Origin of the sequence: Streptomyces sp. NBC_00250 (genome assembly GCF_036192275.1) — a bacterium.
Classification (GTDB): domain Bacteria; phylum Actinomycetota; class Actinomycetes; order Streptomycetales; family Streptomycetaceae; genus Streptomyces.
The window spans coordinates 8,636,012-8,866,697 of sequence record NZ_CP108088.1 but is presented as its reverse complement, the minus strand read 5'-3'; the positions used below and the strand labels follow the sequence as shown (position 1 = coordinate 8,866,697).

Below are 230,686 nucleotides of genomic sequence, written 5' to 3'. Positions count from 1 at the left end.
CCTCGGTGGAGATCCGCTTCATTCACCCACTGCGTCCGTGAGTCGGCCTTGGCTCGGGCGTGCGCCTCCGCGGACAGTGGGAAGGGGAACGTCGGGTCGATGCTCGTCCGCTTGGGCTCGTGGAGCGTCCGATAGCTCTCCGAAGCAGCCGTGGACCGGCACGCTCAGGCCGTTGACCTTGATCCCGGTCTGAGTCTCCTGGGCCTCCTCCTCAGAGAAGGGGGTCCTGCCACGGGGGCACGTCGCCCGGTCGGTACCCGTGCAGGGCGGTGAGGCCGTCCTCGTCCAGAGGCGTCTCCTCGGGGCGCGGCGGCCTGGCCTCGCCGGCGGTCCTGTCGTAGCCGTGGGCCGCCGCGAAAGCACCAGGTCTGCCGTGGCCGGGTTGATCAGGATGCGGCCAAGGGCGGGCTCGTCCTGGTGACCGGGGCGAGGTTCCCGTTGCTGCTCTGCGCGGCCGCAGAGCCGGATAGGCGCGGCAGCCAGGCGAGTAAAGCTGCTGTCAGCGCCCCGGTCACGGCCGCCGCTCGGCGGAGTCGGGCGGAATGCATGGTGTGCTCCCTTGTCGTGGGGGGGGGCGGGTGTGCGGGGCGATGTTTCGGGCCGGATAGAGGCAGCGTTGGAGGCGGTGTTGGGGGCCGTGTTCGAGGCGGTGTCGGGGGCGGCGCGCGGGAGCTCTACCGCAACCTCTCTACCCGGCGGTAACCTTCGGGCCCGTCCGCAGCTTGGGGGAGTTGTCATGGGTACTGTCACGCGGTTCGATTCCTTCGCGGAGTTCGATCCCTTCGCAGAGCACGAGAGGACCCGTGCCGCATTGAGGGACGTGGTTCCGCGGCTGGTCCGACTGCTGCAAGGGGTCCGGGACATGGACGCGCCTTCCGGTGTCCCCGTGTGGACAGTGGGTGATGTCGGCGCCCACCTCGCGGGCGTGCACTTCGCCTACTCCGTCGGCTTCACCGACGAGTCCGTGGAGTGGGACGGCCTCCTGCCACCGGACGACGGCCGGTCGTTCGGCGAGCGGATCGCGGCCATGAACGCCACGTCCATCGGCCTCTTCAGCGGTGAGGAGCGTGCCGGTCTCGGCGACTTCGTCTCCGAGCGGAGCGAGATGTTCCTGCGGGTGACCGAAGGACTCTCACCGGACACCCCCGTCACCGCCCCTTGGCTCGGGAAGGAGTCTGCGCTCACGCTGGCGGCGGCGACCGGTCTGATGCTCAGCGAGACCCTCGTACACGGCCTCGACATCGCCCGCGGCGCCGGACTCCCCTGGCCGATCGGCCCCGAGGAGGCGAGCCTGGTGCTCGGGCAGTCGATGCCGACGCTGATGCCACTGGCCCTGGACACGGCGAAGGCGCGTGGCGTCGACATCGCCTTCGACCTCGCAATCAAGGGCGGTCCGCGGCTTGCGGTCGTCATCGACGACGGGACGGCGACGGTGACGCGGGACGCCCCGCCGCGCGCGTACGACTGCAGGATCACGGCGGCTCCGGTCGCATTCCTGCTGGTCTCCTTCCACCGCATGCCCATCTGGAAGGCGATCGCGCGCGGCCAGATGAGAGCGGGTGGTCGCAGGCCGTGGCTCGCCATGCGGCTCGGCGAGCTCATCGCCAGTCCCTGACCTGCCGGGCCTCCCTGATCCGCCGGGCCTGTCGGGCTGCCGCGCTTGCCTGGCCTGCCCGGCCTGCCCGAACCGTTCCCGTTGGCCGCCGCCGCGCCCAACGTCCACGCCAGGTAGACCGTCCAGGCTCCGCCCGTGCTCCAGGGAAGTCGGTCGGGGACGGAGCACCGACATCCGGGGGTCGGATCCGTATACGGAAGGGCATGGCGCGGCTCGCGAGCGCCGACCAGTAGCGGCCGTCGGTGGGGGCGTTGGACAGGACGAGGAAGATCGCGACCGTCGTGATCACGGTGGCCGCCGCTGTATGGCGGACGACGGTTCCGAGGGCCATCCCGGCGAGCGCGCACTCCGGGGCGAGCAGTGTGGAGGCGAGGAGCAGTCGCGACGGCCGCGAAGGCGACGGCCTTGGCCGCCATCAGCGAACGTCGGACCGGGACGACGGCGAACGTCGTACGGACCGTTCCCGTGTTGTGCTCCCCCACCATCGCGAGTGCGCCGACGGGCCGGAGCGCCGTGACCATGACCTGGTCGCATTCCCGGTGATGGCGATCTCCAGGGGGATGCCGTCCCGTATGAACTCGGGCCGGTTGCCGGGCCGGTTGTCGATTTCATCGGGACTCCCCTGCGAGGTACTGGGGGGCTCTCGCCGATCCATCCGCTGTCAGGCCGGTGACACGGTCAGACCGTCGCCGGGCGGGTCCACCGCCGCGCCCTCCGCCGCCAGGAGGTCCCGCAGGGTGACCGCCGCCGCCCGCGTGTTGACCTGCACGCTCCGGACGGATGCCTCGCGCGGAACTTCGCGAGGCTCTCCGCCGCGATCAACTCACCCCGGCCGATGACGATCAGCCGGTCGGCAGTGTGCTCCATCTCCGGCATCAGGTGGCTGGCGACGAATGCGGTGCGGCCCTCGGCGGCGAGGTGCCGGAACAGTTCGCGCACCCATTTCACGCCCTCAGGGTCGAGTCCGTTGAGCGGCTCGTCGAACAACAGCACTGGCGGGTCGCCGAGCAGGGGCGACTCGACGCCTAGCCGCGGTCTCACGCGGAGCAAGGATTCGCCGATGCGGCGCCGCGCCACGTCGACGAGACCGACCTCCTCCAGCACTTCCTTCACCCGCTGCTCCGGGATGCGGTTGCTGCACGCCGGCACGGACAGCTGCGCCAGCGCGCCGAGGCCGCCGTGCACGTCCTGGGCGGCGTCGTGGGCGTGCCGGTACCGCCCGCCCTCGCGCCAACCCTGACTGACGGGTTTGGAGCATGATCCAGGATTTACATGGAGGGAGCATGGGGTCTTCTGTGGAATGCGTAGCTCCGCAATAGTGGCGCGCACAGCGGAAGTTGGTTTCCGCATGACAGAAGTCCGCTATGGAGGAGTGCCCGTGCCGCACGCCGCCCCACCCGCTCCACCCGCGCCGTCCCTCGCGCGCCGCGCAGCCCGTCTGCTGCGCACCTCGCTGTTCGCGCAGGTCGCCTGCGCGCTCCTGCTCGGAGTCCTCGTCGGTCGGCTGTGGCCGGAGGCCGCAGCCGCCGCCCAGCCGCTCGGCGACGGATTCGTCCGTCTCATCAAGGCGATGATCGCCCCGCTCGTGTTCTGTGTGGTCGTCGCCGGGATCACGAAGGCTGGTGACCTCAAGGCCTTCGGCCGCATCGGGATCAAGGCCCTGATCTGGTTCGAGGTCGCGACGACCGTCGCCCTCGTCTTCGGTCTCCTCGCCGGAAACCTCGCCGGGCCCGGAACCGGGATGAACGTCGACCCGGCCACGCTCGACGCCTCCGCCGTCGACGAGAAGACCGGCGGTGGCGAGCTGCCCTCGACCTCCGAGTTCATCCTGCACTCGCTGCCCGACAGTGCGGTCGGCGCCTTCGCCGAGAACTCGCTGCTCCAAGTCCTCGTCCTGTCCTGCCTTGTCGGCGCGGCCCTGCTCCACCTCGGCCACACCAAGGTGCCGGCCATCCTGCCCGCCATCGAACAGGCGCAGGAAGTCGTCTTCGCCATCGTCGGTTTCATCATGAAGCTCGCCCCGCTCGCGGTCTTCGGTGCGACGGCGCATCTGGTCGGCGAATACGGACTCGGCGCGCTCTCCACGTACGGGAAGCTGATCGCCGTCTGTTACGGCGTCGCCCTGCTCTTCCTCCTCGCCCTGGCGGTCGCGCTCAAGGCGCTCACCGGGCTCAGCCTCTGGAAGTTCGTCCGCTACACGCGCGAGGAGATGCTCCTCGCGCTCGGTACGGCCTCCAGCGAGACCGTCATGCCCCGCATGATGCAGAAACTGCGAGCTGCCGGCTGCCGTGACGACGCGGTCGGGCTGGTGCTGCCCACGGGCTACTCGTTCAACCTGGACGGCGCCTCCATCTACCTGTCCGTCGGTACGCTCTTCATCGCCCAGGCGGTGGGCGTCGACCTGACCCTCGGCCAGCAGATCACCGTCGTCCTGGTCCTGATGCTGACCAGCAAGGGCATGGCCGGCGTCCCCGGCTCGGCGTTCCTCGCCCTCTCCGCGACGGCTTCTGCGCTCGGGGTCATCCCGGCCGGTGCCGTGGCCCTGCTGCTCGGTGTCGACCGGATCATGGACGCGATGCGCGTCGCGACGAACCTGCTCGGCAACTGCGTGGCCGTCTTCGTGGTCTCGCGCTGGGAGGGCGCGCTGGACCGGGTGACGGCCAAGAAGGTGCTGAACGGCGAGATCGCGTTCGTACCGGAGGCGACCGGCGAGACGGCGAAGGCCCCGGAGGCCGGGGAGACCCCGATGGCCGTGAAGGCCGGGAAGAACGTTGAGACCCCCGAGGCCGCTCCTGCGCCGGAAGCCAAGTCCCTTCAGGAATAGGCTGGTTGTCGGATCGAGACAGATGCGGGGCCCGGCCGGTGCGAGCCGGGCCCCGCATGCTGGGCATCGGCCGCTCGGTGGAAGCGTCAGGGCTTGGTGGAAGGATCAGGGCATGACTGATGATCCGTTGCTGGTGCGTGCTCGTGGGCTGTGGGAGACGTTGGCCGATGTGCCGGTGTCCTTCGCGTCGCTTGACGGTCCCGCCGTGGTCGTGTCACCGACCTCGGCGCTGTGTCCGCCGTCATGGGCCGGACTTGTGGTCCTCGGCGGCGCGGCGATCGTCACCGCTCCCACCGTGAGCGCCGCCGGAGTGCTGCGCCGTGCGCTGGCCTCGGTGCCGACCGACTCCCTCACGCGGCCGGAGAAGGTCCAGGCCGTACTGCCCGTCTCCGAGGTGCTCGGGCCGGCCACCTTGGCGTACCTCTCCGGGGCCGACTTCCGCCCCGCGCCTGCCGACGGCACTGTCGAGCACCTGGACCCCGGCCATCCCTCCCTGCAGGGCTTGTTGCGGTCGGCGGGTCCCGATGACGTGGCGGAGAGCGGCGTCGAGGAGATCACCTCTCCCGTGTTCGTCGTGCGCGAGGGTACGGAGGTGGTCGCAGCCGCGGGGTACCGCGCTTGGCCCGCCGAGACCGCGCACGTCTGTGTGCTGACCCATCCACAGTGGCGAGGCCGCCACCTTGCCCGGCAGGTTGCTTCCGCCGCCGTGGCACATGCCCTGACCGTGGGCCTCCTCCCCCAGTGGCGGGCCCGTCCGCCGGCCTCGCGCCGGGTCGCGCGGTCGCTCGGATTCCGGGAGCTCGGGAGTCAGTTGAGTTTCCGCCTGGATCTGGAGGCGGATCTGTAGGCGGATCTGGCGGATCTGGCGGATCTGGCGGATCTGGCGGATCTGAAGGCGGATGCAGATTCCGTCGGCGGCGCGCACGGGTGACGTGGGACCCCGGCACGTCAGCCGGGGGTCCCACGTCACCAACAGGTTCGGTGGTCGTCTGTGCTCTCGGCGGATTCGCCTCGCCCCTCGGTCGTGTCCGGAAAGTCCCGCCCGGCCCGCGACGCCGGGTGAAATGAAGATCAGTCATCATTGCGACAGACCAGACCGAAACGGGGGCGGTCGCTCTCGCGGGCTGTGAGGGGGCCGCCGCCGGGCAGAGCCACGGGGGCGTTGATGCGGGGACACGGCGAGACGGTGTTGCTGGACGTGCTGTCCGGCGCGGCAGAGTTCGCGCCCGACCAGGGGATCGTCCATGTGGACGGGGACGGCGCGGAAAGGGCCGTCTCCCATCGCGCGCTGCTCGCCGATTCGCTGCGTGTCGCCGGAGGGTTCCTCGACGCGGGGCTCGCGCCGGGGAGTCATGTGGTGCTGCCGGCCGATCGCAGCGAGGAGTTCCTGCCGCTCTTCTGGGGCGCCGTGGCCGCCGGCCTCGTACCTGTGCCGCTCGCCCCGGACGTACGGCGGGTGCTCCCCGTATGGGAGTTCCTCGGCCGGCCACCGGTAGCCCTCGGCGCCTCCACCGCGCCGCTGCTCGATTCCCTGCCCGACTCCGTACGCCCCCTGACGCTCGACGGGTTGCGTGCACACCCCGCTCCTCGGCAGCTGCCGGAGCGAACGCCTGCTGACGTGGCGTTTCTGCAGTTCTCCTCCGGCAGTACCGGAGCGCCGAAGGGGGTCGAGCTCACGCATGCCGCCGTGCTGGCCAATCTGACGCAGATCCGCGCCGCGGCGGGCATCAGGTCCCACGACGTGCTCGCGACCTGGATGCCGTACTTCCACGACATGGGTCTGATCGGCACCCACCTCGTTCCGCTGTCGGCACGGATCAGGCAGGTCCGGCTCGAACCCCTGACGTTCGCCAAGCGGCCCGTACAGTGGCTGGAAGCAGTGGATCGGCACCGGGCGACGCTGCTCTCGGCCGCCAACTTCGCCCTCGCCCTCGTCGAACGACGCGTATCGGAGGAGACCCTCGCCCGTCTCGACCTGGCGTGTGTACGGATGATCCTCGTCGGCGCGGAGCCGATCTCGCCGGCCGTCTGGCGGGCCTTCGTTCGGCGCATGCGGCCCACGGGGCTCACGGCGACCGCGCCCCAGCCGGTGTACGGCCTCGCCGAGGCCACGCTTGCCGTGACCTTCCCGCCGCCCGGCGAGGTGGCCCGCCCCCTCGCCCTCGACCGGGCCGCGCTCAGCCGTGGGCTGGCCGTGGACACGGCGCCCGGCCCCGACGCGGTCGAGCTGATGGACGTGGGCAGCGCGGTGCACGGGTGCGCGGTGCGGATCACCGGCGACCGAGGCGAGGCCGTCGAGGAACGGCAGGTCGGCCACATCGAGGTCCGGGGGCCGCAGTTGGCCCGTGGGTACCATCGCGCGCCGGAGGCGACGGCGGGGGCCTTCGTCGACGGGTGGCTGCGCACCGGCGATCTGGGTTTCCTGAGCAAGGGGCGGCTCTGTGTGACCGGGCGCTCCAAGGACGTCGTCTTCGTCGACGGGCGTACGTTCCATGCGGCGGACCTCGAAGAGGTGGCCGCCGGCACGCCTGGTCTCGGGCGGTGCATGGTGGCGGTGGTGGGCTCCAACGATCCGGCGGGCGGCGGCGAGCGGGTGGTCGTCTTCCTCGCACCCGCGCCCGCACCCCCGCCCGCGCATGGGCGTGCGCGTGCGCTCTCCGCCGTGACGCCAGAGCTCTTGCACCAGGTCGCGGGGCGGGTCCGCGAGGCCTTGGGGCACGACGATGTGCGTGTACTTGCGCTGCCCGTCCGGGGGTTCCCGCGGACGACCAGCGGGAAGGTGCGGCGGGGGGTGCTGCGCGAGCGCTTCGAGGGCGGGGAGTATCCGGAGATCTCCGGGCGGGCAGCTACGGGTGTGTGGGGGAAGGGGTCTGCGGCAGGTCTCCGGGGCGCGTCCCTGCCGGGGCAGCGGACCGGGGCCACGTCGTACCCAGGGGCCGGGGCGGAGGACACGTCATCCCTGAGGGCCGGGGCGGAGGACACGTCGTGCCCAGGGGCCGGGGCCGGCGACACCGCAGAAGTGCGCGCCGACGGTTCGCCGCTGGGGCGGGCCGAGGACGCGTCTGTCGCGCAGGACCGGGACACGCCCGCCCTGCGGGCCGGGGAGCCGACAGTGGCGACCGCACCGGATCTCCAGGACGGGGACCATTGCGCCGGGCCGCAGGCCGTCAGTGCCGTCGACAGGCTGCTGCCCGTCGCCGTGGCCTCGCCACCCGTCCCCCGGGCACGGCCCGACGTCGAGGCTGTCGTGGTCCGGCTCTGGGCACGGGCACTCGGGCTGGCTGACGGCGACATCGGGCTGCACGACGACTTCCGGGCGCTCGGGGGTTCGTCGCTCAAGGCGATGGAAGTGCTGGCCGGTCTGGAGGACGAGTTCGGCGTGCCGCTGCGTCCTTCGGACCTGCGTGACCACTCCACCGTGGCTGCGCTCGCCGGGCTGGTGCTCACCGCCGGCGGTTCGGGTGGTCCGGGAGCTGACGAGCCCGCGCTGGGCGGGACGTCACACCGCCCCGGGGCGGATGCGTCCCCGTCACGCGCGGCTCGGAGCATGTCGGCCGCGGACGTCGAACCCGTCGTCGCCGTCTCCGCTCTCGCGTGCCGGTTTCCCGGTGCCGACACTCCCGAAGCGTTCTGGGACCGGCTCCTCGAAGGCTACGACGCTGTCACCCCCGTGCCCGACGGCCGGTGGGCGGAGCCGTCCGACGGCCAGGCCCGGTGGGGCGCGTTCCTCGACGAGCCGGACGGCTTCGACGCGGGGTTCTTCGGCATCGGGGAGGAAGAGGCCCGGGCGATCGACCCCCAGGCGCGGATCCTCCTGGAGCTCGCCCATGAGGCCCTGGAGCGGGCCGGGTACGCCGGTCCGCGCCGGCGCGGGCGCCGGGTGGGAGTGTTCGTCGCCGCTGGTGACAGCGGCTACCGAAGGGTGCTCGAACAGTCTTACGGGGAGGCGGAGTTGCCCGCGGCCGCGCTGACCGGGAACCTTCCCAACATGCTCGCCGCCCGCGTCGCGCACTGCCTGGACCTGACCGGGCCCGCGCTCGCGGTCGACACCGCGTGCTCCTCGGCCCTCGTCGCGCTGCACCTGGCGCGGCACAGCCTCCAGGCCGGTGAGTGCGACGTCGCGGTCGTCGCCGGCGTACACCTCAATCTGACGTCCACCGGGTACTCCCTCCTAGAGCAGGCGCAAGCCCTGTCCCCGAGCGGCCGCTGTCACGCGTTCGGCGCGGCCGCCGACGGATTCGTTCCCGGGGAGGGTGGCGCTGCCCTCGTCCTCACCCGTCTCGACGAGGCGGAGCGCGCCGGTGATCCGGTCCTCGCCGTGTTGCGCGGCACCGCCGTGAACAACGACGGCCGCTCGCTCAGCCTGATGGCCCCCAATCCCCTGACGCAGCGCGAGGTCATCACGCAGACGTACCGCGACGCGGGCGTCGACCCCGCGAGCGTGTCGTACGTGGAGGCCCACGGCACCGGTACGCCCATCGGCGACCCCGTCGAGGTCCGTTCGCTCGCCCATGCCTTCCCGCCGCTTGCCGACGGGCGGCTCCGGCTGCTCGGCTCGGTCAAGACCAACATCGGCCATCTGCTCAACGCCGCCGGCATGCCGAGTCTGGTGAAGGTGGTCCTCGCGCTCGGTCAGCGGCGTCTGCCGCCTTCCCCGCTCCGGTCGGCGCCGGGGCCCGCGCCCGCGCTCGACCTGACCGGCGCCGGTTTCGCCCTGGTGGACACGGTGCGCGACTGGGAGGCGCCCGGTCCGCTGGTCGCGGGCGTCAACGCGTTCGGCTTCGGCGGCACCAACGCCCATGCCGTACTGGAAGAAGCGCCCGCCCGGCCTGAGGCGCATCAGGCGCCGTCGGATGGTCCACGGCTGCTCACCCTGTCGGCGCACGGGGCCGACGGGCTGCGTGCCGCCGCTGCCGGTCTCGCGGATCATCTGCGCGACCACCCGGGTCTCGACGAGGGAGACGTCTGCGCTGCCGTCGCCGTCGCCCGGGACGAGGGGCCCGACCGTCTTGCCCTCGTCGCCGACGGCGATATCGCCTCCCGGCTCGACGCCGTGCTCAAGACCGCTGTGCGCGACACCGCCGGACTCAAGACGGCCGCGCTCGGCGGGGAAGCTCCGGCCGGCGGCTCCGTACGCTCCCGGGCGCGGCTCGTTCTTCTCCTGCCGGGGCAGGGCGTTCGGCCGCACGGTCAGAGCCGCGCCTTGTACGCGGACGCGCCCGCCTTCCGGGAAACGCTCGACGAGGCGTCCGCCCACGCCGGTGTGATCGGTGGGCGCAGTCTCGCCGCCTGGTGCCTCGACGACGTGTCGCCCGACGCGCTCGCCCGCACCGAGGTCGCCCAGCCGCTCCTTGTGGCGTACGGCGTCGCGCTCGCCCGCCAGGTGCGGGCCTGGGGGATCACGCCGGACGCGGTGGCCGGGCACAGTGTCGGCGAGATCGCCGCCGCGTGTGTCGCGGGGACGCTCTCGCTCGCCGACGCCGTGCGGTTCGCCGCCGAACGCGGGCGGCTGATGGCGGAGTTGTGCGCCCCCGGCGCCATGGCGGCGGTGCGCGGTGACGAGGCGACCGTCGCCTCACTGGTGGCCGACGCACGGGGCGCACTGAGCGTGGCCGCCGTCAACGGTCCCGGCCAGGTGGTCCTTGCAGGTACGGAGGGCGCCGTTGAGCGCGCCGTCGCCGAGCTGGCCGTCCGGGGCATCGCGGCACGACGCCTCGCGGTGTCCCGGGCCTTCCATTCGTCCCTGATGGATCCGGCCCTGGAACCGCTGGCCGACGCCGCTCGGGCCCTCGTGCTGCGGCCGTCGGTGACACCGTTGATCAGTACGGTCACCACCGGGTGGCAACCGGTCCTGGACCCGGCCCATCTACGGGACCACGCGCGGCAGCCGGTCCGGTTCGGCGCGGCCGTGGAGCGTCTGCTCGGCGAGGGGTTCGACACGTTCGTCGAGCTCGGCGCCGACTCCCTGGGCAGTTCCGTCCGCGCCCTCGGCGCGACGCATCCGCGCGGCGCCCTGGCGCTCGCGACCGGGAACCGGGACGGTGCGCGGGGGCTCCTTGAGACCGTGGGCCATCTCTGGCAGCGGGGCGTGCCGCTCGACCGTAGGGCCATGGACGCCGGTCGGGCCCGCACCTCCGTACCGACGTATCCCTTCCAGCGGCGCCGCTACTGGCCTGCCGCCGCTCCCCGGCCTTCCCGATCCCTCCGATCGCCCCGATCACCCATATCGCCCCGACCGTTGCTGCACCGGTTCGTGTGGGGCGACGCCCCGCTGACCTTCGGCTCCCGGCCGCGTTCCGTCCTCCTTGCCGGCCCGGAATCGGCGCTCGCGCGCGCGTTCGCGGAGCGGCTCGCGGGGCGGGGTGTCACCGTCCTCCGACGGGTCGGCGACAATCCCCTGCCCGGCGGCGAGCGCGACGGTACGACGGCCCCCGAGGCCGTCGTACTGATCGCGGGGCCTGCCGTGGAGCCGGATTCCGCCGACGCGCTCGACGCGGCGCACCGTGCCATGGTGACCGAGCTCCAGGGCCTGCTGCCGCAGCTCGCTCTCCATCGCCCGCGCGTGCTCGTCGTCACCGAGGACGTCCATGCGACCGGGGCCGGGCCCGAGCTGCCGCGTCCGGCACAGGCGGTCCTGACCGGATTGACGATGGCGCTGCCGGAGGAATTGCCCGGCGTCACGGCCCACAGCGTCGACCTGTCGTCCCTCGACGAGATCGACCTGCGTCTTGACGCGCTCGACCACGAACTCACCGCCCGTCCCACGTCGTCGAGTGGCAGCGGGCAACCCGCGCCCGCCGTCGCCTGGCGGGCCGGGCGACGCCTCGGCCGGACCACGGAGCCGGTCGCCGAGCCCGACGCCACCGGACCCGTGACGCGTGAGGCCGCATTGCCGGCCGACGGCGTGTATCTGATCACCGGTGGTGCCGGAGGGGTCGGTGGCGCGCTGGCCCGTGATCTCGCCCGACGAGGCCGGCCGAAACTCGTGCTGACCGGTCGCTCGACCGTGCCGCCCGCCGGGCTGCTCGCCGAACTCCGGCTGCTGGGTGCCACCGTGGAGTACCGCGCCGCAGACGTCTCCCGCGAGGCCGACGTCGACGCGCTCCTTGCCGGTCTGACGCGGCTCGACGTGCTGGTCCATGCGGCCGGGGTGGTGCGCCCCGGCACCCTGCGGGCCAAGACGCCCGAGGAGGTGGCCGAGGTCCTGGCCGCCAAGACGCGCGGTACGGCCCTGCTCGCGCGCGGGCTCCGCGCGCACGACCTGCGCCCCGCCGTGTGTGTGGCCTTCTCCTCTGTCGCCTCGGTGCTGCCCGGCCTGGCGGGGGCGATCGGCGACTACGCCGCCGCCAACGCCTACCTCGACGCCTTCGCCGCCGCCGAACGCGCGTCCGGCCGGCCGTGGCAGTCGGTCAACTTCGCCGCGTTCGCCGAGACGGGACTCCTTGCCGGTACCGGCCTGTCCACTCTCAGTACCGGGATGCCCGCACCTCGTGCCGACACTCCCGCCCCCGGCGCCGGACGTGAACCCGACGCCGGACGCGGACCCGCTGCCGGACGCGGACCCGCGCCGCTGGCGACCGGTGAGGCGCTGGAGGCCCTGCGCCGGGCCTGCGGCACCGATGCCTGCCACTTGATGGTCGCCGATCTGGGCGCGGGCGCCGCTCGCCGTACCGAGGTCGACATCGTCGCGCCCTCGCCCACCGACCCCGCGACCACGGCGTCCCGCCCGGCCCTCACGGCCGCGACGGACACCCCCTGGCGCGCGAACAACCTGCCCTCCGAGCCGACGGCCGGCGTCTCCGGTGTCCTTCGGCGGTTGTTGTCCGAGGCGCTCCACGTGTCCCCGGACGACCTCGGCGACGACGTACCGCTGCTCGGCCTGGGTCTGGACTCGCTCATGGCCGTCGATCTCGTGAAACGGCTGGAGAAGGAGCTGGACTGCTCCCTGCCCATCACCTTGTTCTTCGAACATCGGACGCTGGGGGAACTCGCCCGCCGGCTGGGCGTCTCCGAGGACCCTTCCCCCACCCAGGGTCCCGGGGGCGCCACAGAGGAGAAGGAGGGAGAGGGAACGGGCGCCGCCGACGGTGCGCCCTTCTCCCTGACACCGGTCCAGCTCGCCTTCCACACCCAGGGTGGCCTGTACCCGGACGTCGCCGCCTACGGCTACGTCACGCAGGATGTCCGTGGACCGCTCGACCCCGAGCTGCTGGGCGAGGCCCTCGGGCTGCTCGCCGACCGGCACCCGATGCTTCGCGTCCGGGTGCACCCCGGGCAGCCGGTTCCCACCCAGGCCGTCGTACCGCCGACTCCCCGGGGGCGGATCCCCGACTGGTACGAAGTCCGGGACCTGCCCAGTGCCGATGTCGATGTCGATGTCGATCCCGGAACTGGAACCGGAACCGGGACCGGTACTGGGACCTGCACCCGACCCGATATCAGCACCGTCGAGAAGGAGCTGGGGCGGCTCGAAGAGGCCTTGTGCAACCGGCCGTTCGACCTCGCCGTCGACGCTCCCGTCCGCGCCGTTCTCGCCCGCACCGTGGACGCCGACTCCGCCCGTCTCGTGCTCGTGGTGCATCATGCCGCCGCCGACGGCTTCAGCCTGAACATCCTCGGCGAGGAACTCTGGGCCCTCTACACGGCCCTCGCACGGGGCCGCTCCCCTGAACTCCCTCCGCTTGTCGCCCACTTCGCCTCCTATGCCGCGCACGAGCGCGCGGAGCGGTCGGAGGAGGCACTCGCCGAGGACCGGGTCCACTGGCGTGCGGTGCTGGCCCGTCGGGGCGAGCCGCTCGCGCTGCCGTACGACGGCGACCCGCTCGGGCTCCCCGAACCCCCGCTCCTCGCCCACCAGGTGGCCCCCGGCCCCGACCTGTCGGCCGCGCTCCGGGAGACGGCCGCTGCCCAAGGGGTCTCCCTCTTCCACCTCCTCCTCGCGGCATACGCGCGCTGTCTGTCCCGCTGGAGCGGCGGCCGGGAGGACGTGTCCGTGAACGTGGCGCGAGCCCGTCGCGAGTCCCGGCTGCCCGGTGTCGACCGGCTGGTGGGACCTCTGGCCGACACCTTGCCGATCCCCGTTCCCGTCGGCCCGGACGACTCGGTGCACACGCTCGCGATACGGCTGCGCGACGCGTGGCCCGAGAGCGAGCGGCACGGCCGGCTCACGAGTCTCGACCTCGCCCGCCTCCTGCCCGCGGACGGGGCGGGACCTCGTACGGCCTCGCCCGCGTCGTTCAGCTTCGCGCGCTTCCCCGTCTCCCTCGACCCCGACTGCCCGGTGGAGGTGCGTCCGACCTCGGCCGGAACGGCCTCCGCCGCCACCCGGCTGAGCCTGTTGTGCTGGGAATCCGACGGAGCGCTGTCCTTCTCGTGGAACTTCCCGGGCCGGCTGTTCGACCGGACCACGATCGCCCGTCTCGCCGCCGATCACCTGGCCGAACTCGCGGAGGCAGTCCGGCCGATGGAGGCCGTTGGGCCCGTGGAGACAGTTGCTCCCGTGGAGGTCGGGGTGCCCGTGGAGACAAGTGCTCCCGTGGGGGTTGGCGTGTTCGTGGAGACACTTGCTCCCGGGGAGACCATTGCTCCCGTGGAGGTCGTTGCCCCCATGGAGTCCGCCGTGCCGGTGGAAGCCGTCCACGAGCCCTCCGACATCGTCGCCCGCCTGCGCGACCAGTTCCGGGCGACGCCGGAACTGGTCGCCGTCGACACGGGCGACGGGGGCACCCTCACCTACGCCGAACTCGGCCGGGCGTCCGGCGCGCTCGCCGCCCGCCTGCGCGCCCACGGCGTGGTCCCGGGTGACCTGGTGGGGCTCCTGACCGAACCCGGCGTCGATGCCGTGACCGGTGTGGTCGGCATCCTGCGGGCCGGTGCGGGCTGGGTTCCGCTGGACGCCGACCATCCCCCGGCCCGTCTGGCCGACCAGCTGGAGCGGTCCCGCACGCGCGCTCTCGTCTGCCATGCGGCGACCCGCGCGTCGGCGGCGCGGCTCGCCGCGAGCGCGGACATCACCCTGCTCACGGCCGACGACCCGTCGTCCGCTCCTTCCGAGCCGTGGCCCGACAGCGCGGAGCTTCCGGCCGCCGGCCCCGACTCCCTCGCGTACGTGATCTTCACCTCCGGCTCCACCGGGCGGCCCAAGGCGGTGCCGATCACACGTCGTTCGATGAGCAACTACCTCGACTGGGCGCTGGCCACGTTCCGTTACGGGAAGGGGGACCGGCTCGCGCAGACGGCGTCGCTGTGCTTCGACGCGTCGGTACGGCAGCTCCTGGCGCCCCTGCTCGTCGGGGCGACGGTGGTCACCGTGCCCCGGCAGCTCCTCCGGGACCCCGAGGCGCTGCTCGAACGGGTCGAGCAGGCCCGGATATCAGTGTGGAGTTCGGTCCCGAGCCTGTGGTCCCGGCTGCTGGAGGCCGCCGAGACCCGGGTGCGGGACGGCGGCCCGGCGCCGGACCTGTCGGCCCTGCGCTGGATCCACGTCGGCGGCGAGGCGCTCGCGCCCGCCCATGTACGTCGCTGGTACGACCTGTTCGGCCCCGGACACCGGATCGCCAATCTGTACGGGCCCACCGAGGCCACCGTCAACGCCACCTTCCACATCATCGAAAGCCGCCCCGCCGACGACGTACGGACCCTGCCCATCGGTACGCCCCTCACCGGCACGGAGGTCGACGTGGTGGCGGCGGACGGGCGGCGCTGCGCACCGGATGAGCCCGGCGAGCTGCTCATCGCCGGTGTGGGGCTCACGCCCGGCTATCTGCACGCGCCCGAGCTGACCTCCGCCGCGTTCACCGAGCGCGACGGCCGCCGCTGGTACCGCAGCGGCGACCGGGTCCGGCGCGGCGTGGACGGTGTCCTCGAGTTCCTCGGACGGCTCGACGAGCAGGTGAAGATCCGCGGGCACCGGGTGGAACCCGGCGAGATCGAGTCGGTCCTGCTGACGCATCCGGCGGTCGCCCGCGCGGCCGTGGTCCACCGCGACGAACGGCTGAGCGCCTTCGTCCAGTGCCGACCGGGCGTCGCGGCTCCGGGCGTCGCAGTTCCGGATGCCAAGGCCCCGGGATCCACCGCTCCGGGATCCACCGCTCCGGATTCCGCGGCCCCCGATTCCACGGCTCCGGATTCCACGGCTCTGCGCGCCCATCTGGCGCGGACGCTGCCCGAGTACATGCTTCCGGCCCGGATCCACGTCGTCGACGAACTACCGCTGACCGGGACGGGGAAGATCGACCGTGCCCGGCTCACCGCTCCTGCCTCTGCGCCGTCGCCCGTGCCCGCGCCGGCGCTCGCGTCGGCTCCGGTCACCAGATGGCCAGTCGGAGCCTCAGGGCCGGGCACCCGCCCCGCAACACCGACCGAAGTCCTGCTGGCCCGGGTCTGGTCCGAGCTCCTCGACGCGGAGGAGATCCGGCGCGAGGACGATTTCTTCGCCCTGGGCGGCGACTCCCTTCTCGTCCTCCAGGTGTTCGCCCGGCTGCGCGAGAAGATCCGCACCCTGCCCAGGCCCACGGTCGTCTACACCCATCGCACGCTGGCCGCCCTCGCCGCCGCCGTCGACAGCGCTGCCGCAGAGGGCGCTGGTGACACCGACCACGCCTTCCACGGCACCGGCGCGCACGGGCCCGACGGTCCGGCTCCCTTCCCCCTCTCCCCCTCCCAGCGCGGATTCCTGCTCGCGGAGGCCATGGCACCGGGCTCCCCCACGGCGTGGCTCGCCCGTCTGCGGGTCGACGGGCCGCTGCGCCCCGAAGCGTTCCAGCAGGCGGTCGACGCCTGCGTCGTACGCCATCCGATGCTGCGGACCGTGTTCCCCGCCGGGGCTCGCCCGCCGGTCCAGCAGGAGCTTCCGCCCACCCTGCGGCTCCCGGTCGACTTCGAGACCCTCGCCGAACCCGGCCTCCTCACGTCACGGGTCGCCGAGGAACGGGAGCGGCGCTTCGAGTCCTGGGCATGGCCGCTGCTGCGTCTGCGGGTCCTCAGCCTGGGGCCCGACGAGCACGTGCTCGTCGTCCACGCCCACCATCTGATCGGCGACGGCTACAGCGTGGCGCTGCTCGGCCGGGAGCTGCTCGCCCTGTACGACCGGGTCGTACGGGGCGAACCCGCCGAACTTCCGTCGCTGCGCGGCATGTTCCGGGACCAGGTCGCCCTCCACGAACGCGCGGTCGCCTCCGGCGGCACGCGTCGGGCCCGTCTCGACGAGCCCTACCGTCGCCCGGTCCTCGGGGACGACGCCGGGAGCGGTGCGACCGGCAGAAACGCTGCGACGCCTCCGTACCGCTCCACCGGGTTCACCCTGGACGCGGACCGGGTCGCGGCTCTGCGCCGGATCGCCTCCGACGCGGGTACGACGCTCTTCGCCCCGGTCCTCACCGCGTACTACCGCACACTGGCAGCCGCCACCGGGCAGGACGATCTGATCCTCGGTCTGGCCGTATCGGGCCGCGACGAAGCGCACCCCGACGCCCACTTGGTGTTCGGCCCGTACGCCGCCGCCATACCCCTGCGGCCGGGTCCGCAGGCCGGGGACGTCGGGACAGGCCGCCGCACACTCGGCGAGGACCTTCGCGCGGTCGTGGAGGAGGTCGAGGCCGCGCGGGCGCAAGGGGTCCCGGCTCCTCGGAGTGACGGCGGTCTGCCGCCGGGCGCCCAGTTCTTCTTCACCTTCCTGGACTTCTCGGCGCTCGGCCCGATGAGCGGTGAAACGCTGCGGGTCAGGTGGGACGACGGCGACGCGGTCCTCACACCGCCGCCGGTGGGCACCGACACGTTCCTGGCGGTACGGCCGGTCGGCGAGGGAGAGCTGCGGGTGACGCTGCGCGCGTCCACCACGGCGTTCGCCGATGAGACGGCTTTCGCGTCGTTCACTAGCGCGCTGCGGAGCGCGATGTCCGAAGGGTCGGCGGAAGCCGCGGGCGCGGCGGAGTCGGTCGCGGGCCCTGGCGCCGACGTCCTCGACTCCGCTCTCGTCGGGTACCTTCCGCCGCCCGGTCAGCTGGCCGCGCTCGCCGGGCAGGCGTCGTACGACTCGCTCGACTCGCACGACTCGCTCGGCGGGTCGGCGGGCGAGGAGGACGGGAAGGTCGGGAATGACGGAAAGGACGGGGCGCGTGAGCAGCTCCGTCAGCTGCTCTTCCCCGACGGGCGTCCGCGGCTCATGGAGGAGATCAGTACGCCTCTCGGCCGGTCCGGATTCGTCTGCCTCCCGCTGTTCGCCGATGAGCTCGCGTCGACGCCCGACCTCGCCGACCGCACGGCCCGAGCCGTCGAGTACGCGGCGTCACTGGGCGCCCGCTGCGTCTCGCTCGCGGGCATGATCCCGTCCCTCACGGCGTACGGCTTCGGTGTCCTGCGGGCGGCGGACCGCCCCGCGGTCCTCACGACCGGGCACGCGGCGACCGCCGTGTCCGTGGTCAAGACCGTCCATGCCGCGCTCGCCCGGACGGGCCGCGAGCTCGGCGACCTCGTCGTCGCCGTGGCAGGCCTGGGCTCCATCGGCAGCTCGTCCCTCGAACTGCTCCTGACCCTCGCGCCCGAGCCGCCCGCCCGGCTGCTCCTGTGTGATGTCGCGGGCAGTTCCGCACGGCTGCGGACTCTGGCCGACGGTCTGGTCGCCCGCGGTCTGTCCCGGGGCGTGGAGATCCACGAGTCCGGTCCGGCCGCTCGGCCGGACGGCTTTCCGGACGCCGTGTACGAGGCCGATCTGCTCGTCACGGCCGTCAGCGGAGGTGGCGTGGTGCTCGACGTGTCGCGGCTCCGGCCGGGAACGATCGTCGTCGACGACTCCTTCCCGCACTGCTTCGACACGACAGCGGCCCTGGCCCGGATGCGGGAGCGACGTGACGTCCTCGTCGTCGGCGGCGGCCTGCTGTCCGTGGGAGCCGTGGGGTCTGGGGTATCTGCAGGATCCGTGCGGCCTGGAGGGTCTCCAGGATCCGTGCGGCCTGGAGGGTCTCCAGGATCCGTGCGGCCTGGAGGGTCTCCGGAATCCGTGCGGCCTGGGGGGTCTGTGGAGCGTCGTACGGCTACGGGGCTTCCGCCGTCCGCCGCCGCGGGATACGCGGCGCGCTCGTGGCTCCCCGACACGATCGCCTCGTGTCGGCTGGAGTCCCTGCTGCACGCCGCCGATCCGGAACTTCCCCTGGTCCACGGCCTGGTGGATGCCCGGCTCGCCCTGGCGTACTGGCGGGGCATGGAAGCGGCGGGTGTCACAGCGGGCCCGCTGCATCTGCTCGGGCACGCCGTCGCCACCGAGGACGGCGACCTCGACGGTTTCCCCTCCCTACCGGCCGGAACCCGCCGGGACGTCAATCGAAGGGATGCCGAACGATGACCGACCTCGACGCGCTGAGGGCCCAGTGCCCGCCTCCCGCCGTCGTTCCCCCGGCGCCCGACTGGATCCGCGTCGAGGGCGAACTGGGCATGCGCCTGCCCCGCGACTACAAAGAGCTGGTCGCCGCCTACGGGCTCGGTGAGTTCTGTGGATTCCTCACCCTGTACCAGCCTGGTGCGCTCAGCGAGTGGGTCGATCTGACCGGTCCCATGCCCATGTGGCTGCGTGGGCAGCTCGACGAGATCCCGAGCGCCGCACGCAGGCCCTGGTCGCCGCCGTGCAACGCCGCGGATCTCTTCGCCATGGGTGTCACCGGGAACGGGGACCATCTGTTCTGGGACACGCGGCCCCACGACGCCCCCGACCAGTGGACCGTCGCCGTCGCCGAGCGGGTGCGCGCCCCGTGGTTCACGTACAACGGGACCGTGACCGCGTTTCTCGTCGACGTCCTCGGCGGGACGACGCGCGTCCCGTGGTTCCCCCCGGGCCTCCTCGACGACGGAGTCGCCTTCACCCCCTCACGACTCCGGAGCCGCGTACCGGTCACCGGCCTGACCACCAGGTCGTCGATCAGTACGCGCGCCATCCGCGACTGGGCCAGGGCCAACGGATTCGAGCTGCCGGATCGCGGACGCGTTCCGCTCGCGATCCGGGAGGCCTGGGAAGCGGCACACGCCGGCGGATCCGCTGACCCGGTCTGAGCTGCTCACGCACACCGTCCGAGCTGCTCACTTAGACCGACCCGAGTACCGGGGTCAGGTGAGGTGTACGGACAGGCCGCACAGACCCATGCCCCGGTGGGTGGCCGTGCGCCAGACACGGAGCGGGCCGTCCAGGACGCTCTCTTCGCCGACCCCGTAGTCCAGCCAGTCCTGGGCTTCTGCGGCCGCGCGCTCCTCCGGACCGAAGGCGAAGGCCCGCTCGACGTGCGGCAGGCTCTCGGCGACCTGGGCCGCAGTGAGCAGAAAGGTGCCGCACCAGCCCGGCAGGAGCGCCGCTCGCGTCGGTCCGAGAGCGTGGAGGAGGGAGGACACGGCGTACTCCTTGCGGTGGACCGTGATGTACATGCTGTCCTCGCTCTGCCCGTCCCATACGTCGTACACGACGGAGAAGGCGGGGTCCGTTCCGCCGGAGCACATGTCGTCGACGTGGCTGCCAGGGGCCGTGAGTGCGCGGAACGAATCGATCTCCGGGCCGTGGTTCTCGTACCAGGTGCGGTAGTCGGGGAGCGGGGCCCGCTGCCACTGCTGCCAGCGGCGGGCGGCATCCGGGCTCTCGCGGTCCGCCCGCATCGCGGGGAGCAGTTGCGGGGCGAGGTTCGCGATGCCTTCGTCGGTGTGGCCGGTGATCGCCCACGCACTGGTGAATCCCATGCGATCAACGCTATCGCCGGCCACTGACAGCACCGCTCCCGTGGACCTACTTGACGAGCTTGCCGCCCGCCGTGACCGCGAACCAGGTGCCGCCCACGCCTTGGCCGTTGGTGTCGCCGGGGGTCTTGTCGCCGGTGAACCAGTACAGCGGCCAGCAGTCGATCGTGAGCTGCTTCGTGCCGTCCGAGCGGGTGTAGGTGATCAGCTTCTTGGGGTCGATGCCCTCGACGTCGCTGAGGTCGACCAGCTTGGCGGGCCGCCACTTCTCCAGGCAGGCGCCCTCGCAGTTGGACTTCATGGGCCAGGCGGTGTCCTTCGTGAAGCGGTAGAGGGTGCGGCCCTTGCCGTCACGGATGATGGGGCCCAGCTTGGCGTTGTTCACGAGCGAGAGGGCCGGGAGCGCCTCGCCGGCCGGCTCACCGGCGTCCTTGGTGCCCGCCTTCTTGCCGTCGGGGGTGACGGCGAACCAGGTACCGCCCACGCCCTGGCCGTTCGTCTGGCCCGGCGCGGTGTCCTTGGCGAAGCGGTACACCGGCCATCCGGCGATGGTCAGCTGCTCGGTGCCGTCGGCGCGCTTGACGGAGCCGATCCTGGCGGCGTCGACGCCGCCGGGCTTGGTGACGGAGGCGGGGACCGGGGGCCAGGTCTTCGCGCAGTCGCCCGCGCAGGCGGACGAGGAGGGGCTGGCGGTGTCCTTGTCGAAGCGGTACAGGGTGAAGCCTGCCGCGTCGGTGACCAGCGGTCCCAGCTTGGGGTCGTTGCGGACCGCCAGCGGGCCGGAGGCGGTGGCGGCTTCGGAGCCGGTCCCCGCGTCGCCGTTGCCACTGCCGTACGCGTCGGCGCTGTTGTCGCCGTCGGCGGGGGCGGCCGACCGCGCCGGGGCCTGCTGCGGGGAGCCGGTCGTGGTGCCCTGCGTTCCGCAGGCCGTCGCCCCGAGGAGGAGCGCGGTGCCGGCTGCGGCGAAGGTGAGCTTGCGGAGGTTCATCATGAGAACTCCTCTTATCCGGTGGTTCATCGGTCTCTGTCGGCACCGGAAACACGCGGGCCGTCCGGGGCGGGTTCAATGAATCCAGGAATCTTTTTCGGCCCTGGCACGAGAGCGCCGGCCGGGGCTGCCCCCGGCCGGCGCCGTTCTCTCTCCGCCTTCTCCGATCTCTCCGATCCTTCCGCCCTCTTCGCCCTCTTCGCCCTCTACACGGGCACGGTGACGAAGCTCTTGCCCGCCTCGTTCTCGACCACCACCGCCCGGACGTTCGACGGGTCGACCGCCGCCGAGCCGTCGAGCGAGGCGCCCTTGCCCTCGCCTCCGCCCGGAGCCTCCCCCACGACCCAGCTTCCTGCCGTGGTCCTGGTGCCGTCGCGGCCCACCACCACGAGCTTGCAGCGCTCGCCCGGGGGCAGCCCGGTCACGGCCGCGTGGACGCGGACCCAGCGGGCCGCCGGGGTCACCCGTACCGTCATCCGGGCGCCACTGGCGACGTCGGTCGCCGAGGCGACGCGGGTGCCCGGCGGCGGGGTGGCGGGCGTCACCGGGGAGGTCGGCGTCGGGGACGGTGGCAGGGCGACCGGCGCGCCCGTGCCCGAGACGGCCGTACCGGCCCAGAACACGCCGGCGAGAGCCGCTGCCGCCGCCAGGCCGACCAGGCCCCGTCGGCGGTTCCGCGTGGTCGTGCGCTCGCCCCGCATCTGCCGCAGGGTGCGCTGCAGGAGCAGGTCTCCGCCGGGGGGCGGACCGTCGAGGAACGCCTCCTGGGGTACTTCGCCGAGCGCCGCTTCCATCTCGCGCAAGTCGGAGACCTCCTGCCGGCATGCCCCGCAGTCCTTCACGTGCGCTTCCAGGCGCCGGGTGTCGGCGTCGTCGAGTACGCCGAGCACGTACGGGCCGAGGAGTTCCTCCTCTTCGTGCTGCTGCCGGTTCATGCGACCACCTCCTTGAGTCCGGCGGGCTGCTGCGGCATGCTCGGCCGGTTTCCTTCTCCGAACGTCTCGCGCAACGCTTTGAGCGCGTAGTGCGAGCGGGATTTCACTGTGCCCGCCGGGATGCCCAGGCTGTCGGCCGCCTCCGCGACGCTGCGCTCGCGGTAGTACAACTCGGTGAGTACGTCACGGTGTTCGGGTGACAGCCGGTCGAGGGCGCCGAGTACGGTCATGGTGTCGACGACCGTGTCGGCGTGGTCCTCCGCGACGGGGGGTGTCGCCGGGGACTCCGCCACCTCGGCGGGGCGGGCGGCCTTGGCCCGGTAGCGGTCGGTGATGATGTTCCGTGCGACCGTCAGCAGCCAGCCGCGCACCGAGCCCTTCCCGTTGACCAGGGCTTCCGAGTGGCGCCAGGCGCGGATGAGGGTCTCCTGAACGACGTCCTCCGCGGCGGCCCGGTCGCCGGTCAGGCGGGTGGCGTACGCGAGGAGGGCGTTGCCGTGTTCCTCGTACACCGCCCTGATCAGTGCTTCGTCGGTCGATCCCCGCCTGCTGCGGGGCCATAGCGGTCCGGCCATCCATCCACTCCGTCTGCGGTGCCAGCATCGTCGGCGCCGTCCGCGCCGTGCCCAACACGTGGCCCCGGCGCGGGTGGTTCAGGTGACATGGGTCACACTGCCGCGGTTAGCAGCGGCGTCCCGTGTTGATGCAGGTGACGAGCTTCGCCATCTGACCGTCCGTCATCACGTTGACGAACATGGCGTGGTCGGTCTTCGGGCTGTGGCGTTGCTCGGGGAAGGAGTCCAGGGCGATCGGCGCGTCGGCCGGGGGCGCCTCGTAGGCGAGGGTGATGCGCAGTTCGGGGACGGCGAAGGAGCTCTGGGGGCAGACCCCGTTGGCGGCGGGGAAGACGAGGTGGGTGCGCTCGGGGTTGGCGGTGTCGAGGCCGTTCCAGCAGCTGGGGAAGACGAGTGTGCGGGTGAGGCGGTCGCCGTCCGGGCAGCGCGGGTAGCGGGTGGTGGAGCGGTCGGGCAGGCTCGCGCAGCCCCAGCGAGCCTTCACGCCCTCGTCGCCGCGGGCGGTGAAGGCCACGGCGTCGCCCGTGAAGGCGCGCAGGAAGCGCGGCATCGGTACGACCTGGCCGGCCGGGCTTCCGCGGAATTCCAGGTGCACTTCGGCGGGCGTGAGGATCTGCCCCGTGTTGCCGTGCGCGGCCGCCTTCTCGTACGGCCGCGTCGCGGGGCGGTCGGGGCGGCGGAGGACGGGCCAGTAGTACGTGGAGCGGTCGCCGCCGCGGCAGGTCGTGGGGGCGGCGGCGAGGCTGCCGTCGGTCGAGAAGGCATCGGTGGAGAGGTTGCCCACATAGGCGTGGGTGTGGTGTGCGCCGTTGCGGAGTCCGGGTGAGATCACCAGGTTGTCCTGGTTGTAGTGACCCTCGCCGTTGCGGCCGCAGTCGACCGTGAACGAGCCGGTCGATGCGTCCGGCCCGGGGCGCGGCGTCTGTACCGGAGCCGGCGGCACGTCACGGATGTCGACGAAGTCGCCGGGCGCGGGCGCCCCGGGCATCGCCTCGTGCGGCCCTTTCCGTTCGGACGCCCCCAGAACGGCAGCGGTCAGGGCGCTCCCCAGGACCAGGCAGACCAGCAGAACGAGCAGTCGGTGTTCTCTCCCCATGCCGGTCACCGTCGCGGGTGCACACCGGCGGCGTCAACCGGGGCTCGGCGGCTCTCCGGCACCGGGCCGGAACGTGCCCATTTCACGGAGGAGTTGGCGAGAAGGCGTGTGCGAGATGGAGGCGGTGCGGAGAGGACTTTAAGAAACCTTGTTGAATAAGCCCTTACCTCGGGTTGGCACTTGATTTGCTCCTGCCAATCCGCACAGGGTTCTCTCGAACGTTTGACGCCCCACACGTCAACACGAGGAGAGATCCAGCTTCATGGCAACTCACAAGCGATCCCACGGACTTCGCAACGCGGCCATAGCCACAGGTACGGCCGCCGCGGCCGCTGCCGCGCTGTTCGCGGGCAATCTCGCCGGGGCAGCCGCCCCGGCCGAAGGGACCGTGCACGGACTCGGCGCCCCCGGCGCCGTCTCCGGCAGCTTCGTCGTCATCCTCGACGCATCCGCGAACAAGGCGGACCTCGCGAAGAAGTACGGCGGCACGCTCGTCCGCTCCTACGGCTCCGAGGTCAACGGCTTCTCGGCCTCCGGCCTGTCCGTCGACGAGGCGAAGCGCCTCGCCGCCGACCCCGCCGTCGGAACCGTCGTACAGAACAAGCGTTTCAGCATCACCGAGACGCAGGAACAGCCCCCGTCCTGGGGCCTGGACCGGATCGACCAGGCAGACACGGCCGGCGACCAGAAGTACACGTACCCCGACAACGGCGGGGACGGCGTGACCGCGTACGTCATCGACACCGGCGTCCGGATCTCGCACAAGGACTTCGGCGGCCGGGCGAGCCACGGCTTCGACGCCGTGGACAACGACGACACCGCCGACGACGGCAACGGCCACGGCACCCACGTGGCGGGCACCATCGCCGGCACCGAGCACGGAGTCGCCAAGAAGGCCAAGGTCGTGGCCGTCCGCGTCCTCGACGACAACGGCTCCGGCACCACCGAGCAGGTCGTGGCGGGCATCGACTGGGTGACCAAGAACCACTCCGGGCCCTCGGTCGCGAACATGAGCCTCGGCGGCGGCGCCGACGAGGCCCTGGACGCGGCGGTCCAGCGGGCCATCGCCTCCGGGGTGACCTTCGCGGTCGCGGCCGGCAACGAGTCCTCCGACGCCGGCCAGGGCTCGCCCTCCCGGGTGCCCGAGGCGCTCACCGTGGCGTCCAGCACCAAGGACGACGAGCAGTCGGACTTCTCGAACTTCGGCTCGGTGGTGGACCTGTACGCTCCCGGCTCCGAGATCACCTCGGCCTGGAACGACAGCGACACCGGCGTCAAGACGATCTCCGGAACGTCGATGGCCAGCCCGCACGTGGCGGGGGCCGCGGCCCTCTACCTCGCGGCCAACCCTTCCGCGACGCCGGCCGACACGGCCGCCGCGCTGACCGGGGCGGCCACCGCGGACGCCATCAAGAACCCGTCGTCCGGCACCGCGAACAAGCTCCTGAAGGTCACGCCGTAACCGGACCGGAAGTGGCGCCGGAGTCGCTCTGACAGCGGCGCCGCGACCGCACGGCACGACCCGTCGGGGTCCTTCCCCTCCCGACGAGCAGTGAAAGGGTGGCCCTCCACACATCCGTGGAGGGCCACCTGCTGCTGGTCGGTGCCGGATACTGCTGGAATGCCGCAGATGCCGCCCGCCGTGCAGCCCGAACCGATATCGGCCGACCCGCCGCACCGCACGGACCGCACCCTGCTCACCCAGTCCTGGCTCGACCTCGCGTTCCTGCACTGGGCTGTGGACCCCGCCGACGTCGCCCCGCTCCTGCCCGCCGGTACCGTCCCCGACACCCTCGACGGCGTCACCTACGTGGGCCTGGTCGCCTTCCGGATGCACCGGGTCGGCTGGCTCCGGCTCCCCGGGATCCCGTACCTCGGCACCTTCCCCGAGACCAACGTCCGGCTCTACTCCGTGGACGGCCACGGGCGCCGTGGCGTGGTCTTCCGCTCCCTCGACGCGTCCCGCCTGATCCCCGTGACCGTCGGACGGTGGGCGTTCCGGATCCCGTACGTCTGGTCGAGGATGAGCGTCCACAGCGACGGCTCCACCGTGACGTACACCAGCAGGCGGCGCTGGCCCGGCCCGCGCGGGGCGCGCAGCGCGATCAGCGTGGAGGTCGGCGAGCCGGTGGAGGAGCCCACCGCGCTGGACCACTTCCTGACCGCCCGCTGGGGCATGCACAGCTCGTTCCTCGGGCGGCCGCGCTATCTCCCGAACACCCACCCGCGCTGGCCGCTGCACCGCGCCCGGCTCCTCGACTGCGACGAGACGCTGCTCGCCGCCGCCGGTCTGGAGCGGCCGCTCGGCGCGCCCGTGAGCGTGCTCTACTCGCCGGGCGTCCCGGTGCGCTTCGGTCCGCCGCCCGGCGAACCGCGGGTCCTGCCGATCCCCCGCCCACGGGCCGGCGGCGGATGACCCGCGGTCCCGCCTCAGTGCGGGGCGATCGCCGCCTCCGCCGCCGCCTTGATCCGGGCGCCGAAGCCGTCGGCGTCCTTGCGGGCGGCCGCGAGCGCCAGGCCCGCGAGGAGTTTGCCGAGGCCATGGCCTTCGAGCACGTTGTAGATCCGGACCTGGGTCCGGCCGTCGGTGAGCGGCTCCAGGTCGTAGCCGCCCTCGCTCGCCGTCACGAGGTTCTTGGACACCTCGGCCCACCGGATCTTCACGGGGGCTTCCAGGGCCGTGATGCGGAACTCCCGGCCGGTCTTCATCCCGGCGTCCTTGACCGTGCTCCGGAAGACGGTACCGACGGCGGTCGGACTGTCCGGAATCCGCTCGATCCTCAGGACACGGGGGCTGAACTCCGGATCGTTGCGCCCGTCGGCGAGGAAGGCGAAGACCTCACCGACCGGCCGGTCGACCTCGAACGTCGCTTCGAACTGTCCACTCGTCACGACCCCATGTGACCACCGGTCGCCCCGCCCGGCGAGCCGTGTTCCCCCAGTCGGTACCTCTCCCCCGCTGTCAGTCGGTACGTTTCCACCGTCCCCGCTCAAAGAGGAGTGCTTCGATGGCCGCGACCTGGACATCGTTGTCATGCCCGATGGTGAGGGTGAAGCCGTGTCCCGTGGGGCCGTCGGGCTCGTCCGTGCGCAGGACGAGACAGGCCGCGGAGCAGTCGGGGTCCGGGTTCATCGCGTCGGACCCGTCGAGTTGGCGGGAGGTCGGGAAACGGATGTCGTAGGTGTCCATCGCGGTGACCCGCGTGATGTCAGTGGCGAGAGGCGGGGCAAGTAGACATCGGGTGTTTCTCGGACCTTGAGAACGGCCCTTGAGAACGGCATCACGAAGGGCATGCCAAGGAGCGAGCACTCCCCTGGGGGTGCCCGCCCTCGTCGTACCTCAAGGGCGACGAAGGTGGAGGGAGGAGTCGAGCGGGCAGGTCACAGCACGCTGTCGAGCCAGCGGACCACATTGGAGATGTGGATCGTCGCCCAGGCCTCGGCCGTGCGCGCGTCGCGAGCGGCGAGGGCGTCCAGGATCGCCCGGTGCTCGGAAAGGGTCCGGGCCACGGCCGTCTCCTCGGTGATGCCGCGCCACAGGCGCGCCCGCACGGTGGCCCCGGAGATGCTGTCGAGCAGCGAGCACAGCAGCGGGATTCCCGAGGCCGCCGCGATGCGCCGGTGGAATTCCAGGTCACTGGCGACGAGTTCGTCCAGGCTCGGCGCCGCACCGAGCCGGTCGAGGAGCTCGCCGAGCTCCCTGATCTCGTCCTCGGGGATGCGTTCCGCCGCGATGGCGGTCGCCGCGGGCTCCAGGATGCCCCGTACCTTCAGGGCCTGGAGCGCCTGGTCGTCCTGGTGGAAGTCCAGGACGAACGACACCGCTTCGAGGAGCAGCGGCGGTTCGAGGCTGGAGACGTACGTCCCGTCGCCCTGCCGTACGTCGAGGATGTTCAGCAGGGACAGCGCCTTCACCGCCTCGCGCAGGGAGTTGCGCGACAGGCCCAGTTCGGCGGCGAGGTCGGCTTCCTTGGGCAGCCGGTCACCGGGGCGCAGCGCACCGGAGACGATCATCTCCTTGATCTTCCCGATCGCCTCGTCCGTGACTGCCAAGGCGTCCTCCTGTGCGCGGCCCAATACATCGGATGTGTCTGCTGGTCGTCAGCCTACTCCAGGGGGTGCCACGGGGCCGACCGGCTCGTCGTCCGGCCGGCTCCCCTGGCCGCGGACCGTCGTCAGCGGGCGTTCGGGCCCACGTCCGCCGGTGTCAGAGGGCGGCGGACCGGTGTGGCCGTCGCGTACTCGTCCGCGCCGACGTCGCGCAGACTGCCGCGCGGGTCGCCGTCGATGTCATGGGGGACCGGCGGCTGGGCCAGTGTGGCCGCGCCGATCGCCCGGCTGGTGCTCGACAGCCGGTACACCCCGTCGGAGCCCTGTACCAGCCGGGGGTCGGCCCGTACGAACCCGCCGGTGGGGATGTTCCCGTCCGCCGCCGCCCCGAAGAGGATGTTGCCCTGCCAGGTGAAGCGGACCGTGGTCGCCATCTCGACCAGACTGCCGGTCTGGCCGACCAGCAGGTTGTCGGCGACGGTGACGTCGCGGGGTTCGTGCGGGCGGTGGCTCTCGCCCGAGAGTGCGCCGCCCGCGTTGTCGAAGAAGGTGTTGTGGGCGATGAGGACGCGGTCGGGTGCGTCGTTGCCCCGGCGTGCCTCGGCCGATTCGCCGGGGAGGTGGTCGCGTTCCGTGCCGCTGCCGATCACCATCGGGCGCCCGGAGAGGCCGGCGAGGTAGTTGTTGACGACGACGTGGTCGTTGCCGTAGATCCGTACGCCCTCCTCGCCGCCGATGAGGTAGTTGCCGTCGACCCGGGTGCGGTTGCCGTGACGCAGGACGATGCCGCCGAGGCTGTCGCGGACGGTGTTGTAGCGGATGGTGTTGTCGGAGCTCTTCACGGAGATGGCCTCGGGGTCGCCGTTGGCCCGCTCGAACAGGTTGTACTCGACGAGCGCGTGCGCGCTGGACAGGGCACGGGGGCTGACGCCGAGGCGGATCGGTTCGCCGCCGTTGGCGCCCGCGAAGCTGTGGTCGGAGAAGTGGTTGCGGTGGACGTGCACGCCCTGGGCCATGGCCTCGGTTCCGGCGCCCTCGATGCCGAGGAAGATGCCGAGGGTGGTCTTGCCGTGGAAGTGGTTGCGGTCGATCACGGCCTCGTCGCCGCGCACCATGACCCAGTGCAGGCCCTCGATGTCCGCGAGCTGGAAGTCGTTGCGGGTGAGCCGGATGTACGTGCAGGTAGGCGGGATGTCCAAGGTGGTGCTCTGGCGGAAGGAGAAGCCGCTCACGGTCACGTTGCTGGACGCGTCGAAGACGAAGCTCCGCTCGCCGCGCAGCACGGCGCCGCCCCGTGACGCGGCGACGATGGTGATCGGCGCGGTGCGTGAGCCGTTCTTGCCCGTGACGGTGACCGGCTTGGCGGCGGGGACGGTGTAGGTGCCGTTCGCGACGACGATGCGGGTGCCCGGTCCCGCCGCGTCGATCGCGTCCTGGAGGTCGTCCAGGGAGCCGACGTCGACGGTGGGACCGAGGGGGCGCGCGGGCTTGCGCCGGGCGGCGCTCGCGTACGCCGGGGCGGAGAGGGGCAGGACGGCGGCGGCCGCCCCTATCGCGGTGCCGGTGAGGAACGTGCGTCGTTGCATGGTGCCTCCGTGGTCGGTCGGATGAGTGGTACGCGTACGGTGCGTCACATCGAGGCGCCGGGCCCGGACGGGTCCGTCAGGTGGAGCTCGATGACGGGCACGGGTGTGTCGGGCCGCCGCACCGGGAGCCGGAGCGTGAGGGTGCCCGCCGGCTGGCCGCCCATCTGGGTGTTCATCGCCTGGCGGTCGGGGGCCGGCGGTTCCCGGACGATCTCCGAGGCGTCGTTCAGGAGCTGGGCGTACCGCACCCGGCCCGCGAGGCCGGGCAGGTGCAGATGGCACAGCGGCCAGGCGAAGAGGTGGACGTAGAGGCGGTCGCCGCGCTGGGTGTACCGGCAGTCGGCGGGCGGGGTGTACGGGGAGGGGCCGCAGCCGCGGACGGACCGTTCGTGCAGGTCGGTCCAGCGGCCGATCTCGGCGAGGGCGGCGGTGTCGCGGGGGTCGAGATCGCCGCGGCCGGTGGGGCCGACGTTCAGCAGGAGGTTGCCGCCCTTGGAGACGCCGTCGACGAGCATCCGGATGAGGAGGTCGGGGCTCTTGTGGTCGAGGTTGTCGCGGTCGTAGCCCCAGCTTCCGTTGAGCGTCTGGCACGCCTCCCACAGCACCGGGCGGCCGTCGACGGTCATCGGGGCGGAGGGCTGGTACTGCTCGGGTGTGACGAAGTCTCCGGGGAGGCCGGCCCTGTCGTTGACCAGGATGTGCGGCTGGAGGTCGCGGACCATCGCCATGAGGCGCGGGGAGTCCCAGTCGTCGGGACCCTTGCCGCCCCACCATTCGCCGCCCGCGTAGGAGAAGTCGAAGAAGAGGTAGTCGATCCGTCCGTAGTCCGTGAGGAGTTCGCGGACCTGTCCGTGCAGATAGTCCTGGTACGCGCGGATGTCACGGTCCGCGGCCGCTGCCTTGAACTCCTCGTCGTCGCGCTGTGGGTGCGTACCGTCGACGGGGAACGACGGGTGGTGCCAGTCGATCAGGGAGTGGTAGAAGCCGACCTTGAGGCCTTCGGCGCGGCACGCCTCGACGAACGGGCCGACCAGGTCGCGGCCGTGGGGCGTCTTCGTCACCTTGTAGTCGGTGAGCCGGCTGTCCCAGAGGCAGAAGCCGTCGTGGTGCTTGGTGGTCAGGACGACGTACCGCATGCCGGCGGCCTTCGCCGTCCTCGCCCACCGGACCGGGTCGTAGCGGTCGGGGTCGAAGTGGTCGAAGTACACCTGGTACTCCTCGTCGGTCATCTTCTCCCGGGTCTTCACCCACTCGTGGCGTGCGGCGAGGGAGTAGAGGCCCCAGTGGACGAACATGCCGAAGCGGTCGTGGGTGAACCACGTCGTGTCGGGCGAAGGGGGCGACGCGCTCTCGGCGTCGGCGCTGGTGGTGGTCATGGGGACATCGTTCCTGTATGTCGGGAGGGGAGGGAGGCCGGCGGCGCCGTCAGGCCGGCTCGTGGACGTCTTCGCGGAGGCGTACGTCAGGGGCGACGCGGGCCAGGTAGCCGCTGTCGTCGCGGCGGGTCAGACCGCACGCCAGGTACTGCTCGTGCAGTCGGGCCAGCGCGTCGCGGTCCAGCTCGACGCCGAGACCGGGTGCGCGCGGGACGGTGATCGCGCCGTCGACGAAGCTCCAGGGCGTGGTGACGACGTCGTCCTCGGGCCGTTTCCAGGGCCAGTGGGTGTCCAGGTCGTGGGTGAGGGCGGGGGTGGCCGCGGCGAGGTGGACCATCGCGGCGAGGCTGATGCCGAGGTGGGAGTTGGAGTGCATGGACATCCCGATGCCGAAGTGGTGGCAGCAGGTCGCGAGATGCTGGGTGGCCTTGAGGCCGCCCCAGAAGTGGTGGTCGCCGAGGAGGACGCCGACGGCCCGCGCGGGGACGGCCTCGGTGAGGTGCTCCCAGGTGACCACGCACATGTTGGTGGCCAGCGGCATCGGGGCGACGCGGGCGAGGTCCGCCATCGCGGGGATGCCGGCGACCGGGTCCTCCAGGTACTCCAGTACGCCTGCCAGCTCGTCCGCCACCCGGGCGGCGGTCGCCGGGTCCCAGCTCGCGTTGGGGTCGAGGCGGAGCGGATGGTTCGGGAACGCCTCGCGCAGGGCCCGGATCACGGCGACCTCCTCGTCCGGAGGGAGTACGCCGCCCTTGAGCTTGAACGAGCGGAAGCCGAACCGGTCTGCCAGGAGCCGGGCCTGCGCCACGAGTCCGGCGGGGTCGAGGGCCGGCCCCCACTCGTCCGGCTCGTGGCCCGGGTGCGCGGCCCACTTGGCGAACAGATAGCCGCAGAAGTCGATCCGGTCGCGGGTGGCGCCGCCGAGGAGGTCGGACACGGGCCTGCCGAGGTGTTTGCCCTGGAGGTCGTGGCAGGCGACCTCGAACGGGGAGGTGACGCTCGCGAGCGTCTTGGCCGCCCCGCCGTCCCCGATGAGGCCGTGGGCGTCGCGGGCGACCCGCCCGCCGACGGCGTCGACCACCCTCCGGGACAGTTCGTTGAGGTCGAAGGGGTCGAGGCCGGGCAGCACGTCGGCGACGCCGTACAGCAGTTCGAGGTGGGCGGAGTCGCCGTAGCTCTCGCCCAGGCCGTACGCGCCGGTGTCGGTCCTGACCTCCACCACCGCGCGCAGGGCGTACGGCTCGTGGACGCCGACGGCGTTGAGCAGCGGCGGGTCGGCGAAGGCGACGGGGGTGACGACGACGGAGGTGACCTTCACGACCCCACCGCCACGGTGCTCCTGGCCCCGGCGCCGGGAATGTTCGCGAGGGCGCGCCGTCCCCGGTCGAGCAGGTCCCGCAGCTGGTCGACGTGGTCCGGGGAGGCGTCCACGAGGGGCGCTCTGACGTGGCCGACGTCGAGCGAGCGCAGACGGGCTCCGGCCTTGACGAGGGAGACGGCATAGCCGGGGACCTGGTCGCGGAGCTCGGTCAGCGGCAGGTAGAACTCGGCGAGGAGGCGGCCGGTGGTGGCGGTGTCGCCGGTCGTGAAGGCCGTGTGGAAGGCGCGGGCGATGTCGGGGGCGAAGCACAGGACGGCGGAGGAGTAGTCGCGGATTCCGATGGCCCGGCAGGCTCCCGCGCTGACCTCGGCGGTGGGGAGGCCGTTGAGGAAGGCGAAGGTCTCGGCTCGGGGGTGGCCGCTGGTGCGTACGGCGGTGACCATGCGCGCCATCAGGTCCAGGTCGCCGTTGCCTTCCTTGATCCCGGCGACCTGGGGCACGGAGAGCAGGCGCAGCGCGGTGGACACGGCGATTCTGGCCAGGCCGCGCCGGTACACGAGGACGGGGAGGAGGCCGGAGCGTGCGGCGGACTCCACGTACGCGAGGTAGCCGTCCTCGGTGCCGCCGACGAGGTACGGGGGCAGCAGCAGGATCCCGTCGGCGCCCGCGTCCGACGCGGCGGCGACCGCGGCCTTGGCGTTGCCGAGGCCTCCGCCGGCGCCGGCGAAGACGGGCACGCGGCCGGCGACGACGCGTACGGCGTGCCGCACGACCTCGGCGTACTCGGGGGCGCTGAGGGAGGAGTACTCCCCCGTGCCGCAGGCGACGAAGAGCGCGGCCGGGTCGTGGGCGAGCTGGTCCTCGATGTGGTCGGCGAACACGCCGGTGTTCACCTCGTCGTCGGGGGTGAACGGCGTGAGCGGGAAGGACATCAGGCCGGACGGGATCACGGGAAGTGGTCCTTTCGAAAGGTCGGGTCACCCCTTGAGGGCACCGCTGGACAGACCGTGGACGAAGGAGCGCTGGAAGAAGAGGAAGACGATGACGGACGGCAGCAGGGCGAGCAGCGACGCGGCCATCACCACGCCGGGGGTGACGAGGGGGTCGACCCGCAGCGTGCGCAGGGCCAGCGGCAGGGTGTACGAGGAGGAGTCGGTGGCCACGAGCAGGGGCAGCAGGTACTGGTCCCAGATCATGGTGAAACCGAAGACGCCGATGACGCCGAGCGCGGGCTTGCACATGGGGAGGATGATCTGGGCGAAGATCCGCAGGTCTCCGGCGCCGTCGATGCGTGCGGCCTCCTCCAGTTCCTTGGGGACCTCCTTCATGAACTCGGTCATGACGAGGATGGAGAACGCCCAGGCGCCGACGGGGACGATCATGCCGGCGAGGGAGCCGATCAGATTGATGTGGACGACCGGCAGGTCGGCGAGGATCACGGAGAGCGGGATGGCCAGGATCTCCTCGGGCAGCATCAGCGTCGCCAGGATCGCGACGAACACCAGCGTCATCCCCCGGAACCGCTTCCTGGCCAGGGCGTAGCCCGCGAGGACGGAGACGGCGACCTGGAGCAGCAGCCCGAAGCCGACGACGAAGAACGAGTTGAGGAGGTACTTCAGGACGCCCTGGTCGAAGGCGACGGTGAAGTTGTCGACGGTCGGGTCGGACGGGACGACGCTGAGCTGGGTGGGGTCCTTGACGTGGTTGAACGCGCTGACGAGCAGGGCGAGCAGCGGTCCCGCGAACACGATGAGGACAAGGAGGTACGTGGCGACCTTCAGGACGCGGCCGCCTGCGCTCCGGCTCTCGGTGAGGCCCAGCGCGGTCTCGGTCGGCGCGCTCATTCGTTACCCCTCCGTCGGAACAGGTGGACGCCGACCGTCAGGAGCAGCGTCGCCAGGAAAAGGAGGACCGCTCCGGCGGCGCCGACGCCGAGCCGGTTCTGTTCGAGGCCCAGCTTGTAGATGACGGTCATGACGACCTCGGTCGAGCCGTCGGGGCCGCCGTTGGTGAGCAGGAAGACCTCGGTGAAGACGCGCAGGCCCCGGATGGCTGCGAGGATGAAGAGGATGGTGAGGACGGCGCGCAGGCCGGGGACGGTCACATGGCGGATGCGCTGGAACCTGGACGCACCGTCGACCTTGGCGGCCTCGTACAGGCCGCGGTCCACTCCGGCGAGACCGGCGAGGAAGATCATCATGTCGTAGGGAGCGCCCCGCCAGATACCGGTGAGCATGATGGAGACCATGGAGGTGTCGGGGTCGTTGATGAATCCCGACGGGCCGAACCCCACCAGGCCGAGGAGGGAGTTCAGCATGCCGTCCTCGGTGGGGTGGTACATGATCCGCCAGAGTTCGGCCACGACCGCGATCGGCACGACGACGGGGAGGAAGGCCGCCGAGCGGACGAAGCCGAGCTTGCGGCCCTGTCCCTCCATGAGGAGGGCGAGGGCGAGGCCGAGGAGCATCGAGCCGAGGGTCTGGCCGACGGCGAGGACGACGGTGTGCCAGGCGGCCTCGCGGAAGCCGTCGGAGGAGAGCACGGTGGCGTAGTTCTCGCCGCCGACCCAGCGGTTGCCGAGGTAGGGCTGGACGTCCTGGAAGGACATGGTCAGCGCGCTGGCCATGGGGATGAACTTGAAGTAGAGGAAGAGGATCAGGGCGGGGGCGAGGAAGAGCCACGGCGTCCACCACGTGCCCGTGCGGCGGTTCCTGAGGCGACGGCTCGTCACGTGGCCGTTCCTCGGGCGGCGGGAGGCGGGCGGCCCGCTTCCTCCTGTCGCGGACGGCGAGCCCGGCCCGCCCGCTGCGCGCGGGGTGGAGCCGGTCGCCGTGCCGGCGGCCGACTTCACCTGGTCGACGCTCGTCATCCGGCGATTCCCTGCTCCTGGAGGATCGCGGCGAGTTTGGTGTCGAGCTCACGCAGCTTCTCGCCCAGGTCGAGGGAGCAGTCGGCCATCAGTGCGTTGACGGTCTCGGCGGTGGTCTGGCGTACCGGGGTCCAGTTGGGGATGGAGGGGGCGTAGCGCCCGGAGGAGCGGTAGACGTCGGCGTACGTCTTCCAGCGCGGGTCGGGGCGGACCTCGGTGACGTCCACCGTCTTGTTCACGGGGAGCTGGACGGTGGAGCCGTCCTCGCCCTCCATGCCGAGCTTCTGGCCCTCGGCGGAGATGGCGTAGCCGGCGAAGGCGTCCTGGCCTGCCTTGTTCTCCGAACCGGCCATCAGGTAGACGGAGCCGCCCTCGGCGAGCACGGTGGCGTCCTTCGGCCCCTTGGGCATGGGGACGACCTCGTACTTGTCCTTGCCGAGGGACTTGTCGAAGCGGGGCATGAGGTAGGGGCCGACGACGAACATGCCGGCCTTGCCCGCCTCGAACGTCTCGTTCGTCGGCGGGGTGTCCATGGTGACGGCGCCGGGCTGGACGACCTTCGTGTCGCAGCCGAGGGCGCGGAACCACCGCATGGCCTCCGTCGACTCCTTGCCGCTCATCGACGGCTTGTACTTCCCCTGGCCCGACGGGGTGATGAAGTCTCCCCCGGCGGCCCAGAGGAAGTTGGAGAAGTACCAGGAGGCGTAGCCGCGTTTGGTCGACAGCGGGGCGGCGAGGCCGTAGGTGTCCTGCTTGCCGTTGCCGTCGGGGTCGCGGGTGGTGAAGGCGGCGGCCATCGCGGCGAGGTCGTCCCAGCTCTGCGGGGCCCGCAGCTTCAGCTTCTCGCGCCAGTCCTTGCGGATGAGGAGGGCGCCGGCCTGGGCGGAGTACGGTATGCCGTACTGCTTGCCGTCGACGCTCTTGCCGGAGTTCAGTCCCTGCTCGACGAGGTCCTGGCTGCTCTTGATCTTGCTCAGGTCGATCTCCCGGAGGAGGCCCTGGCTGTGCATCGCGCCGAGCTGGGTGACGTCGTTCATGACGATGTCGGGCAGCTTCCGCTGGGCGGCGCGCTGCTGGAGCTTCGTCTCGAAGTCGTCGAAGATCGCCGTGACCTTCACCTTGTGCCCGGTGGCCTTCTCGAAGCCGTCGACCAGCCTCAGCGTCGCCTTCTCACCGGGTCCGCCGGGCGTCGTCCTGGTCCACAGCTCCAGCTCCGCCTTGGAGTCCTGCTCCGCGTCCACCCCCGCAGGACCGGACGTACAGCTCGTCAGGGCCAACGCCGAGGCGAGAAGACCCGCACCGATCCATCGCGTTCTCTGCATGACAACTCCTGTTCGCCGCCCTCGGCAGCTGGCCAGTAAGCGCTTGCCGGGGACGCTAACGCTCGGCCGAACGAGGGTCAATAGTCCGATGACTGAAAAGAGTTGAGGCGAAGAAGGGTGTGCGGCGGCGCCTCCATGCCGACTCACTCATTACCCGCTTGAGCAGTAAGAGAGCGGTGTCGGAGGTGAAGCGCTTCACCTCGGTGGCGGGAGCGCTCCCGTCGGGGCGCGACTCAGGCATCGACCAAAGCTCCGATGTCTGAGTGCGCATGGAAGGTCTGGGCGTTTGAATCAGGCCACGCCCGGTGTCGCCGCTACGCGCGGGTCGCGGCCCCGGCCGGTTCGACGGCGTGCCGCAGGGGCTCGCCTCGTACCAGTCGCCGCAGTTCGTCGCGTACGAGTTCGCCGAGGCGGGCGCGTTCCCTGCCCATGGCGCCGGCGAGGTGCGGAGTCAACAGGACGTTCGGCAATGTGAACAGCGGCGAACCGGGGTCGGGCGGTTCCGGCCAGGTCACATCGAGTACGGCGGTGAGGTCGGGCCTGGCGCGGAGCACACCGATCACCTCGGGCTCGTCCAGAACCGCACCACGGGCCGTGTTGATCAGGGTGGCGCCTTCAGGGAGCAGCGACATCAGCCGTTCGCCCACGAGACCTTCGGTCTCGGGCAGCAGCGGGGCGTGGACGCTCACGACGTCACACGCCGCGAACAGGTCCTCGATGCCGGTCAGTCGGACGCCCAGCATCCGGGCGGCGGCCGGGTCGATCACGGGGTCGCAGGCGAGGACCTCGACGTCGAAGTGCCGGAGGTGCTCCGCGACGAGCCGACCGATCTCGCCCAGGCCGAGCAGGCCCACGCGGGAACCGTAGCCCCCGGGCACCACGGGGTTGTGCGGGAAACGGCGGCTGACCGCCACCTCGCGACCGAGGCGATGGACCTGCTTCAGGCCGAGCAGGATCTGGGCCAGGCCGAACTCGGCGACCGGGACGGCGTTGGCCCTGGCCGCGGAGACGATCGGGATGCCCCGGGCCCAGAACTCCGGCGGCGTCAGATGCCGTACCGAACCGGACGCCACCATCACCGCGCTCAGCCTAGGCGCGTGGGCGAGCAGCTTCGCGTCGAGCACAGGCGCTCCCCAGCCGGTGAGCAGCACGTCGACCCCTTCCAGTACACCGGGGTCCCTGAGGAGGGCCTCCCGGGTGAGCGCGGGAGCGTGCCGGCGTGTCAGGCGTCCGATGTCCTCCAGGACGTGCGCCGGATAGACATCGGCTCTGCGCTCCTCCTCCATGACCAGTAGGGCGTTGAGCATCGTCGTCGCAGCTGCCATCGGCTCGGCCTCCTGGGGTGTGGCGGTCTCGGCGGGCCACACGATACATCGGAGGACAAACCTGATCGCGTCGAAGGACTGGACAAAAGTTCGCCCCATTGCTTGCATTCCTGAGTCGATCCCGAATCAATACATCCGATGTCTATCGTGAAGGTTGACGGGTATGCGCGTAGGAGGGTGGGGGAAGCCGCGGCGGAACGCCTCGCGGTCCTGGACGGGGCCGGTGGGCTCCTGGACGCGTCCGGCATCGCCGACGACATCGACCGGAGCGGAGATCCCGGCCGAGCCGGTCGTGATCATGAAGGACCCGTGGACGGTCACGGGGCCGTGTTACCTGAGCCGGTTCATGGTGCTGCACCCCGGGGACGTCATCAACACCGGCACCCCGGCCGGCGTGGCCCTCGGTCGTCCCGAACCCCGGCCGTACCTGCGGCACGGCGATGTGGTGCAGTGCGGGATCGACGGGCTCGGGACCATGCGCCAGACGTTCCGACAGGCCTGAGAGGAGACGTCCATGCGGTTCACCCGGGACGACCGGCTGCTCTTCGTCGGCGACTCCGTCACGGACACCCGCCGCGACCGCGCGGATCCCACCTCGCTCGGCGAGGGATATGTACGGATGATCGCCGAGGCGCTGCCCTTCCCCGCGACGGTCGTCAACAAGGGACTCGACGGAAACCGGGTCCACGACCTGGAGGCGCGCTGGGACACCGATGTCCTCGGGCTCGCCCCCTCGGTGGTCACCGTGCTGATCGGCATCAACGACACGTGGCGCCGCTACGACCGCGGCCTGATCAGCCCGGTACCGGAGTTCGAGGCCTCCCTCGGCCGCGTGCTCACCCTCACCGCGAAGACGTGCGCCGCGCGCCTCTTCGTCATGACCCCGTTCCTCCTCCCGGTCTCCCCGGAGCAGGAGAGGTGGCACGAGGACCTCTCGCCCCGCACGGAAGCCGTTCTGCGCACGGCCGCCGCTCACGGTGCGACGGTCGTCCGCACGGACCTGGCGCTGCTCGGCGCCGCCGGGGTGCACGGCGCGGCGGCCCTCGCCCCGGACGGCGTCCACCCGAGCCCGCTCGGTCATCGAGTCCTCGCGGACGCGTGGCTGGCGGCGGCCGGAGCGGGAAGGGAAGGGGGCCCGCCTCGTCTGAGAGGCTGTGAGCATGACTGACATGCCCCTCTGGCGTCGGCCCACCCGTAGCGGCTGGCGCATCGACGTCGACGAAGCCCGCACCCGCGCCGATGTGATCGACGCGGCCGGCAGCGTCCGGGCGTCCGTCCCCATCGAGCCGGTCCAGCACTTCACGGGCTGGTTCGCCAAGCGCCAGAACGCGGTCGTGAGCCGTGCGTTCGAGGCCGACGGGCCGTCGCTACCGGCCCGTGAGCCGACCGCGATCTCACTGCGTCCGCACGACCCGGGGGCCTTCGTCAGCGACGGTGCCGACGACGGGCGTCGCCGGGAGAAGACCGGGCGGGCCGCTCTCCACGGCCGGAACTACGCCTTCCAGCACACGGACGGGCAGAGAGCGGACGCGACGCGGGACGGCGTCCGCATCGCGTCGTTCGTCAAGCACGGCTTCCGCCCGCGGGACGGGCACGTCAGCCGCGACGATCACCTTCCTCTGGACGAGACCGACGAACTGGTCCTCACCGTATTCGAGAAACTGCTGAGGCCCGGACGCCCCGGCGCCGTCTCCGACCTGCTCACCGACCTGAGCTGATCGGCTGCGAGCAGGGCCGGAACGGGGACTGACCGGGGACGCGCGTCAGGGGCAGCTGATGCGGGCGTCACCCGGGTCCGTGGTGCAGGTGTCCGTACCGGCACCGCCGTTGGCGGTGTCGTTGCCCAGGACCCCGTCGGTGGTCGTGAGACGGTCGTTGCCGTAGTAGCCGGTCAGGGTGTCGTTGCCCGCGCCGCCGTTCAGGGTGTCGTCGCCGAAGCCCCCGTCGATGTTGTCGTTGCCGAAGCCGCCGTGGGCGGTGTCGTTGCCGTAGCTCGCGCGGATGGTGTCGTTGCCGCCGAGGCCGCAGATCACGTCGTTGCCGAAGCCGCCGTTGAGGGTGTCGGCGCCGCTGGTGCCGATGATCGTGCACGCGCGCGCGTTGTTCACCGAAGTGGTCGCGGAGGCGGTGTTGTTGGAGGGCATCGGGTCCAGGGGCGAGCCGCTGACACCGACCGAGTCGGTGAGTGTGCCGACGGCCCGGGGTTCGGCCGTCACCGTGACGATCGCGCTCGTGCCCGGGGCCAAGGAGCCGAGGGCGCAGGTGGCACCCGTCGTGGTCGTCGTACAGGTGCCTTGCGAGGGCACGGCCGAGATCAGGGTCGCGCCGGCTCCGGAGAGCGTGTCCGAGAGCGAGACGCCGGTCGCGGTGGCCGTGGACGCCGCGGAGTTGGAGACCGTCACCGTGTACGTCGCCCGGTCTCCGATGCTCACCGTGGTCGTCCCGGCCTTCGTCACCGACAGATCCGCCCTCGGCTGGGGCGGAGGCGTACCGTCACCGCCCTCGTAGCGGGCGAGGGCGAAGGAGAAGCCCGCCCCGTACCCGGCCGCGACGATCTTTCCGTCGGGCTGGACGAGCACGCCCCGGGCCTCGTCGAAGTCGTTGAAACCGGTCACCACGAAGCCGTCGCCGCCGAAGCCGGTGTCCACCGAGCCGTTGGGGTTGAGGCGGGCCAGGCCGAAGTCGTTGGCCTCGGAACTGTTCGGGTCGTCCGCGCGTCCGGCGAGCACGATCTTGCCGTTCTGCTGGAGCGCCAGACCGTACGCGATGCCGCCGTCGCCGGGGGCGTTGACCGAGGTACGGCCGCCCGTGGCGAAGCCTGCGTCGGGAGTGCCGTTGGCGTTGTAGCGGAGGGCTGCGAAGCCGAGTCCGCCGGAACCGGCGGCGACGATCTTTCCGTCGGGCTGGACGGCCACGGCGTTGCCGAACTCGGTGCCGCCGAAGTCCGCGGTCACCATTCCGTCACCGCTGAAGGTGCTGTCGAGGGTTCCGTCGGTGTTGTAGCGGGCCACGCCGATGTCGAAGGCGGTGTTGCCGACGTAGCCGACCGAGACGATCTTGCCGTCCGGCTGGAGGGCCATCCCGCGGGCGATGCCGCCGCCGTCCTGGGGCGAGGTGGGGGTGAAGCCCGCGACGACCGCTCCGTCGCCGCCGAGGGTGGGGTCGAGGCTGCCGTCGGTGCCGAGGCGGACGAGCGCGAAGCCTCCGCCGCCACCCTTGCCCGCGGCGACGATCCTGCCGTCCGGCTGGACGGCCACGTCCGCGCCGTCCGCGGATCCGCCGAACTCCTCGACGCGCACCAGGCCGCCGTCGCCGAAGCCCGTGTCGAGGCTGCCGTCGGTGTTGTAACGGGCCACGGAGAAGAAGCAACAGCCGCCGCCCTCCTCCGCGATCACCTCGGTGGTGCCCGCCACGACGATCTTCCCGTCGGACGGCTGGATCGCGACGGCGTTGGCGGTGTGCCCGCCGCCGCCGAAGTCGCTGGTCACCGTGCCGTCCCCGCTGAAGGTGGTGTCGAGGGCGCCGTCGGTGGTGTAGCGGGCGAGCGCGAAGCCCGCTTCGCTCACCCCGACGACGACGAGCCTGCCGTCGGCCTGCCGTGCGATGTCGTGGCCTTCGGCGTACCCGGTGATCGGGGTCGTCACCCGGCCGTCGGGACCGAACGTCGGATCCAGGTCGCCCGGGGCCGCGAGCGCGGTGCCGGGCAGCGCGAGGACGAGCGCCATGCCGAGCACGGCCGGCACCCCGGCTCTTCCGCCGGGCCTGCGACGCCGTTCCGCCGGTCTCAGCTGTACGTGGGTCATCTGCGTACGAACCTCCGTCTTCGTGGTGTACGGGGAGCAGCGCACAGCTTCGTGCCGGAGTGCGCCCCGCCCCGGCGGGCCGTGCCGAACTACGCTCACCGGCCCTCCGGAACCACTCCCGCGAGGGAGCGCACGGGGAGTGATCGACCCCTGTGTCGGGGCGCCGCGCGGACGGTGGTGCGGTGGTTGCCCCTGAATCGGCCATGTGATGGCGCGAACTGATCCCCTGATGTGGTGTCAGGGATGGTTCAGGGGGAAGCCGGGGTGGTCCCTGGCGAAGCCGGCCGGTCGGGAGGGCAGAATCGAAGAAGTTGATCATCGCCTTCCCCGAGGAGTTCCCATGCGCCGTTCCTCGTCCCTGCCGCTCTGTCTGTCGCTTGCCCTCGCCGCCGCGATGACCTTCGGCGTCGCCGCTCCCGTGCTCGCCGCCGGCGGGGACAGCGGGCACGGCCCCGGTCCCGGCCCTGCCGCCGCCGACCTGGACCGCGCTGCCCTCCGCGAGGCGATCACCGTGCGCCCCGAGGACGGGACCGCAGGTGTCCTGGCGGAGGTGCACAGGGGCGGAGAGGCCTGGCGGGGGACGTCGGGAGACGTCGTCACCGGGAAGCGGCTCAGCCGTGACGCCCACTTCCGGATCGGCAGCATCAGCAAGCCCATGGAGGCCGTGATCCTGCTCCAGCTCTCCGCCGAGGGCCGCGTGGACCTGGACCGGAGTGTTCAGGACTATCTGCCGGGGCTGCTGCCGGAGAACCTGTTCAAGGAGCCGGTCGGCGTACGGCAGCTGCTCGACCACACCAGCGGCCTGCCCCAGGAGTTCGAGGGTGCCCCGGCCTCCTCGTCCCCGGACGCGGACATCGAGCGCCGTCTCGACTACGTCACCTTCGACGAGGTGATCCGGCAGACGCTCCGCCCCGAGGGCAGGCAGGCTCCCGGCCCGCACTTCAGCCCCGGCACCCGGCAGGAGTACAACTCCTTCGGCTACCGCGTCGCCGGAAAGCTCATCGAGGAGATCACCGGGCGCTCCTTCCAGCACGAGGTGACGGCCCGCATCCTCGAACCGCTGAAGATGCGCGAGACGCGGGCCACCGTGCCCGGCCGCAGCACGCCCGTGCCCCGTCCCTACCTGCCCGGCTACCAGCCGGGGAGCGACGGCGAGCTGGTGGACGTCAATGTGCAGGGCGGGCTGCCCGCGAGCATGACCTCCACCACGGGCGACCTGGACCGCTTCATCAGAGGCATGTTCGACGGCCGACTGCTGCGGCCGGCCCAGGCCGCGGAGCTGTTCGCGATACCGACGGGCCCCGACGGCAAGCCCCTGCCCTACGCCGACACCTCGAACTGCAACACCGGGCCCGCCAAGGGCACGGCCTGCTTCAGCGTCGGGCTGATGTACACGCCGCTGCCGGACGGCTCGATCCTGTGGGGCAAGACGGGCTCGGACATGGGGTACCGGAGCGGTGTCTTCGCCACCCGCGACCTGAACCTGCGCGCGGTCTACGCGACGGGCACCTCGCTCCCGTCCGGGAACGGCGGCCCGGCCGTCGCCCAGCGTCTCGTCGGCGCCCTGTTCGCACGCTGAAGGTCCGGTCCGAAGGGGAGGATGCCCACCGTGCGAGGGGGTGCGGGCCGTCGTCCCCGGCAGCGGGGGCGGCTCGGACACCGCGTACCCTCGCATCGGAAACGGCCACCGGCCTCGCCGGGTGCAGGACGAGCAAGGCCGGTAGGGCGAGTAGGGAACGGAACATGACTCAGGTACGGGGGCAGGGGGCGGAGCCCGGTGGGGACGAGCAGGACCGGGCGGCGACGGTACGCGTCTTCATCGCCCTCGCTCCGCCCGACGAGGCGAAGGACGAGCTGGAGCGGGTACTGAGCCCCGCTTACGACGCGTATCCGCAGATGCGGTGGAACCGTATCGAGGACTGGCACATCACCCTGGCCTTCCTCGGGGAACTGCCGGTCGCGACGGTGCCCCTGCTTCGGTCGCCGCTCGCCGACCTCGCGGCGTCCCGGGAGCCGGTGGAACTGGCGCTGCGGGGCGGCGGGCATTTCGACGAGCGCGTGCTGTGGAGCGGCATCGACGGGGACCTCGAAGGCTTGCACCGGCTCGCCACCGACGTCCGCACGGTGGTCAAGGAGTGCGGTGTCCCCTTCGAGGACCGGCCGCTGCGCCCCCATCTGACGCTGGCCCGCGCCCGCCGCGACGATCAGTCGAGCGTCGTGGACGTGGCCGCCGGGCTGGCCGGCTTCACGGGTCGCCCCTGGCGGGCCGAGCGGCTCCACCTGGTCGGCAGCAACTTCGGCCGCGGCCCGGGGCCGATCCGGTACCGCGACATCGAGGCATGGGCGTTCGGCGGGCGCTGACGTTTCCCTGATGCCGCATCGCCCGGTGTCCGTGGTTGCGAGGATGCCCGCCGTGGAGACGAGACTGACGCCTGTATCACGACCTGACAGGCGCGCGACGACCGACAGCGGCGCGGCTGTCGGCGGGGGCGGCCCGCCGCTCGGGGCCACCGCCGCTCGAAGCGGTGTCCACCAGCGACTCGGACGACGAGCCACGGTGAGCGCTGAGGTCGAGTCCTGGTGTCCGCCGGCAGATCAGTCGTGCGGCGATTCGCCGACAGCCGACCGACGCCCCCCGACGGAGGCGGTCAAGGCGTCTGCCACGATCGCCGCATCCGCCTCCGCGACATCCGCCGGGTATTCCGGCAGCAGATCGTCCCAGACGGGCATCCATGATCCGAACAGTTGGGTCTGTCCCTCGGGCCGGGCGAAGAACCAGATGTGCAGGTGTGCGCCTCCGTCTCCGATGCGGTAGACGTGGGCACGCGAGATGTGCGGCAGTGCCTGCACGTGGCGGGCGATGTGTGTGGACAAGACACCCAACTCGGCTGCCAGCTCGTCGGGCAGGTCCGCCATGTCGTAGTGCTCGATCGGATGCAGCATGAGCACCAGCGGCACACCGACTCCCGTGATCCGCGTGAGCCGCCAACGGTCGTTGAACCAGATCCCCTCGCCTCGGTCACGGCACGAGTCGCAGTCCGACGGGTCCTCCCCGTGTCGCGGAGGCTCGGGCACCACTGGTGGACGCAGGGGCGAGACGCGCAGTCCGTCCGCTTCGAACGGGCTGATGGACCACCCCGTCATGCGCGCGAGCGGGAGCCGACGCTCACCATCGGCAGCGGCAAGAGCGTGGTCGTAGAACTCTTCGGGTCGCAAGGCCATGGCGCGAAGACTAGTTCGACATCGACACCGGGTGAGGACCGGGGTGGCCTGCCCGACCTGCGGGTTCGTTCCCGTCAATGGCCGTTCGGCCAAGCCGCGTTTGTACCAGGAGAGCACGAACGTTCCTGAACGCATCGGCTGACCTGGGGATTCACGAAACTCCGGTGACGGCGTCGAAACCGGTCGGCGGCCCCTGTGCGTGTTCCCCTGTGAAGTGATCGCTCCGGAAAGGGAATCACCTTGTCCATCTCAGGTTTCATCCCGTCCCGTCGCACCGCGCTCGGCCTCGGCGCCGGTGCCGCGCTCGCGGTCGCGTTACCGCTCGGCGGGACGGCGTACGCCTCCGCGCCCGGCGGGGACGACCTCGTCGCACGGCTCCGGGCGCTGGAGGAGCGGCACTCCGCGCGGCTCGGCGTGTTCGCCCACGACGTGCGGACCGGGCGTTCGGTGGCGTACCGCGCCGACGAGCGTTTCCCGATGTGCTCGGTCTTCAAGACCGTCGCCGTCGCGGCCGTGCTGCGCGACCTCGACCACGACGGAACGTTCCTGGCGCGGCGCATCCGGTACACGGCGGCGGACGTCGAGCGGTCGGGCTGGTCCCCCAGGACCGAGCTGCCGGAGAACCTCGCGAACGGGATGACCGTCGCCGAGCTCTGTGACGCCACGCTGCGCCACAGCGACAACACCGCGGCGAACCTGCTCCTTCGCGAGCTGGGCGGTCCGACGGCCGTCACCCGGTTCGCCCGGTCGATCGGCGACCGTACGACCCGGCTCGACCGCTGGGAGCCCGAGCTGAACTCGGCGGAGCCGTGGCGCGAGACCGACACCACGACGCCCCGCGCCATCGGCCGGACCTACGGGCGCCTCCTGCTCGGCGACGTGCTCCCGCGCCCGGACCGGGAGCGGCTCACCAGGTGGATGCTCGCCAACACCACCAGTGGCGAGCGGTTCCGCAAGGGCCTGCCGGCCGACTGGCTCCTCGCCGACAAGACCGGCGGCGGCCGGTACGGCGGCAACAACGACGCGGGCGTCACCTGGCCGCCGGACGGCGGGCCGATCGTGCTCACCGTGCTGACCACGCGGTTCCAGGAGGACGCGGCTCCTGTAAATCCCCTGGTGGCCGACGCGGCGGCGCTGGTGGCGACGGAACTCGGCTGATCTCTCCCGGAGATGGATCATGCCCGGAAAAGAGACCCGAATAAATAACTTGAGCGCCGCCCCGGGCTTTCCTAGGCTGTGGGCACACGCTGAAAGGAGGTGATCCGAGAACATGGTTTCTTTTCGGATTCGTGAGGTGACTGCGGGCTAACGGCCTGCCGTCGCACTCTGTGCACCTCGGCAGGTCATCTGCCGAAAACCACGCAGTCACCCGACCCGTGGGCCGCCGGTAATCCGGCCGGCTCCCGTCCGAACTCGAGCGGACGGGACCAAGGCCCACGGGTCGTCCGCGTTCCCGGCCGTCCCCGGATCCACCGATGTGGGCCGGATCACAGGGAACGTCCGGGCGGGACGGATCCTCCTCGGGGTGTCGGCGCGTTGCCGCGCCGGCCTCGGAACGGAGGGGAATCCCATGGCTGTCATCGACATCGAACGGTCCCGGACGATCACGGGCGGGCGGGCCGTCGCCGCGCTGCTCGCCGTCCTCGCGCTGGTGCACCTCTACTGGGCCACCGGCCTGACCTGGCCGGCCGCCGACGAGCGGGCCCTGTCGCTCGCCGTCCTCGGCAGCGTCGTGTCCTTCGGGCCGGCCGTGGTGCTGCCACTGGCGGCCCTTGAGGGGTTCGCCGCCTTCGCCGTCGCCCTCCGCGCACGCGGTGGCGGTCGTCGGCGCGGCATCCCGCGTCTGGTCACGGCTGCCGTCGCCGTCGGGATGCTGCTCCGCGGGGCGGTCGGCCTGGTGTGGGTCGTGGTCGGCAGGGGCGATTCCGGTGCGGCGTTCCCGTGGCTGAACGCCCTGGTCTACACACCCCTGTGCCTGGTCTTCGGATGGGCGGCGCTGCGTGCCGCCCGCTGACCCCGTCGACCGGGGCGTCGCGCTCGTCCGGGCCGCCCGGCGCGGCGACACCCTGGCCCTGCACGACCTGCTCGACCATCTCACCCCGTACATCGCCCGGATCTGCCGGCCCATCGCGCTGGACGACGGACCGGACGCCACGCAGGAGGCGCTGGTCGCGGTGTTCACCTCGCTGCGTTCGCTACGGGAGCCGGAGGCGCTCTACGGGTGGGTGCGGGCGATCTCCGTACGGGAGGCGGTGCGGGTGGCGAAGAGGGCGGGACGGGCGCGACCGGTCGAGCTCGCCGACGTACCGGAGCGGGGTGATCCGCAGCTGGCCGCCGACATCGACGACGTCCTGGCACGGCTGTCGCCCGCGCACCGGGCCGTCCTGGTGCTGCGGGACGTCGAGGGGATGGACGAGGAGTCCGCGGCGGCGCTCCTGGGAGTACCGCCCGGCACGGCGAAGTCCCGGCTGCACCGGGCCCGGCAGAGTTTCCGAAAGGCGTGGTCCGCGTGAAGGCGAGCGAAGAGGGCAACCGGGGCGACGAGGACAGGGCCGGCCTGCTGCTCGACGACGTGCGACGGTTGCGCGTCATGGTCGCCGGCGTCCGGGGCGCCCACCTCGTCGAGCGGGTGCTCCCCGAGCCCCTCCCCCGGGTCTGGCACGTGATGGGCGATCTGGAGGGCGGCTTCGGGGAGTTCCAGCCCGACATGCGTTCGGTCCGGGTCCTGCGGCACGAAGGCGACCGGGTGGAGGCCCTCGCCCGCAGCCGCTACGGGCTGCGGGCGCACTTCCACGGCGTGCTGCGGCCGGGCTGGTGCTGGCTGCAGAGCCGGTTCCTGGTGATCGGGATGGCGGCGGTGGACGAGGGAGGGCGGACCCGTGTCGCGCTCACCGGAGGCGTACGTGTCCCCGGGCGCGCGGCGCTGGTGCCGTTCGGCGCGCGCCGCGAACTGGAGGAGGCCATGACGCGCCTGGCCGGGCGGGTCTCGTGATCACCCGCAGCCCGCGCACGGCCGGTCGCACCGGGCCGCTGCCCGGACACCGACCCGTCACGCCAGGCTCAGCGCGCCCGTCTGCCGGGCGCGGGCCTCGCCCACCCGGAGGATCACCGCGGCGGCCACGAGGAGCAGGACGCTGAGCGCTCCCAGGCCGAGCAGGGTCGGGGCGAGTTCGGTCACGGTGCGGTGTTCGAGCAGGGCGCCGCGGACCGCGAGCAGGCTGCCGGTGAGCGGAAAGACCGCGCCGACGACCTGGACGGCGGCGGGGAGGGCGAAGTGCGGGAGCCGGACACCCGAGACGAACCAGAGCGGTTCGTCGAGGATCGTGTACAAGAAGGCCGAGTCCCGGGAGAACACCAGGAGGCTGTTGAGGAAGGCTCCCCAGGCGACCGCCGGGATCAGCAGGGCCAGGAGGACGATCCCGTACATCCACCAGGCCGAGACCGACAGCGTGCCGAAACCGGTCAGGGCGGCGACGGTGAAGCAGGTGAGCAGCCAGGCGTTCTGGAGGAGCGCGCCGGCGCCGTTGGCGATCATCAGGGTGAGCCGGCCGGCCGGGGAGAGGAAGAGCAGTTCCAGGGTGCCGGTGGTCCGCTCGAAGGAGAGGTGCCAGGCGCTCTGGACGAGGGAGAAGAAGAAGGCGTACGCGAGGGTACCGGTGGCCAGGAAGGCGAGGAGCCGCTCGGGGTCGGCGGCGAGCGGCCAGTTCTCGGCAGCCCGGGAGGCCGTCGCGACGGGGCGCAGGGTGTAGTAGGTGGTGGCCAGTTGGAGGACCGGCCAGACGAGCATCGAGAAGACGACGAGCGGCTGGCCGAAGAGCCGGCGGTGCTGCTTGAGCGTTTCCGCGGCGAAGACCCGCAGGGCGTGGCGGAGCTGGTTCACCGGGTGCCGCCCTTGGCTCCGACGGTCACGTCGTCGGGGCGGACGGTCACGTCGTCGGAGCGGACGGCCGCGGTACCGGAGCCGACGGCCACCGCCTCGGAGTCGACGGCCACCGCGTCCATGTCGGCGGTCGCTTTGTCGGGCCCCGCGGTCGCCGCATCGGGACCGGCGATCACCACGCCCGCTCCGACGATCGCCGCCCCGGCCCCGGCAGTCGCGGCGCGGGATCCGGCGGTCGCGGCACGGGGGACCGTCGGGGCCGAGTGGGGCCCGGCGAGGGGTGTGTCCCCGGTGGCGGCGAGACCCGCCGCACCCCTCTCCGCCAGCGTCATGATCGCGTCCTCCAGGCTCGCCTCGGCGATCTCCAGGCCCCCGATCGAGCCGCCGGCCTCGAACACCGCCGCGGTCAGCGGTCCCGCCATGTCGTCGGGGTGGCGCAGGGTGATCAGCTCTCCACCGTCGGGCAGTGCCTCGCGGGTCGCTCCGAAGGCGTCCGCGACGGCCCGGGTGCGCTCGGTCGGGTCGGTGACGGTCAGGCGGACGGTGCGGTGGCTGCCGGTCGCGGCCTTCAGCTCGGCCGGGCTGCCCTGGGCGAGATGACGGCCGGCGGAGATCACGTACACATGGCCGCAGAGTTCCTCGACCTCGGCCAGGTAGTGGGAGGTCAGCAGCACGCCGGTGCCGTCGTGCGCGGCGAGGTCGGCGACCACGCGGCGCAGGTCGCGGGCGATCGGCGCGTCGAGACCGAGGGTCGGCTCGTCGAGGAGGAGGTAGTCGGGACGGTTGATGAGGCCGCGGGCGATGGCGAGCCGCTGGGCCATGCCGCGCGAGTACCGCTCGACCATGGTGTCGGCGGCGTCGGTCAGGCCGACGAGGTCGAGGAGTTCACCGGTCCTGCGGCGCAGTTCGGCCTTCGGGACGTCGTAGAGCTGACCGAAGTACCAGAGGTTCTCGCGGCCGGTCATGCGGGTGTAGACCATGCGCTCGCCGCCGGCGATGAGGTTGATGCGGCGGCGTACGGCACGGGCGTCGGTGACCGCGTCCAGACCGTCGACGCGGACGGTTCCGGCGCTGGGGCGCAGGAGGGTGGCGAGGATCTTGATGGTGGTGGTCTTGCCGGCACCGTTGAGGCCGAGGAGGCCGGTGACGCGTCCACGCGGGATGTCGAGGTCGAGACCGTCGACGGCGCGCTTGAGGGTGCGGGGGCCGAGGATGCCCTTGTCCCGTACGGGGAAGTCCTTGCGCAGGCCGCGTACTTCGATCGCCGTGGTCATCAGTAGGTCCTTTCGACGGCACGGGCCTCGGCCCGCGGCAGGTAGGCCAGCCCCAGGAGGAGATAGGCGCAGGTGAGGACGGCGCAGACGGCGAGTCTCGGGAGGAGTTCGGGGAGGGTCTGGCCGCCGGTGAAGCTGCCGTGCAGGACGTCCATGGCCGAGGTGGTGGGGAGCAGTTCGGCGAACCACCGCGCGGGCTCCGGCAGGTAGTCGCGGGGGAAGGTGAAGCCGCCGACCAGGCCGAGCACGATGAAGGCGGTGTTCTGCGAGATGTGGGCCTCGCCGGCCGCGATCATCAGTCCGCCGAGTCCGACCGAGAGCGCGAAGACGGCGCCGATGAGCGCGAGGCCGCCGAGCAGCGCGCCGGGCACGGAGGAGACCGGCACGGTGATGCCGAGGACGCCGACGACCAGGCCGAGGGTCAGGAATTCGAGGACGCTGCTGAGCACCGCGAAGGCGGTGAAGCCGAGCAGGTACGGGAGACGGCCGGCGGGGGCGATGAGCAGGGCGCCGAGGGTGCCCTGGCGTTGCTCGGTGATGAGCGCCTTCGCGGACCAGAGGATCATCCGTACGGCGAAGTGGAAGGCGGTCGTGCCGACCACGATGTAGGCGAGATAGGCGGTGGTGCCGCTGCCTGCGGCGAAGTCGTCACCGACGGCGCCGCCGCCGATGGCGTGGAAGCCGAGATAGGCGAGCGCGATGGTGAGCGCGGCGGGCAGGACGGTGCCGACGGCGTACGTCCATGGGTAGGCGCGGCGGGTCATCTGCCAGGTGCGCCAGGCGGTTGCCCAAGCGATGGGCATGAAACGGATCCCTCCCCCGAGAAATAGTGGAACCGAGCGAGTTCCCATTGGGAACTTACAATGAGTTTCTATCGGGAACTCACTCGATGGCGCAAGATGGATCGCCTACGGACCGGACACGGATCCGACACGGACCGGTCGCCCGAACGAGGAGGACACGTCATGGGACGAGCGGTGCCCGACCGCGACGCCGCCTGCGCCATCGCCCAGGCCGCGGCCGTCGTCGGCGACTGGTGGAGCCTGCTCCTCGTCCGCGAGACGGCACGGGGGCGGCACCGCTTCGACGAGCTCCAGCGCGAGCTGGACATCTCCCGCAAGGTCCTCACCGAGCGGCTGAACCACCTCGTCGACAGCGGAGTCCTCGACAAGGTCCCGTACCAGGAGGGGCCGGTCCGGTTCGAGTACCGGCTCAGCGATGCCGGGCGCGCGCTGCTCCCCGTCCTGGTCTCGATGCAGGACTGGGCCGACCGCTGGCTGCTCGGCGACGGTTCGCTCACCGCGTCCGCCGACGAGCGGAGCGCCGAGGCCCACCGCGTCCACGACCTGCCCGGCACCCGGCTGCCCCGGCTCACCCTGCCCGCGCACACGGGTACGCCGCTGGACCCCGTCGACGCCGGAGCCGCCGCCACCGTCCTGTTCTGCTACCCGGCGACCGGCCGGCCGGGCCCGCTCCCCGACGACTGGCTCGACATCCCCGGCACGGCGGGCTGCACCCTGGAGAACCGGCTGTTCCGGGAGGCGTACGAGAGGTTCACGGCGGCCGGCGTCGCGGTGCGCGGCATCAGCACGCAACGCCCGGACGAACAGCGGGCGTTCGCGGCGGCCGAGGAGACCCCCTTCCCGCTCCTCTCCGACATGGACAACGGACTGTCGGCGGCGCTCCGACTGCCGACGTTCCGCGCGGGCCAGGCCCTCCGCCTGAAGCGGGCGATCCTGGTCCTGGACCGCGAACGGACCGTCCGGCACGTGCAGTTCCCCGTCACGGACATCCCGGCCGCCGTGGAGACGGCCTGGCGCGAGGGGAGGTCGGTCGCCTCGGAGTGACACCGTTCGTGCCGACGCCCGGGGCTGGACACCTCGGCAAAGGTCGTCCGTGGCAGCCAAGTTGGGTGTCAGCACCCATGCCGAAGCACCGGTTCGGCTGGAAGGGTGGGAGCGGCGTCGCCGACCAGGACCAGGACCCGGTCAGCATCCGGACGAGAGGCGACCATGCCCGCCGTACCCCGTCAGGTCCCTCGTCGGCAGACCGCGGGGAGTGCGCCTCCCGCCGGGCCGACCGCGCCGCGGGACGGACACATGGTGGTGTGCGGGGACGACGCGCTCGCGCACCGCATCGCCGGTGAACTGGCCGAGGTGTACCGGCAGGACGTCGTCCTGGTCACGCCCACCGGCGGCGGACCGGACATCGCCGACGCACGCGTGCGCGTCCAGCACGCCGACCGGATCCCTCCCGACGAGCCCACCCTCATCGAGGCGGGCGTACGCCGGGCCCAGGCGCTCGCCCTGCTCTACGAGGACGACGAGGTCAACATGCGGGCCGCGTTCCTGGCCCGCCGGCTGAACCCGCACCTCCGCCTGGTCCTCCGGATGTACAACCGCAACCTCGGCCGCCGCATGGCCGAACTCCTCGACCAGGCGCGCGGCCGGCCGGACCCGGCCGCGGACGGCGACGGTCACGACGCCACCACGATCGTCCTCTCCGACGCGGACACCGCCGCCCCCGCGCTGGCCGCCACGGCCGTCACCGGAACGCGCAAGATCGTCCAGGCCGACGGGCTGCTGCTGCGCGCCGCCGAACGGATACCCGCCGAACGCGGGCCCGCCGAGCCCGACGGCTCGGCCGATCCCGGCCTCGTCACCCTGGCCCTGCTGTCGTCGACGACGAACGACCCCGCCGGTGCGGACGGCTCCGACCGCAGCGGGCGGCTCGCACCCCGGCTGTTGCCCGACGACGCCGAGGTACGGGCGGCGGCCGGGCACGGCACCGTCGTCCTGGAGGCCATCGGCCACGAACCGGTCCTGCCCCGGCGCCGGGAGAGCCGCGGCGCCTCGCCCCGTGAACTCCTCTCCCCCCGGGTGCGATGGGCCCTGGCGGGCGTCTGCGCCGCCGTCGTGGCGCTCGCCGTCACGTCCGCGGTGACCACCGGGGACCACCTGCTGCACGCCGCGTACCTCACGCTGCTCGACCTCTTCGCGATCGGAGACCCCGCGGTCGGCGAACCCACCGCCCGCCAGGTCCTCCAGATCCTCGCCGGGCTCCTCGGTCTCGTTCTGCTGCCCCTGCTGATCGCGGGCTCCCTCGAAGCACTCGGCGCCTACCGCAGCGCCGCCGCTCTCCGGCGCCCGCCACGCGGCCTCACCGGCCACGTCGTCCTCCTGGGCCTCGGGCGCGTCGGCACCCGCGTCCTGGTGCGGCTGCACGAGCTCGGCGTGCCCGTGGTGTGCGTGGAAGACGACCCCGAGGCCCGGGGCATCGCCCATGCCCGCACCCTGCGCGTCCCCGTCGTCCTCGGCGACGTCACACAGGAGGGGGTCCTGGAGGCCGCCAAGATCCACCGCGCACGCGCCCTGCTCGCCCTCACCAGCGCCGACACCACCAACCTGGAAGCCGCCCTGTACGCGCGCACGCTCAATCCGGACCTGCTCGTGGCCCTGCGCCTGTACGACGACGACTTCGCGTCCACCGTCTACCGCACCCTGCGCGCGGCCCACCCCGACGCGCTCACCCGCAGCCGCAGCGTGTCGACGCTCGCCGCTCCAGCCTTCGCCACCGCGATGATGGGCCGCCAGATCCTGGGAGCGATCGCGGTCGAACGCCGGGTCCTCGTCTTCGCCGCCCTCGACATCGCCGGGCAGCCCCAGCTCGAGGGCAGCACGGTCGCGGAGGCGTTCCGCCCCGGCGCGTGGCGCGTCCTGGCCCTCGACACGAGCGCTCCGGACCCGCCCGAACCTCCGGACGCGCCGGAGACCACCGCCGCCGCCGAGCCGCCCGGGCTGCTGTGGGACCTCCACCCCGGATACGTGCTCCACCCCGGTGACCGCGTCGTCGTCGCGGCCACCCGCGCGGGCCTCGCCGAGCTACTCGGCCGAGCGGGGTCGCCGACGGCGGGACGGACACCGTCCGAGGCGCCGCCGTCGGCGCCTGACCGTGGAACGACTCGTTAAGGTGTCCACTCGACGACACGACAGACCACGAGACAGCACAGCACGACACGACACGACGTTCACTTCGGAGGTCATGAGTGGGGCGCGCCGCATCCCTGCCGATACGCGTGCCGGTGGGGGAAGGCTCTCACCGGTGGGCCAGCAGGACCGTCCAGCGCCGTGTGCTGCTCGTGGTCCACAACGTCACCTCGGCGGGGCGGCTGCAGGACCTGCTGGCCCTTTTCCACGACGACTTCCGTGTCCAGCTCCTTGTCACATCGACGGGGTCCTCGGCCTTTCAGGGCGGCATCCGTGAGGTACTCGCCGACTGGGAGCTGCCCGAGCTGCCGTGGGAACAGGCGCTCTCCACGCCGGTCGATCTCGCGATCTCCGCGAGCTTCGGCGGTGAACTGGCCACTGTCAAAGGCAAGTTGTCCGTTCTCTCGCACGGTGTCGGATACACTAAAAGGCTGGCGCTGCCGGGAGCCGGGAGCCGGGAGCCGGGAGCCGGGAGCCGGGAGCCGGGAGCCGGGAGCCGGGAGCCGGGAGCCGAGAGCCGAGAGCCGAGAGCCGAGAGCCGAGAGCCGAGAGCCGAGAGCCGAGAGCCGAGAGCCGGGAGCCGACGTTCGGTCTTTCGCCGGAGTGGCTTCTGGCGGACGGCAGACCGTTCGTGGACGGGCTCGTCCTCTCCCACCCGGAGCAGGTCGAGCGGTTGACCCGCACATGCCCCGAAGCGGTACCCGCTGCCGTACTCGCCGGTGACCCCTGCTTCGACCGCATGCTCGCCGCCCGCCCGTACCGGGACCGGTACAGGCGCGCGCTGGGCGTGCGACAAGGGCAGCGGCTCGTCGTCGTGAACTCCACCTGGAACCCCGAGGGGCTCTTCGGCAACGGCGGTGACGCCTACGGTGACGGCGGTCGGGACATCCTGCCGGGGCTGCTCCCCCGGCTCGCCGCCGAGCTCCCCGCCGACGACTACCGGCTGGCCGCCGTGCTCCACCCGAACATCTGGTACGGCCACGGCCCGGGCCAGATCCGGGCCTGGCTGGACCGGGCCCGACGCGCCGGGCTCACGCTCGTCGACCCCGTCCACGCCTGGCGACAGGCCCTCCTCGCCGCCGATCTCGTCCTGGGCGACTTCGGCGCGGTCTCGTACTACGCCTCGGCCCTCGGCACCCCGGTGCTGCTGGCGACGGAGGGGCGGGAGCGGCTCGACCCGGAGTCCCCGCTGGCGGCCTTCGTCCGGGAGGCGCCACGGCTCGACCCGTACGGCCCCCTCCGGCCGCAGGTGGATGCGCTGCCGGCCGGGCATGGTCCGGTCGCGGACCCGGCCGAGTTCGTGTCCTCGGCTCCGGGCAGGTCGGCAGGGCTGCTGCGGCGCCACTTCTACGCGCTGATGGACCTGTCCGAGCCCTCGGCGCCCGCTTCGCTGGAGCCGCTGCCCCTCCCTCCGTACACCCCGCCGAGGCGGACGGCTCCGTTGCGGGTGCGGACGCGCGTGGACGGCTCGGACATCGAGATCGAGCGCTCCACGGAGCACCCGTACGACGCGATGGGCGAGACGCACCTGGCCGTGCACGAGGACACCCGCGATCCCGGGGATCTGGAGTCGGCGGAGGTGATCACGCGTGACGGGCGCCACGACGATCCGCGCTTCGGAAGTCCGGAGCTGTGGACGGCCGAGGTACTGCGGCGGCATCCGCACTGCGCGGTCGCCGCGTACGTGACCGGCCCGGACACCTGCACGGTGCGCACTCGGGCGCAGGGTCTCTTCGCGCTCTCCGCGACGGCCGGCGCGGATGCCGACCCGGCGGTCTACGCGTCCGCGCTGTACGCCTGGCTCGCGCGGGGCGGCACGGGCGACGGCGCGGAGGGTGCGGCACTCACGCTCCGGGTGCGTACGGCCACCGGCGTGCACCCGGTGACCGTCGCACACTCGACCTAGGGGGCGTCCTCGCAGCGTCGCCGCAGCCCCTCCAGGTACCGGAGGTGCGGCGCCGCGGCCTCCGGCAGAAGGCGTTCCGCCTCGGTGATCCGGGTGAGCGCCGCCGCGTTGTCCCCCGTCTCGTGCAGCAGCTCCGCGAGGTCGGTGAGGACGCGGGCCCGGTTGTACGTCTCTCCCTGCCGTACGAAGAAGTCTCCCGCGGCTTCCAGCAGACGGCGGGATTCGTCCCACCGCCCCAGGCCCCGCAGGGCCCGGCCCTGGTGACGTCCGGCCAGTGCCAGGGCACGCGGCAGGTCTTCGGCGCCCTCCTGGCCCGGGGCGATGCGGCGGTAGATCCGCTCCGCCTCGGTGAAGCGTTCGTACGCCGTCTCGTACTCCCAGCGGCCCAGGTCGAGCAGTCCGAGCAGTTCCACGGACGACGCCTCGCCCCGGAGGTGGTCGGCCGCTCGCTCGTGGGCGACGGCGGCGTGAGCCGCGCGCTCGGCATGCTCCCGGCGACCCAGTTCGCCGAGGCAGTGGGCGAGCTGGAAGTGCAGCGCCCCCGCCGTACGGTGGTCCACATCGCTCCGGTCCTGCTCATCGGCACAGCGGGCGGCGACGCGAAGCGCCGGAAGCACCTCGTCCCCGTACCCGGCCTTCAGCTGCAGCGGCCACAGCGCGCGGGCCAGGCGGAGCGCCGTGGTGGTGCGCCGATACTCCTCGGCCACCGACACGGCGCATACGACGTTGCCCACTTCCGCCGCCAGTACCGCGAGGCCCTCCTTCTCGTCTCGGCAGGCGTCGCCTCGCTCCGGCGCCGGTTCGGTGCGCCAGCTCTGCGGGAGGGCCGCGTGCGCCGCGTGCAGCACCCGGTTCAGGAGAAGCGCGAGCACCCGGTCCACCGCTGCGGCGCATTCCGGGATGCCGTGTTCGGGAACGGCGGTGTCGGCCAAGTAGCGCCGTACCGCGGGCCGGAACCGGTAGCGCCGGTCGGGGAGCGGCTCCAGGAGGCGGGCCTCGGCCGCCTCGGCGAGCAGCCGGTCGGCCTCGTGCTCGTCTTCGAGGTCCGCGGCGGCGGCCGCGAGGGCGGGGCTGATGGACGGCCATGCGGCGAGTGCGGTCAGGCGGCACAGCCGTGAGGCTTCGGGGGTGATCCGGCGAGATGCGCGGTGGGCCGCTCGCTGCACGGGGTTGAGCGCCGGGGGCTCGGCCCCGGATTCGGGGGCGCCGGTGTCGTCGGCGAGGAGGCGCATCGCCTCGGTCTTGAGGGAGAGCGCGTTGCCCGCGCAGCGGTCGAGCAGGCCGGGCAGCTGTGCCTTGGCGCGGGCGGCCCGCTCCCGTCCGACCTCGCCGCGCAGCAGCTTCTTCGCGTGGCGGTCGCTGAGCGGGGACACGGGGACGCGTTCGGCGTCGAGCGTGAACGGCGGGCCGGACACGACGACCAGGAGGAAGACGTCGGGTGTGGACGGGACGAGACCGCGGACCTGGGCGGGCGAGGACGCGTGGTCGATCACGACGAGCACCTGCTTGCCCGCGGTGAGCCGGCGGTAGAGCTCTTCGCGGCCCGCCTCGGTGGCCGGCATCCGGTCCCGGTCCACGCCCATCCTGAGGAGCAGCCGCAGCAGGACCGCGGCCGGCTCCGCTCCGTCGTTCGCGCCCGTGTCCCGGAGGTCGACGTGGAACTGCCCGTCGGGGAAGCGTGCCTGGCAGAGGGCGCCGAGACGCAGGGCGGTGGCGGAGGTGCCGATGCCGGGCGGCCCGTACAGCAGGGCCACGCGGGGGCTGCCCTCCCAGGGCCGGGTCGCCTCCTTCAGCAACTGCCTGACGACGTCGTCGCGGTTGACGAACTCGCGTGGTGCGGGCGGCAGGCCGCCGATCGCGAGGTGTGTCGACGCTTCGGGCGAGCTCTGTACGAGGAGGGCCCACTCGGCCGCCTGCCGGGGGTCACCGCTGATGCGGGCGTGGAGTCGGCCGGCCAGTTCCGCCCGGCCCGCCGGGTCGGGCGGCAGGGGGGTCGCGCGGCCGAGGGTCCGTCTCGCCAAGGCACCGGTGGAGAGGGCCAGTTGCTTGCCGAGCTCCCCGGTGGCACCGTTGCCCACCCCCAACAGGAATGTGGTGAGCGCGCTGAGCGCCATGATCTCCAACATACCGGCCCCTCCCCTGGTCCCCCGGCTCGACTGGGCCCGCCTCGACGCGGTAACTCCGTTCCGTGGCACGTTACATGCGACGGCGCAGCTCACGCCGGGGTGACCGGAGAGGAGCTGTCGAAGGGCGCCCAGCGGGATCCGGTGGTTCCTGGTGGGCTTCGCCGAGCGAAACGTGAATTCGATCTTGCGTTCGCAACTCCCCCGTGTTCCCATGTCATGTCTTTTTCATGATCATTGCTTTGGGGGAAAAAGAAATGACCAGAAGCATGGACCGCCGTTCCGTCATGCGCGGCATCGCGACCGCCGGAGTCGGCGTCGCGGCCGGAGCGGTGACGATGGGGAGCGGCACGGCGTACGCGGCGGGCTCCGGGGACGACCCGTACAGCGTCGACGTCATCAGCAAGGGCGCGGACCCGACCGGTGCCACCCCGAGTGACGCCGCGTTCCGCGCGGCCGCCGCCGAGGTGCTGGCCTCGTTCCAGCCCGGCCCGATCTCGGGGGCGATCCCGAAGAAGGTGCTGGTCGTCCCGCCCGGCACGTATCTCCTGACCCAGCCGGACTCGCTCCTCCCGAACGTCAACGGCGAGGGCAACGGGGGCATCGTCGACGGCGTGTCGATCACCGGCTACGGCAAGCGGCTGTCGCGGATCGTGTACTCGCCCGCGGCGAACGACACGACGCTGTGGACGAACTACCAGCGCTACAAGAACATCCGGATCTCCGGGCTCACGTTCACCAGCACCAACGCCACGTCGAGCTTCAACTACGCCTACTCGTCGGCCGACTACGGCGTCCAGGACACCTGGTACACCGACGTCGAGTGGCGCGGCAGCTGGAAGCGCGGCATCGGCCTGGACGGCCCGGCGACCACGTCCAACCTGAACAGCGAGATGGGCTGGGACCACTGCCAGGTCGGCGGATCGTACTCCGACGCCTTCCTCGTCATGGGGATGACGCCGTCCTCGACGCAGCAGGACCAGTTCCTCAACTACTGGTTCCGTGACTGCAAGGTGGAGTACCAGTCCGGCGTGTTCGTGAGGAACAACCGGGGCGGTTCGATGAACTTCATCGGCGGTTCCTACATCCTCACCGACGCCACGTCGACCGGTACGTTCTTCGAGCTGACCGCCGACGCGACCACCCGGGCCGACTCGGTCTCGCGTCTGTACGCGCAGGGCATCCGGTTCGAGCTGCGCGGTGTCGGCCACAAGGTGATCGACTCCCGGTGGTACAAGGGGAACATCACCTTCGAGTCGTGCGACGACACCGCGCTGAGCTTCAAGTCCTGGGCTCCGGACGCGGTGACGCACGTGTACGACTTCAACGCCAACGGCGCCCGCGGTCCGATGGTCCGGTACGTGGACTGCGGTCTCATGGGCTCGCACCGGGTGGGGACGGGTTCCACCGCCACCACCAACGGCAAGGTCCTGTACGACGGTTGCCGGTTCATCGACATGTCGGCCGCGACCGGGGCGACCGGCTTCCTCCGCTGGACCGGGTCCGTCGCGCCCCGCTACGAGATGCGCGACTGCCTCATCGGTGCGAACTACCTGGCGGACGTGAAGAACCCCGCATGACGGCCCCGAGGTAGGGACGTGAGCGGGCCACGACGGGAGTCGCGGCCCGCTCCGTCGTTCATCGGGCGTACACCTGGACTTCGGGTGTCGGGCCGGACGGTGGCCGCCGTACCGACACGGAGGGGCACCACGCTCACGCAGGACGTACAAGCCCCCCTCCTGAGGAGACCTGCGTGACTCACCCCCGTACCGCCCGGTCACTCGTGCTCGTCGTGACCTCGGCGCTCGCGGCCGCGGCCCTGGCCGTGCCGGCCCAGGCCCACCACCGCGGCTCCGGCGCCTCCCTGCCCGTCGTCACGCCCCGCGCGGAGACGCCGGTGCTGCACGACGACGACGCGGGCGGCAACGCCGACGCGGACGACCCCGCCATCTGGCGCAACGCCGCCGCTCCGGGCCGGAGCCTCGTCGTCGCGACCGCCAAGGAGGGCGGGCTGCGCGTCTACGACCTGGACGCACGCCTGGTGCAGTCGATAGCCGCGCCGCCCGCCGCCGGGCCGGACGACGCTCCGGGCCGGTTCAACAACGTGGACCTCGTCCAGGGGCTGCGGCTCTCCTCAGGGCGCGCCGATCTGGCCGTGACCAGCGACCGCGGTCACGACCGGCTGCGGTTCTACCGCATCGACCGCGACCGCGCCGGCGGCCCGCTGACCGATGTCACCGACCCCGCCGCCCCGGCCGTCTTCTCCCGGGACCAGGCCGAGATCAACGACCAGCGGACCGCGTACGGTCTGGCGACCTGGACGGACCCGGCGTCCGGGAAGTCCTTCGCCCTGGTCAGCCGTCGCGAGCGGACCGGCATCGCGCTGCTCGAACTGCTCCCCGCCGCGGGCGGCAAGGTCACGTACCGCACGATCCGCACCCTGGACCTCCCGGCCACGTTCCGGCTGCCCGACGGCACGTCGTGGGCCCCGTGCGGCGAGCCCGGCGAGCTGCCGCAGGTCGAGGGCATGGTCGTCGACCCCGCCAACGGCACTCTCTACGCCGGCCAGGAGGACATCGGCATCTGGCGGCTGCGCGCCGACCTCACCGGCACGCCGAAGCTTCTCGACAAGGTCCGCGAGTTCGGTGTCCCCGGCGTCTACGACGAGGAGACCGAGGAGTGCACGCCGGGCGCCGACCCCGGCTTCGGCGGGAACAGGATCTCCTCGGACGTCGAGGGGTTGACCCTGGTCACCGAGTCCGACGGCGACGGATACCTGCTCGCCTCCAGCCAGGGTGACAACACCTTCGCCGCCTACGACCGGGAGCTCGGGGACCGCAACGAGTACGAGGGCGGCTTCCGGGTCGCACCCGCGAGCAGCGCCCTCGACGGCTCCGAGGAGTGCGACGGCGCCGCCGCACTGAACGCACCCCTCGGATCCGCATACCCGCGCGGACTGCTCGTCGTGCAGGACGGGCACGACGCCCCCGGCGACGGTGACCGGCCCGCGACCAACTTCAAGTTCGTCGACCTCGGCCTCGTCATGGACGCCCTCGACGACTGATCCGCCCCACGATCGCCTTCCCCCCACCGGCCGCCGGGGTTCGACGAGCCGGCGGCCGGTGACGTGTGCGGTGTCCGGAGCCCGCGGTGCGAGGGGTGCGGTGTCACACCGTCGCGAGGAGGGCCGCCACCGCATGGGCCGTGGCCGGGTGGCTCGTCGTCAGAGACGGCGGACGGAGCTCGTGGGCGGTGGGCGTCCACGGGTCGCCGCAGCCCAGCAGGTCCGCGACCGCGTCGCAGGCGGCCCGATGGGTGAACAACAGTGCCGCGCCGGTCGGGCCGGTGACCGGCCCGGCCGCCGGGGCCCAGCCGTCCGTGCAGCCCAGGAGGTCCGCGACCGCGTCGCAGGTCTCCGGGTGGAGGGGAAGCAGCGCCGCGCCGCGTGGCGAGGCGGTCGCCAGGGGCGTCCGCTCCCCCGGCTGCTCGTGCCACGGCGGGACCCAGGCGTCCAGGGCCGCGAGCCGGGCCGGGAAGATCCGCCCCGCCTCGCGGATGAGCAGGGGGGCCAGCTCGGCGGCGTTCGACCGCAGCGTGGTGATGAGCGTGGGCAGCCACGGCAGCAGTACGGGGTCGGGAAGCCGTCCGAAGGCGTTCGACACGGCTTCCACGACGACGTCGGCGAGTCCCGGTACCGGCTCCAGGGCGTGCACGAATCCGCTGAGGTAGCGGGGGTAGGAGGGCACCACCAGGGGGTTGCCGAGGAGTTCGTCGCAGCGCCCGCGCAGCTCGCCCCTGGAGAGGGTGCCGAGCTGGACCTGGGCCGCCCACAGCAGCGCCGTCTTCGCGGGGTCCCGCGGGTGGGACTGGGCGACGGCGAGCTCCAGCTGTGTACGGTCGCAGCCGAGTGACAGCGCCAGGCTCTCCATGCTGAACAGGAAGCCCAGCATCGCCGCCACCTGGCCCACGGTCGCGTCCTCGTCGCGGAACGCCGTCGGCAGCAGCGTGCAGTAGTGCGCGTACCCGGTTCTGACGAAGGCCTCGATCCACGGCGGCAGGACCGGTTCGCTGGTGCGGTAGTAAGCCAGGAGGCCGCGTACCCGGCGCAGTACCTCCGGCGCCCCGTCCACGGTGCGCTCGCCCGCCAGGACGTCGAGGGCCCGCGTCCCCAGCTCGTCGGCGAGGCGTCGGCCGCCGAGGAAGAGCGTGGCGTCCTCGACGGCCGCGAGGACCTCGGCCGTGGTGGCCTGCGGTCCGTACGCGGTACGGCGCAGGCGCTGCTCCAGTACCTGCTCCAGGCTCACGCCCTCGTAGCCCAGCTCGATGAGGGCGCGCTGGTGGGTGCCGAGCGACAGGTCCCAGGACTCCTGGATCGACCGTTCGCCGAGCCGCCGCTCCCCCATCACCGTGCGTGCGGCGCCGGGCGGCAGCAGTCGGCGCAGCATCCACAGAACGTCCGAGCAGGCCCGCAGCTCGGGCCGGGACGCCATGTCGAGCAGGGCGCGCCGTACGCCGCGCTGCTGGAGGTTCAGTTCCAGGGGCGCCAGCCGGTCGTGGACGTCACGGGCGAGGGGCGGCAGGGCGTCGTAGCCGACCTGGCCGATCCGGTCGCCGCCCATCATGATCTCGACGAGTCGGCGCACGTCCCGCCGGCCGGGGACGGTGTCCTTCTCGATACAGGTGACCGCCGCGTCCTGGAAGTCGTACGGCGTGGGCTTGGCCCGGTCCCGCATGGCGGCGAGCAGGATCGAGGTCTCGAAGACGGCGATCGCGTCGGCGGTGGAGGCCAGATACCCGTTGCGCCGGGCGGCGCGGACGATGTCCACGGACCAGCCGAGCAGTTCGGCCTCGTCGAGGCCGTGGAGGACGGGGGGCTGCTGGAGGAAGCCGGAGAGCCGGTCCTCCGCCGGTACGGGTACGGGCTCGGCAGCGGTGGCCTTCGCAGCCGTCTTCGTGGTTCGCGGCTTCTTCGTACCGGCCTGTCCCTCCAGGCGGTACGGCGTCACCCCGGTGCGCTTGAGGTTCTTGGCCCACTCCGTCGCGGCGATCGACACCGAGCCCGAGGCGAGGCCGAACTGCGCCTCGATGGCCGCGTGGCTGGACGGGATCAGCCCGTACTGCCAGGTCGTGGCCGTCCGCGGGGTGATGGTGTAGTCGCCCGCGCCGTGGACGCCGAACTCGTCGACGCGGCTGGCCGCGTGGAAGGCGCCGCACACGTACAGGCAGTCCGCCGGGTCGGTGCCGGTGGCGGCGAGGTGCTCGCGCATCCGGGTCCACATGTAGCGCTCGCGGTCCTCGTCGACACGCACCCGTTCCCCCTGGCCGGGGGCGAGGCGCCGGAAGAGGCTGCCGATGAGGAACATGACCTGGCGGTAGGTGTCGTGGTCGCTGTCGCCGAGCGGGACCTCGACGTACTGGTGCCACCACTCCGACCAGTGCCGCACCTTGCCGTGGCGGAGCAGGTGCTCCTCCAGTTCGGCGAAGCGGGGCCGCAGGTCGCCGATCTCGACGCCGACGGCCTCGCCGTGGAGGGCTGCCTCGGGTTCGGTCCCGGCCGTGTGGGTCTCGCCGTCGGCCGGCTGTCGAGGGTCCCATTGGAAGACGTGGTCGGAGGAGCGGTCGACGAGGACGAGTTCCACGCCGGGGGTGTCGAGGGCGTACGCGACGGCCTGGTACTCGGCGGAGGCCTCGGTGATCGGGGCGACGACGGACAGGGGCGCCCAGTCGGGCGGGAAGCCGTCGATGTCGCTCGCGAAGGCCTGCACGGCGACGGGCAGCCGGCAGTTGCGCAGCTCGGTGAGGAGCGGCGCCATGTCCTCGCACAGCTCCAGGTACACGACCTTGGGCTGCTTCTCGCGCAGCCGGCGGGCCATGGCGAGGGCGGAGGCGGGCGAGTGGTGGCAGACGGGGAAGATCTCCAGCGGTTCGGCGACCGCCCGGTCGACGTCGTCGACCAGGCCCAGGAGGATGCCTTCCAGGGCGTCCTGTCCGCCGGAGAACTCGGCCGCCGCTTCGTGGAGTTGTCCGCGCAGGGCGGCGAACGGCGGGCTCGTGGGCTGCTCGGAGGTGCTGCTCATGCCAGCTTCGCGATCGCTTCGCGGCCGCCTTCGAGGAACTCGGGCCAGGAGCCGCCCTCTTCCTTGCCGCGTGGCTCGACGACACCGTGCAGGTACTTGTTGAGGATGGCCAGGTCCTCGGGCTCGCGGCGGGCGAGCGTGCCGACCAGGGAGGCGGCGAGGGCGCGTGCGGTCAGGGTGCGCTCGCCGAAGAAGTCGCTGTGGAGGACCGCGTCCTCCAGGACGCCGATCTGCTCGGCGGTGGACAGGGCGGACTCCAGCTTCTCGTCGTCGCTCCCGGCCGCGGCGGCGGAGGCCCGCAGGTCGGCGAAGCTCTGGAGGAGGACGTCGAGGAGGGTGGGCGGCACGTCCAGTTCGATCGCGTGCCTGCGGAGCAGTTCCTCGGTTCGGAAGCGGACGATCTCCGCCTCGCTCTTCTTGTTCGTGACGACCGGGATGCGCACGAAGTTGAACCGTCGCTTCAGCGCGGAGGACAGGTCGTTGACGCCCCGGTCGCGGCTGTTGGCGGTGGCGATGACCGAGAAGCCGGGCTGGGCGAAGACGATGTTCTCGCCGCCGGCGCTGTCGAGCTCGGGGACCGAGATGTACTTCTCGGAGAGGATCGAGATCAGCGCGTCCTGGACGTCGCTGGTGGAGCGGGTCAGCTCCTCGAAGCGGCCGATGGTGCCGGTCTCCATCGCGGTCATGATCGGCGAGGGGATCATCGACTCGCGGGACTGGCCCTTGGCGATGACCATCGAGACGTTCCAGGAGTACTTGATGTGGTCCTCGGTGGTGCCCGCGGTGCCCTGGACGACCTGTGTGGAGTTACGGCTGATCGCGGCGGAGAGGAGCTCGGCGAGCCAGCTCTTGCCGGTGCCGGGATCGCCGATCAGGAGCAGGCCGCGGTCGGAGGCGAGGGTGACGATGGAGCGCTCGACGAAGCTGCGGTCGCCGAACCACTTCTGCGACACCTCCCGGTCCAGACCGTCGGCGCGCTCGGAGCCGAGGATGAACAGGCGGACCATCTTCGGCGAGAGGCGCCAGGAGAACGGCTTGGGGCTGTCGTCGATCGACTCCAGCCAGTCGAGTTCCTCGGCGTACTTGATCTCGGCGGGAGCGCGGAGCAGGTCGGACATGTGAAGGGCCTTTCTGGGCAGGTCGTGGGTGCGGGACGCGCGGGCCGGCGGCTTCCGCGGTGCCGTGGGGGCGGCGGGGCCGGGCCTCGGGGCGTCTCAGGTGAGGAAGGTCTTGAGTTCGTGTACGAGCTTGTTGATGTGGCCGGAGACCACCGGGGTGCCGAGGGCCTTGAACCGCTCGCGGAACCAGGGGTTGACCTCCTGCCGTCCCGAGCTGGTCACCGAGCCGACGGGGATGAACCGCACGCCGGACCGGTGGACCGCCTCGATGCCCTCGAACAGCGGCTGTGAGCGGTCGAACTCGTAGAAGTCGGAGATCCACACCATGACGGTGTTCTTCGGCTCGGCGATCTTCGGTCTGGCCATGGCCATGGCCACGGGTCCGTCGTTGCCGCCGCCGAGATTGGTGCGGAGGAGCACGTCGAACGGGTCGTGCACCCAGGGCGTGAGGTCGATCGCCCGGGTGTCGTACGCGATGAGGTGGACGTCCACCTTCGGCAGGCCGGCGAAGATCGAGGCGAGGATGGTGCAGTTGACCATCGAGTCGACCATGGAGCCGGACTGGTCCACGACGACGATGAGCCGCTGGGGCGTGGTCCGGCGGACGGTGTGCCGGTAGTAGAGGCGGTCGACGTAGAGCCGCTCCTCCTCCGGGCTCCAGTTGGTGAGGTTCTTCCAGATGGTGCGGTCGAGGTCGAGGTTGCGGAAGACCCGCTTGGGCGGGACCGAGCGGTCGAGCTCCCCGACGGTCGCCTTCTCGACCTGGGTGCGGAGCACCTGGGCGACCTCGTCGACATAGCGCCGGATGAGGGACTTGGCGTTGGCGAGTGCGATGCCGGACAGATTGCCCTTGTCGCGGAGGAGTTGCTCGATCAGCGACATGCTGGGGGTGAGCCGGGCGGCGAGGGCGGGGTCGGCGAGCACCTCGCGCAGGTGCATGCGGCGGACGAGATCGGCCTCGACGGCGCCGAGTTCGGGCCCGAGACCGCCGCCGTCGAGGACCGCTCCGGCGCCCTGGCCGCCGCGCAGGCCGCCGGGCGGGCAGCCGAGCGACCGCTCCAGCCAGCCGGCGTCGGACTGCCAGCGGGCCAGCTGGCCCGCGGAGACCGTTCCCGATCCGGTGGAGAAGACGTTGAGCAGCAGTTTGGACGCGAGTGCCGCGCGCCGCACCTCGGCCGCCCGGTCGCGGGCGCCGTCCGGCTCGGGCTCCGGCTTCATCAACCCGTCGAACTCATCGGCCAGTTCCGGATGGCGCTGGACGACGGAGTCGACCGACGCGCCCGGGTCGAGCAGCGCCGACGGCAGGCCGATGTCCTCGACGACGGCGAGGCTCGCCGACTCCAGGGCGGCCTGCTCCTCGGGGTCGAAGAGCCGGGCGAGGAGTCGCCAGTAGAGAACCTGGCGGCGGTTGTCGTCGGGGTCGGGTCCGACCGCGGGTCGGGCGGGGTCGGCAGGAGGTCGGGCTGGGTCGGTCTGTGGTCGGGCGGGGTCGGCCTGGATTGCGGCGGCAGGGGTTGCCGGGGCCGTGTCGTCGGTCATTTGCGCAGCAGCTTTCCGGCTCGTTCGCGCAGGACGGCGACGGAGTCCGTGGCCGCCTTCTCGGCCCGGGCACCGACCTTGTCGGTGGTGCCGCCGGCCCACGCGCCCGCGTGGACGGCGACGGTCTTCTTGCGAACGGTCGTCTCGACGGCGATCGGCTGGAGGACGAACTCCCCCGCGTCCCATCGGAGCAGGCCCAGGCACGCGCCGGACGCGGCGACCGCCTCAGGGGTGAGCGGACCGGCGGCCGGGATGCGGTCGGTGTCGACGGCCAGCCGGTGCCCGGCGAACGTGAACGTCAGCTGTCCATCGTCCCCGTCACCGGCCTCGCCTTCCGCCGCGCGCTCGCCCTCAGCCGCACGCTCGCCCTCAGCCGCGTATCCCTCAAGGAAGACGGGGACGGCGATCCGTGCGGGGTGCCGGTCCAGCGGGGTGGTCACCGGGTCGGTGGCGGTGGACAGGATCACCCGGGCCGTGGCGAAGGGGTCCGCGGGCTCGCCCGTACGGGCCCGCTCGTCGTCCCAGACGAGGTCGCCCTCGGCGGTGACGGGCATGGCGTCGAGGTCCATGGCACGGCCCTCCCCCACGGCGGCGAGCAGCGACATGCGCGGCCGGAGCAGTTGCCACAGGCCCGCGCCGACGACGGTGTCCGGCTTGGGCGCGGACACCGCCGCCCGGACCAGGCGCGGTTCCGTGCCGTCGGCGGGTTCGAACACCGCGTGGACCTGGGCCTGTACGGCGGTCGCGTGCTCCTGTACGTCCACGCCGAGCGGCAGCAGTCGGCCGGTCGCGGTGGACGGGGCGGGCGTCCGGGTGGCACCCGGCAGGGTCAGGAGCATCGCGCGCGTCCACAGGTCGGCCCAGCGGCGCACCGGGACGCGGTCCAGGGTGGCCCCGGGGCAGGAGGCGGCGAGTTCGGCGGCGAAGCCGTCGAGCAGCGTGGCCTGTCGGCGCAGGCGCGGGTCCGGCAGCATCGCGGAGACCACGGGGGCGGCGCCGGCGACCAGTTCGTGGTCGATGCCCTGCCAGCCCGCGCGGGCGAGGTCGCACAGCCAGGCGCGGGCGGCGGCGAGCACGTTGGCTCCGGGCTCGTCCGCCGCGGTGTCCGGGGTGTTCCGCTCGGCGCGCGGCCGGCCGGTGATGTCCGCGACGCGGTCCGTCAGGGCGTCGTGCACGGAGCCCATGAGGGCGGTGCGGGCGGCGGCGAGCGCGACGAGGTGGTCCTCGCCGGCGGCGCCGGCCGCCGCCTTGTCGGCGGCCTCGGCGACCGTCACGGCCAGCGGAGTGCCGGCGACGGCGGTGGCGAGCGCCGCCAGGCCGGCGGCCTGGGCGGGCTGAGGGCGGAGCAGTCCGGAGACGAGCACCCGGTCGAAGGCGTCGACGGCGGTCAGTGCCTCGTCGAGCCCGTCGACGGGGTCGGAAAGGAGGTCCGTACGCATCAGGCGACCTTCCTCGTCGGCGGGAACCACTGCATCTCGGGCAGCGGCGCGGTGGTCGGCTCCAGTTCGAGATAGGCGAGGTGCCGGAGGAACCGGCTGAACACCGGCGCCGCGGCCGAGGTGTCGCCCTGCGCGGGGCGCGTGGCGGTCATCACCGCGACGAGCTTGTGGGCGTCGGGCTCGGTGTCCGACGTGTCGGCCTTCAGGTACCGGGCGACACGCTCGGCCCCGTACTGCAGGACGGCTTCGCCGACCAGCGCGCGGATGTGGTTGCAGTAGGTGCCGCGCGCGCCGCCGCAGGGGCGGTTGTTGTTGGTGCTGCACGCGAAGGCGTACGTCCCGGTCGCGATCGAGGACACGTACACGCGTCCCACGTCGGACCCGCTGGACACGACTCCTTGCAGCCGTCCGTCGGCAAGCTCGACGAACGGCACCTTGGCGAGTTTCCGCGGTCGTGCGGGCGGTACCACCCGCGCCGTACTCGACCTCTCCCAGACCGACAACGTACCTCTCCCATGCACGTCAAAGGGGATGTCCTCGCCGTTTCGGCGGAACGAGAACGAACCTATCCCCGCCCACTGACAACGGCTCAGAACACCGCCCCCGGACCGTGGAGAGGCCAGAACTGGCCGCCTTCCCGTGTCCCTGGTAGGGCTTCGCCAGGACGTCGGCGGCGCCCGGGATGCCGACCTCCAGGAGCGCGTCCTCCTCCACGGTCGTCGCCGCTCCCATCTCCTGCCTGAGGACCGCGCGTGACATGGCCTGCACCCACATGGCCCGGGGCCTGCGGCGGGCCTCCCACGCCTCCAGGGCGGCCGGCAGGGAGAGCGCCGCGTCCAGGGACTCGGCGAGGACGAGGGCGTCCTCCACGGCCATGGCGGCGCCTTGGGCGAGATGCGGGCGAGGGCGTTCCCCGCGGGGTCGGCGATCGTCAGGACGTCGCACTCGAACCCGGCCCCCAGCCGACGCCGAGCGCGTCCACGTGACGGGGATGCGAGGGGAAACGGGAGTCGGAGGCCGGGAGTGCGAGGACTCGGGCCGGTTCAACGCCTCCCGCGCCGATGCGCTGCCGTGAGGGCGTCGAGAAGACCGGGGAACGCCTCGTCCATGTCGGCACGGCGCAGGGTGTTCATCCGGGAGGTCCCGGCGTAGTGCTGTCGGATGAGCCCGGCCTCACGGAGCACCTTGAAGTGGTGGGTGGCCGTGGACTTGCTGACGGAGATGTCGAAGCCGCCACAGGCGATGTCCGCGTCCCCGGCGTCGAGCTGCGCGACGATGCTCCGCCGCACGGGGTCGACGAGCGCCTCCAGCACCTGCTGAAGGTCGAACTCCGAGACGTCGGGGTGGGGCGGCGTGCGTTCCATGGGCACCATAGTACGACGACCATCAAAGTTTGACCACGATCGTACTTTCATGCCACGGTGGCGGCGTCCCCACGACGTCCCCGCGACGTCTCCGGCGAACGAAGGACGTTGCCATGGCAAGGACTGTGCGGTTCCACGAGCTCGGCGGACCCGAGGTGTTACGGCTGGAGGACCTGGACCCCGGCGAGCCGGGCGCCGGGGAGGTACGCATCCGCGTGGACGCCATCGGCCTCAACAGGGCGGAGGCGCTGTTCCGGAGCGGCCGGTACATCGAGCAGCCGGCACGCCTGCCCTCCGGGCTCGGCAACGAGGCGGCCGGCGTGATCGAGACGATCGGCACCGGGGTGACCGGCCTCGAAGCGGGCCAGGCGGTCAGCGTCGTTCCGAGCTTCTCGCACAACGACTACGGCGTGTACGCCGAGCGGGCCGTCGTTCCGGCGAGCGCGATCCTGCCTCGCGAGGACGGCGTGGACGCGGTGACGGGCGCGGCGGTGTGGATGCCGTACCTCACGGCCTACGGAGCGATGGTCGAGGTGGGAGGGATGCGGGCGGGTGACGTGGCGGTGGTGACCGCGGCCTCCAGCAGCGTGGGCCTCGCCGCGATCCAGACCGCCGACCGCGTGGGCGCCGTGCCGGTCGCCGTGACCCGCACCCGGGCCAAGCGGCAGCGACTCCTGGAAGCGGGGGCGGCCGAGGTGATCGTCTCCGACGAGGAGGACGTGACGGAACGCCTGCGCGAGCTGACCGGCGGCCGGGGCGTCGAGTTCGCCTTCGACGCCGTCGCCGGACCGGGCGTGGTGGACCTGGCCCGCGCGATGGCCGCGGACGGGACGGTGTTCCTGTGGGGCGCGCAGAGCGGGCTGCCCACCCCCTATCCCGGGTTCGACCTGGGCATGCCCGCGCTGAACATGCGCACGTACACGATGCTGGAGATCACCAGGGACCCCGGGCGGATGCGCCGCGCCACGGCGTTCATCGCCTCGGGCCTGCGCACCGGGTCGCTGACTCCGGTGGTGGACCGCCTGTTCCCGCTGGAAGAGATCGCCGAGGCGCACCGGCACATGGAGTCCGGCACCCAGTTCGGCAAGATCGTGGTGACCGTGGGGCACTGACGGCCGCGCGTCGTTCGGCCGGGGAGGCCGGCTTCCCCTCAGGGTGGCGTGCACCGCGTCCGCCGGGGCCGTCACGACGGCCCCGGCGCCGCCCTGTACGGGACCACGCGCGGCGCATCGCCCACCGCGCCCTCCACTGCCACTCGCATGCGCGCCACGACGTCGTCGTGCGGCAGAGCCGGGGGCCCTCAGCGCGGACAGAAGCTCGCCACGAATCAGGGCAATCATCATCTAGAATGCGGGGCGGCTGTGAGGCGGTGACTCGTCGCCGGACGCTCCGGCCGCGGAGTGGCGGGCCGGCCGATGAGTGCAGCCTGAACAGGGCCTGGCCCTGGCGGGGACCCCGTGATGTTGATCACGAGGATCCGGGGAATCGCGTGACCATGGGCGGGCGTCTCAGTGGTACGGAAGACCCAGCCCCCCGTCCGCGAAGAGAAGACCCATGGAGAAGTGAGGTATGCCGGTGATCTGCGTCGGTGGCATGATCGGAATCGGCAAGACGAGCGTGGCAGAGTTGCTCGCCAAGGAGCTGGGGACCGCGGTCTTCTACGAGAGCGTCGACGACAACCCGATCCTTCCTCTCTTCTACTCGGCGAGCCCCGAAGAGATCCAGGCGAAGCGCTATCCCTTCCTCCTCCAGCTGTACTTCCTGCAGACGCGGTTCGCGTCGATCAAGGAGGCGTACAAGCAGGACGACAGCGTTCTCGACCGGTCCATCTACGAGGACTGGTACTTCGCCAAGGTCAACCACGACCTGGGCCGGATCAGCTCCCTCGAGATGCGGGTGTACGAGGGGCTGCTCGACGAGATGATGCGCGAGATCGACGGTCTGCCGTACCGCAAGGCGCCCGACCTCATGGTCTATCTCAAGGCGGACTTCCAGACGGTGCTGCACCGCATCGGACTGCGGGGGCGCGACTTCGAGCAGGACGAGAGCCTCGTCGAGTACTACCGGACGCTGTGGTCGGGGTACGACGACTGGGTGCACAAGCACTACTCGGCCAGCGACGTCCTCGTCGTCGACATGAACCACACGGACGTCGTGAACAACCCCGAGGACGCGGCCCGCGTGGCGCAGGAGGTCAAGGACGCCCTGGCGGCCGTCGCCGACCGCGCCTGAGCCCGCCGTCGCGCAGCAAGCTCACGTGGCCCATCCGCCTCGCGGCTGCCGCTTCGCGGACCTGCCACGGACGAGTGATCGACTCCCCCCACCACGACGACGGCGTCATGGCACCTCCGCTCGGCAGCCGGCCCCGGCCGATGGGGTCGGCTGTCACCTGTCGGCATCCGAAGCCTGCCCTGGAAGGCGGCCGCCTCCCTCGCACGTGGGGAGAGAGGCGGCCGAGGCAAGGGCGCGGGTCAGCGGTGGGTGAAGAGCGGGGCACGCTTGTCCACGAAGGCGGACATGCCCTCCTTCTGGTCGGCCGTGGCGAACACCGCTTGGAACAGGCGGCGTTCGAAGCGAACACCCTCGGCCAGGGTGGTTTCGAAGGCCCGGTTGACGGCCTCCTTGGCCATCATGGCGACCGGCTTCGACATCCCGGCGACGGTCTCCGCGACCGCGAGGGCCTCGGTGAGGAGGTCGTCGGCCGGGACGACACGGGAGACCAGACCTGCCCGTTCGGCCTCGACGGCGTCCATGGTGCGGCCCGTCAGGCACAGTTCCATCGCCTTGGCCTTGCCCACGGCCCGGGTGAGGCGCTGGGAGCCGCCGATGCCGGGGATCACGCCCAGCTTGATCTCGGGCTGACCGAAGACGGCCGTGTCCGAGGCGAGGAGGATGTCGCAGAGCATGGCCAGCTCGCAGCCGCCGCCCAGGGCGTAGCCGGAGACGGCAGCGACGGTCGGAGTACGGAGGTCACCCAGCCGGTCCCAGGCGGTGAACCAGTCGGTGAGGTACATGTCCATGTACCCCTGCGGCTGCATCTCCTTGATGTCCGCGCCGGCCGCGAAGGCCTTCGGGGATCCGGTGAGCACGATGCAGCCGATGTCCGGGTCCCGGTCGAGGGCCTCGGTGGCGGCCACGACCTCGTGCATGACCTGGAGGTCGAGGGCGTTGAGCGCTTTCGGCCGGTTGAGCGTGAGCAGCGCGGTGCGGTCGCCCGTACGCTCGACGGTGATCGTTTCGTAGCCGGTCCCGGTCATGCGGTGGTCGTTCCCTTCGGTGCTTCCGAGGCTGTGTCGCGCAGGACGTGGACGATGCCGGAGAAGTCCTGGGCCGCTCCGTCGCCCGCCGCGAAGGCGGCGTAGATCTCGGCGGCGCGCGGGCCGAGTCCGGCGTCGATGCCGGCGGTACGCAGGGCGTCGGCGGCGAGTCCCAGGTCCTTGGCCATGAGGGGCGCCGCGAACCCGGGGAGGTAGTCCCGGTTGGCCGGGCTCGTCGGAACGGGCCCGGGGACCGGGCAGTTGGCGGTGAGGGCCCAGCACTGGCCGGAGGCGGTGGAGGCGACGTCGTAGAGCGCCTGGTGTGACAGGCCGAGGCTCTCGCCGAGGACGAAGGCCTCGCTGACGGCGATCATGGAGATGCCGAGGATCATGTTGTTGCAGATCTTGGCGGCCTGGCCCGAGCCCGCGCCTCCGCAGTGCACGACCCTCTTGCCCATGACGGCCAACAGCGGCTCCGCCCGGGCGAACTCCGTCTCTTCGCCCCCGGCCATGAAGGTGAGGGTGGCGGCCTCCGCGCCCACGACCCCGCCGGAGACAGGGGCGTCCAAGGCCGGGTGTCCGGCAGCCAAGGCCGCTTCGTGGGCGGCACGCGCGTCGGCGACGTCGATGGTGGAACAGTCGATGAACAGCGTGCCGGGCTTCGCGGCCGCCAGGAGGCCCTCGTCGCGGTAGAGGGCGAGGACATGGTGTCCCGCGGGCAGCATGGTGATCACCACGTCCGCCTCGGCGGCGGCCGCGACGGCGGACTCCGCCGCCTCCACCCCGCTCGCGGATGCGGTGGTCAGCGCGTCGGGGACGAGGTCGAAGCCGAGGACCCGGTGGCCGGCGGCGGCCAGGTTGACGGCCATCGGGCCGCCCATGCGACCGAGGCCGATGAAGGCGATGACGGTGGTCACCAGGGCACCTCCTGGAACGAGTCGGTGACGGCGGGAAGCCTCAGCTCACGGTCGATGCCGAGCGGGGCGAAATACCGGGCCACGTCCTCACCCGTGACGTCGGCGAGGGCGGCGGGCGACCAGCGGGGATCACGGTCCTTGTCGATGACTTGGGCCCGGATGCCCTCGACGAGATCGGGTGAGTCCAGGGCCGCGCAGGAGACTCGGTACTCCTGTTCCAGAACCCGCTCCAACGGGCCGAGCCCACGGGCCCGGCGCACCGCGGTCAGGGTGACCTTGAGCGCGGTCGGGGACTTGGCGGCCAGGGTGGCGGCCGCCTCCTGGGCGGCCGCCACGCCGCTCGCGAGGAGTCGGTCCATGATCTGCTCGACCGTGTCAGCGGCGTAGCAGTGGTCGATCCACTCCCGCTGGGAGGCCAGTCGACCGGGCGGCGCCTGCCCTACGTGTGCCGCCAGGGCGTCGTGTACGGACGACTGCGCGAGCCCTGTCGTCAACCGGTCGAGCCGCTCGGCCGGTACGAAGTGGTCGGCGAGGCCGCAGAGCATGGCGTCGGCGGCGCCGACAGCCGTCCCGGTCAGGGCCAGGTGGGTGCCCAGCTCGCCGGGCGCCAGCGCGAGGAGGTAGGTGCCGCCGACGTCGGGGACGAAGCCGATTCCCGTCTCGGGCATGGCGACCCGGGAGCGCTCGGTGACGATCCGTACGGTGCCGTGGGCCGATACGCCGACGCCACCGCCCATCACGATGCCGTCCATGAGGGCGACGTACGGCTTGGGATAGCGGGCGATCAGGGCGTTGAGCCGGTACTCGTCCCGCCAGAAGTCGGCGGATTCCGTGCCGCCGCCCCGGGCGTCCTCGTAGATGGCGCGGATGTCGCCGCCCGCGCACAGCCCGCGCTCCCCCGCCCCGGAGATCACCACCGTCTCGACGGCGGGATCGTCCCGCCAGGCGATGAGCGCCTCCTCGATCCGCAGCACCATGCCGTGACTGAGCGCGTTCAGGGCCTCGGGGCGGTTGAGGATCAGTCGGCCCGTCCGGCCCTCGGTGCCGACGACGACCTCCTCGTTCCCGGTCATCGCAGGTGCTCCGTCAGGGCTCGGGCGACGATGACGTTCATGATCTCGTTGGTTCCTTCCAGGATGCGGTGGACCCGCAGGTCCCGGACGATCTTCTCGATGCCGTACTCGCTCAAGTAGCCGTATCCACCGTGGAGTTGCAGCGCCCGGTCGGCGACGGAGAACCCGGTGTCGGTGGCGAACCGCTTGGCCATGGCGCAGAGCTGCGCAGCCTGTGGGTCGCCGCGGTCGAGGGCCTCCGCGGCCTGCCGTACCAGCGCGCGGGCGGCGGTCAGCTCGGTGGCCATGTCGGCCAGCCGGAACTGGAGGGCCTGGGCGTCGAGCAGTCGGCTGCCGAAGGCCTCGCGGTCGGCGAGATGGGTGAGGCTGCGGTCGAGTGCGCTCTGGGCGCCGCCGAGGGAGCAGGCGGCGATGCCGAGGCGGCCGCCGTTGAGGCCGTGCATGGCGATGCGGAAACCCTCGCCCTCGGCGCCGAGCCGCCGGTCGGCGGGAATCCTCACTCCGTCGAGGACCACCTGGCGGGTGGGCTGGGCGTTCCAGCCCATCTTGCGTTCGTTCCCACCGAAGGAGACTCCCGGGTCGCCCCTCTCGACGACGAAGGCGGAGATCCCGCTCGGGCCGACCCCTCCGGTGCGGGCCAGCACGACGTACACGTCGGAGGCGCCGGCGCCGGAGATGAACTGCTTCACTCCGGTCAGCACGTAGTGTTCCCCGTCCCGCTCGGCGCGGGTGCGCAGGGCGGCGGCGTCCGAGCCCGCGCCCGGTTCGGTGAGGCAGTAGCTGCCCAGGGCTTCGGCGGAGCAGAGGCCGGGCAGCCATCGGGCGCGCTGGGCGTGGTCTCCGTACCGGTCGATCATCCAGGCGACCATGTTGTGGATGGAGAGGTAGCCGGCGATGGAGGGGCAGCCGGTCGCCAGGGTCTCGAAGACGAGGACGCCGTCGGCCCGGGTGAGTCCGGAGCCGCCGTGCTCCTCCCGTACGTAGACCCCGCCGAGTCCGAGTGAGGCGGCCCTGCGGATGACGTCGACGGGGAAGTGCTTGTCCTGGTCCCAGGTCACGGCGTGGGGGGCGAGCTGTTCCTGGGCGAAGTCCAGGGTGACTTCGGCGAGGGCGAGCTGGTCCTCGGTGAGGGTGGTCACGGCGCTCATCCCATCGTCGGGATGGTGAAGCTCGCGCCCTCCTTGACCCCGGAGGGCCAGCGCGAGGTGACGGTCTTGGTCCGGGTGTAGAAGCGGATGGCGTCGGGGCCGTGCTGGTTCAGGTCGCCGAAGCCGGAGCGCTTCCAGCCGCCGAAGCTGTGGTACGCCACGGGGACCGGGATGGGGACGTTGACGCCGACCATGCCGGTGTCGACACGGCGGGTGAAATCGCGGGCCGTGTCGCCGTCGCGGGTGAAGATCGCCACCCCGTTGCCGTAGGGGTGCTCGCTGGGCAGCCGCAGGGCCTCCTCGTAGTCGGCGGCGCGTACGACGCCCAGCACCGGGCCGAAGATCTCCTCCTGGTAGATCCGCATCGAGGGGGTGACCCGGTCGAAGAGCGAGGCGCCCGCGAAGAAGCCGTTCTCATGGCCGGGGAGGCTGAACCCCCGTCCGTCCACGACGAGTTCCGCGCCTTCGTCGACACCGATACCGACGTAGCGGTTGACGCGGTCCAGGGCGTCTCGGCTGACGAGCGGCCCGAAGTCGGCGTCCGGGTCGTCGGAGGTGCCGATGCGCAGGCCCGCGATGCGGTCCTTCAGCTTCGCGACCAGTGCGTCGGCGGTCTCCTCGCCCACGGGTACGGCGACGGAGATCGCCATGCAGCGCTCGCCGGCAGACCCGTAGCCGGCGCCGATCAGCGCGTCGGCGGCCTGGTCGAGGTCGGCGTCCGGCATCACGATCATGTGGTTCTTGGCACCGCCGAAGCACTGCGCGCGCTTGCCGTGCGCGGCGGCGGTGGCGTAGATGTGCGCGGCGATCGGCGTGGAGCCGACGAAGCCGATGGCCTGGACGCGGGGGTCTTCGAGGAGGGTGTCGACGGCTTCCTCGCCGCCGTTGACGACGTTGAACACGCCGGGCGGGAGTCCGGCCTCCAGGAAGAGCTCGGCGAGCCTCAGGGGTACGGAGGGATCGCGCTCGGACGGCTTGAGGATGAACGCGTTCCCGCAGGCCAGGGCGAGTGCGGCCTTCCACAGCGGGATCATCGCCGGGAAGTTGAAGGGAGTGATCCCGGCGACGACGCCCAGCGGGCTGCGGAGCGAGTGCACGTCGATGCCGGTGCCGGCGTTGTCGGTGAACTCGCCCTTGAGGAGGTGCGGGATTCCCGCAGCGAACTCGACCACTTCCAGGCCGCGTTGCAGGTCGCCGTGGGCGTCGGCGACGGTCTTGCCGTGTTCCGCGGAGAGCAGTCGCGCGATGGACTCCCTTTCGCTTTCGACGAGTTGGAGGAAGCGCAGCAGCACGCGGGCGCGCCGTTGCGGATTCCACCGGCCCCACTCCCGCTGGGCCTCCTCGGCGTCGGCGATCGCCGCCTCGGTGTCGGCGCGCCCGGCCAGGGGCACTCTGGCCTGTGCCGCGCCGGTGTTGGGGTCGTACACGTCGGCGAAGAGACCGGACGTGCCGGTGGTGTGCTTTCCGCCGATGAAATGGGTGAGTTCGCGGACCATCGAAGCCTGCTCTCGTCAGGTGAGGATCCGAGGAAGGCGCGGCAAGGGGGCGCGGCACGACACCGATCGGGGTGCGCTTCGCGGGTCCGGCCGCGGGACAGGGGAAGGCCGGTCGCCTTCGTCGAGTCACGAACGCGGGGACAGGGCCTCGTCGTTCGGGTACTCCGCCGGATCACCTGGGCCGTGGTCACGTACCGGTGCCATGCGTGTCTGCTCCATCCTCGTGGACAACACGGAACACCCCACGGCCGGTATCCTGACTCCCGGATCAGCGCGCGCTCTCCGGCCTTCCCGACGGATGGTTGCCGTCAGTGGCCTCAACTGCTGGAAAGCACACTCCCCGGTCACAGTGGCGGGACCGCGCCGGATTCACACCGGCTTCCCTGCACCGCGGGCTTGTCACGAACATATAGTTGGACGTCCTAGTAAGTCCACCCCCCACTCCGGCAGGGCGGGCTGAAGGCGATCGCGCACCGGTACGGTCGGCTGCCATGACGGACGACATGCAGGACGACATGCAGGACGACATGACGATCGACTGGCGGGCGGATCGCATCGGAAGCGCGCTTCGGAGTGAGAACCCCACGGTTCTCAGGCGTCTCCACGCCGGATTCGCGGTCATCGGGGACGTCCAGTTCCTCCCCGGGTACTCCGTGCTTCTGACGGACGATCCGGCTGTTCAGCGGCTTTCGGAGCTTTCGAAGGCCCGGCGTCTCCGCTTCCTCTCCGACATGGACCACCTCGGCGAAGCCGTCGAGCGCGCATGCCGGCGCCTCGACCCCGCGTTCCGGCGCGTGAACCTGGAGATCCTCGGCAACACCGACGGTTTCCTGCACGCCCACGTCTGGCCCCGGTACGAGTGGGAGTCTGCCGATCTCGTGGGGATGCCGGTGTGGCTGTACCCGAGGGAGCGGTGGAGCGACGAGCGGTACGCGCTCGGCCCGCGGCACGACACTCTGCGCGCGGCGATCGGCGACGCACTCGACGGCCTCTCGGACTGAGATCCCCACCGGCTGAGGACGTGGGCTTTCGAGGTCTCACGCCCGGTCGTCGGCCACCCTGTACGGGACGAAGGTGCTGGTGTTCTCGTCGACGGCGAGCGGGCGGCCCAGCGGCGGGACCGCGCGCTGAGGACAGTCGAGGCGCTCGCAGAGCCGGCAGCCCATCCCGATCGGGGTGGCCGCCCCGGTGTTGTCGAGGTCGATGCCGTCCGAGTAGACGAGCCGGGACGCGTGGCGGATCTCGCAGCCGAGGCCGATGGCGAAGGTCTTGCCGGGCTCGCCCCAGCCGCCCCGGTGCCGGGTGACGGCGCGGGCCGTCCACAGGAAGCGCTGTCCGTCGGGCATGGCGGCGACCTGGACGTGGATCCGGCCGGGCGCGGCGAAGGCCTCGTACACGTTCCACAGCGGGCAGGTGCCGCCCGCGCGGGAGAAGTGGAATCCGGTCGCGGACTGCCGCTTGGACATGTTCCCCGCCCGGTCGACGCGGACGAAGGAGAAGGGGACCCCGCGCAGCCTGGGGCGCTGGAGGGTGCTCAGCCGGTGGCAGACCGTCTCGTAGCCGAGGCCGAAGTGGTCGATGAGCCGCTCGATGTCGTAGCGGAACGTCTCGGCAGCCGTGTGGAAGGCACGGTACGGGAGGATCAGCGCGGCCGCGAAGTAGTTGGCGATGCCGATCCGGGCCAAGCCGTGCGGGGTGGAGCCGACCGGGAAGTCCTCGGCGGCGAGCCGGTCGAGCTCGTCCCCGTACTCAAGGAGCGCCAGCTGCGTGGCCATCCGAAAGGCCTGCTGGCCGGGCCGCAGCCGTGCGGAGAGGTGGAGGACCCGCATGGATTCCTCGTAGTGGTGCAGCCGCTCGGACCCGGCCGCCGCGTCCCCGACAACCCGTACACCGTGCCGGTCCGCCAGCCTGCCGGAGAGGGCGCGGACGACCTCTCCGGGCCGGATCCCGATGCCGTGGGCCAGTTCCTCGGCGGCGAGGTCGGTGTCGTGGAGGTAGTTCTGGCGACGGTAGAAGAACTCGCGGATCTCCTCGTGCGGGGAGAGGGCGCCGCCGCGGTCGCCGTCCCGGCCGTCCGTCACCCCGGCCAGGCCCTCCGCGAGCCGCTGCCCACGGCGACCGAGGTCGAGGAGGACCTGGGCCACGGCCGGCATCCGGGCAGCCAGCTCGGCGAGATCGGAGGCGGAGACGCGGGCCTCGGCGACCTCGCCGGCCAGCGCCTCGCGCAGGTCCGCGACCAGCCGGCTGGTGTCGCGCTCCGAGAAGAAACCCGGATCGACGCCGAAGGCCTCGGTGAGCCGCAACAGGACGGGAACGGTCAGCGGGCGTGAGTCGTGCTCCATCTGGTTCAGGTAGCTGGGCGAGATGGCCAGGACCCGAGCCAGCTCGGCCTGGCTCATCCGCCGCTCCTCGCGCAGCCGCCGAAGCCGCGCACCCGCATACGTCTTGCTCACCCGACCCCCTCGACTCCCGCCCCACACTACGCCGGAATCCGTGTGGGACGGCCTTCGCAAACTTGGCAGATCCGCGCGAGAAGATGCGCAGAAGTTGGCAATCGTCCACGGTTGATGGCACCGAGTGTCATTGGGAGAGTCGTCCTGCGGCCCGCCGGTCCAGGCGGCGCAGGCGGTACCACCGGGCGCGATTCATGCCCTGATGTCGGTGATCCCGGCGGGTACAGGTCGGCGGTCAGGCGCGATTGCTCAGCTCGTTCCACAAGGGACGGCGGGCCGCACCCCAAACGACGGCACACAGTGCCAAGCCTTTGCACCTTTGACGTGCACGGCCCGCTCGAACGACTCATGGAGACGGTGACGGTCATGGCAGACACGAACACGACGGCAGCGGCGACGGCCGGGGCGAAGCTGGCCGCAGCCTGGGCGACGGACCCCCGCTGGGCCGGGATCGAGCGGACGTACACCGCGGAGGACGTGGTCCGGCTCTCCGGCAGCGTCCGCGAGGAGCACACCCTGGCCCGGCGCGGTGCCGAACGGCTCTGGCGGCAGCTCCACGAGCGGGACTACGTCCACGCGCTCGGCGCGCTCACCGGCGGCCAGGCCGTCCAGCAGGTGCGGGCCGGCCTCCAGGCGATCTACCTGTCGGGCTGGCAGGTCGCCGCCGATGCCAACCAGGCCGGACACACGTACCCCGACCAGAGCCTCTATCCGGTCAACTCCGTTCCCCAGGTGGTCCGTCGGATCAACAACGCCCTGCTGCGGGCCGACCAGATCGCCACCGCCGAGGGCGGCTCGACCGCTTCGGCCGACGAGGGCATCGACTGGCTGGCGCCGATCGTGGCCGACGCCGAGGCCGGATTCGGCGGTCCGCTCAACGCCTTCGAGCTGACCAAGGCGATGATCGCGGCGGGTGCGGCCGGTATCCACTACGAGGACCAGCTGGCCTCGGAGAAGAAGTGCGGTCATCTCGGCGGCAAGGTCCTCGTCCCGACCGCCCAGCACATCCGGACCCTCAACGCGGCCCGGCTCGCGGCGGACATCGCCGACACCCCGACCCTGGTCATCGCCCGTACCGACGCCCTCGCCGCGAACCTGCTGACCAGCGACGTCGACGAGCGCGACGCGCGGTTCGTGACCGGCGAGCGCACGGCCGAGGGCTTCTACCGCGTCCAGAACGGCATGGCGCCCGTCATCGCCCGCGGCCTCGCCTACGCCCCGTACGCCGATCTCATCTGGGTCGAGACCGGCACCCCGGACCTGGCGCAGGCCCGCGACTTCGCCGAGGCGATCCACGCCCAGCACCCGGACCAGATGCTCGCGTACAACTGCTCGCCGTCCTTCAACTGGAAGGCCTCGCTCGACGACGACCAGATCGCCAAGTTCCAGCGGGAGTTGGGCGCGATGGGCTACCGCTTCCAGTTCATCACCCTGGCGGGCTTCCACTCCCTCAACCACGGCATGTTCGAGCTCGCCCGCGGCTACGCGGACCACGGCATGACGGCGTATGTCGACCTCCAGGAGCGGGAGTTCGCCGCGCAGGCGCAGGGCTTCACCGCTGTGAAGCACCAGCGCGAGGTCGGCACCGGCTACTTCGACCTGGTCTCCACAGCCGTCAACCCGGCCTCCTCGACGACCGCGCTCGCCGGCTCCACCGAGGAAGAGCAGTTCCACTAGCCCGCCCTCCGGCGCTCGACCGGCCCGCGCCTCCGGATGAACGGGGGCGAGCGACCGTCCCCGCCCGCCCCCGTTCCCGCTCGCAGTTCAGGAGAGTCCGATGACCACCAGCGCCCTGACCCGTCACGTCCGCGTCCTTGCCGCCCCAGGCGACCGACACGACGAGATCCTCACCCCCGCCGCCCTCGACTTCGTCGGCAGGCTCGCCGCCGCCTTCGGCGAACGCCGCCAGTGGCTCCTGAAGGAACGCCGGCGGCAGGCCATCCGGCTCGCCACCGGTTCACCACTCGACTTCCCGGTCGCCACCTCGGCGGTCCGTGCCGACCGCACCTGGCGGGTCGCCCCGCCCGCCCCCGGCCTGACCGACCGCCGCGTCGAGATCACCGGGCCGCCCGAGCGCCGCATGGCGGTGAACGCGCTCAACTCCGGTGCGCGCGTGTGGATGGCGGACTTCGAGGATGCCACCGCGCCCACCTGGGACAACGTCATCGAGGGTCAGCTCGTCCTCCTCGACGCCATCGAGCGGCGGATCGACTTCACCGCCGACAGCGGCAAGGAGTACCGCCTCGGCGAGAATCCCGCCACGATCATGGTCCGGCCACGCGGCTGGCACCTCGACGAGGAACACCTGGAGTTCGCCGGCCGCCCGGTCCCCGCCTCCCTCGTCGACTTCGGCCTGTACTTCTTCCACTGCGCCCAGCGCCAGATCGACGCCGGCCACGGCCCGTACTTCTACCTCCCGAAGCTGGAGAACCACTACGAGGCCGGGCTGTGGAACGACGTGTTCGTCCTCGCCCAGGAGCTCCTCGGCATCCCTCGGGGCACCGTGCGTGCCACCGTCCTCATCGAGACGGTCACCGCCGCCTTCCAGATGGAGGAGATCCTCCACGAGCTGCGCGAGCACAGCGCCGGGCTCAACGCCGGTCGCTGGGACTACCTGTTCAGCCTCATCAAGACCTTCGGCCACCGCACCGACTTCCTGCTCCCCGCCCGGGCCGAGGTCACCATGACCGCGCCCTTCATGCGGGCGTACACCGAACTCCTCGTCCGCACCTGCCACCGGCGCGGCGCCCACGCCATCGGCGGCATGGCCGCCCAGGTTCCGGGCAAGGACCCCGCCACGCGCGAAGCCGCCCTCGCCAGGGTCCGGCTCGACAAGGAACGGGAGGCCGAGGACGGCTTCGACGGTTCCTGGGTCGCGCACCCGGGGCTCGTCCCGGTCTGCCAGGAGGTCTTCGACGGGGTGCTCGGCGACCGTCCCCACCAGCTCGACCGCGGCCGCGAGGACGTCCAGGTGACGGCCACGGATCTGCTGTCCGTGCGCCGGATCAGTGGCCCGCCGACGGAGGAAGGCGTGCGGACCAACGTCTCGGTGGCCCTGCGCTACTTCGACGCCTGGCTGCGGGGGCGGGGAGCCGTCGCCCTCGACGGCCTGATGGAGGACGCCGCCACGGCCGAGATCGCCCGCGTCCAGGTCTGGCAGTGGCTGCGCCATCGGGTGATCGACCGGGAGTCCGTGCTCCTGGTGCTCGACGAGGAGCTGGCCCGGCTCGGCGCGGAATACCCGTGGGCCGCGCTCGATGAGGTCCGCGAGCTGTTCGAGCGGACCGCGCTCGCGGCCGAGCTGCCGCTCTTCTTCACCCCGGAGGCGTACAGCCGCCACCTCGTCCGCACCACGACCACGGAGCCGCAGGCATGAGCCCCGCCGACATCCGCCGCGTCGGAGTCGTCGGGGGTGGCCGGATGGGCGCCGGCATCGCCGAGGTCTGCGCACGGGCGGAACTCGACACCCTGCTCTGCGAAGCGACCCGCCCGGCGGCGGCGAAGGCCCGAGAACGGATCGCCGTCTCCCTCGAACGCGCCGTGCAGCGCGGCAAGCTCGACCGCACCTCCGCCGAGGCCGCCCTCGACCGGATCACCGTCACCGCGGACCTCGCCGACCTCGCCGACCGGCAGCTCGTCGTCGAAGCCGTCACCGAGGACCCCGACGCCAAGACGGGGGTGTTCGCTGCCCTCGACAAGATCGTCGACGATCCGGCGGCGATCCTGGCCACGAACACCTCCTCCCTACCCGTGATGCGCCTGGGAATGGCCACCGGCCGCGCCGACCGAGTCATCGGACTGCACTTCTTCAACCCCGTGCCCGTACTGCCGCTTGTCGAGGTCGTCACCACCCTGCACACCTCCCCCGAGGTGACGGCGGACGTGACGGACTTCGCCACCCGGACCCTGGGCAAGACCGTCATCCACTCCCGCGACCGGGCCGGCTTCGTGGTCAACGCCCTCCTCGTCCCCTACCTGCTGTCGGCGATCCGCATGACCGAGTCCGGCTTCGCCACCGCGACAGACGTCGACCGCGGCATGGAACTGGGCTGCGCCCACCCGATGGGGCCGCTGAAGCTCGCCGACCTGATCGGCCTCGACACGGTCGCGTCGATCGCCGAGTCCCTCTACGACGAGTTCAAGGAACCCCTCTACGCGCCACCGCCGGTGCTTCTGCGGATGGTGGAAGCGGGACTGCTCGGCCGCAAAACGGGGCGCGGGTTTCACACATACCGCCGGGAGGAGAGACCCGGTAGCTCGGGCTGAGGGCCCTGGGCGGCGTGGAAGGCAGCGGGTGAGGGTCCGGTGCCGTGCGCCTGCAGGAGGGCGGGAAGCGTGGAGGCTTCCCGCCCTCCTGCATGCGGGCGGTCGGCTCCACGAGGAGAGTCAGGCGAGGCAGAACTCGTTGCCCTCGATGTCCTGCATCGTGATGCACGACTCGTTGACGCCATCGGCGCGCTGCGTCAGCACGTGTTTCGCGCCGAGCGCCATCAGCCGTGCGCATTCGGCCTCGAGTGTGGCCAGGCGCTCCTCACCCACGAGCCCGGCGCCGGCCCGCACATCGAGATGCACCCGGTTCTTGACGACCTTGCCTTCGGGAACTCGCTGGAAGAGCAAGCGCGAGCCCACACCCGAGGGATCAGTGCACGCGAAGTAGATCTCATCCTCGGGCGGCAGCGAGCGGTGGTACTCCTCCCACGTGGCAAAGCCCTCCGGGACCGTCGGTACGACGTACCCCAGCACCTCGCACCAGAAGGCGGCGAGGCGCGCAGGCTCCGCGCAGTCGAAGGTCACTTGGAACTGTTTGATCGTTGACATCGGCGCACGATAACAGGGGCCCTGCTCATCGCCCCAGGTCGGGAGGTCCGCACGTTGTGGGATGTTCCGCACATGGGGCGGGGTGAAGGCGACTTCGCGCCCTGGTGGCCGGCTCAGCCACCTACCGCCGGCACACAGACGCTTCGGTGCAGTACCCGTACCGCCCTCCGCCCTCCGCCCTCCGCCCTCACGACTACCTGCAGCAGACCGACCATCCGCGAGCCAGGACATAGCCGCGGATCGCTACCTCACCCAGAACACCCTCCCTGCCTATGCCGAACTGCCGGCGCTCCACGGCAGACTGGACATGACTCGACGAGATCACCACCGCTTGCTCCGACGCAGCCGCCCCGGCGCCAGCTCGCGCCCGAGGGACTGCCCCGGACGAGAACGGCACATCTGCACCCGGTCAGGCCTCCTCCTCCGTGGCGAGCAGGCGCGTGACGGGCGCCCCGATCAGGGCCGGGGCCTGCGCGGGACTCGCCCACACGCGCGTGCGCAGGAAGTCCAGGAAGCCCTCGGCTCGCTCGGCGGTGGCGAAGGACAGGTCGACCATGACGTAGGCGGGGTCGTCGACGGGGCGGCTCACCCGGTGCCGGAGGACTCCGGCGTCCCGGCGGGCGTCGGCGAAACGGTCGAACGCCTGCTTCCACACGGTGTAGTCGGTGATCGGGTGCTCGATGTGCAGGGTGATCACGGCTCCTCCCTCCAGAGGCACGTGGTTTCTCGGGGGAACGGTTCCAGCGTGGGTGACGGTGCCCGGTCGCGTACATCCCAGATTTCTGGGGTTTCGGCCCGTACGCTCCGCCCATGGCTCTGCCCGCCTCCCACGCCCGCTCCCGCGAACGCGTCCTGCGGATCTGCGCGACCGGCGGGGACGCGCACGCTCTCCGGGTCAGCCTGCTCCGGGAGTTCCGGGGGCTGCTGGACGTCGAGGCGTTCGCGTTCCTGCTGACCGACCCGGTGACCTCGGTGGGGTGCTCTCCGGTGGCCCGGGTCCCCTTCCTGCCGGAGCTGCCCCGGTTGATCCGGCTCAAGTATCTGACCTCCGCCGACCGCTGGACCTCCCTGACGGGTGCCGCGGCGCTGAGCGGTCTGCCGGAGGGCGACAGGGGGCCGCTGTGGACGGAGCTGCTTCGCCCGGCCGGGGTGCGGGACGTGGCGTCGGCGGTCTTCCGCGACCGCTTCGGATGCTGGGGGTTCCTCGATCTGTGGCGGTACGGAGCCGAGTTCGGCGCCGCGGACCTGGCCTATCTGGACGCGGTCGGCGCAGCGGTCACCGAGGCCCTCCGGCGCGCGCAGGCCGCGGCCTTCCCCGCCCGCCCGCCGGGTGCCGGACGTCCGGGCCCGCTGGTTCTGCTGCTCTCCCCCGACCTGCGGGTGCGCGGCCAGACGCCCGAGGCTCCCACCTATCTGGCGGGTCTGATCCCACCGGAGGGAGGACAGGCACCGATTCCGGCGGCCGCGTACAACGTGGCCGCGCAGCTCCTGGCCGGCGAGGCGGGGATCGACCCGAACCCGCCCCGCGCGCGCGTACACCTCGCCGATGGTCTGTGGCTGACGCTGCGCGCGGCCCGGATCGACGACGCCCCGGGCTCCGAAGTGCAACAGTCCGAGCGGGAGATCGCCGTGACGATCGAGGAGACCACACCCGCCGACCGCCTGGACGTGTTCTGCCGGACCCACGGGCTGACGGCGCGCGAGACGGAACTCCTCGGCCTCCTCGCGGAGGGCGCCGACACCGGCGCGGCGGCGCATGCGATGTCCCTGTCCGCCCACACGGTCCAGGACCACCTCAAGTCGGTCTTCGCGAAGACGGGCACACACCACCGCCGTGAGCTCCTGGCGCGGGCACTGGGGTCCTGAGCCCGGCCCGGCGCCTGTCGAACTCAGCGCGGAGCCACGTAGAGGCTCTGGGCGCTCCGGCCGATCGGCCCCTTCTCGTCGTGGAGCTGTGTGTCAGCGAGCCCGGAACCGGACGAGTCCACGCTCGTACGGGCGTCGAGGCAGACCCACTCACCGACCGGGTCGCGGTGAACATGCACCGTCAGATCCGCGTTGACGAAGAGGTAGCTCGACGGGTCGAGAGCGTTGCTGACGCCGTTCCCGGAGTCGGCGGCCACCAGGACCCGGTCCATCGGCTGCGGCTCGTCACCCAAGACGAGGGGAATGCGCATCCGTAGCCAACACGTGCCGGGACCACGCTCGGTGAAGGAGCCGGCGGTGAAGGCGTACTCCATCGACGTGTGATAGCCGATCTCCCACGGCACGGGGAAGAAGAGGCCCGACACGCCGTCGCCCGGCGGCGGTACCAGAGGGCCCTGCGACACCGAGGGGCCGGAGTCAGCCGCAGTCCTGATGCGCAACGCCCGGGCCAGCATGACCGGTTCCCCGCCCTCGGGCGCCAGCTCAGCCTCGACGAGTTCGACGCTGCGGCCCGAGCGCAGGACGGTGGTGGTCACCTGGAGCGGGCGGATCGGAACGGGGCGCAGGATCTCGTAGGTGATCCGCGCGATACGCATGTCGACACGTGCTCCGGGCCGATCCGCGACCGCCCGCGCGAGCAGCGCCGCCGGCGGACCCGCGTGCTGGGAGTCCGGGTTCCAGGGCCCCCTGGTGCCTTCGGTCGGTGCGAATCGGTTCGCGGTCAGCCGTTCGTAGAACGCCTCGGGATGGGACATGACCAGTTCCTTCCTGTGCGGGCATGTGCGGGCAGGTACAGGCAGGGCACCGCCCGCCATCGAGGGCTCTGGGGGCCCGTATCGGATACGGATTCGTTTCCGATACGCGTTCGTATGCTGTGTCGCGCCCTGAGAACTGTCAAGGGTGGGTGATCACCGGCCTTGGCGCTCCCGGTCGCACCCATGCTGCCTGCTCGGGACTTTCGAGGCGCGGCGAATTCCCATGGCGTGTACCGCACATCGGCCACACCACACGAGTCGTCACCGCCCCCGCTGCCGCAGGGGGTACGGCACGTCGACCACGGCGGACCTCACGCTGGAATGGCCGGACTTCCTGACCGGGGACCCGCGCGGCGCGGAAACCGGCTGGAGCCCCGACCACCCGCTCACCGAGAACCACGTGGTCCTCGGCGAGGACTGCTGACCGGGCCACGGCAACTGACGCGCGGGACTGGCGGGGCCGCACCATTGGGGACCACCGGACCGTCCCCCGCAACCTGCGGCTCGATGAGATTCCAGTCGTCAACACACGGTCTCGACGAGCAGGCTGCTGTCAAGCGGCCGCCGGATGAATCTGTCCCGCCCGCCATGCATGAGTGAGCCGGAAGGGGGACGATGGATGGAGGGGCAGGGCAGTATCGGGGTGGTGGTTCCTATGCCGGTGGTCTTCGTGCATGGGGTGGGCAACCACGACGAGGAGAAGGCCAGGAACGCTCTACGGTTCCGGCTCAAGATGTTCAGCAAGTTTCTGTTGCCCGTGATCAATACCGTCCCCCGTGAGGACGCCGTGCTCCTCCCGTGGTGGGGCAAGGAGGGTGCTCTGCCGCGGTGGGGGCATGCCTGCCGTCCGGGCCTCACCGAATCACTGGGCGGGGTGGACGACGCCCACTTGGTTCAGCTGCTGGCCGCTGCCGAGCCGCCGCAGAGCGGTCGCACGAACGACGTCATCCTGGACACCGCACGTGACAGTCTTGCGGACGCCGTGGACCTCTTGTACAGCGCTCTCGACGTCGACTCCTGCTCTGACGACGAGCTGGAGGAATTGGCCACGCTGGCCGTCCCGCTGGCAGCCTACTGCGAGCGCTACCGCCAGTTTGACCCGGCTCAACGCTTCTGGGACGACGTGGGTGATGACTCCAGCCTGGTCGAGGCCTTCGTAGGTGCCGGCCGAGAGCCGGGACCCAGCGGGGAGACGCTCGGCGGCGGTGGAGCGCTCAGCCGGGCCGGCAAGTGGTTCGAGGGCACTGCCCGGCAGCTACAGATCGCCCTGGTCGGGACCCCGACCCGGCTGTCCGCCGGCGGGCTGCGACGGCTGACCGACGACCGGATGCAGGAGTTCCTGGGGGACGTCTTCAAGTATCTCGCCATGCGGGGCACCCCCGAGAACCCCGGCAGGATCGTCGAGATCGTGCTCGACGACCTTCGGACGGCGGTCGACGGTGCCCCGGACGGGGAGCCGCTGGTTGTGGTGGCGCACAGCATGGGCGGTGACATCGTCTACGACATCGCGAGCCACTTCGATCCGAAGCTGGTGATCGACGTGCTGGTGACGGTGGGCTCGCAGGTCGGTCTTTTCGCCGAGTGCTCAGCCTTCCACGGAGTGCCGACCGACCTGCCCGCTCCCGACCGTCGGAAAGTTCCCGCGCGGGCCAACATCCGGACCTGGATCAACGTGGTCGACCGCAGCGACATCCTCTGCTACTCCGTGAAACCGGTCTTCGAGGGAGCTGAGGACTACATGTACGAATCCGGAGCGCTCTGGGCGCACGCTGCCTACTTCAAGCAGCCGAACTTCTACTCCCGGCTGGCGAAGCGCGTTCAGGCGGCAGTGACATGACCGTGTACAGGTTCGACGACGGCCCCGGCTCCCGGGTTCATGCCCTGGTGGTCGGGGTCGGGGTGTATCCGTACTGCGGCAGGACGGTGCCCTGGGGGGCACCGCCGAAGTCTCTGCTCCGCTCCCTGAAGGAGTTGACCTGTGCGCCGCTCTCCGCGATGCATGTGGCGCGCTGGCTGATCGGGGCCGACTGGTCCAAGAGCGACGTGAAGCTCGGCACGGTGGACGTCCTTCTGTCGCCCGAACGTGCGATGCCCTGGCCGACGGACCCAGCGCTGCCGCAGCCGGAGCGCGCCGTCTACGACAATGTCCGCTCCGCCTGGAAGCGTTGGGTGGCCAATTGTGACCGAGACAAGGACAACATCGCTCTGCTGTACTTCTGTGGACACGGCTGGGGCGGCAGCGCACAGAAGTACCTGCTGGTCGAGGATCTCGCTGAGGATCTCGACCACTGGAAGGACCGTCTGATCGACTTCACGAAGACACGGAGGTCGATGCGGGCCTGCAGGGCGCTGACTCAGTGCTTCTTCCTCGACACCTGCTCGGATCAGCCCGCCGATCTTGGCGACTGGGATATCTACGGGCCCGATCTGATCGCCGACAACCCGAAAAGGTCCAGGCTGTCTCTGGAGAGCCCGGACACTCGAGTGCACAACCCGGTCTTCACACCGACACCTCCTGGTTTTGCGAGCCATGTGGAGCCCTATGAGGTCACCCCATTCGCTGCTGCCCTGGTGAGAACCCTTAACGGGCTCGGGGCCACCGAGGAGGGTCGGGGCCGTCCATGGGAAATCCGAAACACCAAACTGCCCGGTAGCTTCCGCGAGGTGCTTCGCTGGTACTGGCCCGCCCTCTCCGCCGGGGACGATCTCTCCGTCGAAATACCGGACAGCTCGCGCGCCACGGTTCTACGGCGCCTCCCGGACGCTCCCATCGTGCCCTTCCGGCTCGACTGCCCTCCCGCATCGCCCCTGGCCAGTGCAGACTGGGAACTGCACTGCCGCTTGACGGACGCGACACACCCCCGCGAGCCGGGGCAGTCCGACAAGTGGGACTCGGAGACGAAAGCCTCCTCGTACGACCTCACAGTACGATTCAGTGATGGAGAGCGTGAGCCGCTGACTCTACCTGGAATGAGCATTATCCCGCCGAATTACGAAGACAAGCTCGAGATCGATCGCCTTATTCCCGCAAACGAAGGGCCGGTGAGTTGAACAGGTGACCACCGAAGCGATGGGTGCGGAACTGCGACTCGAGCTGCCGGACATTGCCGCCGGCACGGTGGTCGGCACGGTAGAGGTGATTGCCGACGGGCCCGAGACGCGGACGACCGCCGTGGTGATGAGCGGGGTACCGGTACGTGTGCCGATGCCGGCCACGCTCGGCTACAGCGTCCAGGGCAGGCTTACCAGCGGGGAGCGGCTCTCCGGCTACGCCGCGGTGGACGGGCGGGAGATCTGGGTGCCGCTGCTGCTGAACGCGCGGTCGGACGGCCCGGCGGTGCCTGCGACGCGATTCCCCGATGCCCCATGGGCGGCCGGGTGGACCTGGGACGTCCCTGCTCGCCGTTTCGTATCGAACCAATGGCTCACGCTGGACAGCCAGGCCGCCGGCACCGTCTTGACCAGTGGGCTGCTCAAGGCCACCAACCTGCTCCACGTCAGCCCGTCGGGAGGCCCGGCCTGCTTCGTCCTGCAGCCGGCCGAGACGCCGCTCTGGGTCGTCGGAGACCGCGTCGAGCCCGAGCCGGGGCTGGCCGCGACGCTGCTTGGCTGCCTGCGTCGGGCCGACTTGCCGGCGGCCCGGGTCGTGGCGGCCGAGGCGCTCGGTATCCGGGACTCGATCGAGTCGTCGTCCCGCATCCTGCTGGATCTCGCGCTTGGTTACTACCTGCTGGACGCGGACGACCATCAGCTCGAGGGCTGGGCCGCCCAGCTCGCCGATGGCTACGACTGGTCCGCCGACGCACAGGTCATCGCGGCGCACGCGCTGCTCCGGCGTCGCGGGAATCACGAGGGGAAGATCGCCGAGCGGCTGGAGTCCGCGCTCGCGTGCGGGCTTCCTGTGGTCACCCGGGGGCTGCAGCTTCTCAACGACGGCCTCGACCTGATCCCCGGGCCGGAGGATGCTGTGCGGCGTGCAGTGCTGCCGTACGCGGTCTGCGCCCGGCCCGACACGGTCCTCACCACTTTCTGGGGCGAGTCCCCGGATACGCCGAGAGGCGCACCGATCCTTGGTAGGAAGCCCTCCCACGCCGTGGCGCTTGGGGCGGGCGGTCCAGCGGAGCAGGTCGGCCCGATCGCCACCTCCATCCAGGGACTGCTCGAGTCTCTGAACGCGATGCCCGCTTCCGCCCGGCTCATCATCGCCGAGCTCCACCGGTCGTTGGAAGAGTGTCTGCGACTGGCGTCCTGCCTCTCGCTAGCCCGGACCGCATCCGATGTGGTGCGGCTCGACACCCCGCTCAGGGAGGCAATGCGGCACGCCGAGCGACCCGCCACTGTCCTGGCCGCAAGGCTGGCAAGGGCCGGAGCCAGTGGCCGCCGCGCCGGTTCAGCCTCCCGGCAAGAACACGATCAGAAGGCCTTCGAGCAAGCGAGTCTGGCACTGGCGGAGGCCGGCCACGGGCTGCGCGTGCGTGTCGGCGCCGTCGAACGCGTCGGTTCCGTGGAGCGCACCCAGGGTTACGCAGTCAGAATCGTCGCCGAGTTCGCGGCCCGCCTCGCGGTCGACGTCCGCGAGGCAGTGGCCGCCTTGCGGGAGCCGGGCGGCAAGGCCGACGCGGCCCAATGGACCGCCACCGTCAAACGGACGACAGCCCACGCCACAGAGGCATGAAGGGCGACCCGACATGGGCCGCCCCGACGAGGACGACCACCTCTACTACCAGGTCGGCCGGCGCAAAGGGCATGATCATCTACAAGGGGTACAACGTCGGTCCGCAGCCGCTAGAAGAAGGTGTGCTCCACCCGGCGGTCGCGCAGGCGGCCGTGGTCGGCGCCTTGAGGCAGACCACAGGTGAACATTCCCGACGGCTTCGAGGAGACCGCGGGGCTCACCGAGGAATTCCTGGCGTACGTCGCCGAGCGCGTCGCTCCATACCAGAAAACCGCGATGTCTCGACGAAGGCCGGCCCTGCCGCTCACGCCCACGGGCAAGGTACTGAAGACCGACGGCAGTTGGCGGGTCTTCGCGGTCCGGCCCGGTGAGTGGTCCAGCCGCCTGTTCGTGATCGACGACCTGGACGAGTACGCCAAGGCCCAGTCCCCATCCGCGGTCGGCCGGTCGGCCAGTCGGTCGTAGGAATCACCAGGTCACGCCTGCGGAGCGGCCCCCGGGACTGGTGGGACAACCACTGAAATTTCCCTCCGCGGCGGTGTTGACTGCATCCGACTCCCCTCACACCACCGCAGGTCGACTCCTCCCGTCGGCGTGCCTCAACATGCTCAAGGGGCAGGTACGTTGAAGACTTCCACACCACGCAGAGCCGGGCTGATACTCGGCTCCGCAGCCGCGCTCGTAGCCGGGCTGTGTCTGGCGCCGACCGCCCAGGCCGCACCGGATCCCGGCGTCTCCTTCGGCGGGGCGACCGCTGTCCCGCTGCCCGCGGGCTCCGGGAAGGGCACCGCCCCGGCGCTGGGCGACCTGAACGGCGACGGCAAGGCCGACCTCGTCACCCCGGTCAAGGGATCGAACACCCTGGTGGCCGCGCTCGGCGACGGCAAGGGCGGCTTCGGCCCCGGGGTCTCCTTCGGGCTCGACACCGGCGCCTTTCCGACGGCTGTCGCCCTGGCGGACCTCAACGGTGACGGCCGGCTGGACGCGGTCGTCGCCGCGGCCCTGACCCAGCGGCCCACGCAGCACGGCATGGAGAGCATGGGCAGCGTCGTCGAGCTGCTCGGTGACGGCAAGGGCGGATTCGCCCCGGCCACCTCCTACTTCGCGCCGACGCTGGTCAACGAGTCGACAAATGCCATGTTCCCCGTAGACATCACGGTCGCCGACATGAACGGTGACACCAAGCCCGACGTGGTGACCTCCAACTCCAACGGCGACAACGTCTCGGTGTGGACCAACGACGGCACCGGCGCCCTGGGCACCGCGAGCAACTACTACGTCGGCGGCGGCCGGCCCACCAGCTACTCCGCCAGGCAACTGCGCCCCTCCGGCCTGAAGGCCGGGGACGTGAACGGCGACGGCAAGCTCGACGTGGTCACCGTGAACAACGGCACCTCCGACATCTCCGTCCTCCTCGGCGACGGCAAGGGCCGCCTCGGCCCGGCCACCCGCTTCGCCGACGGCGTCTCCCTCGGCGGGGCCATCGCCCTGGGCGACGTGAGCGGCGACGGCAAGCCGGACGTGGCCGTCGCGCACATGGACCGAACGATCACCGTCTTCCTCGGCGACGGCGCCGGAGCCTTCGGCGCCCCGGTCACCCACCCGGTCGGCGGCAGGGCTCTCGCGGGCGTGGCCATCGCCGATGTCGACACGGACGGCAAGCCGGACCTGGTCACCGACAACGGCCCCGACGACCAGCCCACCGTCCTCCTCGGCGACGGCACGGGCGCCTTCCGCAACGCAAGTCCGCTGTACGTCACGGCGAGCGGCGTGAACAGCGCGTACGCCGTCGGAGACCTGAACGCCGACGGCAGGCCCGACCTGGCGGCCGCTTCCACCACTGCGGGTGTCGCGGCGCAGGTGCTGCTGAACACCTCGAAGCCGAAGGGCACGGCCCAGTCGATGTCGGTGCAGGTCGCCAAGGCGCCCGGTGTCCTGTCGATGGAGGTGAACCTGCCGGCCGTCGACTTCGGCACGCTGACGCCCGGCACCGTCAGCACCCCGGCCGGCCTCGGCACGTTCAAGTACACCGACACCCTCTCCACCACCGCCCCCTGGTCGGTGACCGTTGCCACCACCGATCTGGTCAGCGGCAAGGACACCATCGGGTGGGACAATCTGCTGGTCACGACCGGCCGATCCCTCAACGGCACTGGCGGTCAGTGGACCGGCATCGCCAAGCCCGGCCCTGGCGGCCACTTCCCCAAGGGCGCCGACCCGCAGCCGGGCACCAGCCTCTCCCCGGCCGTGACGATGGCTACCGGCGACGGCGGCACCCGCGGTGTCTTCACCCACGACGGGTCGACGGCGCAGTGGAACATCCCCGCGGAGACGGTCCCCGGCTCGTACAGCGGCACCCTCCAGTACACGATCACCGGCTGATCCCGTGAACAGCTGTCTGCGCGCCCAGAGCGGCGCCACCGCCACCCGCCCGGCACGGTTCCCCGCCCTGTGGAGCCCCCTCCTCGCGGGCCTCGTGCTCGCTCTGGCGCCGGGCGCGCAGGCAGCGCCGGCCCCCGTACCTTCGCCCACTCCGCCGGAATCCGCTGCGAAGGCGCCGTTCGGCGTGCAGGCCGGGCTCTACGGTCTGACGACGCTGACCGGCGGGCACTTCGGGTACGCGCTGAAGGCAGGCGCCCGGATCGAGGATTCCGCGGTCATCTACAACGAGAGCGACGAGGCCCGGACCTTCCACGTCTACGGCGCCGACGTCACCAACGCGGCCGGCGGCGGCCTCGCGCCCGCGCAAGAAGGCCAGAAGATGGCCGCGGTCGGGGCCTGGCTGAAGCTGGACTCCGAGGCCACCGTCACCGTGCGGCCGAAGAGCCGCGCCACCGTCCGCTTCTCCCTCGCGGTCCCCGTCGGCACCCCGCCGGGCAGCTATCTCGGCAGCCTGGTCACCGCGCTGCGCACCCCCGCGCTCAGTGGCGGGGTGAACACCGAGACCCGTATCGCCCGGCTCGTCGAACTCACCGTCCCCGGCACCGCCGACCTCCAGGTCTCCCTCACGGAACTGGAACACCGGTCTGCGGACGGAGGCGAGGAGTTCACCGTGACCGTACGCAACACGGGCAACGTCCTCTACACCTTCGCCGGAACGCTCGACATCACCGGCGGCAGCTCCGCGCGTACCGTCCCACTCACCCCCACGGGGATCTACGTGACCCCCGGCGGCAGCGCCACCATCACCGGCCGCCTGTCCGACCTCCCCGCTCTCGGCCGCCGCACGGTCACGGCCTCGGTGACCGCCACGGTTCCCGGCGGCGCGGCGAAGACCGTGGACAGCAACACGGTCCGGCTGTCCTACTTCCCCTGGCTCATCGCCACCCTCATCGTCGGCGCTTTCCTTGTTCTGGGCCTGCTCCTCGTCATCACGCGCAAGCGACGGCGTGCCTGGCTGCGTCGTCGCGCAGAGGAACGTACCGCGCTGCGCGCACTGCGGCGCGAACTGCGGGCGGGGAACCCACCTGCCGACGACCCTCATGAAGCGCGGGCAGGCGGCGCCGAACACCCGTAACCGGGGCAACGGACTGTGGCGTGGCCGGCCGTGACGACCGCAACGAAGAAGATGTCCACCTTGGGGTTGAGCAGACAGCTCGTCAGGTCCTGCCGGAACGCCGATGCCACCCTCAATCGCCTCCGCTCCGGACGGAGCGAGGACGGCATCGCCGGAGCCTCCTGCGCGCAGCGCCCCCAGGGCCCGGGCTCAGAGCAGGGCGAGATGCGCGGCGCCCGCGAGCCGTACGACTCGTCGCGCCCGACCGCCAGGTGCGGGCTCGGGCTGCGTTCGGCCCCGCCGTGCTCGGCGGACTGATGGACGCGATCGGACGGTACGACGCGACCTACCTCGCCGACGGACCGTGGAACTACGCCTAAGCGATCGTCGACCTCGCTCCGGCTTCGACGGCGAAGCGGGGGAAGCCCTCGCCTCGATGGGCATCCGCACCTCCGTGGCATTCGGCAACGACATCGACGATCTCGACCTCCGGCGGAACGCGGATCGAGCGGTACGTGTCGGCAGCCACCCGAGCTTGGACGGCGTCGCCCACATCGCCGTCCGGCGGACCCGGCAGCGGTCGCGGCCGATCTCCCTGCTGGCGCAGGCAGCCCGGTCAGTCGACTTGGTCCTGTCCGACAGATGACTTGGGCTGTTCGTGCGCTTGCCGGGTCCGGCGTCAGGTGGTGGGGCGGGTGCCGGGGGTGTGGCCGAAGGTGCGGCGGAAGACGTCGATGAAGGTGCTGGCGGATGACCAGCCGCATCGGTGGGCGACGGTGGTGACGGGGGTGTCGTCGGCCAGGAGGATCAGGGCGTGGTGGAGCCTGATCTGCGTGCGCCATTGGGGGTAGGTCAGACCGAGGTCGTCGCGCAGGCGGCGGGAGAGGGTGCGGGCGCTGGCACCGATCTGGCGTCCGAGGTCGTCGAGGGAGCGGTTGTCGCCCGGGTCGGCGCGCAGGATGTCGTGCAGGTTCCGGAGCAGGGGGCTGGTGGGGGCTGGCAGGTGCAGCGGCTGCTCGGGGGAGGCCTTGAGCTGGTCGAGCATGACGGCGCGCAGGCGGTGGTGGGCTGCGTCGTCCTTCTCGGGGTCGCGGGTGTAGGCGACGACGAGTTCGCGCAGGAGGGGGCTGACGGCGAGGACGGCCGGTCCGTCGAGGCCGAGGGGGTTCTCCGTGGCGGGCAGGCCGACGAGGTGGAGGTCGAGTTCGCCGTGGGCCTGGTGCTGGTGGACGGTGCCGGCGGGGATCCAGATCGCGCGGGTGGCGGGGGCGACCCAGGAGCCGGCGTCGGTGGTCACCGCGATGGTGCCCTGGCTGGCGTAGGCGATCTGGTGGTCGTCATGGCGGTGCGCGTCGATCTCGCCGCCGGACGCGAGACGCTGGGTCCGGGTCGGCGCGACAGGGGTGTGGCGGATTTTCTGCATCGCTTGGCAATCTATCGAAAGCGCGACAGCGGTCGCTTCACCCAGCATGGCCGGGTGCGAAGAAATACATCGATCTCCCTGCTGGCCGTGGGGCACGCCTGCGTCGACATCTACCAGGGCGCCGTCGCGGCGCTGATCCCGTTCTTCGTGGCCGAACGGGACTACACCTACGCGGTGGCCTCCGGCATCGTGCTGGCCGCGTCCCTGCTGTCGTCGGTGGCGCAGCCGGTGTTCGGCGCGCTCACCGACCGGTGGGCGATGCCGTGGCTGCTGCCGGTAAGCACCGTGCTGAGCGGTGTGGGCATCGCGCTGAGCGGCCTGAACGGCTCCTACGGACTCACCCTGTTCTTCGTCGCCGTTTCCGGGATCGGCGTGGCCGCCTACCACCCGGAGTCCGCCCGCGTGGCCCGGTTGGCCAGCCGGGGCAGCCACAGTGCGATGGGCTGGTTCTCCCTCGGCGGCAACATCGGCTTCGCGCTCGCCCCGATCATGGTGGCGGCCGCGATCGGGCACGGCTCGCTGCGCTGGACACCGGTCCTGGTCCTGCCCGCGCTCGTCGGCGCCGCCCTGTGCGTGCCCGTGCTCCGGATGCTCGCCCGGCCTGATGCCGACACGTCCAAGGCGTCGGCACCCCAGGACGCCGACGATGTGGCCTCGTTCGTGAAGCTGTCCCTGGCGGTCGTCTTCCGCTCCGTCGTCTTCACCGGCCTGAGCACCTTCATCTCTCTCTACGCCCAACAGCGCATGCAGGGCAGCACCACCGCGGGAACCGTCGCCCTGTTCCTGCTGTTCCTGGGCGGCGCGGTCGGCTCGGTCCTGGGCGGGTCCCTGGCCAACCGCTACGACCGCGTCCGTGTCTCCCGCTGGTCCTACCTGCTCTCGATCGTCGCCGTCGCCGGAGTGATCTACGCGCCCGGCCCGGCCATGTTCCTCTTCGTGGCCCTCACCTCGGCCGGCCTGTACGTCCCCTTCTCCCTCCAGGTCACCCTCGGCCAGGACTACCTGCCCTCCCGCATCGGCACCGCCAGCGGCGTCACCCTCGGCCTCACCGTGAGCATCGGCGGCCTCATCAGCCCCCTGCTGGGGCACCTGGCCGACTCCACCTCCCTGCGGACGGCCCTCACACCCCTGATCGCCATGCCCGCCGTGAGCTGGCTGCTGTTCCGTGCGCTGCCCGAACCCGCCGCACCGAAGTCCCAGGCCGCCGCCGCACCCGCACGGCAAGGCGCGTAGCCCTGCACAGACCGCGCCGACACCCACGACAGCCAGGCCCTGAAGCCCATGCTGGCAATGCGCCTCACCTTCCCTGCGCCAGCCGTGCCGACCGGCCCCGGCATCGCACCGGGGCCCGGACTTCTCCACCACACGCCGAGACGCCGGAGCGTCGGCACCGCCCGCTGTGTATGCAATCACCGCCATCCCGAGCACACGGACTACCTGCGATTGCACTTATAGCGCGCATGCAACTATTGTGGAGGCACGTAAAGAGCTTGCTCAAGCAATCACAGAAGGGGTGAGCCATGCCGCTCGCACTCCTCGCCCTGGCAGTCGGGGCCTTCGGGATCGGCACGACCGAGTTCGTCGTCATGGGGCTGCTGCCCGAGGTCGCCGGCGATTACGGCGTGTCCATCCCCACCGCCGGCCTGCTCGTCACCGGCTACGCGCTCGGCGTCGTCGTCGGCGCGCCGCTGCTGACCGTCCTCGGCAACAAGGTGAGCCGCAAGCGGATGCTCATGCTGCTCATGGGCCTGTTCGTGGTCGGCAACCTGCTCTCCGCCATCGCCCCGAGCTTCGGGATCATGCTGACCGGCCGGGTGATCGCCTCGCTCGCGCACGGATCGTTCTTCGGCATCGGGTCCGTCGTCGCCGCCGGCCTCGTCGCCCCGAACAAGAAGGCCGGCGCCATCGCCACCATGTTCACCGGCCTCACCGTCGCCAACATTGTCGGCGTGCCGCTCGGCACCTTCATCGGGCAGGCGGTCGGCTGGCGCACCACCTTCGCGATCGTCGCCGCGCTCGGGGTGATCGGCCTGTTCGGCATCGCCAAGCTCGTCCCCGCCATGCCCCGCCCGGAGGGCACCCACCTGCGCCGGGAGCTGAAGGCGTTCCGCAACCCCCAGGTACTGCTCGCCATGGCGATGACCGTGCTGGGCTTCGGCGGTGTCTTCGCCGCGATCACCTACATCGCGCCGATGATGACCGAGGTCGCCGGCTACTCCGACGGCGCCGTCACCTGGCTGCTCGTCCTCTTCGGCGTCGGAATGTTCCTCGGCAACCTGCTCGGCGGCCGGTTCGCCGACCGCGCGCTGATGCCCCTGCTGTACTCCGCCCTGAGCGGGCTCGCGATCGTCCTCGCCCTGTTCACCGTGGCCGCCCACGACAAGATCCTCGCCGCGATCGCCATCTTCCTCGTCGGAGCGCTCGGCTTCGCCACCGTCCCGCCGCTGCAGAAGCGCGTCCTCGACCAGGCTCACGGCGCGCCGACCCTCGCCTCCGCCGTCAACATCGGCGCCTTCAACCTCGGCAACGCCCTCGCCGCCTGGCTCGGCGGCCTCGTCATCGCCGCCGGCCTCGGCTACACCGCACCGAACTGGGTCGGCGCCGTCCTCGCCGCCGCCGCTCTCGGCCTCGCCGTCTGGTCCGCCGCGCTGGAGCGCCGGGCCCCCGCAGCCGAAGCCGTCGGCGCCGCCGACACCCGTGTCCCCGTGCACCACTGACCTCCCCTCCCCCGCCGTTACTCATCACCTCAAGGAGAAGCTCCATGAACGCCACCGCCGTCACCCCGCTGACCACCCAGGACGCCGAGATCCTGCTCACCGCGGCCCGCCGCGCCGCCGAGGCCGCGGGGGTCACCGTCAGCGTCACCGTCCTCGACGCGGGCGGCCACCTCCTCGCCTTCCACCGCGACGACCGCGCCGTCCTCATCTCCGGGGAGACCAGCACCCGCAAGGCCTACACCGCCCTGCAGCTGAACGCCCCCACCGCCGACCTCGTCGACCTGGTCAAGCCCGACGGCCCCTTCCACTCCCTCACCACCGCCTTGGACCGCCCCCTGCTGTTCATCGCCGGCGGCGTCCCCGTCCACCGCGACGGCGCCCTCATCGGCGCAGTCGGCGTCGGCGGCGGCGCGCCGGAGCAGGACCACGCGTTCGCGGTCACGGCCACCGCCGCGCTCACCTGAGCGACTCAGCGACGAGCCGCGAGCTCTGAGCGAACCCCGAGCCCGGTCTCTGAGCCGGACAGGAACCAAGAGACAAGAACCAGGGCCGCAGCCCCGTACCAGTGAGAAAGCAGTACACCCATGTCTCACCTCCCCACCGTCACGCTCAACAACGACGTGGAGATCCCGCAGCTCGGCTTCGGTGTCTTCCAGGTCCCCGACGACGAGACCACCGCCGCCGTCGGTCACGCTCTCCAGGCCGGCTACCGCTCCCTGGATACCGCCGCGATCTACGGCAACGAAGCCGGCGTCGGACGGGCGGTCGCCGACTCCGGCATCGCCCGCGACGAACTGTTCGTCACCACCAAGCTCTGGAACGCCGACCAGGGGTACGACTCCGCCCTGCGGGCCTTCGACGACAGCCTCGGCAAGCTGGGCCTCGACCACGTCGACCTGTACCTGATCCACTGGCCCGCTCCGGCCCGTGACCTGTACGTCGACACCTGGCGGGCCATCGAGTCCCTGGTCGCCGACGGGCGGGTCCGTGCCGCCGGTGTCTCCAACTTCCGCCCCGCGCACCTGAAGCGGCTGCTCGACAGCAGCGACCTCGTGCCGGCCGTCAACCAGATCGAACTCCACCCGGCGTTCCAGCAGCGGGAACTCCGCCATCTGCACACCGCCCACGGCATAGCCACCGAGGCGTGGAGCCCGCTGGCCCAGGGCGCCGTCCTCGCCGACCCGGCGATCGTGGCCATCGCCGCCCGGCACGGGAAGTCCCCCGCCCAGGTGGTGCTGCGCTGGCACCTCCAGCTCGGGAACGTCGTGATCCCGAAGTCCGTCACCCCCTCCCGCATCCGCGAGAACATCGACGTCTTCGACTTCGCCCTCTCCGACGAGGAGATGAGCGCGCTCGGTGGACTCGACCGCGGGCTCCGCACCGGACCGGACCCCGACACCCTCGACTGACCCCGTCCCCCGGGGACTCCGTTCACCCGCCCACTCGCGCGGTGGGCCCGGCGAAGCCGAGTGCGCCGTCCCGCCGTTACCTCTGCACCGGGAAGGCTGCCTGGAAGGCGAGCCTGCGGTCGGCGCCGTCGCCGATGCCTTCGAGGCTCCGCAGGCCCTTGTACGTGGTCGGCCCTGGCCCCTTACCGACGGACCGCGCGCAGGGCGCCGTCCGCGCGGAGGTCGGCGAGGGTCGGGTAGCCGTCGACGGCCATGATCAGGTCGGCCTCGGCGAGGAGGGAGCGGAGGACGTGGACGATGCCGTCGGTGCCGCCGAGGGCGAGTCCGTACGCGTACGGGCGGCCGACTCCCACCGCCGTGGCGCCGAGGGCCAGGGCCTTGACGACGTCGGCGCCGCTGCGGACCCCGGAGTCGAAGAGCACCGGGAGTCCGTCGGCCGCGGCGACCACGCCGGGCAGGGCGTCCAGGGCGGGCAGACCGCCGTTGGCCTGGCGGCCGCCGTGGTTGGAGCAGTAGATGCCGTCCACGCCGCCGTCCCTGGCCCGGCGGACGTCCTCGGGGTGGCAGATGCCCTTGAGAACGATCGGGAGGTCGGTGAGGGAGCGCAGCCAGGCCAGGTCGTCCCAGACGAGCGGCTTGCCGAAGACGCCCGCCCACTCCAGGACCGCGGCGCGCGGATCCTCCTCGGGGCTCTTGGCGAGGCGGGCCCGGAAGACGGGGTCGGAGGTGTAGTTGGCGAGTGCGTGTCCGCGCAGCTGGGGGAAGTTGCTGGTGGCGAGGTCGCGCGGCCGCCAGCCGGTGATCCAGGTGTCGAGCGTGACGACGATGCCCCGGAATCCGGCCGTCTCGGCACGGTGCACGAGGCTCTCGGCGAGGTCACGGTCGGTGGGGGTGTAGAGCTGGAAGAAGCCCGGTGTGTCGCCGAACTCGGCGGCGACGTCCTCCATCGGGTCGACGGTGAGCGTGGACGCGATCATCGGCACGCCGGTACGGGCGGCGGCGCGGGCGGTCGCCAGGTCCCCGTGCCCGTCCTGGGCGCAGAGCCCGATCACCCCGACCGGCGCCATGAACAGCGGGGACGGCAGCCTCAGTCCGAACAGGTCGACGGACAGGTCGCGCCGGTCGGCGCCGACCATCATGCGCGGCACGAGTCCCCAGTTGCGGAAGGCCGTGACGTTGGCCTCCTGGGTGTACTCGTCCCCCGCGCCCCCGGCCACGTACGACCACAGCGAGGGCGGGAGCGCCGCCCTCGCCTTCGTCTCCAGTTCGGCGAAGGTCATCGGCTGTGTCGGGAGGACGCCGAAGAGCCCGTCGAAGTAGATCTCGTGCTGGTAGTCGCCGTAGTGCTGGGGCATGGGGAGACGTGTCCCTTCCGGTTCCTGTCGGCGCACTCCTCCTGGTGGGAGAGGTTCGCCCCGCTGTGGTGGCGACCATCGTGCCCGCCACGCGCCCCCGTGACCATGGAACGACAGCCGGAAAAGTGCCAGGGGGAGGGAAGGGTGTGCGGGGTGGAGGTGGGAGCGGGGCCGGCGGCTAGGAACGCGTCGCGGTCCTGCACCCGCCGTCCGTGCTCCCCGTCCCTTCGGCGATCTCCGTGGTGCGGTCGTACGGGTCCACGGCCTCGCCGCCGGTCGCTGTGCCGGCCGACCCTTCCGTACCGAACTCCGGGGTGAAGTAGCCGTTGTGGGTGTCGCACCCGCCGTTGGTCATGTCGGCCTTGTACGAGACGAGGGAGAAGGTTCCCGGCTCGGTGATGATCTTCGACGGGTCGTCCCAGTTCAACACCACCTCGCGCCGCACGATGGTGCGCACGATGTCGTCGCTGCCGGCCTCGGCCGGTACGACCGGATAGACGTAGGTGACGTCGGTGGTCACCTGGAGGGCGCCACGCTCGCCCTCCCGGTACGTGATCCGGCCCCTGGCCTTGACCACGTCGCCCACCAAGCGCGCGTACGACGGGTCGAAGCGGCTGAAGAGGAGGAGCGGGTCGTCGTCCTCGCCCGGGGTGCGGAACGCGGCGGCCAGGTAGTCCTTGACGTCCCGCTGGTGCGGGTTGATCAGGGCGATCGCCTTCGTGGGGCGCTCACCACGCAGCACGGCCGGGTCCAGGTTGGAGGAGACGAGGAAGTCGCGGGTCTGCCGGAGGGCCTTCTCCACCTGCGTCCTGCTCATCCACCCGGTCGCGCGGGCGGCGGGGACCGTGATCCCGGCGCTGCCGTTCGCCCAGCGCAGGGCGGGCGAGCCCTTGAACGGCTCGTCGAGGGTGGGGAGTCGGGCCGGCTCGACGGGCGGCGCCTCGGTCGGGCGCTCCGACTCCTGGGCGAGCGGCGGCCCGGACGTGTCGGACGAGCCGATCATCCGCCACGGGTCCAGGGCCACGACCAGCAGCGCCACGGCGGCCAGGAATCCGACCAGGTACCAGCCCTTCTTCCGCCGGGGCGGGCGCGGCGTGTACGTACGCCATCCCTCGGTCCCCGCCGGTTCGTCGCGCAGTCGCTCCGTGACGACCCGGGCCCGCGCCGACGGCTCCTTCGGCGCGTCCGCCACGCCCTCCACGGAGTCCCTCAGGAACTGCTCCCACACGTCGTCCGGCACGGACGAACCGCCCCGCTCCCCACCCGCGTTCACACCCGACTCCTTGCCTCGAACACTCGATTCGGCCCCGCCCCAGGACCCCCGAATGATCGCATGGCGACCGCAAGGGCGTTCGGGCAGGTCAGGCGCCTACGAGGCTGGAGTCGCCACGCGGGTGCGTGGACCACCCACAAGCACCCGGACCTTGAGGAGCCGGCTTCCGGACCACGAGCGCCAGGAGGGCAATCGCGGTCGTCAGCCCGTCGTCGGGGTCCAGTCGCCGAGCCAGGCGGCGGTGTCCTGGGTGGCGGCCTGGGTGGCTGTCAGGTGGGGGCGGTTCTCGTTCGAAGGGCCCGCGCCGGGGCCTGTGTTGCGGTATTCGGCGAAGCGGTCGGCCTTCCAGGAGAAGCCGCTCATGTCCGACCAGGGGGTGGGCTTCACGGCTGCGCTCAGGACGGTTTCGCGGACCGTGGCCTGCGGGGAGAGCGTCGCGTCTCCGCCGGCGTGCCAGGGGCGTCCGAGGAAGAAGCTTCCTGCGGTGACGTCGCCGTTCACGGTGGAGCGGGTGATCAGGAAGCCCTTGCGACCCGCCGGGGTGCTCGGCGCCGTCAGATAGCCCGCCGCCGTACCGTCCCAGCGCTTCTTCAGGGTGAGGATCGACCTGTCGATCACCGCCGTGGCCCGCCCGAAGACGAAGTCGACGTTGCCGATCACGTAGGACCCGGTGACGTACACCCGGCCGACCCGTTCCTTCGCGGCGGTGTCGAGGAGGAGGGTGTCCTGGTCGCCGCTGACGATGATGCCGTCGAGGAGGACCCGGTCGGCGGCCGTGCGCAGGGCGACGGCCTGGTGCCCGTTCAGGTTCCGGTTCGCGGCCTCGTCGAAGTCGTTGGAGACGGTGAGGTTGCGGGCCTGGAAGTCGTCGGCCTCGACGGCGACGGTGGCGCTGCCTCCGGTCCCGTACGTCCCCGAGCCGTCCGGCCTGGTCATGCCGGAGGCGTGGCCCTCGACGATGACGGTGTCCTTGCGGCTGCCGCCGGTGCCTTCGATGGTGACCTGAGGCTTGTTCGAGGGGATCCTGACCGTCTCGCGGTAGACGCCGGGCGCGACCCGGATGACGACGCGTGAGGTGTTGCCGGCCGGTACCGCGTCGACGGCCTTCTGGACGCTGGTGAACCGGCCGCTGCCGTCCTTGGCCACCGTGAGGACGGTCGGCGCCGCGGCCACCGTGGGGCTCGCCGTGCTCGCCGTGCCGATCGAGGAACGCGGCCCCGTACCGGACTTGAGCAGCGCCGGCACGTCCGCCGCCGGGTCGAGCGTGTACGGGTAGGACGACCGGGGGTCGAACGCCGTACCGCCGCTCTCGTTGCGGCCCGTCGTACCCGAGAAGACGTTGCCGCGCTGTACGAGCGCCGCCGTGCCGTCCTTGATGACCGGGTTGTTCACGCCCTGGAAGACGCTGTTCTCCAGCACCATCCGCGTCCTGCCGCGCGCGTAGTTCCCGTACGACGAGGTGACGTTCGTGCCCGGGTCGTCCTGGAGGAGGTTGTTGTAGAGGTGCGCGTGGGCGACGTTGTCGGTGGACGGGTTGCGCTGCTCCGTCTCGCGGAACCAGTTGTGGTGGATGGTGAGGTCGGCGGTGACGTTCTCCGTCCAGCCGATGCCGAAGGTCTTGTTGTTGTTGCCGAGCCTGTTCCAGGACACCGTGACGTACGTCGTGTCCTTGCGGCTGTCGATGAGCCCGTCGGCCATGTGCCGCATGTCGTTGTGGTCGATCCACACGTGGTGCGCGCCGTCCATCTGGACGGCGTCGAAGTCGTGGTCCTTGTCGTTCCAGATGCCCTGGTACGCGTCACGGATCGTCAGGTTCCGGATGATGACGTTGTGGACGCCCTGTCCGAGGAAGAAGCCGCCGCCGACGATGTGGCCGGACGTCCCCGAGCCGACGATGGTCTTGTCGGAGGCGACCTTGATCTCCTTGCCCGTGGGGTTCATCGTGATGGTTCCGGCCACGACGATGACGTACGGCTCCGGGGCGGTCGCGTACCGCTCCAGCTCGGCCAGGGTCCGGACCGTCACCGTCCGGCCGTCCCGTCCGCCGTACGTTCCCTTCTGGCCCAGCGCGTCGACCGACGCGAACCCGTCGGCGACGGCACGGGCCCAGACGGGCGCCTCAGCCGCCGGCGCTGCCGCCCCGGCCTTCGCCTCCACGGCCTCCGCCCCGGCCCGCGCGTCCGCGCCGAACACGCCGAAGGCCGTGCCGTACGCCAGTACCCCCGCCGTGGCGAGCACCGCCGGAACACCGAGCACCAGCGCCTTCCGGCGCCTGCGGTGCCTCGCCCTGCCTCGCACCTCGGTCATGTCGTACGTCCTTCCGTGTGGGGGTGCCCGCCGGGAAGGGCGGGCACCCCGTAGTCGCCACGGGAAGGGGAAAGGTTGCCGCCTCTCGCGCGGTCGGTGCGCTCGTCGCCGGTTCAGACGGTGGGAGCGGGCCAGGGGACGTCCGCCTCGACGGCGGCCGTGTAGTCGACTCCGGGGACGGAGAAGCCGTAGAGGCGGCGGACTTCGTCGCTGAACCAGTCGAGGTCGGCGAGTTCGGTGATGGTGTCGCTGGTGGCGGTGCTCCAGCGTTCGGCGACGGCGTTCTGCACGGCGGGGTCGAGTTCCCAGGTGTCGAGGCGGACCCTGCCCTCGTCGTCGACGTCGAGGGGGCGGGCGCCGGTCAGCTGGTCCCAGAGCTCCACCAGTTGACCGATCGGGGGCGTCATGGCGTCGCCGAGGACGCCGCGCAGCAGCCCGACGTACAGGGCGATGCCCGGGATGGCGGTGGAGGACTGGGTGACGGCAGCGGCGTTGACGGAGGTCACGGCCCGACCGCCCAGGGTCTTGCCGAGGCGCTCGTCCAGCGTGCGTGCGGTGGCTTCCAGGTGGGCCTTCGCGGCGCCGATGGTGCCCTGCCGATAGATCGCCGCGGTGAGCGGCGAGCCGATGTAGGACAGGGCAGCGGTGGCGAAGCCGTCGGCGAGGAGGGATCTGCCGGCCAGGAAGGTGATCCAACGTTCCCAGTCGGCGCCGCCCATCACCGCCACGGTCTGCTCGATGTCGTCGCCCTCGGCCGGCGCCGTGGTGACCTCCTTGACCTCCGGGGCGCCGTTCTCGTCGAAGACGAGGGTCTTCGTGGTGTGAGGCGAGCCGACCGGCTTGAGGACCGAGGCATGGACGTCGCCGGTGTCCGGGTCGGTGCGGCGAGGCGCGGCCACCGAGTAGATCAGGTAGTCGAGTCGTCCCCCGAATCGCTCGGTGAGGAGGTCGGCGACCTGCTCCTTCATCGTGTCGCTGAACGCGTCACCGTTGAGGAAGACCATGTCCCGCCCGTGCTGCCGGGCGAGCTGTGCGGTGGCGGCGGTGCGATACCAGCCGGCCGTGCCGGTGCGGCGCCCGGGCGCCTTCTCGAAGCACACGCCGATCCCGCGGATACCGACGCGGGCCAGGCCCGCGATCGTCGCGGCCAGGCCGTACCCGGCGGACGAGCCGATGACCAGCGCCACCGGCCCTTCGCCCCCGGCGGCGGCCGGGGCGGGGACGGCCTGCCACATCTCGTCCACCAGCTGTCGGCAGCCGCCGGGGTGGGAGTCGAGGAACAGAAAGCCCCGGCTCTTGGGCGTGATGACGCGTTCGCTCACGTGTGGTGTCCCAGGTGTCGATACGGACAAGGCCGCGGCAGCCGCCGCTTCCTGCCAGTCTGCGGTCGAGCGGATGACCACGGTGATCTTGACCCGGCACAACGATGTCCAGCCCGGATTGGAGGGTTTCGACTACATCTGGCGGGCCGACAGACGTGGACCGATCTGCCGGCCGGCCGCCGGGGGCTCTCCGGGCCCCTGTCAGGTCAGGCGTACGGGTCGAAGGGGATCCCGGCCGGCTTGGCCTTGGCCAGGTGGGGGGCGAAGTTGCCGTCCTTCAGGCCGAACACCGCGCTCCCGAAATTGGCCTGGCTGAGCTTGTCGCGCAGGCCCGCAGGGTAGCCGTTCCAGCCGACGAGGCTGGGGAACTGCCAGCTGTGCTGGTGGTTCTCGGGCGGTTCGTCGTTGGAGTTGGCGGGGCGGAAGCAGTGCGTGCCGATGCCGTCCTTGTGGTAGACGACCTTGGGGTGGGTGCCGTCCCAGCGGATCGCGTCCCTGCCGTAGGTGTTGAAGTTGCCGTGGGCGGACGTGGAGACGTACTGCGCCTGGTTGTTCTGCACCCACACGACGACGTGTTCCCAGTCGTGACGGTGTCCGCCGAGGCCGCTGCCCGCCACGGCCTGGTCCTTCTCGAAGTACAGGCCGTAGATGATCGCGCACCAGCCGTTGTTGCACTTCGCGCGCGCGTATCCGTTGGTCTGGGTGAGGTCCCAGGAGTCGCGGCACTGGCCGTTGAGTGCGCCGGAGGGGTTGAGCCCGCCGTTGATCGTGCCGTCGGGCCCGATCGCGGGCGTGGGGTAGCAGCCGTCCGTGTCGTAGTCGTAGGCGGGCTGGAAGGTCTGTTCCAGGCCGTCGGCGTTGGCGGGCAGGGCGGCGGGCGGTGCGGCGAAGGCGCTGCTGGGCAGGGCGATGATCAGCGTGAGGGCGCCGGCGAGGGCGAGCGCGCCCCTGGTTGCGTACACCTGTGTCTTCACTGTGTCCCCTGGGTCGGGCGGCATGAATCGACAGGCGACATCTTGGCATGAACAGATCATCGCTGGCGGGGTCCGGTCGTGAACTCAACGCGTCGCCGCGGCGACCAACCGCCCGACCTCCCCGGCCGAGACAGTGCCCCCGTTGACCAAGCGGTCGAAGACCAGGCCGTCCACACAGGTCAGCAGGGTGACGGTCCGTTCACCGGCGTCCGCCACGCCGTGCGCGACCAGGAAGGCCTCGACCAGGCGCCGGCCGGCGTTGTCGCGCGGCACGAGGATCTCCCGCAACTCGGGGTGGTGCACGCTCTCCAGGGCGCAGGCGTAGCGCGCGAGCGAGCGACGACGCCCGTCCCCCGTGAGTCGACGCCCGACGAAGGCGGCGAGTCCGGCGGCCAGTTCCTCGGCGTTCCGCGGCGCGGAGGCGCGCGCACCCTCACTCTGCAGCTCCTCCTGGTCGAGCACGACCAGACGCTGAACGAGTGCGGTGAGCAGTGCCTGGCGCGTGCGGTAGTACGCGGACGTCGTGCCCGGCGGGAGACCGGCGGCCCGGTCCACGGCGCGGTGGGTGAGCCCTCGCATGCCGTGCTCGGCGAGGACGTCGATGGCCGTGTCGGCGAGGAGGGTGCGTCGGGTGGCGGACATCCCCCCTTTCTACACCTGTAGAGAGTGGGTGTACGTTTCCCCCCACCGATGTTTCTACAGGTGTAGAAACATCGGTGCACGGTCGACGGGCGTCGGACGCAAGGGAGTTGGGCATGAGCGGGAACGCGGTGGTGGTCGGTGGCGGCATCGGCGGACTGGCGGCCGCGATCGGACTGCGCCGGATCGGATGGGAGGTGACGGTCCTCGAACGCGCCTCCGCCCTGGACGACGTCGGCGCGGGCATCTCCCTGCACGCCAACGGCATCCGCGCCCTGGACGCCCTCGGCGCGGGCGAGGCGGTACGCGGGGCCGCCCGGCCCCAGTACAGCGGAGGCACCCGCGTCCCGGGAGGTGGATGGCTGGCCCGGATGGACGGAACCGCGCTCGAACGGGAACTCGGCACGCCCATCGTCGGCATCCCGCGCGCCGCACTGCACCGGGCGCTGCGGGCGGCACTGCCCGCCGAGTCCGTGGTCGTCGGGGTCGAGGTCACGTCGGTGGACCTCACCGATCCGCACCGGGCGAGGGTGCTCACCGGAGGGATGGGCGCAGAGGGGGTCCGGGAAGCGGACCTCGTCGTGGCCGCCGACGGTGTGAACAGCCGCCTTCGCGCCCAGCTCTTCCCCGATCACCCCGGCCCCGTCCACAGCGGAGCCACCGTACTGCGCGCGATCACCGACACTCCCGTCCCGCTGACGTCCGACTTCGAACTCACCTGGGGCAGGGGTGCCGAGTTCGGGCACATCGCGTTCGCCGACGGGCGCGCCGAGTGGCACGCCGTACTCAACTCACGTCCCGGCGTGCGACACGCGGACCCGCTGCAGGAGATGCGCCGTCGATTCGGCGACTGGCACGACCCGATCCCCGCGCTGCTCGCCGCCACGCACCCCGGCGCCGTGCTGCACCACGACATCCATGAACTCGCCACTCCCCTGCCCATGTTCGTCTCCGGGCGGGTCGCCCTGCTCGGCGACGCGGCCCACGCCATGACCCCCAACCTCGGCCAGGGCGCCTGCCAGGCACTGGAGGACGCGGTGACGCTGGCGGCCGCGCTCGCGACGACCACCGACTCGCGCCACTCCCGTCACTCCCATAGCCCCCATGCCCCGCGCGACTCCGATACCGCGACGTCCGGCATCGACGCGGCTCTCGCCAGGTACGACGCCGAGCGGCGGCCCCGCGGTCAGGCCGTCGCCCGCGCGGCGCGCCAGGCCGGCCGCATGGGGCAGCGGCTCGCCCATCCCCTCGCCGTCTCCGTCCGCAACGCGGCGCTCCGGGCAGCCCCGTCCGGAGCGACCCTCCGCGCGATCCTGCGCCACGCCGACTGGACCGCCCCGAGCCTGGGGCCGATCACCGAATAGACGAGACGTCTCGTCTCATCTAGAGTGGTCGTCATGACCACCACCGCGCCCCCCGCGCACATCGCCATGTTCTCCATCGCCGCCCACGGCCACGTGAACCCGAGCCTGGAGGTCATCCGTGAGCTCGTGGCCCGTGGCCACCGCGTCAGCTACGCCGTTCCCGCGTCCTTCGCCGAGAAGGTGGCGGCGACGGGGGCGACGCCGGTCGTCTACACCTCGACCCTGCCGACCGACGACGACCCGGACGCCTGGGGAACGGAGCTGATCGACAACATCGAGCCGTTCCTGAACGACGCCGTGCAGGCGCTGCCGCAGCTCGCCGAGGCCTTCGACAAGGACCGGCCGGACCTCGTCCTCCACGACATCACCGCCTACCCGGCGCCCGTCCTGGCCCACACCTGGGGCGTGCCGGCCGTCTCCCTGTGGCCCAACCTCGTGCCGTGGGAGGGGTACGAGGAGGAGGTGGCCGAGCCCATGTTCGCCGAGCTCAAGGCCTCGCCGCGCGGCAAGGCGTACTACGCGCGGTTCGAGGCCTGGCTCGCCGAGCACGGCGTCGACACCCACCCGGACAGGCTGATCGCCCGCCCGCGCCGCGCGCTCGTACTCATCCCGAAGGCGCTCCAGCCGCAGGCCGACCGGGTCGACGAGGCCGTCTACACCTTCGTGGGCGCCTGCCAGGGCGAGCGCGCCGAGCAGGGCGGGTGGGAGCGGCCGGCGGACGCGGAGAAGGTCGTCCTGGTCTCGCTCGGCTCCGCCTTCACCAAACTGCCCGGCTTCTACCGGGACTGCGTCGAGGCGTTCGCCGGACTTCCCGGCTGGCACGTCGTCCTGCAGATCGGGAAGTTCGTCGACCCGGCGGAGCTCGGTGTCGTCCCGCCCCATGTCGAAGTGCACTCCTGGGTGCCCCAGTTGGCGATCCTGCGGCAGGCCGACGCCTTTGTGACCCACGCGGGCGCGGGCGGCAGCCAGGAGGGCCTGGCCACCGCCACCCCCATGGTGGCGGTGCCGCAGGCGGTCGATCAGTTCGGGAACGCCGACATGCTCCAGTCCCTGGGCGTCGCGCGGCACCTGCCGATGGACGAGGTCACCCCGGAGCGGCTGCGGAAGGAGCTGCTCGCGCTCGTCGACGATCCCGAAGTGGCCCGCCGCGCACGGGAGATCCAGGAATCGATGGCCCGCGAGGGCGGGACGCGCCGGGCCGCCGACCTGATCGAGGCCGAACTCGCCGGAGCGTGACCGGGAGGGCGGCCCGTCACCCTCGTAACGGAGCGGGTGACGGCCGCCCTCGGTCGGGCCGGGGTCAGACCACCGCGCCCGTGCGGTCCCGATCGCCGGTGCCGCCCGCCCGCTGCCGTGACCCGGACCCCTTGCCGGGGGCGGCGGCGGCCGCCGCCGGGTTCCGGTGCTCCAGGGCGACGGCCAGCGGCATCGCCGTGAACACCGTGGACGCCATGCCGAGCACGACGCCCGCGAGCAGCGCGACCGAGAAGTCGGTGAGCGAGTCGCCGCCCAGGACGGCGAGCGCCACCAGGACGAAGAGGGCGCCCATGCCGGTGTTGACCGTACGGGGCAGGGTCTGGGCGACGGCCCGGTCGGCGAGGTCCGGCAGCGGAACGCCCCCGCCGCGACGGCGCAGCTCCCGCAGGCGGTCGAGGACGACCACCGAGTCGTTGACCGAGTAGCCGACGACGGTCAGGAGCGCGGCGAGGAAGACGCTGTCCACCGGCTTGCCGAGCCAGGCGAACAGGCCGATCACGAGCAGCACGTCCTGGGTCATCGCCGCCACCGCCGCCGTCGCGTACGTCCAGCGGAACCGTACCGTCAGATAGAGGAGTTGGGCCGCGACCGCGAGACCGAGCGCGAGCAGGGCGTGGGTGCGCAGCTCCCCTCCGAGGCTGGGGCCGATCAGGTCGTCGCGTTCCACCTCGACCGGGCCGGCGACCTTGGTGAGCGCCTCCCGGATCTCCCGCTGTTCGCCGTCGCCGCTCTCCCGGACGCGTACCGACACGTCGCTGTCGCCGGTCGTCTGCACGACGGCGTCGGGGAAGCCCGCCGCGGCGATCGACGCGCGCGCCGCGTCGGCGTCCACAGGCCGCTCGGCGGTGTACTGGACGACCCGGCCGCCGGTGAACTCGACGCCGAACTCCAGGCCCCGGACGCCGATTCCGGCGAGGGCCACCATCAGGAGCCCGGCGCAGGAGAGCAGCCAGCGGCGCCGGTGGGCCATCAGGCGCGGGACGCGCCGGGTCAGCCGGGTCCGCAGCCGGCCGAGTCCTGCCATGCCGGTGACCGCCGGGCGCCGGCGCACCACGGGCAGCCGCAGGGTCAGGTCGGCGAGCAGGCGGGTGATCACCATCGCGGTGAGGAGCGAGGTCACGACGCCGATCGCGAGGGTCACGCCGAACCCCTTGACGGGTCCGGTGGCGAAGACGAACAGGAGGCCCGCGGCGAGCAGGGTGGTGACGTGGGAGTCCGCGACCGCGCTCCACACCTTGCCGAAGGCCGTCGTCAGCGGCCGCCGCAGGTCGGCTCCCGTGGCCCGGCGGCCGAGGGCCGCGTACTCCTCCCTCGCGCGTTCGAAGACGAGGACGTTCGCGTCGACGGCGATGCCGATGGCCAGGACGAAACCGGCGAGGCCCGGCAGGGTGATCGTGGCTCCGAGGGCGACGACCGCGGCGTACGAGATCAGCCCGTACAGCAGGAGCGCGATCGTCGCGAGGACACCGAGGAGCCGGTAGATCACCATCACGAAGACACCGGTGCAGGCGAGACCGATCACCGCGGCCAGGGCGCTGGCTCGGATCGCCTCGGCGCCGAGCGTCGGTCCCACGGTGCTCTGCTCGATCGTCGTCACCGGGACCGGGAGCGCGCCGCCCTGGACGAGCGCCGCGAGGTCGCGTGCCTCCTGCGCGGAGAACCCTCCGGTGATCTGCGCGGAGCCGCCGCCGATGCCCGAGCCGCACGGGACGCCGGTCTGCATGCCGGGCGCGGAGACGACGCGGTCGTCGAGCACGATCGCGACCCTGCGGGCCGGGTCCCCGGGGGCCGCGCAGGCGGCGGCGCCGGTGAGCTGCGCCCAGGTGTCGGCGGCGCGGTCACGGAAGGCGAGGTCGACCGTCCAGCCCCGGCCGTTCGTGGTGTCGAGGACGGCCTCGGCGCTCTTGACGCCGTCGCCGGTGAGCGCTGGTGCGGCCAGGCCCAGGAAGCGGCCGGGCGCGTCGGGGTCGGCGAGGACGCGCGTCCCGTTCTTCGCTGCCGGTCCCGCGGGCCCCCGGGCCTCGCCGGTGACGGCGTGGAAGGTGAGCTGGGCGGTGCGGCCGATGACTTCGGCGGCCTGGCGCGGGTCGCTGAGTCCGGGGAGTTCGACGACGATGCGCCGTTCGCCGGAGCGGGCGAGCGAGGGTTCGGCGACGCCGAGACCGTCGACGCGTTTGCGGAGCACCTCCAGGGCGCGGTCGGTGGACGCCGCGTCGGCGCGGGCGGTGGGTCCGTCCTCGGTCTGGAGGACGATGCGGGTCCCCCCACGGAGGTCGAGTCCGAGACGGGGCGGGGTGGTCAGGGTGATCCAGAGGGAGAGCGCGACGACGGCGAGCGCGAGCAGCGCACGCCAGAGCGCGGAACGAGAAGACACGATGACTCCACAGGCAGCGCACGGCGGGCGGCGCTCCTCCACGCGGAAGGTGGGAGCGCCGGCCGGCCGTGCCGGACGTACGGTCGGTTACGCGTCGCGGGACCGGTCCGTGGACATGCCTATGGCCCGGACGGCGACGCGGGAGAACGTCAGCTGTGCCGGGTGGAGGGAGGACCGCGAGGGGCGCGCGGGCCGTGGGCGGCGCCGGGCGGCGCCCGCTCACGGCGGGGATCGCCGGCGAGGACGCCCCGCGCGGGTACGGAGAGGTCGGCGGGGACGACGGCCGTCGCCGCGGGGGTTCCCGGGAGCCGTACGGGGTTCTCGACGGCGGCCGGGAGCCGTACGACGGCGGTGGGCGCGAAGTGCGGCTCGGGCGCCGACGCGCGGTGGGTGGCGGGGTGAGGGGCGGGCTGGACCGGAGTCGACGTCACGGTCGTGCCCGAAGCCGGGGCCCGGGCCGCGACGGAAGCCGGTCTCGGGACCAGGTGGCTCGTCGGGACCGTCGCCGGTGCCGGAGCCTGGGCCGGGAGCACGAGCAGGGACCAGATCGCGCAGAGCATCGCGGGCAGGAGAGTCGCGAGTCGTCGCGCCGAACGTCCCACCGTCCCGCCCCTCTCTCTCGTCCCGTCGGCCCAGAGTAGACCGGCCCGAGAAGTCCCCGGCCACCGAGCCCCTCACTCGGGACTGTTGGGTACGTCAGCTGAGTACGCGTGCTCATGTGAGCCGGGGCACGGTCTCGCACGATGAGTGGGTCAGCGCTTCGTCCTCGGATCCAGGGGGCCCTTCCGTGCTCAGCCGTCTCGCCGCCCATGTCGTCCCGTTCTTCGGGCGACTCACCGTCACCACCGATCCCGGAGCCCGCCTGGAGCCCGGCAGCATCCTGGTCGTGAACCACACCTCGACGGCCGACCCGGCACTCGTCCTCGCCGCGCTCCGCAAGCGGCTCGCCGTCGATCCCGTCCTGCTCGCCACCGCCGGACTGTGGCGGATCCCGCTGCTCGGCCGGGCGCTGACGCGGGAGGGGTACGTCCCCGTGCACCGCAACTCCGCGCGTGCTGCCGCCGCCCTCGACCACGCGGCGGTCGCGCTCGCCTCCGGGCGGCACGTGATGCTGTACGCGGAGGGCCGCATCCCGCCGCGGCCCGACTCCGCCGAGAATCCGCCGGAGGCGTTCCGCACCGGGCTCGCCCGGCTGGCCGGGGCCACCGGTGCCCCCGTCGTGCCGATCGGTCAGGCCGGTGCCCGTCGGATCACCTCGGGCGGGCGGGTGAAGCAGATCGCCGGGGTGCTCACCGCGCCCGTACGGAGGCCGGGCCTCCATGTCCACATCGGGACGCCGCTGCGGCTGCCCGCCGATGTGACGGCCGCGACGGAGCTGGCCCACGGGGCCGTCACCGAGGCGTGGCGGACGGCGGCCGGGGCGCTGGGCGAACCGGCGGCCGCGACGGTCCGGCGGCGGTGATCCCCGGGCCTGGGGCCCGGCGGAGGAAGTGGCGTTCACCTCAGGTCTTCTCAAGAGTTGCTCCGAGGACTCCCACTGTTGCCGAACAGCGCTTTACGATGCGGTGGTTGTGCGTGAGCACGCACAACGGGCGTCAGGGGGAGGCGCGATGGCGGTACGACCTGTGCGAGCGCAGGACCGGATACCGGAGGACCTACCGGACCGGGTCGCGCGAGATCTGCCCGGCGGAGTGGAGCTGTACCACCTGAGGCCGGACGGCAGCATTCTGCTCGCCGACCGGGAGGGCAGCCGGGAGCTCGGACCGGAGCGGGAGTTCCTGCGGTTCATCGACGACGGGCAGTTCGCCCACTACCTGGTCGGGGACGCGGCGACCTCGCCCGAGCGGCCGTCCAACGCCACCGTCAAACTCGGGGTCGTGGGCCCGCGCAGCGCCTTCACCCCGCACGCGCACGGCGGCGAGCACTTCGTCCTCAGCCTCGGCCACGCCGCCTGCGGCCTGTTCGACACGGCCCGCGGGCGCGTCACCGACGTCCCGCTCACGCCGGGCATGCTGATCCGGATCCCGGAGATGATGCCGCACTCCTTCGCCAACCGCGGCGACGCACCGCTGACCATCCTCGCCGCGAACACCGGCTACGGGATCGACCACGAGGACTACGCGATCACCGCGGCCGAGGCCGAGCGGCGGGCGACGGCGCCCTCCGGCGGCCAGGGCGGCCCGAGCGGCGGGACCGCTCCGGCCGCGGGCGACCCCGCCGGCCGCCGGACCCTGACCGCCGAACCCCTCACCGACTACCGGACCCTGGCCGCCGAGCTCCGCGACATCGAGCGCGCCCAGCGCGTCCACGGCATCGCCGCCACCACGGTCCGCGAGCGGCTCGCCGCCCGGCTGCGCCGGGTGGCGGCCGCCCTGGAGGTGCCCCGGTGATCTGTCCGCACTGCGAATACAACCTGCTCCGCAAGGAACGCGTCGGCGAGCGCTGCTCCCGCTGCCAACGCGACTACGCCGTGGACCCCAAGACCAACCCGCTGGGTCTCAACGACCTCCGGGTGCGCCGGATCACCGCCACCCTCACGGACGAGGGCCGGATCCAGATCGTGCCGGACCAGCTGTGGTACGCCCTTTCCCGCAAGCGCCTCCGGGACAACGAGTTCGGCCAGGGGTGCATGACGTTCGTCTTCACGGTGGCCGTCTTCGTCACCGTCATCTCCTTCGTCGCCGAGGCCCCGGTCCTGCTGATCGCCTCCGCCGCACTGCTGGTCACCGGTGTGGGAGTCGCCGTGGCCCAGGCGGCGGGCGTGGGCCACGGCATCCCGAAGATCGCCCGGGAACACTTTCCGACCTACGTGCTGGACCCCTGGCGGCGGGTGTACAAGGCGCTGCCGCCCGGCGTGGTCGACACCGCGGCGTCCGCGCGCGGTGTGGTGGAGACGACGGGTGCGGCGGGCACCACCGGAGTACTGATCTGCCCCGACGACGCCGTCATGGCCTTCCTCGTCGCCGACGGCCTGCCCGCCCGCCACGGTCTCGCCCTGGCCGGGAGCCCGGAGGAGGCTCGCGCCGTACCGTCGGACGGTCCGGTCCTGGTGCTCCACGACGTCGACGCGGAACGCGAACTGTTCGTCCGCCGGGTCCGGGACGTCCTACCGGGCCGCACGGTCGTCGATGTCGCACCGCCCCTGCGTACCCTCCGGGCCCGGCCGCAGGCCGTTCCCTACCGGGACCCGAACCGGAAGCCCGACGCGTCGACCATGCGTCTCCTCTCCGAACGGGGCACGTTCACCTCTGCGGAGCTGAAGTGGCTCGGGAAAGGGTGGCGGTACCCGCTCGTCGGGCTGCCGCCCGCCCGGCTGCTGACCGTCGTGGACCGGGTCGCGGGGCAGGTCACGCGCCGGGTCGACGCCGACCGGCGGCGCGCCGCGGACCTGGGATTCCTCACCTGGCCCGAGACGGCCGGACCGGACCCGGTGGGTGGCCCGTGATCTGCCCCCGATGTACCGCCGTCCTGCCGGCCAAGGAGCGCACCGGGCAGGTGTGTTCGCGCTGCGACCGCCCGTTCGCGCTGGACCCGAAGATCCACGGTCGCGGCATGCACGATCTGCGGATCCGGCGGATCGCCGAGCGCGCCACCGGCGGCGGCCGTCTCAAAGTGACCCTCACCCAGCTCTGGTACCTCTCCCGCACGTCCAACCACGTCTGGGAGGCGAAGCCCGCTCGCGGGATCCGGCCCGTCGTCCGGTGGCTGGTCGCCGTACCCCTCGCCCTTCTCCTCCTCGTCGTCGGCGATCTCACCCATGGCGTGCCGGGGGCGGTCGGCATCACCGCCGCCGTGGCCGTGGTGGTGGCGGCCTCGGTGATGCGGTACACGGCCGCGAGCTCCGCCTGGTGGACCATCACCCCCTCCGAGTCCACGTTCCGGCGGCTGATGGGCTCCTGGCGGACCGCCTACAAGGAGCTGCCACCGGGGGTGGTGGACGACGGCCCGCGCGCCCCGGCGCCCCGGGAGTCCCCCACGGGCCGCCCCGTAGCCGTCATCCTCTGCACAGATCACGCGGTCGCGGTGTTCCTCCGGGTCAACGGCGTCCCCGCGAAGCTGAAGGCGCGGCTCGTCGAGGCCGAACCGGCCGCCGCGCACGAGGCGCTCGTGGATGTTCCCGACGGGCTCCCGGTGGTGGTGCTCCACGACGCCGACGCCCTGGGAGCCTTGCTCGCACCGCTGCTGCGCCTCGCCCACCCGGACAGGGTCGTGGTGGACGCCGGCCTCCCGGTCGCCGCCGTCCGGACCCGCCCGGGTGCCGTGCACCGGGTGTCCACCGCGTCCACGGTGGACGCCGCGGACCTCCGCTCCGTCGCGGGCCTGCCGCCGGACGACGCCGAGTGGCTGGCCCAGGGCCACTGGAGCCCCCTCGCCGCCGTCCCGCCGCGCCGTCTGGAGGCGGTCGTCACGGCGGCGGTGGCGCACGCGCTGGCCGCCCGGCCCACCGCGCTCCGCTCCACCGACGGATTCCTGACCTGGCCGGCCGAGGCACCCTCGCCGGTCGGCGGCCCGTCCCGTACGAAAGGCACCCCGGCCGGATGAGTCAGCGACGTCTCCCGCCCCCGCACAGCGGCCCGGCCACCCGTTCCGGTCACCGCCCCGCCCTCGGGTTCGCCGCCCGGGCAGTGGGCGGGGTGACCGACCGGGCGATCACCGTGGCCGCTGCCCGCGCCGCCGCGCCCGGCGGCCTGCGGTTCACCGAGCGTCAGCTCTACTACGAGACCTGCCGCGTCCTGAGCCCCGGTTCGGACTTCCTGAGGGGCAGGATCGCCGGCACCCCTGCCCCGGTCCTGCGGCTGCCCGTGTTCACCCGCGCCCTGACGGCGCGCGGCCGGGAGTCCGTACCGGGACTGCTTCCGCGTCCTTCGGCCCCGCCCGCGCGACGGTCCGGGGACGACGTCTCGGGCGCGGAGGCGTCGGAGCCGGACCTCTACGACTACGGGCTGCCCCGCCTTCTGCTGTGCCAGGACCGCTCGATCGCCGGAATGCTGCTCGCCAACCACGTCCACCTGGAAGCGGCTTGCCCGGTGTTCGCCGCCGGAGACGCCCTGCCGCTCGACCCGCGCCTGCGCACCGCCCTGGAGCGGGCCGACGGCGCCACCGTGTACGTCCTGCACGACGCGAGCCCGTCCGGGACCGCCCTCCCGGCCCGCGTCCGGGCCGGACTCGGGCCGGTGCCCGGTGTCCGGGTGGTCTCCCTGGGCCTGGTGCCCCGGCACGCGGCCGCGCTGCGGCTGCCCACCGGCCGAGGCCCCGTGCCCGGGCGCGCCGACCTCGCCGTCCTGCCCGCCGCACTGCGGCCCCGGGAGGCGGACTGGCTGGCGAGCGGACGGTTCGCCCAAGTGGCGGCCGTGCCCCCGGACCGGCTGCTGCGGACGGTACTGCGCCTGACCCGGGGGCCACGACCGCCCCGCGACTCCCTGTGGAGCGGCCTGCGCGGACTGCGCGGAACCGGCTTCATGACCTGGCCCGCCGCGTGACCCGTCCCGGCGCTCCCTCCCACAGACCCGAGGTACGCACACCATGATCCGTCCCGAAGAGATCGGCTACGCGGACGAACTGCTCGCCGACGGCACCGTCCACCGCACCTACGAGAACGGCCTGGAGGAGTGGCGGCGCCGCACCGCGGGCCACCCGCACCTCGTGCAATGGCACGACAACCGCGGCGCCTCCGGCACCGACGAGCTGCTCGGCGACCGCATCATCAAGCGCACCCTCGACGACGGCACCGTCACCTACGCCCGGGACATCGGCTACGGCCGCACCCTGTGGGCGCGCGGCGAGAAGGTCATGGTCAACCGGAGTTCCTTCGGCGGCCGCATGGGCGTCCTGCTCGCCGGTCTCGGGGTGGCGACCCTCGCCATCACCGCCGCCCAGCTGCCGCCGCTGAGCATGTCCCCCGAGCAGGAGGAGGCGCTGCGGCAGCAGCAGGCGCAGGCCTCGCAGGCCTCAGGAGGCGGCGGCGACAGCAGCGGCACGGCCGACGGCGACGACGGATCCGGAGGTTCCGGTGAAGGGGCCGAGGGCGGGTCCGGCGACGGGAACGACTGGGACGCGAACTGGGACGGCGACGGGGACGCCTGGAGCGACGACGACTTCGGCTGATCCGTGCCACCGGCACCACCAGTAACACCGGCACGACCAGTAACACCAGGAGAAGGAGCAGTTCGTGGCACGTCTGTGCGCCTGTCTGGCCGCCACCACCGGGCAGGCCCGCGCCCATCTCGACGCGATGGGCGCCCTCGGCCCCGACCACGTCCCGGCCGAGGTCCCCGGCGCCGAGCTGTCGCTGCTCCCCGGGGAGCCCGGCCGCGCCGAGGGCCCGTACACCGCGTACGGGCGGACGGCGGTCGGGGAGGTCACCCTGCACAACCGGCCGGTGCTCCTCGCCGCCCTCGCGCAGCGGTCCGCTCTCCCGCCGGCCGACTGCTCCGACGGTGAACTACTGCTGCGCTGCTGGGCGTTGCTCGGGGACGCGGGGGTGGGCCTGGCCGAGGGGATGTTCGTACTCGCCGTGCTCGACGGCCCCGACCTGGTCCTGATCCGCGACCACGTCGGCGCCCGCACCCTCTTCTACGCGCGGGCCGACGCCGCCTGGGCCGCCTCCACCTCGCTGCGCGCGCTGCGCCGGTGGCCCGCACTCGGCACCTCGATGAACCTGTCGGCGGTCCGCTCGTTCCTCACCTTCGCCTATCTGCCCGGCGAGGAGACGCTGCTGACCGGCGTACGGGAGCTGCTGCCCGGCCGGGTGCTCCGGCTGCACCGGGACGGGACGTCCACCGAGACCGTCCACTGGGAGCCCCGGGAACGGATCGAGGAGCCCGTGCCGCAGGACCCGACCGGCCATGTCCTGGCATTGCGGGCCCTGTTGGAGCGGGCGACGGCGAGCCGGCTGCCCGTCGCCGAGCCGGCCGCCGTGCTCCTCTCCGGCGGCATCGACAGCTCGCTGGTCACCGCCCTGGCGGCGAAACTCCACAGCCACCCGGTGCACACCTACTCCATCAGCTTCGGCGACGACCTGCCGAACGAGCTGGGCTACTCGGGCCTGGTGGCCGCGCACTGCCACACCCGCCACCGGGTCCTGAACGTCACGGGCGAGGCCGTGGCGGCCCGGCTCGCCGAGGCGGCCGCCCTGCTCGACAGCCCCGTCGGCGATCCGCTGACCGTGCCGAACCTGATGCTCGCCGAGGCCGTGGCCACCGACGGCGCCTCCGTCGTCCTCAACGGCGAGGGCGGTGACCCCGTCTTCGGCGGGCCGAAGAACCTCCCCATGCTGGTCCAGGAGATGCACCGGACCCCTGGCGCGCCCTGGGACGAGGACCGGGCGACCGCGTACCTGCGCTCGTACCGCAAATGCTGGACCGACCTCCCGGACCTGCTGACGGCACCGGCCCTGGAGGCCCTGCGGGACGCCCCGGCCCTGGAGCGGCACGTGGCGCCCTATCTGACGGCGGACGGCGGCGGCCCGCACCGGATGGGGCACCTCCTCAACCAGCTGCTCCACTGCAACCTGCGGACCAAGGGCGCCCACCACATCCTCACGAAGGTGGAGCGGCTGACGTCCTCGCAGGGGGTGGAGGGCCGTTCCCCGCTCTTCGACCGGTCGGTCGTCGACCACGCCTTCGCGACACCGCCCTCCTTCAAGCTCCGTGGTACCGCGGAGAAGTGGATCCTCAAGGAGGCCGTGCGGGACCTGCTCCCGGACACCGTGGTCGACCGGCCCAAGAGCGGGATGCGGGTGCCGGTCCAGCAGTGGCTGACGGGCCCGCTCCGCGACCTCGGCCAGGACCTCCTCCTCGGGCCCAGGTCCCGGGAGCGCGGGCTGTTCCGGCCGGAGACCGTCCGCGCCTGGCTGCGCGGCGAGGGCGCCCTGCTGCCCCGGCAGGGCGGCAAGTTGTGGCTGGTGCTCACCCTGGAGCTCTGGCTGAGGTCGTACGACGTGTGACCCGGAACCGCGTGTGACCCAGAACCGCCCGATACGACGACCTGATCCGCGAAAGGCCCCCGCCATGACCAGCGACGCGACCGGCGCCCCCGCCACGACCGAACTGACCGATCCCCGCACCGGGGCTCCGCGCGGTTCGGCCCTGCTCTCCCGGCTCCCCGAGGTCCGGACTGCCGTGGCCGGTGCACGGGCCGCGCTGCCCGGCTGGAGTGCGCTCACCCCCAAGGAGCGCGGTCGGAGCCTGGACCGGCTCGCGGGCCTGGTCGAGGAGCACGCGGCGGAGTACGCGGCCCGTGAGCGGGCCGGGACGGGCAAGCCGGAGGCGGAGACCACGGGCGAGATCGAGCAGGTCGCTGACCTGTTCCGGTTCTTCGCGACGGCGGCGAGGACCCGCACCGCACCGGCCGCCGGCCTGCTGGTGGCGGGCCACGAGAGCTGGGTGCGCTGGGAGCCGGTCGGCGTGGTGGCTGTGGTCGTGCCCTGGAACTATCCGCTGCTGATGGCGGCCTGGCGCTGCGCGCCTGCCCTGGCGGCCGGGAACACGGTGGTGGCGAAGCCGGCCGAGACGACCCCCGACAGCCTGGAACTCCTCGCCGAGCACGCCGTGTCCGCGCTCGGAGCCGATGTGCTGCGCTGCCTCCCCGGCGACCGGGAGACGGGCCGGCTGCTCGTCGAGTCCGCGGTGGACATGGTGGCGTTCACCGGCAGCGGTCGGGCGGGGGCGGACGTGGCGGTCCGCGCGGGGACCCGGCGGGTCAGCCTGGAGCTGGGCGGCAACGCCCCGGCGATCGTCCTCCCGGACGCGCCCGCCGACACCTGGGAGTCCCTCGCGGACGCCGTCACGTACAACGCGGGGCAGAGCTGCGCCGCTCCGGCGCGGGTCATCACCCTGCCGGAGAACTACGAGGCCGCCGTCGCGGGCCTGGCGGCCGCTCTCGGCTCCCGGGTGGCGGGCCGGGACTTCGGGCCGCTGAACAACCCGGACCAGGCGGACCGCTACGACCGTCTGGTCGCCGCCTCCGAAGCCAAGCGGAGCATCGTCGCGGACGCCGCCCCGGCGCCGGGCGAAGAGGCGGGACACTGGCGGCCGGCGCGACTGCTCGCGGACCTCCCCGACGACGACCCGGCGGTCACCGAGGAGGTGTTCGGCCCGCTCCTCACGGTGCAGCGGGCCGACGGCCTCAAGGCCGCCCTGGCCCTGGCGAACGGCGTCCCACAGGCCCTCGCTGCCAGCGTGTGGACCACCGACCTCACGACCGGCCTGGAACTGACGGCCGCCCTGGACGCGGGCGAGACCTGGGTCAACTGCCACCTCGTCCAGACGGCGGAGCTCCCGCACGGCGGCCGCGGTGCCTCCGGCCACGGCACCGACCTGAGCACGCTGGCGCTCCAGGAGTACCAACGGCCCAAGACGGTCACGGTCCGGCTGGGGCGCCGGGGCTCAGACACTCCTTAGGGGGTCTCCCCCGTCAGTGGTGGCCGGCGTGGTCGGTGGCGGGTGGGTGGGGGCGCTGACCCGGTTCCAGGACCATGAACTGGCCCATCATCCCCTGGTCCTCGTGGTACAGCATGTGGCAGTGGTACATGTACGGGCTGTTCGGGTCCGCGTAGTCGGCGAAGCGCATGATGAGCCGCATCGAGGTGCCCGGGGGCAGCAGGACGGTGTCCTTCCACCCGGCGAGGTGCTCCGGTGGCGGGCTGCCGTCGACGGTGAGCACCTGGAACTGCACGTCGTGGACATGGAAGCTGTGGAGGGTGCCGTCGCCGGTGTGGACCTCCCATATCTCGGTGGTGTCCTTCCGGACGGTCAGGTCGATGCGGTTCGCCGACATCCGTCGCCCGTTGATCGTGTGCTCGGCGAGTTCGAAGACCCGCTGGGCGTCGGCCGTGTGCGCCGGAATGCGCGGCACCTCGGCAAGCCGTGCGGGAAGGCGCGCGGAGGGCGCCAGGGTGTCGGCGGCCCGCAACTGGAGCACGTCGAACCGGTCCGCGCCTCCGTCGCGCTGGACGAAACCCGCTCCGGTGTCGGGGTCGGAGCTGCGCAGGACGACGCGCTCACCGGGGGTGAGGACGACGACGATCTCGGCGCGTTCCCCCGGTGCGAGCTGGACACGGTCGGTGGTGTGGGGTGCGGGGAGCAGTCCGCCGTCGGTGGCGATGAGCTCGAAGGAGCGGCGGTCGGCGAAGTGGAAGTGGAAGACGCGGGCGTTGGAGCCGTTCAGCAGGCGTAGGCGGATGCGTTCGGTCCTGACGTCGACGTAGGGCCCGAGCGTGCCGTTGACGAGGATCCGGTCGCCGAGGAACCCCGTCGTCCCGGCCATCGGCTCGTCGGGATCGAGCACACCGCCCGGCAGTCGGCGGTCCTGCACGATCAGCGGGATGTCGTCGATGCCGTAGACGTGGGGCAGCTCCGGCGGGGCCGCGTCGTCGTCGATCAGGAACATGCCGGCCACGCCCCGGTAGACGTGCTGTGCGGTGCGGCCGTGGGGATGCGGGTGGTACCAGAGGGTGGCGGCCTGCTGGTGGACCGTCCAGGAGGGCGACCAGGTGGTACCCGGCCCGATCATCTGGTGGGGTCCGCCGTCCATGGAGGGCGGGAGGTGCATCCCGTGCCAGTGGAGGGACGTGGCTTCGTCCAGGGCGTTGCCGACGTTGATCCGCACCTTCTCGCCGCGTGCGGCGCGCAGGGTCGGACCGAGGTGGGCGCCGTTGACCCCCCAGGTCGTGGAGGGCTTGCCCGGCGTGAACTCCGTACGGCCTGCGGCGATCGTGAGATCGAAGACGCGTCGCCCCTGCGCGTCCACGCGGGAGGGGGCGAGGGGTGGGACATGCAGCGGTCGATCGAAGGGCACCTTGCCCCTGGTGTCGATGCCGCGCCCGGCCCAGGAGACAGCGGCGCCCAGGATCGGCAGGGCGAGGGCGGCTCCGCCGAGGACGCCGAGCAGGGTGCGTCGGGGGATGCTCATGCTGCCGCGCCCTCGTTCTGCGTCTGCGTCTGCGCCGGGGACTGCGGCTGTGGCTGTGGCTGCGCCCGTGTCCGCATCAGCGTCATGACGGACGCGCCGAACATGAGGACTCCGAGGGGTACGTGGAGTTCGCGGACGTGCGCGAACCCCAGTCCGGCCTGCACGAAAGTCAACAGCAGCAGGGGCACGCCGTGCAGGACCGCACGCGCCGTGACGACTTCTCTGCGCCAGGCGACCACGCCGGCCAGGAGGTGGAGCACCACTGCCAGGGCGACGGCCCCCGCCATCCCTCTGTGCACCGTGCGGCCGACGGGAACCGAGGCCAGCAGCAGGCCCGCTGCCACGGCCTGGGCGAGGAGGATCACGGTCTGAAGGGCGGCGGTGGCCCGCAGGGTCCTCAGGGCGCGGGGCGGGCGTGGTGAAGCATGCGGTTCCGACATGGGCTCACTTCGGTTCGAGAGGGATTCGAGACGGATTCGAGAGGGACTCGCGGGGGAACTCGCGGGGGAACTCGCGAGGGGATTCGCGGGAGGAGATTCGCGGGGGGAGATTCGCGGGGGGGGGATTCGCGGGGGGGGGGATTCGCGGGGCGTGCGACGCGAGAGCGAGGCGCGGTCAGCGCGCCTGGCGTACGCCGCGCCGCCAGACGTCGGCGATGTCGCGGACGGCGGTGATGTCACGCGTGGGATCGCCGTCGACGAGGAGCAGATCGGCGCGCAGGCCCGGGGCGATGTGGCCGCGGTCAGGGAGGCCGAAGTGCCGGGCGGGGGCGGCGGTGGCCGCGTGCAGGGCCTGCGGCGGCGTCAGGCCGGCTGCCGTCAGGAGTTCGAGTTCGCGGTGCATCGCCTCGCCGTGGAGCGGGGCGAAGGGGGTGGCGTCGGTCCCGGCCAGCAGCGGCGCGCCGGCCGCCGCGAGCGCGGCGACGACCTGGGCGGCGTACGCGCCCCGGTCGGGGCGTCCGCCTCCTGAGGCTTCGGCATAGGCGAGGGTGCTGACCACGAACACGCCCTGGGCGGCGGCCTGAGCGGCCAGTTCCTCGGTGGACGGCGCGCCGGTTCCTTCCTCCCACCAGGCATGGGCGAGTCCGTCGACTCCGGCGGCGAGCGCCGTGGCCGCCTCGGTCGCCGTCGCCGCGTGCGCGATGGTCCGCAGCCCGGCGCCGTGGGCCGCCGCGACCAGTGCTGCCGCGGTCCGGGCCCCGAGGACGGGCAGTCGGGTTCCCGCCGTCGACCCGTCGTCGATGACGATCTTGAGGTAGTCGCTGCCTTCGCGGAGGCGGGTCGCGACGAAGTCGGCGGCGTCCTCGGGACGCGAGATGGTGTCGAAGGGCCCGGCGGCGTCCCCGAATCCGTCCGCCATGAGAGCCATGAGCTGGGAGGGGTGCCCACCCGGCGCGGTGGCGAGCACCCCGGAGCTGCGCAGGTCGGCGACATCGTCGCGTGCGGCGGCCAGGGCCCGCTGGCGCCGGAGGTTGGCGGGCAGGCAGAACATGTCCAGCTCCGTCGTCACGCCGTGACGCAGGGCCGCGGCGAGACTGCCGTCGAAGGTGTGGGTGTGGGCGTCGATCAGCCCTGGCAGCAGCGTCCGTCCGGATCCGTCGACCTCCACGTCGACGGGCCGCGCGGGGTCGTGGGCGGCGATCCGGTCGCCCTCCACGAGGACATCGGCGCGTTCGCGGACGCGGGCGCCGTCGAAGACACGTACGCCGCGAATGAGCGTCCGGGCAGGGGTGGGCACAACAGCCTCCTGGAGGGATGAGGAGTTGGTTCGCCCGCTGATAGTACTCCAGCTAACTATCGCCGCGTGAATAGAATTGCGCCCATGAGCGGAGACGAGCACGAGGACGCGGTCGACCGGATCGCTGCCGACTGGCAACGGGAACGGCCTGACCTCGACGTGACCCCGCTGGCTTTCGTGGGACGGATCGCGCTCGTCGCCGAGACCCTCATCGGGCCGGCGGGCGAGCGTGCCGTGGAGCAACACGGCATCAACAAGGGCGACTTCGACGTGCTCGCCACCCTACGTCGACGCGGAGCGCCGTACACCGTGATCCCGTCGGTCCTGTCGGCGGAGCTGATGATGTCGCGCGCCGGGATGACCAAGCGGCTCGACCGCCTGGAAGGAGCCGGTCTCGTACGGCGCACGCTGGACGCCGACGACCGTCGCAGCTTCCGCGTCACTCTCACCGAGGAGGGGCTCGCCGTCGTCGACGCCGCGCTCACCGACCTGGTGGAGTGCCTGGGCAGTATCGTCGCGGGCCTCGACCAGGACGAGCGGCATCACCTCGACAACGCCCTGCGCGCGCTGCTGCGTTCACGCCAGGGCTGAAGGAGGTCGCGGCGGCCCTGTCCGCCGTGACCTGTGGCTTCGAGGAGAAGAGCGTGCGTGCCGGGCGGGCCGGCCCCGACGGGAATTGTCAGACCCCCCTGGGTCGTGTCAGGAAGGCAGCGCCGTCTGCCCGCGGCCCCGACGGGACTCTCCGGACACCGCCTAGCGCTCCAGGTAGGCCGCTCGGGGGATGTCTCCGGACACCAGGGGGATCATGTGGTCGCGGTAGCGGGGCGAGAGGGTTTCGAGGGAGGTGATCTTCTCCAGCGGGACCCAGTCGAGCCCGATCTGGTCGATGTCCTGCTCGGTTCCGCCGACGAGCTCGGCGCTGCCGTCCACGGTGCACAGGAAGACGACCTCGACCCGGTGGAAGTTCTCCGACGCCAAACCACTGGGGTCGTCCCACCAGCCCTCCAGGACCCAGAGCAGCGGGCCGACCTGCACGGTCAGCCCGGTCTCCTCGCGTACCTCCCGGCGGACCGCGTCGGGCAGCAACTCACCGATCTCCTGGCCCCCTCCGGGGAGGAAGTGGCACTCTCTGCCGTTCCAGAGGTTCCGGGTGAGCAGGACGGAGCCCTCGTGGAGGACGACGGCCTTCGCGGAGGTGCGGATACGGGTCGGAACGCTCATACGGGGTCTCCTCGGTCCGGGCGGATCGGCCACCCCGGCAGCATGCCCACCACGCCCGACCGCATGCCCCTGCGGCGCTGATGACGGAGGTCAGAAGACCGACAGGCCCGTGATCGTCGTGAAGCGGTCGAGGGCGGTCACGCCCGCCACCGAGTTCCCCCGGGCGTCGAGACCCGGGCTCCAGACGCACAGGGTGCAGCGGCCCGGCACGACGGCGACGACCGCTCCGCCGACGCCGCTCTTGCCCGGCAGACCCACCCGGTAGGCGAAGTCGCCGGCCGCGTCGTAGGTGCCGCAGGTGAGCATCACGGCGTTGACCTGCTTGGCCTGGCTGCGGGTCAGCAGCCGTGAGCCGTCGGCGCGCAGGCCGTGGCGGGCCAGGAAGCCGGTGGCCAGGGCCAGATCGGCGCAGGACGCTTCGAGGGAGCACTGGCGGAAGTACTCGCGGAGCAGATCGGGGACGGGTCCCGTGATGTTGCCGTAGGAGGCCATGAAGTGGGCGAGGGCCGCGTTGCGGTCGCCGTGGGCGGCTTCCGAGGCGGCCACATCGGTGTCGAAGTCGAGGTCGGGGTTGCCGCTCTCGGCGCGCAGGAAGGCGAGCAGGCTGCCGGAGGCATCGCCGGTCAGCCGGTGCAGGCGGTCGGTGACGACGAGGGCGCCGGCGTTGATGAACGGGTTGCGCGGGATGCCGTTCTCGTACTCCAACTGGACGAGGGAGTTGAACGGGTCGCCGGAGGGTTCCCGGCCGACATGGGCCCAGAGCGCGTCGCCCTCTCCGGCGAGGGCGAGCGCGAGGGTGAAGACCTTGGTGACGGACTGGGTGGAGAAGGGCCGCCGCCAGTCCCCCACCCCGTAGACCGTGCCGTCGAGTTCGGCCACGGCCATGCCGAAGTCGGTGGGGTCGGCTGCGGCGAGGGCCGGGATGTAGTCGGCCGGGGTGCCCCGGTCGGTGAGTTCGGCGATCTCCTCGGCGATGCGGTCGAGGACGGGCTGGAAGGAGGTGGTGGTGTTCGTGGTCACGCGCTGTCCCGGGGTCGCCGGTCCTCCGCGGACCGGCGGGCGGCGGCGAGGCCCAGGTCGCCGCCGGCCGGTGCGGTGAAGAAGCGGGCGACGGCCTCGTCCGTGACCTCGGGGAGGGTGGGCGGTGTCCAGCGGGGGTCGCGGTCCTTGTCGACGACCTGGGCCCGGATGCCCTCGACGAGGTCGGGGGTGGTCAGGGCGGCACAGGAGACACGGAACTCCAGGTCCAGGACCTCCTCCAGGGTCGCGAGGGCACGCGAGCGGCGCAGGGTGGCCAGCGTCGCCTTGAGCGCGGTCGGGGACTTCGAGAGGAGGGTGGTGGCCGCCTCCTTGGCCGCGGGCACACCCGTGTCGAAGAGGCGCTCGACGACGGCCTCGACGGTCTCGGCGGTGTAGCAGGCGTCGATCCACTCCCGCTGTTCGGCGAGGACGCCGGGCGGGGCCGTGGTGGCGTGCCGGGCGACGGCCTCCCCGGCCGGAAGCCGGGTCAGGTCCCGGAGCAGGGCGGGCAGTTCGGCGGAGGGGACGAAGTGGTCGGCGAGGCCGGTGAGGATCGCGTCGGCGGCGCCGACGTGGCCGCCGGTGAGGGCGAGATGGGTGCCGAGTTCGCCGGGGGCGCGGCCGAGGAGGTGGGTGCCTCCGACGTCGGGGACGAAGCCGATGCCGGTCTCCGGCATGGCGACCCGGGAGCGTTCGGTGACGACGCGGACGGAGCCGTGTGCGGAGACGCCGACGCCGCCGCCCATGACGATGCCGTCCATGAGGGCGACGTACGGCTTCGGGAAGCGGGCGATACGGGCGTTGAGCCGGTACTCGTCGCGCCAGAAGGCCTCGGACGCGGAGCCGCCGGCGCGGGCGTCGTCGTGGATGGCGCGGATGTCGCCGCCGGCGCAGAGACCGCGCTCCCCCGCGCCTTCGATGACGACGGTCGTGACGGCCGGGTCGTGCTCCCCTTCCGTCAGGGCGGCGTCGACGGCGAGGACCATGGAGTGGGTGAGCGCGTTGATGGCGCGGGGGCGGTTCAGGGTGATGAAACCGGCCCGGCCCTCCGTCCGGAGGAGTACGTCGGCGGTTCCGGTCGGCACGATCACTCGGTCCCTTCGGGTGGCGCTGCTCACTGTTGCGATCACCGTACCGGGCCCGTCCGGATGTGCGGGATGCGGATCCGGAGAGCGGTACCGGTCAGTCACCGAAGGGGAGGGAGTCGATGCCCAGGATCACGCCGGTGCCCGCGGGTGTGGGGAAGCGTCCGGGACCGGGAGGCGTGGAGAAGCGTGCGGACCGGGAAGCGTCGGGGAGGCGGACGGATGGCGTGCGGACGGAGGACCCTCTGACGCGGGCCCGAAGACGTGAGGGCGGGAAGGACTCATCCGCTTCTCGCGGATCCTGATTGCACGGTGCACGGTCCTGTTACGGCCGCTACCCCGCGTCCTCACGTGTCGAGTCCTTCCCGTCCCTTCCATGGAACCACCGCTCCGGCGGGGGCGCGAGCGCCCGCCGGAGCGGTGCCGGAAGGGGTCAGGCCGGGAGCAGATCCTGCGGAACACGCACCTGGCGGGGTGTGGAGAGACGGATCTCGATGATGTCGCGGACGGTCGGCCATTCCTCGTCGAGGATCGAGTAGAAGGCCGTGTCGCGGACGGCTCCGTCAAGGCCACGGGAGTGGGCGCGACGGACTCCTTCGCAGCTCGCTCCGAGGCGTTCGATCGCGATTCTGGAGCGGGTGTTGCGGGCGTCGGCGCGCATGGTGATGCGCCGGACGCCCCAGGCTTCGAAGGCATGCCGGAGCATGAGGTACTTGGCCTCGGTGTTGATGCCGGTACCCCGGGCGTCGCCCGCGATCCAGGTGTTGCCGATCTCGGCGGCGTCCGGCACGGAGGTCAGTGGATCTCCATGGGGCATGCCGGGCACGGGCGGCCAGACCAGCGGCCCCCGCCAGTAGTCGAGTTCGAGGAACCGGGTCGAGCCGATGACTCGCTCGTCGGCGGTACTGACCAGGGCGAAGGGCAGGCATCGTCCTGCCGCCTGATCGGTCAGGGCGCGCGCGATGTAGTCGAGGGCCGATTCGAAGCCGTCGGGTACGGGGGTGAAGGCGTAGGCCGCTCGGTCCGCCCCGCCGGCCCGGGCGAGGGCTTCGGCGTGCCGCATCGCCAGCGGCTCCAGGCGCACGGAGCGCCCGGTCAGGAGAACAGGTACTGGCACGGAACCTCGGGTCTTTCACGGGCAGGGAAAGCTTCCGCCGAGGGGTCACCGCGGCGGCAGCAAGGGGGAGGTTCTCGCCGGTGCCGACCACGTCAAGAGAGCGACAAAAGAGCAGGTAAAACGGTTCGTCACCGGTGGCGAGGAGGACAGTATGCAGCCACAAGCGCTCGGAGAACAGAACCCCCGGCGAACCCGGGTACACGCCTGGGTGAAGGCTGGCGCGCGCCCGGGTGGACCGGTCTCAAGCAACGGACGGAGCCGCCCGCCAGTCGGACGGCCGGAGGGTCCGGAAGCGGTTCAGACGCAGGTGGGATGGCCCCAGCCGTCGGGGTTCTTCGCGATGGTCTCGCCCTTGTCGTAGGCCTTGCCGCAACGGCAGCGGCCGGAGAATCTCGCCTTCAGGGTGCCGCCGGACGGGCGACTCCGACGCGTGGCCGAGCCACCGGAGGAGTCGGTCGAGGACGCGCCCGAGGAGCCGGACGGCGCTGAGGAGCGCGCGCGGGGCGCGGAGGCGCGTGTCGGGGCTTCCGGAGGCGGCAGCGGGGCACCGACGGCGGAGCCCGTGGGCTCCTGTGTACGGGCGGTGTGGCTGGCCGCGCGGTCGGCCGCGTCGTTGAGGGGGTCCCCGTCGACCTGGTGCGCGGGCACATAGACGAAGTCGACGCGCCGGCCGGTGAGCAGCGCGTCGATGCGGACGACCAGGTCCTTGTTGGCGACGGGGCTGCCGGAGGAGGTCTTCCAGCCCTTGCGGCGCCAACCGGGGAGCCAGGTCGTGACGGCCTTCATGGCGTACTGCGAGTCCATCCGGACCTCGACCGGCACCGCCGGGTCGAGGGTTTCGAGCAGCCGTTCCAGGGCCGTGAGTTCGGCCACGTTGTTGGTCGCGCGGCCGAGCGGGCCGGCCTCCCAGCGGTCGATCGCTCCGTCGGCGCCGCCGATGACCCATGCCCAGGCCGCGGGCCCGGGGTTTCCCTTGGACGCGCCGTCGCACGCCGCGATGATCTTTTCCACCATCCCACGATCCTGACACGGCGGCGGGGGTGGGCGGTCCCACCCCCGCGGCGCCGGCCGCCGTGGGTCAGAAGTCGCCGTAGTTGACCTGCCAGGTGGGCAGGCCCATCCGGCGCCAGAGGGCGACGACGCGGTCACGGTCGTCGAGCGAGACGCGCACGTTGTACCGGTGGCGCACCTGGGCGTCGAAGAGCTCGGCCTTCACGAGGTCGTCGCCGCGGCCGTCGCCGGACGCCCGCATCCACAGTTCGTCGTACGGCACCTCGTGGTGGGCGAGCCAGGCCTCGGTGAGCGCGCGGTGGTCCTCGCTCCGCCCGGACAGCAGCACGATCCTGTCCTGCTCGGTGTGCCGGAAGGCGCGCAGGGCGTCCCGCACCGAGACGTTGAGCAGGTCGCGGTCGCAGTACCTGAAGTCGTACGGGCCCCGGTCGACGCGCAGCGCGAGGGTGCCGTCGATGTCGCACATGACGGCGGTGGGGAGGCCGGGGTCGGGGACGTAGGGCGCTCCGACCGTGGGGCGGTCGTTGAGCCAGTCCGCGGTGAGCCGCCAGCCGCCCCGGGTGGCCTTGGCGTGCTTCTCGGCGAGGATGCGGATGATCTCCTCGCCGACGGGCCGCTCGCGGGCGGCGTCGCGGCGCACGCACTCGTCGACGGGGACCTCGGTGAAGTCGTGGACGGCGAAGGTGGCGAGGCCTCCCACGGCGGCCTTCAGCCGCTTCGGGATGTGCGGGGTCAGATGGGTGTTGTCGACGACGACGTCGAAGCCGTCGTCGACGGCGGCGCGGACGGCGGCGTCCTGGATGCCGAGCACGGTCTGCTCGTGCTTGTGGGAGCGGCCGCGGTCCGGCGAGGGGACGTCGAGCATGGAGCGGAGGTCGTCGAGGTTGACGCGCCGCACGCGTCCCTCGGCGGCCGCCTGGAGGGCACGGGCGGCCGTCGTCTTCCCGGAGGCCGGGAGGCCGGTCATGACATGGACGACAGGCACGGTCAGTTCTCCTGGTCGTTGGCGAAGGGGTCGGTGGCCTCGGGGCGCAGCTGGCGCCATACGAGGAGTTCGGTCGGGCGCCCGTCGAGGCGCAGGAAGAGGGCGGCGCGCAGGCCGCGGTCGGCCACCCCGGCGGCGGCGCGGGCGAAGGCGCCCCGGTCGTCGGCGAGGTGGGCCACGCGCGCGTACTCCTCGTCGACGGCCCGCTCACGCTCGGCGGCCGCCGCTTCGAGGCGGCCGATCACCTCGCGCACCCAGGCGTCGAACTCGTCCGGCACCTGCTCCAGGAGGGCGTCCAGCGGCTTGCCGCCGTCGGCCTCGACGTCGGCGATCGAGCAGCCGATGCCCTTGGCGACTTCGCCGGCCGGGAGGGCGGCGAAGCGCTGGATGCCGTGGCCGCGCCAGATGTCGCGCTCGGTGACGCCCGTGAGCACCTTGTGGAGGCGTACGTACTCGGCGAGCTTGGCCTTGGCGCGCACGCCGGAGGCGAAGCGCAGCACGAAGCCCTCGGCGTCGGTGCCGGTGGCCCGGTGACCGCCGGGGAGGGTGTTGGACTCGGTCAGGGCGACGAGCTCGGCGATGCCCATGGCGGGCCAGGTGCGGACGACGGAGCCGACGGGCTGCCAGCCGGTGGCGGCCTCGGCGAGCGGGACCTCGGTACCGTCCCGGTCGAAGGCGGCGAGCAGGACGAGGTCGCGGCGCTCGCCGTAGTTCACGACGATCCGGTTGCCCGGGTAGAGGATCTCGGCGAGGTACGTGACGCCGGGCGTCAGGCCCGTCGTGTCGGCCGCGTCGAGCCGGCGCTGTGCCCAGGTGGCCTGGGTGCTGGTGAAGGAGCCCTTGGAGGCGACCCGCCAGCGGTCGTCGTAGTGGAAGACCACACCGAGGCTGCCGTCGACCTTGTCGTACACCTCGAAGGGTTCCTCGGGCAGCGGCGGCGCGTAGGGGCGGCCGCCGGCGTGCTCGGAGACGTTGAAGAACTTGGGGAGGGGGAGCGCGACGATCCGTCCGGTGGCGTCGTCGGCGACGAGTCCGCGGCAGCGCGTGGTCGCCCGGTTCCAGTGCTGGGCGTACTGGCACGCGCGCGTGTAGGTGTAGATCGACAGCGGCAGCTCGGGGTGCCGCTTGCGCGTGACGTGCCCGTCCGCGAGTGCGGCGGCGAGCTCCTCGGACGGCATCAGGTCGTGCAGAGTCAGGGTCGCCTGGCTCATGGGGTCCCTCCCGGTTGTTCGGTGATCCATTCTCGGCCGGTGGGGCCCGGGAGGACAGCGAATATCGGGGCACGCGGGCGTGGCGGGGCGGTCCGCGGGGCCCGAGGGGGAGGTCGGGCGTGACCTACAAGACGCCCCCTAGAGCCAGGGCGTGTCGGTGGGGCCCCGTAGACTCGCCGTCTCCCCGTCGGTGACGTCACCGGCGCAGACGAAGGAAGCGAGCTCCATGAACCACGCGGACGGTACGGCACCGATCTACGCCGAGCTCATACGGGAGCGGGGGGATGTTCCGGGTGACGTCCGCCAGGTCGCGGAGGAGGTTCTGCGGGACCTGAGCCGGGTCATCCAGGTGCCGCCGCAGGGCGTCCCGGTGCCGCAGCAGCAGGGCGTCGTCGCCCACACGGGTGCCGTCGCCCACGCCGCACTGGGTCCGGGCGCGGGTGCGCACCCGGGTGCCGGCGCTCACCCGGGTGTCGGGCCGATGGGTGTCGGCGGGCCGGCGGGCGTCGTGGGCCAGGCGGGCGCGGTCCTGCCGCACCGGCCGATGCGCTAGCCGAACGTCTCGGGACCTCGTCCGCGGCGTTGCCGACGGATCCGGACACTCCCTGGGCCCGTCCGCCGCGGTTCGGGGCGTTGTCAGTGCCGTACGCCATGCTGCTTCCCGGACGGCCCGCGCCGTAGTGGGGGTGGGCCGCGTACGGACAACTGGGGATGACGACATGGCTGAGGTTCTGCTCTTCCACCACGCTCTCGGGCTGACCGAGGGCGTCGGCGCGTTCGCCGGGGAGCTGCGCCGGGCGGGGCACACCGTGCACACGCCCGACCTGTACGAGGGGCGTACGTTCACCGATCTGGAGGCCGGCGTCGGGTACGCCCAGGAGATCGGCTTCGGCGCCTTGGTCGCGCGCGGCGAGCGGGCCGCGGCCGAGCTGCCCGAGGAGATCGTCTACGCCGGGTTCTCCCTCGGAGCGGTGCCCGCCCAGAAGCTGGCGCAGACCCGGGCCGGGGCGCTCGGCGCGCTGCTGTTCAGTGCCTGCCTGCCGGTGACGGAGTTCGGCGCGGCCTGGCCGGCGGGCGTCCCCGCGCAGGTGCACGGGATGGACGCCGATCCGTTCTTCGTCGAGGAGGGCGATCTGGCGGCGGCCCGCGCGCTGGTCGCGGACGCGACGGACCGGAGGCTGTTCCTGTATCCGGGGAGTTCGCACCTGTTCGCGGAGCGCGGCGGGTCGTCCTACGTTCCGGAGGCGGCCGCGCTGTGCGTGGAGCGGGCGGTGTGCTTCCTGGACGGCGTCAAGAGCTGAAGCGACGGACGTAGCGGCGCTGCCAGGGGGTCTCCACGGCGTGCCGGTCGTAGTGGCGGCGGACGTGGTCGACGGCCTCGTCGGCCGGGACTCCGTCGAGGACGGCGAGGCAGGCCAGGGCAGTTCCGGTACGGCCCCGCCCGCCTCCGCAGGCGACCTCGACCCGTTCCTCCGCGGCGCGCTCCCAGGCATCGGTGAGGACGGCGCGGGCCCTGTCCCGGTCGGTGGGGAGGCGGAAGTCCGGCCAGCGGAGCCACACCGACTCCCACGGGACCTCGGGCGGCTTCCTGCCGAGCAGGTGGACGGCGTAGGTCGGGCGGGTCCCGCCGGGCAGCGGGTGGCGCAGGGCGCGGCCGCGCACCAGCCGTCCGGAAGGGAGTCTCAGGACGCCGGGGGCCGACTCCTGCCAGGGTTCGGTCATCCCGCCACGGTAGTCGTCGGCGGGGGTTCGTGGCCCGGTATCCGGGTCGGGGATCCCGGTCGGGGGATACGGGTCCGGGGATCTGCCGGAAGCTGTCGGGGGCACATCGGGGTCAACCGTTCGGTCGACCCCGATGTCGTCCGTCCCGCCACCGGGTGAGGGCCGGCTGTCGGACCGTGCGGGGCCGTGCGCGGGCGGAGGATCGGGGCAGGGTGCGGGCTCGTCTTCCGGCGGGGCCGCCCGTGTTCGCCGTACCGAGGAGTCCGCCATGACGAAGTACCGCCGTGCGTCCCGTACCGCCCGGGTGCTCCTGCCCGGGGCGGTGGCCGTGGTCCTGCTCGCCGGGTGCGCGCAGAGCTCCGGAGGGGCGGCCTCCGCGACGGGTTCGACGGCGGCGGGGGCGTCTCCCACCACCGCGCCGTCCCCGTCCGGCTCCCCCGACACGGCGCCGTCCCCCTCAGGTTCCGCCGTCACCGTGACGCCCGCGCCGGCCGGCAAGCCCGCTCCAGGGACGCTCCTGGTCAGCGATTTCGGCTCCGACACGGTCACCTTCGTCGACCCGGCTCGGGGTGCCACCGGTTCCGTCGAGGTCGGCACGGCGCCCTACGGCCTCGTCGTCGGCAAGGACGGCCGGGCCTGGGTGGCGACCGCGGAGGGCGTGGCCGTCGTGGACACGACGACCCGGCAGCGGCTCGCGCTCGTCCCGTACGAGACGGACGCCGGGCCCGTGACCACGGGCGAGTACCGGGGCGGCGGCATGGGCATCGCGCTCGCGCCGGACGGGCGCCGGGTGTACGTGGGGGTCAACGTGCCCGGTGGGAACGGCACCCTGGAAGTGATCGACACCGCGGCCCTGCGGGTCACGGACACCGTGCCGGTCGGCCGGCGTCCCTTCGACGTGGACGTGTCACGGGACGGCGCCGAGGTGTACGCGACGAACCACGACTCCTTCGACGTCACGGTCGTCTCCGCGGGGACCCTGGAGGCACGCCGGGTGGAGGTCGCCCCGTACGGCACGGAGGGCGGGCTCGGTTCCTGGCTGAAGCCGCACTACACGGCCGTTCGGCCCTCGGACGGAAAGCTGCTGTTGCCCTTCGAGGGCGAGCGGCTCGCGGTCGTCGACCCGCGGACGGGCCGCACGACGATCGAGCCGATGACGGCCGACACCCACCAGCACGGCGCCACGGTGACGTCCGACGGAACGCTGCTGACGGTGGGCACGGGCCCGATCGACCCGGACGAGGACCGCGGCCCCTCGCTGACGGTCCGGACCCCCGGCGGCGCGGAGCGGGTCTACCCCCTGGAAGGGCCGCACGAGGACGTGGCCGTGTCGAAGGACGGACGCACCGCCTATGTGACCGGCGGGTTCACCCGGGACGGGTACTGGGACGGCTTGAGCATCGTCGACCTCGACACGGGCGACACCCGTCGCCTTGAGGCGGGTTCGCGGCCGCTGGGGATCGTGGTCCTCTGACGCGCGGCGGCCCGGGGATCGTCAGCGCTGCGGCAGGACCGTCAGGACGCGTTCGACGAAGGTCTTGAAGTCGGCCATGAAGTCGGAGAGGAACTGCATGGTCGTCGGGTCGGTGACCTCGCCGTCGTCGCCGAAGAGCCCCGGGGTGAACTGGATGTACGCCTCCGGGGCGTTCATCTGCGGGGAGTTGCAGAAGCTCAGCACCGAGCGGAGGCTCTGCTGGGCGACGGCGGTGCCGATCTTGCCGGGTGAGGCGCCGATGACGGCCGACGGCTTGTGGGTGAAGGAGTTGGTGCCCCAGGGGCGGCTGGCCCAGTCGATGGCGTTCTTGAGGCCGCCGGGGATGGACCGGTTGTACTCCGGGGTGACGAAGAGGACGGCGTCGACGGCCGCGATGGCGTCCTTGAGGGCCTGGCCCTCGGGCGGGTAGTCGGCGTCGAAGTCGTGGTTGTAGAGCGGGAGGTCCTTGATGGGGATCTCCCGGAACTCGAGCCCGGCGGGGGCGACGCGGATCAGGGCCCGGGAGAGGATCCGGTTGATGGACTTCGTCGAGAGGCTGCCGACGAAGTAGCCGACCTGGTACGTGGTCATGCGGGCGGTCCTGCCTTCCGCGAGGGGTGCACGAGGGTGCGGGACGTCGCCGGCGCGCCGTGGCGGCCGGGGTCCCCGGGCAACGTAACCCGGTCGCCTCAGCCGGGCGACCGGAGCCCCGTGGGGACGGCGGGGGCGGTGTCCGGGTCGGGCGGGCCGAGCGGGCGGCCCGCGAAGAGGGCGCCCACGGCGCCGAGCCCGACCGGCCCGAGGCGGACCATGCCGAAGAGCGATCCTGCCGCAATGACGATAAAAAGGGTGAACCACGGATAATCGGCGAAATTGCCATACGTGCCTTACTCGGCCCTATCCGTTGGCTTCTTGCACGCTCATACGGAAGGGCGGACAGCGTGACGCGACCGAGGATTCTCGTGGTGGGCGCCGGATTCGCCGGAGTGGCCTGCGTACGGAGGCTCGAACGACGCCTCGCGGAGCGGGAGGCGCAGCTCGCGCTGCTTTCGCCGTTCTCGTACCAGCTGTATCTGCCGCTGCTCCCCCAGGTGGCGGCGGGGGTGCTGACCCCGCAGTCGGTCGCGCTCTCGCTGCGGCGCAGCGAACGGCACCGCACCCGGATCGTGCCCGGTGGCGTGGTCGGTGTGGACACCGCGGCGAAGGTCTGTGTGGTGCGGACGATCGCCGGGGAGTACGTGACCGAGCCGTACGACCATCTGGTGCTCGCGCCCGGCAGCGTGACCCGCAGTTTCGACATCCCGGGGCTCGCCGACCACGCGCGCGGGATGAAGACGCTCGCCGAGGCGGTGTACATCCGCGACCACGTCATCGCGCAGCTGGATCTGGCGGACGCGAGCAACGACGAGGAGGAGCGGGCCGCGCGGCTGCGGTTCGTGGTGGTCGGCGGCGGCTACGCGGGGACGGAGACGGCGGCCTGTCTCCAGTTGCTCACCCACAACGCGGTCAAGCGGTATCCGCGGATCGATCCGAAGCTGATCAAGTGGCATCTGGTGGACATCGCGCCGAAGCTGATGCCCGAGCTGGGCGACAAGCTGGGCGCCGCCGCGATGGACATCCTCACCAAGCGCGGCATCGAGGTGTCCCTGGGGGTGTCGGTGGCTTCCGTGGACGACGACGCCGTGACGCTCACGGACGGGCGGGTGCTGCCGAGCCGGACCCTGATCTGGACGGCCGGTGTCGCGGCGAGTCCGCTGATCGGCACGCTCGGCCAGGAGACCTTCCGGGGACGGCTCGCCGTCTCGGCCGAGATGAGGGTGCCGGGGCTCGACGGGGTGTGGGCGCTCGGCGACGCTGCGGCGGTGCCCGATCTCGCCAAGGGCGAGGAGGGCGCGATCTGCCCGCCGACCGCCCAGCACGCGATGCGGCAGGGCAAGGCGCTCGCCGACAACCTGGTCTCGACGCTGCGCGGCGAGCCGACCCATCCGTACACCCACAAGGATCTGGGGCTCGTGGTGGACCTCGGCGGGCTGGACGGGGTCTCGAAGCCGCTCGGTGTGGAGCTGCACGGGGCGCCGGCGCAGGCCGTGGCCCGGGCGTACCACTGGGCGGCGCTGCGGACCAACGTGGCCAAGACCCGGGTGATGACGAACTGGCTGCTGAACGCCGTGGCCGGGGACGACTTCGTACGGACCGGGTTCCTGGCGTCGAAGTCGGGCACGCTGCGGGACTTCGAGTACACCGACGCGTATCTGACCCCGGAGCAGGTCCTCAGCCACACGGGCGCGTTCCGCGGGGCGGTCGGGACCGGCGGCGGGAACTGATTCCACGGGCGTCTACGGGGGGCCGTGATCAGGCCGCGGCCGTCACCCGGTCACCGGCTCCGCGCGCGGCACGGCACGGGGGCCGGACGCCGCGTGCGTCCGGCCCCCGTGTCGTGCGCTCAGCGGGCCAGTTCGGGCGCCGGGCCCATGACGATGACGGGCTCCCTGACGGGGTCGAGGGCGCGGATGAGTTCGCGCAGCGACCCGAGTTCGAGGGTGACGCAGGCCTGGGTGGGACCGCCGTGGTCGACGTGGATCCAGACGCCGCCGCCCTTCTCCTCGCCGAGCGGGCGTTCCTTGTCGAGCGGGGTCCGGCCGGGGACACGGTTGTAGTCGATGGCGATCACATGGTCGAAGGAGCCTTCGAGGGGCTCACCGGAGAAGCCGGTGCCGCTGATGGCGAACTGGTCGTCCTCGTCGTACGGGAGGCGGGAGCCCGGGTCGGGCAGTCGGCCTCCGGCGTCGCCGAGCCGGAAGACCCCGATGGGGGTGCGCAGGTCGCCTGCCGTGTGGTCGGCGGTCCAGCCCCGTAGCGCGTTGTGGGCGGGCCACGGCCCCGCCGACGCGATCCAGCGGCCGCCCGGGTCCTTCTCGTAGAGGGTCGCGGTGGAGGTGTTGTCGTCGGCGGCGGCGCCGGTGACGACGAGGGCCTGGGTGGTGCCGTCGGAGACGAAGGCCTGGGTGACGGGGCCGACGCCGGGGATCCGGGGGGCGGGGACGGGGGCGGAGGCGAGGCTGTTCGCCGCCTGACCCGGCCCTCCCATGTCACCCGCCGCGCCGGGCGGGGCGCCTTCGGGGCGGGCGTCGTCGGCGGCGGGCGGGGCCGCGGCGACCGTCCCGGCGGGTGCGGCGGGGGCGGGTCGCGGGGTGCTCGCGCAGCCGCTGAGCAACAGGGCCGCGCACAGCGTGCCGGCGCTCAGGAGCGCGGGGGCGCCCTTGTGGACGGACATGGACGGATCCTCCTGGCCGGGGGGCAATGCGTGGATCCGTACCCGTTCGGCGGGCGGCGCTGCGGCGGTTCCGGTGCCCTCACCCGTACGGCCGCGTCCACCGGGGTCGCCTCGCGGGCCCGAACGGTGTTGACCCGCAGGGGGCCGGGCGGGTTCTCTGCTCCCATGAACGATCTTCGTATCGAGTCGGCGCGGAGCGAGGCACAGCTCGCGGACTGGCGGGCCGTCCACAACACGATCATCCCCACGGCCGTTCTCTCCTCCGAAGAGGTGCGGGAGCGCGCGGGCCGGAACCGGCTGGACGTCGCGTACCTCGGGGAGGTGGCGGTGGGTTGTTCGACGGTGCGGCCGCCGGACGAGGAGACCGCGGCGGCGACCGTGATCGCGCGGACGCTGCCCGGGTTCCGGGGCCGGGGCTTCGGGACCGCGTTGTACGAGCGGGGGCTCGCGCACGCGCGGACGCTGAGCGACGAGGGCGTGGAGACTGTGGTCCTCGCGTCCAACGAGGAGGGGCTGCGGTTCGCGCTCGCGCGTGGCTTCGTCGAGGTGGAGCGTTACGTCCTGCCGGGCGACACGGTGCCGTTCGTGACGCTGCGCCTGGCCTGACCGCACCGCGAAGGCCGCCGGCCCGACCAGGTATCTGACGAATCGTCAGATCATCGCGTCGCGGGTCTGGGAACCTTGAGGGCCCGGCGCTACCCTCCGCGCATGATTCGGACGGTGGTGTGGGGTACCGGAAATGTCGGGCGCGCGGCGATCCGTGCCGTGGACGCCCATCCAGGCCTTGAGCTCGCGGCCGTGCTGGTCTCCGATCCGGCGAAGGTCGGACGGGACGCGGGCCGGCTCGCCGGGCTCGGCCACGACCTCGGGGTGGTGGCCGTCGACGACGTCGACGCGGTGCTCGACGGGCGGCCGGGGGCGGTGGTGTACGCGGCTTCCGGCGACACCCGGCCCGACGGGGCGCTCGACGACGTGGCGCGCGCGGTACGGACGGGCGCGGTGGTGGTCACCCCCGCGCTGTATCCGCTGTACGACCAGCGCAACGCGCCGCCCGAGTTCCGGGATCCGGTGCTCGCGGCCGTCGCCGAGGGCGGCGGTTCGCTCTTCGTGTCGGGCGTGGACCCGGGCTGGGGCAACGACGTGCTGCCGCTGCTCGTGAGCGGGCTCGGCAGCACGGTGGACGTGATCCGCTGTCAGGAGATCTTCGACTACTCGACGTACGAGCAGGAGGAGTCGGTCCGGGACCTGATCGGGATGGGCCGGCCCCTGGAGTACGAGCCGCCGATGCTGCTGCCGTCGGTCCCGACCATGGTGTGGGGCGGACAGATACGCCTGATGGCCCGCGCGCTCGGCGCCGAGCTCGACGAGATCCGCGAGACGGTGGAGCGGCGTCCGCTGGAGTCGACCGTGAAGACCCGGACGATGGGTGTCTTCGAGGCGGGCACGCAGGGCGCGATCCGGTTCGAGGTGCAGGGGATCGTCGGCGGGGAGCCCCGCATCGTGATCGAGCACGTGACCCGCATCCATCCCTCGTGCGCGCCGGACTGGCCGGTACCGCCGGACGGGGCGGGGGCGCACCGGGTGATCGTCGAGGGCAGTCCCCGGATCGAGGTGACGGTGGCGGCGACGGCCGAGGGCGAGAACCGGTCTGCGGGCGGGAACGCGACGGCGGTGGGCCGGCTGGTCGGGGCGATCGACTGGCTGGTGGCCGCGGAGCCGGGACTGTACGACGCGCTGGACGTTCCGTTGCGGCCGGCGGTCGGAAAGCTGGGAAGGAGACCACGGTGATCATCGACATTCCCGAGGGCCAGGAGCCGATCGGGTACGTGTGGGGCGACATGGTCCCGGAGATCGGGACGGCGGCGGCGAACTTCTCGCTGTCGGTGTACGCCCATACGACGCTGGGGCTGCGCGAGTTCGAGGCGGCGCGACTGCGGATCGCGCAGATCAACGGTTGCGGCTTCTGTCTGGACTGGCGTACCGACCGGGACGGCGTGAAGGTCGAGGAGGGCTTCGACGAGGTCGTCGCGGCATGGCGGGAGACGGAGGTCTCGGAGTCCTTCGACGAGCGGACGCGGCTCGCGGCCGAGTACGCGGAGCGGTACGCGCTGGACCATCACGGTCTGGACGAGGAGTTCTGGGAGCGGATGACGGCCCGGTACAGCCAGGCGGAGATCGTCGAGCTGACGATGAGTCTGGGCTCGTGGCTGGCGTTCGGGCGGCTCAACCGGGTGCTCGGGCTCGACACGGTGTGCGTGCTGCCGACGCATTGAGCAGAGACGCAGGAGGGGCCGGCCGGGAATCCGGCCGGCCCCTGCTCGTCACGGTCGGTCAGAAGTCCTCGGCGACGATCCGTTCGATGTTGCGTTCGGCGAGTGCCGTGATGGTGACGAAGGGGTTGACGCTGGCGTTGCCGGGGATCAGGGATCCGTCGATGGCGTACAGCCCCGAGTAGCCGTGGAGCCGCCCGTGGTTGTCGGTCGCCTTGCCCAGGACCGCGCCGCCGAGCGGGTGGTAGGTGAGGTGGTCGCCCCAGATCTTGTACACACCGAAGAGGTCGGTGCGGTAGATCGTGCCCTCCTTGGAGTTGATCTTGTCGAAGATGGTCTTCGCTGCGTCGATGGAGGTCTGCTTCCAGGCCCTGTCCCAGCTCAGGTCGACCGTGCCGGTGGCCGGGTTCCAGGTGAACTCGGCTCGGTGGGGGGTCTTGGTGATGGAGAGGTAGAAGGAGGCGTAGGTCTCGATGCCGGTGGGCAGCGGGGCGACCTCGGCGAAGGCTCCGCCCGCGTCCCAGTTGTCGATGCCCGCGGTGGGCATGGCCGACTGGAGCTTGCCGGTCGGGTCCCACATGTGGTTGGCGCGCCCGCACATGACGTTGCCGTTGTCGCCCCAGCCCTTGCCGATCTCGTTGTTGAGGGCGGGGAGGGCGCCGGTGGCCTTGAGGCGGGTGAGGAGCTTGCTCGTGCCGACGCTTCCGGCGGCGAAGAAGACCTTGTCCGCGGTGACGGTCTTGCTCGCGAGGGTGGCGCCGGTGGTGTCGATCTGGTCGATGGCGACGGTGTAGCCGCCGCCTGCCGCCGGGGTGACGGAGGTGACCTTGTGGAGCGCCGAGACGGTGACGCGGCCGGTGGCCGCGGCCTGGGCCAGGTAGGTCTTCTGGAGGGTCTTCTTGCCGGCGTTGTTGCCGTAGATGACCTCGCCGTCGAGGGCCGACTTCGGGACGGCCCCGGCGGCCTCCTGCTTCATGTAGTCCCAGTCGTAGACGTTCGGGACGAACACGAAGGGGAAGCCGGAGCGCTGGGCGTGTTTGCGGCCGACGCGCGCGTACTGGTAGCAGGCGGTGCTCTCCCACCAGGCCTGGTCCACCTCGGTGACACCGAGCCCCGCGTTGGCGCGCGGGTAGTAGGTCGAGTACATCTCGGCCGCGTCGACGGTGGGGAGGATGGCCGCGAAGTTCTCGCGGCGCGGGGTGACGGCCATGCCGCCGTTGACGAGGGAGCCGCCGCCGACGCCCCTGCCCTGGTAGACGGTGATGCCGGCGAAGTCCTCGGCGTCGAGGATGCCCGTGTGACGGGGGACGTCCTTGTCGAGGGGGAAGCCGAGGAAGTTGCTCAGCGGCTGCTTGGTGCGGGTCCGCAGCCAGAAGGAGCGGTAGTCGGGCCGGGTGGTGTTGGCGAAGATCTTGCCGTCGGGCCCGGGGGTGTCCCAGGCCATGCCCATCTCGACCATGTGGACGGCGACGCCCGCGCGGGCGAGCCGGAGGGCGGCGACGGAGCCGCCGTATCCGGTGCCGATGACGAGGGCGGGCACGTGGGCGCCGGTGGGGATCGGGGTGTCGACGAGGCGGGCTTCGGCATGGGCCGGGGTGCCGTGGCCGACGAGGGCCGCGGCACCGAGAACAGAACCTGTTCCCGCGAGGAATCGACGGCGGCTGACACCGCCGATTCCCCTTGCGGACAGGGGGTGTTCACTCATGTGATGTTCCTCACTCGATGAGCGAATGGGAACATGTTCTACTGTCGACAATCAGGGAAGTCACGAGAAACCGCCGGGTAACTTGAATCCGGCCACACCTCTCGAACGAACCTCGCCCGATGTCGGTCAGGCGAGCGCGGGCCCCGGGGCGCCGGTGAGGCGCTCGGGCGTGAGCAGCTGGGCGAGCCGGTCGGCGGGCAGCAGGCCCTTCTCCAGAGTCAGTTCGACGACCCCGCGCCCGGTGGCGAGCGCCTCCTGCGCGATGGCCGTGGCGGCGGTGTAGCCGAGGTGCGGGTTGAGCGCGGTGGCGAGGCCGATGGAGTTCTCCACGGCCGCCCGGAGCGCCTCGGTGTTGGCGGTGATGCCGCTGACGCAGCGCTCGGCGAGGGTCAGACAGGCCGCGCGCAGGGAGAGCAGGCTCTTCGACAGGGCGTGGAAGATGACCGGCTCGAAGGCGTTGAGCTGGAGCTGCCCGGCCTCGGCGGCCATGGTGATGGTGATGTCGTTGCCGATCACCTCGAAGGCGACCTGGTTGACGACCTCGGGGATCACCGGGTTGACCTTGCCGGGCATGATGCTGGAACCGGCCTGGACCGGCGGCAGGTTGATCTCGTTGAGTCCGGCGCGCGGTCCCGAGGACAGCAGCCGCAGGTCGTTGCAGGTCTTGGAGAGCTTGACCGCGATGCGCTTGAGGACCCCGGAGAGCTGGACGAACGCGCCGCAGTCCTGGGTGGCCTCGATCAGGTTGGCGGAGGTGACCAGGGGCAGGCCGGTCAGTTCGGCGAGGTTGCGGCGGGCGGTCTCGGCGTAGCCGGGGGCGGCGTTGAGCCCGGTGCCGATCGCGGTGGCCCCGAGGTTGATCTCGTGGATGAGCTCGACGGCCTCGGCGAGGCGGCTGCGGTCCTCCTCCAGCATCACCGCGTACGTGGAGAACTCCTGGCCCAGGGTCATGGGCACCGCGTCCTGGAGCTGGGTGCGGCCCATCTTGACGACCTCGCGGAACTCCAGGGCCTTGGCGGCGAAGGCGTCCTGGAGCACGGCCATCGCCAGGAGCAGTTCGCGGGCCGCGCCGATCGCCGCGATGCGGATGGCGGTCGGGTAGACGTCGTTGGTGGACTGGCCGAGGTTGACGTCCTCGTTGGGGTGGAGGCGGTCGTACTCCCCCTTGGCGTGACCGAGGAGCTCCAGGGCGCGGTTGGCGACGACCTCGTTGGCGTTCATGTTGGTGGAGGTGCCGGCGCCGCCCTGGACGACGTCCACGACGAACTGGTCGTGCAGCCGTCCCGTACGGATCTCCCGGCAGGCACCGGCGATGGCGGCGGCCTTGTCGGCGGGCAGCAGCCCGAGTTCCTCGTTCGCGCGGGCCGCGGCCTCCTTGACGGCGGCGAGCGCGTCGATCAGCAGCGGGTAGACGGAGATCGGCGTGCCGGTGACGGTGAAGTTCTCGGTGGCGCGCAGGGTGTGGACGCCCCAGTAGGCGTCGGCGGGAACGTCCCGGTCACCGAGCAGATCGTGCTCACGACGGACGGGAACGGGGTGCGGGGCCGGTGCGGGAACCATGGGGTCCTCAAGGTGCGTGGCGCGCCCAGGGGGCGCCGGGGTTGCGGTGGGGTGGGGCGTTGCCCTTGCGGGCCGAGCCGAGGGGGGCCGTGCGCGTGCGCGGTGGCACGCCGATTTCACGGCCGTACGACGACGGGGGCGGGCGGGAACCCCGCGAAGGTTGGCTCCGGCTCGCGGGCGGGCGGGGGGCGCCGCCCGCGAGCCGGGGTTCTGGGGTGCGCCGGGTCAGGCGCGGGCGGCGACGGCCGAGGCCGAGCGGGAGCCGCCGGTGGCGAGGGCCGGTTCCGCGCGGACGGGTCCGTCGAGGAGGCGGCGCAGGAGGGCGGTGCTGCGGGCGGGGTCGCCCGCGCCGTCTGCGAGGAGCGTCGCGAGGAGGGCGATCCGGGCCTGGGCGGCGCGGAGCGTGCCGGTGAGCAGTGCTCCGGCGGCGACGAGGTCGACGGCCCCGCCCCCGGTGTAGATCTCGGCGAGCGGCCCGGCGGGGACGCGGGTGGTCACGGCGACGAGGACGCCCTGGGCGACCGCGTCGGCCACGGCGGCGGCTATCTCGGGGGTGGCGTTGCCCGCGCCGGTGGCGACGAGGACGATGCCGCGGGCGCCGGCGCCGACGGCCGCGTTCAGGAGGAAGGGATCGCCGTCCGAGTGGTGCGTGACGATGGCGACCCGGGGCAGCTGGACGGCGTCGGGGACGTCGGGGTTCGCCTTGTCCGCGGCGGCGGGCAGCGGCAGGGGCGTCGGGCGCTCCGGCTGCCGCTCGATGTCGACGCGGGAGAACCCGACGCGGCCCAGGCGCTCGGCCGAGGGGTCGGAGAAGGCGTCGGCGGCGAGCGTCTGGGTCTTCACGGTGCCGCGCGCGGCGTGGACGCGTCCGTCGAAGACGACGAGGACACCGAGGTCGCTGACGGAGGAGGCGACCTGGAGCGCGTCGTACAGGTTGCCGGGGCCGTCGCCGTCGCCGGTGCCGAAGGGGCGCTGGGCGCCGGTGAGGACGACCGGGCGGGCGTCGGTGTGGTGGAGGTCCAGGAAGAAGGCGGTCTCTTCCAGGGTGTCGGTGCCGTGGGTGATCACGATGCCGTCGACGCCGGGGTCGGCGAGGGTCTCGTGGACGGTCCGGAGCAGGGCCAGCTGGTGCGCCGCGGTCACGCGGGAGCTGTTGACGTTGAAGAGGTCGACGACCTCGACGGTGACGCCCTCGGGCAGCGGGGCGGTGGCCAGCACGTCGTTGCCGGAGGCGTCGGCCGCGTAGCCGGTGCCCTGCCAGCGGCTGGCGATCGTGCCACCGGTGCTGATGACGACGATCCGGCGCGCTCCCCCGTCGTTCGTCCGCTTCATGCCTGCCGTCCTTACTCCGTACCGAAATCGCCCTGCCTCGCAACGATAGGACAGAAGGCGCGCAAGCCGATTGCGAAATCAGCCGCCGTATCGTTTCGGCGTGGTAGATAATTGCGCCATGGACCGAATCGATCTCCACATCTTGCGCGAGCTTCAGAGCGACGGCCGGCTGAGCAACCAGGAGCTGGCCCAGCGGGTGGGCCTCAGCCCGTCGCCCTGCCTGCGTCGGGTCCGCCAGCTGGAGCAGGACGGGGTGATCCAGGGCTACCGGGCGATCATCGACCCGGAGGCGGTGGGGCGGGGCTTCGAGGTGCTCGTCTCGGTGGAGGTGCGGCGGGACCGGGAGACGGTGGAGGCCTTCGAGGAGGCCCTCCAGGACGTGCCGGACGTCATCGAGGCGTACCGGCTGTTCGGGAGCCCCGGCTGCCTCCTGCGGATCGCGGTGGCCGACCTCGCGGCGTACGAGCGGCTGTGGATCGAACGGTTGACCACCCTGACCGGGGTCACCGAGGTCAATTCGCAGATCATCATGAAGCGGATCAAGGAGCCGAAGGGGATGCCGGTGGACGTCCGTGGCGTCTGAGCACTCCTGAGCACCCCCGGGGCGGATCCCAGGGTCCTACGGTTCCGCCATATGCGAGAACGTCATGGAACAGCCTCCTCCTCGTTACATGACAGGTACCTGTCGTGTGCCACTCTCCCGGTGACACGAAGTCAACACGCGTAGAACGACGGGCTCGTCGAGCCGACCCACGTCACCCCACGCGTACCGTCCCCGGGAAAGGGCCCCCCATGTCCGTTGTGCGGATCGGCAGATGGAAGGTGTGGGCAGCGGCCGTCGCCGCCACCCTCGTCGGCGTCACGCTCCCCACGGTCGCCGCCACCCCCGCCGGCGCCACCACCACCGCGTACGACAGCACGTACTACAAGAACGCGATCGGCAAGACCGGCACGACCCTCAAGTCCTCGCTGCACACCATCATCAGCAGCCAGAGCAAGATCTCGTACGACGCGGTCTGGAACGCGCTGAAGGTCGCCGACCAGGACCCCAACAACACCAACAACGTGATCCTGCTCTACAGCGGGACCTCGCGGAGCAAGAGCCTCAACGGCGGCGACGTCGGCGACTGGAACCGCGAGCACACCTGGGCCCAGTCCCACGGCAACTTCGGCACCTCGGCCGGCCCGGGCACCGACCTGCACCACCTGCGCGCGGCCGACGTCCAGGTCAACAGCATCCGCGGCAACAAGGACTTCGACAACGGCGGCAGCGCGGTCAGCGGTGCGCCCGGCAGCTACACGGACAGCAACTCCTTCGAGCCGCGCGACGCCGACAAGGGCGACGTGGCCCGGATGATCCTCTACATGGCCGTCCGCTACGAGGGCGACGACGCCTGGGCCGACCTGGAGCCCAACGAGTCGACCACCAACGGAAGCGTCCGTTTCCACGGCCGCCTCTCGGTCCTGAAGCAGTGGAACGAGCAGGACCCGCCGAGCGCCTTCGAGGAACGTCGCAACGACGTCATCTACAACACCTACCAGGGCAACCGGAACCCGTTCATCGACCACCCGGAGTGGGTCGAGGCGATCTGGTAGTCCGAGCACCACAGCGGTGAACGGAGCCGGGCCGGGGTCGTCGTACCCGGTCCGGCTCCGTCGCATTCCGGGCCGGGGTCGTCGCACCCGGCCCGGCTCCGTCGCATTCCGGGCCGGGCGCGTCGGGCGCCGCACATGGACAGGTCTCTACGCCTGACCGCTGAGGCCACCTTCAAACGTCAAATGGCGGATGTTCTCACGCTCTTGACGCGAAGGATGGATGCACCCAAGAGACGTTACCCATCCGTTACAAACGGTGAGTTCGGCCCGTTTTGTTTGCCTTTTCCGTGCGGCGCGGCGCACATTTCCACCCTGGGGGCCGCCGACGCATCTATCACGCTCAAGTGTCCATAACAACCCCTCCGGACCAGGAAGTTCCGAGATCCACTGGGTAGCTTCGGCGCCCATGACCCCGATGACCACTGGCCGTACGACCACGACCCCCCGCACGACACCCCCGACGATCGCGGACGGCGCCGAGCTCTGGCGGATCGCACGCGGCTCGGGGGACCTCGACCTCAACTCGCCGTACAGCTATCTGCTGTGGTGCCGCGACTTCGCCGACACGACCGCCGTCGCCCGTGACTCCTCCGGGCGCCCGATCGGCTTCGTCACCGGCTACCTGCGGCCCGACGAGCCGGAGACCCTCTTCGTCTGGCAGATCGCCGTCGAGGGTTCGCACCGCGGAAGCGGGGTAGCCGGGACCCTGCTCGACGCTCTGTCCGCACGAGTGGCGGCCGAGCGCGGAATCAGCCGCATGGAGGCGACGGTCACCCCGGGGAACCTGGCGTCCGACCGGCTGTTCCGGTCGTACGCGCGCCGGCACGGCGCCGAGGTGACGCAGGAAGTCCTCTTCCCCTCGGCCGCCTTCCCCTCGGCGGGTCACGACTCCGAGGTCCTGTACCGCATCGCCCCCCTCGGTGCCCCGGTGTCCTGACCCGTCGTCCGCGCAGACCACGCTCCCGAACCACACCCTGGAGAAGAGCTTTCGTGACCCTGACCGACATCGCCACGCCCACCGTCTTCGAGACCGTCGAATCCGAGGTCCGCAGCTACTGCCGCGCCTGGCCCGTCGTCTTCGAACGCGCCAGTGGCAGCAGGCTGTACGACGAGCACGGGCGTCCGTACCTCGACTTCTTCGCCGGCGCGGGCTCGCTGAACTACGGCCACAACAACCCCGTGCTCAAGCGGGCTCTCCTCGACTACCTCGGCGACGACGGCATCACCCACGGCCTCGACATGTCGACGACCGCGAAGCGCGACTTCCTGGAGACCTTCCGCGCGACGGTCCTGGAGCCCCGCGCCCTGCCCTACAAGGTGATGTTCCCGGGCCCCACCGGCACCAACGCCGTCGAAGCGGCCCTGAAACTCGCCCGCAAGGTCACCGGCCGGCAGACGGTCGTCTCCTTCACCAACGCCTTCCACGGGATGTCGCTCGGATCGCTCGCCGTCACCGGCAACGCCGCCAAGCGCGCCGGAGCGGGCGTCCCGCTCCACCACGCCATCCGCATGCCCTTCGACGACTACCTCGACGGGCAGCTCCCGGACTTCCTCTGGTTCGAGCGGCTCCTCAACGACGCCGGCTCCGGCCTCGACCACCCGGCGGCCGTGATCGTCGAGACCGTCCAGGGCGAGGGCGGCATCAACGTCGCACGGGCCGAGTGGCTGCGCGCGCTCGCGGAGCTCTGCCGCCGCCACGAGATGCTCCTCATCGTGGACGACATCCAGATGGGCTGCGGCCGCACCGGTGACTTCTTCTCCTTCGAGGAGGCGGGCATCACGCCCGACATCGTCACCCTGTCCAAGTCCATCAGCGGCTACGGCCTGCCCATGGCCCTCTGCCTGTTCCGGCCGGAGCTCGACGTGTGGCAGCCGGGCGAGCACAACGGGACCTTCCGCGGCAACAACCCGGCCTTCGTCACCGCCACCGCCGCCCTCGACGCCTACTGGCGCGACGGCTCCCTGCGCGAGCGCACCCTCGGCCGGGCGGGCCGCGTGGAGCGCGCCCTCCTCGACCTGTGCGCGGGCGACGGGCGCACGGGCCTCTCGGTCCGCGGCCGCGGACTGGTGTGGGGACTGGAGTTCGCCGACGGGGAGCGCGCCGACGCCGTGTGCCGACGCGCCTTCGAGACCGGCCTCCTCGTGGAGACCTCGGGTCCGCGGGGCGAGGTGGTCAAGCTGCTGCCGCCGCTGACCGCGACGGACGACGAACTCGACGAGGGCCTCGGCATCCTGGCCCGCTCCGTCCGCCACACCGCCTGATCCCTCTCCCGAACCGGCATTCCGCCGACCGATGACCCGATGATCCGAAAGGCAGTCGTACCCCATGATCGTCCGTACCTTCGACGAGCTGGAGAACACCGAGCGGCACGTGAGGGCCGCGTCGGGCACCTGGGAGAGCAAGCGCATCGTCCTGGCCCGTGAGCGGGTCGGCTTCTCCCTCCACGAGACGGTGCTGTACGCCGGAACCGAGACCGCCATGTGGTACGCGAACCACGTCGAGGCCGTGGTCTGCACGGCCGGCGAGGCGGAGCTCACCGACCACGAGACGGGCCGCACGTACACGATCGTGCCCGGAACGATGTACCTGCTCGACGGGCACGAGCGCCACACCCTCAAGGTCAAGGCCGACTTCCGCTGCCTGTGCGTCTTCAACCCGCCCGTGACGGGGCGCGAGGACCACGACGAGAACGGCGTCTACCCCCTGCTCACCGAACCCGAGCCCTCGTCCGGCGACGTCTGAGCCCGGCACGTCACCGACACCCCCTACACGAACCGGCACCCCTCCACGAAAGGAAGCACGCTCCCCCATGCCCTCCGCACCCACTCGCCCCGTCGACCTCTACCCCACCCGTGGCCCCAAGGAGGAACTGATCGGCCGCAAGGACCCCGTCGTGTGGTCCGAGCCCGGCACGGCGGGCCCCTTCTGGGCCCGTGAGCTGGAGGAGTACGACCGCGACGGATTCGTCACGGTGGACGAGATCGTCACCCCTGACGAGGTCGACGCGCTCCGGGCGGAGCTGGACCGGCTCGTCGCCGACCCCGCCGTACGGGCGGACGAACGGGCGGTCGTCGAGCCCCGCTCCCAGGAGATACGTTCCGTCTTCGAGGTGCACCGGATCAGCGAGGTCTTCGGCCGGCTGGCCGAGGACCCTCGGATCCTCGGGCGCGCCCGCCAGATCCTCGGCTCCGACGTCTACGTCCACCAGTCGAGGGTCAACGTCAAGCCCGGCTTCGGGGCCAGCGGCTTCTACTGGCACTCCGACTTCGAGACCTGGCACGCGGAGGACGGCCTGCCGAGGATGCGGACCGTCTCGGTCTCGATCGCGCTCACCCCGAACCACACCACCAACGGCAGCCTGATGATCATGCCGGGCTCGCACCGCACCTTCCTGGGCTGCGCCGGTGCCACCCCCCAGGACAACTACAAGAAGTCGCTCCGGATGCAGGACGCCGGCACCCCGTCGCACGAGGCGCTGACCACGTTCGCCGACGCCTGCGGCATCCGCCACTTCACGGGTCCCGCCGGGTCGGCCACCTGGTTCGACTGCAACGCCCTGCACGGGTCGGGCGACAACATCACCCCGTACCCCCGGAGCAATGTGTTCCTGGTCTTCAACAGCGTCGAGAACCAGCCCGAGGCGCCCTTCGCCGCCCCGGTCCGGCGGCCCTCCTTCATCGCCGCGCCCGCCTCGGAAGGGTCATGACCGGTCCCGCGCGCCTCGACCGCCGCGGTTTCCTCGGCAGAACCGCGCTCCTCGGCGGGCTCGCCCTGACGCCCGGCCTCCTGTCCGCCTGCACCCGTACCCAGGTCGGGACGGGTGCGCCCGAGGACGACGGCGACCTCCTGGCGCGACTGCGGAAACAGGGCTTCGTACGGGTCGGGTTCGCCGGTGAGGCGCCGTACGGTTTCCAGGACGGCGGCGAGCCGGCCGGCGAGGCCCCGACGCTGCACCGCGAGATCTTCACGGCGCTCGGCGTACGCGAACTGCGGCCGACACTGACCGAGTTCGGGGCGCTCATCCCCGGGCTGCTCGCCGACCGCTTCGACGTCGTGAGCGCGGGCATGTCGATCACGCCCGAACGCTGCGCCAAGGTGGCCTTCTCCGCGCCCGAGTTCGTCTCCCCCACCGCCCTGATGGTCCGCAAGGGCAATCCGAAGGGGCTGAGCGATCTGCCGTCCTGCGCGGCGAAGGGCGCCACCGTCGGTGTGCTGACGGCCGCGGTCGAGGGGTCGTTCGCCAAGGCGGCGGGAGTCCCCGACGGGTCGGTGAAGACGCTGGCCAAGCAACAGGACGGTCTCGACGCCCTCCTCGCCGGACGGATCGACGCCTTCGCCCTGACCGCCATCTCGCTGCGCTGGCTCGCGCGGACGAACCGGGACGCCGCGGTGGAGGTGACCACGGCGTTCGTGCCGGTGGTCGACGGCGTACGGCAGCTGGGCGCGGGCGGCGCCGTGTTCCGGCCCGGCGCGACCGGGCTGCGGGACGCGTTCGACAAGGAGCTCCTGAAGATCACCGGCTCCCCCGACCGGTTCGTGGAGCTCCTCGGCCGCTACGGCTTCACCGCGCGCGAGGTGCCGCCCCGCTCCCTGCGGACCGCCGACCTGTGCGCCGGGTGACCGGGAACAGGATGACGGGCAGCGGCCGGGTGACGGGCGCGCGGTCGACGGGAGTTCCCTCGACGGGAGTTCGGTTGACGGGGGTTCGGCATGGCTGACTTCCTCCCCGAGCTCCGCCGGGCGCTGCCCCGGCTCGCCGAGGGGCTCCTGGTCACGGTGGAGGCCACGGTGCTCGGCGCCGCGCTCGCCCTGGTCCTCGCGTACGCCCTCGGCCTGCTGTCCCGGTCGGCGCGGCTGCCGGTGCGCGGTGCGGTGCGGCTCGTCGTGGAGTTCTTCCGGGGCACCTCGCTGTACGTGCAGCTCTTCTGGCTGTTCTTCGCGCTGCCGATGGTCGGTTTCCGGCTGGAGCCGCTGGCCTGCGGCGTGCTCGCCCTGGGGCTGAACTTCGGGGCGTACGGCTCCGAGGTCGTGCGGGGCGCGGTGGCCGCGGTGCCCCGCTCCCAGACCGAGGCGGCGATCGCCCTGGGCATGGGGCCGGTGCTGCGCCTGCGGCGGGTCGTGCTGCCGCAGGCACACGCCCTGATGGTCGCGCCGTTCAAGAACCTCCTCGTCCAGCTGCTCAAGGCGACGCCGCTGCTCTCCCTGGTCACGGTCCCGGATCTCACGTTCCAGATCGACCAGTTGCGCTCGTCGACGGGCGCGACGGCCGCCTCGTACCTGCTGCTCCTGGGGCTCTACTTCGGCCTGGCCGTCGTCCTGAGCCTCCTCATGAACGCCCTGGAGCGGGCCGCGAAGGCCCGTCTCGGGCAGGAAGGAGGGGCCTGATGTGGGACGGGGAGGCGGCCCGCGCCGCACTGCCGACCGTTCTCGAGGGCTTCGGCGTCACCCTGGTCGCGACCGTGCTCGCCTTCGTCGTCGCGATGGTCCTGGGCCTTGCGCTCGCCCTGGCGCAGCGCGCGGGTCCCGGGTGGCTGGCCCTTCCGGTGCGCGGGGCGGCCGGGTTCGTCCGCTCGACCCCGCTCCTGGTCCAGTTGTTCGCGGCCTGGGTGCTGGTCCCGGGGCTCGACGCGCCGACGATCGGTGTCCTGGTCCTGGGCGTGCACTACGCCACGTACCTCTCCGAGGTGTACCGGACGGGCATCGACGCCGTACCGAAGGGGCAGTGGGAGGCGTGTACGGCGCTGTCGCTGCCGCGCCGGCGGGTGTGGCGGGCGGTGGTGCTGCCGCAGGCCGTCCGCAACGTGCTGCCACCCCTGGGCAATTACGCGGTCTCCATGTTCAAGGAGACACCGCTGCTCTCGGTGATCACGGTGCACGAGATGGTCCACGAGGCGAACACCTTCGGCAGCACCCACTTCGCCTATCTGGAGAGCTTCACCCTTGCCGCCGTGGTGTTCCTGCTCGCGAGCTGGCCGACGTCGGTGCTGATACGACGACTGGAGGCGCGTCTTGCGCACTGAGGACACCGCGGACATCAAGGACACCGAGAGCACCGTGGGGGCGAGCGCCACCACCGGCCCGGCCGTCCGCTTCGACCGGGTCACGAAGCGCTACGGGGACCACACCGTGCTCGACGGTCTCGACCTGGAGGTCGCCCTTGGGGAGCGCGTGACGCTGATCGGCCCGAGCGGCTCCGGGAAGACCACGATCCTCCGGCTGCTCATGACGCTGGAGCGGGTGACCGACGGTGTCATCCATGTGCACGGTGAACCCTTCTCCCACATGCCGGGCAGAGGGACCGGGACACTCGTTCCGGCGAGCGAACGTCATCTGGCCGCGCGACGGCGGCGGATCGGCATGGTCTTCCAGCAGTTCAACCTCTTCCCCCACATGAGCGTCCTCGAGAACGTCGTCGAGGCGCCCGTACACGTGCTCGGCGAGAGCCGGGAGGAGGCCGGCCTCAGGGCCCGGGGCCTGCTCGACCTGGTCGGGCTCTCCGACAAGGTCGACGCACGGCCGACCCGGCTCTCCGGCGGCCAGCAGCAGCGGGTGGCGATCGCCCGCGCCCTCGCGATGCGGCCCGAGATCCTGCTCCTGGACGAGGTGACCTCGGCGTTGGACCCGGAGCTCGTGGCGGAGGTGCTGGACGTGCTGCGGGACGTAGCCCGGGGGACCGACATCACCCTGCTGTGCGTCACGCACGAGATGGGCTTCGCCCGGGACGTCTCGGACCGGATCCTGATGTTCGACGGCGGCCGGATCGTCGAGTCGGGACGGGCCGACGAACTCCTGGACGCGCCCGCCGAGGAGCGCACCCGCGCGTTCCTGAGTTCGGTGCGCTGAGGGGGGCGCGCCGGTCGGAGTGCACGGCCCGGCGAGGGCCGGGTCGTGCACTCGGGTCAGCCGTCGGCGCCCGGCTCGACCGTGACCATGCCTTCCCGCAGCCGGTCCAGGCTTCGGGCGAGCAGCCGGGAGACGTGCATCTGGGACACGCCGATCCGCTCGCCGATCTGGGTCTGGGTCAGCTCCTCGACGAAGCGGAGGTGCAGCAGCAGCCGGTCGCGCGGGGCGAGGGCCTCCACCAGCGGGGCGAGGGTGTGGAACTCCTCGAAGAGTTCGAGCGCGGGGTCCTCCTGGCCGATGAGGTCGGCCAGGGCGGCGTCCTCGTCGTCGCTGTCGCCGCCGGCGATCGTGGCGTCCAGGGAGGCGGAGTGGTAGCCGTTGGCGGCGACCTGGGCCTCGACCACCTCGTCCTCGGACAGGTCCATGACCGGTGCGAGCTCCGCGATGCGCGGGGCCCGGCCGAGCCGTGAGCTCAGTTCGTCGGTCGCCTTCGCCAGCTCCACCCGCGCCTCCTGCAGGCGGCGCGGGACGTGCACCGCCCAGGTGGTGTCGCGGAAGAACCGCTTGATCTCGCCGACGATGTAGGGCACGGCGAAGGTGGCGAACTCCACCTCGCGCGACAGGTCGAAGCGGTCGATGGCCTTGATGAGGCCGATCATGCCGACCTGGAGGATGTCCTCCCGCTCGTCGCCCCGCGCGCGGAACCGACCCGCCGCGTAGACCACCAGCGACATGTTCATCTCGATCAGGGTGTTCCGGACGTACTGGTGGCCCTCCGTGCCCTCCTCTCGCGCCGCCAGTTCGCGGAGGAACACCTTCGACAGGGCACGCGCGTCCCGGGGCGGAAGCTCGTGCGGGGCTTCCAGAACAGGCAGTTCCTCACCCGTACCGTTCGTCAGGTACGTCACGTTCGTCACGTACGTCGTCGTCGTTTCGGCCGGATCGGTCCGCACGGGGACAACCTCCTCTGGCTCGCGGTCCGTTCAGCGGTCCCGGTTCTCGTACCCCGGCTTCCCCGGAGCACTCCTCGTCCGTGGCCCGCCGTTTCCTCCGCGGGGTGACCTGGCGGGCCGGGGCCGCGCTCACCACCAGTAGGCGGGGTACCTCGGGGCTCGGCGCCGGATGCGGGACGCGGCGTACGCGGTCAGCACGAGCAGGACCGTGGATCCGAACAGCAGGGGCACGAACCTGCCCGGAGCGGGCGCCTGGAGCACGACGACGACGGCGGTCGCGCAGGCGGGTGAGTGCGGGGTCCGGGCCAGCGTCGTGAGGGCAAGGGTGACACCGGCGGCGAGGGCGGCGGCCCATGCGCTGCCGTGTGCCGCGGCGGCGACCGCGTACCCGGCGGCGGCCCCGAGGAGGTGGCCGACGACCACGCTCCGCGGCTGGGCCAGCGGAAGTGCGGGGGCGCAGTGCACCAGCGCGGCGCTGGCGGCGAGCGGTGGTATCAGCACGGGCTCGTGGATGGCGGCGCCGATCGCGACGAGCGCGAGCAGGGCGGCCGTGGCGGCGCTGACGTTGTGGACGGCGGCCGCGGGCGCCGGCCGGGCCGGGGCACGACCGGCCATCCAGGGCAGGCGCGGGCGCCGGCTCCGGGAAGCGGTGCCGTCGGGGGTGGCCGGGTCGGGGCGCAGGGCGGTGTCGGTACTCATGTGATGCGGGGTTTCCGGGGCAGGCGGCCGTGCGGCCGGACGAGACTGGAGGCGGGCTGGTGGTCGTACGGGAGGACCCTGTGGTCGACAGTCGGCCCGGTCTCGCGCCTGAGCCTGGTGCGGCGGCGCAACCTCGCACCACTCTAACCAGCGGGTTCGTGGCGGCGCGGGCGGGGGCGGGCCGGCCCGGTCGGCGTAAAATGAGTCGGGTGAACGCACTCAGGTACGAGCTGGTGTTCTCCGACGGCGAGGGTTCGGCCCGCGACGTCGTGGTCGTCGAGCGCACCTCCTTCAAGGGCTCCGGCGGTCATCCGGTCTATGCCGACCCCACCGGCATCATCCGGGCGGAGATCAGCGACCGGGACGAGGTACGCATCCTCGCCTCAGGTGGGCACCAGCAAGCGGCGCAGCATGTCCTGGCCCGACCCCTCCCCGACGGCGACTCCTCCGATCCCGGCGATCCCCCGAGTGCCTCGGCCCCCGCGTTCTGAATCCGCACCTCCACGGTCCTCAGGCGTTCGGTCGAGCCGAGTGGCCCGGCGGCGTGGGGGTGAGCAGGCTGGGGGTGGCCCCGCGAAGGGCCGCTCCGTGTGCGAGGAGACCGCTGATGGCCGTGCCCGATTCCGCTGCGCCCGATGCCGCCCCCGTACCGGTACGAGGATCTCGGCGCGCTCTATCTCGACTGCACGCTCAAGCGTTCCCCCCGAGGTCAGCAACACCGAGGGGCTGATCGAGCGCAGCCGGTCCGTCATGGAGGAGCAGGGTGTGACGACCGCGCTCGTGCGGCCCGTCGACCTCGACATCGCGGCCGGCGTGTGGCCGGACATGGCGGAGCACGGCTGGGAGACGGACGTGTGGCCGGCGCTGTACGAGCGGGAGACGGCGGCCGACCTCCTGGTGCTGTGCGGGCCGATCTGATTCGGGGATACATGTCATCGGTGCGGGGCCATGCGGGTGATCGGGTGGCCGGCTCCGTGACCGTTGGCGCGTCATTCGATCATCCCGCCCAACGAGGCGAGACAGTGGACGGGATTTTCGGCCGGACCAACCCGGGGCCCCATCGACGTCGGCAGCTGGGTGTTGCGCCGCCCGACCACCCACTCGTCCGCAAGGGGACGCATCGATGACCGACACCGGCACGTCCTACCGTGATCTCCGCGCCCTGGTGATCAACTGCACCCTCAAGCGGTCGCCGGAACGGAGCCACACGCAGGGACTGATCGACATCAGCACCGGAATCATGGAGCGCCAGGGCGTGCAGGTCGAGGTGCTCAGGGCGGTGGACATCGACATCGCGACCGGTGTCTGGCCGGACATGACGGAGCACGGGTGGGAGACGGACGAGTGGCCGGTGATCTACTCGCAGGTGATGGCCGCCGACATCCTGACCCTGGCGGGCCCGGTGTGGCTGGGAGACAACTCCTCGGTCATGAAGAAAGTGATCGAGCGTCTGTACGCCTGCTCGTCGATCCTCAACGAGCGTGGCCAGTACGCGTACTACGGTCGTGTGGGCGGCTGTCTGATCACCGGCAACGAGGACGGCGCCAAGCACTGCGCGATGAACGTCCTCTACAGCCTCCAGCACCTCGGATACGTCATTCCGCCGCAGGCGGACGCGGGCTGGGTCGGCGAGGCCGGCCCGGGCCCGTCGTACCTCGATCCCGGCTCCGGCGGGCCGGACAACGACTTCACCAACCGCAACACGACCTTCATGACCTGGAACCAGCTTCACCTGGCACGGATGCTCAAGGACGCGGGTGGCATCCCCGCACACGGCAACCAGCGCTCCGAGTGGGACGCCGGCTGCCGCTTCGACTTCGAGAACCCCGAACACCGTTGAGTGCGGGCCGGAACGGTCGGAGGCCTGGTGGAGGTCAGCTCCGGATCAAGCGGGTCCGTCGCGCGGCAGCGCCCGCGACGACAGCGGCCTCAGCCTGACGTCCTGCCTCCAGGCCGCGCCGAACAGCTTCCGTCCTGTGCACCATCAGAGAGCGCACGGCACTGAAGATCAGCGCACCCGCCCATAGCCCGGTGGCCGGCACGGCATCCGCTACGCGAGCCCCGAGGACGCCACCCGGATCACCGCCGAGATCGACCGCCGGCACCCACCCACTCCGCCCCCGCCGCTCGCGGGGGCGACGGTCGCCGACACCGTCGCCGCGCGGAACGCCCTCGACGACGCGATGCACCCGATCCACCTCGACGACCCTCCCCTGGCGGACCCCGACGAGCGGGGGCCGTACGGGGCGGACGTCGGGCGCGGCCCCGACGGCACCGAGCACATGTCCGCCGTCGAGCGGTGGGCGTACGAGCGCGAGCTCTCCGACCGCGCCGCACGCGAGGCGTACGGCCGCGAGGAGATTCGCGCCGCCCTGCTCGCCCAGGCCGATGCCGAAGGCGACCGCGACTGGGTTGTCGCGGTCGACTCCACCATCGTCCGAGCCCACCAGCATGCGGCTGGCGCCCGGACCGCTGCTCATGGGAGCCGGGGCGGTGCCACGTCGTCAGCGCTGCAGGGTCAGCAGGCCCGGCCGGTAGGGCCACTGGCCGTAGTCGCCGCCGGAGTTCGGGTCGCGTCCCTGGTACAGGAAGCGCAGGTTGCAGGGGTCGACCGTGAAGGTCTGGTCGGCGGTTGCGCGGACCAGTTCGCCGTGGCTGATGTCGTTGGTCCAGGTGGCGCCGCTGTTGGCCTTGCCGGCGAAGGGGTTGCTCTCGGTCGCGGCCTGGGGCGTCCACGAGCCGTTCAGGCTGGTGGCCGTGAACGAGCGGAAGTACCGGCCCTGCGAACCGATCGCCTCGACGATCATGAGGTAGCGCTCCTCGCCCTGGAGCTTGTAGACCTGCGGGGCCTCGAACAGGTTGTTCGTCGTGTCGCTCATGACCACCGTCGAGGTCGTGCCGAAGCTGCCGGGGAAGTTCCCGATCGGCATGCTCGCCCGGTAGATCTTGCCGTTGTCACCGGCGAAGAACAGGTACATGTTCGTCCCGTCACCGATCAGCGTCTGGTCGATCGGTCCCGTCCCGGAGTTGGCGATGGTCCCCGAGAAGAGCTCCTGCTCCGCCGACCAGCCGTTCGGGTTGGTCGGGTCGGTCGACGTCCGGTACGAGAAGGCCGTCCTGCCCCACTGGTAGGCGAGCACCCAGATGTTCTTCGGCGCGAAGTGGAAGAGCGTGGGCGCGACGACGGAGTTCGACATCGCGTTCTGGCCGGCCGAGGCCATCTGCGACCAGTCGGTGAACGGGGTGAAGTTCATCGAACCCCAGCCCGCACCCGTGCCCGCGGCGCCGTGCGTCGTCGCGTAGACGATGTGCCTGCCGTTGTAGGGGGCGACGGTGAAGTCCTTGAGCGCGGCCCAGCCCGTCTTGGGCTGCGCGAGCGCGCCCGTGGACGACCAGCGGTACGTCGAGGGAAGGGCACAGGTGCCGGGGGTGCCGCCGGTGACCTTGACGAGCTGCCACTGCTGGTTGGCGCCGCCCCAGTCGTCGTACTGGACGATGTTCGCGGCGTCGGCGGTGGAGGCGCCCTGGACTTCGAGGGCCTTGCCGCTGTGGCGGGCGACGAGCCGGATGTGACCGTCCGCGCTGTCGGCGAGCCGCCACTGCTGGTTGGTGCCGTTCACGTCGGTCCACTGGGTGACCGCGGCGCCGTTGGCGGTGGAGCTGTTCTGGACGTCCAGGACCTTGCCTGAGTGGCGGGACTTGACGCGGTAGTAGCCGTCGCCGGAGGCGACGAACTGCCACTGCTGCTGGTTCTGGTCGTTCCTGGTCCACTGGGTGATGCGGGCGCCGTCGCCGGTCGCCAGGTTGTAGACGTCCAGGGCCTTGCCGCTGTTGCGGTTGACCAGGACGTACCAGGCGTTGGTGTCGATGGTGGCCGCGGCGGCGGGCGGGGCGGTGAGGAGCGAGGCCCCGAGAAGCAGGGACGACAGGACCGCGAGGACGAGGCTCAGGATCAGGGGTGGATGACGGAATCTCATCGGAATTGTTCCTTCGGGGGGTGGGGGTGGGGTGATTCCGGCTGGCCGCCGAGCGGTCGCGCCGGGAGGGTGGGAGCGGAAAAGGGGTGGAGGAGACCGCACATGCCGAAGAGCGGGGCCTCCGGGCGTTCGAGCCGTGACACCGCGCCGTGGTCGAGGTGGGAGAAATCTCCGACTTTCAGCCGTTCCAACTGACGGCCGGTCTCCTCGGCCGCCGCCAGAGCACCGTCACGCCAACGGATCTCCCACTGGTCCAGGAGTTCGCGTTTCAGGCGGTGGGCCGCGGCGTGGAACTCCGGCAGCCCTCCTTCGCGGCGCAGGTCCAGGAACCCTTCGAGCGCCAGGTCGCGGCGGCGGCGCGCCGCCGCGCCGTGGTCGCCGGTCAGGGCCGCCGCCGCCTGGTAGGCGTCGGGGTCGGCCAGTAAGGGCGGGGGGAAGGTGAAGACGGCGTCGCCGGCCTCGGGGAGGCCGCTGTTCTGCATCAGTACGACGAGCCGCAGGTCACCCGCGTTGACGAGTCGGTGGATCGTTCCCGGGGTGAACCGGACGACGTCGCCGGCGCGCAGCGGAGTGTCGGCGAAACCGGAGCTGGTGAGGGTCTGGACGCTGCCCTCGCCGCCGATGACGATGTATGCCTCGGAGCAGACGAGGTGCATGTGAGGGGTGCCGCCGCACAGTCCGTCGGCTGCCTCCCAGTCGTACACGGTCAGCCCGGAGATCCCCACACCGCCGGGAAGCGGTGTCACCACGGGTGCTCCTCGACGTGCCGGGTCAGGCGGGCGAGGTCCCACGCGCCGTCGGCCACGACGATCCGATAGCGGCGCGACAAGTTGTCGCCCGGGGCCAGCGGCAGTTCCTTGTCGAACGCCAGGGACGGGTTGACGGCAGGGATGGGCTCGCTGCGGACGAACCACTGGCAGGGGTTGTCCGGGTCGTCCTGGAACAGCAGCGTGGAGGAGCGGTCGAACTCGTCGTGCGTACCGATGAAGGCCAGCCAGTCGCCCGGCTCGCCCATGCCGGGGCCGATCACGTCGCCGCCGGTGAACTCGCGCGGGCCGCGCCAGAACAGGCCGGAGTACCCGGCGAGTTCCCTGCCCTGTGTGCCGGGACTGCCGAACACCAGGTCGGTGCCGTGGACGTTGGTCAGCGCGGTGGTGACCTCCAGGGTCCAGGAGTCGGCCTCGACGTCGCACGCGGTCAGCGTGCGGCGTTCGTCGATCCAGTGCCCTCCGGCCATCGTGTGCCAGGCGAGGTGCTCGGTGATGACGGCGCGGTCGTGATCCGTCTCGGCGGATACGGCGAGGCTGCGCATCGTGCCGAGGTTCGGCAGGTCCACGTAGCCCTGCCCGCGCAGGTAGGTGCCGCCGCCCCAGAAGTTCTGGCCCGACACCCATGACGCCGTGAACTGGACGCCCTTGTGCCAGCGGTGGTCGTGAGGGCGGTATCCGGTGACCACCTGGCCGGCGAGCGTGCGCAACGGATGCAGGTACGGCTTCGGTGCCTCGAAGGGGTCCATGACCGGCCGGTGCACGTACCGGAAGAGATCGGTGCCGCGCGCCCGGACGGTCAGCGCGTCCTCTTGTTCCAGGAGTTCGAACGTCATCGGAACACCTCCGGTCGTCCTCCGTGGAGCGAGGCGTAGAAGGGGTCGGCCGCGTCGATCTCCCCTCGCAGGACCGGCCGGCCGGTGATCGCGGCCTTGTAGAGGGCGGTGACGAGTTCCATGGTGAGCCTGCCGAGGTCGGGCCGGAGCCCGGCCTCGTAACAGTCCAGGAAGTCCGCGAGCTGGGCGGTGTGCGAGCTGGGCAGGTCGTCCGGCGGGTCCCACTTCGTGGCGGGCGTCCTGCCGGTGAACGTCCAGTCCGCGTTGGAGTAGCCGTACAGGTGCCGCAGCTCGACCGTGGCGTCGGTGAGGTCGAACCGCAGGTAGCTCTCCTCGCGCGGCGAGAGGACGCTGTTGACGACCGTCGCGATGGCTCCGTTCTCGAACCGGACCAGGGCCGTGGACACGTCCTCGGTCTGGACCTCGCGTTCGAGGCGGCCGGCCATCGCGCGTACCTCGGCCCAAGGGCCGAGCACCGCGAGCATCAGGTCCATCTGATGGATGCCGTGGCCGAGCGTCGGGCCGCCGCCCTCGCTCCGCCAGGTGCCGCGCCACGGCACGTCGTAGTAGGCGTCGTCGCGGTACCAGGCCGTGACGCACTGCGCGACCAGCGGACGGCCCAGGGTCCCGGCGGCGATGCTGTCGCGGAGGTAGCGGGCGCCGGAGCCGTACCTGTGCTGGAAGACCGCGCCCGCGGCGGCGGTGCCCTCGGCTGCGTCGATCCGGTCGAGCTCGGCCAGCGACAGGGCCACCGGCTTCTCGCACCACACCCACGCCCCCGACTCCAGGCAGGCCACGGTCTGTTCGGCGTGCAGGTGCGGCGGTGTGCACAGGTGCACGAGGTCCGGCCGCTCCTCCCGGAGCATCGTGTCGAGGTCGGTGTGGACGGCGCGGATGCCGTGCTCGGCCGCGAAGGCCTCGGCACGCACTGCATCCACGTCGACGGCGGCCACGATCTCGGCCCGGTGTGCCTGCGCCCGGAGGGCGGGTACGTGGCAGATGCCCGCGATCCCGCCCGCACCGACGATCGCCGTCCTGATCATCCGCCCAGCACCTTCCTGATCGCGTGGTAGGCGGGCTTGGGCTCCAGGTTCTCGTCGTAGGGCAGCGCCGCTCCCTCGTCGGGGAAGACACCGGGGATCCACGAGTACTTGTCCGTGTAGTCCCAGACGGTGACGCCGACGCACTTCTCCACCGCCAGGCAGGCCTTGACGTAGTCGGCGTACCAGGTGGCCTGGGTGGCGAGCTTCTCCGGTGTCGCCGGGAGCTCCATCCGGATGTCGAGCTCGGTGATCGCGACCTCGACGCCGAGGTCGGCGAAGCGCTGGATGTTCTCCTGGACGCCGGCGGGGAAGCCGTACTGGAGCGCCAGGTGGCCCTGGAGGCCGAAGCCCTCCACCGGGACGCCGTCGGCCTTCAGCTGCTTGATCAGCTTGTAGTAGGCGTCGCTCTTGGGGTTGATGCCGTCGACGTTGTAGTCGTTGAGGTACAGCTTGGCGTGCGGGTCGGCCTCGTGGGCCCAGCGCAGGGCGTCGGCGATGTAGCCGGGGCCGAGCGTCTTGAAGAAGATCGACTCGCGGTAGGTGCCGTCCTCGTTGAAGGCCTCGTTGACGACGTCCCAGTGGATGACCTTGCCCTTGTAGTGCCGTGCCACCGTCTGGATGTGGTTCTTGAGGACGGGGCGCAGCTCGTCGGCGGTCCAGGTGCGATCGGTGAGCCAGGCGGGGAGCTGGCTGTGCCAGACGAGCGTGTGGCCGCGGACCTTCTGGTGGTGGTCCTTGGCGAAGGCCATGACCTCGTCGCCGGCGGTGAAGTCGAAGACGCCGGGCTCGGGCTCGGTGGCGTACCACTTCATGGCGTTGCCGGGGGTGGTCTGGCCGAACTCGCTGCCGAGGAGCTTCAGGTAGGCGGCGTCGGTGAACTCGGGGTTGTCGGTGGCCGAGCCGAAGTACTTGTGGTGCGTCTTCGCCAGTTCGGCGAGCGTCCTGGGGCGGGGCTCGGCGGTCGCGGGGGTGGCGGCGAGGCCGGCGGCGAGGCAGACGGCCGCGGAGAGGGCGATCAGATGCCGGGACATGGACCTGGGCATGGGGGGGCTCCTCGGGTGATGGGCGAGTCGGTCGAGAAGGACGGGTCAGTCGAGAACGATCGTGGTGAGCGCGCGCGGGGCGAGCCTGGCCGTGAGGGTCGTGCCGTGCGTGGAGGCGACGTCGGCCGGGGTGATCGAGCGGGTCTCGTCGGTGACGTAGCCGTCGGGGTGCCGGTCGTGTCCGCCGCGAAGGGTGAACTCGGCGGACTTCTCGGTGGTCGCGGTGTTGAGGATCTCGATCACGCGGCTGCCGTCCGGGTTGCGGAAGGCCGTGACGCGCAGGGCGGGGTCGGCGTCCGTGACCGGCACGCGGACGGCGGCGGGGCGGATGAACCGGCTGAAGGCGGCCAGGGCCCAGTACCGCTTGGACACCCGGTAGTCGTCGCCGGGGTTGGCGAGCTGGATGAGGCCCCGGGTCGCGCCGAGGGACGCGCCGGTCCAGTAGACGTAGGCGTTGGCGTTGCCGACGGTCAGGGTGTTCTGGATGTCGGCGGCGACAGTGAGGCCGTCGTAGCCGCTGCCGTCGTCCCAGTTCTCGTTCCAGGTGGTGCCGTCCGGTGACCATTCGGACATCCACACGTGCTTGTCGGTCGGCTGCGGGACAGTGGTCGCACCGCTGTAGCGGTGGCCGGTGACGGTCCGCACGGCCCTGTCGGCGTCCGGGTCCGCCTCGACGGCCTCGGTGTAGGCGACCTGGCGGTCCCAGCCGGCGGCGTCGCAGCAGACCACGCCGGTCTTCAGTCCGGAGGAGCGGACGGTCGGTCCGAGCACCTTGAGGAAGTCGACGGCCTGCTGGGGGGTGAAGCGCATCGAGGCGTAGGTCGCCGTCCAGTCGGGTTCGTTGGTGAACCCCAGGTCGGTGATGCCGATGCCTTCGCGCTCGTAGAACTTCGCGTACTGGACGAGGTAGTTCGCGTAGGCCTGACGCCAGGCGGGCAGGAGCTCGCCGCCGTTGTTCTCGCTGCCGTTGGTCTTCATGAAGGCCGGCGCGCTCCAGGCGTCGGCGTAGAACCGCTTGACGCCGTACGCCTTGGCCTCCTTGGCGAGCCAGACCTGTCCGCCGTCCCAGCCGTCCCAGATGTACTCCGGTGTGGCGTCCGGCCCGCCGGGGTCCGTGGGCAGGATCGTCGGCATGTGGTCGTAGACCCGGTCGGTCGAGGACCCGATGCCCAGGCGCAGGATCGACAGGCCGGCGCCCTTCTCCTTGCTGAGCAGCAGGTCGAGCACCTCGCGCTGCTTGGCAGGGCTGAGGCCGCGCGCGCCGTGCAGGAGGTCGGCGCGCTGGAAGGCCATGGAGAAGCCGAAGCCGTCGATGGGCTGGAGTGCGGCCCGGAAGTCGATGGCAGGACGAGTGGGGGCGGCCTGGTGGGCCTGGTTGGCCGCCGACGGTACGGGTTCGGCGGCGGCCACCTGTGATGTTAGCGCTAACAATATGGCGGCTGTCAAGGCGGTCAGGCGTTTCACTGGGTCTCCTCGGAGAGGGAAGGAGGGCGCGCGGGTCGGGTCGGCCCTTGGTGGTGCGTACGGGGCAGCCCTTGCGCAGTACGGGTCAGCCCTTGGTCGCACCGGCGGTGAGGCCGCCGATCAGCTGGCGCTCGGCGACGGCGTAGAAGGCGAGGGCGGGGACCATGGCGAGCACGATGTAGGCGAGGACGAGCGCGAAGTCGGTCGAGTACTGGCCCTGGAACTGCTGGACGCCGACCGGGATCGTCTGCCATTTCGGATCGTTGAACACCAGCAGCGGCAGGAAGAAGTTGTTCCAGCTCGCGACGACCGCGAGCACCGAGACCGTACCGAGCGCCGGACGTGCCATCGGCAGCAGGATCTGCCAGAAGAAGCGGAACTTGCCGCAGCCGTCCATGGTGGCGGCCTCCTCGATCTCCGCCGGGATGGTCCGGAAGAAGCCGCGCAGGATCACGATCGTCATGGGGAGCCCGAAAGCCGCCTGCGGGAGGATCACTCCGAGCGGATTGTCGAGCAGGCCGAAGGTGCGCAGCATGAGGAAGAGCGGCAGAACGGCCACGGCGAACGGGAACATCAGCCCGATCGTGAAGAGCGTATAGAACAACTCCCTCCCACGGAAGGCATATCTGGCCAGGACGAAAGCCGCCATCGCGGAGGCCACTACGGTGCAGACCGTCGTACCGATCGCGATGCCCGCGCTGTTGGCGATCTGCCGCCAGAACATGCCGTCGCCGAGAATTCCGATGTAGTTGCCGATCTTCCACTGCTGCGGAAGCCCGAAAGGATTGTTCGTCAGTTCCGCGGTGCTCTTGAAGCCGGAGATGACCGCGTAGAGCAGCGGTACGGCGACGAACGCGGCGATCAGCCAGACCACGGCGTGCAGCGAAAGGCCGCGCACCGTCCGACGGGCGTTCATCGGCCACCTCCCGAGGTGACGGCCCCGCTCAGATCGCGGCGGAGCACGTAGCGCTGGTAGAAGAGCGAGAAGACGAGGCTGATCATGAACAGCACCACGCTGATCGCGCTGGCGTATCCGACCTGGTACCGCTTGAACCCGAACTGGAACATCGTGATCGCCATCGTCTCCGAGGAGTGGTTGGGCCCACCCGCGGTCATGACCCAGACGAGGTCGAAGAGCTGGATCGAACCGATGATCGACAGGAAGACGCTGATCCGGATCGTGGGGCCGAGCAGCGGCAGCGTGATGTGCCGGAAGCGCTGCCAGGCGCCGGCGCCGTCGATGGAGGCGGCTTCGAGAATCTCGGACGGGATGCTCTGCAGCCCGGCGAGGAACAGCATCATGTGGAAGCCGAAGTACTTCCAGATCATGACGACGAACAGGGTCGGCATGACCGTCGAGGGATCGGCGAGCCACTTGCCCTGCAGACCCTCCAGGCCCAGGAAGCCGGCGAGATGGTCGGCCATGCCGGCGCCGGGCAGGAAGATCATCGTGAAGAGGACCGCCGTGACCACCTCGGAGAGGATGTACGGCGCGAAGAACAGCATCCGGTAGACGGCCCGGCCGCGGAGCTTCTGGTTGAGCAGGACCGCGGTGAACAGGGCGAACGGAAGCTGCACCAGGACCGACATGAGGATCAGGTACAGCCCGCGCCACAGGTCGCCGATGAAGACCTGGTCGTCGAAGAGCTTGGTGTAGTTCGCGAAGCCGACGAACTCGCCCATGGGGCCGATCCCGCCCCATTTGAAGAAGCCGGTCCAGACGGCGACGACGATCGGGGCGAGGACGAAGACGAGGAAGAGGACCAGGGCCGGGACGAGGAACCAGGCGACCGACGCCCAGGCCCCCCACCGGCTCAGGCGTGAACGGGCCGGGGGCGGCGGGGGCGCCACCACGGACTCCACCGTCCGTTCCTTTGTCAGGGCGGACACGGAGCTAGGCACTCTTCGCAGCCTCGGTGATCGACGCGGTGACCTGCTCGGGCGTCTTCTTGCCCGCTATGAGGTCGGCGACGCTGTCGTTGACCTCCTGGCCGACCGCCGGCGGGTACGCCTGGTCGAGGAAGAGCTGGAACCCCGTCGCCTTGACGAGGCTCTCGGCCACCACCTTCTTGTTGGCGTCGGTGAGCCGGCTCTCCGCGCCCTTGACCACCGGCAGGTAGCCGTTGGAGGCCAGCAGCTTGGACTCGTTCTCCAGGACGAAGAACTTCAGGAAGTCCAGCGCCTCCTTCGGAGCGCCCTTGCGCAGCGCGAAGCCACCACCGCCGCCGAACACCTCGGTCGCCTGCCCCACACCGCCGTCGACCGTCGGGAAGGGGAAGAAGCCCAGGTCCGCTCCGAGGTCGGCGCCCGCATCCTTCTGCACCGACGGTCCCCACTGCCCCATCAGCTCCATGGCGGCCTTGCCGTTGCCCACGGACGCGGCCTGGCCGCCCGGGGTCGCGTAGCCCGCGCCGAGGAAGCCCGGCTGGAACGGCTGGAGGTCGACGAGCTCCTTGAGGTGGACGCCCGCCTGGACGAAGCCGGCGCCCGTGAAGTCCTTGCTGGTCGCCGCCTTCTGCAGGGCGGGGAGGCCGGCGAGGCGCATCGCGAGATAGGCCCAGTAGTAGTGACCCGGCCACTTCTCCTTGCCGGCGAGGGCGATCGGGGTGATGCCCGCGGCCTTGAGCTTCTTCACATCGTCGAGGAACTCGGCCCAGGTGGCCGGCGGAGTGGTGATCCCGGCCTTGGCGAAGAGCTTCTTGTTGTACCAGAAGCCGACCATGCCGATGTCGTACGGGATTCCGTAGGTGCGCCCCCCGATCTGGTAGGCCTGGAGCGAGACCGCGGTGAGCTGGGACGACCAGTCCAGGAGGTCGGTGAGGTCCTCGACGAGCCCCGCGTCGACCTGCTGCTGGAGCACGCCGCCGCCCCAGGTCTGGTAGACGTCGGGCAGCTTGCCCGAGGAAGTGGTCGCGGTCAGCTTGGACTTGAACGCCTCGTTCTCCAACGAGGTCGTGTTGATCGCGATGTTCGGGTGGGCGGTCGTGAACGCTGTGGAGATCTGCGGGAAGAGGGACTTGCCCGGTTCCGTCGTGGCGATGTTCCACCACTCGAACGTCACCTTGCCGTCGGCCGACAGGTTGCCGCCCGACTCGTCGGCCCCGCAGGCCGCGGTCAGGGCGACGGACAGGGTGGTCAAGCCCGCGAGCGCCAGGAAGCTGCGTCGGCTCGGGACGGTGCTGGCCATGGGACCTCCGTGAGGGGGGATGCCGGGTTCGATGCCGAGCCGCTGCCGGGTTCATGCCGGTCCCGTGCTCGAAACTTTTTCGAAATACTCTCGATTTCCGTGGTGCCACAAACTAGGAACGCCGGGCGGCACGGTCAAGACTTCTCACCGATTTATCTCGGAAACCTGCCGGGAACCTGGGGTTGACAAGCCGTCACGCCGCCCAGAAACTCTTCGAAAGTTTGCGATACAAATCGTCGCCCCACGGCGTCGAGGAGGAGAACAGTTGAGCGAGCAGCGTGCGACTCTGGCGGTCATCGCCGCGGAGGCGGGGGTCTCCCAGGCCACCGTCTCCAAGGTGATCAACGGCCGTTCCGACGTCGCGCCCGCGACCCGCGAACGGATCGAAGGCCTGCTGCGGGCCCACAACTACCTCCAGCCCGGCCGGCAGAACAGGTCCCGCAGATCGGGCCTCGTCGACCTGATCATCGGCGGTCTGGACAGCGCCTGGGCGGTGGAGATCCTGCGCGGCGTCGAGGCCGAGTGCGCCCAGCGGGGCGTCGGCACCGTCGTGTCGCTCGTCCCACCGGGCGAGGCCACGCCGTCGAGCTGGTCCGCGCTACCGGTCCAGCACCACAGCGACGGCGTCATCCTCGTCACCGCCTCGGTCACCCAGGCGCAGCGCGCCCAGGTCGAGCGGGGCGGGGTGGCGCTGGTCGTCATCGACCCGATCGACCTGCCGGACAACGGCGTACCGAGCATCGGCGCGACCAACTGGGGCGGCGGCCTCGCGGCCACCGAACACCTGCTGGAGTTGGGGCACCGCCGCATCGCCGCGATCGGCGGGCGCAAGGAGATGCTCTGCAGCCAGGCCCGCATCGACGGCTACCGGGCGGCCCTGGAGCGGGCCGGGGTCGAGGTCGACCGCGACCTGATCCGGTTCGGCGACTTCCAGCACGAGGGCGGATTCCGGTGCGCTCAGGAGCTGCTCGCCCTGCCCGAGCCGCCGACCGCCATCTTCGCGGGCAGCGACCAGCAGGCGATGGGTGTCTACGAGGCGGCCCGGCAGGCCGGACTGAGCATCCCTCAGGACCTCAGTGTGGTCGGTTTCGACGACCTGCCGATGTGCGACTGGTTGTCACCCCCGCTGACGACGGTGCGCCAGCCGCTGGAGGAGATGGGCCGCGTCGCCGCCCGCACGCTGTTCCAGCTTCTGGAGGACCAACCCCTGGTCAGCCCTCGGGTGGAGCTCTCGACCGAACTCAAGGTCCGCCTCTCCACCGCCCCGCCCCGCCTTTAGGAGAACCCCGTGACCGAGCCTTGGCGTGACCCCCTCCTGCCCGCTTCCATGCGCGTGGCCGATCTGCTGAGTCGGATGACGCTGGAGGAGAAGACGGGGCAACTGGCCGGCTTCTGGGCCCTGCCCTCTGATCCCGGAGCGCCTGTGGCGCCGATGGAGGACGATTCCGGCGAGCCGGCTCCGGGCCTCGACGACATCATCGGACATGGGCTCGGCCAGCTCACCCGGGTGTACGGAACCGCGCCGATCACCGCGGAAACCGGAATGGAACGGCTCGCCTCACTCCAGCGGCAGGTGATCGAAGCCGGCCGGTTCGGCATCCCGGCCCTCGCTCACGAGGAGTGCCTCACCGGCTTCATGACGCTCGGGGCCACGGTCTTCCCAGGACCGCTCGCGTGGGGCGCGTCCTTCGATCCCGAGCTCATACGGCGGATGGCCGCCGCCATCGGCGAGGGGATGCGGCGGGTCGGCGTCCACCAGGGGCTCGCTCCGGTGCTCGACGTCGTCCGTGACTACCGGTGGGGCAGGACCGAGGAGTGCATCGGCGAGGACCCCTGTCTCGTCGGGGCGATCGGGACCGCCTACGTACAGGGTCTGGAGGGCGCCGGCGTCGTAGCGACCCTCAAGCACTTCGCCGGGTACTCGGCCTCGCGCGGCGGCCGGAACATGGCCCCCGTCCCCGTGGGGCCACGCGAGTTCGCCGACGTGCTGGTCGAGCCCTTCGTACGGGCGCTGCGCGAGGGAGGCGCCCGGTCGGTGATGAACAGCTACACCGACGTGGACGGCGTCCCGGTCGCCGCCGACGAGCGGCTGCTGACCGGGCTGCTCAGGGACGAGCTCGGCTTCGGCGGTACCGTCGTCGCCGACTACTACTCCGTCTCCTTCCTGGAGTCCCGGCACGGCGTCACCGGATCGCGCGGCGCGGCCGGCGCGCTCGCGCTGACCGCCGGAATCGACGTCGAGCTGCCCACGGCCCGTTGCTACGGCGAGCCGCTGACCGCGCTCGTACGATCCGGAGACGTGCCCGAGGAGCTCGTCGACCGGGCCGCGGAGCGGGTCCTGCTGCAGAAGGCCGAACTCGGCCTGCTCGACCCCGAATGGGAACCCGTCAAGCCCGAGCCGATCGACCTCGACCCGCCGGAGAACCGGGCGCTGGCCAGGATCCTGGCCGAACGGTCCACCGTGCTGCTCGCCAACGACGGCATCCTGCCGCTGCGGCCGTGCCGGGTCGCTGTCACCGGGCCGTACGTCGACGACCCCCACTCCTTCCTCGGCTGCTACTCCTTCCCCAACCATGTCGCGCTGCCGGGCGACCCCGGGGTGGAGATCCCGACGCTCCGCGAGACGCTCACCGCCGCCGGGTTCACGGTCACCGCGGATGATCCGGAGGTGAACGTGCTGGTACTCGGCGACCGGGCCGGCATGTTCGGCCGGGGCACCTCGGGAGAGGGCTGCGACGCCGAGACCCTCGACCTGCCCGGCGACCAGGCCGCACTCGCCTCCGCCGTCCTCGACTCCGGGGTGCCGACGGTCCTGGTCCTCGTCTCCGGCCGGCCCTACGCGCTCGGCGCGCTCGCCGAGCGCGCGGCGGCCGTCGTCCAGGCCTTCTTCCCCGGCGAGGAGGGCGGGACGGCGCTGGCACGGATCATCAGCGGGGCCGCGGAGCCGTCCGGGCGGCTGCCGGTCTCCATCCCCCGCCAGGTCGGCGGACAGCCCGGCACCTATCTGCACTCCACGTTGGGCGGTCGCACCGACTGGAGCTCGGTGGACCCGACTCCGCTGTTCCCGTTCGGACACGGGCTGAGCTGGACCAGCTTCGCCTACGCGGATCTCGCGGTGGATCCCGTCGCCCCGACGGACGGAGCCGTCTCGGTCGCGGTCACCGTGCGCAACGTCGGCGAGGTGGCCGGGACCGAGGTGGTCCAGCTGTACCTCTCGGACCCCGAGGCGTCCGTCGTCCGGCCGCGGCGGTGGCTCGCCGGATTCGGCAGGGTCGAGCTGGGGCCGGGTGTGGCCGCCCGGATCACCTTCTCCGTCCACGCCGACCGAACCTCCTTCACCGGAATCGATCTGCGCAGGAGAGTCGAGCCCGGAGAGGTCGGCGTGGCCGTCGGACGGTCGAGCGGCGATCTTCCGCTCCAGGGGTCCTTCGTCCTGCACGGCCCCGTACGGCACCCGGCGGCCGACCGTGTCCTGTCCGTTCCGGTCGAGATCGACGCGGTGCCATGACCACGTCGTTCGGTGATCCCGTGCTGTCCGGGTTCCGGCCCGACCCGTCCGTCTGCCGCGTGGGCTCGGACTACTACCTGGTGACGTCCAGCTTCGAGTGGTTCCCGGGGCTTCCCGTGTTCCACAGCCGCGATCTCGTGAGCTGGCGGCGTCTCGGCTCCGCCCTTGACCGGCCGTCCCAGCTCGACCTCGACGGGTGCGAGCCCTCACGCGGCCTGTTCGCGCCGACGATCCGGCACCATGACGGGCTCTTCCACCTCGTCTGCACACTGATGGACGGCCCCGGCCATTTCGTCGTCACGGCGACCGACCCCGCCGGGCCGTGGTCGGAACCGTACTGGCTGGAGGGCGAGGGCTTCGATCCGTCGCTGTTCTTCGACGACGGGCCGGACGGCGACGGCCGGGCCTGGTTCACCGCCTCCCGCGTACGGGACGAGTCCGCCGGCCTCACCGAGATCTGGATGCGCGAATACCTTCCCCTCGAACGGCGGCTCACGGGACCCGAGTACGTCCTGTGGTCGGGAAGCCACCCGGCCGCCCGATGGGCGGAAGCCCCTCACCTCTACCGGATCGACGGGACCTACCTCCTGCTCACCGCGGAGGGCGGAACCGATGTGGACCACAGCGTGGTGGCCGCCCGCGCCGACAGGGTGACCGGTCCCTACGAGGGCGCCCCCGACAACCCGGTACTGCCTCCGGCCCCGAAGGGCCCGGTGACCTGCACCGGGCACGCGGACCTCGTACAGACGCCGTACGGCGACTGGCGGGCCGTCCTTCTGGGCGTGCGCCCGGGCTCCGCCCTCGGCCGCGAGACGTTCCTCAGCCGGGTCACCTGGCACGACGGCTGGCCGGCCTTCTCTCCCGTCGCCCACGCCGGTCTTCCCCGGCCCCTGCACGACGACTTCGCCGCCCTCTCCCCCGACTGGAGCACCCTGCGCACGCCACGCGCACCGTTCTGGACCACCGGTGACGGGCTCCGGCTCCGGCTCCGCCCCGAACGCCTCGGCGACTTCGCCGTCCCCTCCCTCCTGGTCCGCCCCCAAGAACAGCCCGACTGCGACGTGTCCACCGAGCTGCGCTTCGCCCCGGCCGGACCGGACGATGAGGCCGGCCTGGCCGTGGTCGTCGACGACGACGCCCACCTCCTCCTTCTGCGCACTGCGGAGGGACTCGTCCTCCGCCGCGGGCCGGACGTCCTGGCCCGCGCCACCGTCCCCCCGGGCCCTGTCCGCCTGGGGGTCCGTATCCGCGGCTTCGGCCACACCTTCGTCCACGCGGCGCCGGACGGCCCCTGGCAGGACCTGGCCGCGGTCGACGCCACCTTCCTCACGCCGCTGTTCACCAGCGTCCAGCTCGGCCTCTACGCCAGCTCCCACGGCCACCCGTCCACGAACCAGGCCCTTTTCCCGTGGTTTGACATCACCTATCCGAACTGACCAAGCACTTGCTCACAGAGAAGCGGCCCCTGTCGAAACACTTTCGACAGGGGCCGCCTTTTCTTCGCTCCAGTGAAATTCCGTGACGGACCTTACGAACGGCCGACGTTTCCGAAACATCTTCGAAACCATTGACAGGCTCATGGCGAATTTCCACACTGATTCACGAGGCTTCACCGCCACTTTCCGCAGTCCCATTTCCCGGACGCGGACATCGCCGTCGCGGATTCCTTCCGCCGCGCGCTCTCCCCCACCCGCGTTCTCCCTTATCGGAGGTCCAGCCATGCATTCCCACGCCACTACTCCGTCCACGGTCCGCCGGAAAAGAGGCGGCCTGTTCGCGGCGCTCCTCGTCGGCGCTCTCGGGTCCGCCACCGTCCTTGCGGCGCCTGCCTCGCAGGCGGCCGAGACCACGCTCGGCGCCGCGGCGGCGCAGAGCGGCCGCTACTTCGGTACCGCCATCGCCTCGGGCAGGCTGGGCGACGCGACGTACACGTCGATCGCGGCCCGCGAGTTCACCTCGGTGACGGCAGAGAACGAGATGAAGATCGACGCCACCGAGCCGCAGCAGGGGCAGTTCAACTTCACCGCGGGCGACCGCGTCTACAACTGGGCGGTGCAGAACGGCAAGCAGGTGCGCGGCCACACCCTGGCCTGGCACTCCCAGCAGCCCGGCTGGATGCAAAGCCTCAGCGGCAGCGCGCTGCGCCAGGCGATGAACAACCACATCACCGGCGTGATGACCCACTACAAGGGCAAGATCGCCCAGTGGGACGTCGTGAACGAGGCGTTCGCCGACGGTAGTTCGGGAGCGCGGCGCGACTCCAACCTCCAGCGCAGCGGCAACGACTGGATCGAGGTCGCCTTCCGCACCGCGCGCGCCGCCGACCCGGCCGCCAAGCTCTGCTACAACGACTACAACGTGGAGAACTGGACCTGGGCCAAGACCCAGGCCATGTACGCCATGGTCAAGGACTTCAAGCAGCGCGGTGTGCCGATCGACTGCGTCGGCTTCCAGTCACACTTCAACAACGACAGCCCGTACAACAGCAACTTCCGTACCACCCTCCAGAGTTTCGCCGCCCTCGGTGTCGACGTGGCCGTCACCGAGCTCGACATCCAGGGCGCCTCGGGCACGACCTACGCCAACGTGACCAACGACTGCCTGGCCGTCCCGCGCTGCCTCGGCATCACCGTCTGGGGTGTGCGCGACACCGACTCCTGGCGAGCCGAGCACACGCCGCTCCTGTTCAACGGCGACGGCAACAAGAAGCCCGCCTACACCTCCGTCCTGAACGCCCTCAACGCCGGATCCTCGAACCCCAACCCCAACCCCACGCCGACCCCCACGCCTGGCTCCGGACCGATCAAGGGCGTCGCCTCCGGCCGCTGCGTGGACGTGCCGAGCTCCGCCACCGCCGACGGTACCCAGGTCCAGCTGTGGGACTGCAGCGGCGGCACCAATCAGCAGTGGACCCTCACCGCCTCCGGTGAGCTGAAGGTCTACGGCAACAAATGCCTCGACGCCGCCGGCACCGCCAACGGCTCGAAGGTGCAGATCTACAGCTGCTGGGGCGGCGACAACCAGAAGTGGCGCCTGAACACCGACGGAACCATCGTCGGCGTCCAGTCCGGCCTCTGCCTCGACGCCGCCGCCAACGGCACCGTCAACGGCACGCTGATCCAGCTGTACTCCTGCTGGAACGGCACCAACCAGCGCTGGACCCGCGCCTGACCGGTCGCACCACGCCAAAGAGGGGAGCCAGGATCATCCTGGCTCCCCTCGGTGCTGTCAGGCGGAGGGAGGGTTGCCGTAGTAGGCGCCGGGGCCGTGCTTGCGGGTGAAGTGGCGGTCCAGTACGTGCTGCGGGGGTTCGACCGTGCCCAGGGCGATGGTGTGGAGCGCTATCTCGGCCACCGCCTCGCAGATGATGGCGTGCTCCAGGGACGCGGTGGCGCCGACGCCCCAGGTGAAGGGGCCGTGGTGGGCGACCAGGGCTCCGGGGACTTCCCGGGCCCGCGTGTCGTCACGGTCGAGCAGGTCCACGATGACCTGACCGGTGTTGTACTCGTAGTGCGTGGCGCACTGCTCGGAGGTGAGGGCCGCGGTGACCGGAACGGGACCGTTGAAGGTGTCCGCGTGGGTCGTGCCGAGCACCGGTATCGGACGCCGGGCCTGGGCGAAGGCGACGGCGTGGGTGGAGTGCGTGTGGGTCACGCCTCCGATGGAGGGGAAGGCCAGATAGAGGCTCCGGTGCGTCTCCGTGTCGGTGGACGGCCGCAGGTGGCCTTCGGTGACGCTTCCATCGGCCAGGGAGACGACGACCAGGTCCTCCTCGCTCAGCACGTCGTAGGACACGCCCGAGGGCTTGATGACGAAGACGCCGGCGTCCCGGTCCACGCCGCTCACGTTGCCCCAGGTGAGGGTGGCCAGACCGGCCCGGGGGATGCGGAGGTTGGCCTCCAGCACCTCCCGGCGCAGCTCCTTGGAAACGGCGGTGGTCACGGAGGGCTCCGTCCTCGCGGGGGTGGATGCGGTGGTGGAGGTGGAGGTGCTCACAGGCTCTGGGCCAGGCGGTGGTACGCCTGGTTCCAGCGCAGCTCGCGCGTGAACCGCCGTACGGTGGTGTCCTCGTCGATGACGACGAGCTCGGTCCGCAGCATCTCGGCGAGGTCCTCGAGCTCCTCGCCGCCGAGGGCGGTGGTCAGGACGGTGTGGTGCGGGGCTCCGGCCGTCAGCCATGCCTCGGTGGAGGTACGCAGGTCCGGGCGCGGGCGCCAGACGGCCCGGGCGACGGGGAGCTTCGGCAGCGGCTCGGGCGGGGCGACGACGTCGATGTGGTTGGCGACGAGGCGGAACCGGTCGCCCATGTCGGCGAGACCGACGACCACGGCCGGACCGGGATCCGCGTCGAAGACGAGGCGGACCGGGTCCTCGCGTCCGCCGATGCCGAGCGGGTGGATCTCGCAGGTGGGCGTCGCCGTCGTGATCGAGGGGCAGACCTCCAGCATGTGGGCGCCGAGGATGAGTTCCTGACCCGGCGTGAGGTCGTACGTGTAGTCCTCCATGAAGGAGGTGCCGCCGGGCAGGCCGTGGTCCATCGCCTTCAGCGTGCGCAGCAGGGTGGAGGTCTTCCAGTCGCCTTCGCCCCCGAAGCCGTAGCCGTCCGCCATCAGGCGCTGCACGGCGAGCCCGGGCAGCTGGCGCAGGCCGCCGAGGTCCTCGAAGTTGGTGGTGAAGGCACGGAACCCGCCTTCCGTGAGGAAGGTACGGAGACCGGCTTCGACGCGGGCGGCGTAGCGCAGGGAGTCGTGGCGCTCGCCGCCGGGCCGCAGCTCGGGTGCGAGGGCGTAGAGGTCCTCGTACTCCTTGACGAGGGCGGAGACGGCGTCTTCGGGGGCGGCGTCGACCACCGCGACGAGGTCGTTGACGCCGTACGTGTTGACCGAGACCCCGAACCGCAGCTGCGCCTCGACCTTGTCGCCCTCGGTGACGGCGACGTCGCGCATGTTGTCGCCGAACCTGGCAAGTCTGAGGGTGGTGAGCTCGGCGCGGCCGACGGCGGCGCGGGCCCATCCGGCGATGCGGTCGACGACCTCGGGGTTGGAGACATGGCCTGCCACGGTCTTGCGCGGGACGCCGAGACGGGTCTGGACGAATCCGAACTCGCGGTCGCCGTGGGCGGCCTGGTTCAGGTTCATGAAGTCCATGTCGATGGTGGACCAGGGCAGTCGGCGGTTGGCCTGAGTGTGCAGGTGCAGCAGGGGCTTGCTCAGGGCGTCGAGGCCGGCGATCCACATCTTGGCCGGCGAGAAGGTGTGCATCCAGGCGATCAGGCCGATGCAGCGGTCGTCGGCGTTGGCCTCCAGCATGAGCGCGCGAATGGCGGCCGCATCGGTGAGGACCGGCTTCCACACCAGGCGGACGGTCATCTGGGGCTGTCCGGCGAGCGTGTCGCAGATGGTGCGGGACTGGTCGGCGACCTGGGCCAGGGTCTCAGCGCCGTAAAGCCCCTGGCTGCCGGTGAGGAACCAGATCTCGCGGTCGGGCTGGGTGAGCGTCATGTCGGGTGTGCTCCTCGGAGGTGCGGGTGGGAGAAGTCGGGCCGATGGCGGCCGGGGGCGGGGAGGCACCCCCCGGCCGGTCGGTGGTGGCGAGGCGGCCGGCCGGTCGGTGGTGGCGAGGCGGCCTGCCGGTCGGTGGTGGCGAGGCGGCCGGTCAGCCGGTGGCGGCGAGGCGTGCGGTGTTGCGGATGCGCCGCAGGCGGTGCAGGAGGAGGTCCGCGCCGGTGCCGAAGTACTCGTGCAGGGCGCGGTACTCGCCGAACAGCGCGTCGTAGGCGTCCGCGCGTGCCGCGTCGGGCACGTAGGCGTGGCGCCGGACGCTGCCCATGACGGAGGCGGCGGAGCGGACGTCGGGGTAGGCGCCCGCGGCGACGGCAGCGTGGATGGCCGAGCCGAGCGCCGGGCCCTGTTCGGAGGTGCCGACGGAGACGGGACGGCGGAGCACGTCGGCATAGATCTGCATGAGCAGCGCGTTCTTCCGCAGGCCTCCGGTGACGATGAACTCCTCCACGGGAATCCCGCCGTCCTCGAAGGTCTCGACGATGATCCGGGTGCCGAAGGCGGTGGATTCGAGCAGGGCCCGGTAGACGTCCTCGGGGCGGGTGTCGAGGGTGAGGCCGGCGACGACTCCCGAGAGGTGGTGGTCGACCAGAGGGGAGCGGTTGCCGTTCATCCAGTCCAGGGCGACCAGGCCGTGCGCGCCGACCGGCTGGTCGGTCGCCTTGCGGGTCAGGAGCTGGTGCAGGTCCTCGCCCGACGCCTCCGCCTCGGCGCGGTAGTGCTCCGGTACGCCCTGCCGGAGCCACCAGGCGAAGATGTCGCCGACCGCGCTCTGACCGGCCTCGTAGCCGTAGGCACCTTCGACGATGCCGCCGTCGACGACCCCGCAGATGCCGGGGACCTCGGCGAGGGTGGCGCCGTTGAGTACGTGGCAGGTGGACGTGCCCATGATGGCGAGCATCCGGCCGTTCTCCACGGCGCCCGCCGCGGGGGCGGCCACGTGGGCATCGACGTTGCCCGCCGCGACGGCGATGCCTTCGGGGAGCCCGGTCCAACGCGCGGCCTGACCGCTCAGTCCGCCGGCACGTGAACCCAGGGGGGACAGCGGGTGCTCCAGGCGCGTGGCCGGGAAGTCGGCGAAGTCGGGGTGGAGCCCGGCGAGGAACTCCGGCGAGGGGTAGGCACCGTCCTGGTGGATTCCCTTGTAGCCGGCGGTGCAGGTGTTGCGGGACTCGGTGCCGGTCAGCTGCCAGACGATCCAGTCGGCCGCCTCGATCCAGCGGGCGCAGGCGGCGTAGACGGCGGGGTCTTCTTCGAGGACCTGCAGGGCCTTGGCGTACTGCCACTCGGAGGAGATCTTGCCGCCGTACCGTGCGATCCACTTCTCACCGCGGGCGTGCGCGAGGGCGTTGATGCGGTCGGCCTGCTCCTGGGCGGCGTGGTGCTTCCAGAGTTTGGGCCAGGCGTGCGGGCGGTCGGCCCACCCGGGCGTCAGGGCGAGCGGGGTGCCGTCCGGGGTGGTCGGCAGGACCGTGCAGGCGGTGAAGTCGGTGGCGATGCCGATGACGTGGGCCGCGTCGACTCCGGCGTCGGCGAGCGCCGCCGGGACGGCGGTGCGCAGGACGTCGCGCCAGTCCTCGGGGTGCTGGAGCGCCCAGTCGGGGGGCAGGGGGGCCTCCGTCGAGGGAAGGCGGTCCTCGATGACGGCGTGGCGGTACTCGTGGACCGACGAACCGAGTTCGGCGCCGTCCCGGACCCTGACGACGACGGCGCGCCCGGAGAGGGTGCCGAAGTCGACTCCGATGGTGCAGGCCTCGGGGTGGTGTCGGGCCGCAGGGCCGGAAGGGGCGTGAGGGGTCACGATGCGTCTCTCTCGTCATGAGCGGGCCAGGGGAGCATCCTGATTGTTAACGCTCACAATCTCGTTGGACAAGAGCTGAATGCAGTTCTGCCGAACATTCGACGGGAATCAGGGCCTTGAAAGTGAGCGCTCACTCGGCGGCTGCCGAAGAGCTGCCCCGCGGGAGGCGGGGCGGCCGACGGTCAGAGGCGGAGCGAGCCGCAGGGGCGTGCGCGCGAGCGGGCCGCAGGGCTGCCCGGGCGGACGGGCGGGCGACGCGCACGTGTCCCGGTGCGCGGACACGCAGGGACGCACACGCGGGCCGACGGCAAGCCTTCCACCGACGGCCGGAAGCCGCCCGCCGCGTCAGACCTCGCTCGAGGGCCGCGTGCTCGCGCGCATGATGAGCTGCGGCTGGACCAGGAGGTGTTCGGCCTTCTTGGCGCGGCCCTCGATGTGGTCCACCAGGAGCCGGATGCTGCGGCGCCCGATCGCGGCGAAGTCCTGGCGGACCGTCGTCAGCGGCGGCGGGAAGTACTCGGCCTCCGGGATGTCGTCGAAGCCTGCGACGGCGACCTGCCCGGGGGTGCGGATCCCGCCCTCGCGCAGCGCCCGCAGGACGCCGAGCGCCATCTGGTCATTGGCGACGAAGACGGCCGTGACCGGCGTCGCCCCGCGGCGGGCCAGGGCGAGACCCGCGAGCTCCTGCCCCGCCCGGTACCCGGACAACGGGCTCCAGTCCCCCGCCAGCACACGCGGAGGGCGGATGCCGTTCTCCTCCAGGACGGCGCGCCATCCCGCGGCGCGGGCCTCGCTCTCCAGCCAGTCCTCGGGACCGGCCACGTGCCAGACGGTGCCGTGCCCGGCGGCGAGCAGGTGCTCGGTGACCATGCGGGCGCCGAGCTCCTGGTCGAGGGAGACACTGGGCAGGTCGAGCTGATGCCCGCCCTCCACGGTGACCACAGGGAAAGGCGCGTCCAGTTCGGCGAGCGCCTGCACGTGCGAGCGCTGCGGGGTGATGGCGACGACGCCCTCCACTCCCCAGGCCGCGAGGTGGTCGACGGCCTCCTTGAGACCCTGCCCCGACCCGGCGCGCAGGCTGACGGTCGAGACGAGGTAGCCCTCCTCCCGGGCCGCTTCCTCCAGGCCGGTCAGGGTGCTGGCAGGGCCGTACAGGGCGGTGTTGACGGCGATGACGCCCAGCGTCCTCGTGCGGCGCGTCACCAGGGCGCGCGCGGCGGAGTTGCGACGGTAGCCGAGCCGCTCGATGGCCACGGTGACCTGGTCGCGGGTGGCCGCGCGCACGTTGGGGTGACCGCTCAGCACCCGGGAGACGGTCTGGTGGGAGACCCCGGCCTCTCGTGCGACGTCGGCCATCGTCGGCGGGCGGACGTCTTCCGCGGACTGCGCCACGTTCGCCTCCCTTCTCCGTGATCTCGGCTGTGTATCGATGCGAGAAAAACCTTATCGCCTTCTTGTATCACGCTGTTGTGAGCGCTAACAATTTAGCTCGTCCGGGGTGCCGACGCCCTGGCCCCCCCCAACCGGAACGGTGCCGTCCCGGTGGTGCGAGGACACGCGCCGCCGCCGAGCCCGCCCCGGTCGGAGCCGCCCTCGACGACGGGATGGGTAAGCCCCCCATGAAGAAGTTCCGATCCGCATCCGCCCTCCTTGCCGTGACCACCGGCTGCGCCCTGCTCCTGACCGCCTGCGGGCAGAACAGCGAGGGCGGCAGCGAGGAGGCGAAGGACAAGAAGGACCTCACCATCGGCATCGCGATGCCGACCAAGTCCTCCGAGAGGTGGATCGCCGACGGCAAGAACATGACGGCGAGCCTGAAGAAGGCCGGATTCGCCACGACCCTGCAGTACGGCGAGGACGACCCCGACCAGCAGGTCGCCCAGATCGAGAACATGATCACCCAGGGCGTCGACGCCCTGGTCGTGGCCGCCATCAACGGCGAGGCCCTCTCCAACGTCCTCCAGCAGGCGGCCGACGCCCACATCCCGGTGGTCTCCTACGACCGGCTCATCCTGGGCTCCCCGCACATCGACTACTACGCCTCCTTCGACAACGAGAAGGTCGGCGAGCTCCAGGCCACGTACATCGTCGAGAAGCTGGGACTGAAAGCCGGCGCGAAGAAGGGCCCGTTCAACATCGAGCTGTTCGCCGGGTCCAACGACGACAACAACACCAAGTACTTCTTCAACGGCGCCATGAAAGTGCTCAAGCCCTACCTCGACAAGAAGCAGCTGGTCGTGCGCTCCCAGCAGACCCAGCTCAACCAGGTCACCACGCTGCGGTGGGACGGCGGTACGGCCCAGAAGCGCATGGACGACCTGCTGACCTCCGCGTACTCCACGGCCCGCGTCGACGCCGTTCTCTCCCCCTACGACGGCATCTCCATCGGCATCCTGTCCGCCCTGAAGTCCGACGACTACGGGAGCGCCGCCAAGCCGCTGCCGGTCGTCACCGGCCAGGACGCGGAGGTCGCCTCCGTGAAGTCGATCATCGCGGGCGAGCAGACCCAGACCGTCTACAAGGACACCCGCGCGCTCGCGCAGGTCGCCGCCGACATGGTGACCGCCGTCCTCGACGGCAAGAAGCCGGAGATCAACGACGACACCACCTACGACAACGGCAAGAAGGTGGTCCCGGCATTCCTGCTCGACCCGGTCAGCGTCGACAAGTCGAACTACCGGAGGCTCCTGGTGGACTCCGGCTACATCGACGCCGGCGACCTCCGGTGACCCTCTCCCCCTCCCCCGGCATCCCCTCCCCGCCTCCGGCAGGCCCCGTCCTGGAGATGCGGTCCATCGTCAAGACCTTCCCCGGCGTCAGGGCACTCTCCGACGTGACCCTGTCAGTGGCGCGCGGCGAGGTGCACGCCTTGTGCGGGGAGAACGGCGCCGGCAAGTCGACCCTCATGAAGGTCCTGTCCGGCGTCCACCCCCACGGCACGTACGAGGGAGAGATCCTCTTCGACGACGAGCCGTGCCGCTTCAAGGACATCCGCGCCAGCGAGCAGCGTGGGATCGTCATCATCCACCAGGAGCTCGCACTCGTCCCCCACCTGTCGATCGCCGAGAACATCTTCCTCGGCAACGAACCGTCCCGGCGCGGAATCATCGACTGGCGCGAGTCGCTGCACCGTGCCTCCGAACTGCTCAGGCGGGTCGGCCTCGACGAACACCCCGAGACCCGGGTCGCCGACATCGGTGTCGGCAAGCAGCAGCTCGTCGAGATCGCCAAGGCGCTGGCGAAGGACGTCCGTCTGCTGATCCTCGACGAGCCCACCGCGGCGCTGAACGACGAGGACAGCGCGAAGCTGCTGCGCCTGATGCGGGAGCTGAAGGACCAGGGCATCACCTCGATCATCATCTCGCACAAGCTGAACGAGATCGCCCACATCGCCGACTCCGTCACGATCCTGCGCGACGGCCGTTCCATCGAGACCCTCGACGTCAGGGACCCCGCCACCACCGAGGAACGCATCATCCGCGGCATGGTGGGGCGGGACCTCGACAGTCGCTTCCCCGCGCGCACGCCGTACGAAGGCCCGGCCGACGCCGCACCCGTCCTGGAGATCCGGGACTGGACCGTGCGTCACCCGCTCGACCGTGCCCGCAAGGTGGTCGACGGGGTCTCGCTCCAGGTCCGGCGCGGGGAGATCGTCGGTGTCGCCGGACTCATGGGGGCCGGCCGGACCGAACTCGCCATGAGCGTCTTCGGGCGCTCCTACGGCCGCTACGAGCGGGGCACTGTGCTCAGGGACGGCCGGGAGGTCCGGACGCACACCGTCCCCGAGGCCGTCGCCCACGGCATCGCCTACGTCACCGAGGACCGCAAGCACTACGGTCTCGACCTCGGGGACTCCGTGAGCCGGAACATCTCGCTCGCGTCCCTCGGCGCCCTCGCCCGCCACGGGATCGTCGACGGGCACGAGGAGCGCAAGGTGGCCGAACGGTTCCGGCGGACGATGAACATCAAGGCTCCGAACGTCCTCGAACCGGTCGGCCGTCTGTCCGGCGGCAACCAGCAGAAGGTCGTCCTCAGCAAGTGGATCCTCGCCGGTCCTGACGTCCTCATCCTCGACGAGCCCACGCGCGGGGTCGACGTGGGAGCCAAGTACGAGATCTACACCGTGATCGACCGGCTCGCCGCCGAGGGCAAGGCGATTCTCCTCATCTCCTCCGAGCTGCCCGAACTGCTCGGCATGTGCGACCGCTTCTACACCATGGCCGCCGGACGGCTGACCGGCGAGGTAGGCCGCGAGGACGCCACCCAGGAAGTCCTGATGCGGCACATGACGCAGGACACCGCCACATCCGACGAAGGACACCAGGCATGAGCACCGACGCCAGCACGAAAACGACCGTCCCCGCCGCCCAGGGCAGCGGGTCCCCGTCCACCGGGACACCGGTGGCCCGGGTGCTCCTGGACGGCGTCCGGCGGAACATGCGTCAGTACGGGATGCTCTTCGCACTCGGCCTGATCGTGCTCCTCTTCCAGATCTGGACGGGCGGCGACCTCCTGCTGCCGCGCAACGTCTCCAACCTGGTGCTGCAGAACAGCTACATCCTCATCCTGGCCATCGGGATGATGATCGTCATCATCTCCGGGCACATCGACCTTTCGGTGGGCTCCCTCATGGCGCTGGTCGGCGGCCTCGGAGCCGTACTCATGGTCGAGCACCAGGTCTCCTGGCCCGTGGCGGTGCTCCTCACGCTCCTGCTCGGAGCCGTCGCCGGCGCTCTCCAGGGCTTCTTCATCGCGTACGTCGGCATACCGTCGTTCATCGTGACGCTCGCCGGCATGCTGCTGTTCCGCGGGCTCACGGAGATCTTCCTCAAGGGGCAGACCCTCGGCCCGTTCCCCGACGGACTGCAGAAGGTCGCCAACGGCTTCCTGCCCGAGGTGGGGCCGAAGACCAACTACCACAACCTGACCCTGCTCCTCGGCCTCGGACTGGTCGCCTACGTGGTCGTCCAGGAGTTCCGGGACCGTCGCCGGCAGCGGGAGTTCACCCTGGAGACGCTCCCCACGGGCCTGTTCGCGCTGAAGGTGACGGCGCTGGTGGCCGCCGTCCTCGTCACCACCCTGCTGCTCGCCAGCTACAAGGGCGCCCCCGTCGTCCTCCTGATCCTCGCCGCGCTGCTCGTGGCCTTCGGATACGTGATGCGCAACGCGGTGATCGGCCGCCACGTGTACGCGATCGGGGGGAACCTGCCCGCCGCGAAGCTCTCCGGGGTCAAGGACAAGAAGGTGACCTTCGCGGTGTTCCTGAACATGGGAATGCTCGCGGCGCTCGCAGGCCTCGTCTTCGCGGCGCGCTTCAACGCGGCCTCGCCGAAGGCCGGCGTGAACTTCGAACTGGAGGCCATCGCCGCCGCGTTCATCGGCGGAGCCTCGATGAGTGGTGGAGTCGGTACCGTCCTGGGTGCCATCATCGGCGGCCTGGTCCTCGGCGTGCTCAACAACGGCATGAACCTCGTCGGGGTGGGCACCGACTGGCAGCAGGTCATCAAGGGCATCGTCCTCCTCGCCGCGGTCGGCTTCGACGTGTGGAACAAGCGCAGGGCGGGCGCCTGACGCTCCTCCGGACATGGCTGTGCCCGCCGGTTCCTCCACCGGCGGGCACAGCCATGTCGACGTGTCCGTACGAGGGTCAGCCGCGGGTACTGAACCGCAGGACCGTCCTCGACCGGTACTCGACGCCCGGCCGAAGCACCGGAGACGGGTCACCGGGGCGGTTCGGGGAGTCGGGGAAGTGCTGGGTCTCCAGCGCGATGCCGGCGCCCGCCCCGTAGTGCGTACCGCTCTTGCCGAGCACCGTGCCGTCGAACTGCCCCGCGGTGTAGACCTGGAGTCCGGGCTCGGTGGTCAGCACCTCCATGTGGCGGCCCGTGGCCGGCGCGTACAGGACGGCGGCCCGGTGCGGTGTCCTGTCGCCGTAGGGGCTCAGGACGAAGTTGTGGTCGTATCCGCCGACCGTGCCGGGGCGGGCGAGGGCCTCGGCGATGCTGAGGGGCCGCCGGAGGTCGAACGCGGTGCCGGCGACGGGGCGGTGGTCGCCTGAGGGGATGAGATCCGCGTCGACCGGTGTGTAGTGGGAGGCGGCGACGGCCAGTTCGTGACCGAGGATGTCGCCGGCTCCCTCGCCCTCCAGGTTGAAGTAGGCGTGGTTGGTCAGGTTGACCAGGGTGGGGGCGTCGGTGACAGCCGCGTAGGAGAAGCAGAGTTCGTTGTCGCGGCCGACGAGACAGCTGACGGTGGCGTCCAGGTGGCCCGGGAAGCCCTGGTCGCCGTCGGGGCTGCGCAGGTGCAGGAGTACGCCGGTCCACTCCGGGGTGTGCACGCTCTCGGCTTTCCAGAGCCGGGTGTCGAAGCCGTCGGTTCCGCCGTGCAGGGTGTGGCCGTCCTCCTGCGTGGTCAGCTGGTGCGACTTCCCGTCCAGGGAGAACCGGCCGTGTGCGATGCGGTTGGCGTAGCGGCCGACGGTGGCGCCGAAGTACCGGGCGGCGGTGGCCGTCAGGGCCGGGTCGTGGGGGGCGAGGACGACGTCGGCCGGCGTGCCGTACCGGTCCGGCACCCACAGCCCGTGGAGGCGGGCGCCACGGGTGTGCACCTCCGCCGTGAGTCCGCCGGGGAAGCCGAAGGTCCATCGTTGTCCGGCGTACGTGTCGGGGCGGCAGACCGGGGGGACCCCGGTGAACGGGGGCGGCGGATACAGGTTCATGGAGTCTCCTCGTCGGCGAGAGGTCACAGACGGGAGGGGCAGGGAGGGCCCTGCCCCTCCCGGGGCGCGTTCGTGTTCGGGGGCGGCTCGGGGTCCGCCCTGCGCAAGGGGTCTATTCCGCGTGGCGGGCTCCGCCGAAGAGCCGTTGGAGGAGGACGAAGACGAAGAGCAGGCCGCCGATGACGATGCGCGTCCACCACGAACTGAGCGTGCCCTGGAAGCTGATGACGGTCTGGATCAGGCCGAGGACCGTCACGCCCAGCGCGGTTCCCAGGACGAAGCCGGAGCCCCCGGTCAGCAGGGTCCCGCCGATGACGGCCGCCGCGATGGCGTCGAGTTCCATGCCGACGGCGTGCAGGGCGTAGCCGGACAGCATGTAGAACGTCAGCAGCAGGCCGCCGAGGGCGGAGCACAGGCCGCTCACGGCGTACACCACGATCTTGGTGCGTCCCACGGGCAGGCCCATGAGGCGGGCCGAGGACTCGTTGCCGCCCAGGGCGTAGACGGTACGACCGAAGCGGGTGTGGTGCAGGACGACGAAGGCGAGCGCCAGCACGACCAGGGCGATGACCACGGCGGGCGAGACGAACAGGCCGCCGGGCAGGAGAACCCGGGTCTGGGCGATCCGCGTGGTCGTCGGGTCGGTGATGGAGATCGACTCGGTGCTGATCATGTAGCAGAGGCCTCGGGCGAGGAACATGCCCGCGAGGGTGACGATGAAGGGCTGGATCTCGAAGGCGTGGATCACCCAGCCCATCAGGGCGCCGCCGCCGGCACCCACGAGCAGGACCATGGGCACCGCGAGGGCGAGCGGCAGGCCGTTCTGTTCGACGAGCCAGGCCGTCAGCATCGTGGAGAGGGCCACCATGGAGCCGACGGACAGGTCGATCCCGCCGGTGAGGATGACGAACGTCATGCCGATGGCCACGACGAGCAGGAAGCCGTTGTCGATCAGGACGTTGAGCAGGACCTGCGCGGAGAAGAAGCCTTCGTAGTTCAGGGAGCCGACCGTGAACATCACGACCAGCAGAGTGGCCGTCACCATGAGCGGCAGGCGGGTGGCGTGCCGTACCGAGAACCGGTGGAGCGGCTTGGCGAGGGAGTTGAGGGCGGTGCTCACGGGTGGACCTCCTGCCGGCGGGCCGCCACGTCGCCGGGGGCGGGGGCCGGGTCAGGGCCGGATGGCCGGCGGCTGCGGGAGAGCCGCGCGCGGAACGCGGACGACTGGACGAGACACACGACGATGACGACCAGGGCCTTGAAGACGAGGGTGGTCTCCGGCGGTACGCCGAGGGTGTAGATCGTGGTCGAGAGGGTCTGGATGATCAGTGCGCCCAGGACGGTCCCGCCGAGGGAGAAGCGGCCACCGGTGAGAGCGGTGCCGCCGATGACCACGGCGAGGATGGCGTCCAGTTCGATCCAGAGGCCCGCGTTGTTGCCGTCGGCGCTGGACACGTTGGAGCTGATCATCAGGCCGGCCACCGCCGCGCACACGGCGCTGACGACGTAGACGGTGACCAGCAGCCCGGCGGCCCGGATGCCGACGAGGCGGCTCGCGACCGGGTTGCCACCCACCGATTCGATGAGCATGCCGAGGGCGGTCCGCCGGGTGACGAGGGAGGTGACGGCGACGAGAGCAGCGGCGAGCAGGACGGCGAAGGGGAGGGTGAGCCAGTAGCCGCCGCCGATCATCTTGTAGGCGCCGCTGGACACGCTGATGATCTGGCCGTCGGTGATCAGCTGGGCCACGCCGCGCCCGGCGACCATGAGGACCAGGGTGGCGACGATGGGCTGGACGCCGAGGCGGGCGACGAGGAAGCCGTTCAGCAGTCCGATCGCGGCGGCCACGCCGAGCGCGGTCGCGATCGCCGTGACGACGGTGGAGAGACTTCCGGGGTCCTGTGCCGTGGCGATGTGCTCGCACGCCAGGGCGCCGGCGATGGCGACCGTCGAGCCGACCGAGAGGTCGATGCCCCGGGTCGCGATGACCAGGGTCATGCCGAGCGAGACGAGGATCAGAGGGGCGCCGAACTGGAGGATGTCGATGAGACTGCCGTACAGGTGTCCGTTCTGGACGCGGACGGCGAGGAAGTCGTGAGTGAGCGCGACGTTCCCGAGGAGCAGGGCGGCGAGGACGGCGGCGGGCCAGAACAGGGGGTGCCCGGTGAGCCGCCGGGCGCCGGGAGCCGGGGCCGGGCGCCCGGCGGCGCCGGTGTCGTCAGGTGGTGTCATGAGGTGGCTCCGGTGGCGATGGCGCCCAGGATCCGGTCGGGCGTCAGGGTGGTGTCGTTGGGGAGGGTGGCGACGAGGCGGTGGTCGCGCAGGACGCCGACCCGGTGGCTCAGCCGCAGGACTTCCTCGAGTTCGGCGGAGATGTAGAGGACCGCCGTGCCGTCGGCGGCGAGGCGTGTCACCAGTCTCTGGATCTCTGTCTTCGCGCCGATGTCGATGCCCCGGGTGGGTTCGTCCAGGATCAGCAGCTCGGGATCGGTGAGCAGCCACCGGGCGAGGAGCACCTTCTGCTGATTGCCTCCGCTGAGGTTGCGGACCTGTGCCTCGGGGGCGGCCGGGCGGATGTCGAGGGCTTCGATCCAGCGGGCGGCGATCTCGTCCTGCCGGGCGCGGGAGAGGGGTCTGGTCCAGCCACGTGCGGCCTGCAGGGCGAGCACGATGTTCTCGCGGACGGTGAGCTCGCCGATCAGGCCCTCCGCCTTGCGGTTCTCCGAGCAGAAGGCGATCTTGTGGCCGATCGCGGTGCGTGGGGAGCGCAGGACGGTGTGGTCGCCGTCGATCCGCAGCTCGCCCTCGTCGGCGTGGTCGGCGCCGAAGAGCAGCCGGGCCGCCTCCGTGCGTCCGGAGCCGAGGAGACCGGCGAGGCCGATGACCTCCCCGCGGTGGATGTCGAGGTCGTACGGCTGGATGGACCCGGCCCTGGCGAGTCCGCGGGCGCTCAGGAAGGGGCGGTCCACGGCGTCGGGAGTGGTGACGGCGTCGGTGCGGGACGTGTCGGCCAGTTCGTCCAGGGTGCGCAGTTCGCTGCCGACCATGCAGTGGACGAGGGTGACGGGCGTCAGCTCGTCGATCCGGTGCTCGCCTTCGAGGCGGCCGTTGCGCAGGACGGTCACCCGGTCGCACAGGTCGAAGACCTGGTCGAGGAAGTGGGTCACGAAGAGAATCGCGACGCCCCGGTCGCGGAGTCGACGGACCAGCGTGAACAGTTGGGCGACTTCGTCCCGGTCGAGGCTGGAGGTGGGCTCGTCGAGGACGAGGACCTTCGCCTGGATGTCCACGGCGCGAACGATCGCGACGAGTTGCTGGACGGCGATGGAGTGCGCGTTCAGCGGCATGCGGACGTCGAGGTCGAGTTCCAGCTCGGTGATGAGCCGCTCCGCGCGCTGGTGGAGGGCCGACCAGTGGACGAGTCCCAGGCGCCGGGGCTCACGCCCGATGAGGATGTTCTCGGCGACGGAGAGGTTGGGGCACAGGTTCACCTCCTGGTAGACCGTGCTGATGCCGGCGTGTTGGGCTTCAAGGGGTTCGGTGAACCGCTGGAGGCCGCCGTCGACGGAGACGGTTCCCGCGTCGGGCGGGTGGACCCCGGTGAGCACCTTGATGAGGGTGGACTTGCCGGCGCCGTTCTCGCCCATCAGCGCGTGGACCTCGCCCGGGAAGAGGCGCAGGTCCACCCCGTCGAGGGCGAGGACGCCGGGGAAGGCCTTGCGGATGCCACGGGCTTCCAGGACGGGCCGGTCGGCGCGGGTGGGTGTGCGGGGGGTGGGTGGGGCTGCCATCCGCCCTCCTCTCCTGAGAGGTCCGGGGGCGGCGCGAGGGCCGCCCCCGGTCCGTGCGGACGGTGGATCAGTACTGGCGGCCGGGCAGGGCGGCGGCGGCCTGGTCCTGCGTGAAGACGCCCTCCTCCGTCTCGACCCGGCGCGGGACGTCCTGGCCCGCCGCGACCTTCTTGGCGAGTTCCATCAGCTGGTCGCCGAGGAGCGGGTTGCACTCGACCACGACGTTGATCTTCTTCTGCTCCATGGCGACGAAGGCGTCCTTGATGCCGTCGACAGAGATCACCTTGATGTCGGTGCCCGGCTTCTTGCCCGCCTCCTCGATGGCCTGGATGGCACCCAGGGCCATGTCGTCGTTGTGGGCGTACAGGACGTCGATGTCCTCGTGGGACTTGAGGAAGGCCTGCATGACCTCCTTGCCCTTGGCGCGGGTGAAGTCACCCGTCTGGGAGGCGACGACCTTGAACTTGGGGTCGCCCTTGACGGCCTCGGCGAAGCCCGCCTTGCGGTCGTTGGCGGGGGCGGATCCTGTGGTGCCCTGGAGCTCGACGACGTTGACCGTCCCGGAGGTTCCCTCGTACTCCTTCACGAGCCACTTGCCGGCTTCCTGCCCCTCCTTGACGAAGTCGGAGCCGAGGAAGGTCCGGTAGAGGGAGGTGTCCTGCGAGTCGACCGCGCGGTCGGTGAGGATCACCGGGATGCCGGCGTTCTTGGCCTCCTTGAGGACGGTGTCCCAGCCGGACTCCACCACGGGCGAGAAGGCGATGACGTCCACCTTCTGCTGGATGAAGGTGCGGATGGCCTTGATCTGGTTCTCCTGCTTCTGCTGCGCGTCGGAGAACTTCAGCGTGATGCCGGCCTTTTCGGCGGCGTCGCGCACGGACTTGGTGTTGGCGGTGCGCCAGCCGCTCTCTGCGCCCACCTGCGCGAACCCGAGCACCAGCTTGCCGTCGGAGGAACCCTTGCCGGCGCCGCCGGTGGTACCGGTCGTCGCAGGCTCGGTGGTGCAGGCGGTCAACACGCTGCCGGCCAGGGCGGCGGCGGCGATGATGCGGAGGGCTCTGTGGGCCATGTCGTGGTTCCTCTCGGGACGTGCGTCGTACCAGCCGGAGCCCTGAGATGGACGGGTCCGGTGAAGGTGTGGCTGCGCAGGGGTGGTTGAACCGGCGGCGGCAGGGTGCAACGTCTGCTCCCGACGACTGGTAAGCCGGTCGACGCCAGTCATTGTGAGCGCTAACAGAGTTGTAACTCAAGAGTTTGCGCGGCCGTTACTTGATTTCGATGCGAAGGAGCGCGACGACGGCGAACAGTACGGCCCGCCGTCTTGTGAGCGTTAACACTGATCGCCTAGGTACGGCTCCGAGCAAACCCCTCCGGAGTACACCCCGTTGACACGACCCACCCCCCTCCGTAGGGTCGCGGCACAATTTCGAACAGCGACCGAGATTTCGAACAGCAGGAGCGTCCCCCATGTGTTCCACTCGGTCGATCTCCCAGGGCACCTTCCTGTGAGCCCCCGGAAGCAGGCTGTCGCCCTCGACGCTCCGGAGACGTATCGCCTCGTGGAGCACACACCTCGACGGCCGGGGCCCGGCGAAGCCCGGGTGGACGTCCACGCCGTCGGTGTCTGCGGCAGCGACCTCGACTTGTACCTGGGTCGTCGTCCTGCTCCGTACGCCCGCTATCCAGTCACCCCCGGACACGAGTGGTCCGGCACCGTCACCGCCGTGGGCGAGGGTGTGTCCGCCTCCCTGATCGGCCGCAAGGTCGTGGGAGAAGGGATCCGGAACTGCGAGACCTGCGCACCCTGCCGCGCCGGAGAGACCACCCTGTGCGCCGCCGGCTACGAGGAGACGGGGTTCACCCTCCCCGGCGCGATGGCTCCCACCCTCGTCCTCCCCGCCCGCCTGCTGCACACGCTGCCGCCGGACGCCGACCTGACGGCCGCCGCGCTCCTCGAACCCGCCGCCTGTGCGGCCGCCGCCGTCCTGAAGGCGTGCCCGCTGCCCGGTTCACGAGCGGCCGTCATCGGCTCCGGCACCCTCGGTCTGCTCGCCGCACAGCTCCTCGGCGCCTTCTCCCCGATCGAGCTGACGGTCGTCGGCACGAACCCCGACCGAGCCGATCTGTCCCACCGCTTCGGAGCCACCGGCTACCGCACGTGGGACCGTGCCTCCGGCCTCTCGGACTTCGACCTGGTGATCGACGCCGTGGGCGGTACGTCGACCGCCAGCGCCGCGACGTCCCTGCTGCGGGCGGGAGGACACCTGATCCTCACGGGTATCCCGGCCCAGGGGGCGGAGGGACTCGATCCCGCCCGGGTCGTCGCTCGGCAACTGTCCGTCGGAACGGCCTTCGGAGCCTCCTCCGGCGCCTGGTCCTACGCCGTAAGCGCCTTCTCCGCGGCACGCCTGACGCCGCTCGAACTCGTCACGCACCAGCTGGGCATCGACGAGTTCGAGCGGGCCATGGCACTCACGGAGAGCGGAGATCCTCGCGTGGGGAAAGTCCTGCTCCGCCCCCAGAGCTCCTGACGAGCGCGCGCCCCCGAAGAGCGGCCCCGCGCTCGGAGCTCACCTCGCCGGGCCGGTGGGGTCGCTGGTCCAGCCCATCTCGGTGGTCCCATCGGGCGGGAGGTGGAACTGAACGTGCTCGGATCCGGGGCACGGGAAGTGCCCGCTCTCGCCGTGGGTGTGGTTGGCCGCGGAGCATCGGGCCGGTGAGGACGCGGTTGGAGACGGCGTCGATGCGGCGGGCGGCTCCGTGGTCAGCGGGCGGACGTGGTGCAGGTCGAGGGAGACCGCGATCCGGGCATGGGTGGGCAGTGCCGCGCACAGCGCGGCGACGGCACGGCCGCCGGTCCCGGACGACGACCCGTCAGGCGCTGGCGCGGGTGACCAGACGCGTGGGAAGGATCAGCGGGGTGGGTGTCTGCCCGTTGATGAGCGCGACGAGCATGCGCGCCATCTCACGGCCGAGACCTTCTACGGGCTGGTGCACCGTGGTCAGCGGCGGCTCGGCGATCCGGGCCACGGCCAGATCGTCGAAGCCGATCACGGCGACGTCGGCGGGGACACGGCGGCCGACGGCACGCAGCGTGCGCAAGGCTCCGGCCCCCATGTTGTCGCTGGCGGCGAACACTCCGTCCAGGTCCGGATGGCGCGCCAGCAGCGCGGCCATGGCGACCGCTCCGCTCGGCTCGGTGAAGTCACCGGCTGCCGGTGGGTACGGTTCGAGGCCCGCCGCCAGCATGGCGTCCTGGTAGCCGCGGTAGCGAGTGCGTCCCACCTCGGTGTCCAGCCGCCCGCAGATCGTCGCGATCCTGGTCCGGCCGAGCGAGATCAGGTACTCGGTCGCCGCGCGCGCTCCTCCGAGGTTGTCGACGTCCACGTACCACCGCGGGTCCAGACCGACCGGCCGTCCACCGAACACCACCGGAAGCTCCGCCTCTTCCGCCATGCGGGCCAGCGGATCGTCCTCGCGCAGAGCCATCAGCATCACACCGTCGGCCCCCTTCGACCGGAGAAGCTGCTCCACCCGCCGACGCCCCCGGTCGGAGGCGGTCAGACACAGCATCAGGTGCAGGTCGGCGTCTTCCAGCGCGGCCGAGGCGCCCACGATCACCTGGGCGAAGAAGGGGTCCGCGAAGATCGACGGGTCCTCTCCCGAGACGACCAGGGCGGCCGCACCGGTCTGACGGGTGGCCAGCGCCCGGGCGGTGGGATTCCGTACGTATCCCAGTCGATGGACGGCCCGTTCGACGGCTTCCCGTTTGGCACGACTGACGTGCGGGGCGTTGTTGAGCACACGCGAGGCCACCGACCGCGAGACTCCGGCCAGTTCGGCCACCTCGTCGAGGGTCGACTGCCGGTGCGGCACGCCTTGCGCCATGAGCTGCCTTCCTGATCCCTGTCTGAACACTGGAGGACTGGAAGCGCTACCAGTTTCAGGACTGTAGACCCTTCCCCTCATTCCGTGAAGTGCTGATCGAGCAACGGCACTTGACAGTCCAGATCGGAGCGCCACACGATACGGCCACACCTCGGCCCCGCAGATCGCCGACTGGGACCGCTTCCGGTGGGAGCGCTCCCGCCACTTCCTGTGCGGCGGAGTGTGCTGCCGCCCCGCCCGTGCGCCACCGCACGGGGGACCTCGTACCACCGCACTTCCCCACTGCGTCTCCCGCTCGGGACGAGACCGGGCGACGCATCCGCCGTCAGGAAACCGAGGTACCGTCATGCGCCGCAGAGTCCGCTTCCTCGTCGCAGCCCTCTCCGCACTGCCGCTGGCGCTCGCCGTCGCCCCGTCCGCCCACGCGGCGGATCCCACCGGCATGACAAGCGGGTTCTACGTGGATCCCGATTCCAGCGCGAAGAAGTGGGTCGCCGCCACCTCCGGTGACGGCCGGGCCCCCGCGATCAACGCGTCCCTCGCCAGCACTCCCATGGCCCGCTGGTTCGGCTCGTGGAGCGGCACCATCGGCACCGCCGCGGGCGCGTACGTCGGGGCGGCGGACCACCACGACAAGCTGCCCGTCATGGTCGCCTACAACATCTACCACCGCGACTACTGCGGCGGGCACTCCGGAGGCGGCGCCGCGTCTCCTTCCGCGTACGCGAGCTGGATCGCCCAGTTCGCCGGCGGGATCGCCGGGCGCCCGGCCATCGTCGTCCTCGAACCGGACTCCCTCGCGGACTACGGCTGCATGAACCAGACCCAGATCCACGAGCGTCAGGGCATGATCAGCGGCGCCCTCGCCGAGTTCGCCCGCCAGGCCCCCAACACATGGGTCTACCTCGACGCCGGGAACCCGGGGTGGGTGAGCGCGGCGACGATGGCCCAGCGCCTCCACGAAGCCGGGCTCCCGCGGGCACACGGCTTCTCCCTCAACATCTCGAACTACTACACCACCGCCCAGAACACCGCCTACGGCAACGCCGTCAACGGTGAACTCGCCGCCCGCTACGGCTACACCAAGCCGTTCGTCGTCGACACCAGCCGCAACGGCAACGGCTCCAACGGCGAGTGGTGCAACGCGGCCGGCCGCCGCATCGGCACGCCCACCCAGCTGGGCGGCGGCGCCGAGATGCTGCTGTGGATCAAGGCCCCGGGCGAGTCCGACGGCAACTGCGGCGTCGGGACCGGCTCCACGGCCGGCCAGTTCCTCCCCGAGGTCGCCTACAAGATGATCTACGGCTACTGACGACCGACTCCTGCGGCCCGGCGACCGCCGCCCCGCGGCGGGACCACAGGAACACGATCGGCACACCAAAGGCCCCCTCCCCCCATCCCTCCGACCAGGAGCCCCCATGAAGCCACGCAGCCTACGGCGGCGCGCGACCGCCGCCCTCGCGGCACTCGCGGCCTGTGCCGCTCTCACCGCGACGCAGGGGCAGGCGCAGGCCGCACCCGCCGCCGCCCCGCTCACCCCGACCACGAAGTTCTACGTGGACCCGCACAGCAAGGCCGCCGAGCAGGCGCTCACCGACCTCGGGAACGGCGACTTCACGAACGCGGTGAACATGGCCGAACTCGCGAGCTGGCCTCAGGCCGAATGGTTCACCGAGGGCACGCCCGACGAGGTCCGGGCCAAGGTGAGAACCCTCGTCCGCGAGGCCCGCGTGGTGAACCGGACCCCCGTCCTGGTCGCGTACAACGTCCCGGGCCGCGACTGCTCGCAGTACTCCAGCGGCGGCGCCGCGTCGTCCGCCGCCTACCGGCGGTGGATCGACGCCTTCGCCGCCGGCATCGGCGACAGCAAGGCCGTCGTCGTGGTCGAACCCGACGGTCTGGCACTCCTCCCGAGCGACTGCGGACCCGCTGTGGACCCGACCGGCGAGCTCACGGCGAGCCGCGTCGCCGATCTCGCGTACGCCGTCAGGACCATCAAGGCCAAGAGCCGCACCGCGGTCTATCTCGACGCGGGCAACGTCCTGTGGCGGCCCGTCGGCGACATGGCGCGGCGGCTGCTCGACGCCGGCGTCCGGGACAGCGACGGCTTCGCCCTCAACGTGTCCAACACCCACCCCACCGATCACAACGCGCGCTACGGCACCTGGATCGCCAAGTGCATGTGGTACGCCACCGAAGGGCCCGAGTGGGCCCGCGGCCACACCGACTGGTGCGCCACGCAGTACTACTCGCCCGCCGCGCCCAACGACGGAACCCCGGGCGGCGCGGTCGACTCCGCCGACCCCGCCACCTGGCGCTGGACCGACGCCTGGTTCGACCAGAGCGTGGGCACCCCGCCGGTCGACGCGCTGCACCACTTCGTCATCGACACCAGCCGCAACGGCCTGGGCGCCTGGACCCCGGAGCCCGGCAAGTACACCGGCGACCCGGAGATCTGGTGCAACGCGCCCGGCCGCGGCCTCGGCCCGCGCCCGACCGCCGACACGGGCGTCCCGCTCGTCGACGCCTACCTGTGGATCAAGATCCCCGGCGAGTCCGACGGCAGCTGTACGCGCAACACCGGCGGCACGATCGACCCCGAGTACGGCATCGTCGACCCGCCGGCCGGCGCATGGTGGTCCGACCAGGCTCACACGCTGGCCCGCAACGCGGCACCGCGGCTGACCTTCAACCGCTGAGACCGGCTCCCTCCGCCGTCGAAACCGTTGACGGCGGCGGCGGGGCGTCACTAGCCTCCGATCCAGTCCCCCGACCTCTCGACCTCCGTTCCGCGCGGCGCGACATGGGAGCGCTCCCATATCATGCCGTCCACCGACTCCGCTGCGTCCTCCCGGCACCCCACCACATCCCGAAGGAGCCGCACATGCCCCCCACCACCACCTCGTTACTCCGCAACCCCTCACGCCTCTCCGCCGCGCTCCTCACGGGCGCGCTCCTGATCGGCGGGCTCGCGTCCGCACCGGCCGTGGCGGACGCGTCCGCCACGGCGGCGGCGACCACCGCCGTACGCGTCAACCAGGTCGGCTACCTGCCCGACGGGCCGAAGCGCGCCACCGTCGTCACGACGTCGACGCAGGCACTCGGCTGGCAGTTGCGCAACGCCTCCGGGACGGTGGTCGCCTCCGGTTCGACCGTCGCGCGCGGCGCGGACGCCCCCTCCGGGCAGTCCGTCCAGGTCGCGGACTTCTCCTCGCACCGCGAGACGGGCACCGGATACGTCGTGACCGTGGACGGCAGCAGCAGCGCTCCCTTCGACATCCGCGCGAACCTCTACGACACCTTGCGTTCCGACGCGATGGCGTTCTTCCACCACCAGCGCAGCGGCATCGTGATCGACGCCTCCCTGGTGGGTTCCGCCTACGCGCGCCCGGCCGCACACCTCGACGTCGCTCCCAACAAGGGCGACACGTCCGTCCCCTGTCAGGCCACGGTGTGCGACTACACCCAGGACGTCAGGGGGGGTTGGTACGACGCCGGCGACCACGGCAAGTACGTGGTCAACGGCGGCATCTCCACCTGGCTGGTCGTCAACTCCTTCGAGCGGGCGGATCGGGCGGGCGGGGAAGCGGCGCTGGGCGACTCCACCCTGCGCGTCCCCGAGCGCGGCAACGGCATACCCGACGTCCTCGACGAAGCGCGGTGGGAGCTCGACTTCCTCATGCGGATGCAGGTGCCCGACGGCAAGCCGTCCGCGGGCATGGCGTTCCACAAGATCCATGACGTGGCCTGGACGGGCATGCCCCTGCGCCCCGACCAGGACGCCCAGCCCCGCGAGCTTCACCGCCCGTCCACCGCGGCCACCCTCAACCTCGCCGCGGCCGCCGCGCAGTGCGCCCGGGTGTTCCGGCCGTACGACTCCGCCTATGCCGACCGCTGCATGTCCGCCGCTCGCCGGGCCTGGAGTGCCGCGAAGGCCAACCCGGCGGTGTACGCGCCGGCTTCCGACAGCACGGGCGGCGGCGCCTACGAGGACGCGCGGGTCACCGACGAGTTCTACTGGGCCGCCTCCGAGCTGTACGCGGCGACCGGCGAGAGCGCCTACCGGGACGCGGTCACGTCCTCGCCCTGGCACACCTCCGCCGATGCCTTCAGCCCGTACGGCTTCGGCTGGGCGGACACCGCCGCGCTCGGCCGGCTCGTCCTGGCCACGGTCCCCAACGGACTGCCGGCGTCCGACCTGGCCCGGGTCCGTGCGTCGGTGACGGCGGCAGCCGACGGCTACCTGTCCAGGATGGCGGCCCAGGGTTACGCGGTACCCGTACCCGCGGACGGCTACTTCTGGGGGTCGAACGGCGAGGTCGCCAACGACGCCGTCGTCATGGCCGTCGCCGGGGAGCTGACGGGCGACGACCGCTACCGCGCCGGCGCCCTGGAGACCATGGACTACCTGCTCGGCCGCAACGCCCTGGGCCTGTCCTACGTCACCGGCTACGGCGAGACGTCCTCGCAGAACCAGCACCACCGCTTCTGGGCCCACCAGTTGGATGCCTCCCTGCCGCACCCTCCGGCCGGTTCGCTCGCCGGCGGCCCCAACAGCGGTCTCCAGGACCCGGTGGCGCTGGCGAAGCTGACCGGCTGCGCCCCCGCGGCCTGCTACATCGACCACATCGACTCGTACTCGACCAACGAGGTGGCGGTCAACTGGAACGCCCCGCTGGCCTGGCTCGCCGCCTACGCCGCCGAGCGGACCTCCGCCGGCGGCGAACCTCCCACCGCCGCCTGCGCGGTGACGTACACGCCGAGCAACGTCTGGAGCACCGGCTTCACCGCGAACATCACCGTCAAGAACACAGGACCTACGGCCGTGGACGGCTGGCAGCTGGCCTGGACCCACCCTGCCGGCCAGAGCGTCACGAGCTCGTGGAACGCCACCGTCACTCAGAGCGGCACCGCCGTCAGCGCCCGCAACGCGGACTGGAACCGGACGATCGCCCCCGGCGCGACTGTGAGTTTCGGAGTCCAGGGGACCCACGCGGGCTCAACCCCCTCCCCCACGGCTTTCACACTCAACGCAAGCACCTGCGCCTGACCCCGTCCCTCCGGGTCCGGACGGACACCTCCGTCCGGACCCGGAGGGACATCCCTGCGAAGATCGCCATCGCAGACAGGAGACTCCTTCGCCGGAACTGGCGGGTCAATCAGCGGTGCTGGCGGGCGGGCGGCATCCCGGCGCACGGCAACCAGCGCTCGGTGTGGGACGCCGGCTGCAAGCCGGAGTTCCCGAACCCCGAGCACCACTGACGCCACGACCGCCTGTCGGCCGGGCATCGGCCGACTCCCGTCGCCGGAGGGCCGCACGTGTCACGGAGTGGGATCCATGCCACATCTTCTTGACGCGCACACGGAGGCCACTTAGCTTCGCCTTACCTAACCACCCCCTTTTTTTCGCCCGGAAGATCACTTTCATGCCAAGAGCCGTGCCACGTTCGCCCCGTCTCACCACCGCGACGGCGGACGTGGCGTCCGTACCGGCTTCCGGGCCGCCCCTGACACCGCAGCTCACCCCGGCCTGGCTCCTGGCCGCCGTCGGGCTCCTCGCCACGGCGTTCATCGCGGGGGCCTGCTGGACGGCGGGGCACGTCCACGCGGACGGCTCGCTCCAGACGGTCGCCCGCTTCCTTCACCTCGCCTTCCTCACCGTGAGTTTCGGATCGGTGCTCGCCGTCGACTGGTTCGCCGTCCTGTGGCTGACCGGCCGACGCCCCCTGTCCGTCGTCCTCGACACCGCCTGCGCGCTCCAGACCCCGATCTGGGCCGGCCTGGGCGGCCTCGTCGTCACCGGACTCTTCCTCCGCCCCGACCTCGGATCCACGCTCACCCTCGTCAAGCTCGGGCTGGTCGTGGCCGTCACCCTCAACGGCCTCTGGGCGCACCGGCTCGGACAGCTCCTGGACGGGTTCCGGGATTCCGCCGTCCCGCGCGGGCTGCTCGTCCGCTCGGGCGTCGCGGCGACGGTCAGTCAGACCGGTTGGTGGGGCTCCTGCCTGATCGGTTTCCTCAACAGCCAGTCCTGAACCGGGTCATTCCGGCGGCCTGCCGATCCCGGGCACCCACCCCCGTTTTGGATTGTCGGAGGATCATCAATACGATCCGGCGATGATCACGAGAAAACGGCTGGCGACCGGGGCCTGCGCGCTGCTCGCCGCCCTGAGCGTCGCGCTCCTGCCGACGAGCGCGACCGCCGACGCGCCGGTGGCGAAGGAATCCCCCAAGGTCGAGCTGGTCCTCGACGTGAGCGGCTCCATGCGGGCCAAGGACATCGACGGCAAGTCCCGGATGGCCGCGGCCAAGCAGGCCTTCAACGAGGTCCTCGACGCGGTGCCCGAGGAGGTCCGGCTCGGCATCCGCACCCTGGGCGCCGACTACCCCGGCCAGGACCGCAAGCAGGGCTGCAAGGACACCCGGCAGCTGTACCCGGTGGGCCCGCTCGACCGGACCGAGGCCAAGACCGCCGTGGCGACGCTCGCCCCGACGGGCTGGACCCCGATCGGCCCGGCGCTGCTCGGCGCGGCCAAGGACCTGGAGGGCGGTGACGCCACCCGCCGGATCGTGCTCATCACGGACGGCGAGGACACCTGCGCCCCGCTCGACCCCTGCCAGGTGGCACGCGAGATCGCGGCCAAGGGCATCCACCTCGTCATCGACACCCTGGGCCTGGTGCCGGACGCCAAGACCCGGCAGCAGCTCACCTGTATCGCGGAGGCCACCGGAGGCACGTACACCTCCGTCCACCGCACCGAGGAGCTCTCCCGGCGGGTCAGGCAGCTCGTCGACCGCGCCGCCGACCCGGTCGTCACCCCCGTGGCCACCGAGGGCACGCTGCGCTGCGCCGACGCGCCGCAGCTCAAGCCCGGTCTGTACACCGACCGCGAGTCCTTCGGCCAGCACCGCTGGTACCGGGTGGACCTGCTGCCCGGTCAGGAACTCCGCGCCTCCGTCAGCGTGTCGGCCGACCGTGCCGTCAACAACGACTACGGGGTGCTGCTGCGTGCCGTCACCCGCCACGGCCGGGAGATCGTCCGTGGCTCCGAGGCGGGCGACGGACGCACCGACGTGATCTCGACCGGCCTGCGCTACCCGAAGCCGGAGCTCGACGACGAGCCCGAGGGCGGCAAGCCGGCCGCCGAGACGGTCTGTCTCCAGGTCAGCAACTCGTTCTCCGCTCCCCCGTCGGTCAAGAGGACGCCGGGCATGCCGATCGAGCTGACGGTGGACGTCGTCGACGGCCCGTCGACGGCCTCGGACGTGGCCTCGTTCGGACTCGGCCGCGGCTGGTGGCTGCTCGGCGCGCTGGTGCTCGTCGGCTTCCTGGCCGGTCTGGTCTGGGGCTGGCTGTCCCGCTGGCGCGTCGCTGTCTGGAGGACCAACTGATGCGTACCGTACGCACGCTCGCCACGGCCGCGCTCGCGGGCGCCGCTCTCCTCGGTCTCGTGGCTCCGGCCGCCCTGGCCGACTCCCCCTCCGCCTCGGCGGACCCGAACGACGACACCGCCTCGACCGCCGGGCCGACGGAGGCGGGCACCACCTTCCGTACCGCCGCGCGCTTCCTCCCCGGGCAGCAGGCCACCGCGCAGGCCGCCACGGGTGACTACCTGTACTGGGTGTTCCCTGCGGACACCGGGCAGCGGCCGACGGTGAACGCCACCGTCACCCTGCCCGACGCGGCCCTGCGACACGGCTCCGCCACCTGGCGGATCGACGTGTACGACGGGCTCCGGCGGCGCCAGCCGTGCATGTACGGGACCCAGTCCCGTGCCGCGGCCAAGGAGACGGCGACCGTGCAGCTCACCTGTGTGCTGCGGCCGGTCCGCGCCTCGGCCGACGGCTGGTCGAACGACCCGCTGCCGGGCAGCTACTACGTGCGGCTGACCGCCGGCGCGCTGCCGGACGAGGACCTCGGCCAGCCGTTCACGGCCCGGCTCGGGGTGAGCACCGTCGACAAGGGCGGCGCCTACGCCACCGACGGCTCGCTCGCCGCGCCGCTCGTGCCCGGGGCGACGACGGCCGACCAGGCGGAGGCCGACGAGGAGGCCGGCCGGCCCTCCGCCGTCGAGGCCGCGGCCCCGGAGGACGGCTGGTCCTCCGGCTGGTGGTCCGACCGCTGGCTCTGGACGGCGGCGGGCGGCATCCTCGCGGCCCTCGCGGGTATCGGCGGCTACAAGCTGACGCGTGGCGCGGGACGCCCGTCCCGCGTCCCGCCGGCCGCCTGACCTGTCCTCGGACGCACGAAGGCCCCCACCGCGCCGATGCGGTGGGGGCCTTCGTGCGTCCCTCCCGGCCCAGGACACGGCCCGGGGTCGGTCCGGTTCACCGGCGGGCCGGGAAGCCGTGGGCGCCGGCACCGGCCACGATCGCGACGACCGGCACGAGGAGGACGAGCACGCTCCAGGGCAGGGCGCCCGCGCCGAGGACGTCGAGCAGGACACCGCCGGCGATGCCGCCCGCCGCCATGGCCGCGTTCCAGAGGCTGACGAGCATCGTCTGGGCCGTGTCGGCGTGCTCTCCGCCCGCGTCGGCGACGGCCGTCTGGAGGAGGGTGGGCGCGCCGCCCCAGCCGAACCCCCAGAGCACGGCGGCCGTCAGGACGAGCGCGGTGCTCCCGGCCGGGACGGCGAGCACGGCGGCGGCCACGGCGAACAGGATCGCGCCGGCGAGGGTCAGGGTCCGGAGCCTGCGGTCGATGTGCCGTCCGGTGAACCAGATCCCGGCGAGCGAGGCGGCTCCGAAGACCAGCAGGACGAGGCCGGTGGAGCCGGCGAGACCGAGACGGCCGAGGTAGGCGGCGACGTAGGTGTAGAGGATGGTGTGGGCCAGCACGAGGGTGAACGTGGCGGCCAGGACCGGGAGGACGCCGGGCACCTTCAGGGTCCGGGCGACCTGGGCGCGCCCCCCGCGTGCCCCGCCGGGCAGGTCGGGAACGGCGAGGGCGATCCAGCCGAGGAGCCCGACGGCGATCACGGTCATCGCGGTGAACGCGACCCGCCAGCCCACCGCGTCGCCGAGGAAGGTGCCGGCCGGTACGCCGAGGGAGAGGGCCAGCGGGATGCCTGTCATGGCGACGGCGACGGCCCGGCCCTGGAGGTGCGGCGGGGCGATGCGGCGGGCGTATCCGGCGAGCAGCGCCCAGGCGAGGCCCGCGGCGACCCCGGCGAGGAACCGGGCGCCCATGGTGAGGGCGTAGGAGGAGGAGACGGCCGTGACGGTGTTGGCGGCGGCGAATCCGGCGACCGAGGTGAGCAGCAGGCGCTTGCGGCGCCATGCGGCGGTGCGGGCGGCCAGGGGCACGGCGGTGAGGGCGGTGCCGAGGGCGTAGACGGTGACGGCCTGGCCCATGGCGGCCTCACCGACGCCGAGGTCGGCGCTCATGGCGGGCAGGACGCCGGCGGGGAGCGTCTCGGTGAGGCTGGTGACGAAGACCGCGGTGGCGAGGGCGAGCAGCGCGAGGAGCGGCAGCCGGCCGGACGGGGTGGTGGAGGCGGCGGGGGTCTCGGGGGTGGCGGGCGCGGCGGAACGGGCCGCCGCTGTCGTGTCGTTGGCCATGGATCTATGCTCGAACCCTCACATTGATGTGAAGGTCAAGCGAGTCCCTGGAGGGGGCGTCCATGCGGATCGGGGAACTGTCGGAGCGCACCGGAACACCACGTCGACTGCTGCGCTACTACGAGGAGCAGGGTCTCATCGTCGCGGACCGGCTGCCGAACGGCTACCGGGTCTACGACGAGTCGAACCTGGACCGGGTCATGCAGATCCGGGGCCTTCTGGACGCCGGTCTGCCGACCCGGATCATCAAGCAGATCCTGCCGTGCCTGAACAAGCCGCGGATCATCCATTTCCCGGACGCCACCCCGGAGATGCTGGCCACCCTGGAGGACGAGCGGGACCGGATGACCGAGCGGATCCGCTGCCTCACCCGGAACCGGGACGCGGTGGCGGAGTACCTGGACGCGGTACGGGAGAAGCTGGAGCCGTCCGTCTGACCGCCGCCGTCCGGGTCGTCCGTGCGCCCCGGCGTGGGTGGTGCCGGAGGGCAGGCCGTCGGATCGGTCAGGTCATCCTGGCGGCGCCCTCCATCACCGCCTGCCGGATGCGGTGGTAGGTCCCGCACCGGCAGATGTTGCGGATGGTGTCCAGATCCGCCTCGGTGATCTCGCGCCCGGCCTCGCGGGCCCGGCGGACCTCCGCCACCGCGGTCATGATCTGGCCGGGCTGGCAGTAGCCGCACTGGGCGACGTCGAGGTCGAGCCAGGCCTCCTGCATCGGGTGGAGTTCACTTCCGACGGTGTCGGGGAGGCCCTCGATGGTGGTGACCTCGTCGTCGGGGGTGAGGTCCTCGACGGGCACGGCGCAGGGCGTGAACGCCTTGCCGTTGAGGTGGCTCGTACAGGCCCGGCAGACGCCGACCCCGCAGCCGTACTTGGGTCCGGTGACGCCGAGGACGTCCCGGAGGACCCAGAGGAGCCGGACGTCACCCTCGACGTCGGCGGTGACGGCCTTGCCGTTCAGGATGAAGGTGTGCTGCGGCACGGATGCTGCTCCAGGTCTCAGAGGGCGCGGTCGCGGCCGTCGGTCGGCGAGGCGGGGACGGGCGGGACGGTCGGCAGGGGGGTGAAGGCGAGCGGATCGGCGTGGTTGACGGGGAAGACCGTCGGCATCGTGCCGGTGGCCCGGCCGTAGGCACAGGCGACGGCCGCCATCGCGCCGGCGACCGCGAGTTCGCCCGCACCGCCCGGCTTGTCGCCGGTCGGGGGCATGACGATGATCTCCAGCTCGGGCGGGGTGTTCCACTGCCGGGTGTAGAAGTACTGGTCCCAGCTGCCTTCGAGGAAGTGCCCGTCGCGCAGGTGGAGGCCGGACGTCAGGGTGATGGCGATGGCGTCGGAGATGCCGCCCATCATCTGGGCCTCCAGCCCGCGCGGGTTGACGGCGAGGCCGACGTCGACGGCGCAGACCACCTTGGTCACACGTGGTCCGGTGACCGCTCCGGGGATCTTCCGCCCGGTGGTCTCGGGACGGCAGTCGATCTCGGCGAGCATCGCGACGGCGGAGTGGTACTCGGTGTGGACGGCGATGCCCTGCGCGGTGCCGGCGGGCATGGTCCGGCCCCACTCCCCCACCTCGGCGACCTTGTCGAGGACGGCACGTGCCCGCGGGTCCTTCATGAGGCGGCGGCGGAAGGCGTACCCGTCCTGGCCCATGCGCTTCGCCAGTTCGTCCATGACGAGTTCCTGCGCGCAGCGCACGTTGGGCGAGTAGATGCCGCGCATGGAGCCGGTGTTGTAGCCCTTGTCGGTCTCGGAGAGCAGCTGGGTGGTGACGCCGAGGTGGTAGGGGCTGACCTGGGTGAGCTGGAACATCGTCTCGGAGAAGGCGAGGTCGCCGACGGGCAGCCGGGCCGCCTCGGCCGTGAGGAGCTCTCCGATGCCGTGCCCGAAGTCGGTGGCCACGGAGGTGTGACGCTGCTCGTACGTGAGGACCTCGCCGAGCGTGTACGTGGCGCGGACCCGTGAGGTGGACATCGGGTGTGTACGGCCCTGGCGGAAGTCGTCGGTGCGGTGCCACATCAGTTTGACGGGCTTGCCCATGGCGCGGGAGATCTCGGCGGCCTCGTGGGCGGCGTCGTGGAAGAGCTTGCGGCCGAAGGAGCCGCCGCCCTCGGTGACATGGACGCGGACGGCGGAGACGGGCAGGCCCAGCTCGACGGCGATCTGTTCCTGGGCGACGATCGGCGCCTTGAGCGACGCCCAGATCTCGGCGGAGTCCTCGCGGACGTCGGCGATCGCGCAGTTGGTCTCCAGGGCGGCGTTGCTGGAGAAATGGAAGGTGAAGCGGGCGTCGACCGCCTTGGTGAGCAGCGGCAGCGGCGGTACCACGAGCGGGAGTTCGGCCCGGCGGAGCTTCGCCAGGACGGTGGCGTCGGAGGCGCCCTCGGCGGTACCGGGCCCCCAGTCGACCCGGAGGGCGCGCACGGCGTCGACGCACTGGCCGAAGGTGCGGCCGCGGACGGCGACGCCGGTGGAGACGGTGACGACGTCGGTGACGCCGGGCATGGCTCGCACCTCGGCGAGGTTGGCGACGGAGCGGACCGTGCCGTTGATGGTGGGCGGGCGGCAGACCATGGTGGGCAGGGCGTCCGCGACCTGGAGGTCCATCGCGAACTTCTTGCGGCCGGTGACCGCGTCCAGGGCGTCCACGCGGCGCTGTCCGGTGCCGACGACACGGAAGCGGCCGGGGTCCTTGAGGGTGACCGCGACGGCGGCGTCGGACACGGCTGCCGCCTTCACGGCGAGTTCGCCGTAGCCCAGCAGCGCGCCGGCCGGGGAGAGGACGGCGCCGGCCTTGGTCGTGAGGGTGGAGACGGCCTCGCCGAGGACGAGGGAGGCGGCGTGCAGGAGCCGGCCCCGGGCGACGGCGGCGGCGACGCGGAGGGGGTGGTAGGTGGAGTACGTGGTGTTGGAGCCGCCGGTCAGCTGGTTGAAGAGCAGCTCGGGCCGCGCGTCGGCGAGCGTCACCTTCACCTTGTCGAGGGGCAGGTCGAGTTCCTCGGCGACGACCATGGCGCTGGAGGTGGTGATGCCCTGGCCGACCTCGGCACGGGGCAGGGCGAGGTGGGCCGTGCCGTCCGTGTCGAGGCGGATGGTGATGAGGTGACTGGTGGGCAGGGCCGCGAGAGTGAGCAGCTCGTTGAGGTCGAGGAGTTCGGCGGGTCCGGGCAGCGACGGGATGAGCGCCGGGGCCGCGGCGGCGGCCTGCCGGGGAGCGAGGGACTCCGCGCCGAACTGGGCGGCGACGGTCAGGGTGGGTGCGGCGAGGACGTAGCCGAGGAACCGGCGGCGGCTGGTGCCGCGCGCGTCGCCGCCTTCGGGGGTCTCACGGGGGTCGGTTCCGTCCCCGGTGCCGCTCGTGGGGTGGTCGTCCCGCACGGGGTGCCGCCTCGCCATTCGGTGTGCCCTTCGTCCTGGTCCGGCGCTGCGCCCCGGGCTGCCCTCAGATGCGTTGATCATCGCTCATGTGGGTGATCCCGGGGGACCATTCGCACCGCCGGTGTCAGGTCACCGTCAAAGAAGGCTCCCTTTGCCGCCCCCGCGCGCCGGTGCGATCCCGTGAGGTCGGCTGACAGACAGCCGGCCGGGACCGGACACTTGTCACCTGCCCGATGCGACGGGCGGGCAGGTGACGGACGATGCGCCTTCCTCGGGAACGGGGTGGGCGGGTGACAGGGGGTACGGGGAATGGCGGGGTCGGCTGCGCGAGGCCTGTCCAGAGGAGCGTTGATTCGGCAGCGCGCCAAGGCGCGGTTCGTGGGGCGGCGTGCGCAGTTGGCGCTGTTCACGGAGAACCTGTCGAAGGACCCGCTCGCCGAGGACGATCCGGCGGAGTTCCTGTTCCACGTGCGCGGTGTGGGTGGTGTGGGGAAGTCCACGCTGCTGCGGCAGTGGCAGGACGCGGCCCGGCGCGCGGACGCGGTGACGGCGATGGTCGACGAGAACGACGTCCACGGGGTGCGACAGGCCCTGACCGAGCTGACCAGGCAGCTGGCGGAGCAGGCGGGGCCGTGCAAGGACTTCGACCGGGCCGTCGAACAGTACCGGCGCGAGCAGGCGGCACTGGTCGAACCGATGGCGCTGGAGGGCGAGGCCTCGATGTCGAGCCGCGTCGTGACGCAGGCCGCGCTGGGCGCCGTCTCGCTGATCCCGGGAGCCGGTGTCTTCACCGCCCTGGCGAATCCCGACGCGGCGGCCCAGGGGCTGGACCGCGTGCGGTCGGCGTCCCGGTCCCGTGTCCAGCGGCGCGGCGCCGGGGGCGACGAGGCCGGGCTGAGCCGTGCCTTCGTCTCGGAGCTGGAGCGCCTGTCCCGGCGCCACCGGTGGGTGGTCCTGTTCTTCGACACATGGGAGCAGAACGCCGGGTACTTGGACGAGTGGCTGCTGAGCATGCTGGACGAGGAGTTCGGCCCGGTCCCGGTGAACGTCATCGTCGTTCTCGCCGGCCGCGACGAACTTGCCGAGCGGGGGTGGGCACCGCTGCGGGATCAGGTCGCGGACGTACCGCTGGAAGTCTTCACCGAGGCGGAGACCCGCTCGTTGCTGACGACGCGGGGCGTCACCGACCCGAGGGTGGTGGACGCGGTGCTGCGGCTCTCGTTGGGGCTGCCGCTGCTCGTGGACCTCCTCGCCCTGGCCCGCCCTCACACCGTCGACGACGTCGAGGAGGGCGGACACGTCGCGGACGTGGCCGTGGAACGCTTCGTGCAGTGGATCACGGATCCGGAACAGCGTGATGCCGTACGGGCGGGGGCGTTGCCCCTGCAGCTGAACGAGGACGTCTTCCAGGCCGCGGCCGGGCCCGAAACGCCGGGACTGTGGGAATGGCTGTGCCGGCAGCCGTTCGTCAGCGGCCGCAGCGACTTCAAGCACTACCACGCGGTGGTGCGGGCCAGCATGGTGCGCCAACAGCGCACGGATTCGCCTCAGGCCTGGACCTCCACGCATCTCCGCCTGGCCGACACGCACGCCGCCTGGCGCGTCTCCGTCGAGGAACGCCTCGCCGAGGCGCAGCCCTGGGAGGACGCCGCATGGCGTCGGCACCGTCTGGACGAGACGTACCACCGGCTGTGCGCCCACCCGGGAACGTATCTTCAGCAGGCCGTGGAAGAGGTCGTCCATGCTGCGGGCCAGGACACGGCCGTACTGCGGCACTGGGTCGAGAGCATCGAGCAGGCCGGGAACGACACCGCCGACGCGGCTCTCATCAGCTGGTCGGAGCGGCTCCGGGAAGCGCTCGCCGCCGACGAGCCCGCTCTCCGGTGCCTCAGCCTGCTGCTCGCCCGCGGCCAGCTGACCGCCGACGGCCGGAGCTGGGCCCACACCTATCGCGGCCACCTCCTCTACCTCGCCGACCAGGACGAAGAGGCGCTCGTCGAATTCGACCAGGCCCTCGCCGCCAACGCGGACAATGCCCATGCCTGGGCACGGCGCGGGGAGACCCACGGCTGGCTGGGCCACTACGACGAGGCCATCACCGACCTCACGACCGCCCTCCGACTCGACCCCACCGACGCCAGGGCGCTCGCCCACCGCGGTGACGTGCACCGGCAGGCGGGCCGACACGACCAGGCCGTCACCGATTTCACCGCCGCACTCGAACTCGACCCCACAGTGCCGTGGGCACACGCCCACCGCGGTGAGGCGCACCGGCAGGCGGGCCGACACGACCAGGCCGTCACCGACCTCACCGCCGCACTCGAACTCGACCCCGCCAACGGCTGGGCACTCGCCTCGCGCGGCGAAGCACACCGGCAGGCGGGCCGATACGACCAGGCCGTCACCGACCTCACCGCCGCACTCGAACTCGACCCCGCCTACGTCTGGGCACTCGCCTCCCGCGGTCAAACGCATCGGCAGGCGGGCCGGTACGACCAGGCCGTCACCGACCTCACCGCCGCACTCCACCTCAACCCCACGTACGACTGGGCACTCGCCAACCGCGGCGAGGCACACCGGCAGGCGGGCCGGTACGACCAGGCCGTCACCGACCTCACCACCGCACTCGAACTCGACCCCACCTATACCTGGGCACACGCCAACCGCGGCGAAGCGCACCGCCAAGCGGGCCGGTACGACCAGGCCGTCACCGACCTCACCACCGCACTCGAACTCGACCCCGCCTACGCCTGGGCACACGCCACCCGCGGCGAGGCACACCGGCAGGCGGGCCGATACGACGAAGCCGTCACCGATCTCACCGCCGCACTCGAACTCAATCCCGCCTACGCCTGGGCACACGCCACCCGCGGCCAGGCACACCGCCAGGCAGGTCGCTACGAGAGGGCACGCTCGGACCTGGAGCAGGCCGTCGAGGCGCACCCTGAGGATCTCTCCTGCGCGTTCGAGATGCTCATGCTCGACGTCCTGCAAGAGCGGATCGAACCAGGTACGGAGCAGTGGGAACAGCGGTTCGCCTCTCTGTCGAGCCCACAGGATCCCGCCGACATCAGGTTCCTGGCCCTGTTCAAGGCAGTGCTCTTCGAGTCGGAGGCCCGTGTACGCGAGACGGCCGCGGCCGTCCTCTCCTCAGAACCGGAACCGGACCGTGAGGACATCACCTATGCGCTGGAGTATCTGACCGAACTGTCAGCCGTGGGAGGCGAGGTGTCCGACCGCGCACGCCTGTGTCATGACCTGATCGTCGGTCGCGCCTCGGCGTGAGGCGTCCGGGGCCGCAGCCGGGCGGACGTCCGGACGCGGGGACGGAGGCGGCTCTTGGAGCGGAGATGCGCACAGGAGACCCGGGCGCGCTGACCGCCGCCCGCGATCAGGGCGTTGACGGAGGCCATCGGGTCGCCGCCCACCTGCCGGGCGAGCAGCGCGCCGAGCACCAGCGGGCCGAGGGCGACCGCGAGGGCCGCGCCGGTGGCGGTGACGTGCTGGAGGGGGCGGGTGCGCCGGGCGTCGAAGGTCATGGTCACAGTCCACCAGCGGGCGGGCGGTCGCCGTATCGGTCAAGGTACTCAGGTGTGCGTACGCGGCTACTCAGGCGCTCGCGCGGAAGTTCCCCCGAGGGGTCCCGGGCGAACGTCTCTTCGGCGATCCTTCGGGGACGACGGACGCGACGAGGCGTTCCCGGGGGCAGGCCATGGAAGGCGGACGACCCTGACGATGGAGATGGCGGAGATGGCGGAGACGGCGGGGAGTCGGGAAGCGGTCGTACTGGTGGTGCAGCACGAGGAGGAGGCCGGTCCGGGGCTCGTCGGCGAGCACCTCGTACGGGCCGGCCTCCGGCTCGACGTGGTGCGGGCCTGGGAGGGCGAGGCGCTCCCGGCCGACTTGAGCGGACAGGCCGGGCTGTTGGTGCTCGGCGGGTCGGTGAACTGCGAGGACGACGCAGCCGCTCCGTGGCTGCCCGGGGTCCGGTCGCTCGTCCGGGAGGCCGTGAACGGGGAGATACCCCTGCTCGGGATCTGCCTGGGCGGCCAGATCGTCGCCCATGCCCTGGGCGGTTCGGTCACGACGCGCCCCCAGGGTCCGGAGTTGGGTGCCGTACCGCTGCGGAGGCTGCCGACCGTGGCGGGAGACCCCGTGCTCGGCGAGGTCCGGGACGGGACCCCGGCGGCGCAGTGGCACTGGGACGAGGTGGACCGGCTGCCGCCCGGCGCGGTCCCGCTGCTCACCGGCGACGACTGCCCGCACCAGGCGTTCCGGGTCGGGAGCGCCTGTTGGGCGGTGCAGTTCCACCCGGAGGTGGGCGGGGCGGCGGTCGAGGTGTGGGCGGCCGCGGAAGACGCGTCCGTACGAGAGGCGGGCGCCGATCCGGAGGCCGTGGTGAACGCGGTGGGCGACGTGGAACCCGAACTCCGGAGGGTCTGGGGAGCCGTGTCGGAGGCCTGGGGTGCGGTGGTCCTGGCGTTCGCCGCCACCGCGGCGAACGCCACCGTCCTCGACGTCCCCGCCGCCCGCAGCCTATGAGACCGCACCGTGCCCCGTGAGTGACTGCCCGGCGCGTCCGCTTGGCCGGGCGGGGGCGGTGGGGTTGCTTGAGCGGGCGGCCGTAACGTACGAGCACGCACCCGAGAACGAAGGAGACCGCCGCCATGGCCGACTACCGGATCGAGACCGTCCGTACCGGGTACCGGAACTGGACCGCCCGAAACGACCGGGGTGCGGAGGTCCGGATGGCCGCCGCCGACGACGCAGACGCGCAGCCCTCGTTCACGCCCGTCGAGTTGCTGCTCGCGGCGATGGGCGGGTGCGGCGGGCTCGTCGTGGACAGGACCGCGCGGGCCGTGGACCACGAAGACCTCAGAATCGTGGTCGAGTCGGTCTCCGGGCCCGAGGACGACGGCCGGGTGGGCCGTATCCGGGTCAGCTACGAGTTCGAGCTCCCGGACAACAACCCGAAGGCGGCCGAGGTGTTCGCCCGCGGGGTGCGTCTGACGCACGAGAAGTTCTGCACGGTGAGCCGGACCGTGGAGCACGGCGCGCGCGTGGAGGCGATCCTGCCGGACGGCACGGTCGGTTTCGAGGGCTGATTCCCACCGGTGTCCGGACCGCCGCGGCTCACTCCTCGATCGCGCCGCCGATCCGGCGCAGATGCTGCCGGAAGGTGTACGAGGGGTCCTCGGCCCGGCCCGCCAGATAGGCGTCGAACCGGGTCTGCGTCCGGAGCGTCTCCCCCGCCCTGATGCGGCGGGCCTGATCCCGTTCCGTAGAGAACAGGGTGCGGGCCACGTCGAGCACGGCGTCCACGCGGGCTGCCGCCACGAAGAGCACGCCGTCGTCGTCGGCGAAGACGACATCGCCGACGGTCACCTCCTGCTCGCCGAACCGGGCGGTGGTCAGCGCGTCCGGGTCCCGGGGGTCGAGACGTACGGGGCCGGGCGCGTGACGTCCGTACGAGAAGACGGGCAGACCGATCTCGACGAGGTCGGGGGTGTCCCGGTGCAGACCCCAGACGACGACCCCGGTGACACCGGCCGCCTCGGCCTCCAGGACGGCGAGGTCGCCGATGCAGGCCTCGTCGTGGCGGCCCGCGTTGTCGATGACGAGGACGTCGCCGGGCTCGGCCAGGGTGAACGCCTCCAGGAAGACGTCGACGCTTCCGTAGTGCCGTACGGGCAGCGCGCGGCCGGCGACCCGCTGCCCGGCGACGACGGGCAGAATCCCGGTGGGCGCGGAACGCAGCGGTTCCCCGAGGCGCACGCACGCGTCGGCGACGAGGGGCGTGGAGAGGTCCTCGAACTTCTTCAGCATCGGCGTTCCGTTCTGTGACGGGTACGGTACGGCGGGCTGCGCGATGCTATCGGGCGGACGGGCGGGCTCCTCACGGGCAGGCGCCCTGGGGGTGGGCAGGCCACCCGCGGAGCAGGCGCCCGGGCGGGTCAGCAGGCCCCCCTCGGACAGGCGCCCCGGGCGGGTGGTCGGGCTCCCGCGGAGATACACCCGGGTGGCCTCCTGGCGTGCGGCCGAACCCCGACCTCCCTACGATGAAGGCATACCTCTCTCCGGATTGAGGGACCAATGGCCGCAGAGGATTCCGCACCCGAAGGCCGACCCCCGGGTCTGAAGGCCAATGCGATCGGGTTCGTCGACGCCCTCGTCATCGGGCTCAACTCCACCTCCCCCGCGTACTCCCTGGCCGCCGTCATCGGCCCGATCGTCGCGCTCGCCGGGATCTACGCGCCCGGCGTGATGTTCGCGTCCTTCGTCCCGATGCTGCTCATCGCGTCGGCGTTCTACTACCTGAACAAGGTGGACCAGGACTGCGGCACGACGTTCTCCTGGGTCACGCGGGCGATGGGCCCGTGGGCCGGGTGGCTCGGCGGCTGGGCCATCGCGATGACCGGTGTCCTGGTCGTCGGCTCGCTCGCGGACGTGGCCGTGAGCTTCGCGCTGCTCTCCGTCGGCCTCGACAGCTGGGTCGACAACGCCTTCGTACGCCAGTCCCTCACCGTCCTCCTGATCCTGGTGATGACGGCCGTCTGCGTCATCGGCACCGAGCTGTCGGCCCACGTGCAGAACGTCCTCATCCTGGCGCAGGTCGCCTTCCTGCTGATCTTCGTGGGTGTGGCGCTGTACAAGGTGTACGACGGCAGCAGCGCGTACGACTCCGTCGAACCCGCCCTCAGCTGGCTGAACCCCTTCGGCGCCGGAGGCGCGGCGCTGACCGGCGGGCTGCTGCTCGGCGTGTTCATCTACTGGGGTTGGGAGTCGGCGGTCAATCTCACCGAAGAGGTCAAGGACTCCGCGACCGCCCCCGGCAAAGCGGGCCTCTGGTCGACCGTCATCCTGCTCGTCACGTACGTGTCCGTGGGCTTCGCCGTCGTCGCGTACGCCGGTCCCGCCTTCCTCGCGGAGAACGCGGGTGAGGAGGAGTTCATCTTCGCCCAGCTCGCCACCGACGTGCTCGGCGGCTGGGACTGGGTCCTGCTGCTCGCCGTCTCCACCTCCGCCATCGCCTCCACCCAGACGACGATCATCCCGGCGTCGCGGACCGCCCTGTCCATGGCCCGCCGCCGGGCCCTGCCCTCGCACTACGCCCACATCAGCCCGCGCTTCCGCACGCCCGACGTGAGCACGTGGTGGGTCGCCGGCATCGCCATCGCCTGGTACCTGGTGGTCAACCAGATCAGTACCAACGCCCTCTTCGACTCGCTCACCGCGCTCTCCCTGCTCATCGCCTTCTACTACGCGCTCACGGGCATCGCGTGCGCGGTGTACTACCGGCGCCATCTCTTCGAGAGCGTCCACAACTTCCTGTTGATCGGCCTCGGCCCGCTGGTCGGTGCCGGTCTGCTCACCTGGCTCCTGGTGAGGTCGGTCTCCGACATGTCCGATCCCGCGAACTCGTACAGCGGCACCTCGTGGTTCGGCCTCGGGCCGCCGCTCGTCATCGGTATCGGCATCGCCCTCACCGGGGTGCTCGTCATGATCGTGTGGCGGCTGCGGTCGCCCGTCTTCTGGGAGGAACGCCCGGGCGTGGCCGACCCCGACCTCGTGCACGGCACCAAGGAGCGCTGAGATGTCGGTCGTCCTCGGTTACGACGAATCCCCCGGCGCCGCCCGCGCGTTGCGGATCGCGGTCGAGGTGGCCGCCGCGTTCGACGAGCAGCTGGTGCTGGTCTACGGCGCGGCGGCGCCCGGCCCGCTGGGCGAGGAGTACCGGGCCCACTACGAGGCCATCCGCCAGACCGGCCGCGTCGGTCTGGAACACGCGGTCACGGAGGCCGACCGGGCGGGCGTCCCCACCGTCGTCGAGGTGCTCGACGCGAAGCCGGCCCAGGCCCTGATCGACGCGGCGACCCGCCACGCGGCCCGCGTCATCGTGGTGGGCAGCTGGGGCGAGAGCCCGATGCGCGGCGCGCTGCTCGGTTCCACCCCTCACAAGCTCCTGCACATGTCGTCCGTGCCCGTGCTCTGCGTCCCGCCGGAGGAGTGACGCGGAGGGCCGGTACGACCATGGGGGCGGCGGGTACGGACGGGGGGCGGGCGGGGTGTGGGGCTCCGGAGAGGGCGGCGGGAGGTCGTGATCGAGGGCTGGGAGTGGGACGAGACGCTCTTCTCGGGTGCGGCCGTCCACTACGCGCGCGGGAGGCCCCCGTACGCGCCCGGTCTGGTGGACACCCTCACCGAGGCGCTGGGGCTCGACGGCCGGGGACGCCTCCTCGACGTCGGCTGCGGACCGGGCACCCTCGCTCTGCCGTTGGCGCACCTCTTCTCCGAGGTCGTCGGGGTGGACCCCGACGGCGAGATGCTCGCCGAGGCCCGGCGCGGGGCGGCGGCGGCCGGTCTGACCGCACGGACCAGCTGGATCCGGAGCCGCGCCGAGGACCTGTCGGCGGACCTCGGTCCGTTCAGCGTGGCGACCTTCGGCCAGTCGTTCCACTGGATGGACCGCAAGCGGGTGGCGACGACGGTGAAGGGCATGCTGCGGCCCGGCGGAGCGCTCGTGCACATCGCCGACGAGAAGACGGAGACCTGGCCGGTCGAGGGCCTGCCCCATCCGGCGGCGCCGAGGGCCGCGATCGACGAGCTGGTCACGCGGTACTTGGGTCCGGTGCGGCGGGCGGGCCGGGGAGTACTGCCGCACGGGACGCCCGGCGGTGAGGCCACGGTGCTCGCCCGGGCGGGCTTCTCGGGTCCGGAACGCCGTGTCGTTCCCGGGGGTCAGGTGCTCGAACGCACGCAGGACGACGTCGTCGCCGGGGTGTTCTCGATGTCGTACTCGGCTCCGCATCTGTTCGGTGCGCGCGGGAACGCGTTCGAGTCGGACCTTCGCCGGCTGTTGCGCGAGACCTCGCCGTCGGGCCGGTTCTCCGAACGCGGCCCGAGCACCGAGGTCTTCGTCTGGCGGACGGATCGGGCCTGATCGCCGGGGCGTCCGCCAGGTCCTGAGCCGCGTCACGCCCCCGGCACGACGGTGACCCGGGCCAGGGCCCAGGAGGTGTGGTCGAAGGAGGTCTTCGCGTTGGCGTCCGTCACCTCCAGGCGGAGCACGCGGACGCCCCGCACGTCGACGTCCACCGGGACGGGGCCGGTGGCGGCGGTCAGGACGGGCGTGGTGACGAGGACGCGGTCGTCGCCGTAGACCGTGGCGCGGGTGGCGCCGGCGGAGCTCTGGCGGGCCGAGAAGTCGTCGATGCCGACCAGGGCGGTGAACCGGTCTCCGGCGCCGCCGAGGTGGAAGGCGACGTCGCTGGGGGCATGGACGCCGAGGCCCTTCGGGTAGGTGGTGCCGCCGAAGGCGATCGGGGTGCCGTCGCCGGCGGCGCTCTTGCCGTTGGAGGCGTCGCGTTCGACAGGGCCCCAGCCGTTGACGGCGTGGATCCAGGGGAGGTCGGACAGGTGGCTGTCGCGGGTGGGCGCAGGGGGCGGGGTGGTGGCGCGGCCCGCGGCCGCGTACCGCACGGGGCCTCCCGGGGCGAGCGCGGTGCCTTCGGCGGTGAGGGTCCACGGGGTGGCGGCGGGGGCGTCGGCGGACGGGGTGACCTGCCAGCCGGTGGTGAGCCGCGCGCCGGGGGCGAGCTGCCCGCCGGTGGTGGCCGTCGTGGCGCGTACGGTCCAGCCGACCGGTGCCCGCAGGGTCACGGCGGGGGAACTCCAGGCCCGCGCCGAGCCGTTGGCGAGCGTGGCGGTGACGGGGAAGGGCTCCCCCGGTACGGCCGACGCGGGCACGGTCAGGGTGGTCCCGAACGCGGTGCGCGGGTACTGCTCCTGCCAGGAGGAACGCATCAGGGCGACCAGTTCGGCGACCCGGGCGGGGTGACGGGACGCCAGGTCGGAGCTCTCGCCGACGTCGGTGGCCAGGTCGTACAGCTCGACCTGCCACTGGTCGTCGGGCAGCGCGTGGTCGCGGACGGGGGCGAACCGCACCGCCTTCCACCGGTCCTTGCGGAGCGCCTCGGCGAGCCAGGTGGCGCGCTGCCGGTCCTGGGCGTCGGCGCGGGCGGTGACGCCCCGCTCGTCGCGGAACCAGTAGAGGTGGTCGTGACGGGCGGCTTCCGCGGCTCCGGTGAGCAGGGGTGCGACCGACAGTCCGTCGACGTCGGCGGGCGCGGGGGCGCCGCCGAGGTCGGCGAGGGTGGGGAGGAGGTCGGTGAGCGGGGTGGGACGGTCGCTCGTGCCGGGCAGGACCCGGCCGGGGCCCCAGGCGATGAGGGGGACCCGGACGCCGCCCTCGTACAGGTTGCGCTTGTAGCCGCGCAGCGGTCCGTTGGCGTCGAACCGGTCGGGGTTGACGCCGCCCTCCTCGTGGGGGCCGTTGTCGCTGGTGACGAGCAGGATCGTGTCGTCCTCCAGGCCGAGGGCGCGCAGCCGGTCGACGACGTCGCCGACGAGGGCGTCGAAGAGGCTCACCTGTGCGGCGTGCCCCTTGTCGGCGGCGCTCCACGACCGGGAGGCGTAGGCACCGGTGTCGGGGATGTCGCTGGGTGCGTGGGGCACGGTCGGGGTCAGCAGCAGGAGGAACGGTTCGGCCGCGTGGCGGTCGAGGAAGTCGAGCGCTCGCTCGCGCAGCAGGTCCGGCGCGTAGGCGCCCTTGGCACCGCCCGCGTTGGCGGCGATCGGCTCCTTGACGCCGTCGTGCCAGAGGTAGGCGGGGTAGTACTGGTGGGCGTGTCCGTGGTCGATGTAGCCGTGGAACTCCTCGAATCCGCGGGCGTTGGGGTGGCTGTCCTGGTCGGCGCTCTCCGGCCCGAAGCCCCATTTGCCGATCACCCCGGTGCGGTAGCCGCGGGCCCTGAGCACCTGGGCGAAGGTGGTGTCGGCGGCGGTGAGGGAGCCCTGGGCCCCGGACGGGTTGGCGCGTACGGTCGCGTGCCCGGTGTGCAGACCGGTGAGGAGCGAGCAGCGGGAGGGGGCGCAGACGGCCGCGGTCGAGTACGCGTCGGTGAACCGCAGCCCGTCGACGGCGAGTCCGTCGATGCGCGGGGTGGTGATGAGTCTCTGGCCGTACGCGCCGAGTTCGCCGTGCCCGAGGTCGTCGGCGAGCACGACGACCAGGTTCGGCGGTCGGGTCGTGGCCTCCGGTGCCGCCGCGACGGCGGCCGTGGCGGCGGGAGCTCCGACGGCGCCGGTCACGGGCAGGGAGCCGAGGCCGAGGGTGGCGGCGGACCCGGCGAGGAAGCGGCGGCGGCTGGACATCGGGGCTCCTTGGGCGAGACGGCGAGCGCGACGGTCGACTGCGTGCCAGGGGCGCACGAGGGCCTGTCGTGGCGCCCCTGGCATCCGGTCGATCATCGGCTCGCCCGCCCCGGCGGACCATGCACAGCGCATGAAGAACGTGTGACACGGCCCGGTCGGCCCGGCCTCCCCTCCGTCGGGTCAGTCGAGCCAGAGCTCGCGGACCCGGGCCAGCGGGTCCTTCGCGATCCGGGGTTCCGCGTCCCAGATCATCGTGGCGCGTCCCTCCGCGGTGTAGCGGGGCCAGTCGGCGCCCGGGTCCTGGTCGGTCACGAAGGCGACCCAGGCGCGGTGCATCGCGTCGGCGAGCGAGCGCGGCGGTGTGTCCCCGGCGACGGCCGGGACTCCCTCGGCGTCCAGGAGGTCGAAGGCGAACGGCAGGTCCACGCAGTGGAAGGCGAGGCCGGCGGCCGGCGAGCGCCAGGTGAACTCGTAGAGCCAGGTGGGCCTTTCGCGTGCGGCGCGGGCGTCGGCGACGGCGAGGTTCGGGGCGCGGAAGGTCGCGTCGGTCAGGGCCTGGCCGAAGAGCCGTTCCGGGCCGCCCTCCGCGTACGCCTCCGCGAGGGCGTCGGCCCTGGTGGGTTCGAGGCCGAGACCGCCGAGGAGGACGGGCAGCGGCGGGCCGTCCGGGCCGGGCGCGGGGAACATCGTGAACTCGTGCTCGGTGAAGCCGAGCATCAGCGGGACGTCCGCGCCCGCCCCGCCCGTGGTGAGCGCGTCGAGGACGGGCAGGGGGATCAGCTCGCCGTCGGCGAAGGGGGCGAAGGACAGCATGGGCGGCAGGCCCTCGCGGTCGGGGCCCGGCTCGTTCAGGCGGTCCTGGAGGGCGAGGATCTCGTCGTCGCCGAGGTCGCGGAGGGCGGCGGCGGTGGCCGGGATGCCGGTGCGGGAGGTGAGGAGCCGGGAGGCGGCGCGGGCGACCTCCGGGCCGTCGGGCCGCGGGACGGCGCCGGAGACCGAGAGCGCACCGCGGAACAGGCCCTCGGCGGCGGGCACGGCGAGGAGGGTCTGGACGGCGCCGCCGCCCGCGGACTGTCCTGCGACGGTGACCTTGGCGGGGTCGCCGCCGAAGGCCCCGATGTTGTCCCGCACCCATTCCAGGGCGGCGATCCAGTCCCGTACGCCCCGGTTGTCGGGGGCGTCCTCCAGGTGCAGGAAACCCTCGATGCCGAGCCGGTAGCCGAGCGAGACGAGGACGACGCCGTCCCGGTTGAACGCGGCCCCGTCGTACCAGGGGCTGGCCGCCGAGCCCGCGACGTATCCGCCGCCGTGGATCCAGACGAGGACGGGCAGCGCGGCGGCGGGGTCGGTGCCGGGGGTGAAGACGTTGAGGTTGAGGACGTCGGCGCCCGGGATCGAGGGCTCGGGGATGGTGGTGATCTCGGCGAAGGGGCGGCGCTGGGCCGTCGGCCCGTACGCCGTGGCGTCCAGCGGCTCCGACCACGGCTCCGGCGGTACGGGCGCGGCGAACCGCAGGTCGCCGACGGGCGGCTGCGCGTAGGGGATGCCGAGGAATCGCAGGCTGCCGTCGGCGCGGCGCTCGCCGCGGACGGGCCCGCGCGCGGTGGTGACGGTGGTGCCCGTGGTCACTGCGGTGCCGGTGCTGCCGGTGGTGCTCATGGGTGCTGCTCCTTCTGCGCGGGGGCACACGAAGCCCGGGGCACGACCCTGCCACCGGTCACTTACACGTGTCAACACCCGTCACGCCCGTCACCCCACGCGCCTCTCTCCTGGGCAGCAGCAACGGTGTCGCGAGCAGCAGGACACCTGCCAGGCCGATCGCCGCCCGGGGTCCGACGGCGGCCGCGAGGAGCCCCCCGAGCGCGGTCAGGGCTGCGATGGAGGCCTTCGCGGTCACGGACCAGGCGGTGAGGGTACGGGCGACCCGGTCGGTCTCCGTCAGGTCGAGGCGGTGGGCGGCGAGCACCGGGGTGAACACGGCGGAGCAGGTGATCAGAGCCAGCTCGATCGCCATCACGAGCAGGAGCCCGGTGACACCGGGGTGGACGAGGACCAGCCCGACGGGCCAGCAGGCGCGGAGCACGCCCGAGGTCCACAGGACCCGGTGCCGGCCGTACCGCGCGACGAGCGGCCGGGACAGCCGTGAGCCGACGAGCCCGCCGACGCACGGCACCGCGAAGGCGAGCCCGTACTGCCAGGGGGCGAACCCCAGCGGCCCCAGCATGAGGACGGCGAGGAGGGGGGCGGTCGCCATGATGAGGCCGTTGACCAGCACGGAGTTGAGGAACAGCGGGCGCAGGACGGGCTGGGCGAGGATGTGCCGCCATCCTTCGAGAAGGTCGCCGGCCCTCATCCCCGACCCCTCTCTGTGCGCGGGGCGGGGCTCGCGCCCCTTGATCGCTCGGATGCCCGCCGCCGAGAGCAGATAGCTCAGGGCGTCGACCAGCACGGTCGCCACCGGGCCGAGGAGGGCGACCAGGGCGCCACCGAGCGGAGGTCCGAGGACGGTCGCGGTCCAGGTCGTGGATTCGAGCCGGGCCTGCGCGACGAGCCGGCCCTCCGCCGGTACGAGCGCCTTCAGACAGGCGCCGGAGGCCGCGCCGAAGGTGATGTCCGCCGCGGCGACGACCACGGAGACGACGAGGAGCTGGGCGAAGGCGAGCCGGTCGAGCGCGTACGCGACGGCGGCGCTCAGCATCGCCGCGCACCGCACGAGGTCCATGGCGATCATCACGGGCCGCTTGCGGCGGAACTCCACCCAGGGGCCGAGCGGCAGCGCGACCGCCGCGCCGACGGCGGCTCCCACGGCGGCCAGCGCCGCCACTTCGGCGGAGCCCTTGTGGAGCACGGTGATCGCGAGCAGCGGGAAGGCGTTGAAGGCGACCCAGGTGCCCAGGGTTCCGGCGGCGTACGACGCCCACAGCCATCCGAAGTCCCGCCCGAGGGACACCCCGCGGTCCCGCCCCGAGGACACTCCGCCCGCCATGCCCGTACCCCTCTCGCCGACCGGCCGCACAACCACGGACCGCCGTCCGCCATCAAAGCGATCCGAGGGCGCGCAGATCAAACAACCACGGGAGCTGGAGGACACAACCCTTGGTTGTCGGCAAAGACACCCCCTAGGCTGCACGGCGTGGATCTCGAAGCCGTACGCACCTTCCTCGCCGTCGTGGACTCGGGCCGGTTCCGGGAGGCCGCCGACGAGCTGTCGATCACCCAGCAGGCCGTGTCCAAGCGGGTCGCCGCGCTGGAGAGGGAACTCGGTGTGCGGCTGCTCGACCGGACCGCTCGCGGGGCGGAGCCGACGATCGACGGGCAGGCGTTCCTGCCGCACGCGCGCGCCCTGCTCCATGCCGAGGCGCGCGCCGTGGCCTCCGTGCGTCCGGGGCGGCGGGCGCTGCGGGTGGACGTGCTCGGCCGGCGCCTCGCGCCCGCGGCGCTGCTCCAAGACTTCCACCAGGCGTTTCCGGAGGTCGAGCTGGACGTCGTGACGCTCTTCGACGCGGACGCGGCCGTCGCCGCCCTCCGCGCCGGGACGATCGACGCGTCCTTCCGGGCGGTCACCATGCCGGGCCGGCGGCTGCCCGAGGGAATCGAGGCGTTGCCGGTCCTGGACGAGCCGCTCCAGCTCCTGACGGGTCCGGCGCACGTGCTCGCGGGGGCGCGTGCCGTCACGCCCGAGGGGCTCGTCGGGCACCGGATCTGGATTCCGGGCATCGTCAGCGGGACCGAGTGGGCCGCCTATTACGCCGACCTCGCCGCCGCGTTCGGTCTCACGATCGAGGTGACGGGCCCGGACTTCGGCACCGAGCCGCTGCTCGACACCGTCGCTGACTCCCCCGAGCTCGCGACCTTCGTCGGTGCGCGGACCCGCCTCGTCTGGCCCGAGGGCCACGGTCTGCGGCGCGTCCCCGTGCACGGGCCGACTCCGGTCTATCCGCACTCCTTGCTGTGGGCCGTGGACAATCCGCACCCCGCGCTGCTCAAGCTCCGCGCCCATCTGGCCGCCTCGCCCGAGGCCCCCGGGTCCGCCGTGTCCGCCGACCGGGACGGCGATGTCTGGACCCCGTCCTGGGCCCGGCCCGGGGAGCGGCGCCCGCTCCCGGAGCCGGTCCGATCGCCGGAAACCCCCTAGACTTGAGGGACTCGTACCGCAGGTCAGGTCCAGGGGGAAGGCGACCGGTGATGAGATGGGACGCCGATGCCGTGGTGGGGGTGCTCGTCGTCCTGCTCGGGGCGGGGCTCATGACCGCCGGTGTGCTCTGGAAGGGGCGGGCGGTACGGCCGTTCGCCGCCTCACGCGCGCGTTCCGTGGCCCAGCGGGACTACGCCCGTGATCTGCAGCGGGCGGCCGACCATGTGATCGCGGTGGCCCGCCGATCCGCCGGCGCGGGCGAACCGGCGATCGTCACCGTCGAGGCCGTGGTGCGGACGACACAGGAGCGCTACGGCTATGCCGGGGTGGAGCGGCGGCACGCGGCGGCGGCCCTCCGCCGCAGATACGAGCAGGGGCGCTGCGCGGTCGACTGCGTCACCGACGCCTACGGCTGAACATCCGTCTCCGGTGCGGGCGTTCCCTGGTGGTAGTACATCCGCAGCCCCGTGCCGGGCGGCGCGGCGGGGTCCCGACGCCAGAGCGAGCTGCGCCTGGCCCGGTGGCCGTCGCGGAGCGTCTCGTACGTGAGGTGGACGAGGCCGGGTGCGAGCAGCGTCCCCACGAGGGCGCCGGGCTCGTAGCGCGGTCCGTCCTCCGGAGCGCCGGACATCTCGGGGAGCGCGGCGAGCATCTCCTCGTACGTCCAGCGCCGACCGGAGGCTCCGACCTCGACGAACTCGGGGTCGAGCAGTTCCGCGGCGCGCGCCCGGGAGACGCGTACGGCCGGGTCCAGGAGCGCCAGTTCGCCGGCGACGGCCGCGGCGATGTCGGGGTCGTCGGTGGTTCCGAAGGCGGTCATCGGTGTCACTCCCCCGTCGTGCCGTCGAGGCGTTCGCGCAGCAGGTCGGCGTGGCCGTTGTGGCGTGCGTACTCCTCGATCATGTGGGCGAGGACGTAGCGAACGGAGTACGTCTCGTCCTCGCGGCTTCCGGTGACGTCGAGGGAGTCGGCCGCGGCGACGATCGCGCGGGCGCGGGCGCACTCCTCGCGCCAGATGGTGAACGCCTCGTCGACGTCGGCCTCGTCCACGTCGAAGTCGGCCCAGTCGGTGGAGCCCGGGGGCGTCCAGGGACTGCGACTCGACTCGCCGTTGAGAACGTTGCGGAACCAGCCGCGCTCGACCTCGGCCGCATGGCGCACGAGACCGAGCAGCGAGAGGCCCGAGGGGGCGATCGCCCGGTCCTTCAGCTGCTCCGGCGCGAGCCCCGCGCACTTCAGGGCGAGGGTGTCGCGCTGGAAGTCGAGCATGGCCGTGAGGACGGCGCGCTCGTCCCCGGTGTACGGCACGGACGTGCGGTGATCTTGGATCGTCATGGGTGCATTGTGCCGCCGTCCACGGCCGGTGGCCCGGGGATTTCCCGGGCCACCCTCGCGGAAGGCGCTACTCGAAGGCGGCGGCGGCCTCCTTGAGCGCGGCGGCGACGGCCTCGGGCGCGTCGGGGCCGGGGGCTCCGGGGCGGTAGGTGACGGACTCCAGGCGGCCGGTGAAGCGGAAGGAGCGGCGGCGTTCGAAGAGCGGCCAGGAGACGGGGGACTTTCGGTCGACGCCGATGCTGATGCCCTGGAAGGGGGCCATGCCGATGAGCTGGTGCACGCTGTCGGGGGCGGCGCGGTGCTCGCCGTCCACGGTGATCGTGAACCGCCAGCGCAGTCCCTCCTCGGCCGTGGCGGCGAGGAGGATCTCGTGCGGGCCGGGGCCGAGGGGGCCCGCGTCGGTCTCGTGGAGGGTTCCGTACTCGTTGTACGCGAGGGCGAGCCGGCCGTTCTCGACGTACAGGCTGTAGCCGCCGCCCTGGTCGCCGTGGGAGACGAGGACGCCGTCCCCGGTCTCGTCGACGGCCACGGCGATCTCGAAGGAGCGCAGCGAGACGAGCCGGGAGGAGCGGTAGCGCTCCAGCTCCGGGGTGCCGGGCAGCAGGGTGAGGGGGCGGGTGAGGCGTTCCTCCGCGGGGTTACGGCGGGCGAGGGCCCCGCTGTGGTCGGGGAGCGGGAAGACGCCGTTGCGCCAGGCGGCGTCCTCCCAGGCCGCGGAGAGTTCCTTGACGAGCTCGGGGTGGGCGGCGGCGAGGTCGTGGATCTCGGTGGGATCGGTACGGATGTCGTACAGGGCCCATTCGGAGTCGTCATAGGGGGTGCCGGGCCGGTGGAGTGTGACGAGCTTGTGGCCGTCGCGGTAGTGGCTCCGGTTGCCGGTCATCTCGCAGTACTGCTCGGGGTGGGTGGAGTCGTGGGCGGGGTCGGTGAGGACGGCGGTGAAGCTGGTGCCGTCCGGTTCCTGGAGCGGTACGCCCCGGCGGCTCGCGGGCCGGGCGAGACCGGCGAGTTCGAGGAGGGTGGGGGCGATGTCGGTGACGTACTGGTACTGGGGGCGGAGGCCACGCGAGAGCCGGCCGTTCCTGACGCCTTCGGGCCAGGAGAGGACGAACGGCACGCGGACGCCGCCCGCGTAGGTGTGGCCCTTGTACAGGCGGAAGGGGGTGTTGGAGGCCATGCCCCAGCCGCGGGGGTAGTGGACGAGGCTGCGGGGGCCGCCGATGAGCTCGGGGTCGCGGTCGACGTCGGGCTCCCAGTCGCCGGGGAGGCGCGGGTGGTGGACGAAGCGGCTGAAGTAGGAGCGGGTTCCCTCGGCACCGCCCTCGCCGGTGCCGCCGTTGTCGGAGGTGAAGACGATGACGGTGTTGTCGAGTTCGCCGAGGGCGGCGAGCGTGTCGGTGAGCCGGCCGAGGTTCTGGTCGATGTTGTCGACGAGGGCCGCGTACACCTCCATGTAGCGGGCGTAGAGCCGTTGTTGATCGTCCGTCAGGGACTCCCAGGCGGGTACGTCGAGTCCGGCCTCGCTGTTGCGGGCGGGGAGTTCGGTGCCGGGCGGGAAGAGGCCGGCGGCGAGCTGGTCGGCGAAGCGCCGCTCGCGCAGGACGTCCCAGCCCTCGTCGTAGCGGCCGCGGTGGCGGGCGATGTCCTCGGCCTTGGCCTGGAGGGGGCCGTGGACGGCGTTGTGGGCGAGGTAGAGGAAGAAGGGCTTGTCCGGCTCGTGGGCGCGCAGCGACTTCACCATGGAGATCGCCTCGTCGGTGATGTCGTCGGTGTAGTAGTAGTCGTCGGCGAACTCGTCGATGTCGAGAGGACTGTTGTCCCGGACGAGCTGGTGCGGGTGGAAGAGGCTGGTGAGGCCCTCCAGGACGCCGTAGTACCGGTCGAAGCCCTTCTGGAGGGGCCAGTTGACACGGTCGTTCGCCGCGTTGGAGGCGGAGTCGCGGACGAGGTGCCACTTGCCGACCGCGTAGGTGGCGTAACCGGCGTCGTGGAGCAGTTCGGCGAGTGTGGGGATGTCGTCGGCGATCTCCATGCCGTAACCGGGGAAGCCGGGGTCGGAGTTGGCGACCATGGCGTAACCGACGCGGTGCGGGTTGAGGCCGGTGAGCAGGGCGGCGCGGGCCGGTGAGCAGAGCGGCATGGTGTGGTAGTTGGTGAGCCGGACGCCCTCGTCGGCGAGTCGGTCGAGGACGGGCGTGGGGATCTCGGACCCGAACGGTCCGATGTCGCTGAAACCCATGTCGTCGACGAGGACGACGACGATGTTGGGGGCCTTGGCGGGCGGGGTGGTGCGGGTGGGCCAGGCGGGCTCGGACTCGGCGAAGGTACGGCCGACGTGCCCTGCGAAACCCTCGTAGGGGTCGCGCCGGGTGGCGGGGGCCGACGGTCCGTCGTGCCGGGGGCCGTCGGTCCGGGTGGCTTCGCGTGGGGTGCCGGTGGTCATGCGGGGGCGGGTCCTTCCGGGGGCAGCGAGCGGGCGACGCGGAAGCCGCCGTGGCCGGTCGAGGAGTCGGGGGTGTTGTGGGATCGGGCGGCGACCCGGTAGCGGTTGCAGTAGGAGGCGTGGCAGAGGTAGGAGCCGCCGCGGATGACGCGCTCGGGGACCTGGCCGGGCTGCGGACCCTCCCCCGGGCCGAAGGCGTCGGCGCACCACTCCCAGACGTTCCCCGAAGTGTTGTGGAGGCCGTACCCGTTGGGGGCGTACGCGGTGACGGGCACGGTGCCGATGTGTCCGCCGGGCCGCTCGGAGCGGTGCGGGAAGGTGCCGAGCCAGGTGTTGCACATCTCCCGGCCGCCTGGGGTGAAGTCGTCACCCCAGGGGTAGCGGGCGCCGTCGAGGCCGCCGCGGGCGGCGTACTCCCATTCGGCCTCGGTGGGCAGCCGGACGCCGGCCCAGGCGCAGTACGCGAGGGCGTCGTCGTGACTGATGTGGACGACGGGGTGGTCGGCGCGGGCTTCGAGGCCGGAGCCGGGGCCCTCCGGGGCGTGCCAGGCGGCGCCGCTGACGCCGAGCCACCAGGGGGCCTGCGGGACGGCGCCGAGGACGTGGCGTTCGGCGGAGGGGTGGAGCAGCAGGTGGAAGACGAAGGAGGAGCCGAAGCGTTCGGCGTCGGTGCGGTGTCCGGTGGCCTCGACGAACTCGGCGTACCGGGCGTTGGTGACGGCAGTGGCGTCGATCGCGAAGGGGGCGACGGTCACCTCCCGTACGGGTCCTTCGTGGTCGGCCGGGTAGCCCTCGCCGAAGGCGTCGCCCATGCGGAAGGTCCCGCCCGGCAGCTCCACCATGGGGTGGAGCCGCGGTGCGGTCCGTACGGTGGGCGACGGGAGGAGCGCGAAGCTCTCCGGACGGCCGGTGCCGGCCGTGCAGCCACGGCCCGGGGTGCAGCAGCCGCTCATACGGACACCGCCTCGGCCGGGTGCGGTACGAGCGGCCGGGCCGTCACCGGTACGGGGTCGGGCGCGGCAGCGAGCAGCGCGCGCGTGTAGGGGTCGCGGGGGCGCTCGCACAGCTCGTCGGCGCCACCGGTCTCCACGATTCGCCCCTCGTGCATCACGGCGATGCGGTGGCTGACCTGGCGCACGACGGCCAGGTCGTGGGCGATGAAGACGAGGGCGAGGCCCAGGTCGCGCTGGAGATCGGTGAGCAGGCCGACGATCTGGGCCTGGACGGAGACGTCCAGCGCCGAGACGGGTTCGTCGCAGATGAGGACGTCCGGTTCGGGGGCGAGGGCGCGGGCGATGCCGACGCGCTGGCGCTGGCCGCCGGAGAACGAGCGGGGGTGCCGGTCGGCGGCGGCCGGGTCGAGGCCGACGAGACGGAGGAGTTCCGCGACACGGGCGGGGCGCTCCCGTGGGGTGCCGATCCCGAAGGCCCGTAGCGGCTCGGCGACGATCTCTCCCACGGTCATACGGGGGTTGAGGGAGGCGTACGGATCCTGGAAGACCATCTGCACCCGGCGGCGTACCGAGTGCAGCTCGGCGCGGCCGGGGCGGGTGACGTCCCGGCCGTCCAGGAGGATCCGGCCCGCGTCGGCGGGGTGGGCGTGGGCGAGGACCCGGGCGAGGGTCGACTTGCCGGAGCCGGACTCGCCGACGATCCCGAGGGTCTCCCCCGCCGCGAGGGTGATCGAGACGCCGTCCAGTGCGGGAACGTCGCTGCGGCGGCTCTTGTACGTCTTGTGCACGCCCTCGGCGACCAGGACGACGGCTCCGGGTGCGGGGCGGTCGATCCGGGCGGGCGGCGGGGGCGGCGGCAGCGGTTCGGTGCGTTCGGCGGCGGGCAGGCAGGCGGCGCGGACGGTTCCGCCGACGGCGACGAGCGGCGGGGCGGTGGTGAGGCAGCGGTCCTCGGCCAGGGCGCACCGGGCGGCGAAGGCGCAGCCGGCGAGCGGGAGGCTCAAGTCGGGCGGAGTGCCGGGGATGCCGGTCAGACGGGTGCCGGAGGGGGCGGAGAGCCGGGGCACCGCGGCAAGGAGCCCGGCGGTGTAGGGGTGGCGCGGGCGGGTGAGGACCTCGGCGGTCGGGCCGTCCTCGACGACCGTGCCTCCGTACATGACGAGGACGCGCTCGCAGGCGCGGGCGACGACGCCCATGTCGTGGGTGATGAGGACGAGTGCGGTGCCGGTGGTACGGGTGAGCTCGCCGAGGAGGGTGAGGATCTGGTCCTGGACGGTGGCGTCGAGGGCGGTCGTCGGCTCGTCGGCGAGGAGGACGTCGGGCTCACCCGCGAGGGCCATGGCGATGAGGACGCGCTGGCGCTGGCCGCCGGAGAACTGGTGCGGGTGGTCGTCGAGGCGCCGCTCGGGGTCGGGGATGCCGACGAGGCGGAGGAGCTCGACGGCGCGGGCGCGCCGGGCGGCCTTGTCGCGTCCCGCGCGGGGTTTCGCCTTGTCGCCTCCCGTATCGGCGCGTCCGGCATGAGCGTGTCCCGGATGATCGCGGCCCTCGTCGGCGCGTCCCGCGTGGGCACGTCCCGCGTCGGCGCGTCCCGCGTCGGCGCGTCCCGCGTGGGCGCGGAGCACCTCGTCCAGATGACGGCCGACGGTGAGGACGGGGTTCAGGGCCGTCATGGGGTCCTGGAAGATCATGCTGATGCGGACGCCCCGTACGGCCCGCAGCCGGTCCTCCCCGGCCGTGACGAGGTCCTCTCCGTCGAGCCGGACCGAGCCGCCGCTGATCCGGCCGGTGCCGGGCAGCATCCCGAGCAGGGCGAGGGCGGTGGTGGACTTGCCGGATCCGGACTCGCCGACGACGGCGAGGGTCTCGCCCCGGCGGAGCGTGAACGACACGTCCCGGACGGCACGCAGCCTCCCGCCGTCCGGAGCGGTGAACTCCACGTCGAGGCCTTGGACTTCGAGGAGCGGTGGGGTGGTCATCGGCGTATCTCCCGGTTCAGTGCCTCGGCGGTCAGGGAGAGACCGAGGACGAGCGCGGTCACGGTCACGAGCGGTCCGGCGGCGAAATGCGGGGCCTGGGCGAGATAGGGCATGGACTGGCTGAGGACGGCTCCGAGGGTGGGTTCGGGGGGCCGGACACCCACGCCCAGGAAGCTCATCGCGCCTTCGATGAAGACGGCGACGGTGAGCGAGACGGCGATCTGGACGACGAGCGGGTCGGCGGCGTTGGGCAGGATGTGCCGGGTGAGGATCCGGCCGCCCGAGGTGCCGCCGACGCGGGCGGCCGTCACGTACTCCCGGCCGCGCTGCACGAGGATCCCGGTGCGCAGGAGCCGTCCGAAGACGGGGATCTCGGCCAGGGCGATGACGAGGATCACGGGGAGCCGGCCGGGGCCGAGGACCGCGGTGACGGCGAGCGCGAGGATGAGTCCGGGGAAGGCGAGGATCAGGTCGAACGTGCGCTGGACGACGGTGTCGGCGATCGGGTGGACGGCGGCGGCCAGGGCGAGGAGGCAGCCGAGGGCGGCGCCGAGCGGCACGGCGACGACGATGATGCCGAGGTCCGCGCGAATGCCGTGGAGCAGCCGGGCGAGGAGGTCGCGGCC

189 protein-coding genes, 6 pseudogenes and 1 riboswitch (1 of these 196 only partly in view) are annotated in these 230,686 nt (G+C 71.8%); of the genes and pseudogenes, 95 read left to right on the top strand and 100 right to left on the bottom strand.

The genetic code is table 11. The features are described 5' to 3' along the window. The first annotated feature begins 736 nt into the window (after positions 1 to 736). Entirely contained in the window at positions 737 to 1,615 is an 879-nt protein-coding gene (locus tag OG259_RS39875; protein ID WP_328946721.1) for a maleylpyruvate isomerase family mycothiol-dependent enzyme, read from the top strand. Between the two features lie 678 nt (positions 1,616 to 2,293). On the opposite strand, the gene OG259_RS39870 is transcribed toward OG259_RS39875, so the two are convergent. Continuing rightward, positions 2,294 to 2,800 (bottom strand): hypothetical protein, encoded by a 507-nt coding sequence (locus tag OG259_RS39870; RefSeq protein WP_443052095.1) that lies wholly within the window; start codon positions 2,798 to 2,800, stop codon positions 2,294 to 2,296. Between the two features lie 253 nt (positions 2,801 to 3,053). Between OG259_RS39870 and OG259_RS39865 the strand changes: the two genes are divergently transcribed. From OG259_RS39865 to OG259_RS39850, 4 genes are all read left to right on the top strand, one after another. Beyond that, positions 3,054 to 4,439 (top strand): cation:dicarboxylate symporter family transporter, encoded by a 1,386-nt coding sequence (locus OG259_RS39865; RefSeq protein ID WP_328947319.1) that lies wholly within the window; start codon positions 3,054 to 3,056, stop codon positions 4,437 to 4,439. A 112-nt stretch (positions 4,440 to 4,551) separates the two neighbouring features. Then, positions 4,552 to 5,286 (top strand): GNAT family N-acetyltransferase, encoded by a 735-nt coding sequence (locus OG259_RS39860; RefSeq protein WP_328946720.1) that lies wholly within the window; start codon positions 4,552 to 4,554, stop codon positions 5,284 to 5,286. 318 nt (positions 5,287 to 5,604) lie between these two features. Continuing rightward, complete coding sequence (locus OG259_RS39855) at positions 5,605 to 18,777, top strand: non-ribosomal peptide synthetase/type I polyketide synthase (protein WP_328946719.1); 13,173 nt, start codon at positions 5,605 to 5,607, stop codon at positions 18,775 to 18,777. Further along, positions 18,774 to 19,478, top strand: a complete 705-nt coding sequence (locus tag OG259_RS39850) for an Lsr2 family DNA-binding protein (RefSeq protein ID WP_328946718.1) — start codon at positions 18,774 to 18,776, stop codon at positions 19,476 to 19,478. The genes OG259_RS39855 and OG259_RS39850 overlap by 4 nt, the downstream gene beginning before the upstream one ends. Positions 19,479 to 19,532: 54 nt before the next feature. Here OG259_RS39850 and OG259_RS39845 read toward each other — a convergent pair whose 3' ends face one another. The 5 genes from OG259_RS39845 to OG259_RS39825 form a co-directional block, all read right to left on the bottom strand. Next, on the bottom strand, positions 19,533 to 20,150 hold the full coding sequence (locus OG259_RS39845; protein ID WP_328946717.1) for a hypothetical protein: 618 nt from the start codon (positions 20,148 to 20,150) through the stop codon (positions 19,533 to 19,535). Between the two features lie 46 nt (positions 20,151 to 20,196). After that, positions 20,197 to 21,138 (bottom strand): SCO0930 family lipoprotein, encoded by a 942-nt coding sequence (locus OG259_RS39840; RefSeq protein ID WP_328946716.1) that lies wholly within the window; start codon positions 21,136 to 21,138, stop codon positions 20,197 to 20,199. A gap of 203 nt (positions 21,139 to 21,341) precedes the next feature. After that, positions 21,342 to 22,070: a zf-HC2 domain-containing protein gene (locus OG259_RS39835; RefSeq protein WP_328946715.1), complete on the bottom strand. Its 729-nt coding sequence runs from the start codon at positions 22,068 to 22,070 to the stop codon at positions 21,342 to 21,344. Beyond that, on the bottom strand, positions 22,067 to 22,645 hold the full coding sequence (locus OG259_RS39830; protein ID WP_328946714.1) for a sigma-70 family RNA polymerase sigma factor: 579 nt from the start codon (positions 22,643 to 22,645) through the stop codon (positions 22,067 to 22,069). Before OG259_RS39830 ends, OG259_RS39835 begins: the two co-directional genes overlap by 4 nt. A gap of 106 nt (positions 22,646 to 22,751) precedes the next feature. Continuing rightward, positions 22,752 to 23,741, bottom strand: a complete 990-nt coding sequence (locus tag OG259_RS39825) for a DUF1996 domain-containing protein (RefSeq protein ID WP_328946713.1) — start codon at positions 23,739 to 23,741, stop codon at positions 22,752 to 22,754. Between the two features lie 262 nt (positions 23,742 to 24,003). Between OG259_RS39825 and OG259_RS39820 the strand changes: the two genes are divergently transcribed. After that, positions 24,004 to 25,203 carry a S8 family peptidase gene (locus tag OG259_RS39820; RefSeq protein WP_328946712.1) on the top strand — a complete coding sequence of 400 codons (1,200 nt, stop codon included), beginning with the start codon at positions 24,004 to 24,006 and terminating at the stop codon, positions 25,201 to 25,203. Between the two features lie 159 nt (positions 25,204 to 25,362). Beyond that, a complete protein-coding gene (locus OG259_RS39815) occupies positions 25,363 to 26,157 on the top strand; it encodes a YqjF family protein (protein ID WP_328946711.1) in 795 nt (264 codons plus the stop codon). Positions 26,158 to 26,171: 14 nt separating this feature from the next. Here OG259_RS39815 and OG259_RS39810 read toward each other — a convergent pair whose 3' ends face one another. The 11 genes and pseudogenes from OG259_RS39810 to OG259_RS39760 form a co-directional block, all read right to left on the bottom strand. Beyond that, positions 26,172 to 26,633: an SRPBCC family protein gene (locus OG259_RS39810; protein ID WP_328946710.1), complete on the bottom strand. Its 462-nt coding sequence runs from the start codon at positions 26,631 to 26,633 to the stop codon at positions 26,172 to 26,174. Positions 26,634 to 26,739: 106 nt separating this feature from the next. Further along, positions 26,740 to 26,931: pseudogene (locus tag OG259_RS39805) on the bottom strand (fuconate dehydratase); the annotation flags it as partial. A 191-nt stretch (positions 26,932 to 27,122) separates the two neighbouring features. Continuing rightward, a complete protein-coding gene (locus OG259_RS39800; protein WP_328946709.1) occupies positions 27,123 to 27,794 on the bottom strand; it encodes a FadR/GntR family transcriptional regulator in 672 nt (223 codons plus the stop codon). A gap of 122 nt (positions 27,795 to 27,916) precedes the next feature. Further along, positions 27,917 to 29,377 carry a polysaccharide lyase 6 family protein gene (locus OG259_RS39795; protein ID WP_328946708.1) on the bottom strand — a complete coding sequence of 487 codons (1,461 nt, stop codon included), beginning with the start codon at positions 29,375 to 29,377 and terminating at the stop codon, positions 27,917 to 27,919. 44 nt (positions 29,378 to 29,421) lie between these two features. After that, entirely contained in the window at positions 29,422 to 30,753 is a 1,332-nt protein-coding gene (locus tag OG259_RS39790) for an alpha-L-fucosidase (RefSeq protein WP_328946707.1), read from the bottom strand. A gap of 49 nt (positions 30,754 to 30,802) precedes the next feature. Further along, positions 30,803 to 32,071, bottom strand: coding sequence for an enolase C-terminal domain-like protein (locus OG259_RS39785; protein ID WP_328946706.1), 1,269 nt, complete (start codon positions 32,069 to 32,071; stop codon positions 30,803 to 30,805). Next, positions 32,068 to 33,024 carry a 5-dehydro-4-deoxyglucarate dehydratase gene (locus OG259_RS39780; protein ID WP_328946705.1) on the bottom strand — a complete coding sequence of 319 codons (957 nt, stop codon included), beginning with the start codon at positions 33,022 to 33,024 and terminating at the stop codon, positions 32,068 to 32,070. The genes OG259_RS39785 and OG259_RS39780 overlap by 4 nt, the downstream gene beginning before the upstream one ends. Before the next feature lie 27 nt (positions 33,025 to 33,051). After that, a complete protein-coding gene (locus OG259_RS39775) occupies positions 33,052 to 33,918 on the bottom strand; it encodes a carbohydrate ABC transporter permease (protein ID WP_328946704.1) in 867 nt (288 codons plus the stop codon). Next, positions 33,915 to 34,943, bottom strand: a complete 1,029-nt coding sequence (locus OG259_RS39770) for a carbohydrate ABC transporter permease (RefSeq protein WP_328946703.1) — start codon at positions 34,941 to 34,943, stop codon at positions 33,915 to 33,917. The genes OG259_RS39775 and OG259_RS39770 overlap by 4 nt, the downstream gene beginning before the upstream one ends. After that, entirely contained in the window at positions 34,940 to 36,265 is a 1,326-nt protein-coding gene (locus tag OG259_RS39765) for a sugar ABC transporter substrate-binding protein (protein WP_328946702.1), read from the bottom strand. Before OG259_RS39765 ends, OG259_RS39770 begins: the two co-directional genes overlap by 4 nt. A gap of 314 nt (positions 36,266 to 36,579) precedes the next feature. Next, positions 36,580 to 37,590 carry a hydroxyacid dehydrogenase gene (locus OG259_RS39760; RefSeq protein WP_328946701.1) on the bottom strand — a complete coding sequence of 337 codons (1,011 nt, stop codon included), beginning with the start codon at positions 37,588 to 37,590 and terminating at the stop codon, positions 36,580 to 36,582. Positions 37,591 to 37,921: 331 nt separating this feature from the next. Between OG259_RS39760 and OG259_RS39755 the strand changes: the two are divergent. The 3 genes and pseudogenes from OG259_RS39755 to OG259_RS39745 all read left to right on the top strand — a co-directional run. Further along, positions 37,922 to 38,092 (top strand): annotated as a pseudogene (locus tag OG259_RS39755) (fumarylacetoacetate hydrolase family protein); the annotation flags it as partial. A 12-nt stretch (positions 38,093 to 38,104) separates the two neighbouring features. Beyond that, positions 38,105 to 38,758 (top strand): SGNH/GDSL hydrolase family protein, encoded by a 654-nt coding sequence (locus OG259_RS39750; protein WP_328946700.1) that lies wholly within the window; start codon positions 38,105 to 38,107, stop codon positions 38,756 to 38,758. Beyond that, on the top strand, positions 38,751 to 39,308 hold the full coding sequence (locus OG259_RS39745; protein WP_328946699.1) for a hypothetical protein: 558 nt from the start codon (positions 38,751 to 38,753) through the stop codon (positions 39,306 to 39,308). The genes OG259_RS39750 and OG259_RS39745 overlap by 8 nt, the downstream gene beginning before the upstream one ends. A gap of 45 nt (positions 39,309 to 39,353) precedes the next feature. Here the strand turns inward: OG259_RS39745 and OG259_RS39740 are convergent, their stop codons facing one another. Next, positions 39,354 to 41,393: a calcium-binding protein gene (locus tag OG259_RS39740; RefSeq protein WP_328946698.1), complete on the bottom strand. Its 2,040-nt coding sequence runs from the start codon at positions 41,391 to 41,393 to the stop codon at positions 39,354 to 39,356. Between the two features lie 340 nt (positions 41,394 to 41,733). On the opposite strand from OG259_RS39740, the gene OG259_RS39735 reads away from it, so the two are divergent. Together OG259_RS39735 and thpR are read left to right on the top strand one after the other, a co-directional pair. Beyond that, positions 41,734 to 42,972, top strand: coding sequence for a serine hydrolase domain-containing protein (locus tag OG259_RS39735; protein ID WP_328946697.1), 1,239 nt, complete (start codon positions 41,734 to 41,736; stop codon positions 42,970 to 42,972). Between the two features lie 164 nt (positions 42,973 to 43,136). Continuing rightward, a complete protein-coding gene (gene thpR / locus OG259_RS39730; RefSeq protein ID WP_328946696.1) occupies positions 43,137 to 43,754 on the top strand; it encodes an RNA 2',3'-cyclic phosphodiesterase in 618 nt (205 codons plus the stop codon). 234 nt (positions 43,755 to 43,988) lie between these two features. Here the strand turns inward: thpR and OG259_RS39725 are convergent, their stop codons facing one another. Further along, positions 43,989 to 44,615 (bottom strand): hypothetical protein, encoded by a 627-nt coding sequence (locus tag OG259_RS39725; RefSeq protein ID WP_328946695.1) that lies wholly within the window; start codon positions 44,613 to 44,615, stop codon positions 43,989 to 43,991. Between the two features lie 258 nt (positions 44,616 to 44,873). Between OG259_RS39725 and bla the strand changes: the two genes are divergently transcribed. The 4 genes from bla (at position 44,874) to OG259_RS39705 (ending at position 47,607) form a co-directional block, all read left to right on the top strand. After that, complete coding sequence (gene bla / locus OG259_RS39720) at positions 44,874 to 45,773, top strand: class A beta-lactamase (protein WP_443052161.1); 900 nt, start codon at positions 44,874 to 44,876, stop codon at positions 45,771 to 45,773. Between the two features lie 412 nt (positions 45,774 to 46,185). Continuing rightward, positions 46,186 to 46,629, top strand: coding sequence for a DUF3995 domain-containing protein (locus OG259_RS39715; protein ID WP_328946693.1), 444 nt, complete (start codon positions 46,186 to 46,188; stop codon positions 46,627 to 46,629). Next, positions 46,616 to 47,128, top strand: coding sequence for an RNA polymerase sigma factor (locus OG259_RS39710; protein ID WP_328946692.1), 513 nt, complete (start codon positions 46,616 to 46,618; stop codon positions 47,126 to 47,128). The genes OG259_RS39715 and OG259_RS39710 overlap by 14 nt, the downstream gene beginning before the upstream one ends. Beyond that, positions 47,125 to 47,607 (top strand): hypothetical protein, encoded by a 483-nt coding sequence (locus tag OG259_RS39705; protein WP_328946691.1) that lies wholly within the window; start codon positions 47,125 to 47,127, stop codon positions 47,605 to 47,607. The genes OG259_RS39710 and OG259_RS39705 overlap by 4 nt, the downstream gene beginning before the upstream one ends. A 57-nt stretch (positions 47,608 to 47,664) precedes the next feature. On the opposite strand, the gene OG259_RS39700 is transcribed toward OG259_RS39705, so the two are convergent. The 3 genes from OG259_RS39700 to OG259_RS39690 are packed head-to-tail and all read right to left on the bottom strand — an operon-like array spanning position 47,665 to position 50,572. Continuing rightward, positions 47,665 to 48,495 carry an ABC transporter permease gene (locus tag OG259_RS39700; RefSeq protein ID WP_328946690.1) on the bottom strand — a complete coding sequence of 277 codons (831 nt, stop codon included), beginning with the start codon at positions 48,493 to 48,495 and terminating at the stop codon, positions 47,665 to 47,667. Further along, positions 48,492 to 49,769: an ABC transporter ATP-binding protein gene (locus OG259_RS39695; protein ID WP_328946689.1), complete on the bottom strand. Its 1,278-nt coding sequence runs from the start codon at positions 49,767 to 49,769 to the stop codon at positions 48,492 to 48,494. The genes OG259_RS39700 and OG259_RS39695 overlap by 4 nt, the downstream gene beginning before the upstream one ends. Continuing rightward, on the bottom strand, positions 49,769 to 50,572 hold the full coding sequence (locus OG259_RS39690) for an ABC transporter permease (RefSeq protein WP_328946688.1): 804 nt from the start codon (positions 50,570 to 50,572) through the stop codon (positions 49,769 to 49,771). Before OG259_RS39690 ends, OG259_RS39695 begins: the two co-directional genes overlap by 1 nt. A gap of 162 nt (positions 50,573 to 50,734) precedes the next feature. Between OG259_RS39690 and OG259_RS39685 the strand changes: the two genes are divergently transcribed. The 3 genes from OG259_RS39685 to OG259_RS39675 all read left to right on the top strand — a co-directional run bounded on the left by OG259_RS39685 (position 50,735) and on the right by OG259_RS39675 (position 55,661). After that, the gene (locus OG259_RS39685) at positions 50,735 to 51,616 is read left to right on the top strand and encodes a winged helix-turn-helix transcriptional regulator (protein WP_328946687.1); all 882 of its coding nucleotides are present in this window, start codon (positions 50,735 to 50,737) and stop codon (positions 51,614 to 51,616) included. A gap of 252 nt (positions 51,617 to 51,868) precedes the next feature. Further along, positions 51,869 to 53,737, top strand: a complete 1,869-nt coding sequence (locus OG259_RS39680; protein ID WP_328946686.1) for an NAD-binding protein — start codon at positions 51,869 to 51,871, stop codon at positions 53,735 to 53,737. Positions 53,738 to 54,386: 649 nt separating this feature from the next. Further along, entirely contained in the window at positions 54,387 to 55,661 is a 1,275-nt protein-coding gene (locus tag OG259_RS39675; RefSeq protein WP_328946685.1) for a hypothetical protein, read from the top strand. On the opposite strand, the gene OG259_RS39670 is transcribed toward OG259_RS39675, so the two are convergent. Beyond that, positions 55,658 to 57,787 (bottom strand): tetratricopeptide repeat protein, encoded by a 2,130-nt coding sequence (locus tag OG259_RS39670; RefSeq protein ID WP_328946684.1) that lies wholly within the window; start codon positions 57,785 to 57,787, stop codon positions 55,658 to 55,660. The genes OG259_RS39675 and OG259_RS39670 overlap by 4 nt on opposite strands. A 254-nt stretch (positions 57,788 to 58,041) precedes the next feature. Between OG259_RS39670 and OG259_RS39665 the strand changes: the two genes are divergently transcribed. Both OG259_RS39665 and OG259_RS39660 read left to right on the top strand, forming a co-directional pair. After that, positions 58,042 to 59,364: a hypothetical protein gene (locus OG259_RS39665; protein WP_328946683.1), complete on the top strand. Its 1,323-nt coding sequence runs from the start codon at positions 58,042 to 58,044 to the stop codon at positions 59,362 to 59,364. A 173-nt stretch (positions 59,365 to 59,537) separates the two neighbouring features. Next, positions 59,538 to 60,848 carry a phytase gene (locus OG259_RS39660; protein ID WP_328946682.1) on the top strand — a complete coding sequence of 437 codons (1,311 nt, stop codon included), beginning with the start codon at positions 59,538 to 59,540 and terminating at the stop codon, positions 60,846 to 60,848. Between the two features lie 103 nt (positions 60,849 to 60,951). Here OG259_RS39660 and OG259_RS39655 read toward each other — a convergent pair whose 3' ends face one another. The 7 genes and pseudogenes from OG259_RS39655 to OG259_RS39625 all read right to left on the bottom strand — a co-directional run bounded on the left by OG259_RS39655 (position 60,952) and on the right by OG259_RS39625 (position 69,321). Continuing rightward, positions 60,952 to 63,861, bottom strand: coding sequence for a hypothetical protein (locus tag OG259_RS39655; protein ID WP_328946681.1), 2,910 nt, complete (start codon positions 63,859 to 63,861; stop codon positions 60,952 to 60,954). Continuing rightward, entirely contained in the window at positions 63,858 to 64,979 is a 1,122-nt protein-coding gene (locus OG259_RS39650) for an ATP-binding protein (RefSeq protein WP_266901300.1), read from the bottom strand. The genes OG259_RS39655 and OG259_RS39650 overlap by 4 nt, the downstream gene beginning before the upstream one ends. 96 nt (positions 64,980 to 65,075) lie before the next feature. Further along, entirely contained in the window at positions 65,076 to 66,518 is a 1,443-nt protein-coding gene (locus OG259_RS39645; protein WP_328946680.1) for a VWA domain-containing protein, read from the bottom strand. Continuing rightward, positions 66,515 to 67,957, bottom strand: coding sequence for a hypothetical protein (locus OG259_RS39640; RefSeq protein ID WP_328946679.1), 1,443 nt, complete (start codon positions 67,955 to 67,957; stop codon positions 66,515 to 66,517). The genes OG259_RS39645 and OG259_RS39640 overlap by 4 nt, the downstream gene beginning before the upstream one ends. Next, entirely contained in the window at positions 67,957 to 68,460 is a 504-nt protein-coding gene (locus tag OG259_RS39635) for a hypothetical protein (protein ID WP_328946678.1), read from the bottom strand. Before OG259_RS39635 ends, OG259_RS39640 begins: the two co-directional genes overlap by 1 nt. 145 nt (positions 68,461 to 68,605) lie before the next feature. Next, positions 68,606 to 68,857: pseudogene (locus OG259_RS39630) on the bottom strand (FAD-dependent monooxygenase); the annotation flags it as partial. A gap of 143 nt (positions 68,858 to 69,000) precedes the next feature. Then, entirely contained in the window at positions 69,001 to 69,321 is a 321-nt protein-coding gene (locus OG259_RS39625) for an ArsR/SmtB family transcription factor (protein ID WP_266901305.1), read from the bottom strand. A 113-nt stretch (positions 69,322 to 69,434) separates the two neighbouring features. On the opposite strand from OG259_RS39625, the gene OG259_RS39620 reads away from it, so the two are divergent. Both OG259_RS39620 and OG259_RS39615 read left to right on the top strand, forming a co-directional pair. Then, entirely contained in the window at positions 69,435 to 70,433 is a 999-nt protein-coding gene (locus OG259_RS39620; RefSeq protein ID WP_328946677.1) for a zinc-dependent alcohol dehydrogenase family protein, read from the top strand. A 457-nt stretch (positions 70,434 to 70,890) separates the two neighbouring features. Next, positions 70,891 to 71,553 carry a deoxynucleoside kinase gene (locus tag OG259_RS39615; protein ID WP_328946676.1) on the top strand — a complete coding sequence of 221 codons (663 nt, stop codon included), beginning with the start codon at positions 70,891 to 70,893 and terminating at the stop codon, positions 71,551 to 71,553. 239 nt (positions 71,554 to 71,792) lie between these two features. On the opposite strand, the gene OG259_RS39610 is transcribed toward OG259_RS39615, so the two are convergent. Genes OG259_RS39610 through OG259_RS39590 form a run of 5 tightly spaced genes read right to left on the bottom strand, consistent with a single transcriptional unit; the run spans position 71,793 to position 77,212 of the window. Beyond that, positions 71,793 to 72,578 carry an enoyl-CoA hydratase gene (locus OG259_RS39610; RefSeq protein WP_328946675.1) on the bottom strand — a complete coding sequence of 262 codons (786 nt, stop codon included), beginning with the start codon at positions 72,576 to 72,578 and terminating at the stop codon, positions 71,793 to 71,795. After that, positions 72,575 to 73,495: a 3-hydroxyisobutyrate dehydrogenase gene (gene mmsB / locus OG259_RS39605; protein WP_328946674.1), complete on the bottom strand. Its 921-nt coding sequence runs from the start codon at positions 73,493 to 73,495 to the stop codon at positions 72,575 to 72,577. The genes OG259_RS39610 and mmsB (OG259_RS39605) overlap by 4 nt, the downstream gene beginning before the upstream one ends. After that, entirely contained in the window at positions 73,492 to 74,568 is a 1,077-nt protein-coding gene (locus OG259_RS39600) for an enoyl-CoA hydratase/isomerase family protein (RefSeq protein ID WP_328946673.1), read from the bottom strand. Before OG259_RS39600 ends, mmsB (OG259_RS39605) begins: the two co-directional genes overlap by 4 nt. Next, the gene (locus OG259_RS39595) at positions 74,565 to 75,716 is read right to left on the bottom strand and encodes an acyl-CoA dehydrogenase family protein (RefSeq protein WP_328946672.1); all 1,152 of its coding nucleotides are present in this window, start codon (positions 75,714 to 75,716) and stop codon (positions 74,565 to 74,567) included. Before OG259_RS39595 ends, OG259_RS39600 begins: the two co-directional genes overlap by 4 nt. Continuing rightward, entirely contained in the window at positions 75,713 to 77,212 is a 1,500-nt protein-coding gene (locus tag OG259_RS39590; RefSeq protein WP_328946671.1) for a CoA-acylating methylmalonate-semialdehyde dehydrogenase, read from the bottom strand. The genes OG259_RS39595 and OG259_RS39590 overlap by 4 nt, the downstream gene beginning before the upstream one ends. Before the next feature lie 229 nt (positions 77,213 to 77,441). After that, positions 77,442 to 77,620, bottom strand: a riboswitch (cobalamin riboswitch). A 119-nt stretch (positions 77,621 to 77,739) separates the two neighbouring features. On the opposite strand from OG259_RS39590, the gene OG259_RS39585 reads away from it, so the two are divergent. Then, a complete protein-coding gene (locus tag OG259_RS39585; protein WP_328947318.1) occupies positions 77,740 to 78,213 on the top strand; it encodes a diadenosine tetraphosphate hydrolase in 474 nt (157 codons plus the stop codon). 36 nt (positions 78,214 to 78,249) lie between these two features. Here OG259_RS39585 and OG259_RS39580 read toward each other — a convergent pair whose 3' ends face one another. After that, entirely contained in the window at positions 78,250 to 79,665 is a 1,416-nt protein-coding gene (locus tag OG259_RS39580; RefSeq protein WP_328946670.1) for a short-chain fatty acyl-CoA regulator family protein, read from the bottom strand. 366 nt (positions 79,666 to 80,031) lie between these two features. Between OG259_RS39580 and aceA the strand changes: the two genes are divergently transcribed. The 3 genes from aceA to OG259_RS39565 all read left to right on the top strand — a co-directional run bounded on the left by aceA (position 80,032) and on the right by OG259_RS39565 (position 83,931). Next, the gene (gene aceA, locus OG259_RS39575) at positions 80,032 to 81,342 is read left to right on the top strand and encodes an isocitrate lyase (protein WP_328946669.1); all 1,311 of its coding nucleotides are present in this window, start codon (positions 80,032 to 80,034) and stop codon (positions 81,340 to 81,342) included. Between the two features lie 100 nt (positions 81,343 to 81,442). Continuing rightward, on the top strand, positions 81,443 to 83,041 hold the full coding sequence (aceB, locus tag OG259_RS39570) for a malate synthase A (protein ID WP_328946668.1): 1,599 nt from the start codon (positions 81,443 to 81,445) through the stop codon (positions 83,039 to 83,041). Next, the gene (locus OG259_RS39565; protein ID WP_328946667.1) at positions 83,038 to 83,931 is read left to right on the top strand and encodes a 3-hydroxybutyryl-CoA dehydrogenase; all 894 of its coding nucleotides are present in this window, start codon (positions 83,038 to 83,040) and stop codon (positions 83,929 to 83,931) included. The genes aceB and OG259_RS39565 overlap by 4 nt, the downstream gene beginning before the upstream one ends. A gap of 120 nt (positions 83,932 to 84,051) precedes the next feature. Here OG259_RS39565 and OG259_RS39560 read toward each other — a convergent pair whose 3' ends face one another. Both OG259_RS39560 and OG259_RS39555 read right to left on the bottom strand, forming a co-directional pair. Further along, the gene (locus OG259_RS39560) at positions 84,052 to 84,483 is read right to left on the bottom strand and encodes a VOC family protein (protein ID WP_055645611.1); all 432 of its coding nucleotides are present in this window, start codon (positions 84,481 to 84,483) and stop codon (positions 84,052 to 84,054) included. A gap of 409 nt (positions 84,484 to 84,892) precedes the next feature. Then, positions 84,893 to 85,180 (bottom strand): hypothetical protein, encoded by a 288-nt coding sequence (locus OG259_RS39555; protein WP_328946666.1) that lies wholly within the window; start codon positions 85,178 to 85,180, stop codon positions 84,893 to 84,895. Positions 85,181 to 85,293: 113 nt separating this feature from the next. Here OG259_RS39555 and OG259_RS39550 point away from each other — a divergent pair, with 113 nt between their 5' ends. Continuing rightward, the gene (locus tag OG259_RS39550; RefSeq protein ID WP_328946665.1) at positions 85,294 to 86,349 is read left to right on the top strand and encodes a helix-turn-helix transcriptional regulator; all 1,056 of its coding nucleotides are present in this window, start codon (positions 85,294 to 85,296) and stop codon (positions 86,347 to 86,349) included. Between the two features lie 23 nt (positions 86,350 to 86,372). On the opposite strand, the gene OG259_RS39545 is transcribed toward OG259_RS39550, so the two are convergent. Continuing rightward, entirely contained in the window at positions 86,373 to 87,164 is a 792-nt protein-coding gene (locus tag OG259_RS39545) for a thioesterase family protein (RefSeq protein WP_328946664.1), read from the bottom strand. A 223-nt stretch (positions 87,165 to 87,387) separates the two neighbouring features. Here OG259_RS39545 and OG259_RS39540 point away from each other — a divergent pair, with 223 nt between their 5' ends. From OG259_RS39540 to OG259_RS39510, 7 genes are all read left to right on the top strand, one after another. Next, positions 87,388 to 87,588 carry a hypothetical protein gene (locus OG259_RS39540; protein ID WP_328946663.1) on the top strand — a complete coding sequence of 67 codons (201 nt, stop codon included), beginning with the start codon at positions 87,388 to 87,390 and terminating at the stop codon, positions 87,586 to 87,588. 195 nt (positions 87,589 to 87,783) lie between these two features. Beyond that, positions 87,784 to 89,001, top strand: coding sequence for a hypothetical protein (locus OG259_RS39535; protein WP_328946662.1), 1,218 nt, complete (start codon positions 87,784 to 87,786; stop codon positions 88,999 to 89,001). Continuing rightward, positions 88,998 to 90,215: a hypothetical protein gene (locus OG259_RS39530; protein ID WP_328946661.1), complete on the top strand. Its 1,218-nt coding sequence runs from the start codon at positions 88,998 to 89,000 to the stop codon at positions 90,213 to 90,215. Before OG259_RS39535 ends, OG259_RS39530 begins: the two co-directional genes overlap by 4 nt. A gap of 4 nt (positions 90,216 to 90,219) precedes the next feature. Next, positions 90,220 to 91,839, top strand: coding sequence for a hypothetical protein (locus OG259_RS39525; protein WP_328946660.1), 1,620 nt, complete (start codon positions 90,220 to 90,222; stop codon positions 91,837 to 91,839). A 180-nt stretch (positions 91,840 to 92,019) separates the two neighbouring features. Then, positions 92,020 to 92,304, top strand: a complete 285-nt coding sequence (locus tag OG259_RS39520) for a hypothetical protein (protein ID WP_328946659.1) — start codon at positions 92,020 to 92,022, stop codon at positions 92,302 to 92,304. 159 nt (positions 92,305 to 92,463) lie between these two features. After that, a complete protein-coding gene (locus tag OG259_RS39515; protein ID WP_328946658.1) occupies positions 92,464 to 94,221 on the top strand; it encodes an FG-GAP repeat domain-containing protein in 1,758 nt (585 codons plus the stop codon). 4 nt (positions 94,222 to 94,225) lie between these two features. After that, positions 94,226 to 95,356 (top strand): COG1470 family protein, encoded by a 1,131-nt coding sequence (locus tag OG259_RS39510; RefSeq protein ID WP_328946657.1) that lies wholly within the window; start codon positions 94,226 to 94,228, stop codon positions 95,354 to 95,356. A gap of 658 nt (positions 95,357 to 96,014) precedes the next feature. On the opposite strand, the gene OG259_RS39505 is transcribed toward OG259_RS39510, so the two are convergent. Then, complete coding sequence (locus OG259_RS39505; RefSeq protein WP_328946656.1) at positions 96,015 to 96,758, bottom strand: AraC family transcriptional regulator; 744 nt, start codon at positions 96,756 to 96,758, stop codon at positions 96,015 to 96,017. Positions 96,759 to 96,812: 54 nt separating this feature from the next. On the opposite strand from OG259_RS39505, the gene OG259_RS39500 reads away from it, so the two are divergent. From OG259_RS39500 to OG259_RS39485, 4 genes are all read left to right on the top strand, one after another. Then, the gene (locus OG259_RS39500) at positions 96,813 to 97,991 is read left to right on the top strand and encodes an MFS transporter (RefSeq protein ID WP_328947317.1); all 1,179 of its coding nucleotides are present in this window, start codon (positions 96,813 to 96,815) and stop codon (positions 97,989 to 97,991) included. 287 nt (positions 97,992 to 98,278) lie between these two features. Beyond that, a complete protein-coding gene (locus OG259_RS39495; RefSeq protein ID WP_328946655.1) occupies positions 98,279 to 99,475 on the top strand; it encodes an MFS transporter in 1,197 nt (398 codons plus the stop codon). 44 nt (positions 99,476 to 99,519) lie between these two features. Further along, on the top strand, positions 99,520 to 99,939 hold the full coding sequence (locus OG259_RS39490; protein WP_328946654.1) for a GlcG/HbpS family heme-binding protein: 420 nt from the start codon (positions 99,520 to 99,522) through the stop codon (positions 99,937 to 99,939). Positions 99,940 to 100,059: 120 nt separating this feature from the next. Next, complete coding sequence (locus tag OG259_RS39485) at positions 100,060 to 100,884, top strand: aldo/keto reductase (protein WP_328946653.1); 825 nt, start codon at positions 100,060 to 100,062, stop codon at positions 100,882 to 100,884. 182 nt (positions 100,885 to 101,066) lie between these two features. Here the strand turns inward: OG259_RS39485 and OG259_RS39480 are convergent, their stop codons facing one another. The 6 genes from OG259_RS39480 to OG259_RS39455 form a co-directional block, all read right to left on the bottom strand. Then, positions 101,067 to 102,239, bottom strand: a complete 1,173-nt coding sequence (locus OG259_RS39480) for an alpha-hydroxy-acid oxidizing protein (RefSeq protein WP_328946652.1) — start codon at positions 102,237 to 102,239, stop codon at positions 101,067 to 101,069. Positions 102,240 to 102,417: 178 nt separating this feature from the next. Next, positions 102,418 to 103,512 (bottom strand): hypothetical protein, encoded by a 1,095-nt coding sequence (locus OG259_RS39475; RefSeq protein ID WP_328946651.1) that lies wholly within the window; start codon positions 103,510 to 103,512, stop codon positions 102,418 to 102,420. 201 nt (positions 103,513 to 103,713) lie between these two features. Next, a complete protein-coding gene (locus OG259_RS39470; protein WP_328946650.1) occupies positions 103,714 to 105,819 on the bottom strand; it encodes a pectinesterase family protein in 2,106 nt (701 codons plus the stop codon). Between the two features lie 113 nt (positions 105,820 to 105,932). Then, the gene (gene fabV, locus OG259_RS39465; protein WP_328946649.1) at positions 105,933 to 107,141 is read right to left on the bottom strand and encodes an enoyl-[acyl-carrier-protein] reductase FabV; all 1,209 of its coding nucleotides are present in this window, start codon (positions 107,139 to 107,141) and stop codon (positions 105,933 to 105,935) included. 206 nt (positions 107,142 to 107,347) lie between these two features. Further along, positions 107,348 to 108,103 (bottom strand): NPP1 family protein, encoded by a 756-nt coding sequence (locus OG259_RS39460; RefSeq protein WP_328946648.1) that lies wholly within the window; start codon positions 108,101 to 108,103, stop codon positions 107,348 to 107,350. A gap of 96 nt (positions 108,104 to 108,199) precedes the next feature. Beyond that, a complete protein-coding gene (locus tag OG259_RS39455) occupies positions 108,200 to 108,757 on the bottom strand; it encodes a TetR/AcrR family transcriptional regulator (protein WP_328946647.1) in 558 nt (185 codons plus the stop codon). Between the two features lie 113 nt (positions 108,758 to 108,870). Here OG259_RS39455 and OG259_RS39450 point away from each other — a divergent pair, with 113 nt between their 5' ends. Together OG259_RS39450 and mgt are read left to right on the top strand one after the other, a co-directional pair. Further along, positions 108,871 to 110,118 carry an FAD-dependent monooxygenase gene (locus OG259_RS39450; RefSeq protein WP_328946646.1) on the top strand — a complete coding sequence of 416 codons (1,248 nt, stop codon included), beginning with the start codon at positions 108,871 to 108,873 and terminating at the stop codon, positions 110,116 to 110,118. A gap of 33 nt (positions 110,119 to 110,151) precedes the next feature. Beyond that, positions 110,152 to 111,354: a macrolide-inactivating glycosyltransferase gene (gene mgt / locus OG259_RS39445; protein WP_328946645.1), complete on the top strand. Its 1,203-nt coding sequence runs from the start codon at positions 110,152 to 110,154 to the stop codon at positions 111,352 to 111,354. A gap of 64 nt (positions 111,355 to 111,418) precedes the next feature. Here the strand turns inward: mgt and secD are convergent, their stop codons facing one another. Next, positions 111,419 to 113,749: a protein translocase subunit SecD gene (secD, locus tag OG259_RS39440; RefSeq protein WP_328946644.1), complete on the bottom strand. Its 2,331-nt coding sequence runs from the start codon at positions 113,747 to 113,749 to the stop codon at positions 111,419 to 111,421. Between the two features lie 149 nt (positions 113,750 to 113,898). Beyond that, entirely contained in the window at positions 113,899 to 114,351 is a 453-nt protein-coding gene (locus OG259_RS39435; protein WP_328946643.1) for a hypothetical protein, read from the bottom strand. Positions 114,352 to 114,536: 185 nt separating this feature from the next. Between OG259_RS39435 and OG259_RS39430 the strand changes: the two genes are divergently transcribed. The 8 genes from OG259_RS39430 (at position 114,537) to OG259_RS39395 (ending at position 123,150) form a co-directional block, all read left to right on the top strand. Then, on the top strand, positions 114,537 to 115,211 hold the full coding sequence (locus OG259_RS39430) for a lysophospholipid acyltransferase family protein (RefSeq protein ID WP_328946642.1): 675 nt from the start codon (positions 114,537 to 114,539) through the stop codon (positions 115,209 to 115,211). A gap of 148 nt (positions 115,212 to 115,359) precedes the next feature. Further along, entirely contained in the window at positions 115,360 to 116,139 is a 780-nt protein-coding gene (locus OG259_RS39425) for a cupin domain-containing protein (RefSeq protein ID WP_328946641.1), read from the top strand. Further along, positions 116,136 to 117,194, top strand: a complete 1,059-nt coding sequence (locus OG259_RS39420; protein WP_328946640.1) for a hypothetical protein — start codon at positions 116,136 to 116,138, stop codon at positions 117,192 to 117,194. The genes OG259_RS39425 and OG259_RS39420 overlap by 4 nt, the downstream gene beginning before the upstream one ends. Before the next feature lie 107 nt (positions 117,195 to 117,301). Further along, positions 117,302 to 118,291, top strand: coding sequence for a hypothetical protein (locus OG259_RS39415; RefSeq protein WP_328946639.1), 990 nt, complete (start codon positions 117,302 to 117,304; stop codon positions 118,289 to 118,291). Further along, on the top strand, positions 118,288 to 119,229 hold the full coding sequence (locus OG259_RS39410; RefSeq protein ID WP_328946638.1) for a hypothetical protein: 942 nt from the start codon (positions 118,288 to 118,290) through the stop codon (positions 119,227 to 119,229). The genes OG259_RS39415 and OG259_RS39410 overlap by 4 nt, the downstream gene beginning before the upstream one ends. A gap of 43 nt (positions 119,230 to 119,272) precedes the next feature. Continuing rightward, complete coding sequence (locus tag OG259_RS39405; RefSeq protein WP_328946637.1) at positions 119,273 to 119,854, top strand: hypothetical protein; 582 nt, start codon at positions 119,273 to 119,275, stop codon at positions 119,852 to 119,854. A gap of 64 nt (positions 119,855 to 119,918) precedes the next feature. Then, positions 119,919 to 121,694: an asparagine synthetase B family protein gene (locus OG259_RS39400; protein ID WP_328946636.1), complete on the top strand. Its 1,776-nt coding sequence runs from the start codon at positions 119,919 to 119,921 to the stop codon at positions 121,692 to 121,694. A gap of 64 nt (positions 121,695 to 121,758) precedes the next feature. Then, positions 121,759 to 123,150: an aldehyde dehydrogenase family protein gene (locus OG259_RS39395; protein ID WP_328946635.1), complete on the top strand. Its 1,392-nt coding sequence runs from the start codon at positions 121,759 to 121,761 to the stop codon at positions 123,148 to 123,150. A gap of 13 nt (positions 123,151 to 123,163) precedes the next feature. Here the strand turns inward: OG259_RS39395 and OG259_RS39390 are convergent, their stop codons facing one another. The 3 genes from OG259_RS39390 to OG259_RS39380 form a co-directional block, all read right to left on the bottom strand. Next, on the bottom strand, positions 123,164 to 124,660 hold the full coding sequence (locus OG259_RS39390; protein WP_328946634.1) for a multicopper oxidase family protein: 1,497 nt from the start codon (positions 124,658 to 124,660) through the stop codon (positions 123,164 to 123,166). Beyond that, positions 124,657 to 125,100 (bottom strand): hypothetical protein, encoded by a 444-nt coding sequence (locus OG259_RS39385; RefSeq protein ID WP_328946633.1) that lies wholly within the window; start codon positions 125,098 to 125,100, stop codon positions 124,657 to 124,659. Before OG259_RS39385 ends, OG259_RS39390 begins: the two co-directional genes overlap by 4 nt. Positions 125,101 to 125,275: 175 nt before the next feature. After that, a complete protein-coding gene (locus OG259_RS39380) occupies positions 125,276 to 126,397 on the bottom strand; it encodes an amidohydrolase family protein (protein ID WP_328946632.1) in 1,122 nt (373 codons plus the stop codon). 84 nt (positions 126,398 to 126,481) lie between these two features. Here OG259_RS39380 and OG259_RS39375 point away from each other — a divergent pair, with 84 nt between their 5' ends. Next, entirely contained in the window at positions 126,482 to 126,988 is a 507-nt protein-coding gene (locus OG259_RS39375) for a MarR family winged helix-turn-helix transcriptional regulator (protein WP_328946631.1), read from the top strand. A 162-nt stretch (positions 126,989 to 127,150) separates the two neighbouring features. Here the strand turns inward: OG259_RS39375 and OG259_RS39370 are convergent, their stop codons facing one another. From OG259_RS39370 to OG259_RS39340, 7 genes are all read right to left on the bottom strand, one after another. Further along, positions 127,151 to 127,618: an NUDIX domain-containing protein gene (locus OG259_RS39370; RefSeq protein ID WP_328946630.1), complete on the bottom strand. Its 468-nt coding sequence runs from the start codon at positions 127,616 to 127,618 to the stop codon at positions 127,151 to 127,153. Positions 127,619 to 127,708: 90 nt separating this feature from the next. Then, entirely contained in the window at positions 127,709 to 128,638 is a 930-nt protein-coding gene (locus tag OG259_RS39365; RefSeq protein WP_328946629.1) for a glutaminase, read from the bottom strand. Further along, positions 128,635 to 129,723: an enoyl-CoA hydratase/isomerase family protein gene (locus OG259_RS39360; protein WP_443052094.1), complete on the bottom strand. Its 1,089-nt coding sequence runs from the start codon at positions 129,721 to 129,723 to the stop codon at positions 128,635 to 128,637. Before OG259_RS39360 ends, OG259_RS39365 begins: the two co-directional genes overlap by 4 nt. Positions 129,724 to 130,156: 433 nt before the next feature. Then, positions 130,157 to 130,840, bottom strand: coding sequence for a GNAT family N-acetyltransferase (locus OG259_RS39355; protein WP_266901346.1), 684 nt, complete (start codon positions 130,838 to 130,840; stop codon positions 130,157 to 130,159). Positions 130,841 to 131,137: 297 nt separating this feature from the next. Further along, positions 131,138 to 131,854, bottom strand: coding sequence for a ribonuclease H family protein (locus OG259_RS39350; protein ID WP_328946628.1), 717 nt, complete (start codon positions 131,852 to 131,854; stop codon positions 131,138 to 131,140). Positions 131,855 to 131,918: 64 nt separating this feature from the next. Beyond that, on the bottom strand, positions 131,919 to 132,836 hold the full coding sequence (locus tag OG259_RS39345) for a phosphatase domain-containing protein (RefSeq protein WP_328946627.1): 918 nt from the start codon (positions 132,834 to 132,836) through the stop codon (positions 131,919 to 131,921). 2 nt (positions 132,837 to 132,838) lie between these two features. After that, entirely contained in the window at positions 132,839 to 134,047 is a 1,209-nt protein-coding gene (locus OG259_RS39340) for an RNA ligase (RefSeq protein ID WP_328946626.1), read from the bottom strand. 226 nt (positions 134,048 to 134,273) lie between these two features. Between OG259_RS39340 and OG259_RS39335 the strand changes: the two genes are divergently transcribed. Beyond that, complete coding sequence (locus OG259_RS39335; RefSeq protein WP_328946625.1) at positions 134,274 to 134,600, top strand: hypothetical protein; 327 nt, start codon at positions 134,274 to 134,276, stop codon at positions 134,598 to 134,600. A gap of 166 nt (positions 134,601 to 134,766) precedes the next feature. Continuing rightward, positions 134,767 to 135,348, top strand: coding sequence for a dienelactone hydrolase family protein (locus OG259_RS39330; RefSeq protein WP_328946624.1), 582 nt, complete (start codon positions 134,767 to 134,769; stop codon positions 135,346 to 135,348). On the opposite strand, the gene OG259_RS39325 is transcribed toward OG259_RS39330, so the two are convergent. Continuing rightward, positions 135,338 to 135,769, bottom strand: coding sequence for a protein-tyrosine phosphatase family protein (locus OG259_RS39325; protein ID WP_328946623.1), 432 nt, complete (start codon positions 135,767 to 135,769; stop codon positions 135,338 to 135,340). The genes OG259_RS39330 and OG259_RS39325 overlap by 11 nt on opposite strands. Positions 135,770 to 136,037: 268 nt before the next feature. On the opposite strand from OG259_RS39325, the gene OG259_RS39320 reads away from it, so the two are divergent. After that, positions 136,038 to 137,243 carry a YncE family protein gene (locus tag OG259_RS39320; protein ID WP_328946622.1) on the top strand — a complete coding sequence of 402 codons (1,206 nt, stop codon included), beginning with the start codon at positions 136,038 to 136,040 and terminating at the stop codon, positions 137,241 to 137,243. A 21-nt stretch (positions 137,244 to 137,264) separates the two neighbouring features. Here OG259_RS39320 and OG259_RS39315 read toward each other — a convergent pair whose 3' ends face one another. Both OG259_RS39315 and OG259_RS39310 read right to left on the bottom strand, forming a co-directional pair. Then, positions 137,265 to 137,834 (bottom strand): NADPH-dependent FMN reductase, encoded by a 570-nt coding sequence (locus OG259_RS39315; RefSeq protein WP_328946621.1) that lies wholly within the window; start codon positions 137,832 to 137,834, stop codon positions 137,265 to 137,267. A gap of 98 nt (positions 137,835 to 137,932) precedes the next feature. Next, entirely contained in the window at positions 137,933 to 138,055 is a 123-nt protein-coding gene (locus tag OG259_RS39310) for a hypothetical protein (protein WP_328946620.1), read from the bottom strand. Between the two features lie 129 nt (positions 138,056 to 138,184). Here OG259_RS39310 and OG259_RS39305 point away from each other — a divergent pair, with 129 nt between their 5' ends. Then, complete coding sequence (locus OG259_RS39305; protein ID WP_328946619.1) at positions 138,185 to 139,567, top strand: NAD(P)/FAD-dependent oxidoreductase; 1,383 nt, start codon at positions 138,185 to 138,187, stop codon at positions 139,565 to 139,567. A gap of 119 nt (positions 139,568 to 139,686) precedes the next feature. Here OG259_RS39305 and OG259_RS39300 read toward each other — a convergent pair whose 3' ends face one another. Then, complete coding sequence (locus OG259_RS39300) at positions 139,687 to 140,517, bottom strand: hypothetical protein (protein ID WP_328946618.1); 831 nt, start codon at positions 140,515 to 140,517, stop codon at positions 139,687 to 139,689. 165 nt (positions 140,518 to 140,682) lie between these two features. On the opposite strand from OG259_RS39300, the gene OG259_RS39295 reads away from it, so the two are divergent. The 3 genes from OG259_RS39295 (at position 140,683) to OG259_RS39285 (ending at position 142,790) form a co-directional block, all read left to right on the top strand. Next, on the top strand, positions 140,683 to 141,123 hold the full coding sequence (locus OG259_RS39295; RefSeq protein ID WP_328946617.1) for a GNAT family N-acetyltransferase: 441 nt from the start codon (positions 140,683 to 140,685) through the stop codon (positions 141,121 to 141,123). A gap of 102 nt (positions 141,124 to 141,225) precedes the next feature. Then, positions 141,226 to 142,305, top strand: a complete 1,080-nt coding sequence (locus OG259_RS39290; RefSeq protein WP_328946616.1) for an NAD(P)H-dependent amine dehydrogenase family protein — start codon at positions 141,226 to 141,228, stop codon at positions 142,303 to 142,305. Further along, positions 142,302 to 142,790 (top strand): carboxymuconolactone decarboxylase family protein, encoded by a 489-nt coding sequence (locus OG259_RS39285; protein ID WP_328946615.1) that lies wholly within the window; start codon positions 142,302 to 142,304, stop codon positions 142,788 to 142,790. Before OG259_RS39290 ends, OG259_RS39285 begins: the two co-directional genes overlap by 4 nt. Positions 142,791 to 142,848: 58 nt before the next feature. Here the strand turns inward: OG259_RS39285 and OG259_RS39280 are convergent, their stop codons facing one another. The 3 genes from OG259_RS39280 to OG259_RS39270 form a co-directional block, all read right to left on the bottom strand. Beyond that, entirely contained in the window at positions 142,849 to 144,492 is a 1,644-nt protein-coding gene (locus OG259_RS39280) for a GMC oxidoreductase (protein ID WP_328946614.1), read from the bottom strand. Positions 144,493 to 144,618: 126 nt separating this feature from the next. Beyond that, on the bottom strand, positions 144,619 to 146,052 hold the full coding sequence (locus OG259_RS39275) for an aspartate ammonia-lyase (protein WP_328946613.1): 1,434 nt from the start codon (positions 146,050 to 146,052) through the stop codon (positions 144,619 to 144,621). Between the two features lie 225 nt (positions 146,053 to 146,277). After that, on the bottom strand, positions 146,278 to 147,384 hold the full coding sequence (locus OG259_RS39270; protein WP_328946612.1) for an asparaginase: 1,107 nt from the start codon (positions 147,382 to 147,384) through the stop codon (positions 146,278 to 146,280). A 118-nt stretch (positions 147,385 to 147,502) separates the two neighbouring features. Between OG259_RS39270 and OG259_RS39265 the strand changes: the two genes are divergently transcribed. From OG259_RS39265 to ehuA, 10 genes are all read left to right on the top strand, one after another. After that, the gene (locus OG259_RS39265) at positions 147,503 to 147,967 is read left to right on the top strand and encodes an Lrp/AsnC family transcriptional regulator (RefSeq protein ID WP_328946611.1); all 465 of its coding nucleotides are present in this window, start codon (positions 147,503 to 147,505) and stop codon (positions 147,965 to 147,967) included. 209 nt (positions 147,968 to 148,176) lie between these two features. After that, complete coding sequence (locus OG259_RS39260) at positions 148,177 to 148,980, top strand: endonuclease I family protein (RefSeq protein WP_328946610.1); 804 nt, start codon at positions 148,177 to 148,179, stop codon at positions 148,978 to 148,980. A 406-nt stretch (positions 148,981 to 149,386) separates the two neighbouring features. Beyond that, positions 149,387 to 149,917 (top strand): diaminobutyrate acetyltransferase, encoded by a 531-nt coding sequence (gene ectA, locus OG259_RS39255; protein WP_443052093.1) that lies wholly within the window; start codon positions 149,387 to 149,389, stop codon positions 149,915 to 149,917. 53 nt (positions 149,918 to 149,970) lie between these two features. Beyond that, entirely contained in the window at positions 149,971 to 151,242 is a 1,272-nt protein-coding gene (gene ectB / locus OG259_RS39250; protein ID WP_266901383.1) for a diaminobutyrate--2-oxoglutarate transaminase, read from the top strand. Positions 151,243 to 151,306: 64 nt separating this feature from the next. After that, positions 151,307 to 151,723, top strand: a complete 417-nt coding sequence (locus OG259_RS39245; protein WP_328946609.1) for an ectoine synthase — start codon at positions 151,307 to 151,309, stop codon at positions 151,721 to 151,723. Between the two features lie 67 nt (positions 151,724 to 151,790). Further along, entirely contained in the window at positions 151,791 to 152,687 is an 897-nt protein-coding gene (gene thpD / locus OG259_RS39240) for an ectoine hydroxylase (RefSeq protein WP_328946608.1), read from the top strand. Continuing rightward, the gene (ehuB, locus tag OG259_RS39235) at positions 152,684 to 153,601 is read left to right on the top strand and encodes an ectoine/hydroxyectoine ABC transporter substrate-binding protein EhuB (protein ID WP_328946607.1); all 918 of its coding nucleotides are present in this window, start codon (positions 152,684 to 152,686) and stop codon (positions 153,599 to 153,601) included. Before thpD ends, ehuB begins: the two co-directional genes overlap by 4 nt. Before the next feature lie 90 nt (positions 153,602 to 153,691). Continuing rightward, the gene (gene ehuC / locus OG259_RS39230) at positions 153,692 to 154,366 is read left to right on the top strand and encodes an ectoine/hydroxyectoine ABC transporter permease subunit EhuC (protein WP_266901391.1); all 675 of its coding nucleotides are present in this window, start codon (positions 153,692 to 153,694) and stop codon (positions 154,364 to 154,366) included. After that, positions 154,366 to 155,001 carry an ectoine/hydroxyectoine ABC transporter permease subunit EhuD gene (gene ehuD / locus OG259_RS39225; RefSeq protein ID WP_328946606.1) on the top strand — a complete coding sequence of 212 codons (636 nt, stop codon included), beginning with the start codon at positions 154,366 to 154,368 and terminating at the stop codon, positions 154,999 to 155,001. The genes ehuC and ehuD overlap by 1 nt, the downstream gene beginning before the upstream one ends. Positions 155,002 to 155,014: 13 nt before the next feature. Next, a complete protein-coding gene (ehuA, locus tag OG259_RS39220) occupies positions 155,015 to 155,824 on the top strand; it encodes an ectoine/hydroxyectoine ABC transporter ATP-binding protein EhuA (protein ID WP_328947314.1) in 810 nt (269 codons plus the stop codon). A gap of 56 nt (positions 155,825 to 155,880) precedes the next feature. On the opposite strand, the gene OG259_RS39215 is transcribed toward ehuA, so the two are convergent. Continuing rightward, positions 155,881 to 156,723: an RNA polymerase sigma factor SigF gene (locus OG259_RS39215; protein WP_443052160.1), complete on the bottom strand. Its 843-nt coding sequence runs from the start codon at positions 156,721 to 156,723 to the stop codon at positions 155,881 to 155,883. Positions 156,724 to 156,906: 183 nt separating this feature from the next. Continuing rightward, on the bottom strand, positions 156,907 to 157,476 hold the full coding sequence (locus OG259_RS39210) for an HPP family protein (protein ID WP_328946605.1): 570 nt from the start codon (positions 157,474 to 157,476) through the stop codon (positions 156,907 to 156,909). Positions 157,477 to 157,685: 209 nt separating this feature from the next. Between OG259_RS39210 and OG259_RS39205 the strand changes: the two genes are divergently transcribed. The 4 genes and pseudogenes from OG259_RS39205 to OG259_RS39190 form a co-directional block, all read left to right on the top strand. Continuing rightward, positions 157,686 to 157,967 (top strand): DUF6296 family protein, encoded by a 282-nt coding sequence (locus OG259_RS39205; protein WP_443052092.1) that lies wholly within the window; start codon positions 157,686 to 157,688, stop codon positions 157,965 to 157,967. A gap of 144 nt (positions 157,968 to 158,111) precedes the next feature. Then, positions 158,112 to 158,391 (top strand): annotated as a pseudogene (locus OG259_RS39200) (flavodoxin family protein); the annotation flags it as partial. A gap of 208 nt (positions 158,392 to 158,599) precedes the next feature. After that, complete coding sequence (locus OG259_RS39195; RefSeq protein WP_328946603.1) at positions 158,600 to 159,316, top strand: flavodoxin family protein; 717 nt, start codon at positions 158,600 to 158,602, stop codon at positions 159,314 to 159,316. A gap of 520 nt (positions 159,317 to 159,836) precedes the next feature. After that, positions 159,837 to 159,944 (top strand): annotated as a pseudogene (locus tag OG259_RS39190) (IS5/IS1182 family transposase); the annotation flags it as partial. Between the two features lie 36 nt (positions 159,945 to 159,980). Here OG259_RS39190 and OG259_RS39185 read toward each other — a convergent pair. The 9 genes from OG259_RS39185 to OG259_RS39145 form a co-directional block, all read right to left on the bottom strand. Further along, complete coding sequence (locus tag OG259_RS39185; RefSeq protein ID WP_328946602.1) at positions 159,981 to 161,453, bottom strand: non-reducing end alpha-L-arabinofuranosidase family hydrolase; 1,473 nt, start codon at positions 161,451 to 161,453, stop codon at positions 159,981 to 159,983. After that, positions 161,450 to 162,199 (bottom strand): cupin domain-containing protein, encoded by a 750-nt coding sequence (locus OG259_RS39180; protein ID WP_328947312.1) that lies wholly within the window; start codon positions 162,197 to 162,199, stop codon positions 161,450 to 161,452. The genes OG259_RS39185 and OG259_RS39180 overlap by 4 nt, the downstream gene beginning before the upstream one ends. After that, positions 162,196 to 163,056, bottom strand: a complete 861-nt coding sequence (locus OG259_RS39175; RefSeq protein WP_328946601.1) for a PmoA family protein — start codon at positions 163,054 to 163,056, stop codon at positions 162,196 to 162,198. Before OG259_RS39175 ends, OG259_RS39180 begins: the two co-directional genes overlap by 4 nt. After that, the gene (locus tag OG259_RS39170; protein WP_328946600.1) at positions 163,053 to 164,099 is read right to left on the bottom strand and encodes a Gfo/Idh/MocA family protein; all 1,047 of its coding nucleotides are present in this window, start codon (positions 164,097 to 164,099) and stop codon (positions 163,053 to 163,055) included. The genes OG259_RS39175 and OG259_RS39170 overlap by 4 nt, the downstream gene beginning before the upstream one ends. After that, positions 164,096 to 165,142 (bottom strand): endo-1,4-beta-xylanase, encoded by a 1,047-nt coding sequence (locus OG259_RS39165; RefSeq protein ID WP_328946599.1) that lies wholly within the window; start codon positions 165,140 to 165,142, stop codon positions 164,096 to 164,098. The genes OG259_RS39170 and OG259_RS39165 overlap by 4 nt, the downstream gene beginning before the upstream one ends. A 45-nt stretch (positions 165,143 to 165,187) precedes the next feature. Next, positions 165,188 to 166,552, bottom strand: a complete 1,365-nt coding sequence (locus OG259_RS39160; protein ID WP_328946598.1) for a glycoside hydrolase family 30 protein — start codon at positions 166,550 to 166,552, stop codon at positions 165,188 to 165,190. Positions 166,553 to 166,691: 139 nt separating this feature from the next. Beyond that, complete coding sequence (locus tag OG259_RS39155; RefSeq protein ID WP_328946597.1) at positions 166,692 to 167,522, bottom strand: carbohydrate ABC transporter permease; 831 nt, start codon at positions 167,520 to 167,522, stop codon at positions 166,692 to 166,694. Next, positions 167,519 to 168,496 carry a carbohydrate ABC transporter permease gene (locus tag OG259_RS39150; protein ID WP_443052091.1) on the bottom strand — a complete coding sequence of 326 codons (978 nt, stop codon included), beginning with the start codon at positions 168,494 to 168,496 and terminating at the stop codon, positions 167,519 to 167,521. Before OG259_RS39150 ends, OG259_RS39155 begins: the two co-directional genes overlap by 4 nt. Before the next feature lie 4 nt (positions 168,497 to 168,500). Continuing rightward, positions 168,501 to 169,793 (bottom strand): extracellular solute-binding protein, encoded by a 1,293-nt coding sequence (locus OG259_RS39145; protein ID WP_328946596.1) that lies wholly within the window; start codon positions 169,791 to 169,793, stop codon positions 168,501 to 168,503. Between the two features lie 265 nt (positions 169,794 to 170,058). Here OG259_RS39145 and OG259_RS39140 point away from each other — a divergent pair, with 265 nt between their 5' ends. The 4 genes from OG259_RS39140 (at position 170,059) to OG259_RS39125 (ending at position 176,472) form a co-directional block, all read left to right on the top strand. Then, a complete protein-coding gene (locus OG259_RS39140) occupies positions 170,059 to 171,072 on the top strand; it encodes a LacI family DNA-binding transcriptional regulator (protein ID WP_328946595.1) in 1,014 nt (337 codons plus the stop codon). Between the two features lie 9 nt (positions 171,073 to 171,081). Beyond that, positions 171,082 to 173,301 carry a beta-glucosidase gene (locus OG259_RS39135; RefSeq protein ID WP_328946594.1) on the top strand — a complete coding sequence of 740 codons (2,220 nt, stop codon included), beginning with the start codon at positions 171,082 to 171,084 and terminating at the stop codon, positions 173,299 to 173,301. Then, positions 173,298 to 174,737 (top strand): glycoside hydrolase family 43 protein, encoded by a 1,440-nt coding sequence (locus tag OG259_RS39130; protein ID WP_328946593.1) that lies wholly within the window; start codon positions 173,298 to 173,300, stop codon positions 174,735 to 174,737. The genes OG259_RS39135 and OG259_RS39130 overlap by 4 nt, the downstream gene beginning before the upstream one ends. Before the next feature lie 283 nt (positions 174,738 to 175,020). Continuing rightward, positions 175,021 to 176,472: an endo-1,4-beta-xylanase gene (locus OG259_RS39125; protein ID WP_328946592.1), complete on the top strand. Its 1,452-nt coding sequence runs from the start codon at positions 175,021 to 175,023 to the stop codon at positions 176,470 to 176,472. 57 nt (positions 176,473 to 176,529) lie between these two features. Here OG259_RS39125 and araD read toward each other — a convergent pair whose 3' ends face one another. The 4 genes from araD to OG259_RS39105 form a co-directional block, all read right to left on the bottom strand. Then, positions 176,530 to 177,243, bottom strand: a complete 714-nt coding sequence (araD, locus tag OG259_RS39120; RefSeq protein WP_328946591.1) for an L-ribulose-5-phosphate 4-epimerase AraD — start codon at positions 177,241 to 177,243, stop codon at positions 176,530 to 176,532. A gap of 50 nt (positions 177,244 to 177,293) precedes the next feature. After that, a complete protein-coding gene (gene araA / locus OG259_RS39115; RefSeq protein WP_328946590.1) occupies positions 177,294 to 178,802 on the bottom strand; it encodes an L-arabinose isomerase in 1,509 nt (502 codons plus the stop codon). A gap of 154 nt (positions 178,803 to 178,956) precedes the next feature. Further along, positions 178,957 to 180,663: a ribulokinase gene (araB, locus tag OG259_RS39110; protein ID WP_328946589.1), complete on the bottom strand. Its 1,707-nt coding sequence runs from the start codon at positions 180,661 to 180,663 to the stop codon at positions 178,957 to 178,959. 345 nt (positions 180,664 to 181,008) lie between these two features. Next, entirely contained in the window at positions 181,009 to 182,055 is a 1,047-nt protein-coding gene (locus tag OG259_RS39105) for a LacI family DNA-binding transcriptional regulator (protein ID WP_328946588.1), read from the bottom strand. 227 nt (positions 182,056 to 182,282) lie between these two features. Here OG259_RS39105 and chvE point away from each other — a divergent pair, with 227 nt between their 5' ends. Genes chvE through mmsB (OG259_RS39090) form a run of 3 tightly spaced genes read left to right on the top strand, consistent with a single transcriptional unit; the run spans position 182,283 to position 186,234 of the window. After that, on the top strand, positions 182,283 to 183,392 hold the full coding sequence (chvE, locus tag OG259_RS39100) for a multiple monosaccharide ABC transporter substrate-binding protein (RefSeq protein ID WP_328946587.1): 1,110 nt from the start codon (positions 182,283 to 182,285) through the stop codon (positions 183,390 to 183,392). A 56-nt stretch (positions 183,393 to 183,448) separates the two neighbouring features. Further along, positions 183,449 to 184,993 (top strand): multiple monosaccharide ABC transporter ATP-binding protein, encoded by a 1,545-nt coding sequence (mmsA, locus tag OG259_RS39095; protein ID WP_328947310.1) that lies wholly within the window; start codon positions 183,449 to 183,451, stop codon positions 184,991 to 184,993. Next, positions 184,990 to 186,234, top strand: a complete 1,245-nt coding sequence (gene mmsB, locus OG259_RS39090; protein ID WP_328946586.1) for a multiple monosaccharide ABC transporter permease — start codon at positions 184,990 to 184,992, stop codon at positions 186,232 to 186,234. Before mmsA ends, mmsB (OG259_RS39090) begins: the two co-directional genes overlap by 4 nt. A 76-nt stretch (positions 186,235 to 186,310) precedes the next feature. On the opposite strand, the gene OG259_RS39085 is transcribed toward mmsB (OG259_RS39090), so the two are convergent. From OG259_RS39085 to OG259_RS39065, 5 genes are all read right to left on the bottom strand, one after another. Further along, the gene (locus tag OG259_RS39085; protein WP_328946585.1) at positions 186,311 to 187,381 is read right to left on the bottom strand and encodes an aldose epimerase family protein; all 1,071 of its coding nucleotides are present in this window, start codon (positions 187,379 to 187,381) and stop codon (positions 186,311 to 186,313) included. A gap of 112 nt (positions 187,382 to 187,493) precedes the next feature. Then, positions 187,494 to 188,501, bottom strand: coding sequence for a galactofuranose ABC transporter, permease protein YjfF (gene yjfF, locus OG259_RS39080; RefSeq protein ID WP_328946584.1), 1,008 nt, complete (start codon positions 188,499 to 188,501; stop codon positions 187,494 to 187,496). After that, entirely contained in the window at positions 188,498 to 189,613 is a 1,116-nt protein-coding gene (locus tag OG259_RS39075; RefSeq protein ID WP_328946583.1) for an ABC transporter permease, read from the bottom strand. The genes yjfF and OG259_RS39075 overlap by 4 nt, the downstream gene beginning before the upstream one ends. After that, entirely contained in the window at positions 189,610 to 191,172 is a 1,563-nt protein-coding gene (locus OG259_RS39070; RefSeq protein WP_328946582.1) for a sugar ABC transporter ATP-binding protein, read from the bottom strand. The genes OG259_RS39075 and OG259_RS39070 overlap by 4 nt, the downstream gene beginning before the upstream one ends. Before the next feature lie 67 nt (positions 191,173 to 191,239). Beyond that, complete coding sequence (locus OG259_RS39065) at positions 191,240 to 192,241, bottom strand: ABC transporter substrate-binding protein (RefSeq protein WP_328946581.1); 1,002 nt, start codon at positions 192,239 to 192,241, stop codon at positions 191,240 to 191,242. Between the two features lie 436 nt (positions 192,242 to 192,677). On the opposite strand from OG259_RS39065, the gene OG259_RS39060 reads away from it, so the two are divergent. Next, entirely contained in the window at positions 192,678 to 193,703 is a 1,026-nt protein-coding gene (locus OG259_RS39060) for a zinc-dependent alcohol dehydrogenase (RefSeq protein WP_328946580.1), read from the top strand. Positions 193,704 to 194,046: 343 nt separating this feature from the next. Here the strand turns inward: OG259_RS39060 and OG259_RS39050 are convergent, their stop codons facing one another. Then, entirely contained in the window at positions 194,047 to 195,060 is a 1,014-nt protein-coding gene (locus OG259_RS39050) for a LacI family DNA-binding transcriptional regulator (RefSeq protein WP_328946579.1), read from the bottom strand. Between the two features lie 346 nt (positions 195,061 to 195,406). Here OG259_RS39050 and OG259_RS39045 point away from each other — a divergent pair, with 346 nt between their 5' ends. From OG259_RS39045 to OG259_RS39015, 7 genes and pseudogenes are all read left to right on the top strand, one after another. After that, the gene (locus tag OG259_RS39045) at positions 195,407 to 196,372 is read left to right on the top strand and encodes a glycoside hydrolase family 6 protein (RefSeq protein ID WP_328946578.1); all 966 of its coding nucleotides are present in this window, start codon (positions 195,407 to 195,409) and stop codon (positions 196,370 to 196,372) included. A gap of 106 nt (positions 196,373 to 196,478) precedes the next feature. Then, positions 196,479 to 197,759: a glycoside hydrolase family 6 protein gene (locus tag OG259_RS39040; RefSeq protein WP_328946577.1), complete on the top strand. Its 1,281-nt coding sequence runs from the start codon at positions 196,479 to 196,481 to the stop codon at positions 197,757 to 197,759. 185 nt (positions 197,760 to 197,944) lie between these two features. Then, positions 197,945 to 200,110 carry a glycoside hydrolase family 9 protein gene (locus OG259_RS39035; RefSeq protein ID WP_328946576.1) on the top strand — a complete coding sequence of 722 codons (2,166 nt, stop codon included), beginning with the start codon at positions 197,945 to 197,947 and terminating at the stop codon, positions 200,108 to 200,110. A 122-nt stretch (positions 200,111 to 200,232) separates the two neighbouring features. Then, a pseudogene (locus OG259_RS39030) lies at positions 200,233 to 200,322 on the top strand (flavodoxin family protein); the annotation flags it as partial. 176 nt (positions 200,323 to 200,498) lie between these two features. Beyond that, positions 200,499 to 201,095, top strand: a complete 597-nt coding sequence (locus OG259_RS39025; protein WP_328946575.1) for a hypothetical protein — start codon at positions 200,499 to 200,501, stop codon at positions 201,093 to 201,095. Positions 201,096 to 201,177: 82 nt separating this feature from the next. Further along, on the top strand, positions 201,178 to 202,452 hold the full coding sequence (locus OG259_RS39020) for a VWA domain-containing protein (protein ID WP_328946574.1): 1,275 nt from the start codon (positions 201,178 to 201,180) through the stop codon (positions 202,450 to 202,452). Further along, on the top strand, positions 202,452 to 203,291 hold the full coding sequence (locus OG259_RS39015) for a hypothetical protein (protein ID WP_328946573.1): 840 nt from the start codon (positions 202,452 to 202,454) through the stop codon (positions 203,289 to 203,291). The genes OG259_RS39020 and OG259_RS39015 overlap by 1 nt, the downstream gene beginning before the upstream one ends. 97 nt (positions 203,292 to 203,388) lie before the next feature. Here the strand turns inward: OG259_RS39015 and OG259_RS39010 are convergent, their stop codons facing one another. After that, a complete protein-coding gene (locus tag OG259_RS39010) occupies positions 203,389 to 204,621 on the bottom strand; it encodes an MFS transporter (protein ID WP_328946572.1) in 1,233 nt (410 codons plus the stop codon). A 62-nt stretch (positions 204,622 to 204,683) separates the two neighbouring features. Between OG259_RS39010 and OG259_RS39005 the strand changes: the two genes are divergently transcribed. Continuing rightward, positions 204,684 to 205,058, top strand: coding sequence for a MerR family transcriptional regulator (locus OG259_RS39005; protein ID WP_328946571.1), 375 nt, complete (start codon positions 204,684 to 204,686; stop codon positions 205,056 to 205,058). A 67-nt stretch (positions 205,059 to 205,125) separates the two neighbouring features. On the opposite strand, the gene OG259_RS39000 is transcribed toward OG259_RS39005, so the two are convergent. Continuing rightward, positions 205,126 to 205,605 carry a (2Fe-2S)-binding protein gene (locus OG259_RS39000; protein WP_328946570.1) on the bottom strand — a complete coding sequence of 160 codons (480 nt, stop codon included), beginning with the start codon at positions 205,603 to 205,605 and terminating at the stop codon, positions 205,126 to 205,128. Between the two features lie 17 nt (positions 205,606 to 205,622). After that, entirely contained in the window at positions 205,623 to 208,019 is a 2,397-nt protein-coding gene (locus tag OG259_RS38995) for a molybdopterin cofactor-binding domain-containing protein (protein ID WP_328946569.1), read from the bottom strand. Between the two features lie 330 nt (positions 208,020 to 208,349). On the opposite strand from OG259_RS38995, the gene OG259_RS38990 reads away from it, so the two are divergent. After that, positions 208,350 to 211,286, top strand: coding sequence for a tetratricopeptide repeat protein (locus OG259_RS38990; RefSeq protein WP_328946568.1), 2,937 nt, complete (start codon positions 208,350 to 208,352; stop codon positions 211,284 to 211,286). On the opposite strand, the gene OG259_RS38985 is transcribed toward OG259_RS38990, so the two are convergent. After that, a complete protein-coding gene (locus OG259_RS38985; RefSeq protein WP_328946567.1) occupies positions 211,253 to 211,540 on the bottom strand; it encodes a hypothetical protein in 288 nt (95 codons plus the stop codon). The two genes, OG259_RS38990 and OG259_RS38985, sit on opposite strands and share 34 nt — an antisense overlap. A 211-nt stretch (positions 211,541 to 211,751) precedes the next feature. Here OG259_RS38985 and OG259_RS38980 point away from each other — a divergent pair, with 211 nt between their 5' ends. Continuing rightward, positions 211,752 to 212,543, top strand: a complete 792-nt coding sequence (locus tag OG259_RS38980) for a type 1 glutamine amidotransferase (RefSeq protein ID WP_328946566.1) — start codon at positions 211,752 to 211,754, stop codon at positions 212,541 to 212,543. Positions 212,544 to 212,668: 125 nt separating this feature from the next. Then, a complete protein-coding gene (locus OG259_RS38975) occupies positions 212,669 to 213,106 on the top strand; it encodes an OsmC family protein (RefSeq protein WP_024757089.1) in 438 nt (145 codons plus the stop codon). 28 nt (positions 213,107 to 213,134) lie between these two features. On the opposite strand, the gene OG259_RS38970 is transcribed toward OG259_RS38975, so the two are convergent. Continuing rightward, a complete protein-coding gene (locus OG259_RS38970; protein ID WP_328946565.1) occupies positions 213,135 to 213,827 on the bottom strand; it encodes an RraA family protein in 693 nt (230 codons plus the stop codon). A gap of 267 nt (positions 213,828 to 214,094) precedes the next feature. Between OG259_RS38970 and OG259_RS38965 the strand changes: the two genes are divergently transcribed. The 3 genes from OG259_RS38965 (at position 214,095) to OG259_RS38955 (ending at position 216,942) form a co-directional block, all read left to right on the top strand. After that, positions 214,095 to 215,594 carry an APC family permease gene (locus OG259_RS38965; protein ID WP_328946564.1) on the top strand — a complete coding sequence of 500 codons (1,500 nt, stop codon included), beginning with the start codon at positions 214,095 to 214,097 and terminating at the stop codon, positions 215,592 to 215,594. Position 215,595: 1 nt separating this feature from the next. Next, positions 215,596 to 216,012: a universal stress protein gene (locus tag OG259_RS38960; RefSeq protein WP_328946563.1), complete on the top strand. Its 417-nt coding sequence runs from the start codon at positions 215,596 to 215,598 to the stop codon at positions 216,010 to 216,012. An 87-nt stretch (positions 216,013 to 216,099) separates the two neighbouring features. Then, positions 216,100 to 216,942 (top strand): class I SAM-dependent methyltransferase, encoded by an 843-nt coding sequence (locus OG259_RS38955; protein WP_328947309.1) that lies wholly within the window; start codon positions 216,100 to 216,102, stop codon positions 216,940 to 216,942. Positions 216,943 to 216,974: 32 nt separating this feature from the next. Here OG259_RS38955 and OG259_RS38950 read toward each other — a convergent pair whose 3' ends face one another. The 3 genes from OG259_RS38950 to OG259_RS38940 all read right to left on the bottom strand — a co-directional run bounded on the left by OG259_RS38950 (position 216,975) and on the right by OG259_RS38940 (position 222,201). Continuing rightward, on the bottom strand, positions 216,975 to 219,215 hold the full coding sequence (locus tag OG259_RS38950) for a sulfatase-like hydrolase/transferase (RefSeq protein WP_328946562.1): 2,241 nt from the start codon (positions 219,213 to 219,215) through the stop codon (positions 216,975 to 216,977). Between the two features lie 180 nt (positions 219,216 to 219,395). Then, a complete protein-coding gene (locus OG259_RS38945; protein WP_328946561.1) occupies positions 219,396 to 220,874 on the bottom strand; it encodes a carboxylesterase/lipase family protein in 1,479 nt (492 codons plus the stop codon). 58 nt (positions 220,875 to 220,932) lie between these two features. Beyond that, on the bottom strand, positions 220,933 to 222,201 hold the full coding sequence (locus OG259_RS38940; RefSeq protein WP_328946560.1) for an MFS transporter: 1,269 nt from the start codon (positions 222,199 to 222,201) through the stop codon (positions 220,933 to 220,935). A 147-nt stretch (positions 222,202 to 222,348) separates the two neighbouring features. Here OG259_RS38940 and OG259_RS38935 point away from each other — a divergent pair, with 147 nt between their 5' ends. Further along, positions 222,349 to 223,350, top strand: coding sequence for a LysR family transcriptional regulator (locus OG259_RS38935; protein WP_328946559.1), 1,002 nt, complete (start codon positions 222,349 to 222,351; stop codon positions 223,348 to 223,350). Positions 223,351 to 223,400: 50 nt separating this feature from the next. Further along, the gene (locus OG259_RS38930) at positions 223,401 to 223,766 is read left to right on the top strand and encodes a hypothetical protein (protein WP_266901433.1); all 366 of its coding nucleotides are present in this window, start codon (positions 223,401 to 223,403) and stop codon (positions 223,764 to 223,766) included. Here the strand turns inward: OG259_RS38930 and OG259_RS38925 are convergent. From OG259_RS38925 to OG259_RS38900, 6 genes are all read right to left on the bottom strand, one after another. Further along, positions 223,757 to 224,170, bottom strand: coding sequence for a nuclear transport factor 2 family protein (locus tag OG259_RS38925; protein ID WP_328946558.1), 414 nt, complete (start codon positions 224,168 to 224,170; stop codon positions 223,757 to 223,759). The genes OG259_RS38930 and OG259_RS38925 overlap by 10 nt on opposite strands. 5 nt (positions 224,171 to 224,175) lie before the next feature. Beyond that, complete coding sequence (locus OG259_RS38920; RefSeq protein WP_328946557.1) at positions 224,176 to 224,685, bottom strand: DinB family protein; 510 nt, start codon at positions 224,683 to 224,685, stop codon at positions 224,176 to 224,178. Between the two features lie 67 nt (positions 224,686 to 224,752). Next, positions 224,753 to 227,128, bottom strand: coding sequence for an arylsulfatase (locus OG259_RS38915; RefSeq protein WP_328946556.1), 2,376 nt, complete (start codon positions 227,126 to 227,128; stop codon positions 224,753 to 224,755). Next, a complete protein-coding gene (locus OG259_RS38910; RefSeq protein ID WP_443052090.1) occupies positions 227,125 to 228,081 on the bottom strand; it encodes a formylglycine-generating enzyme family protein in 957 nt (318 codons plus the stop codon). The genes OG259_RS38915 and OG259_RS38910 overlap by 4 nt, the downstream gene beginning before the upstream one ends. Further along, on the bottom strand, positions 228,078 to 230,060 hold the full coding sequence (locus OG259_RS38905) for an ABC transporter ATP-binding protein (RefSeq protein ID WP_328946555.1): 1,983 nt from the start codon (positions 230,058 to 230,060) through the stop codon (positions 228,078 to 228,080). The genes OG259_RS38910 and OG259_RS38905 overlap by 4 nt, the downstream gene beginning before the upstream one ends. Next, positions 230,057 to 230,686 carry the 3' portion of an ABC transporter permease gene (locus OG259_RS38900; RefSeq protein WP_328946554.1) on the bottom strand. The gene runs 228 nt beyond the window's last position, so only the last 630 of its 858 coding nucleotides appear in the window; its start codon lies off the right edge, out of view; the stop codon is at positions 230,057 to 230,059. The genes OG259_RS38905 and OG259_RS38900 overlap by 4 nt, the downstream gene beginning before the upstream one ends.

What these genes read in the sequence shown, in the direction of transcription:
- OG259_RS39565 (WP_328946667.1), top strand. Translation starts at nt 83,038, where the DNA reads ATGAGCCCCGCCGACATCCGCCGCGTCGGAGTCGTCGGGGGTGGCCGG.
- OG259_RS39330 (WP_328946624.1), top strand. Translation starts at nt 134,767, where the DNA reads ATGGCTGAGGTTCTGCTCTTCCACCACGCTCTCGGGCTGACCGAGGGC.
- mmsB (WP_328946586.1), top strand. Translation starts at nt 184,990, where the DNA reads ATGAGCACCGACGCCAGCACGAAAACGACCGTCCCCGCCGCCCAGGGC.
- OG259_RS39280 (WP_328946614.1), bottom strand. Translation starts at nt 144,492, where the DNA reads ATGAGTGAACACCCCCTGTCCGCAAGGGGAATCGGCGGTGTCAGCCGC.
- OG259_RS38915 (WP_328946556.1), bottom strand. Translation starts at nt 227,128, where the DNA reads ATGACCACCGGCACCCCACGCGAAGCCACCCGGACCGACGGCCCCCGG.
- OG259_RS39070 (WP_328946582.1), bottom strand. Translation starts at nt 191,172, where the DNA reads ATGGCAGCCCCACCCACCCCCCGCACACCCACCCGCGCCGACCGGCCC.
- OG259_RS39290 (WP_328946616.1), top strand. Translation starts at nt 141,226, where the DNA reads ATGATTCGGACGGTGGTGTGGGGTACCGGAAATGTCGGGCGCGCGGCG.
- OG259_RS39585 (WP_328947318.1), top strand. Translation starts at nt 77,740, where the DNA reads ATGACGATCGACTGGCGGGCGGATCGCATCGGAAGCGCGCTTCGGAGT.
- OG259_RS39860 (WP_328946720.1), top strand. Translation starts at nt 4,552, where the DNA reads ATGACTGATGATCCGTTGCTGGTGCGTGCTCGTGGGCTGTGGGAGACG.
- OG259_RS39695 (WP_328946689.1), bottom strand. Translation starts at nt 49,769, where the DNA reads ATGACCACGGCGATCGAAGTACGCGGCCTGCGCAAGGACTTCCCCGTA.
- OG259_RS39385 (WP_328946633.1), bottom strand. Translation starts at nt 125,100, where the DNA reads ATGTCGGAACCGCATGCTTCACCACGCCCGCCCCGCGCCCTGAGGACC.
- OG259_RS38905 (WP_328946555.1), bottom strand. Translation starts at nt 230,060, where the DNA reads ATGACCACCCCACCGCTCCTCGAAGTCCAAGGCCTCGACGTGGAGTTC.
- OG259_RS39725 (WP_328946695.1), bottom strand. Translation starts at nt 44,615, where the DNA reads ATGGCCTTGCGACCCGAAGAGTTCTACGACCACGCTCTTGCCGCTGCC.
- OG259_RS39545 (WP_328946664.1), bottom strand. Translation starts at nt 87,164, where the DNA reads ATGTCCCATCCCGAGGCGTTCTACGAACGGCTGACCGCGAACCGATTC.
- OG259_RS39065 (WP_328946581.1), bottom strand. Translation starts at nt 192,241, where the DNA reads ATGGCCCACAGAGCCCTCCGCATCATCGCCGCCGCCGCCCTGGCCGGC.
- thpR (WP_328946696.1), top strand. Translation starts at nt 43,137, where the DNA reads ATGACTCAGGTACGGGGGCAGGGGGCGGAGCCCGGTGGGGACGAGCAG.
- OG259_RS39375 (WP_328946631.1), top strand. Translation starts at nt 126,482, where the DNA reads ATGAGCGGAGACGAGCACGAGGACGCGGTCGACCGGATCGCTGCCGAC.
- OG259_RS39485 (WP_328946653.1), top strand. Translation starts at nt 100,060, where the DNA reads ATGTCTCACCTCCCCACCGTCACGCTCAACAACGACGTGGAGATCCCG.
- OG259_RS39310 (WP_328946620.1), bottom strand. Translation starts at nt 138,055, where the DNA reads ATGGTCCGCCTCGGGCCGGTCGGGCTCGGCGCCGTGGGCGCCCTCTTC.
- OG259_RS39765 (WP_328946702.1), bottom strand. Translation starts at nt 36,265, where the DNA reads ATGCAGAGAACGCGATGGATCGGTGCGGGTCTTCTCGCCTCGGCGTTG.
- OG259_RS39610 (WP_328946675.1), bottom strand. Translation starts at nt 72,578, where the DNA reads ATGACCGGGACCGGCTACGAAACGATCACCGTCGAGCGTACGGGCGAC.
- OG259_RS39750 (WP_328946700.1), top strand. Translation starts at nt 38,105, where the DNA reads ATGCGGTTCACCCGGGACGACCGGCTGCTCTTCGTCGGCGACTCCGTC.
- OG259_RS39270 (WP_328946612.1), bottom strand. Translation starts at nt 147,384, where the DNA reads ATGAAGCGGACGAACGACGGGGGAGCGCGCCGGATCGTCGTCATCAGC.
- OG259_RS39600 (WP_328946673.1), bottom strand. Translation starts at nt 74,568, where the DNA reads ATGACCGGGAACGAGGAGGTCGTCGTCGGCACCGAGGGCCGGACGGGC.
- OG259_RS39260 (WP_328946610.1), top strand. Translation starts at nt 148,177, where the DNA reads ATGTCCGTTGTGCGGATCGGCAGATGGAAGGTGTGGGCAGCGGCCGTC.
- OG259_RS39745 (WP_328946699.1), top strand. Translation starts at nt 38,751, where the DNA reads ATGACTGACATGCCCCTCTGGCGTCGGCCCACCCGTAGCGGCTGGCGC.
- OG259_RS39470 (WP_328946650.1), bottom strand. Translation starts at nt 105,819, where the DNA reads ATGACCGAGGTGCGAGGCAGGGCGAGGCACCGCAGGCGCCGGAAGGCG.
- OG259_RS39335 (WP_328946625.1), top strand. Translation starts at nt 134,274, where the DNA reads ATGAACCACGCGGACGGTACGGCACCGATCTACGCCGAGCTCATACGG.
- OG259_RS39410 (WP_328946638.1), top strand. Translation starts at nt 118,288, where the DNA reads ATGAGTCAGCGACGTCTCCCGCCCCCGCACAGCGGCCCGGCCACCCGT.
- OG259_RS39845 (WP_328946717.1), bottom strand. Translation starts at nt 20,150, where the DNA reads ATGGGATTCACCAGTGCGTGGGCGATCACCGGCCACACCGACGAAGGC.
- OG259_RS39560 (WP_055645611.1), bottom strand. Translation starts at nt 84,483, where the DNA reads ATGTCAACGATCAAACAGTTCCAAGTGACCTTCGACTGCGCGGAGCCT.
- OG259_RS39340 (WP_328946626.1), bottom strand. Translation starts at nt 134,047, where the DNA reads ATGAGCCAGGCGACCCTGACTCTGCACGACCTGATGCCGTCCGAGGAG.
- OG259_RS39505 (WP_328946656.1), bottom strand. Translation starts at nt 96,758, where the DNA reads ATGCAGAAAATCCGCCACACCCCTGTCGCGCCGACCCGGACCCAGCGT.
- OG259_RS39450 (WP_328946646.1), top strand. Translation starts at nt 108,871, where the DNA reads ATGAGCGGGAACGCGGTGGTGGTCGGTGGCGGCATCGGCGGACTGGCG.
- OG259_RS39670 (WP_328946684.1), bottom strand. Translation starts at nt 57,787, where the DNA reads ATGTTGGAGATCATGGCGCTCAGCGCGCTCACCACATTCCTGTTGGGG.
- OG259_RS38910 (WP_443052090.1), bottom strand. Translation starts at nt 228,081, where the DNA reads ATGAGCGGCTGCTGCACCCCGGGCCGTGGCTGCACGGCCGGCACCGGC.
- OG259_RS39665 (WP_328946683.1), top strand. Translation starts at nt 58,042, where the DNA reads ATGACCAGAAGCATGGACCGCCGTTCCGTCATGCGCGGCATCGCGACC.
- OG259_RS39415 (WP_328946639.1), top strand. Translation starts at nt 117,302, where the DNA reads ATGCACGATCTGCGGATCCGGCGGATCGCCGAGCGCGCCACCGGCGGC.
- OG259_RS39175 (WP_328946601.1), bottom strand. Translation starts at nt 163,056, where the DNA reads ATGACGTTCGAACTCCTGGAACAAGAGGACGCGCTGACCGTCCGGGCG.
- OG259_RS39185 (WP_328946602.1), bottom strand. Translation starts at nt 161,453, where the DNA reads ATGAGATTCCGTCATCCACCCCTGATCCTGAGCCTCGTCCTCGCGGTC.
- OG259_RS39005 (WP_328946571.1), top strand. Translation starts at nt 204,684, where the DNA reads ATGCGGATCGGGGAACTGTCGGAGCGCACCGGAACACCACGTCGACTG.
- OG259_RS39680 (WP_328946686.1), top strand. Translation starts at nt 51,869, where the DNA reads ATGGTGGTGTGCGGGGACGACGCGCTCGCGCACCGCATCGCCGGTGAA.
- OG259_RS39455 (WP_328946647.1), bottom strand. Translation starts at nt 108,757, where the DNA reads ATGTCCGCCACCCGACGCACCCTCCTCGCCGACACGGCCATCGACGTC.
- OG259_RS39125 (WP_328946592.1), top strand. Translation starts at nt 175,021, where the DNA reads ATGCATTCCCACGCCACTACTCCGTCCACGGTCCGCCGGAAAAGAGGC.
- OG259_RS38970 (WP_328946565.1), bottom strand. Translation starts at nt 213,827, where the DNA reads ATGCTGAAGAAGTTCGAGGACCTCTCCACGCCCCTCGTCGCCGACGCG.
- OG259_RS39480 (WP_328946652.1), bottom strand. Translation starts at nt 102,239, where the DNA reads ATGCCCCAGCACTACGGCGACTACCAGCACGAGATCTACTTCGACGGG.
- OG259_RS39145 (WP_328946596.1), bottom strand. Translation starts at nt 169,793, where the DNA reads ATGGCCAGCACCGTCCCGAGCCGACGCAGCTTCCTGGCGCTCGCGGGC.
- OG259_RS39770 (WP_328946703.1), bottom strand. Translation starts at nt 34,943, where the DNA reads ATGACGAGCGTCGACCAGGTGAAGTCGGCCGCCGGCACGGCGACCGGC.
- OG259_RS39650 (WP_266901300.1), bottom strand. Translation starts at nt 64,979, where the DNA reads ATGTCCGACCTGCTCCGCGCTCCCGCCGAGATCAAGTACGCCGAGGAA.
- OG259_RS39530 (WP_328946661.1), top strand. Translation starts at nt 88,998, where the DNA reads ATGACCGTGTACAGGTTCGACGACGGCCCCGGCTCCCGGGTTCATGCC.
- OG259_RS39370 (WP_328946630.1), bottom strand. Translation starts at nt 127,618, where the DNA reads ATGAGCGTTCCGACCCGTATCCGCACCTCCGCGAAGGCCGTCGTCCTC.
- OG259_RS39245 (WP_328946609.1), top strand. Translation starts at nt 151,307, where the DNA reads ATGATCGTCCGTACCTTCGACGAGCTGGAGAACACCGAGCGGCACGTG.
- OG259_RS39855 (WP_328946719.1), top strand. Translation starts at nt 5,605, where the DNA reads ATGCGGGGACACGGCGAGACGGTGTTGCTGGACGTGCTGTCCGGCGCG.
- ehuB (WP_328946607.1), top strand. Translation starts at nt 152,684, where the DNA reads ATGACCGGTCCCGCGCGCCTCGACCGCCGCGGTTTCCTCGGCAGAACC.
- OG259_RS39825 (WP_328946713.1), bottom strand. Translation starts at nt 23,741, where the DNA reads ATGGGGAGAGAACACCGACTGCTCGTTCTGCTGGTCTGCCTGGTCCTG.
- OG259_RS38965 (WP_328946564.1), top strand. Translation starts at nt 214,095, where the DNA reads ATGGCCGCAGAGGATTCCGCACCCGAAGGCCGACCCCCGGGTCTGAAG.
- OG259_RS39390 (WP_328946634.1), bottom strand. Translation starts at nt 124,660, where the DNA reads ATGAGCATCCCCCGACGCACCCTGCTCGGCGTCCTCGGCGGAGCCGCC.
- OG259_RS39835 (WP_328946715.1), bottom strand. Translation starts at nt 22,070, where the DNA reads ATGAACCGGCAGCAGCACGAAGAGGAGGAACTCCTCGGCCCGTACGTG.
- OG259_RS39740 (WP_328946698.1), bottom strand. Translation starts at nt 41,393, where the DNA reads ATGACCCACGTACAGCTGAGACCGGCGGAACGGCGTCGCAGGCCCGGC.
- OG259_RS39875 (WP_328946721.1), top strand. Translation starts at nt 737, where the DNA reads ATGGGTACTGTCACGCGGTTCGATTCCTTCGCGGAGTTCGATCCCTTC.
- ehuD (WP_328946606.1), top strand. Translation starts at nt 154,366, where the DNA reads ATGTGGGACGGGGAGGCGGCCCGCGCCGCACTGCCGACCGTTCTCGAG.
- OG259_RS39170 (WP_328946600.1), bottom strand. Translation starts at nt 164,099, where the DNA reads ATGATCAGGACGGCGATCGTCGGTGCGGGCGGGATCGCGGGCATCTGC.
- OG259_RS39315 (WP_328946621.1), bottom strand. Translation starts at nt 137,834, where the DNA reads ATGACCACGTACCAGGTCGGCTACTTCGTCGGCAGCCTCTCGACGAAG.
- OG259_RS39035 (WP_328946576.1), top strand. Translation starts at nt 197,945, where the DNA reads ATGCCCCCCACCACCACCTCGTTACTCCGCAACCCCTCACGCCTCTCC.
- OG259_RS39615 (WP_328946676.1), top strand. Translation starts at nt 70,891, where the DNA reads ATGCCGGTGATCTGCGTCGGTGGCATGATCGGAATCGGCAAGACGAGC.
- OG259_RS38995 (WP_328946569.1), bottom strand. Translation starts at nt 208,019, where the DNA reads ATGGCGAGGCGGCACCCCGTGCGGGACGACCACCCCACGAGCGGCACC.
- OG259_RS39010 (WP_328946572.1), bottom strand. Translation starts at nt 204,621, where the DNA reads ATGGCCAACGACACGACAGCGGCGGCCCGTTCCGCCGCGCCCGCCACC.
- OG259_RS39775 (WP_328946704.1), bottom strand. Translation starts at nt 33,918, where the DNA reads ATGAGCGCGCCGACCGAGACCGCGCTGGGCCTCACCGAGAGCCGGAGC.
- OG259_RS39645 (WP_328946680.1), bottom strand. Translation starts at nt 66,518, where the DNA reads ATGACCGACGACACGGCCCCGGCAACCCCTGCCGCCGCAATCCAGGCC.
- OG259_RS39540 (WP_328946663.1), top strand. Translation starts at nt 87,388, where the DNA reads ATGGCGTGTACCGCACATCGGCCACACCACACGAGTCGTCACCGCCCC.
- OG259_RS39595 (WP_328946672.1), bottom strand. Translation starts at nt 75,716, where the DNA reads ATGAGCGCCGTGACCACCCTCACCGAGGACCAGCTCGCCCTCGCCGAA.
- ehuC (WP_266901391.1), top strand. Translation starts at nt 153,692, where the DNA reads ATGGCTGACTTCCTCCCCGAGCTCCGCCGGGCGCTGCCCCGGCTCGCC.
- OG259_RS39490 (WP_328946654.1), top strand. Translation starts at nt 99,520, where the DNA reads ATGAACGCCACCGCCGTCACCCCGCTGACCACCCAGGACGCCGAGATC.
- OG259_RS39790 (WP_328946707.1), bottom strand. Translation starts at nt 30,753, where the DNA reads ATGACCACCACCAGCGCCGACGCCGAGAGCGCGTCGCCCCCTTCGCCC.
- OG259_RS38920 (WP_328946557.1), bottom strand. Translation starts at nt 224,685, where the DNA reads ATGACGATCCAAGATCACCGCACGTCCGTGCCGTACACCGGGGACGAG.
- OG259_RS39425 (WP_328946641.1), top strand. Translation starts at nt 115,360, where the DNA reads ATGGCGGTACGACCTGTGCGAGCGCAGGACCGGATACCGGAGGACCTA.
- OG259_RS38945 (WP_328946561.1), bottom strand. Translation starts at nt 220,874, where the DNA reads ATGAGCACCACCGGCAGCACCGGCACCGCAGTGACCACGGGCACCACC.
- OG259_RS39320 (WP_328946622.1), top strand. Translation starts at nt 136,038, where the DNA reads ATGACGAAGTACCGCCGTGCGTCCCGTACCGCCCGGGTGCTCCTGCCC.
- mgt (WP_328946645.1), top strand. Translation starts at nt 110,152, where the DNA reads ATGACCACCACCGCGCCCCCCGCGCACATCGCCATGTTCTCCATCGCC.
- OG259_RS39395 (WP_328946635.1), top strand. Translation starts at nt 121,759, where the DNA reads ATGACCAGCGACGCGACCGGCGCCCCCGCCACGACCGAACTGACCGAT.
- aceB (WP_328946668.1), top strand. Translation starts at nt 81,443, where the DNA reads ATGACCACCAGCGCCCTGACCCGTCACGTCCGCGTCCTTGCCGCCCCA.
- ectA (WP_443052093.1), top strand. Translation starts at nt 149,387, where the DNA reads ATGACCCCGATGACCACTGGCCGTACGACCACGACCCCCCGCACGACA.
- OG259_RS39815 (WP_328946711.1), top strand. Translation starts at nt 25,363, where the DNA reads ATGCCGCAGATGCCGCCCGCCGTGCAGCCCGAACCGATATCGGCCGAC.
- OG259_RS39820 (WP_328946712.1), top strand. Translation starts at nt 24,004, where the DNA reads ATGGCAACTCACAAGCGATCCCACGGACTTCGCAACGCGGCCATAGCC.
- OG259_RS39295 (WP_328946617.1), top strand. Translation starts at nt 140,683, where the DNA reads ATGAACGATCTTCGTATCGAGTCGGCGCGGAGCGAGGCACAGCTCGCG.
- OG259_RS39040 (WP_328946577.1), top strand. Translation starts at nt 196,479, where the DNA reads ATGAAGCCACGCAGCCTACGGCGGCGCGCGACCGCCGCCCTCGCGGCA.
- OG259_RS39155 (WP_328946597.1), bottom strand. Translation starts at nt 167,522, where the DNA reads ATGAACGCCCGTCGGACGGTGCGCGGCCTTTCGCTGCACGCCGTGGTC.
- OG259_RS39165 (WP_328946599.1), bottom strand. Translation starts at nt 165,142, where the DNA reads ATGCCCAGGTCCATGTCCCGGCATCTGATCGCCCTCTCCGCGGCCGTC.
- OG259_RS39015 (WP_328946573.1), top strand. Translation starts at nt 202,452, where the DNA reads ATGCGTACCGTACGCACGCTCGCCACGGCCGCGCTCGCGGGCGCCGCT.
- OG259_RS39760 (WP_328946701.1), bottom strand. Translation starts at nt 37,590, where the DNA reads ATGGCAGCTGCGACGACGATGCTCAACGCCCTACTGGTCATGGAGGAG.
- OG259_RS39300 (WP_328946618.1), bottom strand. Translation starts at nt 140,517, where the DNA reads ATGTCCGTCCACAAGGGCGCCCCCGCGCTCCTGAGCGCCGGCACGCTG.
- OG259_RS39735 (WP_328946697.1), top strand. Translation starts at nt 41,734, where the DNA reads ATGCGCCGTTCCTCGTCCCTGCCGCTCTGTCTGTCGCTTGCCCTCGCC.
- OG259_RS39850 (WP_328946718.1), top strand. Translation starts at nt 18,774, where the DNA reads ATGACCGACCTCGACGCGCTGAGGGCCCAGTGCCCGCCTCCCGCCGTC.
- OG259_RS39495 (WP_328946655.1), top strand. Translation starts at nt 98,279, where the DNA reads ATGCCGCTCGCACTCCTCGCCCTGGCAGTCGGGGCCTTCGGGATCGGC.
- aceA (WP_328946669.1), top strand. Translation starts at nt 80,032, where the DNA reads ATGGCAGACACGAACACGACGGCAGCGGCGACGGCCGGGGCGAAGCTG.
- OG259_RS38975 (WP_024757089.1), top strand. Translation starts at nt 212,669, where the DNA reads ATGGCCGACTACCGGATCGAGACCGTCCGTACCGGGTACCGGAACTGG.
- OG259_RS39685 (WP_328946687.1), top strand. Translation starts at nt 50,735, where the DNA reads ATGGGACGAGCGGTGCCCGACCGCGACGCCGCCTGCGCCATCGCCCAG.
- OG259_RS39715 (WP_328946693.1), top strand. Translation starts at nt 46,186, where the DNA reads ATGGCTGTCATCGACATCGAACGGTCCCGGACGATCACGGGCGGGCGG.
- OG259_RS39690 (WP_328946688.1), bottom strand. Translation starts at nt 50,572, where the DNA reads ATGCCCATCGCTTGGGCAACCGCCTGGCGCACCTGGCAGATGACCCGC.
- mmsA (WP_328947310.1), top strand. Translation starts at nt 183,449, where the DNA reads ATGCGGTCCATCGTCAAGACCTTCCCCGGCGTCAGGGCACTCTCCGAC.
- OG259_RS39210 (WP_328946605.1), bottom strand. Translation starts at nt 157,476, where the DNA reads ATGAGTACCGACACCGCCCTGCGCCCCGACCCGGCCACCCCCGACGGC.
- OG259_RS39085 (WP_328946585.1), bottom strand. Translation starts at nt 187,381, where the DNA reads ATGAACCTGTATCCGCCGCCCCCGTTCACCGGGGTCCCCCCGGTCTGC.
- OG259_RS38980 (WP_328946566.1), top strand. Translation starts at nt 211,752, where the DNA reads ATGGCGGAGACGGCGGGGAGTCGGGAAGCGGTCGTACTGGTGGTGCAG.
- OG259_RS39195 (WP_328946603.1), top strand. Translation starts at nt 158,600, where the DNA reads ATGACCGACACCGGCACGTCCTACCGTGATCTCCGCGCCCTGGTGATC.
- OG259_RS38930 (WP_266901433.1), top strand. Translation starts at nt 223,401, where the DNA reads ATGAGATGGGACGCCGATGCCGTGGTGGGGGTGCTCGTCGTCCTGCTC.
- OG259_RS38960 (WP_328946563.1), top strand. Translation starts at nt 215,596, where the DNA reads ATGTCGGTCGTCCTCGGTTACGACGAATCCCCCGGCGCCGCCCGCGCG.
- OG259_RS39535 (WP_328946662.1), top strand. Translation starts at nt 87,784, where the DNA reads ATGGAGGGGCAGGGCAGTATCGGGGTGGTGGTTCCTATGCCGGTGGTC.
- OG259_RS39590 (WP_328946671.1), bottom strand. Translation starts at nt 77,212, where the DNA reads ATGGTCCGCGAACTCACCCATTTCATCGGCGGAAAGCACACCACCGGC.
- OG259_RS39045 (WP_328946578.1), top strand. Translation starts at nt 195,407, where the DNA reads ATGCGCCGCAGAGTCCGCTTCCTCGTCGCAGCCCTCTCCGCACTGCCG.
- OG259_RS39625 (WP_266901305.1), bottom strand. Translation starts at nt 69,321, where the DNA reads ATGGAACGCACGCCGCCCCACCCCGACGTCTCGGAGTTCGACCTTCAG.
- OG259_RS39830 (WP_328946714.1), bottom strand. Translation starts at nt 22,645, where the DNA reads ATGGCCGGACCGCTATGGCCCCGCAGCAGGCGGGGATCGACCGACGAA.
- OG259_RS39620 (WP_328946677.1), top strand. Translation starts at nt 69,435, where the DNA reads ATGGCAAGGACTGTGCGGTTCCACGAGCTCGGCGGACCCGAGGTGTTA.
- OG259_RS39050 (WP_328946579.1), bottom strand. Translation starts at nt 195,060, where the DNA reads ATGGCGCAAGGCGTGCCGCACCGGCAGTCGACCCTCGACGAGGTGGCC.
- OG259_RS39075 (WP_328946583.1), bottom strand. Translation starts at nt 189,613, where the DNA reads ATGACACCACCTGACGACACCGGCGCCGCCGGGCGCCCGGCCCCGGCT.
- araA (WP_328946590.1), bottom strand. Translation starts at nt 178,802, where the DNA reads ATGACGCTCACCCAGCCCGACCGCGAGATCTGGTTCCTCACCGGCAGC.
- OG259_RS38925 (WP_328946558.1), bottom strand. Translation starts at nt 224,170, where the DNA reads ATGACCGCCTTCGGAACCACCGACGACCCCGACATCGCCGCGGCCGTC.
- OG259_RS38950 (WP_328946562.1), bottom strand. Translation starts at nt 219,215, where the DNA reads ATGTCCAGCCGCCGCCGCTTCCTCGCCGGGTCCGCCGCCACCCTCGGC.
- OG259_RS38985 (WP_328946567.1), bottom strand. Translation starts at nt 211,540, where the DNA reads ATGACCTTCGACGCCCGGCGCACCCGCCCCCTCCAGCACGTCACCGCC.
- OG259_RS39325 (WP_328946623.1), bottom strand. Translation starts at nt 135,769, where the DNA reads ATGACCGAACCCTGGCAGGAGTCGGCCCCCGGCGTCCTGAGACTCCCT.
- OG259_RS39020 (WP_328946574.1), top strand. Translation starts at nt 201,178, where the DNA reads ATGATCACGAGAAAACGGCTGGCGACCGGGGCCTGCGCGCTGCTCGCC.
- OG259_RS38940 (WP_328946560.1), bottom strand. Translation starts at nt 222,201, where the DNA reads ATGGCGGGCGGAGTGTCCTCGGGGCGGGACCGCGGGGTGTCCCTCGGG.
- OG259_RS39130 (WP_328946593.1), top strand. Translation starts at nt 173,298, where the DNA reads ATGACCACGTCGTTCGGTGATCCCGTGCTGTCCGGGTTCCGGCCCGAC.
- OG259_RS39405 (WP_328946637.1), top strand. Translation starts at nt 119,273, where the DNA reads ATGATCCGTCCCGAAGAGATCGGCTACGCGGACGAACTGCTCGCCGAC.
- chvE (WP_328946587.1), top strand. Translation starts at nt 182,283, where the DNA reads ATGAAGAAGTTCCGATCCGCATCCGCCCTCCTTGCCGTGACCACCGGC.
- OG259_RS39795 (WP_328946708.1), bottom strand. Translation starts at nt 29,377, where the DNA reads ATGCAACGACGCACGTTCCTCACCGGCACCGCGATAGGGGCGGCCGCC.
- OG259_RS39350 (WP_328946628.1), bottom strand. Translation starts at nt 131,854, where the DNA reads ATGGTGGAAAAGATCATCGCGGCGTGCGACGGCGCGTCCAAGGGAAAC.
- thpD (WP_328946608.1), top strand. Translation starts at nt 151,791, where the DNA reads ATGCCCTCCGCACCCACTCGCCCCGTCGACCTCTACCCCACCCGTGGC.
- OG259_RS39640 (WP_328946679.1), bottom strand. Translation starts at nt 67,957, where the DNA reads ATGCGTACGGACCTCCTTTCCGACCCCGTCGACGGGCTCGACGAGGCA.
- OG259_RS39265 (WP_328946611.1), top strand. Translation starts at nt 147,503, where the DNA reads ATGGACCGAATCGATCTCCACATCTTGCGCGAGCTTCAGAGCGACGGC.
- OG259_RS39550 (WP_328946665.1), top strand. Translation starts at nt 85,294, where the DNA reads ATGGCTCTGCCCGCCTCCCACGCCCGCTCCCGCGAACGCGTCCTGCGG.
- OG259_RS39840 (WP_328946716.1), bottom strand. Translation starts at nt 21,138, where the DNA reads ATGATGAACCTCCGCAAGCTCACCTTCGCCGCAGCCGGCACCGCGCTC.
- OG259_RS39655 (WP_328946681.1), bottom strand. Translation starts at nt 63,861, where the DNA reads ATGAGCAGCACCTCCGAGCAGCCCACGAGCCCGCCGTTCGCCGCCCTG.
- OG259_RS39275 (WP_328946613.1), bottom strand. Translation starts at nt 146,052, where the DNA reads ATGGTTCCCGCACCGGCCCCGCACCCCGTTCCCGTCCGTCGTGAGCAC.